General features: G+C 33.1%; 157 protein-coding genes and 1 tRNA gene. 98 read left to right on the top strand and 60 right to left on the bottom strand.

The window, feature by feature from the left end:
• Window positions 1–173 precede the first annotated feature (173 nt).
• Window positions 174–2612, top strand: a complete 2439-nt coding sequence (locus HNV08_RS12950; RefSeq protein WP_173281758.1) for a helix-turn-helix domain-containing protein — start codon at window positions 174–176, stop codon at window positions 2610–2612.
• Between the two features lie 54 nt (window positions 2613–2666).
• On the opposite strand, the gene HNV08_RS12955 is transcribed toward HNV08_RS12950, so the two are convergent.
• Window positions 2667–3809: an acyl-CoA dehydrogenase gene (locus tag HNV08_RS12955; protein WP_173281759.1), complete on the bottom strand. Its 1143-nt coding sequence runs from the start codon at window positions 3807–3809 to the stop codon at window positions 2667–2669.
• Between the two features lie 90 nt (window positions 3810–3899).
• Between HNV08_RS12955 and HNV08_RS12960 the strand changes: the two genes are divergently transcribed.
• The 9 genes from HNV08_RS12960 to HNV08_RS13000 all read left to right on the top strand — a co-directional run bounded on the left by HNV08_RS12960 (window position 3900) and on the right by HNV08_RS13000 (window position 13672).
• Window positions 3900–4973: an anhydro-N-acetylmuramic acid kinase gene (locus HNV08_RS12960; protein ID WP_173281760.1), complete on the top strand. Its 1074-nt coding sequence runs from the start codon at window positions 3900–3902 to the stop codon at window positions 4971–4973.
• Window positions 4974–5033: 60 nt separating this feature from the next.
• Window positions 5034–6260, top strand: coding sequence for a Glu/Leu/Phe/Val dehydrogenase dimerization domain-containing protein (locus HNV08_RS12965; protein WP_173281923.1), 1227 nt, complete (start codon window positions 5034–5036; stop codon window positions 6258–6260).
• 6 nt (window positions 6261–6266) lie between these two features.
• Complete coding sequence (gene nhaD / locus HNV08_RS12970) at window positions 6267–7658, top strand: sodium:proton antiporter NhaD (protein ID WP_173281761.1); 1392 nt, start codon at window positions 6267–6269, stop codon at window positions 7656–7658.
• A 74-nt stretch (window positions 7659–7732) separates the two neighbouring features.
• Entirely contained in the window at window positions 7733–8437 is a 705-nt protein-coding gene (locus HNV08_RS12975) for a MotA/TolQ/ExbB proton channel family protein (protein ID WP_173281762.1), read from the top strand.
• Between the two features lie 4 nt (window positions 8438–8441).
• Window positions 8442–8834: an ExbD/TolR family protein gene (locus HNV08_RS12980; RefSeq protein WP_173281763.1), complete on the top strand. Its 393-nt coding sequence runs from the start codon at window positions 8442–8444 to the stop codon at window positions 8832–8834.
• An 87-nt stretch (window positions 8835–8921) separates the two neighbouring features.
• Window positions 8922–9809 (top strand): energy transducer TonB, encoded by an 888-nt coding sequence (locus HNV08_RS12985; protein WP_173281764.1) that lies wholly within the window; start codon window positions 8922–8924, stop codon window positions 9807–9809.
• 1 nt (window position 9810) lies between these two features.
• The gene (locus HNV08_RS12990) at window positions 9811–11028 is read left to right on the top strand and encodes a bifunctional folylpolyglutamate synthase/dihydrofolate synthase (protein ID WP_173281765.1); all 1218 of its coding nucleotides are present in this window, start codon (window positions 9811–9813) and stop codon (window positions 11026–11028) included.
• A 63-nt stretch (window positions 11029–11091) separates the two neighbouring features.
• A tRNA-Val gene (locus HNV08_RS12995) sits at window positions 11092–11166 on the top strand.
• A 130-nt stretch (window positions 11167–11296) separates the two neighbouring features.
• The gene (locus tag HNV08_RS13000; protein WP_173281766.1) at window positions 11297–13672 is read left to right on the top strand and encodes an outer membrane beta-barrel family protein; all 2376 of its coding nucleotides are present in this window, start codon (window positions 11297–11299) and stop codon (window positions 13670–13672) included.
• Between the two features lie 30 nt (window positions 13673–13702).
• Here the strand turns inward: HNV08_RS13000 and HNV08_RS13005 are convergent, their stop codons facing one another.
• Both HNV08_RS13005 and gldJ read right to left on the bottom strand, forming a co-directional pair.
• On the bottom strand, window positions 13703–14983 hold the full coding sequence (locus HNV08_RS13005; RefSeq protein ID WP_173281767.1) for a UDP-N-acetylmuramoyl-tripeptide--D-alanyl-D-alanine ligase: 1281 nt from the start codon (window positions 14981–14983) through the stop codon (window positions 13703–13705).
• Between the two features lie 67 nt (window positions 14984–15050).
• On the bottom strand, window positions 15051–16733 hold the full coding sequence (gene gldJ / locus HNV08_RS13010) for a gliding motility lipoprotein GldJ (protein WP_173281768.1): 1683 nt from the start codon (window positions 16731–16733) through the stop codon (window positions 15051–15053).
• A 323-nt stretch (window positions 16734–17056) separates the two neighbouring features.
• Here gldJ and porU point away from each other — a divergent pair, with 323 nt between their 5' ends.
• The 11 genes from porU to HNV08_RS13065 all read left to right on the top strand — a co-directional run bounded on the left by porU (window position 17057) and on the right by HNV08_RS13065 (window position 31280).
• Window positions 17057–20962: a type IX secretion system sortase PorU gene (gene porU / locus HNV08_RS13015; protein WP_173281769.1), complete on the top strand. Its 3906-nt coding sequence runs from the start codon at window positions 17057–17059 to the stop codon at window positions 20960–20962.
• 138 nt (window positions 20963–21100) lie between these two features.
• The gene (gene porV, locus HNV08_RS13020; protein ID WP_173281770.1) at window positions 21101–22363 is read left to right on the top strand and encodes a type IX secretion system outer membrane channel protein PorV; all 1263 of its coding nucleotides are present in this window, start codon (window positions 21101–21103) and stop codon (window positions 22361–22363) included.
• A gap of 83 nt (window positions 22364–22446) precedes the next feature.
• Window positions 22447–22929 carry a cytidine deaminase gene (gene cdd, locus HNV08_RS13025; protein ID WP_173281771.1) on the top strand — a complete coding sequence of 161 codons (483 nt, stop codon included), beginning with the start codon at window positions 22447–22449 and terminating at the stop codon, window positions 22927–22929.
• 112 nt (window positions 22930–23041) lie between these two features.
• Complete coding sequence (gene pdhA, locus HNV08_RS13030) at window positions 23042–24043, top strand: pyruvate dehydrogenase (acetyl-transferring) E1 component subunit alpha (protein ID WP_173281772.1); 1002 nt, start codon at window positions 23042–23044, stop codon at window positions 24041–24043.
• A gap of 3 nt (window positions 24044–24046) precedes the next feature.
• Window positions 24047–25666 (top strand): pyruvate dehydrogenase complex dihydrolipoamide acetyltransferase, encoded by a 1620-nt coding sequence (locus HNV08_RS13035; RefSeq protein ID WP_173281773.1) that lies wholly within the window; start codon window positions 24047–24049, stop codon window positions 25664–25666.
• 101 nt (window positions 25667–25767) lie between these two features.
• On the top strand, window positions 25768–26745 hold the full coding sequence (locus HNV08_RS13040; protein ID WP_173281774.1) for a M28 family peptidase: 978 nt from the start codon (window positions 25768–25770) through the stop codon (window positions 26743–26745).
• Window positions 26738–27421, top strand: coding sequence for an SDR family NAD(P)-dependent oxidoreductase (locus HNV08_RS13045; RefSeq protein ID WP_173281775.1), 684 nt, complete (start codon window positions 26738–26740; stop codon window positions 27419–27421). Before HNV08_RS13040 ends, HNV08_RS13045 begins: the two co-directional genes overlap by 8 nt.
• Window positions 27421–28062 carry an HAD family hydrolase gene (locus HNV08_RS13050; protein ID WP_173281776.1) on the top strand — a complete coding sequence of 214 codons (642 nt, stop codon included), beginning with the start codon at window positions 27421–27423 and terminating at the stop codon, window positions 28060–28062. Before HNV08_RS13045 ends, HNV08_RS13050 begins: the two co-directional genes overlap by 1 nt.
• 27 nt (window positions 28063–28089) lie before the next feature.
• Entirely contained in the window at window positions 28090–28686 is a 597-nt protein-coding gene (locus tag HNV08_RS13055) for a SprT-like domain-containing protein (RefSeq protein WP_173281777.1), read from the top strand.
• A 12-nt stretch (window positions 28687–28698) separates the two neighbouring features.
• On the top strand, window positions 28699–29787 hold the full coding sequence (locus HNV08_RS13060) for a mannose-1-phosphate guanylyltransferase (RefSeq protein WP_241697228.1): 1089 nt from the start codon (window positions 28699–28701) through the stop codon (window positions 29785–29787).
• Window positions 29788–29792: 5 nt separating this feature from the next.
• Window positions 29793–31280, top strand: a complete 1488-nt coding sequence (locus HNV08_RS13065; protein WP_173281778.1) for a DUF389 domain-containing protein — start codon at window positions 29793–29795, stop codon at window positions 31278–31280.
• Here HNV08_RS13065 and HNV08_RS13070 read toward each other — a convergent pair whose 3' ends face one another.
• Both HNV08_RS13070 and HNV08_RS13075 read right to left on the bottom strand, forming a co-directional pair.
• The gene (locus HNV08_RS13070; RefSeq protein ID WP_173281779.1) at window positions 31281–32048 is read right to left on the bottom strand and encodes an ABC transporter ATP-binding protein; all 768 of its coding nucleotides are present in this window, start codon (window positions 32046–32048) and stop codon (window positions 31281–31283) included. It abuts the gene before it with no gap.
• Window positions 32049–32050: 2 nt separating this feature from the next.
• Window positions 32051–32788 (bottom strand): MlaE family ABC transporter permease, encoded by a 738-nt coding sequence (locus HNV08_RS13075; RefSeq protein WP_173281925.1) that lies wholly within the window; start codon window positions 32786–32788, stop codon window positions 32051–32053.
• 180 nt (window positions 32789–32968) lie between these two features.
• On the opposite strand from HNV08_RS13075, the gene pafA reads away from it, so the two are divergent.
• On the top strand, window positions 32969–34651 hold the full coding sequence (gene pafA / locus HNV08_RS13080; RefSeq protein WP_173281780.1) for an alkaline phosphatase PafA: 1683 nt from the start codon (window positions 32969–32971) through the stop codon (window positions 34649–34651).
• Between the two features lie 9 nt (window positions 34652–34660).
• Window positions 34661–35467 carry a DNA/RNA non-specific endonuclease gene (locus tag HNV08_RS13085; RefSeq protein WP_173281781.1) on the top strand — a complete coding sequence of 269 codons (807 nt, stop codon included), beginning with the start codon at window positions 34661–34663 and terminating at the stop codon, window positions 35465–35467.
• Window positions 35468–35512: 45 nt separating this feature from the next.
• On the opposite strand, the gene HNV08_RS13090 is transcribed toward HNV08_RS13085, so the two are convergent.
• The 4 genes from HNV08_RS13090 to gcvP all read right to left on the bottom strand — a co-directional run bounded on the left by HNV08_RS13090 (window position 35513) and on the right by gcvP (window position 41001).
• Window positions 35513–36358, bottom strand: a complete 846-nt coding sequence (locus tag HNV08_RS13090) for a glycosyltransferase (protein ID WP_173281782.1) — start codon at window positions 36356–36358, stop codon at window positions 35513–35515.
• Between the two features lie 24 nt (window positions 36359–36382).
• A complete protein-coding gene (locus tag HNV08_RS13095; protein ID WP_173281783.1) occupies window positions 36383–36904 on the bottom strand; it encodes a methyltransferase domain-containing protein in 522 nt (173 codons plus the stop codon).
• 30 nt (window positions 36905–36934) lie between these two features.
• Window positions 36935–37993, bottom strand: a complete 1059-nt coding sequence (locus HNV08_RS13100) for a 3-oxoacyl-ACP synthase III family protein (protein ID WP_173281784.1) — start codon at window positions 37991–37993, stop codon at window positions 36935–36937.
• Window positions 37994–38157: 164 nt separating this feature from the next.
• Window positions 38158–41001 (bottom strand): aminomethyl-transferring glycine dehydrogenase, encoded by a 2844-nt coding sequence (gene gcvP / locus HNV08_RS13105; RefSeq protein WP_173281785.1) that lies wholly within the window; start codon window positions 40999–41001, stop codon window positions 38158–38160.
• A 120-nt stretch (window positions 41002–41121) separates the two neighbouring features.
• Here gcvP and HNV08_RS13110 point away from each other — a divergent pair, with 120 nt between their 5' ends.
• Window positions 41122–41958, top strand: a complete 837-nt coding sequence (locus HNV08_RS13110) for a UbiA prenyltransferase family protein (protein ID WP_173281786.1) — start codon at window positions 41122–41124, stop codon at window positions 41956–41958.
• Here HNV08_RS13110 and HNV08_RS13115 read toward each other — a convergent pair.
• The 7 genes from HNV08_RS13115 to HNV08_RS13145 form a co-directional block, all read right to left on the bottom strand.
• On the bottom strand, window positions 41935–42198 hold the full coding sequence (locus HNV08_RS13115; protein WP_194242020.1) for a hypothetical protein: 264 nt from the start codon (window positions 42196–42198) through the stop codon (window positions 41935–41937). The two genes, HNV08_RS13110 and HNV08_RS13115, sit on opposite strands and share 24 nt — an antisense overlap.
• Before the next feature lie 30 nt (window positions 42199–42228).
• On the bottom strand, window positions 42229–42786 hold the full coding sequence (locus HNV08_RS13120) for a sigma-70 family RNA polymerase sigma factor (RefSeq protein ID WP_173281787.1): 558 nt from the start codon (window positions 42784–42786) through the stop codon (window positions 42229–42231).
• A gap of 108 nt (window positions 42787–42894) precedes the next feature.
• Complete coding sequence (locus tag HNV08_RS13125) at window positions 42895–43629, bottom strand: DUF2071 domain-containing protein (protein ID WP_173281789.1); 735 nt, start codon at window positions 43627–43629, stop codon at window positions 42895–42897.
• Window positions 43630–44008: 379 nt separating this feature from the next.
• On the bottom strand, window positions 44009–44512 hold the full coding sequence (locus HNV08_RS13130; protein ID WP_173281790.1) for a GbsR/MarR family transcriptional regulator: 504 nt from the start codon (window positions 44510–44512) through the stop codon (window positions 44009–44011).
• 95 nt (window positions 44513–44607) lie between these two features.
• Window positions 44608–46638, bottom strand: a complete 2031-nt coding sequence (locus tag HNV08_RS13135) for a M3 family metallopeptidase (protein ID WP_173281791.1) — start codon at window positions 46636–46638, stop codon at window positions 44608–44610.
• Window positions 46639–46805: 167 nt separating this feature from the next.
• Window positions 46806–47285, bottom strand: coding sequence for a 5-(carboxyamino)imidazole ribonucleotide mutase (gene purE / locus HNV08_RS13140; protein WP_173281792.1), 480 nt, complete (start codon window positions 47283–47285; stop codon window positions 46806–46808).
• 2 nt (window positions 47286–47287) lie between these two features.
• A complete protein-coding gene (locus tag HNV08_RS13145) occupies window positions 47288–48442 on the bottom strand; it encodes a 5-(carboxyamino)imidazole ribonucleotide synthase (RefSeq protein WP_173281793.1) in 1155 nt (384 codons plus the stop codon).
• 170 nt (window positions 48443–48612) lie between these two features.
• On the opposite strand from HNV08_RS13145, the gene HNV08_RS13150 reads away from it, so the two are divergent.
• The 7 genes from HNV08_RS13150 to HNV08_RS13180 all read left to right on the top strand — a co-directional run bounded on the left by HNV08_RS13150 (window position 48613) and on the right by HNV08_RS13180 (window position 56807).
• The gene (locus HNV08_RS13150) at window positions 48613–49722 is read left to right on the top strand and encodes an adenylate kinase (protein ID WP_173281794.1); all 1110 of its coding nucleotides are present in this window, start codon (window positions 48613–48615) and stop codon (window positions 49720–49722) included.
• Window positions 49723–49844: 122 nt separating this feature from the next.
• Window positions 49845–50843, top strand: coding sequence for a GTPase ObgE (gene obgE / locus HNV08_RS13155; RefSeq protein ID WP_173281795.1), 999 nt, complete (start codon window positions 49845–49847; stop codon window positions 50841–50843).
• 19 nt (window positions 50844–50862) lie between these two features.
• The gene (locus tag HNV08_RS13160) at window positions 50863–51582 is read left to right on the top strand and encodes an ion transporter (RefSeq protein WP_173281796.1); all 720 of its coding nucleotides are present in this window, start codon (window positions 50863–50865) and stop codon (window positions 51580–51582) included.
• 42 nt (window positions 51583–51624) lie between these two features.
• Entirely contained in the window at window positions 51625–52146 is a 522-nt protein-coding gene (locus HNV08_RS13165) for a DUF4136 domain-containing protein (RefSeq protein ID WP_173281798.1), read from the top strand.
• A gap of 199 nt (window positions 52147–52345) precedes the next feature.
• Window positions 52346–54631 (top strand): alpha/beta hydrolase family protein, encoded by a 2286-nt coding sequence (locus HNV08_RS13170; RefSeq protein WP_241697225.1) that lies wholly within the window; start codon window positions 52346–52348, stop codon window positions 54629–54631.
• Window positions 54632–55005: 374 nt separating this feature from the next.
• Window positions 55006–56082 (top strand): sensor histidine kinase, encoded by a 1077-nt coding sequence (locus HNV08_RS13175; RefSeq protein ID WP_173281799.1) that lies wholly within the window; start codon window positions 55006–55008, stop codon window positions 56080–56082.
• Window positions 56079–56807: a LytR/AlgR family response regulator transcription factor gene (locus HNV08_RS13180; RefSeq protein ID WP_173281801.1), complete on the top strand. Its 729-nt coding sequence runs from the start codon at window positions 56079–56081 to the stop codon at window positions 56805–56807. The genes HNV08_RS13175 and HNV08_RS13180 overlap by 4 nt, the downstream gene beginning before the upstream one ends.
• Here HNV08_RS13180 and HNV08_RS13185 read toward each other — a convergent pair.
• Window positions 56804–62917 (bottom strand): alpha-2-macroglobulin family protein, encoded by a 6114-nt coding sequence (locus tag HNV08_RS13185; protein ID WP_173281802.1) that lies wholly within the window; start codon window positions 62915–62917, stop codon window positions 56804–56806. The two genes, HNV08_RS13180 and HNV08_RS13185, sit on opposite strands and share 4 nt — an antisense overlap.
• A gap of 244 nt (window positions 62918–63161) precedes the next feature.
• Between HNV08_RS13185 and HNV08_RS13190 the strand changes: the two genes are divergently transcribed.
• The 4 genes from HNV08_RS13190 to HNV08_RS13205 all read left to right on the top strand — a co-directional run bounded on the left by HNV08_RS13190 (window position 63162) and on the right by HNV08_RS13205 (window position 68831).
• On the top strand, window positions 63162–64106 hold the full coding sequence (locus HNV08_RS13190; RefSeq protein WP_173281804.1) for a tetratricopeptide repeat protein: 945 nt from the start codon (window positions 63162–63164) through the stop codon (window positions 64104–64106).
• A gap of 207 nt (window positions 64107–64313) precedes the next feature.
• Window positions 64314–65666 carry a UDP-N-acetylmuramate--L-alanine ligase gene (locus HNV08_RS13195; protein ID WP_173281805.1) on the top strand — a complete coding sequence of 451 codons (1353 nt, stop codon included), beginning with the start codon at window positions 64314–64316 and terminating at the stop codon, window positions 65664–65666.
• A 66-nt stretch (window positions 65667–65732) separates the two neighbouring features.
• Window positions 65733–67364, top strand: a complete 1632-nt coding sequence (locus tag HNV08_RS13200) for a right-handed parallel beta-helix repeat-containing protein (protein ID WP_173281807.1) — start codon at window positions 65733–65735, stop codon at window positions 67362–67364.
• Window positions 67365–67565: 201 nt separating this feature from the next.
• A complete protein-coding gene (locus HNV08_RS13205; RefSeq protein ID WP_173281809.1) occupies window positions 67566–68831 on the top strand; it encodes a hypothetical protein in 1266 nt (421 codons plus the stop codon).
• Window positions 68832–68842: 11 nt separating this feature from the next.
• Here HNV08_RS13205 and HNV08_RS13210 read toward each other — a convergent pair whose 3' ends face one another.
• The 5 genes from HNV08_RS13210 to HNV08_RS13230 all read right to left on the bottom strand — a co-directional run bounded on the left by HNV08_RS13210 (window position 68843) and on the right by HNV08_RS13230 (window position 73482).
• A complete protein-coding gene (locus tag HNV08_RS13210; protein ID WP_173281811.1) occupies window positions 68843–69142 on the bottom strand; it encodes an immunity 53 family protein in 300 nt (99 codons plus the stop codon).
• A gap of 274 nt (window positions 69143–69416) precedes the next feature.
• A complete protein-coding gene (locus HNV08_RS13215; protein WP_173281812.1) occupies window positions 69417–71258 on the bottom strand; it encodes a PLP-dependent transferase in 1842 nt (613 codons plus the stop codon).
• A 277-nt stretch (window positions 71259–71535) separates the two neighbouring features.
• Window positions 71536–71748, bottom strand: a complete 213-nt coding sequence (locus tag HNV08_RS13220; protein ID WP_173281814.1) for a YgaP family membrane protein — start codon at window positions 71746–71748, stop codon at window positions 71536–71538.
• A 78-nt stretch (window positions 71749–71826) separates the two neighbouring features.
• A complete protein-coding gene (locus tag HNV08_RS13225; protein WP_173281815.1) occupies window positions 71827–72453 on the bottom strand; it encodes a Crp/Fnr family transcriptional regulator in 627 nt (208 codons plus the stop codon).
• Window positions 72454–72537: 84 nt separating this feature from the next.
• Window positions 72538–73482, bottom strand: a complete 945-nt coding sequence (locus HNV08_RS13230; RefSeq protein WP_173281817.1) for a tRNA dihydrouridine synthase — start codon at window positions 73480–73482, stop codon at window positions 72538–72540.
• Window positions 73483–73659: 177 nt separating this feature from the next.
• On the opposite strand from HNV08_RS13230, the gene HNV08_RS13235 reads away from it, so the two are divergent.
• Complete coding sequence (locus HNV08_RS13235; protein WP_173281818.1) at window positions 73660–74298, top strand: hypothetical protein; 639 nt, start codon at window positions 73660–73662, stop codon at window positions 74296–74298.
• Between the two features lie 13 nt (window positions 74299–74311).
• Here HNV08_RS13235 and HNV08_RS13240 read toward each other — a convergent pair whose 3' ends face one another.
• The 4 genes from HNV08_RS13240 to HNV08_RS13255 are packed head-to-tail and all read right to left on the bottom strand — an operon-like array spanning window position 74312 to window position 77148.
• Window positions 74312–75187, bottom strand: coding sequence for an alpha/beta hydrolase (locus tag HNV08_RS13240; RefSeq protein ID WP_173281820.1), 876 nt, complete (start codon window positions 75185–75187; stop codon window positions 74312–74314).
• 2 nt (window positions 75188–75189) lie between these two features.
• Complete coding sequence (locus tag HNV08_RS13245) at window positions 75190–76077, bottom strand: dienelactone hydrolase family protein (RefSeq protein ID WP_173281822.1); 888 nt, start codon at window positions 76075–76077, stop codon at window positions 75190–75192.
• A gap of 58 nt (window positions 76078–76135) precedes the next feature.
• The gene (locus HNV08_RS13250) at window positions 76136–76558 is read right to left on the bottom strand and encodes a hypothetical protein (protein ID WP_173281824.1); all 423 of its coding nucleotides are present in this window, start codon (window positions 76556–76558) and stop codon (window positions 76136–76138) included.
• Window positions 76555–77148 (bottom strand): FMN-binding negative transcriptional regulator, encoded by a 594-nt coding sequence (locus tag HNV08_RS13255; protein ID WP_173281826.1) that lies wholly within the window; start codon window positions 77146–77148, stop codon window positions 76555–76557. The genes HNV08_RS13250 and HNV08_RS13255 overlap by 4 nt, the downstream gene beginning before the upstream one ends.
• 106 nt (window positions 77149–77254) lie before the next feature.
• Here HNV08_RS13255 and radC point away from each other — a divergent pair, with 106 nt between their 5' ends.
• The 4 genes from radC (at window position 77255) to HNV08_RS13275 (ending at window position 80864) form a co-directional block, all read left to right on the top strand.
• Window positions 77255–77953, top strand: coding sequence for a RadC family protein (gene radC / locus HNV08_RS13260; RefSeq protein ID WP_173281828.1), 699 nt, complete (start codon window positions 77255–77257; stop codon window positions 77951–77953).
• Window positions 77954–78050: 97 nt separating this feature from the next.
• Window positions 78051–79346, top strand: coding sequence for a polysaccharide deacetylase family protein (locus HNV08_RS13265; protein ID WP_173281830.1), 1296 nt, complete (start codon window positions 78051–78053; stop codon window positions 79344–79346).
• The gene (locus HNV08_RS13270) at window positions 79343–80029 is read left to right on the top strand and encodes a YjjG family noncanonical pyrimidine nucleotidase (protein WP_173281831.1); all 687 of its coding nucleotides are present in this window, start codon (window positions 79343–79345) and stop codon (window positions 80027–80029) included. The genes HNV08_RS13265 and HNV08_RS13270 overlap by 4 nt, the downstream gene beginning before the upstream one ends.
• Window positions 80030–80063: 34 nt before the next feature.
• Window positions 80064–80864 carry a hypothetical protein gene (locus HNV08_RS13275; protein WP_173281833.1) on the top strand — a complete coding sequence of 267 codons (801 nt, stop codon included), beginning with the start codon at window positions 80064–80066 and terminating at the stop codon, window positions 80862–80864.
• 3 nt (window positions 80865–80867) lie between these two features.
• Here the strand turns inward: HNV08_RS13275 and HNV08_RS13280 are convergent, their stop codons facing one another.
• Window positions 80868–82145, bottom strand: a complete 1278-nt coding sequence (locus HNV08_RS13280) for a replication-associated recombination protein A (protein WP_173281835.1) — start codon at window positions 82143–82145, stop codon at window positions 80868–80870.
• A gap of 141 nt (window positions 82146–82286) precedes the next feature.
• Between HNV08_RS13280 and HNV08_RS13285 the strand changes: the two genes are divergently transcribed.
• The gene (locus tag HNV08_RS13285) at window positions 82287–83066 is read left to right on the top strand and encodes a rhomboid family intramembrane serine protease (protein ID WP_173281837.1); all 780 of its coding nucleotides are present in this window, start codon (window positions 82287–82289) and stop codon (window positions 83064–83066) included.
• A gap of 38 nt (window positions 83067–83104) precedes the next feature.
• Here HNV08_RS13285 and rlmB read toward each other — a convergent pair whose 3' ends face one another.
• Together rlmB and HNV08_RS13295 are read right to left on the bottom strand one after the other, a co-directional pair.
• Window positions 83105–83839, bottom strand: coding sequence for a 23S rRNA (guanosine(2251)-2'-O)-methyltransferase RlmB (rlmB, locus tag HNV08_RS13290; protein WP_173281839.1), 735 nt, complete (start codon window positions 83837–83839; stop codon window positions 83105–83107).
• A gap of 58 nt (window positions 83840–83897) precedes the next feature.
• Window positions 83898–85586: a BamA/TamA family outer membrane protein gene (locus tag HNV08_RS13295; protein WP_241697226.1), complete on the bottom strand. Its 1689-nt coding sequence runs from the start codon at window positions 85584–85586 to the stop codon at window positions 83898–83900.
• Window positions 85587–85763: 177 nt separating this feature from the next.
• On the opposite strand from HNV08_RS13295, the gene rpsL reads away from it, so the two are divergent.
• From rpsL to HNV08_RS13475, 36 genes are all read left to right on the top strand, one after another.
• A complete protein-coding gene (gene rpsL / locus HNV08_RS13300) occupies window positions 85764–86138 on the top strand; it encodes a 30S ribosomal protein S12 (protein ID WP_019386263.1) in 375 nt (124 codons plus the stop codon).
• Between the two features lie 22 nt (window positions 86139–86160).
• Entirely contained in the window at window positions 86161–86637 is a 477-nt protein-coding gene (gene rpsG / locus HNV08_RS13305; RefSeq protein ID WP_173281840.1) for a 30S ribosomal protein S7, read from the top strand.
• Between the two features lie 3 nt (window positions 86638–86640).
• Window positions 86641–88761, top strand: coding sequence for an elongation factor G (fusA, locus tag HNV08_RS13310; protein WP_173281842.1), 2121 nt, complete (start codon window positions 86641–86643; stop codon window positions 88759–88761).
• A gap of 17 nt (window positions 88762–88778) precedes the next feature.
• Window positions 88779–89084, top strand: coding sequence for a 30S ribosomal protein S10 (gene rpsJ, locus HNV08_RS13315; protein ID WP_007650482.1), 306 nt, complete (start codon window positions 88779–88781; stop codon window positions 89082–89084).
• Between the two features lie 126 nt (window positions 89085–89210).
• Window positions 89211–89828, top strand: coding sequence for a 50S ribosomal protein L3 (rplC, locus tag HNV08_RS13320; protein ID WP_173281844.1), 618 nt, complete (start codon window positions 89211–89213; stop codon window positions 89826–89828).
• The gene (gene rplD / locus HNV08_RS13325; protein ID WP_173281845.1) at window positions 89828–90457 is read left to right on the top strand and encodes a 50S ribosomal protein L4; all 630 of its coding nucleotides are present in this window, start codon (window positions 89828–89830) and stop codon (window positions 90455–90457) included. Before rplC ends, rplD begins: the two co-directional genes overlap by 1 nt.
• Before the next feature lie 5 nt (window positions 90458–90462).
• Window positions 90463–90753: a 50S ribosomal protein L23 gene (rplW, locus tag HNV08_RS13330; RefSeq protein ID WP_173281847.1), complete on the top strand. Its 291-nt coding sequence runs from the start codon at window positions 90463–90465 to the stop codon at window positions 90751–90753.
• A 12-nt stretch (window positions 90754–90765) separates the two neighbouring features.
• Window positions 90766–91593 carry a 50S ribosomal protein L2 gene (rplB, locus tag HNV08_RS13335; RefSeq protein ID WP_173281849.1) on the top strand — a complete coding sequence of 276 codons (828 nt, stop codon included), beginning with the start codon at window positions 90766–90768 and terminating at the stop codon, window positions 91591–91593.
• Window positions 91594–91603: 10 nt separating this feature from the next.
• The gene (rpsS, locus tag HNV08_RS13340; protein WP_173281850.1) at window positions 91604–91882 is read left to right on the top strand and encodes a 30S ribosomal protein S19; all 279 of its coding nucleotides are present in this window, start codon (window positions 91604–91606) and stop codon (window positions 91880–91882) included.
• 5 nt (window positions 91883–91887) lie between these two features.
• Window positions 91888–92295 (top strand): 50S ribosomal protein L22, encoded by a 408-nt coding sequence (gene rplV, locus HNV08_RS13345; RefSeq protein WP_173281851.1) that lies wholly within the window; start codon window positions 91888–91890, stop codon window positions 92293–92295.
• A 9-nt stretch (window positions 92296–92304) separates the two neighbouring features.
• Window positions 92305–93021, top strand: a complete 717-nt coding sequence (rpsC, locus tag HNV08_RS13350) for a 30S ribosomal protein S3 (protein WP_173281852.1) — start codon at window positions 92305–92307, stop codon at window positions 93019–93021.
• A 20-nt stretch (window positions 93022–93041) separates the two neighbouring features.
• Complete coding sequence (gene rplP, locus HNV08_RS13355) at window positions 93042–93461, top strand: 50S ribosomal protein L16 (protein ID WP_008269176.1); 420 nt, start codon at window positions 93042–93044, stop codon at window positions 93459–93461.
• A 12-nt stretch (window positions 93462–93473) separates the two neighbouring features.
• Complete coding sequence (gene rpmC / locus HNV08_RS13360; protein WP_173281853.1) at window positions 93474–93665, top strand: 50S ribosomal protein L29; 192 nt, start codon at window positions 93474–93476, stop codon at window positions 93663–93665.
• 17 nt (window positions 93666–93682) lie between these two features.
• The gene (gene rpsQ, locus HNV08_RS13365) at window positions 93683–93940 is read left to right on the top strand and encodes a 30S ribosomal protein S17 (RefSeq protein WP_040756784.1); all 258 of its coding nucleotides are present in this window, start codon (window positions 93683–93685) and stop codon (window positions 93938–93940) included.
• A gap of 2 nt (window positions 93941–93942) precedes the next feature.
• Window positions 93943–94311: a 50S ribosomal protein L14 gene (gene rplN / locus HNV08_RS13370; protein WP_173281854.1), complete on the top strand. Its 369-nt coding sequence runs from the start codon at window positions 93943–93945 to the stop codon at window positions 94309–94311.
• A gap of 12 nt (window positions 94312–94323) precedes the next feature.
• Window positions 94324–94635 (top strand): 50S ribosomal protein L24, encoded by a 312-nt coding sequence (rplX, locus tag HNV08_RS13375; RefSeq protein ID WP_173281855.1) that lies wholly within the window; start codon window positions 94324–94326, stop codon window positions 94633–94635.
• 2 nt (window positions 94636–94637) lie between these two features.
• Entirely contained in the window at window positions 94638–95189 is a 552-nt protein-coding gene (gene rplE / locus HNV08_RS13380) for a 50S ribosomal protein L5 (RefSeq protein WP_173281856.1), read from the top strand.
• Between the two features lie 2 nt (window positions 95190–95191).
• Window positions 95192–95461 carry a 30S ribosomal protein S14 gene (rpsN, locus tag HNV08_RS13385; RefSeq protein ID WP_173281857.1) on the top strand — a complete coding sequence of 90 codons (270 nt, stop codon included), beginning with the start codon at window positions 95192–95194 and terminating at the stop codon, window positions 95459–95461.
• 63 nt (window positions 95462–95524) lie between these two features.
• Entirely contained in the window at window positions 95525–95923 is a 399-nt protein-coding gene (gene rpsH / locus HNV08_RS13390) for a 30S ribosomal protein S8 (RefSeq protein WP_173281858.1), read from the top strand.
• Window positions 95924–95935: 12 nt separating this feature from the next.
• Window positions 95936–96478, top strand: a complete 543-nt coding sequence (gene rplF, locus HNV08_RS13395) for a 50S ribosomal protein L6 (RefSeq protein WP_173281859.1) — start codon at window positions 95936–95938, stop codon at window positions 96476–96478.
• Between the two features lie 10 nt (window positions 96479–96488).
• Entirely contained in the window at window positions 96489–96845 is a 357-nt protein-coding gene (gene rplR, locus HNV08_RS13400) for a 50S ribosomal protein L18 (protein ID WP_173281860.1), read from the top strand.
• A 6-nt stretch (window positions 96846–96851) separates the two neighbouring features.
• Entirely contained in the window at window positions 96852–97376 is a 525-nt protein-coding gene (gene rpsE / locus HNV08_RS13405; RefSeq protein WP_173281861.1) for a 30S ribosomal protein S5, read from the top strand.
• A 13-nt stretch (window positions 97377–97389) separates the two neighbouring features.
• The gene (gene rpmD / locus HNV08_RS13410; protein ID WP_008269164.1) at window positions 97390–97569 is read left to right on the top strand and encodes a 50S ribosomal protein L30; all 180 of its coding nucleotides are present in this window, start codon (window positions 97390–97392) and stop codon (window positions 97567–97569) included.
• A gap of 15 nt (window positions 97570–97584) precedes the next feature.
• Window positions 97585–98037, top strand: a complete 453-nt coding sequence (gene rplO, locus HNV08_RS13415) for a 50S ribosomal protein L15 (RefSeq protein ID WP_173281862.1) — start codon at window positions 97585–97587, stop codon at window positions 98035–98037.
• Between the two features lie 9 nt (window positions 98038–98046).
• The gene (gene secY, locus HNV08_RS13420; RefSeq protein WP_173281863.1) at window positions 98047–99411 is read left to right on the top strand and encodes a preprotein translocase subunit SecY; all 1365 of its coding nucleotides are present in this window, start codon (window positions 98047–98049) and stop codon (window positions 99409–99411) included.
• Window positions 99412–99423: 12 nt separating this feature from the next.
• Window positions 99424–99639, top strand: a complete 216-nt coding sequence (gene infA, locus HNV08_RS13425) for a translation initiation factor IF-1 (RefSeq protein ID WP_007094967.1) — start codon at window positions 99424–99426, stop codon at window positions 99637–99639.
• 4 nt (window positions 99640–99643) lie between these two features.
• Window positions 99644–99760 (top strand): type B 50S ribosomal protein L36, encoded by a 117-nt coding sequence (gene ykgO, locus HNV08_RS13430; protein WP_008269159.1) that lies wholly within the window; start codon window positions 99644–99646, stop codon window positions 99758–99760.
• A gap of 2 nt (window positions 99761–99762) precedes the next feature.
• Window positions 99763–100137 carry a 30S ribosomal protein S13 gene (rpsM, locus tag HNV08_RS13435; RefSeq protein WP_173281864.1) on the top strand — a complete coding sequence of 125 codons (375 nt, stop codon included), beginning with the start codon at window positions 99763–99765 and terminating at the stop codon, window positions 100135–100137.
• A 102-nt stretch (window positions 100138–100239) separates the two neighbouring features.
• Window positions 100240–100623: a 30S ribosomal protein S11 gene (gene rpsK / locus HNV08_RS13440; RefSeq protein WP_173281865.1), complete on the top strand. Its 384-nt coding sequence runs from the start codon at window positions 100240–100242 to the stop codon at window positions 100621–100623.
• A 217-nt stretch (window positions 100624–100840) separates the two neighbouring features.
• Window positions 100841–101446 (top strand): 30S ribosomal protein S4, encoded by a 606-nt coding sequence (gene rpsD, locus HNV08_RS13445; protein WP_173281866.1) that lies wholly within the window; start codon window positions 100841–100843, stop codon window positions 101444–101446.
• Between the two features lie 94 nt (window positions 101447–101540).
• Window positions 101541–102533 carry a DNA-directed RNA polymerase subunit alpha gene (locus HNV08_RS13450; protein ID WP_173281867.1) on the top strand — a complete coding sequence of 331 codons (993 nt, stop codon included), beginning with the start codon at window positions 101541–101543 and terminating at the stop codon, window positions 102531–102533.
• A 70-nt stretch (window positions 102534–102603) separates the two neighbouring features.
• A complete protein-coding gene (rplQ, locus tag HNV08_RS13455) occupies window positions 102604–103077 on the top strand; it encodes a 50S ribosomal protein L17 (RefSeq protein WP_173281868.1) in 474 nt (157 codons plus the stop codon).
• Between the two features lie 264 nt (window positions 103078–103341).
• A complete protein-coding gene (carA, locus tag HNV08_RS13460) occupies window positions 103342–104445 on the top strand; it encodes a glutamine-hydrolyzing carbamoyl-phosphate synthase small subunit (protein ID WP_173281869.1) in 1104 nt (367 codons plus the stop codon).
• A gap of 157 nt (window positions 104446–104602) precedes the next feature.
• Window positions 104603–105895, top strand: a complete 1293-nt coding sequence (eno, locus tag HNV08_RS13465) for a phosphopyruvate hydratase (protein WP_173281870.1) — start codon at window positions 104603–104605, stop codon at window positions 105893–105895.
• A gap of 344 nt (window positions 105896–106239) precedes the next feature.
• Window positions 106240–107526, top strand: a complete 1287-nt coding sequence (locus tag HNV08_RS13470; protein WP_173281871.1) for a citrate synthase — start codon at window positions 106240–106242, stop codon at window positions 107524–107526.
• 63 nt (window positions 107527–107589) lie between these two features.
• A complete protein-coding gene (locus HNV08_RS13475; protein ID WP_173281872.1) occupies window positions 107590–108501 on the top strand; it encodes a dimethylarginine dimethylaminohydrolase family protein in 912 nt (303 codons plus the stop codon).
• 3 nt (window positions 108502–108504) lie between these two features.
• Here HNV08_RS13475 and HNV08_RS13480 read toward each other — a convergent pair whose 3' ends face one another.
• The 6 genes from HNV08_RS13480 to rsfS all read right to left on the bottom strand — a co-directional run bounded on the left by HNV08_RS13480 (window position 108505) and on the right by rsfS (window position 113296).
• The gene (locus tag HNV08_RS13480; RefSeq protein ID WP_173281873.1) at window positions 108505–108771 is read right to left on the bottom strand and encodes an acyl-CoA-binding protein; all 267 of its coding nucleotides are present in this window, start codon (window positions 108769–108771) and stop codon (window positions 108505–108507) included.
• 12 nt (window positions 108772–108783) lie between these two features.
• Window positions 108784–109437, bottom strand: coding sequence for a phosphatidylserine decarboxylase family protein (locus tag HNV08_RS13485; RefSeq protein WP_173281874.1), 654 nt, complete (start codon window positions 109435–109437; stop codon window positions 108784–108786).
• The gene (locus HNV08_RS13490; RefSeq protein ID WP_173281875.1) at window positions 109427–110248 is read right to left on the bottom strand and encodes a phosphatidate cytidylyltransferase; all 822 of its coding nucleotides are present in this window, start codon (window positions 110246–110248) and stop codon (window positions 109427–109429) included. The genes HNV08_RS13485 and HNV08_RS13490 overlap by 11 nt, the downstream gene beginning before the upstream one ends.
• A complete protein-coding gene (locus tag HNV08_RS13495; RefSeq protein WP_173281876.1) occupies window positions 110248–110856 on the bottom strand; it encodes an LUD domain-containing protein in 609 nt (202 codons plus the stop codon). Before HNV08_RS13495 ends, HNV08_RS13490 begins: the two co-directional genes overlap by 1 nt.
• Window positions 110857–110963: 107 nt before the next feature.
• On the bottom strand, window positions 110964–112907 hold the full coding sequence (gene ftsH, locus HNV08_RS13500; RefSeq protein ID WP_173281877.1) for an ATP-dependent zinc metalloprotease FtsH: 1944 nt from the start codon (window positions 112905–112907) through the stop codon (window positions 110964–110966).
• A 17-nt stretch (window positions 112908–112924) separates the two neighbouring features.
• A complete protein-coding gene (gene rsfS, locus HNV08_RS13505) occupies window positions 112925–113296 on the bottom strand; it encodes a ribosome silencing factor (protein WP_173281878.1) in 372 nt (123 codons plus the stop codon).
• Window positions 113297–113389: 93 nt separating this feature from the next.
• Here rsfS and HNV08_RS13510 point away from each other — a divergent pair, with 93 nt between their 5' ends.
• Entirely contained in the window at window positions 113390–114121 is a 732-nt protein-coding gene (locus HNV08_RS13510; protein WP_173281879.1) for a biotin--[acetyl-CoA-carboxylase] ligase, read from the top strand.
• Here the strand turns inward: HNV08_RS13510 and HNV08_RS13515 are convergent.
• Together HNV08_RS13515 and pyrE are read right to left on the bottom strand one after the other, a co-directional pair.
• The gene (locus HNV08_RS13515; protein WP_173281880.1) at window positions 114118–114513 is read right to left on the bottom strand and encodes an SRPBCC family protein; all 396 of its coding nucleotides are present in this window, start codon (window positions 114511–114513) and stop codon (window positions 114118–114120) included. The genes HNV08_RS13510 and HNV08_RS13515 overlap by 4 nt on opposite strands.
• 85 nt (window positions 114514–114598) lie before the next feature.
• Complete coding sequence (pyrE, locus tag HNV08_RS13520; protein WP_173281881.1) at window positions 114599–115243, bottom strand: orotate phosphoribosyltransferase; 645 nt, start codon at window positions 115241–115243, stop codon at window positions 114599–114601.
• A gap of 118 nt (window positions 115244–115361) precedes the next feature.
• On the opposite strand from pyrE, the gene HNV08_RS13525 reads away from it, so the two are divergent.
• Window positions 115362–115943: an NUDIX hydrolase gene (locus tag HNV08_RS13525; protein WP_173281882.1), complete on the top strand. Its 582-nt coding sequence runs from the start codon at window positions 115362–115364 to the stop codon at window positions 115941–115943.
• 4 nt (window positions 115944–115947) lie between these two features.
• On the opposite strand, the gene HNV08_RS13530 is transcribed toward HNV08_RS13525, so the two are convergent.
• Both HNV08_RS13530 and HNV08_RS13535 read right to left on the bottom strand, forming a co-directional pair.
• Complete coding sequence (locus tag HNV08_RS13530; protein WP_173281883.1) at window positions 115948–116430, bottom strand: hypothetical protein; 483 nt, start codon at window positions 116428–116430, stop codon at window positions 115948–115950.
• A gap of 24 nt (window positions 116431–116454) precedes the next feature.
• The gene (locus tag HNV08_RS13535; protein ID WP_173281884.1) at window positions 116455–118212 is read right to left on the bottom strand and encodes a M14 family metallopeptidase; all 1758 of its coding nucleotides are present in this window, start codon (window positions 118210–118212) and stop codon (window positions 116455–116457) included.
• Between the two features lie 40 nt (window positions 118213–118252).
• Here HNV08_RS13535 and HNV08_RS13540 point away from each other — a divergent pair, with 40 nt between their 5' ends.
• Window positions 118253–118621 carry a hypothetical protein gene (locus HNV08_RS13540; RefSeq protein ID WP_173281885.1) on the top strand — a complete coding sequence of 123 codons (369 nt, stop codon included), beginning with the start codon at window positions 118253–118255 and terminating at the stop codon, window positions 118619–118621.
• Between the two features lie 60 nt (window positions 118622–118681).
• The gene (ctlX, locus tag HNV08_RS13545; protein ID WP_173281886.1) at window positions 118682–119614 is read left to right on the top strand and encodes a citrulline utilization hydrolase CtlX; all 933 of its coding nucleotides are present in this window, start codon (window positions 118682–118684) and stop codon (window positions 119612–119614) included.
• A 39-nt stretch (window positions 119615–119653) separates the two neighbouring features.
• Here the strand turns inward: ctlX and HNV08_RS13550 are convergent, their stop codons facing one another.
• Window positions 119654–121723, bottom strand: coding sequence for a tetratricopeptide repeat-containing sensor histidine kinase (locus HNV08_RS13550; RefSeq protein WP_173281887.1), 2070 nt, complete (start codon window positions 121721–121723; stop codon window positions 119654–119656).
• Window positions 121724–122185: 462 nt separating this feature from the next.
• On the opposite strand from HNV08_RS13550, the gene argS reads away from it, so the two are divergent.
• The 3 genes from argS to HNV08_RS13565 all read left to right on the top strand — a co-directional run bounded on the left by argS (window position 122186) and on the right by HNV08_RS13565 (window position 126486).
• Window positions 122186–123961 (top strand): arginine--tRNA ligase, encoded by a 1776-nt coding sequence (gene argS, locus HNV08_RS13555; protein WP_173281928.1) that lies wholly within the window; start codon window positions 122186–122188, stop codon window positions 123959–123961.
• 95 nt (window positions 123962–124056) lie between these two features.
• Window positions 124057–125088 (top strand): AraC family transcriptional regulator, encoded by a 1032-nt coding sequence (locus HNV08_RS13560; RefSeq protein WP_173281888.1) that lies wholly within the window; start codon window positions 124057–124059, stop codon window positions 125086–125088.
• A gap of 102 nt (window positions 125089–125190) precedes the next feature.
• Window positions 125191–126486, top strand: a complete 1296-nt coding sequence (locus tag HNV08_RS13565; protein WP_173281889.1) for a carboxypeptidase-like regulatory domain-containing protein — start codon at window positions 125191–125193, stop codon at window positions 126484–126486.
• 61 nt (window positions 126487–126547) lie between these two features.
• On the opposite strand, the gene HNV08_RS13570 is transcribed toward HNV08_RS13565, so the two are convergent.
• From HNV08_RS13570 to HNV08_RS13590, 5 genes are all read right to left on the bottom strand, one after another.
• Window positions 126548–127090, bottom strand: coding sequence for a YfiT family bacillithiol transferase (locus HNV08_RS13570; protein WP_173281890.1), 543 nt, complete (start codon window positions 127088–127090; stop codon window positions 126548–126550).
• Window positions 127087–128370 (bottom strand): acyloxyacyl hydrolase, encoded by a 1284-nt coding sequence (locus HNV08_RS13575; protein WP_173281891.1) that lies wholly within the window; start codon window positions 128368–128370, stop codon window positions 127087–127089. Before HNV08_RS13575 ends, HNV08_RS13570 begins: the two co-directional genes overlap by 4 nt.
• 34 nt (window positions 128371–128404) lie before the next feature.
• On the bottom strand, window positions 128405–130711 hold the full coding sequence (locus HNV08_RS13580) for a TonB-dependent receptor plug domain-containing protein (RefSeq protein WP_173281892.1): 2307 nt from the start codon (window positions 130709–130711) through the stop codon (window positions 128405–128407).
• Window positions 130704–131600, bottom strand: coding sequence for a FecR family protein (locus HNV08_RS13585; protein ID WP_173281893.1), 897 nt, complete (start codon window positions 131598–131600; stop codon window positions 130704–130706). The genes HNV08_RS13580 and HNV08_RS13585 overlap by 8 nt, the downstream gene beginning before the upstream one ends.
• 118 nt (window positions 131601–131718) lie before the next feature.
• Window positions 131719–132234 (bottom strand): RNA polymerase sigma factor, encoded by a 516-nt coding sequence (locus tag HNV08_RS13590; protein ID WP_173281894.1) that lies wholly within the window; start codon window positions 132232–132234, stop codon window positions 131719–131721.
• A 105-nt stretch (window positions 132235–132339) separates the two neighbouring features.
• On the opposite strand from HNV08_RS13590, the gene HNV08_RS13595 reads away from it, so the two are divergent.
• The 5 genes from HNV08_RS13595 (at window position 132340) to HNV08_RS13615 (ending at window position 138397) form a co-directional block, all read left to right on the top strand.
• Window positions 132340–134634 (top strand): hypothetical protein, encoded by a 2295-nt coding sequence (locus tag HNV08_RS13595; RefSeq protein WP_173281895.1) that lies wholly within the window; start codon window positions 132340–132342, stop codon window positions 134632–134634.
• A 256-nt stretch (window positions 134635–134890) separates the two neighbouring features.
• Window positions 134891–136222, top strand: a complete 1332-nt coding sequence (gene ffh / locus HNV08_RS13600) for a signal recognition particle protein (RefSeq protein ID WP_173281896.1) — start codon at window positions 134891–134893, stop codon at window positions 136220–136222.
• Between the two features lie 70 nt (window positions 136223–136292).
• Window positions 136293–136664, top strand: a complete 372-nt coding sequence (locus HNV08_RS13605; protein WP_173281897.1) for a four helix bundle protein — start codon at window positions 136293–136295, stop codon at window positions 136662–136664.
• Window positions 136665–136784: 120 nt separating this feature from the next.
• Complete coding sequence (locus HNV08_RS13610) at window positions 136785–137669, top strand: bifunctional 5,10-methylenetetrahydrofolate dehydrogenase/5,10-methenyltetrahydrofolate cyclohydrolase (protein WP_173281898.1); 885 nt, start codon at window positions 136785–136787, stop codon at window positions 137667–137669.
• Between the two features lie 8 nt (window positions 137670–137677).
• A complete protein-coding gene (locus HNV08_RS13615) occupies window positions 137678–138397 on the top strand; it encodes a YwaF family protein (RefSeq protein ID WP_173281899.1) in 720 nt (239 codons plus the stop codon).
• On the opposite strand, the gene HNV08_RS13620 is transcribed toward HNV08_RS13615, so the two are convergent.
• From HNV08_RS13620 to HNV08_RS13645, 6 genes are read right to left on the bottom strand one after another with little or no spacing between them, the layout of a single operon-like run.
• Window positions 138390–138812 (bottom strand): VOC family protein, encoded by a 423-nt coding sequence (locus HNV08_RS13620; protein WP_173281929.1) that lies wholly within the window; start codon window positions 138810–138812, stop codon window positions 138390–138392. The two genes, HNV08_RS13615 and HNV08_RS13620, sit on opposite strands and share 8 nt — an antisense overlap.
• The gene (rluF, locus tag HNV08_RS13625; protein WP_173281900.1) at window positions 138812–139579 is read right to left on the bottom strand and encodes a 23S rRNA pseudouridine(2604) synthase RluF; all 768 of its coding nucleotides are present in this window, start codon (window positions 139577–139579) and stop codon (window positions 138812–138814) included. The genes HNV08_RS13620 and rluF overlap by 1 nt, the downstream gene beginning before the upstream one ends.
• A gap of 21 nt (window positions 139580–139600) precedes the next feature.
• The gene (locus HNV08_RS13630; protein WP_241697227.1) at window positions 139601–140413 is read right to left on the bottom strand and encodes an alpha/beta fold hydrolase; all 813 of its coding nucleotides are present in this window, start codon (window positions 140411–140413) and stop codon (window positions 139601–139603) included.
• 16 nt (window positions 140414–140429) lie between these two features.
• Entirely contained in the window at window positions 140430–140804 is a 375-nt protein-coding gene (locus HNV08_RS13635; RefSeq protein ID WP_173281902.1) for a cupin domain-containing protein, read from the bottom strand.
• Between the two features lie 37 nt (window positions 140805–140841).
• A complete protein-coding gene (locus HNV08_RS13640) occupies window positions 140842–141399 on the bottom strand; it encodes a hypothetical protein (protein WP_173281903.1) in 558 nt (185 codons plus the stop codon).
• A gap of 17 nt (window positions 141400–141416) precedes the next feature.
• Window positions 141417–142949: a helicase HerA-like domain-containing protein gene (locus HNV08_RS13645; protein WP_173281904.1), complete on the bottom strand. Its 1533-nt coding sequence runs from the start codon at window positions 142947–142949 to the stop codon at window positions 141417–141419.
• 180 nt (window positions 142950–143129) lie between these two features.
• Here HNV08_RS13645 and HNV08_RS13650 point away from each other — a divergent pair, with 180 nt between their 5' ends.
• Window positions 143130–143762: a 7-carboxy-7-deazaguanine synthase QueE gene (locus HNV08_RS13650; RefSeq protein WP_173281905.1), complete on the top strand. Its 633-nt coding sequence runs from the start codon at window positions 143130–143132 to the stop codon at window positions 143760–143762.
• Between the two features lie 94 nt (window positions 143763–143856).
• Here HNV08_RS13650 and HNV08_RS13655 read toward each other — a convergent pair whose 3' ends face one another.
• On the bottom strand, window positions 143857–144402 hold the full coding sequence (locus HNV08_RS13655; protein ID WP_173281906.1) for a DUF2911 domain-containing protein: 546 nt from the start codon (window positions 144400–144402) through the stop codon (window positions 143857–143859).
• 75 nt (window positions 144403–144477) lie between these two features.
• Window positions 144478–145755 (bottom strand): YCF48-related protein, encoded by a 1278-nt coding sequence (locus tag HNV08_RS13660; RefSeq protein WP_173281907.1) that lies wholly within the window; start codon window positions 145753–145755, stop codon window positions 144478–144480.
• Between the two features lie 173 nt (window positions 145756–145928).
• Here HNV08_RS13660 and asnB point away from each other — a divergent pair, with 173 nt between their 5' ends.
• From asnB to secDF, 6 genes are all read left to right on the top strand, one after another.
• Window positions 145929–147593: an asparagine synthase B gene (gene asnB / locus HNV08_RS13665; protein WP_173281908.1), complete on the top strand. Its 1665-nt coding sequence runs from the start codon at window positions 145929–145931 to the stop codon at window positions 147591–147593.
• 328 nt (window positions 147594–147921) lie between these two features.
• Window positions 147922–149871, top strand: coding sequence for a DNA topoisomerase (ATP-hydrolyzing) subunit B (gene gyrB / locus HNV08_RS13670; protein WP_173281909.1), 1950 nt, complete (start codon window positions 147922–147924; stop codon window positions 149869–149871).
• Between the two features lie 181 nt (window positions 149872–150052).
• The gene (locus HNV08_RS13675; protein WP_173281910.1) at window positions 150053–151102 is read left to right on the top strand and encodes a DUF6588 family protein; all 1050 of its coding nucleotides are present in this window, start codon (window positions 150053–150055) and stop codon (window positions 151100–151102) included.
• A 129-nt stretch (window positions 151103–151231) separates the two neighbouring features.
• Window positions 151232–152158, top strand: coding sequence for a malate dehydrogenase (gene mdh, locus HNV08_RS13680; RefSeq protein ID WP_173281911.1), 927 nt, complete (start codon window positions 151232–151234; stop codon window positions 152156–152158).
• Between the two features lie 86 nt (window positions 152159–152244).
• Entirely contained in the window at window positions 152245–152856 is a 612-nt protein-coding gene (locus HNV08_RS13685; protein WP_173281912.1) for a hypothetical protein, read from the top strand.
• A gap of 177 nt (window positions 152857–153033) precedes the next feature.
• On the top strand, window positions 153034–156093 hold the full coding sequence (gene secDF, locus HNV08_RS13690; protein ID WP_173281913.1) for a protein translocase subunit SecDF: 3060 nt from the start codon (window positions 153034–153036) through the stop codon (window positions 156091–156093).
• Between the two features lie 54 nt (window positions 156094–156147).
• Here the strand turns inward: secDF and HNV08_RS13695 are convergent, their stop codons facing one another.
• From HNV08_RS13695 to folE, 7 genes are all read right to left on the bottom strand, one after another.
• Window positions 156148–156546: a hypothetical protein gene (locus HNV08_RS13695; RefSeq protein WP_173281914.1), complete on the bottom strand. Its 399-nt coding sequence runs from the start codon at window positions 156544–156546 to the stop codon at window positions 156148–156150.
• Between the two features lie 12 nt (window positions 156547–156558).
• The gene (locus HNV08_RS13700; RefSeq protein WP_173281915.1) at window positions 156559–157422 is read right to left on the bottom strand and encodes an alpha/beta hydrolase family protein; all 864 of its coding nucleotides are present in this window, start codon (window positions 157420–157422) and stop codon (window positions 156559–156561) included.
• The gene (locus HNV08_RS13705) at window positions 157415–157921 is read right to left on the bottom strand and encodes a DUF192 domain-containing protein (protein ID WP_173281916.1); all 507 of its coding nucleotides are present in this window, start codon (window positions 157919–157921) and stop codon (window positions 157415–157417) included. Before HNV08_RS13705 ends, HNV08_RS13700 begins: the two co-directional genes overlap by 8 nt.
• A complete protein-coding gene (lgt, locus tag HNV08_RS13710; RefSeq protein WP_173281917.1) occupies window positions 157921–158745 on the bottom strand; it encodes a prolipoprotein diacylglyceryl transferase in 825 nt (274 codons plus the stop codon). Before lgt ends, HNV08_RS13705 begins: the two co-directional genes overlap by 1 nt.
• A gap of 65 nt (window positions 158746–158810) precedes the next feature.
• On the bottom strand, window positions 158811–159014 hold the full coding sequence (gene yidD / locus HNV08_RS13715) for a membrane protein insertion efficiency factor YidD (RefSeq protein ID WP_194242024.1): 204 nt from the start codon (window positions 159012–159014) through the stop codon (window positions 158811–158813).
• A gap of 32 nt (window positions 159015–159046) precedes the next feature.
• Complete coding sequence (cysS, locus tag HNV08_RS13720; protein ID WP_173281919.1) at window positions 159047–160528, bottom strand: cysteine--tRNA ligase; 1482 nt, start codon at window positions 160526–160528, stop codon at window positions 159047–159049.
• 29 nt (window positions 160529–160557) lie between these two features.
• The gene (gene folE / locus HNV08_RS13725; protein ID WP_173281920.1) at window positions 160558–161235 is read right to left on the bottom strand and encodes a GTP cyclohydrolase I FolE; all 678 of its coding nucleotides are present in this window, start codon (window positions 161233–161235) and stop codon (window positions 160558–160560) included.
• A gap of 197 nt (window positions 161236–161432) precedes the next feature.
• Between folE and HNV08_RS13730 the strand changes: the two genes are divergently transcribed.
• Together HNV08_RS13730 and HNV08_RS13735 are read left to right on the top strand one after the other, a co-directional pair.
• Window positions 161433–161894, top strand: a complete 462-nt coding sequence (locus HNV08_RS13730) for a hypothetical protein (protein ID WP_173281921.1) — start codon at window positions 161433–161435, stop codon at window positions 161892–161894.
• A gap of 15 nt (window positions 161895–161909) precedes the next feature.
• A partial coding sequence (locus HNV08_RS13735) for a PKD domain-containing protein (protein ID WP_173281922.1) occupies window positions 161910–163917 on the top strand: 2008 nt, incomplete at its 3' end.

Genomic DNA, 163917 nt, shown 5'->3' on the forward strand with positions numbered 1-163917 from the left:
TTAAGCCCGTTTGCGCCGATGGTACTGCTTAACTGTGGAAGAGTAGGTCGCCGCCTTTTTTACCGTAACATTCGGTATTGTAAAACCCTTACTATTTTTTTAGTAAGGGTTTTTTGTTTTGTGGTAATAAATATAAACTTTTCTTTATCTTCATCATCTATTTATTAATGTACATGATTATAAATAAAGAAATAGATTTAGCATGGGATTTTGTTACTAGAACCGATCGAAACGTATTTTTGACAGGAAAAGCAGGTACAGGAAAAACAACATTTCTTCATAAATTAAAATCCCAATGTAATAAACGAATGGTGGTTGTAGCGCCTACTGGTGTAGCCGCAATAAATGCAAAAGGTGTTACAATACATTCCTTTTTTCAAATACCATTTGGCCCTATTTTACTAAATGATACGTCTTCTAATACTTCGGGCTTTAAAAGAAAATTTTCTAAGGATAAGATTAATATAATTAAATCAATTGATTTATTGGTTATTGATGAAATCAGTATGGTTAGGGCTGATGTACTCGATGCTATAGATAAAACTCTTAGACGTTATAAACATAGAGATAAAACTTTTGGAGGCGTTCAATTATTGATGATTGGTGATTTACAACAACTTTCGCCAGTGATGAAAGATTATGAGTGGGAATTATTGAAACCTTTTTATAAAAATATATTTTTTTTTAGCAGTATAGCTTATCAAAATAGTAACCCATTAATCATTGAATTAGAACATATATACAGACAAGATAATCCAAAATTTATTAAGATTTTAAATGAAATTCGAAATAATTCATTGAGTTCGAATTCAGCTGAAGAACTCAACAAACGATTTCTGCCTGACTTTGAAGCTACGGAAAATGATGGCTATATATCATTAACTACTCATAACAGTAATGCCACACAAACAAATTTTCTTGAATTGTCAAAATTGAAAGAAAAAGAGTTTAATTACAATGCTATTATTAAAGGAAAATTCCCGGAACATTCATATCCTAATAAGGAAAATTTAGTATTAAAAGTAGGAGCTCAAGTAATGTTTATAAAGAATGATAGTTCTCCAGAAAAACGTTATTTCAATGGTAAAATAGGTAAAGTAATTTTTTTAGAAAAAGATGAAGTTGTCGTAAAATGCCCAGAAGATGATTATAATATTAATACAAAATTAGAAACATGGGAAAATATTAAATACAATATTGACCCAGATTCTAAAGCAATTTTAGAAGATAAGATTGGGAGTTATTCGCAAATTCCTTTGCGCTTAGCTTGGTCTATAACCATTCACAAAAGTCAAGGCTTAACATTTGAAAAAGCTATAATTGACGTCAAGGGAGCTTTTGCGCATGGACAAACCTATGTGGCATTAAGTCGTTGTAAATCATTAGAAGGACTAGTTTTAAAGAATAAAATAACTGCTAGTCATATTATCAATGATGAAAATGTGGTTTTATTTAATAAGGTTGCTGAGACCAACCAGCCCAATGAAGACATCTTAAAGAAGTCTAAGCATAAATATCAATTGACATTGATTCACGAGATATTTAATTATTATAAATTTATGCATCCTATTAACCGTATACTAGATGTGTTTTATAAAAATAAAGGAAGTTTTCAAGGGAATATTGAGGAACATATAAATAGTATTAAATCCACTGTCGTAGAATTACTTAAGATTAGTACGAACTTTAAATCTCAATTAAAATCCTTTGGAGATGCAAAGGAAAGTCCTGAAACCAATACAGTATTACAAGATCGTTTTAAAAAAGCTCTAGTTTATTATAATGAGCATTCTATTTCTAATATTAAAGCACCGTTACAAAAGGTAAGCTATACAACAGATAATAAAGGGTTAGATAATGACATAGTAAAGCAATTAGACGTTTTAGAGGCATTGATAGAAACAAAACTCTTATTTTTTTCTGGCTTATTGGAAGGTTTTAATACAGATACTTTTTTATCCTTACGAGCAAAATCTGTATTTTTAAATAAAGAGACACCTAAAAAGAAACGAAAAGTAACTATTGATGCTACTTCAAATATTGAATTATTTGAATTGTTAAGAGAATTAAGAAATGAAATAGCTCAAAGAGAAGAGCTTGTACATTTTCAGGTGTTTACTCAAAAATCATTGTATGCGATGTGTGAATTACTGCCAACAAATTTAATTGAGTTGAAGCAAGTTCACGGTATGGGAAAAACTAGAATTGCTAAATACGGAAATGAAATAATAAATGTAATTATTGAATATTGTGAAAAAAACAATATAGAAAATTCCACGGTTCAAGGAACGATTGAAGAGACAAAACCATTAAAAGTAAAAGGTCAGACCAAGACTATATCTTTAGATTTATTTAAAGCGGGTAAGTCCATTGAACAAATAGCTATAGTGCGCGAATTGAGTGTAAATACAATTTTTGGTCATTTAACTAATTTTATTCCTTCCGGAGAAGTTAAAGTAACTGATTTAATGTCTAAAACACATTATTTAGAATTAAAGTCATTAATCCCTAAAACAACCTTTGAAAATCTATCAGATTTAAAACATCAACTAGATGAAAAGTACTCGTATGAAGAATTACGATTAGTACTAAATGAAATGACAAAGAACTAAAAAGACTTCAAATTATATATTTGAAGTCTTTTTTTACTCTAGCCATTTTTTACTCTAGCCTTTTATTAGACTCCTTGAAATAACAATTTTTTGTATTTCAGAGGTACCTTCATATATCTGAGTGATTTTAGCATCTCTCATTAATCGCTCAACATGATATTCTTTTACAAATCCGTTACCACCGTGAATCTGAACAGCTTCAACAGTTTGTTCCATAGCAACTTTACTTGCGTATAATTTTGCCATCGCACTAGACTTGTCGTAATTAAGTCCTTGGTCTTTATCCCAAGCTGCTTTCATCACTAACATTCTGGCCGCTTCAATTTCGGTGTGCATATCAGCCAATTTAAAGGCTATGGCCTGATGATTACAAATTTCAGTACCAAATGCTTTTCGTTCTTTAGAATATTTTAAGGCTAACTCATAAGCACCAGAAGCTAAACCTAGAGCTTGGGCAGCGATACCAATGCGTCCTCCAGAAAGCGTTTTCATGGCAAACAAGAACCCAGAACCATCCTCTCCAATTCTATTTTTTTTAGGGACTTTAACATCATTAAATTGTAATGTATGTGTGTCACTTCCTCTTATGCCTAATTTGTCTTCTTTAGGTCCTATATCAAATCCTGGCGTTTCTTTTTCAACAATAAAAGCATTAATTCCATGAGAACCTTTATGTTTATCCGTTTGTGCAATTACCAAATAAAAATCAGCACGCCCACCATTTGTAATCCAGTTTTTGGTTCCATTAAGGATATAGTGATCACCATGATCTATTGCGGTTGTTTTTTGCGAAGTGGCGTCACTTCCGGCTTCTGGTTCACTCAAACAAAATGCGCCTATACTTTCACCAGAAGCAAGCTTTGTTAAATACTTTTGCTTTTGTTCTTCATTTCCAAAAGCTTCTAATCCATAACAAACTAAAGAATTATTAACGGAGACCATTACAGATGCAGAAGCATCTACTTTAGATAATTCTTCCATAATAAGCACATAAGAAATAGCATCCATACCACTTCCTCCATATTTTGGGTCTACCATAATGCCTAAAAACCCTAATTCTCCCATTTTTCTCACCAGTGAATCTGGGAACTTTTGAGCATTATCTCGTTTTAAAACACCCGGAAGCAATTCGGTTTGCGCAAAATCTCTTGCGGCATCTCGAATCATTAAATGTTCTTCTGTTAAACTAAAGTCCATATATTATAAAATTATTGATTTAATAAAAAATTCACGCAAAGATAATTTTTTCTTGTCGTATTTTCAATAAGTAATAGTATTTTTACTAATATGATAAAACCGTATTATAATATTCTGGCCTTAATGTCTGGAACATCTTTAGATGGATTAGATATAATTTCTGTAGAATTTTCATTCTGTACGCATTGGAGCTTTAAAATACATGCTGTAGAAACCATTAAATATAATAGTTTTTGGAAAAGTACTCTAGCCAATTTAGTGACAATGGACATGGATCAATTAAAAGAAATTGATATAAAATATTCGGAATATTTGGCATTTGAAATAGTAAACTTTATCGATCGTCATAAGATTGAAAATATAGATTTTATAGCTTCTCATGGCCATACAGCACTGCATCAACCAGAAAATAAAATAACTTATCAAATTGGAAATCATCAAATATTAGCAAATAATTTAAACCGAAAGGTCATCTGTGATTTTAGAGTACAAGATGTTGCTTTTGGAGGGCAAGGCGCACCTTTGGTTCCCATTGGAGATCAATTATTATTTAAAACTTATGACTATTGTCTTAATTTAGGCGGTTTTGCTAATATCTCTTTTGCGGAACAGAATCAACGAGTAGCATTTGACATTTGTCCGGTTAATATAGTTTTAAATCACTATGTGTCTACAATTAATCTTGAGTATGATGATAAAGGAGAAATAGCATCTTCGGGTAAAATCGATGAAAATTTATTGCTAATATTAAATCAGCTTCAATTTTATTCTGAACAAGCACCTAAATCTTTAGGTTTAGAATGGGTTTGCCAAAATATTTTTCCATTAATCGATGGGTTAAAACTTGAACTTAAAGATATTTTAAGAACCTTTATTGAGCATATTGCTATACAAATTTCTAAAATCTTAAATAAGAATAACACAAAAGTCATAGTTACAGGAGGTGGTGTGTACAATAATTTTTTAATGACAAGAATTAAGGCGCTATCTAAATCAGAAATTAGTATTCCAAAAAATGAAATTATAGAATATAAAGAAGCACTGATTTTCGGACTGTTAGGAGTGCTTAAAGATAGAAATGAAGTTAATTGTTTAAAGAGTGTCACTGGTGCAAAACGCGATCATTCTTCAGGAAAAATTTTAATGCCTAAAAATAAAATATAATTCACATTTAGCTTCGATAGTTTTTTATATTTGTTATAAGAAATTAAATACAGTAAATTGATAAAAGAATTACTTCATACATACGAAAATAAGTTACCAGAAATAGTTTTTCATTGGAACGATTCTGAAACCGATGCAGAAGGTTGGACCGTTATAAATTCACTAAGAGGAGGTGCAGCAGGAGGTGGAACGCGAATGCGAAAAGGATTAGATAAAAATGAAGTACTATCCTTGGCCAAAACGATGGAAGTTAAGTTCACAGTTTCTGGACCAGCAATAGGTGGTGCAAAATCAGGAATTAACTTTGATCCACAAGATCCAAGAAAAAAAGGTGTTTTAGAACGATGGTATGCTGCCGTTTCGCCATTACTTAAAAGTTATTATGGAACAGGAGGAGACTTAAATGTAGATGAAATACATGAAGTTATACCAATCACAGAAGAAAGCGGTGTATGGCATCCACAAGAAGGCGTTTTTGAAGGCCACTTTAAACCTACAATTGCTGATAAAATTAATAGAATTGGGCAACTAAGACAAGGTGTCATTAAAGTTATAGAAAACCCAGAATATTCTCCAGATGTAAGTAGAAAATATACTGTAGCAGATATGATTACAGGTTATGGTGTCGCTATAGCCGCAAAGCATTTTTATGAAATTAAAGAGCAATCTATAAAAGGCAAACGAGTTGTCGTGCAAGGATTTGGAAATGTTGGTGCAGCAGCAGCATTTTATTTTGCTCAAATGGGAGCGAAAGTTGTAGGTATTATAGATAGAGTAGGAGGTTTAATAAATGAAGAAGGATTTTCGTTTAAAGAAATTACAGATCTATACCTTAACAAAAATGGAAATACACTTGTCTCGGAATCGTTAATACCTTTTGAAGACATCAACCATAAAATTTGGTCACTACAAACAGAAATATTTGCACCTTGTGCAGCATCTCGATTGATAACTAAAGACCAAATAGATCAAATGATTGCAACAGGATTAGAAGTTATTACTTGTGGTGCTAATGTTCCTTTTGCGGACAAAGAAATATTCTTTGGGTCTATAATGGAACATACAGATCAAAAGGTCAGTTTAATTCCAGATTTTATATCAAATTGCGGAATGGCTAGAGTATTTGCATACTTTATGGAGAGAAAAGTACAAATGACCGATGAAGCTATTTTTAATGATACATCAAAAGTGATAAAAAAAGCTTTAATAGAAGTAAATAAAAATAACCCAACAAACATAGGCATTAGCGAAACAGCTTTCGAGATTGCCCTAAGACAATTAATTTAATAAACTATGGAAACAGTAATTATTCTCGTATTTGTTTTTGGCTATTTAGCCATTACGCTCGAACACAATATAAAAATTGACAAATTAATACCTGCATTGGTTATGATGGCTATCAGTTGGGCCTTAATTTCTTTGGGTATAGATGATTTTACACAATGGTTTGATTCTGCTAAGCATAGCTTAATGGATAATTTCGGATTATTGCCGCATGAAGAGAAGATGCATTTAATGGAAGAAACATTACTGCATCACTTAGGAAAAACGGCAGAAATCCTAGTCTTCTTATTAGGCGCAATGACCATTGTAGAAATTATCGATTATTTTGATGGGTTTTCTACCATTAAAAATGCTGTAAATTTTAATAGTAGAAAGAAACTACTTTGGATGTTTGCCATTTTAGCTTTTATTCTTTCTGCAATTATAGATAACCTTACAGCAACAATTGTATTAATTTCAATACTACAAAAGATTGTAAAAGAAAGAGATGTAAGAATTTGGTATGCAGGTTTAATTATTATAGCTGCGAATGCTGGTGGTGCATGGTCTCCAATTGGTGATGTAACAACAACAATGTTATGGATTGGAAATAAAGTTTCTACGGGTAAATTATTTGCGTATTTATTTATTCCTTCATTATTATGTATGGTAGTACCAACCTTCATAGCGTCATTCTTAAAACCTTTTAAGGGCGATTTAGAATTACAAGAATCCGATGGGAAACCAAAGAATAAATTTAGTTCTACAATGTTATTCTTAGGCTTAGGTGCAATTATTTTTGTGCCAATATTTAAGGTTGTTACCCATTTACCACCATACGTTGGGATGATGTTATCTCTTGGCGTTGTCGCTATTTTTGCCGAAGTGTATAGTAATTCAAAGTTTGCGATATCAGAAGTAAGCTCAGATGAACATTCTGCAGGTGCTAGTCATAGTCCTGTACATCATTCATTATCTAAAATTGAATTGCCAAGTATCTTATTTTTCTTAGGTATATTAATGGCGGTTGCAGCATTAGAATCATTAGGGATTTTATTTGGTTTTGCAGGTTCACTACAAGAGACTATGCCAATGTTAGGTACGGAGTTTCATCATGAAGGTGTTTCTGATTTGGTAGTATTATTACTAGGTGTTGGATCAGCGGTTATTGATAATGTTCCTTTGGTTGCGGCTAGTTTAGGTATGTTCTCAGAACCATTAGACAACGAATTATGGCACTTTATAGCATATTCGGCTGGTACAGGTGGAAGTATGTTAATTATCGGTTCTGCAGCAGGTGTTGTAGCTATGGGAATGGAAAAAATTGATTTTTTCTGGTATCTTAAAAAAATATCTTGGTTGGCATTTGTAGGTTTTATTGCAGGAGCAGCTGCTTTCATGGTAACAAGATCTATTTTTTAATATTAAATTTAATTATACTTAAGTTATAAACTTAACGTTATTAAAGAAGAACTTATAAAAACAAACATTTTAGTATGATATCATTAAGTACTATTCAAGATGAAGTTGAAGGTTTAACTGATGCAGTAGCAGAAGAATCAGTAGAGAAAACCTTATCTATAATTGAATTAATTACCAGTGGAGGAACCTCAGGAATAGTCATTATTCTAATTTTATTTCTACTACTAATATTAGCAATTTACATTTATTTTGAACGAATTTTTGCGATAAAAGCAGCGTCAAAAGTGGATTCAAATTTTATGAATCAAATAAAAGACCATGTGAGTAATGGCAAAATTGATTCTGCACAAATGTTATGTGCTCAACAAAATTCGCCTGTTTCAAGATTAATTAATAAAGGTATAACAAGAATAGGAAAACCTTTAGATGATATTAATACAGCGATTGAAAATGCAGGTCGATTAGAAATTTATAATCTAGAAAAGAATGTCAATGTACTTGCCACCATATCAGGTGTGGCTCCTATGATTGGATTCTTAGGGACTGTGGTAGGAATGATTATTTCAATTTTTGAATTAGCAAACGCTGGCGGAACGATTCAAATGGATGTGTTGGCAAGCGGATTATATACGGCTATGACAACCACTGTTGGAGGATTAATAGTTGGTATTGTAGCATACGTAGCATATAACCATGTTGTAGGAAGAACCAATAAGGTTGTTTATCAAATGGAAGCTAACTCTATTGAATTTTTAGATCACTTAAACGAACCAATCTAATTTTATGAATATTAGAGGACGAAATAAAGTAACTCCAGAATTCAATTTCGCGTCAATGACGGATATTGTATTCTTGTTATTGATCTTTTTTATGATAGCGTCAACATTGGTAAGTACTAATGCTATTGATATTGTTTTGCCAAAAGCAAGTGGCAAAACAGAAAATAAAAAATCTACAGCTGTTAGTATTAAAAAAGATTTAACCTATTATATAGATCAAAAGCGCGTTAGTGAGGCAATTTTAGAAAAGCAATTATTGGATATACTGTCTAATCAAGATGCTCCAACTATTGTTTTACGTGCAGAAAAGTCGGTGCCAGTTGAGAATGTTGTTAAAGTGATGGATATCGCTAATAGAAATAAATTTAAAGTGATATTAGCTGTTCAACCTAATTAAACGGCATCATTTTTGAAAGTTTGAAAGCATCAAACAATAACCTCCTAGGTATTCAAAGCTTAGTAGGTCTTTTAAATAAACTAGAAGGTGAAATACTTACAGACGAAACACGAACGTAATTCAGCAAGAATCACAGTACTTATTACTTTGATTCTGCTCTTGTTGCTGTTTGTTGTTGGTCCGCAATATATGGATCCTCCTGAAGAATATGGTGTTGCTGTAAATTTTGGTACAACAGACTTTGGTAGTGGAAACAAACCGCTAAGCGAGCCAAGAGAAGCGGTTGAAGATAACGTGGTAGAGGAAGAAGTTGTAGAAGAATCTATACCAGAAGAAACACAAGTTACGCCCACCGAAGCTGCAACAAAAGCGGAAGAAGTAATGACGCAAGAAAATGCTGAAGCTATTGCGATAAAAAAGCAAAAAGAAGCAGAGGCAAAAGCTAAAGCTGAGGCAGAAGCTAAAGCCAAAGCCGAAGCTGAGCGTGTAGAACGTGAAAAAAGAGAGGCCGAAGAAAAGAAGCGTAAAGAAGAGGCAGAGAAAAAAAAGCAATTAGATAATCTTATTGGAGGCGTTAAAAACGCAAGTGGCACGACGGATGGAGGAGAAGGTCCTGATAGTCAAGGTGGCAATAAGGGTCAATTAGATGGCGATCCATATGCGCCTAGTTATTTTGGAGGTTCTGGACCAGGAAAAGGCGGAGTAGGCTATGGATTAGGTGGTAGAGGAAGACCTTCAAAACAAATCTATAAACAAGACTGTAATGAATATGGTTTAGTTGTGGTGAAGATAGAGGTGAATAGACAAGGTAAAGTTGTAAATGCAGAACCAGGTATTAAAGGTTCAACAAACACACATCCATGTTTACTGGCTCCAGCAAAAAAAATTGCAATGTCGCACAAATGGCCAGCAGATGCCGACGCACCAACAACTCAAATAGGTTTTGTAAGTATTAACTTTGATGTAGGTCAATAATATGAACTATCAAGATACGGTCAATTGGATGTTTCAACAGCTTCCAATGTATCAAAATAAAGGCAACTCAGCCTTTAAAAAAGATTTATCGAATACACTTAAATTAGCAAAACATTTAAAACATCCAGAAAACGGATTTAGATCGATTCATGTTGGTGGCACCAATGGCAAAGGATCAACGAGTCATATGTTGGCTTCAGTATTACAAGAAGCAGGCTATAAAGTAGGTTTGTATACATCGCCACATTTAAAAGATTTTAGAGAGCGTATACGCATAAATGGTACTGTAATTAGTAAACAGGCTGTAATCGGTTTTATAAAACGAAACAAAGGCTTTTTAGAAGCAAATCACTTGTCGTTTTTTGAAATGACTGTAGGTATGGCATTCCATTATTTTGCAAAACAAAATGTAGACATTGCGGTTATAGAAGTAGGTTTAGGTGGACGCTTAGATTCTACCAATATCATAATGCCAGAATTATCTGTAATCACCAACATTGGTTTTGATCATACTTTATTTCTAGGAGATACACTACAAAAAATTGCAGGAGAAAAAGCAGGCATCATTAAAAGAAAAGTTCCAGTAGTTATTGGAGAAACACATGCTGAAACAAAAACTGTATTTCTAAGTAAGGCAAAAGAAACACAATCTGATATTTATTTTGCTGACCAAACGATAACTGAAGTTTTAGAAAGTGACCTAAAAGGATCATATCAAATTCATAATATAAAAACAGTTTTGCAATCTTTAGACGTTTTAAAGAATAAAGGATTTAAGATTTCTAATGACCATTTAAAAAATGGACTATTAAAGGTAGTAAAGCATACAGGTTTACAAGGTCGATGGCAACTTCTGGGTAATAAACCTATGATAATTTGTGATACTGCGCATAACAAAGAAGGGTTGCAGTACGTGTTAGAACAAATTGAAAATACAGATTATAATCAGCTTCATATTGTTTTTGGAGTTGTAAATGATAAAGATTTAAAGTCTATTCTACCACTTTTGCCTAGCCATGCGATCTATTATTTAGCAAAACCAAATGTGCAAAGAGGATTAGATGAAAATGTTTTAAGGAAGGCATTTTTAAAACAACAACTAAAGTGTGCGTCCTATAGCAGTGTAAATGAGGCGTTAACGCAAGCCAAATCCGTGGCACAGTTAGATGATTTAATCTACGTTGGAGGTAGTACTTTTGTTGTAGCAGAAATAATTTAATTTTTTTTGAAAAAATGTTTTGAGATATTAAAAACTAGACTATATTTGCAGTCCTAATTATTAGGGCGACTAGCTCAGTTGGTTCAGAGCACTTGGTTTACACCCAAGGGGTCAGGGGTTCGAATCCCTTGTCGCCCACAAAATAAGAATCCCGATTTACATTTGTAAATCGGGATTTCTGTTTTATAAATGTTATTTTTTATAAGTCATAATTCTTATTGCGTTTTTATAACTTTGCCAATAATTTTAATTTAGAATTACATCCATAATGAGGTTCTCAAAACATCTATTCATTCTTTTTATTTTCCTGTATTGTTCTACATTACTAGCTCAGAGTAAAGAGATAAGTATTGTTGGTATTTTAGTAGAAGAAGCATCAATGCAGCCTATTCCGTATGCAACAATAGCACTCTTTAAAAATGATTCAAAAGACATTATAGGTGGTACAACATCTAATGATATTGGCGAATTTGAACTAGTGACATCTAGTACTAACTTTTTTATAGAAATTAGTTTTATGGGCTTTAAAACAAAAACTATTACAGAGTTTAAAATTCAAAATTCAAAAATTAATTTAGGGAGAATTAAACTTTCAGAAGACAATGAAATACTCGATGAAGTTGTTGTACAAGCCGAAGTGTCTAAAACCGTTTTTAAATTAGATAAACGCGTATTTAATATTGGCAAAGATATCAGTAGTACAGGTGCTAGTGCATTAGAAGTCCTTAATAATGTGCCATCGGTTACAGTTAATATTGAAGGCGAAATTAGCTTAAGAGGAAGCGCTGGAGTGCAAATATTAATTAATGGAAAGCCTTCGGTATTGGCAGACGAGTCTAGCAATGCCTTAGGGACAATTACTGCAGATATGATTGAGAGTATTGAAGTTATTACTAACCCTTCAGCAAAATATGAAGCTTCTGGTACGGCAGGTATTTTAAACATTATATTAAAAAAAGAAGAAAAGAAGGGCTGGAATGGTTCAATTTCTCTAAATACAGGTATACCAGACAATCATAGTATAGGTATTAGTCTTAATCGTAGAACCGAAAAATTTAATTTGTTTACACAAATAGGAGCAGGCTACAGGTCTTTACCAAGGGAAAGTTCTGCTATTAATACAAATTTAGTGGATGATGAAGTTATTTACAGTGATGGATTGGCTTACAGAGATGAAACGTTTTATAATATCACTTTAGGTACGGATTATCATATAAATGATCTCAATGTCTTAACATTATCAGGAAACTTTGCCTATGAGATTGAAGACCAACCCTCCGAAACTAATTTTAGATTTTTTGATGCGAATGATGTATTACAATCAAGTTGGTTAAGACGTGAAACGACAGAAGCGACTAACCCTAAATATCAATATGAATTTAATTATAAAAAGCAATTTGCGAATAACGATGAGCACGCACTTATTTTAAGTGCATTAGGACGGTTTTTTGGAAAGGACCAATCCTCTCAGTTCGAAAATATAACAGAGTCTGGAAGCGATGTGGATAGTGACCAGCAAACGGATACAAATTTTAAACAAGCAGACTATACTTTTAAAGTAGATTATACAAACCCGTTGTCAGATACTTACACGATAGAGGTTGGAGCCCAATATGTTATTAATGATGTTGGAAATGATTATGAAGTAAGAGATTTTGATGGTGCTACATATGTTGTAAATCAAGATTTAACCAATAATTTTGAATACAATCAAAAGGTCTTAGGTGTATATTTTACAGGAGCTTATGAATTAGAAAAATTGGGTATAAAAGCAGGTCTACGTCTAGAGAATACAGACTTAAGCACCTTACTGACCAATACAAATGATTCTAATGCTCAAAATTTTACAAACTATTTTCCATCTGTACATACATCGTATAAGTTGAGTGATAATATGTCTCTACAGTTAGGATTTTCTAGACGTATTTTTAGACCTAGATTATGGGATTTAAATCCGTTTTTTAATATCAGAAATAATTTTAATATCAGAATCGGAAATCCTGATTTGCAGCCAGAATTTACAGATTCTTACGAATTAACAAGTATTTATAAAATAGGAAAAACCTCTTTTAGTTCTAGTTTGTATTATAAAAAGACTTCTGATGTTATTGAACGTGTTGCTACTTTTGAAGATAATATCACGACTACAATCCCTCAAAATATTGGCACAAATGGTTCCATTGGCTTTGAAACCAATGGTAAATATAGTCCGAGCAAATGGTTAACGTTAACTGGCGATTTTAATTATAATTATTTTGATCGTAATGGTGTTTTTGAAACTCAATCTTTCGATTTTTCAGGGCGTCAGTGGTCCACACGTTTAGGATCTAAAATAGGTTTACCAGCAGATATAGATTTAGAGTTAACAGGACGTTATCAGTCTGGTTACGAAACAATTCAAGGCGAGGTGTCTGGTTTTGCTTTTTTAGATTTAGGCATTCGTAAAAAAATCTTTAAAGGAAAAGCTGTTATCAATTTGGGTGTTAGAGATGTATTTGAATCTAGGATATCAGAAACTAACGTTTATCAACCAACATTTGAAACTTATAGTTTTGATCAACGTGGTCGTTTTGTGACCTTAGGATTAAGTTACGGTTTTGGTAAAGGAGAAGCTATGACATATTCAGGCGGTAGAAGAAGATAAACAGTTAGCGTAAAATTTACGTGATGTAATTTACATTACATCTAATAATCGTTCTAAAGCCATTCCACGTGATCCTTTAATTAAAACCGTAGCATTTTGGAGTGCCAATGATTCAACCTTTGGCTTTATATCTTCAAAATTTGCAAAGCGTTTGGTCGTTGTTTTAGCTTGTGTTTTTCCAAAATTCTGCCCAATTAAGAATATGTTATTATCAAAATTGTTTTCAGCAAAATCTACAATAGCTTGATGCTCTTTTTCGGCTTCAGTACCTAATTCAAACATATCACCAAGAAAAAGGAATTTGTTTTCAACCTTTAATTGTTTCATGTTTTGTAGTGCTGCCAACATACTTGTTGGGTTAGCATTATAAGCATCTAATATAATTTTGATACTCCCTTTTTTTATGATCTCAGATCTATTATTATCTGGTACATAGTTTTCTATTCCTTTCTTAATGTTGTCAACAGAAATGTTAAAATGTTGACCAATGGCAATCGCTACAGCGATGTTCGCGTAATTGTAACTACCTATAAGTTGGCTTTTTATTTGGGTGTTTTTATAGTTTAAGGTAACATTGGGATTCGCATCTACAAATGAAACAACACAATCATTTGTAATAGCGTTACCAAAAGTGATGCTTTTAGAATAATCGTTTAGTTGCGCGATTTGTTGTTGGTCATCATCGTTTACAAATAAGGTTTTGTTTTGTGTTTTAATAAAGTCATAAAGTTCTGACTTACCTTTTATAACACCTTCTACGCTGCCAAAACCTTCTAAGTGAGCCTTACCAAAGTTGGTAATTAATCCATAGTCTGGTTGTGCAATATGGCTTAAGAAATTAATCTCATGCAAGTGATTAGCTCCCATTTCAACAATACCAAAATCTAATGCTTCAGTAAATTGCAGTAAAGTTAATGGAACGCCTATGTGGTTGTTTAAATTACCTATAGTTGCTTTGACATTGTAAGTTGTGCTAAGTACAGCATTTATAAGCTCCTTTGTAGTCGTTTTTCCATTACTACCTGTTAATGCTATAATGGGTATGTTAATGGTTTTTCTGTGAAATGAAGCTAAGTCTTGGAGCGTGGTCAGTACATCATCAACTAGAATGCACTGTGTATTGATAACCGCATTTTTATCATCTATCACACAGTATTTAGCACCTCCATTAAATGCTTGTGAGACAAATGCATTTCCGTCAAAATTGTCACCTTTAAGAGCAAAGTAAAAGCACTCTGGTTGTAGTTTTCTAGTGTCTGTACAAATGCCAGAAGTAGATTTAAACTTTTTATAAATATCAGCTATGTTCATAGGCTTAAAAATAAAAAAGTCCTGATTAATTTATCAGGACTTTTTTAAAATATTATTAAACGATTATTTAGTTACGTCTTTTTCCACCTTTTTGGCTCTTAGAACCAACTCTAGAAACTGCACATCTAAATCCGATGTAATCAGTAGCCATATCTTGTGGGAAGTAACGACGTTGAGCAGGATCTATCCAGTAAGCTCTATCTCTCCAAGAACCTCCTTTGTACACTCTAACCTCGTCATTAATTAATGATGTTCTATTACTAGATTTATCATATTCTCTAATTAATTTACCTTCAGCAGAATCTACTTCAACTCTATGTTTAGGTGAATTGTACATTTTACCTGTATCGTTATTTTTGCTTCCTTCAGTTTCGTCAAAACTTTCTCTGTAGTAACGTGAAGAACGTTTGTCTCCATCTCTAAAGTTTCTGTTATCACTTTGGCTGAAGTTAGCTCTTAAGTATGTTTCTTCTTCATCAATCGGAACTCTAGCAATTTCACCAGGTAAATCTCTAGCTACAATCTTTCCGTTTGGTAAAGTATCGTATACTATTTCATCAACAGTTACAATTTTTACAGTACCATCTTCATTGATTGCGTTTTTAGAATATACATTTCCTCTATAATAGTTAAAGTCATTAAATTCATCATCAACAATTGGTCTATATACATCGGCTACCCATTCTGCAACGTTACCAGCCATATCATATAATCCGTAATCGTTAGGAGAGTATGTTTTAACTTCTGCTGTAATATCTGCACCATCGTCAGACCAACCTGCAATTCCACCGTAATCTCCTTTTCCTTGCTTAAAGTTAGCCATTTGGTCACCACGATTTACACGTTTACCAGATCTTGTATACTGACCATCCCAAGGGTATTTTTTACGTCCTCTATATACATTATAACTACGTAATTCACTCATTCCTAAAGCAGCATATTCCCACTCAGCTTCGGTCGGTAGTCTATATTTAACTGGGATTAATCCTGTTTCTCTACTTGCGTATACGTTTACAGGGTTACCTTCAGCATCAGTTTGTTGTTTACGTTTTCCGCCTTCTAATACTTCTGTGTTTCCACCGTAAGTTTGTGAAGGTGCGTTTATATAGGTATCGGTACTAAATGTACTTTCTGCACTTACGTCAGTAAGGTGTGCATCTCTTTTAATATAACCCGACTCTTGTAAAGCCATTTCAGCGACACGATCAGTTCTCCAATTTGCGTATTCAACGGCTTGAATCCAACTCACACCAACAACTGGGTAGTTTGCATAGCCAGGATGACGTAAATAGTTTTCAGTCATCATTTCGTTATATCCTAAACGATTTCTCCATACCAATGTATCTGGAAGTGCTCCTTTATAAATTAAAGCATAATTAGGATCTTCTGGAGGATAAACATTTTTTAAATAATCTAGATAAAACGTGTAATTAAGATTCGTTACCTCAGTTTCATCCATATAAAATGATTGAACGTGTTGTTGATTTGGAGCATTGTTCCAATCGTGCATTGGGTCATCTTGTACTTTACCCATTGTAAATGTTCCACCTTCAATAAAAGATGTTCCTGGAGGTGTTTCTTGCTCCTTGAATTGGGTGTTGTACTGAAAACCACCTTTTTTATCGTTGATTTTCCAGCCAGTGGCACTATCTACATTGCCAGCATTAGAAGAACGATTACAGCTAACTATTGTAGCGCAAAGCGTTAATGCAATAAGTAATTTTAGGTTTGAGACATGTTTCATATCCATAGGTTTAAGTAAGCTCGTTTAATTTTAGAGTCGCAATATAGCAATTAAAGGTAAACTAACAACTTTTTTTCGCATCAAAATGCAAAAAAATGTGCATTTCATCCTTTTTTTTGGACATCACAACGGATTTTTGGCCATTTGTCGATGTATTTTACCCTTTATTAACGAGGCTAAATCTGATTTATTGTTGTATTTTTGAAATAAAAATTAATCGGTCATAATAACAGCTATTAATTACCGTTATTTTACTGTGAAAATTGTGATTTCGTCAATTTTATGACCTTTTCTCTATTATAAGTGTTATATAATTTAGTATTAAATTAATGAAAAAGAGCTATTCTATTATTTTCCTTTTATTTTCTTTCGTTTGTTTTGGACAACAAAAACAATTTATAATTAATTGGGATGGGTCAGTAACATTAGAAACAGCACAAAGTAAAATAGAAATCCCAAGTTTTGATGCTGAGCATTTAAATTATGACTCAGAAAATGGGCTTACATTTTTTGCACAATGGGATGCTAATTCCGGTGCTATTGATGACAACGCGGTAGAATTAGTAAATGTGGTTTATGAAACCATAGCTAAAAGTGAATTAAAAGATTTAGATCCCATACTTATACCGAGTAGTACTCAGCATAAATTATATAATACAAATGCTAGAGGTAAGCGAGCGCTTTATTTTGTTATGAGTCCTATTATTAAAGACAACGGATCTTATAAAAAAGTAAAATCCTTTACCTTATTATATAGTAATCTATCCGGACGACTAAATAACAGTACAATGACAACCAACGAAATTACCAATTCTGTTTTAAGTACAGGTGATTGGTATCGTTTTTATATAGAAGCATCTGGTGTTTACAAGTTAACGAAGTCGTTTTTAAGTAGTTTAGGGATAAATACAAATTCTGTAGACCCAAGAACCATAAAGCTATTTGGTAATGGAGGGCGAATGTTGCCTTATGCTAATTCAGAAAATTATCCATTTGATGTTGTTGAAAACGCAATTAAGTTTGTTGGAGAAGCTGATGGTAATTTTGATAATGGTGATTTTATTCTTTTTTATGGTGAAGGTCCTACGACCTATAATGAAGACAGTGATACTAATATAAATTTATATACAGATAAAACATACTATTATATTAATGTAGGATCTGGTACAGGTAAGCGTGTTGCATCTATGCCAGTTATTGAACAAGCATCAGATTTTGAAATTGATACCTTTCAGGATTATAAATTCTATGAAGTAGACGAAACTAATATTGCAAAAATTGGTAGACGATGGTTTGGTAATGAGTTTGATATTGAAAATCAACGCACCTATGAATTTGATTTTCCGAACTTAGTGACGAGTGAACCTGTGGCTTTAAAGGTGGCTTTAGGTTCTGTATCCGAAGTCCCAACAACGATGCAAATAAACGTTAACGGAAATCAAGTGGCTAACCTTGGATTAGGTACAATTACTGCTGGTTCTGTTTTAGGATCCGGAAACACATATACAGGTTCGGTTAATGTATCCTCAGATGAAGTTATTGTGTCATTAGATTATAATAATAGTGGTAATCCGTCATCAAATGCCTTTCTCGATTATATTAATATTGAAGCAACACGCCAATTAATTTATGAAGGCGATCAAATCGTTTTTAAAAATAAAGACGTTATAACGACGCCTGGAATTGTACAATATAATATAGCCAATACAGATGGTTTAAGTGAAATTTGGGATATATCAGATCGCTTTAATGTTACAAACACTATAAATTCTGAAAATGCAAGTGCTATCAGTTTTAAAGCATTTTCTGGTGAAGAACGTCAGTATTTAGCTTTTTCTTATGCCAATACATTGTCCCCTTTAAAAGAGTCGAGAACTACGGTAGCGAATCAAAACTTAAAAGGCACTATATTTTATAATTCACAAGGCCAGTTTGAAGATGTTGATTATATCATTTTAGCACCTTCGCAGTTTTTAACTCAGGCAGAGCGTTTAGCTCAGATTAACAGAGATCAATATAATTTAAATGTCAAAGTGGTGGATTTGCAATTAATTTATAATGAATTTAGTACTGGTAGCCAAGATATAGCAGCGATAAGAAATTTTGTAAAGTATGTTTATGATAACGCAAGTACAGCAGAAAATAGATTAAAATATCTATGTTTATTTGGAGACGGCTCCTATGATTATAAAAACCGTATAAGTAATAACACTAATTTGGTGCCATCTTGGTACACCACAAATAGTTATAGTCTTATTAATTCTTTTGTGTCTGATGATTTTTATACCATGATGGATGACCATGAAGGCACTATGGCAACAGGTGATAGAATGGATATTGCAGTAGGTAGAATAGTTGCAGAAGATGTGCAACGTGCAACAGAAATGGTAGACAAGGTAAAGGCTTATTACCAGCCAGAATCTTTTGGTAATTGGAGAAATAATGTTGTACTAATCTCAGATGATGTAGATGTAGAATGGGAAAAACGTTTACAAGTAGCAACAGAAGAATTAGGGGTTACATTAGAAGAAGAAAAACCTTTTTTAAATGTCATAAAAATTCATTCAGATGCCTTTGAGCAAGAGTCATCCTCAGCAGGTGATAGATATCCATTAGTTAATGAAGCCATAAAGGATGCTATTGAAGTTGGTGCTTTGGTGGTAAATTACTTTGGCCATGGAGGCGAAGACGGTATCGCTCATGAACGCATCTTTGATAAGTTTGAATCACAAGAAGTAAATAATATCTGTAAATTTAATTTGTTCATTACAGTGACGTGTGAGTACACAAAGTTTGATGATCCAGAAAGAGATACAGCGGGTGAATTTATGTATTGGAACACCAATGGAGGATCAATAGCATTGATAACTACTACAAGACAAATTATTGTTAACGTTGGTGAAGATTTTAATGCAGTCTTAGATGATTATCTGTATGCTTTTGGATCTAGTGATTATCCGTCTACTGCGGAAGCCGTTAGATTAACAAAAACAAATGCTACAATTGCAGGACAATCGCAAAAACGGTTAGTGTTTTATATTGGTGATCCTGCGATGAAATTGGGTTTTGGTCAGCCAGATATTAAACTCACAAAGATTAATGATGTAGATATTACACAAAGTGTAGAAACATTAAATGCTTTAGGTTACGCTAAGTTAACAGGTGAGGTTGTAGATAGTAATGGTAATGTATTGACTTCTTATAATGGTAAACTAACAGCTACGGTTTACGATAAATCCATAGCGCGAGAAACATTAGGTAATGATGGTATTAGAGAAGATTGCGATGAGAATGATGACCCAAATGATTGTGATTCAAATGGACAAAAATTAATTACGTTAGAATTTAATACCTTAGGAGAAGTGGTTTTTAAGGGACAAGCTAGTATAGAAAATGGCCTGTTTGAAATCGATTTTATAGTGCCAAGAGATATTGGTATTCCGGAGGGCAACGGAAAAGTGAGTTTTTATGCTGAAAACACAGCGCAAACTTCAGATAAATCAGGTGCTAATTTTGAAATAAAAATTGGTGGCATTAACGAAAACGCTGAAGAAGACAATGTTGGGCCTGTTATTAATCTATTTATGAACGATGAAAACTTTGTTTCTGGAGGGATAACAAATGAGTCTCCAAATTTTTTAGTAAAGTTACAAGATGACAATGGTATTAATACAGCAAGTGGTATTGGGCACGATATTACAGCAATATTAGATGGTGATGAAACCAACCCTATTGTTCTTAATAATTATTATCAGGCCAATGTAGATGATTATACAAATGGCACACTTACATACCCATTTAGAGATTTAGAGCCTGGTCTACATACATTATCGCTAAAAGCTTGGGATGTATATAATAATTCATCACTATCTGAAATTCAATTTACAGTATTCGATAAGGACGAAGAACTAGTCATTAATAATGTATTAAATTATCCGAATCCTTTTGTGAGCTATACAGAGTTTTGGTTTAATCATAATAGTTCTGAGCCCTTAGATATTTCGGTACAAATTTTTACTGTGTCAGGTAAATTGGTAAGAACCTTAAATGGACAAACAAGCGCAGATGAGTGTTGTAAAAGTGGTGTGTCATCTTTATCTAGAAGTATAGTTTGGGATGGTAGAGATGATTTTGGTGAAAAAATTGGAAAAGGTGTCTATGTCTATAAACTAAAAGTGAAATCTGATCGTTTAAATAAACAAGTAGAGAAAATTCAAAAACTAGTGATCCTATAACGCTATAATGTAGTTTTTAGGTAAAACATCGATAATTTGAAGCAAAAACATAAACTTTAAATTACTTCTTAAATAAAAAATTATATTTGCTAACGAATTAATATAAAACGCATGGTATTAATTCTTATTAAAATAAACATGAAAAAATATATCTTATCCCTTTTTGCTTTAACTATAATTAGTTCAGTCTTTGGGCAAGTAGAAACAACAGAAATAGTTCCTAGTACATCAGATACTAGAGTAATAACAACAGGTTTACCATTTATGCTAATATCACCAGATGCCAGATCGGCATCCTTAGGCGATATGGGAGTTGCAACTTCAGTAGATGGTTTTTCACAACAATACAATCCGGCTAAATATGCTTTTTCTGAGGCTAAACAAGGGGCGAGTTTAAGTTATACGCCATATTTAACGCGTTTAGTTAATGATATCTCATTAAGTTATGTCACTTATTTTAATAGATTAAGTGATGTAAGTGCCTTCTCAGCAGGATTAAAATATTTTTCACTTGGAGAAATCGTATTAACGCAAGATGCTACATCGCCTGGTGTTGCTGTAAAACCTAATGAATTTGCTGTAGATGCGGCATATTCATTAAGATTAAGTGAGCAGTTTTCAATGGCTGTTGCATTGCGTTATATGCACTCGGCATTAAGACTAAATCAAACCGATCCTAATGCAAATCCAGGAAATACATTTGGTGCAGATATTACAGGTTACTATCAAAGTGAAGAAGAAGCATACAATGATTTTAATGGACGTTGGAGACTAGGTTTTGCGATTCAAAATTTGGGGCCAAGATTTAAATATGATGATGGTGGCCAAGAAGTGTTTCAACCAACAAACTTAAGGTTAGGTGCTGGTTTTGATTTTATATTTGATCAATACAATAAGTTGGCAGTTACTGCAGAAGTGACAAAATATTTAGTACCAACACCACCAGTCTACGGTGATAAAATTGTGTTTACGGATGTAAATGATGATGGTGTGTTTGATGAAGGTGATGGAGATTTTCAAACTGAAGACCAAATTGCAGCTTCAGAATATGATGTTATTGTTGATGGTCAAAGTAATGATGTCAGTTTCTTGAGTGGAGTTTTTCAGTCGTTTGGTGACGCGCCAGGAGGATTTAGTGAAGAATTAAGAGAATTTACATGGGCATTAGGAGCAGAATATACGTATCAAGATAACTTTTCATTTAGAGGCGGTTATTTTAATGAAGCAGATGATAAAGGTGCACGTAAGTTTTTTGCAATGGGAGCAGGTTTTAAATATACAACCATCAATGTGGATTTGTCTTATTTATTTTCGGCATCAAAAATTCAAAGCCCATTAGAAAATACATTACGATTTTCGCTGACGTTTAATTTTGGTGCAAATGAATATAATGAATATTAGTAAATTATAACTAAATTTAGATTTTTAAAAAGACTATTGTTTACTAAGCAATAGTTTTTTTGTCTCATTTAAATCGTAAATATATGAAGGAAGTAAAAATAGAAACTACATTAGAAATCTATGATGATTATAATGAACTTCCTCAATCAATCCAAGCATTAATGCAATCTGCAATAGACGCTAGAAATAATGCTTATGCGCCATATTCAAAGTTTAATGTTGGAGCGGCAATTTTACTAGATAATAACGAAGTCGTTATAGGAAGTAATCAAGAAAATGCATGTTATCCATCTGGTTTGTGTGCAGAACGAACTGCGATTTATTATGCAGGCGCCAAATATCCAGAAGCCAAAATTTTAAAAATGGCAATTACGGCTTCGTCACAAAATCAAGTAACAGACCAACCCATTCCACCATGTGGTTCATGTAGGCAATCAATAGCCGAATATGAAATAAAACAAGATTTACAAATCGAAATTTATTTTATGGGAGCAAAAGGTAAGGTTGTAAAATCACATTCATTAGCCAATTTATTGCCACTTCTTTTTGAAAATTCAGTATTATAACTGTTTTGTTACATTTTATTCATTAATCTGTTGTTTTTTTATTAGATACTACTTCTTAATTATTTTCTAAAGTGTTATTTTTGTTAAACTATTTAATGAACGTATTAAGAAAATGCAAAAAATAACTAAAGAGGTTTACCTAAAGTGGTACGAGGACATGCTGTTCTGGCGAAAGTTTGAAGACAAACTTGCCGCAGTTTATATTCAACAAAAAGTTAGAGGGTTTCTACATTTATATAATGGACAAGAAGCTGTTTTGGCAGGTGCTTTGCATGCTATGGACCTAACTAAAGATAAGATGATTACGGCTTACCGAAATCACGTTCAGCCAATTGGTATGGGTGTGGATCCTAAACGTGTCATGGCAGAATTGTTTGGTAAAGCAACAGGAACATCTCAAGGTCTTGGTGGATCCATGCATATTTTTTCAAAAGAACACCGTTTTTATGGAGGTCACGGAATTGTTGGTGGTCAAATTCCATTAGGAGCAGGTATTGCTTTTGGAGATAAATACCATGATGTAGATGGTGTAACCATTTGCTGTTTTGGAGATGGTGCTGCAAGACAAGGATCATTACATGAGACGTTTAACTTAGCTATGCTATGGAATTTGCCTGTAGTCTTTGTTTGTGAAAACAATGGTTACGCAATGGGAACTTCTGTTGAGCGTACAGCCAATCATACAGATGTATGGAAGTTAGGTTTAGGATATGAAATGCCTTGTGGACCTGTTGATGGTATGAATCCTATAAAAGTAGCCGAAGCATTTGATGAAGCAATTACACGTGCAAGAACTGGTGGTGGACCAACATTTTTAGAGGTGAAAACATACCGTTATAGAGGTCACTCAATGTCTGATGCGCAGCATTACAGAACAAAAGAAGAAGTAGAAGAGTACAAGAAAATAGATCCTATTACACAAGTAAAAGATATTATTCTTGAGAAGAAATATGCTACAGAAGCAGATCTTAAAGTAATTGATAAACGCGTTAAGGACTTAGTTTCTGAATGTGAGAAATTTGCTGATGAATCTCCATATCCAGACAAAAACGTTATGTATGATGTCGTTTACGAACAAGAAGATTATCCATTTATAGACCACAAAATTAAGTAAGCTATGGCAGAAGTAATTAATATGCCGCGTTTAAGCGACACGATGGAAGAAGGCACTGTGGCTTCTTGGTTAAAAAACGTAGGCGATAAAGTAGAAGAAGGTGATATTTTAGCAGAAATAGAAACTGATAAAGCTACCATGGAATTTGAATCTTTTAATGAAGGGACTTTACTTCATATTGGAATTCAAGAAGGTGAAACCGCAAAAGTAGATACACTTTTAGCTATTATTGGAGAAGAAGGTGAAGATATCTCTAGTTATTTAAGCGGAAGTGCTGAGGTAGCAACTTCAGATGCAGTTGTTGATACTGCGGACGAGCAAAATGATATTTCTGATGTAGATTTTGATGCAAAGCAAGAATTGCCAGAAGGTGTCATCGTTGTTACAATGCCACGTTTAAGTGATACAATGGAAGAAGGTACTGTGGCAACATGGTTAAAGAAAGTAGGTGAGAACGTTGATGAAGGTGATATTTTAGCAGAAATAGAAACCGATAAAGCGACAATGGAATTTGAGTCTTTTCAATCGGGTACGTTGTTGCATGTAGGCTTAAATGAAGGCGAATCTGCAAAAGTAGATTCATTACTTGCTATTATTGGCCCTAAAGGAACAGATGTTTCTGACATCGCTAAAAACTTTAAGTCTGGAGGTGGTGAGGCAAAGAAAGACACACCTAAACCAGAAGTGAAGACGGAAGCTCCAAAGGCTGCTCCTAAAAAAGTAGAAGCTAAAAAAGAAGCTCCAAAATCATCAAATACAACTACAGGAGGACGTGTTTTTGCATCGCCATTAGCTAAGAAAATGGCAGATGAAAAAGGCATTAATTTGGCTCAAGTAAGTGGATCTGGAGAAAATGGTAGAATTGTAAAGAAAGATATAGAAAACTTTACACCTTCAGCTCAAGGTGCTTCAGTTGGTAAATTTGTACCAACAGGTCAAGAAGATTTTGACGAAGTACCAAACTCAAATATGCGTAAAGCCATAGCTAAGAATTTAGCTAAATCTAAATTTACAGCACCACATTATTATTTAAATGTGGAGTTTGATATGGAGAACGCAATTGCATTTAGAAAGCAGTATAATTCTGTGCCAGATGTAAAAATATCTTATAATGATATCGTTGTAAAAGCTTGTGCTTTAGCCTTAAAACAGCATCCACAAGTTAATTCGCAATGGTTTGATGATAGAATGCAATTAAATAATCATGTACACATTGGTGTTGCCGTTGCTGTACCAGATGGTTTATTAGTACCTGTAGTTAAATTTGCTAATGAGCAAAGTTTAACACAAATTGGTGCTGCAGTAAGAGATTTTGCAGGTAAAGCAAGAAACAAGAAACTGGCTTTAGATGAAATGGAAGGTAGTACATTTACTATTTCTAACTTAGGAATGTTTGGTATAGATAGTTTTACTTCAATTATCAATCAGCCAAATTCAGCGATTTTATCTGTTGGAAATATTGTAGAAAAACCAGTGGTTAAAGATGGACAAATTGTAGTAGGTAACACTATGAAATTATGTTTAGCATGTGATCACAGAACAGTAGATGGTGCTACAGGAGCACAATTCCTTCAAACTTTGAAAGGATATATTGAAAATCCTGTAACAATGTTAGTGTCTTAAATAAGGATATTCTGAACGTGTTTCAGAATCTTTAAAATATAATCCTGATTTGATAATTTTTCAAATCAGGATTTTTTTATCTTTAAACTCAAATATATATTATGAGGAAAATAGTGTCATTATTGATTATTGTGTTGGTTGCCTCTTGTGCTTATCATACAAAAGGTGCTGATGGAAAATCAGGAAAAGATGGTGAAACCGTAAAACCTGTGATTACTCAAGAAGCCATTAAGGCCAGTATGGAGTATTTGGCTTCAGATGACTTAAATGGACGAGCAACAGGAAGTGTAGGTATAGAAAAAGCGGCTGTTTTTATTGAAACATATTTAAAAACGAATAACATTACACCATACTTTGAAACCTATAGAGACTCTTTTAAATTAAACGATTTAGACGGTTACAACATTGTTGGTATGGTTGAAGGTAATGATCCAAAATTAAAAGATGAATTTATTATTCTCGGAGGACATTACGATCATATTGGTAAAGGGAAAATTGTTGAAGGAGATTCTATCGCTAATGGAGCCAATGATGATGCTTCTGGTACTATAGCAGCTATGGAATTTGGTAAGTACTTTGCCCAATCAAAAACAAATAAGAGAAGTATCTTAATAACGCTTTATGATGCAGAGGAAATGGGATTAAAAGGTTCTGCTCATTTGGCTGCTAAATTAAATGAAAAGGGAATTAATGCTTATACCATGATTAATTTTGAAATGATTGGTGTGCCAAGAGCACAAGATAAGACAATGGCATATATGAGTGGATTTGAACGTTCAAATTTTGCGGAAACTTTAAATAGGTATGCTGGTAAAGAGGTGATTGGTTTTTTTCCGAAGGCAAAAGGATTTAATTTATTTATGAGGTCTGATAATTTTCCATTTTATGAGGAATTGAATATACCTGCACATGCTATATCTACCTTTGATTTTTCAAATTTTGATTACTATCATCATGTCGATGACGAAGCCGATAAAATGGATTATGCACATATGGTAAATTTTATAGAAAAAATGATTCCGGCTTTAGAAGGAATGATGAATGCGCCAACAAAAGAAGTGATATTAAAAGATGAGTAAAAATATAATTATTACAGGCACAAGTAGAGGTATCGGTTTTGAGTTGGTACATCTTTTTGCCAATCAAGGCCATAATGTTTTGGCATTATCAAGAAATGCACAGCCAGTGCGTAATTTACATTTTGATAATATTTCGTCCTTTGCATTTGATTTATGTAAAGAAGAAGATTATCAAAAGGTAACGGAATTTATTACTGAGGAATGGAAACACGTAGACATTCTTATTAATAATGCAGGTGCAATTATTAATAAGCCATTTGCAGAAACGACCTTTCAAGATTTTACAAAAGTGTACCAAACTAATGTTTTTGGCGTTTCGGAATTAACTAGAACCGTTTTGCCGTTTCTTAAAAGCGATGGCCATGTTGTGACAATAAGTTCTATGGGAGGCATTCAAGGCAGTATGAAATTTCCTGGATTATCTGCCTACAGTTCTAGTAAAGGTGCTGTAATAACTTTGGTAGAATTGTTGGCTGAAGAATATAAAGAAACAGGACCTCAATTTAATGTGTTGGCACTAGGCGCTGTACAAACCGAAATGTTAGAAGAAGCATTTCCTGGGTATAAAGCACCAACAACGGCTAAGGAAATGGCTGAGTATATTCAGAATTTTGCCTTAACAGGAAATAAATATTACAACGGTAAAGTGTTGCAAGTGTCTAATTCTACGCCTTAATGTCTAAATATAAATGTGTAATTTTTGATTGTGATGGCGTCCTTGTAGATAGTGAACCTATAGGAAATCAGGTAATGGTTGATATGGCAAATGAATTGGGTGCGCAGATTAATCTCGATTATGCTTATCAGCACTTTAAAGGAAATTCATTCCATAAGTGCGTAAATCACATTTCAGAATTAATTGACTCTGAATTGCCAACGCATTTTGAATCGGAATATAGAAGACGGTCTTTTGAGAAATTTAAATCAGAAATAAAACCTGTAGAAGGCGTTTTAGATGTCGTTAAAAACCTTAACCTTCCGTTTTGTGTGGCTTCAAGCGGACCAGAAAATAAGATTCAATTAAATCTAGAATTAACAGGTTTGTGGCCTTATTTTAAAGCTCATGTTTTTAGTTGTTATGGCGTTCAAAAATGGAAACCAGATCCTGCTGTATTTTTATGGGCAGCAAAAACAATGGGATTTCAACCTGAAGAATGTGTTGTGATTGAAGATAGTATCATTGGTGTAAATGCAGCAATTAATGGTGGTTTTGATGTTTTTGGATTTACGGCACACGATTATAATCATCAGCTTAAGAACAAAGCAACAAAAACATTTAATAATATGAAGGATTTAATAGCATTGCTTCATTATTAAGAATAATATAGACCTATTAATTATAACATGCACATACAGTTTTTAGACTTTATTCCTGAATCATCTAAGCCTTTAATATTAAGGATTTTAGAAGACGATAAACTTTCTATAAAAGTTAAGAATGAACGTAAAACAAGACATGGTGATTATAGATCTATGCCAAATGGTAGACATCAAATTACAATAAATTCTAACTTAAATCCTTTTAGGTTTTTAATAACGTTAATTCATGAAATTGCGCATTATGAAGCTTACAAAACTTATGGAAGAGGAATTAAGCCTCATGGCAAAGAGTGGAAAACAACATTTCAGCATTTAATGCTACCCTTTATTAGACCTGAAATTTTCCCAAGTGATTTACTACCATTATTGGCACGTCATTTTAAAAACCCAAAAGCGTCTAGCGATACAGATACACAACTCGCCTATGCCTTAAAGCAATTCGACGAAACTAATGATAAGACGTATGTATTTGAATTACCTTTGAACCAAACTTTTAAACTCTACAACGGAAGAGTTTTTAAAAAAGGTAATAAACGTAGAAAACGTTACGAATGTGTAGAAGTTAATTCAGGTAAATTATATTTGTTTAACCCAAATGCAGAAGTTGAAGTAATAGAATAAATCAAAAATATGATGAATAGCAAAAATAAAAATTATTACGCCATACTCATGGCAGGTGGAGTAGGTTCAAGGTTTTGGCCAATAAGTACACAAGAGTTTCCAAAGCAGTTTCATGATATGCTAGGGACAGGTGATACATTAATACAAAAAACGTTTAACCGTTTAGCCAAGTTAATTCCTGAAGAAAATATATTTATACTGACCAACGAACGTTATAATGATTTGGTTTTTGAGCAGTTACCCAATATTACAAAACGTCAAGTACTCTTAGAGCCTGCTATGCGTAATACGGCACCATGTATATTGTATGCATCTTTAAAAATTCAGAAAGAAAATGAAGATGCGGTAATGATTGTGGCGCCTAGTGATCATTGGATAGAGGATGAAGACGCTTTTTCTCAAAATGTAAAATCTGCTTTTGATTATTGTGCGTCTAACTCAGCGCTAATGACATTGGGTATAACACCTACATTTCCTAACACAGGTTACGGTTATATAGAATATGATAAATCGGCAACAACTGAAATTAAATCAGTAAACCAGTTTAGAGAAAAGCCAGATTATGAAACGGCTAAAACGTTTATAGACCAAGGCAACTTTTTATGGAATGCAGGTATTTTTATGTGGAGTGCTAAAACAGTTGTAGCGGCTTTTAAAAACAATCAACCGCAATTATTTGAGTTGTTTGAAAAAGGATACAGCGTTTACAATACAGAATTTGAAGATGATTTCATAAAAGAGAATTACGCCAAAGCAGAAAATATATCTGTAGATTATGCACTTATGGAAAAGAGTGATAATGTCTATGTTATACCTGCCACGTTTGATTGGAATGATCTAGGAACTTGGGGAAGTCTTTATGACAAATTAGATAAGGACACTGATAAAAATGCTGTAGTCAATGCAAGGGTTTTGGCAGATGAGGCATCTGGGAATATGATCAGAACTAAAAATGATAAAATTGTTGTGGTTGATGGATTAAAAGATTACATCATTGTAGATAAAGACGAAGTTTTACTTATCTTTCCTAAAGCAAAAGAACAAGATATTAAAAAAGTGCTTCAAAATGTGAAAGCTAATTTTGGAGAAGAATATGGTTAAAAACTATGAGTGACGAACATAAATTCAATTTTTCAGAGGACGAAGAGAAACAACAGCAAGCAAATAAGGAAAAGGCTGTTGAGGAAAAAAAGGATGCGGTAAAGCAAGATGCAAAAGGGCTGTTTGCAAGTATTAGTACATTTTTACAAGAATTATTAGATTTTAGAGATGATACGGATAGAGATGCAACCATAGCGGCAATTACGGCTGATATTCCATTTAAAGGTGCAACGGCATGGATTTTAATTTGTTCCATTTTTGTGGCGTCTATTGGTTTAAATGCTAATTCAACAGCTGTTGTAATTGGTGCCATGTTAATTTCGCCATTAATGGGGCCTATTTTAGGAATTGGTATGTCTATTGCATTAAATGATATAGACACGCTAAAAAAGTCCTTAATTAACTTAGCCACGATGATTGTGCTTAGTTTGTTAACTGCATTTTTGTTTTTTAAGTTTTTCCCTTCAGCAGATTTAATGACTAATGAGCTTTTTGGAAGAACAAAGCCAGATTTAAGAGATGTTTTAATCGCATTTTTTGGAGGTGCTGCTTTGATTATAGCACGTACAAAAAAAGGCACAATAGCGTCTGTAATATTTGGTGTTGCGATTGCTACAGCATTAATGCCGCCATTATGTACCGCAGGTTATGGATTGGCCCATGACTGGGAAGTCTTTGTTGGCGCCATGTACTTATTTACTATTAACACCATATTTATTGCCCTTGCAACATTTTTAGTGTTAAAGGTATTGCGTTTTCCAATGCTTAAATATGCAAATTCTAAAAAAAGAAAGCGTATTGCTCAAATGGCATCTTTAATTGCGATATTGGTTATGGCTCCTGCAATTTGGACATTTATGAATTTCATTACTCAAAGTGGATTAGAAGCAGATTATAATAAATTTTTAAAAGCCGAAGTAGAGTCTAATAATGAGTTGTGGTTTCAAAAGGCAATTCCGCATTATGATGAAAAAGAAATTATCCTTTATTTTAATGGTGAAGTAACTGATGCTACGGTTGCTGATTTAAACAATGAGATAAAAACCTACGAGAAAATAAAAGACTTTAAGCTTGTTGTTAAAGGCAATAAAAATAGAAGTTTTGATAAGATCTCAGATGCTTATGATAGAGCGATTAAGGATTTAGATCAAAAAGATAATATTATTAATGGACTTCAATCACAAATTGAAGCGCTACAAAACAATATCTCTAATCTTAATAAGCAGATTGAATCTAAAAGTAATAATAAGAATGCGGTCTCGTTTACCGCATTGTCTAGAGATGCAAAAATAAAATTTAACGATCTTGAGTATTTTGGTTACGGTAAAATGTTAGAATCTAAAGATTTTATAAATATAGATACCGTGTCTGTTGCTAACGTAAGATGGAAGGTAGAATTAAATGATAGTTTAGTTTTATTAAAAGAGCGCGATTTACAAAAGTGGCTTAAGAACGAACTGAAGGTAGATACTGTATTTATAAAGAGAAATTAATTATTTATTCTCTTCAAGATACATTTTTCTCACTTTTCTAAATAAATTAGATGAATAAACGAAGTTGGTAACAGCTTCGTTTTCTGTTCTAAATATCGTTTCGCTAGAACCTTCCCATTCTAATAGTCCATCTTTTAAAAACACAATTTTTTCACCTATTTCCATAACGGAATTCATGTCATGCGTGTTAATGACAGTTGTAATATTAAATTCATCCGTAATTTCTTGAATTAGATTATCTATAACAATTGCTGTTCTTGGGTCTAAACCAGAATTCGGTTCATCACAAAACAAAAATTTTGGTTTATTAACTATAGCTCTTGCAATGGCAACACGTTTTTGCATACCACCAGAAGCTTCACTTGGCATTTTATTATGAGCGTTTTCTAAGTTAACGCGTTGTAAAACTTCATTAACTCGGTCTTCCATTTCACTCTTACTTTGTTTTGTGAACATACGTAAGGGAAACATAACGTTTTCTGCAATGGTCATAGAATCAAACAAAGCACTGCCTTGAAAAACCATACCCATTTCAGAACGTAAATTCGTTTTTTCGTTTCTCGTTAAATTACTAAAGATTTTACCTTCGTACGAAATAGACCCTTTTTCAAATTCAAACAATCCGAGTAAACATTTTAAGAAAACTGTTTTGCCAGAACCACTTTGACCAATAATTAAATTGGTTTTACCTTTTTCAAAAGACGTTGTAATACCTTTTAAAATATGAGTCTCTCCAAAAGATTTATGTAAGCTATTAACTTCTATCATAATTATCCAAGTAATAAACTAGTTAGTAAAAAGTTAACCAAAATGATCATTACACTTGTCCATACAAATGAGGTTGTACTGGCTTTTCCAACTTCTAAGGCACCACCTTTCATAAAATAACCGTAGTACGATGGAATAGTAGCTAATAAAAATGCAAAAACAAACGTTTTTATAAATGCGTATATAAAATGAAAGGGCGTAAAATCTAATTGTACACCTTCTATATAATCTTCCATGGTACCATAACCGCCATAAACACATGCAATTAATCCACCTAAGATACCTAAAAACATGGCAATAGATATTACAAATGGATACAGGGTTAAAGCAATAAATTTAGGAAATACTAAGTAGTTAATTCCATTTATTCCCATAACTTCGAGCGCATCAATTTGTTCCGTTACACGCATGGTTCCGATACTAGAGGTTATAAATGAACCAACTTTTCCTGCCATAATAATAGAAATAAATGTCGGAGCAAATTCTAAAATAATAGATTGTCTAGTCGCAAAACCAACGAGGTATTTTGGCATAATAGGGCTTGTCATATTCAGAGATGTCTGAATCGCCACAACGCCTCCAACAAAAAACGAAATAAAGGCTACAATTCCTAAAGATCCTATAATAAGATCATCGATATCTTTTAGAATTAGAGGTTTCATCACGGACCATTTTGTGGGTCTGCGAAAAATGTCCTTTATCATTATAAAATAAGTACCTATGTTTTCTAGGTAAGTGATGGGTGTTTTCATTAATGCTAAAGTATAAAAAATGATTATGAAATGAGCATATTCATGGTTTTTTCACATTTAAAAAATGCGTGCATGTGTTAAAATTAAATTCAAGGAAATTACCTTAAATTAAAATTGAGATAACTTTAAAATTGTATTTTTGAAATTCAAAATTTAAAGTTTATTACAATGAAAAATATCTTCACTTTAGTTGCATTTTTGTTATTGTTAGGGTCTTGTGGGTCTCAAAATAATACGGTAATTACCAAGGCGGAAGTTACTACGCAAGTGACATCAGACTCAGACACGACATCTAGAACTAAGTTGGTTGTTGGTATTGTAGTAGATCAAATGCGTTATGATTATTTAACACGTTTTGATGCTAAGTACGGAAATGGCGGATTTAAACGCTTAATTAGTGAAGGTTTTAATTGTAAAAACAATCACTTTAATTATGTGCCTACGTATACAGGTCCTGGACATACATCTATTTATACAGGCACTACACCTAAGTATCATGGCATCATTGGTAATAATTTTTATGATAAGGAAATTAAAACTATGGTATACTGTGCACAAGATGACAATGTAGCTTCCGTTGGTACATCTGATGCTGCAGGTAAGATGTCACCGCATAGAATGCAAACAACAACCTTTGGCGATGAAAATAGATTGTTTACTCAAATGCAAGGGAAAACTATAGGTGTCTCACTAAAAGATAGAGGTGCAATTTTACCAGCTGGTCATACAGCGAACGCAGCATATTGGTTTCATGGTAAAGAGGAAGGTGCATGGATTTCTAGCTCCTTTTATATGGAAGATTTGCCGCAATGGGTGAAAGATTTTAATGCATCAGAATATGCACAATCATATTTGAAAGTTTGGAATACACTTTATGATATTTCTACTTACACAGAAAGTGGTACAGACCTAAACAATTTTGAAGGTGGTTTTAAAGGCAAAGAAACGGCTACATTTCCATACGACTTAAAAACTTTAAGTGAAACTAATAGAGGCTTTGATATATTAAAGGCAACACCTTATGGAAATAGTCTTACTACAGACTTTGCAATAGCAGCTGTAAAGGCAGAGAATTTAGGGCAAGATAATATTACAGATGTTTTGGCTGTAAGTTATTCTGCGACGGATTATGTTGGTCATAATTTTGGTGTTAATTCAAAAGAAATTGAAGACACTTATATTCGTTTAGATAAAGATTTAGAACGTTTTTTTAACTATTTAGATGAAACAGTTGGTAAAGGAGAATATACTGTGTTTTTAACGGCAGACCATGGTGCAGTAGATGTACCTTCTTATTTACAATCAGTGAATGTACCAGCAGGATATGTCGATAATTATGCTAGAAAGGAAACGTTTAATAAATTTTTAACTGAAACTTATGGCACGACAGATCTGGTAGAAAATGTTAGCAATGATCAGATTTTTGTAGATAGAGCAAAAGTGAAATCATTAGGGCTGAATCTTATTGATGTGCAGAATGAAATAGCAATGGAACAGTTGACATACCCAAATATTTCTAAAGTTTATACCGCAACGGCTTTAAGTTCGGCTGGTTTTTCAGAAGGCATAGAAGCACTATTGCAAAACGGTTATAATCAAAAGCGCTCAGGTGATGTTATTTTAGTAAATGATCCTGCATTTATAGCTTATGGGAAAACAGGATCTACACATGGAAGTGCATTAAACTACGATACGCATGTACCATTATTATTCTTTGGCAATGGTATAAAGCAAGGAGAAACACTAAAAAAGACTGTAATACCAGACATAGCACCAACAATTTCTGCATTGTTAGGGATTAGTTTTCCTAATGGCGCGACGGGAAGTGTTTTAGGGTTTGTAATTGATTAAATTTTGGATTTGAAAAAAAAGCCAATCTTTACCATTATTGCTATTGTTATTGCAATTGCCATTTATAGTTACGATTTTTATCTTAATTCTAAATTAGAGGAAGGTGTAGTAAATGCAGGTAAAACAGTCAAAGAAAATACCAATACTTACTTTTTGCCTACAAGTACGACCAATCAAATCATTCATCATCAAAATTATTCCTTGTCTTATAGTGAACCTCATGAGCAAGCGGAATGGGTAGCGTATGAATTAAAAGCGTCGCATTTAAGTTCTACAAATCATAAAAGACCCTATTTTGAAATTGATGAAGCTGTAAAAACAGGAGCAGCACATTGGAGGAATTATAAAAAATCAGGTTACGATAAAGGCCATTTGTGTCCTGCAGGTGATCGACGATTTACAAAATCTGCCCACGATGAAACCTTTTTAACAAGTAATATTAGTCCTCAAGAACATCAATTTAATGCTGGCGTTTGGAATAGATTGGAGCAGAAAGTAAGATATTGGGCGAAAAAAAATGATGGTATTTTTGTAATAACAGGTGGTGTTTTATCTGGTAACATGAAAACAATTGGGACTGAAGATGTCGCTGTGCCAAATCAGTTTTACAAAGTGATTTTAGATCATACCAATGGTAAAATTAAGATGCTAGCATTTTTAATGAAGCATGAAGATTCTAATGAACCATTATATAAGTTTGTGGTGTCTGTAGATGAGGTAGAAGCGCTAACAGGTATTGATTTTTTTCCTGAGTTAGAGGATGGTATAGAAACTAAATTAGAAGCGTCTAGAAGCTATAAAAGCTGGAGTTTCTAACACGTCGTCATTACGAACAACCTGAGAAAGCACATGCTCTAAGTATTAAAACTTAGCTTTAATGCCTTTCCAGCGTAAATCGCGAATAAATTGACCTTCTTCTTTAGATACTAAATAGTCCAGAGCATTAGATTTAGCTTTGAAATATCCAGACATATAGTCTCTAAACAAATGGATACTCTTCTTTTTGTAAGCTAGTTTTATTGCTGAAATAAAAGTAATCCAAAAACCATATCGCATTTTATACATAGCTTCCCCTTGTAGAAATTTTGAAGCCTTATTGTATGATTGTCCTGTTGGTTTAAGATGTTTTACATGTAAGCTCTCATCAGTAAAAATGTCCCAACCATGATATTTTGCAAGTAATTCATCTACAGTATCCCAACCCATTGAAGCTTTCAGTTGGCCAATTTGATTAAAACAGGCCTTTCTATATGTTTTGAGCGCACCTCTAATATGATCTTTGTTGGTTAGGTTTTCTAACACCCAATCGTTGTTTTTTTGTATATAGCAAAAGCCAGAAGCCATTCCTAATTTTGGGTTAGATATGAAATGCTTTGAAATTATTTCTAAATAATTATCAGGAAAAATAAGGTCTGCATCAAATTTACAAATCACGTCATAATTGTGATCTAAAACGGCTAATCCCTTATTAAAGGCATTAATGATTTTTGAACCTGGTAAGTGTTTATTTGACGATGTTGAATTGACCACCGAAATCCATTGGAATTTTGAAGCATAATCGTAAGCTATGGTTTGTGTGTTATCAGTAGAATTGTCATTCACTACAATAAGCGCTTTTGGCAATAAGGTCTGTTGGGTTAAAGACTCTAAGGTTTTACCAATAAAATCTTCTTCGTTATGTGCAGGAATGATGATGTAAAAGTTCAAATCTTGAAAATCATTTTTTCAAAGTTAAGCTCTTTCTGCGTAAACAATATAATAACGAGGCGTAAACCTTCTAAGAATGGGTCTTAAGCCTATTTTGTTTACTGGGTTAGTCCATTTTTGGCTGTCCTTTATACGCCATCCTGTTTTTTCTAAGAGCCAATCGAGTTGCCAAGCTTCAAATTCATGGAAATGTCTGTCTCGCATATCCGTTTTACTCCTATAAGCAGCAGCAAACCATAATTTTAACGGTACACTAATAACTAATTTATCTGTTTTTATGGATTTTAATACTTCATATGGAGATAAGAGGTGTTCAAAAATCTCAAAAGCAGTGACCACTTGAGCCGAAGTGTTTTCGATTTCGGAACGATCTTCATCTAAATCAATTCCTGATGTGTTTTCTACCGAATAACCTTGGTTAAGCATTATTTCAGATAATGGGTTTTTTACGCCTAAATCTAATATCGTTTCTGAGGTGTCAATATGCTTTTGTAAAAACTGAAGCGTGAGTTTAAATCGTTTATTTGGATATGTTTTTTCGTACATATATACTATCTAGAAACGGAGTTGTCTCAATTAATACTGATAAATAATTGCATTTATATTCATCCCAGCACCAACACTAGCAAATAGGATAATGTCGCCTTTATTGATTTCTTGATGATCTAATTGTCCTTTTAAAATTAAATCATACAATGTAGGTACAGTCGCTACACTAGAATTTCCTAATAAGTTAATAGACATTGGCATTATACCTTCTGGCATTTCCATATCATATAATTTATAGAAGCGTTCCACAATAGCTTCATCCATCTTTTCATTAGCTTGATGAATCAAAATCTTTTTAACGTCATTAATAGATTTTCCACTTTTTTCTAAACATGCTTTTAGGGCACTTGGTACATTAGAAAGTGCAAATTCATAGATCTTTCGACCGTACATTTTTATATAACGACGTTTGTCTGTTATTTCTGCATTATTGGTTTCGCCAAAATATATATAATGTGCCTCATCTAAGGCAAATGTTGCTGTATCATGCGCTAAAATACCACCTGCTTCGTTATTTTCTTCAAGTATAACGGCACCAGCTCCATCACTATAGATCATTGAATCTCTATCGTGTTTATCTATAACTCTAGATAACGTTTCCGAACCAATAATTAAACAACGTTTGGCAAGGCCAGAGGCTATGAATGCTTTGGCCTGAATAACACCTTCAATCCATCCAGGACAACCAAAAAGTAGGTCGTATGCCACACATTTTGGGTTTTTGATTTGTAATAAGTGTTTAACCCTAGAGGCAATACTAGGTACAGTGTCACTCTGTTCTGTATTGTATTGTACGTCGCCATAATTATGAGCTACAATAATATAATCAATAGATTCTTTATCAATTTTGGCGTCTTCAATGGCTTTTTGAGAGGCAAAATATGCAATATCAGAATTTAATAGTTCTTTTTTAATATAACGACGTTCCTTAATCCCTGTAATGGCTTTAAACTTTTTTACAATTACTTCGTTCGGACTATTTATGGAGGAGCCGTCTGCATTTAAAAATTCATGCTCGTAAAAATCTTCATTTTTTTCAATTATGCTAGGTATATAACTTCCCGTTCCTGTAATTCTAATCGCCATTCTTTTCTATTTTCAGTCTTACGAAGTTAATTAATATTAAAGGCTTATCTTTTATTTTAAGATTTAAAGCTTTAATTTTTAAGAATATCGTATTTATTTTAATTAATATTCTTAAAAACACAAAAAAATTATGTTTTTATGATGTTAAGATGTGCTCATTAGACCTACATGTAGTCCTCAATTGGTGTGCAGCTGCAGATGAGGTTTCTGTCTCCAAAAGCATCATCTACACGTCTCACGCTTGGCCAAAATTTATTAGCTCTAACAAACTCTAAAGGAAAAGCTGCCGCTTCTCTTGAGTATGGCAATAGCCAGTTGTCTGAGGTTAGCATATCTAATGTGTGAGGTGCATTTTTTAGCATATTATTAGAATCATCTTTTGTGGCCAAATCGATTTCTTTTCTGATGGAAATCATGGCATCGCAAAAACGATCCATTTCTGCTTTACTTTCACTCTCTGTAGGTTCTATCATCATGGTTCCTGCAACAGGAAATGATACTGTTGGAGCATGGAACCCATAATCCATTAAACGTTTTGCAATGTCTGTGACTTCAATGCCATTGGCTTTAAAATCACGACAATCAATAATCATTTCGTGTGCAGCTCTACCTTGCTCTCCAGAGTATAATGTAGGGTAAGAACCTTCTAAACGTTCTTTGATATAGTTGGCATTAAGTATTGCAATTTCTGTCGCTTTTTTAAGGCCTTTATAGCCCAACATTTTTATATAGCCATAAGAAATTAAACAGACTAAGGACGATCCAAAAGGCGCTCCAGAGATAGCTGAAATGGCCTGATGTCCTCCTGTTTTAACGATTGGGTTTCCTGGTAAAAAAGGTACCAGTTGTTCTGCGACACATATTGGGCCAACTCCAGGTCCACCACCACCATGTGGTATGGCAAAGGTTTTATGTAAATTTAAGTGACAAACATCTGCACCAATATTTCCTGGGTTAGTTAAGCCTACTTGTGCATTCATGTTAGCGCCATCCATATATACTTGGCCTCCATTATCATGAATTATTTGTGTGATTTCTTTAATAGCTGACTCATATACACCATGTGTAGATGGGTAAGTTACCATTAATGCAGAAAGATTGTCTTTATGCAATTCTGCTTTTTCTTTTAAATCTTCAACATCTATATTGCCATTTTCAGAGGCTTTAGTTACAACAACCTTCATGCCAGCCATTACAGCACTAGCAGGATTTGTACCATGTGCAGATGACGGAATTAAACAGATGTTTCTATGATGATCGCCACGAGATTCGTGATATGCTTTAATAACCATTAGACCAGCAAATTCTCCTTGAGCTCCAGAATTTGGTTGTAGAGACGTTGCGGCAAACCCAGTAATTTCGGAAAGATAGTTTTCTAGTTCTTTTAGCATGAGTTTATAACCAATAGGTTGGTCTGCAGGTACAAATGGATGCATATTACCCCAACTGCTCCAACTTAATGGTAGCATTTCTGAAGCTGCATTTAATTTCATGGTACAAGAACCTAAGGAAATCATGGAGTGGTTTAATGCTAAATCTTTACGCTCTAAACGTTTCACGTAGCGCATTAACTCGGTTTCAGAATGGTAGGTATTAAAAACTTCAAAAGTTAAAAATTCTGATTGACGTTTTAAATGATCAGGAATGGTTTTGTCCGTAGAAAGCGATTCAATTTTATCTGTAGTGTTACCTGTTACCGTTTCAAAGATGGTAATGATTTCATTTAAGTCTGAAATGGTTGTGGTTTCGTTTAATGAAATTGTAACGGTATTTGTGTCTGGATAATGAAAATTGACTTCGCGTTTTTCTGCTTCGTATTTAACTTTTACCGCATCTGCTTTTATTTGAAGAGTATCAAAATAATGAGTGTTTACTTGTTCTAAACCTAACTGTTCTAAAGCATTGTCTAGCGTAGCGGTTGAATTTTTAACTTTATCTGCTATAAATGTTAATCCTTTAGGACCGTGATATACGGCATACATTCCTGCCATCACTGCTAATAATACCTGTGCTGTACAAATATTAGATGTGGCTTTATCTCTTTTAATGTGTTGCTCACGTGTTTGTAAAGCCATACGTAAAGCTCTGTTGCCATTGGCATCTTTTGTGACACCAATAATTCTGCCAGGCACATCACGTTTATAAGCTTCTTTCGTTGCGAAATAAGCAGCATGTGGTCCGCCATATCCCATTGGAATTCCGAAACGTTGTGTGGTTCCGACTACGACATCTGCACCAAATTTACCAGGTGCTTCAAGTTTTACTAAACTTAATATGTCAGCTGCAACTGCTACTTTTATGTTCTCAGCATTTGCCTTTTCAATAAATCCTTTAATGTCCGTAATCTGACCATTTTTTCCAGGATATTGTAGGAGTGCTCCAAAATATTCGCCAGACAAATTATAGTCTGCTTCATTACCTATGACGAGTTCTACACCAATTGGGTTTGCTCTTGTTTCTAATAGAGAAATAGTTTGAGGTAATACTAAATCTGAAACAAAGAATTTATTAATGTTGGCTTTCTTTTGGCTACGGTCTCTAACAGCAAATAATAACGACATAGCTTCTGCTGCTGCAGTACTTTCATCTAAGAGTGATGCATTGGCTATTTCCATACCTGTTAAATCTATAACCATAGTTTGAAAATTTAACAATGCCTCTAGTCGTCCTTGTGCAATTTCTGCTTGGTATGGTGTGTAAGCCGTGTACCAACCCGGATTTTCTAAGATATTTCGCTGTATTACGGCTGGTAAATTTGTTGGGTGATAACCTAAGCCGATATAAGATTTATAAACTTTGTTAAGTTGTGATAATTTATAGATATGACTTAAATATTCTTGTTCGCTCATTGCGGCATCTAGATTAAGATCCTTTTCTAAACGAATGTTATCTGGAATAGTTTCTGTAATTAGTTGGTCAATATTTTTAACACCAATTGAAGTTAACATTGCTTGTTGTTCATCCGCATTGGGTCCTATATGTCTAAGTGCAAAAGAAGTCGTATCCATTATAAATATTAAATGATTTTGTTTTGCAAAAATACAGTTTTACCCAAGTAATTTTGTTAATGCTAATTAAAGTTTTTAACCGAAAGCTGAGGTTATTAACACAATCCTTATTTTTGTGTCATGCAGGCGCTAAAACAGGTTATTAATTTTTACTTAAACAGTAGCATACACGTTGCTTTAGCTGCTTCTGCATTGGTTTGGGTTACAGGTCTTGAATTTAACTTAGACTGGGATTTCAATCTTTTTGGATTTGTGTTTTTTGCAACGATCTCTGGGTATAATTTTGTGAAATTCTTTGGCGTTGCAAAGTTTCATCATCGCAGTTTAGCACGTTGGCTAAGAGTCATACAAATGTTCTCTTTACTCGCTTTTTTAGCCATGTGTTTTTTTGTTATAAGCCTTAAATTTGAAGCCTTAATTCTTACAGGTATTTTAGGCGTTATTACTTTTTTTTATGCGATTCCCGTAATGGTACCAAAACATTATTTTTTTGATGATCACAAAAATTTAAGACAAATAGGAGGTTTAAAGGTGTATCTTATTGCCTTAATTTGGACAGTAGTAACCGTTTTTTTGCCGTTAGTCAATGAAGAGGTTCCTATAGGTTTTGATGCAATGATTACAGGATTTCAACGGTTTTGTTTTGTACTGGTATTAATGTTACCGTTTGAAATAAGAGATTTGAATTATGATAGTATAAAGCTGGCAACAATTCCTCAAAAAATAGGCATAAAAAACACCAAAATTATAGGCGTTTTACTTTTGATGCTTTTTGTATTACTAAATTATTTTAAGGATACGTTATCTATTAAGGTTATTATTTCTACTGTTAGTATTTCAGTTTTAACTGGTGTGTTTTTATTAGTTTCAAAAAAAGATCAGTCTAAATACCACAGTGCCTTTTGGGTAGAAAGTTTACCAATTGTGTGGTGGTTAATTTTTATTTTGCTCGGCTAAGGCTTCGTTAAATTGCTTTTCAATTTTACTGCGTTCTTCCGATTGTAAACATTTAACATTAGATTTTTTTATGTTTTCTGTCAACGTTTTATTCTTTTTAAAATAGCTCTTTGTAATGTGGCAATATAAAAGACGTATATTAAGTTTGAAGCGCTCCCAATCCGTTGCTTCTCCATATTCGGCTTTATCGCAAATATGCTTGGCTTCATCACAGTTAATAAATAACAAACTTTTCTTCATTTTTAATATTAAATTAAGGTAATTTTTGGTCTAATTAAACCAACTGTTGTCCATACAATCTGCTAATGCCGTTCTAGCTCTATGAATGATTACCCAAAGATTAGACGCAGTAATATTTAATTCATTACAAATAGTTTCTGTATCATAATTTAAAATAGTCTTCTTTTTAAAAACATCAGCTTGTTTTACTGGGAGTTTTTCTAAGCAGTCGTATATGGCATCTCCTAATTCAGTGTTCTCTAAAGTGTCTTCTGCAGTTTTGTCAAAGGGATCTGAAACACGTTCTTCTAGCCAGTCACCTTCTGCTTCATCACTGTTTATGTATCCCATTCTAACTTCGGCCTTTCCTTTGTTAGAATTAATTTTGCGATAATAATCAATAATTTTTCGTTTTAAAATAGAAATCAACCAAGTGCGTTCGCTGGCTTCTCCTTTAAAATTCTTCATTGATTTAAGTCCTGCTAAAAAGGTTTCAGAAATTAAATCTTGGGCAATTTCTCGATCATTGACACGCGTAATCGTATAATTAAATAAGTAATCGGAATATAATTTCACCCAATTGTTTGGGTCTATGTTGTGCTTAGGCATTTTTCTTTTTCATTGCTTTGTCAAAAATAAGTTAAAAAAATGATATTTTAAGGGCGTTTTTTTAGCCAATGGTGTGATTGAATAGTTTTTTTAGTGTTGTACTTAATTTTAGGCAAAAATATTGGGATTACGATTGGGTTGCAACTGCCCTTGTTCTACAGAAACAAATGAGCCATCAACGACACATGTTTTTATATATTTTGCATTTTTAAATACTTTAGGTAGCATAGAAATGATGTTGTTATTATTATGTATGGTGAAGGCCTGAACGATTTTCCATGGTCTATGCTGTATTTTGTATTGCATAGTTTTTGTTTTATGCTGTTTTACAAAAGCGATATAGCGATCCACAATAAATTTATCGAATGATTTTTCTGTTAAAGCAGTCGTTTTATGTGATACATCTGCTGCAATTTGCATTGATTTATATGAATATTTTAACGTTCGATGCGCCTTGTGTTTGGTGGTCCTAACTTTAATGTTTTTATAAAAATAAGGTTCGTTATAGCATAAGTTTGCTGTTAAAGCTATTAACGGTTTAGGTGCGAACTCTCGAATAAAAACGACACCTTTAGTACCATCAACGGTAGACTTAGCGTAAAACCGAAAGTTGATTTGTCCAAAATGTTGATGAAAAGGAATCTTTACCCCAAAAAAATTCACTTTAGAAAACGTAAATGCGACCATGCTCATTAGAGCTTTACCATTATATAAATCGAGTTCTGTATTGTTAGGCAAATAAGATTCTAAAATTTCTTTGTCTACTTCAAACGTTGAAATAATTAAGTCTTCCCAATGTCCTGTCATGAAGATGTTGTTGCTATGATAGCTTTTAGATGTCATGATAAACGTTTTTTACATTATTTAATAGCCAGACAAAATATATGGCGATAGACATTGGTATGATGGTAATGCCTATCCACCGGAAGTCGTTAAGATCTATTTCAAGGAGCCAACCAATGCCGTAAAGGATAACAATTAGCCAATAGGTTAGGAGTTGTTTTTTATTGTCGTTTTTTAATTGTTTCCAATAACAAGTTATGCTCAATGCGCTCAATAATTGGATAGCTCCTAAGACCACTTGGGCATATAACCCTAGAATTAATGTTAAGTAGAGGATTAAGGTAATAATTAAAACGATTTTGTTTAGTTGGTATAAAGTTTTCATAATTTTATTACTATTAAACTTTCAGAAAATATTGAAAGTTATATTTAAATTTTTTTATTTCAATAATTTAATAATTGATTTAGTTAACCAATTTTGTTTTTGAGTGACCAATTTATTTAACATAGCGTCAGCATTTATGGTTAAATCATGTAGTGCTTTTGTTTGTTTGATGAGCTCTTTTGTTTTATCTGTTCCATCATCTTTAATAGACGATACATCATCTAGAACTTTTAAAACAGGCTGAATTTCTCTTCGGCTTCTTTCTTTTGCAATTATTCGTGTTAATTCTTGTACATCTTTTTCGGTTGTAAAAAACTCTTTGCGTTCTCCAGAAACTAAAACTTTGGTTACAATGCCCCAATCCATGAGCTGTCTTAAATTCATGCTGGTATTGCCACGAGAAATTTTAAGATCTTCCATAATGTCTTCCATAGACAACGGTTTTGTAGAAATAAATAACAATGCTTGAATCTGTGCCATAGCTTTATTAATGCCCCAAAGCGAGCCTAAACTTCCCCATGTACTTATAAATTTATCCTTAGCTTCTAAATATTCCATACGCAAATATACAATAATTTTTAAACTTTCAGTAATTATTGAAAGTTTGTTTTATATAAAAAGAGAGTTTAAGGTCTCTCTCTTTTTATGTTCTTTTATTTCAATAAACCAGCACGTCTCAATAACGCTTCAGGTTGTGGCTCTTGGCCTCTAAACTTCTTGTATAAAGTCATTGGATTTTCTGTACCTCCTTGTGAGAGTATATAGGTTTTAAATTTGTGAGCTACCGTTCTATTAAAAATACCTTCTTCTTTAAAATATTCAAAAGCATCAGCATCTAAAACTTCTGCCCATTTATAACTGTAATAGCCAGAAGAATAACCGCCTTGAAAAATATGAGAGAACGAGGTACTCATACAATTCTCTGCTACATCAGGATATAAACTAGTGTCTCCAAATGCTTCCACCTCGTGTGCTTTTACATCTTTAATATTAGAAGGATCTATACCATGCCAAGACATATCTAATAAACCAAAACTAATTTGACGTAGGGTTTGCATACCTTCATGAAAGGTTGATGATGCCGTGATTTTATCAATTAATGCCATAGGAATGACTTCACCAGTTTCATAATGTTTGGCAAATAATTCTAAAGCTTCTTTTTGGTAACACCAATTTTCTAAAATTTGACTTGGTAATTCTACAAAATCCCAAAACACACTTGTGCCAGAAAGACTTGGATACGTTGTATTGGCTAGCATGCCGTGGAGTCCGTGTCCAAACTCATGAAATAATGTTGTTACTTCATTAAAGGTTAGTAGCGAAGGTTTACTCTTTGTTGGTTTGGTAAAATTACAAACGTTAGAAATATGTGGTCTTTCGTTTTTACCATCTTTAATCATTTGTGGTTTGTAAGATGTCATCCAAGCACCATTTCGTTTGCCTGCTCTAGGAAAAAAATCAGCATAGAAAATAGACACTAATTCGCCTTCGGCATCTGTAACTTTATAGGTTAAAACATCTTCGTGGTATTTGTCTATGGTGTCAATTTCTTCAAACTGTAACCCGAATAATTTTTCTGCAACCTGAAAAGCGCCGTTGATAACGTTTTCTAATTTAAAATAAGGCTTCAGCTGTTCATCGTCGAGATCGAATAATTTTTGTTTCAACTTTTCTGAATAATAACCAGAATCCCATTTTTGTAGTTGATCGATACCATCTAAATCTTTGGCAAAATTTTCAAGTTTTTTAAATTCTTTTTGCGCAGCTGGTTTTGCTTTATCTAATAAGTCATTTAAAAAGGTGGTCACTTTTTCTGGAGTTTCCGCCATGCGTTCTTCTAAAACAAAATGAGCATGTGATTTGTAACCTAGGAGTTGTGCGCGTTCAAAACGAAGCTTCGCAATTTTTAGAACAATGTCTTTATTGTCTAATTCGTCATTCTGAAATCCTTTTCGTCCAAAGGCTTTTGATAATTTTTCACGTAATGCTCTGTTGTCTGCATACGTCATAAACGGAATATAACTTGGGTAATCTAAGGTGATTAACCAACCGTCTTTATCTTTGCTTTCTGCTAATTGTTTAGCGGCTTCTTTTGCGCCATCAGGTAAACCAGCCAAATCATCTTCATTGGTAAGATGCATTTCAAATTTATTGGTTTCAGCTAAAATGTGCTCGCCAAATTTTAACTTTAATTGACTTAATGCTTTATCAATAGCTCTTAGTTTTTCTTTTTTATCTTCAGGCAAATTGGCACCATTTCTAGAAAAACCTTTATACTTTTTGTCGAGAAGTGTCGCTTGTTCTGTGGTTAACTCTAAGGTAGATTTAGAATCATAAACCGCTTTTACGCGTTTAAACAAATCTTCATTTAAGGTAATATCGTTACTAAATTCTGACAGTAGAGGCGAAACTTCTTGTGCAATTTTTTGAATTTCTTCATTGGTTTCAGCAGAATTTAAATTAAAAAAAAGACTCGATAAACGGTCTAATGCTTCACCAGAGTACTCTAAGGCTTCAATGGTGTTTTTAAAAGTTGGTGCATCACTATTATTAGTAATAGCGTCTATTTCTGCTTTGGCGTTTTTTATACCAGTTTTAAAACTAGGAAGGTAATCTTCTGTTTTTATTTTAGAAAAAGGCGCTGTATTATATGGCGTGTTGAACGGTTTATTAAGAAGAGTCATTTTTTTGTTGTGGTTTCTGTTTAACTAGTTGACTGTCTGAATTTTAACTAAAAATTAAGAGTATGATTACTGAGTTTAGCTTTATCTTTGTAAAATCTTTAGAGTGATAAAATTATTCCTAAGATTTGATTAATAGCTAAATGGCCTTGACGAAAGTTGAGGCCTTTTTACAAGTCCTTTGCAGAATCATAAACTTTAGCTTTTAAGCCTTCTTTATAAGCTATTATTTTATGGAGTACATTTGGGTCTGAACTACCTATAATTTGCGCGGCTAAAATTCCGGCATTTTTTGCGCCATTGAGTGCCACTGTTGCTACAGGAACACCACCAGGCATTTGTAAAATAGAAAGCACAGAATCCCAGCCATCTATAGAGTTGCTGCTCTTTACAGGGACTCCAATTATTGGTAAAGGTGATAAGGATGCAACCATACCTGGTAAATGTGCAGCACCACCAGCTCCCGCAATAATTACTTGGATACCTCTTGTGTGTGCGTTTTTACTGTAATCAAATAGTTTTTCGGGTGTTCTATGTGCAGAGACAATATCAACTTCAATATCAATATCAAAGTCTTTTAAAATATCTATAGCGTCTTGCATTACAGGCAAATCGCTCTTGCTTCCCATTATAATTGCTACTTTACTCATTGTTATTCACTTATTACTTCTATGGTTTGTTTTACTTGCTCTGCAATTTTTCTGGCAATTGCTATATCTTTATTTACAATGGTAACATGGCCCATTTTACGGAAAGGTCTCGTTTGTTTTTTTCCATATATGTGAGGTGTTACACCGTCCATTGCTAAAATGTTTTCAATATTATTATACACCACATGGCCAGTATGTCCTTCCGCACCTACCAGATTTACCATAACGCCAGCTACTTTACTTTCGGTATTACCTAAAGGTAAGCCAAAGACACATCTAATGTGTTGTTCAAATTGAGACGTATAACTGCCTTCAATACTATAATGACCAGAATTATGAGGTCTAGGTGCTACTTCATTAACTAATATGTCATCGTTTTCTGTTTGAAACATTTCTACAGCCAACAAGCCAACATGTTGAAATTCTGAAGCAACTTTTAAGGCTACGGCTTCTGCTTTTTTTGCGATATTATCAGGTATTCTCGCAGGACAAATAACATACTCAACCTGGTTGGCTTCTGGATGAAATTCCATCTCAACGACAGGATATGTTTTTACTGCACCTTTTTCGTTTCTAGCAACAATGACAGCTAACTCATTTTTAAAAGGAATGAGTTGTTCTGCAATACATTCTACATTTGGTAAATGCACTAAATCTCTTTCGCTTCGCACAACTTTTACTCCAGTACCATCATAACCAAAGCGCGCACTTTTCCATACAAAAGGATAGGTTAATCCGCCATGTTCTACGGCTTCATCTATCTCAGAAGTGTAAGCAAATCTTGAAAATTCTGCTGTAGGAATGTCGTGGTCTTTATAAAATAACTTTTGCGTTGCTTTGTTTTGTATGGTACGCAATGTTTTAGAGGATGGGTAAACTTTTACGCCTTGTTTTTCTAAGGTTTCTAGCGCATCTACATTAACGTTTTCAATTTCAAACGTAAGTACATCGAGATGTTTTCCAAAATCTACCACAGTTTGGTAGTCTAACAAATCACCTAATGTAAATTCATTACAAGCAAAACGTGAAGGTGCATCAGCATTTGGGTCTAAAACACAGGTGTATATATCAAATTTTCTTGTGTCGTAGAGCATCATTTTACCAAGTTGTCCACCACCAAGAATACCGAGTTTAAAATTAGAAGAAAAATAGTTCATTAACTTTATGTGTTCCTTATTAAGAAAGGAATCTTGTTTTAAGATTTTAAAATTCTGCTTTTCAAAAACAAAAATAAGGTAAAAATGATATATACTTCTAAATTCGTAAATCAAAAAATCGTCAATCGTCAATCAATTGATTATCTTTGCAAATCTAAAATAATATCCAAGTGATTAAGCTTCATGATTTATACTTCAAACCTTTTATATCTGAAAAAGAAATAGATAATGCTGTCCAAAACCTTGTAGACAGAATTGTAGAAGACTTGGGAGATGAAGTCCCTGTTTTTATTGGAATTTTAAATGGGTCATTTATGTTAGTAAGTGATTTTGTAAAGAAATATCCAAAACCTTGTGAAGTGACCTTTATAAAGTTAGCTTCTTATGAAGGGGTTAAGTCTACAGAAGATATTCAACGTTTAATTGGTTTAACTCAAGATTTAACAGGACGAACTGTTGTAATTTTAGAGGATATTATAGATACAGGCAATACGTTAGAAGAAGTTCATCGTATTTTTAAAAATGAAAATGTAAAACAATTGCGTATTGCAACCTTGTTTTACAAACCAGAAGCATACAATAAAGATTTTAAACTCCATTACGTAGGTATGGAAATTCCAAACAAGTTTATCGTTGGCTATGGCTTAGACTATGATGGATTAGGAAGAGATTTACCAGACGTATATCAATTAAAAACAACACAACACATGACAAACTTAGTGCTATTTGGACCTCCAGGTGCAGGTAAAGGAACACAAGCTAACTTTTTAAAGGAAAAATACGATTTAATTCACATTTCAACAGGAGACGTTTTTAGATACAATATTAAAAATGAAACAGCCTTAGGAATGTTAGCTAAGTCATATATGGATAAGGGTGAATTGGTGCCAGACCAAGTTACTATTGATATGCTAAATAAAGAAGTTGAGAAAAATGCCGATGCAAATGGGTTTATTTTTGATGGTTTCCCTAGAACAAATGCACAGGCAAAAGCGCTAGATGAATTAATGGATAGCAAAGATTCTCAAATTAATGCAATGGTTGCCTTAGAAGTAGATGATGAAGTATTAGTAGGTCGTTTGCTCGAAAGAGGAAAAACCAGTGGACGTGCTGACGATGCGGATGAAAGTATTATTAGAAACCGAATTAAAGAATACTACAATAAAACAGCAATTTTAAAGGACTATTACGCTGAGCAAAATAAATATTTTGGTGTTGATGGTGTTGGTAGTATTGAAGATATAACTGTTCGTTTGAGTACAGTTATTGATAAACTGTAGGTGTAATCATTACTATAAGGTAGTACACTCATCATGATGATGTAATTGGCATGATGCAACTAAAACCTACAATTAGCTTAAGATTTTAATTAAAACGATTCCCACTTTGGAGGGAAGTAAACATGACTGAAGGAAATTTTGTAGACTACGTAAAAATGCACGTTACTTCCGGAAATGGAGGTAAAGGCTCGTCGCATTTACATCGCGAAAAATATATAGCTAAAGGAGGACCAGATGGTGGCGATGGTGGACGTGGTGGTCATGTGATTTTACGTGGTAACTCCAATCTATGGACGCTTATTCATTTAAAATTTAAGCGACACATTAGGGCTGGTCATGGTGCACATGGAAGTTCTGGTAGAAGTACAGGTGCAGATGGTGAGGATATGTATGTTGAAGTTCCTCTAGGTACTGTAGTTAGAGATTCTGAAACCGATAAAATTTTATTTGAAATCACAGAAGATGGCGAAGAACGTATTGTGGTAGAAGGTGGAATGGGTGGACGCGGTAACTGGCATTTTAAAAGTTCAGTAAACCAAACGCCACGTTATGCACAACCAGGTATTCCTCTTGAAGAAAAAGATATTACATTAGAACTTAAAGTTTTAGCCGATGTTGGTTTGGTAGGATTTCCTAATGCAGGAAAATCAACCTTATTATCAGTATTAACCTCTGCAAAACCAAAAATTGCCGATTACGAGTTTACCACCTTAAAACCTAATTTAGGGATTGTGGAATATCGCGATTATCAGTCGTTTGTTATGGCAGATATTCCAGGTATTATTGAAGGAGCAGCAGAAGGCAAAGGTTTAGGATATTATTTTTTAAGACATATTGAGCGTAACTCAATTCTCTTGTTCCTAATTCCTGCAGATGCCAAAGATATTGTAGAGCAGTACGAGATTTTAGAAGATGAATTAAGACGATACAATCCACAAATGTTAGATAAGGAACGTTTTGTTGTCATCTCAAAATCTGATATGTTAGATGATGAATTAAAATCTGAAATTTCCGAAATTCTTGATAGAGATTTAGAGGCGAATTATATGTTTATTTCCTCTGTGGCGCAACAAGGTTTAACAGAGTTAAAAGATAAACTTTGGAAGATGTTAAATGATTAACTAACGTGTTTTGCTGACCATGAAAGCATATCTTAAAAACTTAGTAGAACTTAACGATAACAGACCAAGTCGAGTTTTCGCATATTTTATTCAGTTTTTAATTGTTTTCTCTGTAATTACGTTTTCTATTGAAACATTACCAGATTTAAAACCGCAAACCAAGGTTGTACTAAATGCCATTGAAGCCTTTTGCGTTGTTGTGTTTACTTTTGAATATTTAGCAAGAATCTATGTTGCGGATAATAAACCAAAATTTATATTTAGTTTCTTTGGTATCGTAGATTTATTAGCTATTCTTCCTTTTTATTTATCGTTTGGTATTGATTTAAGATCGCTGCGTTTACTGAGAATGTTTAGGCTTTTCCGTTTGTTTAAAATGATGCGATACAATAAGGCTATGAAACATTTTGCACAAGCAATGTTAGTTGCCAAAGAACAAATTATCCTCTTTATGATTATTACCTTAATGCTCATTTATTTCGCGGCTGTAGGAATATATTATTTTGAAAACGAAGCACAGCCAGAGCATTTTACTTCAATTTTTGATAGTCTTTGGTGGTCTATCGTAACCTTAACAACTGTTGGCTATGGCGACGTGTATCCTATCACAGTTGGTGGCCGAATATTTACCTTTTTTATTCTTATGATTGGCTTGGGAATTGTGGCTATTCCTACAGGTATTATTTCCTCTTCTTTGACTAAAGCTGTTGAGCCTAATGAAGACGAAGCGTTAAAATAGGCTTTGCGTTTTCATATTTTTAATACCTTTAAAATAAAAAAGATGAAGCATTTAAAATTTCTATTGATTGCATTTCTTATGACGTCGTGTGGTACAATAGTAAACTATGACTACGAAAAGTCAACGGATTTTAGTACCTATAAGACCTATAATTATTTTGATGATATGAAAACGGGTTTAAGTGAATTAGACACTAAACGCTTAGTTAGAGTAATGGATAAGAAACTCCTGGCAATGGGTTTTTCACGTACAGATCATCCAGATTTTTATATTGATATTCAAAGTGAAAGTATCGTTAACCGCAATAACAGTTCAGTTGGTGTTGGTGTAGGTGGTGGAAGTGGAGGAGGTTTTGGTGGTGTTTCTGTTGGGATTCCTGTGGGACAAAACAAACAGTCTAGAGTATTAATCATTGATTTTGTAGACGAAACTAAAACGGGTTTATTCTGGCAAGCCATTAGTGAGAGTAGTTATAATCCCAACGCTAGTCCAGAAAAAAGAGAAGCTATATTTGCAAAAATCATAGATAAAGTATTTGCAGAATATCCGCCTCAACAAGACTAATTTTTTGTTGTTTTCTTCTAAAATTTAATGGTTAGACGGAATTTCCGTTTAGCATATTCTAACAACCACTCGTCATATTTTCAATGGATTGAGATAGTTTCAAAATTATATTTACAGAAATAAATGTAACATTTCTATAGAATGGTTTACTGATGAAGTAACATTCTAAACTGTAAATCAATTAACTAAAATTATCATCATGAAAAAAACAAAATCAAATTCAAGTATAATACTATGCTTAATGGCATTGGTATTTTCAATTAGCACGTTTGCCCAAGATATCTCAGGCTCTTGGAAAGGTGTATTAAAAGTACAAGGGCAAGAAATTCCGCTCTTGTTTAATATTAAAAATGACAATGGCGTTTTGTCGTCTACTATGGATAGTCCTAGCCAAGGCGCAACAGGGATTCCTATGGATAAAACAGTATTTGAGGCCAATGAAATTACAATAGCCTTTACACAAGGAGGTATAAAGTACGTTGGGCTTTTGGAAAATGAATCTATAACAGGGACGTTTTATCAAGGTGGCATGGAATTGCCATTAAACTTATCTAAAACTATAAAAACGAAACCAGGTGATGTGTCTTTACCATCTTCTAAAGAAGCATTAGATAAATTGGCTTCTTTTGATAACGGAACCTACAAATATTCAACCGAAGATTATTTTCAGGATCCGAGTAAAAGTTCATTTCAATTTTCGCCAAAAGGCAATTATTTTTCATATCGCGAAAAGGATGAAAATGGAAAAAATCACGTGTACGTAAAAGACACAAAAACAGAAAATGTAACCCTTGCCATAGCCGAAGGTGAAGAATTAATTAGAGGTTACGGTTGGGCTAATGACAATAGGTTGCTTTATATTAAAGATAATGGAGGTAATGAAAATTATCAGTTATTTGCTGCCAATTTAGATGGAAGTAATCCTAAAGCATTAACACCATTTGAAGACGTACAGGTTAATTTTTCTAACCTTTTAAAAGATCAGCTAGACCATGTTATCATTATGATGAATAAGGATAATAAACAAATTTTTGAGCCTTACAAATTGAATATTGTAACAGGCGATATGGAAAAATTGTTTGAAAATAAAGACGCTTCTTCGCCAATTGCAGGATATGAGTTTGATAAAGATGGAGAATTAAGAGGTTACACTAAGCAGCAAAATGGTGTAGAATATGTATTGTATTATAGAACAGGTAATGACCAACCGTTTAATGAAATTGTAACTACTAATTGGCAAGATTCATTTTCTTTAGTCGCATTTAATTATAACACACCTTATAAGCATGACGCTTATGTATTAACCAATTTAGAAAGCAATACAAGTGAATTGGTATTATATGATTTAGCTAAAAAAGAAATTATAGAAAAGGTATATAGCAATAAAACATTTGATGTTGGTGGCTTAAGTAGATCGAGAAAACGAAATTACGAAGTCGATTATTATTACTACACTGGTGAAAAAACGCACGTAGTGCCTGTGAGTAATTATTTTAAAAAGCTCGATAAAAAGTTTAAAAAACAATTTGGAGATAAAGTTTATTCTATTGTAGACCAAACAGATGACGAAGATAAGTACTTGTTAATTTTACAAACAGATAAGCTTTACGGAACGTATTATACATACGATGTAAAAAAGGACGAGTTTACTAAAATATTAGATTTAATGCCACAGTTGCATGAAGAAGATATGGCAGAGATGCGACCAATTAATTTTACCACAAGAGATGGCTTAAAAGTATATGGTTACATCACAATACCAAATCATATTAAAAAGGGTGAACGTGTGCCATTGATTGTAAATCCTCATGGAGGCCCTTATGGTGTAAGAGATTATTGGGGTTTTAATCCAGAAACACAATTGTTTGCAAGTAGAGGTTATGCTACATTACAAGTTAACTATAGAGGTTCTGGTGGCTACGGAAAAGATTTTTTCTTAGCCGGAAACAAGCAAATAGGACGTAAAATGCTCAATGATTTAGAAGATGCCGTAGCGTATGCTAAAACATTAGATTTTATTGATAATGATAAAGTAGCCATCTATGGTGCAAGTTATGGTGGATTAGCAACATTAGGAAGCCTTGTGAAAACACCAGATTTATATACTTGTGGTATTGATTACGTTGGTGTAAGTAACTTGTTTACCTTCTTTAAATCCTTTCCAGAATATTGGAAACCTTATATGGCTCAATTTAATGAGCAATGGTATAATTCTGAAGATGAAGCAGATCAAAAAATTATGGCAGAAGTCTCACCAGCACTTCATGTAGATAAAATTACAAAACCGCTTTTTGTAGTGCAAGGAGCAAATGATCCAAGAGTAAATATTGATGAATCTGATCAAGTGGTAAAGAGTATGAGAGCTAGAGGTATTGATGTGCCTTATATGGTAAAATACGATGAAGGTCATGGATTTTCTCACGAAGAAAACCGAGTAGAATTGTATAAAGCCATGTTAGGATTCTTTGCACAGCATTTAAAGTAGCATAAATAACCAACCAATCATTTTTAGTTAGTAATAAGCCTTTTAAGAGTTAATCTTAAAAGGCTTTTTTTATGGTATAGGTAGGTGATTTCCGTTCGTCATAACCTAATGACCACTTATCATATTTTCATTTTTTAAACAAGGTATCAGTTATATATTTATACTATCAATTAAAAACGAATAGATTTCATCAATCAAAAAACAACAGTATTATGTTCAATTTAGTAAAAACCATCGTCGAGTTTATAATAGACATAGTCTTTATTTAAACCTGGTTAATAATCCGAAAAATTAAAAGAGTAGAATATTAACATAGACGAATTTAAAAAAGGTTTTAAACCTTATCTTGTGCTAACAATAAAAGAAATGCTTGCATGAAATTATCATTTAATAAATATTATATAGTATTCAATCTATTAGGTTGGATACTGTTGTTTTTATTCACGTTAACAATAAGAAAAATATATTTGTTCGAGGATGAAGATATTTCTGATGCAAGATTTAAATACTTATGGGCAGAAGGTATTGCATGTGGGTTTTTAGGCTTCGCGTTGTCTTTTATTGTGTCTGTATTTATAGATTTAAAACTGAATTTTAGCGCTATTAATAGGTTAGGTATTATTAAGGTTTTAATACTGTTTTTATTTATTCAAATAATATATTCATTACTCATTTGGCCATTTTTAGATTTTGTGGATTTTTTTGGGGGAAGCTTGCCAGAAATAGCAGGAGGACCGTTATCACTTGCAGGTAGAGTTTCTAATTTTTTATATTTTGGAACCCTATTTGTAATATGGTTTTTTGTTTATTTAACGATAAAAATTTATCATCAATTAAAAAAAGTACAATTAAAACAATTACAACTTGAAGCTAATTTAAAAGAATCCCAACTGAATACATTAAAAGGACAGATAAATCCACATTTTATGTTTAATAGCTTAAATAACATTCGTGGATTAATGTTAGAAGATGTATCCAAAGCTAGAGGCATGTTAACTAGTTTGTCTGAAACTTTGAGATATTCTTTAATTAAAAGTGAGGTAAATTCTATTTCGTTAGAAGATGAATTAGAAATGGTAGAAAACTATGTAGAAATTTCTAAAATTCAATTTGAAAACCGATTGAAATTTACAACAGAGATTGATGCTAGTACTTTAACCAGACAAATTCCACCAATGATAATTCAAATGTTGGTAGAGAATGCGCTTAAACATGGTATTTCAAATATTAAAGAAGGAGGAGAAGTAAGATTAACAACAAAAATTATTAATGACCAATTGATAATAGAAATTGCAAATTCTGGCACGTTTCGTAAAAGTGAAAACTCAACACAATTAGGATTAAAAAATATTAAAAAACGTCTAGAATTACTCTACGGAAAAGACGCTACATTTACTATAGTAGAAAAAGAAAACAAAGTTGTTGCAACTATTAAAATGCCATTAGTATGAATATCTTAAAAGCTGTAATTGTTGAAGATTCTCGTTTAGCTCGCAATGAGTTAAAAGAGCTTTTTAAAGCACATAAAGAAATAGAATTAATTGGTGAAGCAGAAAATGTAGATGATGGTTTTGCACTGATTAATAAAACTAATCCGGATTTATTGTTTTTGGATATCAATATGCCAGAAAAGGATGGTTTTGAACTTTTAGAAATGTTAGACGAAGTGCCTATCACCATTTTTACAACTGCTTTTGATGAGTATGCTATTAAATCTTTTGAATACAATGCATTTGATTATTTGTTGAAACCAATTAGTCAAAAACGATTTTCCAGTTCAATTAAAAAAGTATTAGAAAAAGCAAATTCTGATACTTCCTCAACACCTAAACAAGAAGGTTATCATCTAGATCGACAAATATTTATAAAAGATGGCGAAAACTGTTGGTTGGTAAAAATTAAGGATATTTCGCTATTTGAAATCGTAGGTAATTACACCAGAGTCTTCTTTGATGACAACAAACCGTTAATTTATAAATCACTCGCTCAAATAGAAGAGAAATTGCCTCAAGATGTGTTTTTTAGAGCCAATCGTCAGCAGATAATAAATATTAACCATGTTAACAAAGTTATTTCGTGGTTTAATGGCAAACTAAAAATTGAAATGCATTCTGGAGAAGAAATTGAAATCTCCAGAAGACAATCCTATATATTTAAAGACCAATTAAGTTTTTAATCTACTAAAACTCTTATGCCTTCGCTATGGCTGCTAAATTCTGGTGCATACATGCTTTGTATAGTACTAATACCATTACTCATATTACCAGCATTATTAACGCGTAAATCATATTCAAATACATAAATGCCCTTTGGTAAATAGTCCATAAAGAAATTGGTTGCTGCATCTTTAGTGCTTTCATAATAGCCTAAGCCATCTTGCCATTTGTACTGAGATAACACATTTATTGGCTCTAAGCCAGATGCACGCATATCTTTTAAATGTACAAATTCCATTGATCTATCGGTTCTTAATTCAATTCGAACTCTAACTAAATCGCCAATTTTTAATTTTGTGTCATTTGTGATTTCAGTAATCTCTTCGCCTTTATCTGTATTCTTTTTTAAGAATAATTTCTTGCTTAATTTTAAAGGCGTTTCTGCTGAGGTTATATTATCTAAATCTTCAAAATACTGCCAGTACATTGCTCCCCAAGCAATGCCTTCTCCTTTTTTAGTGAGCGTTACATTAGCTTGGTCTGGTTTAATTTCAGAGCCATTCCATGCTGTTTTATAATACCCTGTACCAGCTTCGACTTTTACATCATCTAATTTTTCTGGAGAGATGTTTTCGCTTCCAACTTTAACATTAACCTGTTCTGTAACGCTTAGCCAATCGCTGCCTTGTAGTAATAATGCATAGACCGCTTCTGTTGTTGCTTTTGTGGTTTTCCAACCGTTAGTTTGCTTGTTTTTTAGCAACCAGATTTTTAGATTGTCAATAGCGTTGAGGTTCTTAGTGTCATCTTGAATTAAATGACCAACCTCAGAAAATACTTCAATCATTAAGGCTTGGGTTTCAATAGGTGCTTGGTACCAATACCATGAGTTGGTGTTTGCTTTCCAGTACATGCCTAGTTCTTCAGATGTAATACTATTTTCTTTTAAAGATTTTACAATTTTGGCAGCCGTTTTATCATCCTCCATTCGGTTTACAGCTATTGCCATTAAGCCTTTTGCATATAATGATCGTTTTAGCCAATACGCTTTAATTTGAGATTGATAATATGCTAAGATGGTTTTAACTTCTTTAGATGGTTTTATGTCTGGGTAAAAACTTCGGGTATATAGGTAGTGCAATTGTGTGTGAGACAAATGATCTTTACTTAAATCTGCGTTTTTATTATATTTTCTAATGTCTTTATATTCCTTCACAAATTCTGAATCTAAATACCGAATCGCATTTTTTATCATAGCATCCTCACTATTGTTTTGTATGGCATTAAGTTGTTTTAAATGCCCAAAACCAGCAATAATATGTTGCGTGATATAACGGTTGTCACGTCCACCATTAAACCAAGGCCAAGCTCCCGAATTGTGCTGATTAGCTTTTAATTTTCTTACCGCAGCTTGTAACTCGTTATTCATTTTATTAAGGTCAAATAATAAAGCAATACGTTTTTTCTGTTCGGTTTCAGATTGAGCATCTCGTAACCAAGGCGTTTCTTCAATCAATAATGATTTTAATTCTTGGTTCTTTTCTAAATTACTTAATAACGCATCAGTTGACTTCCATTGGTTAAAAACAGCTTCAATCTTAGGATTAGATGTTACAATATGTTGCGCCAATGCATTTGCGTAATATTTAGAAAAGGTTTGTTCATTACACTCGTAAGGATATTCCATTAAGTAAGGCAAGGCTTGCACAGCATACCAAGCAGGATTTGATGTCATCTCTAGCGTTAACTTATGATGCGTTAGAGTCTTTGAGGTGTTATCCTTTAGTTTATCTAAAGTAAAGGTCTTGGTTTGGTTAGAACGAATCCACATTGGCATCGTTTCTGTAACTAACATTCTATTACTTAAAACGGGTAATGCGCTTTGTTCGCCATCACTAAACTCACTAGCTTTTGCAATGATTTTGTATTGAACGGCTTGTAAGTTTGAAGGTATATTTAGTTGCCAAGATACTTGCGTATTGCCTTTACCATCTACTGTAAATGGAGAAGCCCCTTCTAACTTCCTCAAAGGGGAAGAACTGAGCAAGTTTGTGGTAATATTTTGTCCTGTGACGGCATCAGTTAAAACTAATTGTGCAACTCCAGTTAATTCCTTTTCAGTAAGATTAGCAATTTTAGTGCTAATAGTTATTTGGTCACCTTCTCTTAAAAAACGTGGTGCATTTGGTATGACCATTAACTCTTTTTGAGTCACTGTTTCTAATCGGGTCACAGCACTTTCTAAAGTTTTAGTATGTGCTAGTAATTGTAATTTCCATTTGGTTAAGGCTTCTGGTGCTTTAAAATTGAAACTAACATTACCTTCTGCATCAGTTTTTAATTGTGGAAAGAAGAAAGCTGTTTCGTTCAGGTTTTTTCTTATTTGGATGTTGTCGTCAGCTTTTTCTTTCGAAGGTTCATTTGTAGAATTGTCATTATTTCCTTTTAGTTCGATTCCTATTCCATTCACAGCACCAGCTATACTATCTTTAACATTCATACTTAAATCTACACCTTCATAATCCATTTCAGATTCTTCCATAGAATCCTCAACTAGCATTGAAGCTTCTGGTGCAGCCATTCGCTTCATGTTTCCATAACCTCTTCTCATGTAGTTGTTATTCCCAAAATAAAACCCAAACCAATTGAGTTGATCGTAGTTTTGATACGGTTGACTAGCATTGGTGCTAAAATGATTGAAAACCCTAAAATTGCTATTCCCAAAACTTTCTCGGGAATTCTTATAAATTCTTGGATAATAGTTAGGATTGTTTAATGGGGAAAAACTCCAATTATGGTGCTTAAATTCATCTAAAGAGACATCGTACATGCTTGCTAATAATTCTGCAGAAACTTTATCGCCTTTAGGACCTTTTATTTTAAAACTCCACGTTTCGTCTTGTCCTGGTTGAAGCTTGTCTCTAAACGTAGTTGTCTCAATTTCTAAATCAGTTTTAGGAAATGGAACATTGATATTAAAACTTTGAGACTTATGCTCATTAAATGCAGCAAGCGAAGTGTGCACTACAAAACCTCCTAAATCATTTTCTAATACAGGAATTGTGATGGTTTTCTTAGAATTATTAAGTTGCACTAATTGCGTCATAATTATTTTTCCGCCCTTCTCAATCTCAACAGTTACAGTGATATTTTTAGCAGCAGAACCTAATGTCAGTTTTGCTATAGAATTGATCTTATAACTGGTTTGGTCTAATTGCGCTTCGTACAATTGATTGTCTGCGACGGTTTTATCCTTGTCGCTAAATAATGATGTGTAAATTTGATCTTTTATAGTTTGCCCAAATTTATCTTTGCTTTCTGCAATAATGATATATTGACCAGAACCCCATTTATTTATTTTTTTTAAGGTTATGGTTTTATCTTTTTCTGTATTAAAAGCAGTGTTAAATACTTCTTCACCTTTTGTCCAATTGGCTAATTGGTTTTCATCATCATAAGCTTCGTGCGGAAATAGAGTTTTAAATTCTTCCTTAGAAAGGACTTGATAATCTGGAGCTGGCCAAGGTCTTGTTCTCAACACGCGGTTTGGCGCATTTAGTTTGTAAATTTTTATCTCACCTTGTGCTGGTGCAAATTCTCCATTTAGATTTTGAGTTGCTAAGCTCAATTCAATTTCCTTCTTGTCTTTATCTATTTTTTGAGGTACAACAATATTTAACGTCATTGAATGATAACCAACATTTACAACTGTAGACACAGAACGTGTTTCGCCATTTATGTCTGTAATGTCTGCTGTGATTTCATAATTGAAAATTGGAAGATTGTCTCTAGAAACACTTTCATCTGGTAAGGCCTTAAAAGTAATCTCAAATTCTCCTTTAGAATTGGTTGTAGTCTCGCCAAAGGTAATTTCTTGAGCTTCAGAATTAAAATAAGGTCGTCTCCAATAATACCAACTTGGGAAATGGACATTTCTTTGTACGCGATAATCTACTTTAGCATTTGTAATGTTGCTTCCGGCAAAAGCGATAGCAGTTCCTTTAACGGTAATACTATCATTTACTTTATAGGTTTTTGTAATGGGTTGAAATTCTGGTTTAAATTTTGGTCGCTTGTATTCTTCGACAGAAATATATTGGTATGCAGATCTGTGAGAAAACATTTCAATGGTGTAATTACCTGTTAAACCATTATTTGGTAAAATAAACTCGCCTTGTACTGAGCCAAATTCATTAGTCTTTAATAAGAGTTCGCTAACCACTTCGCCATTGACATTTTTTAGTCTAATCTTGGCTGCATGAGCTGTGGAAACTTCTGTTTTTTCATTTTTTGTTTTAGTAGCAATCCCTTTAAAATAAACCGTTTGTCCTGGTCTATAGATACTTCTGTCTGTAAAAATGAAATTGCGGTATTGCGTTTCGTTATTCGTGGTTTGTTTATAGCCACGGTTTATAGAATACGCAGCAAAATAACCTGTGTCATCTTTTGCATTGACTTTAATTTCTATGTCGCTATAGTATTTGTCGTCTTTAATAAATTTAAATTTTCCAAATCTATCTGTAGTGTAATTTTTAGTATAGCGTTTGTTGGTTCTGTTGTCAGAATACGTTAATTCTACATTTGCATTTTCAAAAGGCTTACCATTATGTCTATCAATGACTTGGTAGAGTTTTATGTCATTATCATCACTTTCCACTAACGCTAAATTGGTAATTTGAATTTGGGTTGCTGCAAATACATTATCATCTGCATTGGTGGTAACTTTGATAAGGTATAAGCCATTGCCTAATTTTGGAAAAACAATTTCTGTATTATGGCTTTGATAATCTCCTTCTGTTTTTAAAGCTGTATTGAACGTTTCATAAATCTTTAGTTTATTAAAAAACGCTTTCTTTTTATCTGCTCTATATAACGAATTGTAGCTTTTAAGCTGGTTTTGAGAAACTTTATAAAGTTCAAATTTTAAATGTTCTAGATTTTTATAGGAGACTAAGGTTTTTGATGGCGACGCAATACTTGTAAATTCTTCTGCATATAATTGTAAACTAGGCAATTTAATTTGTTCTATTAAAACTTCGCATTTTTGAGCGCCTATACTTTTTGGATATTTAGAAATTACCGAATTGCAGATCTCAATAGCTTCTTTTAGTTTCCAGCGATTCGTGGTATTATCATCATTTTTACTTATGTTATTAGCATATAAGTTGCCTTGGTTTTTATAAACTGTAGCAATTTCGTAATCATATAATGCAGATAAATCTGAAGTTTTTAATGCTTCAGACTTAAACTTTAAAGTTTTTAGAAGTAGTTCATTAACATTAGAAAATACGGCATGTTCTTTTACAAAGTTAAGACGGTCAATATCTAATTGAACAAATGCCTTAGTAGTAACATCTTTTCTGTGAAATTTTATTAAGTTTTGGTAGATCTTTAATGCATTGCGTTGCAACGAAAGTGTATCTTTAGATTCTAAATTTGCGTTAATAAATACGTCACTATCCGCAATGAAAGCTCCATCATTTATTGTGAATTTGTATGCTGGTTGTGTAATACTGTTTTCATCAGATTTATAAAAACTTAAAGCGTTATGACTCAATAAATCGTAAAGTGTTGGTCTATAATCTATAGAGTTATCTTGTTGATGTAATAAAGTACTGTATTTGTTTAGCGACTCTAATTGCAGTAAAATTCCATTTTGTAATGAGCGCTGATAATAGGTGTGGATTTCATTAAAAATGGTTTGTAAATCCCATGTTCTAAAATCGTCACTAACTTTTTCGGACGTTTTACTTCTGTTGTAAAATTGCCAACGATTTTGCTGAAAATACTGCCAAAACATGGTGGCTAGCATATTTTCCATTATATGTTTTGTGGCTAAATCATCGGTAGTGTCAATTTCAGATTTAAACCGTTTAACGATGTTAAGTTGCGCATCTTCTTCAAGCATTAACATGTATTTGCTTATATGCAATAGAGCTTTGATACATTGTTGTTTGTTGTCTGATTTTAATGCGTTTTGATATATGGTTTCTACCAATTCTGAAGCGCTTTTTGTTAAGCCTTCATTTTCGAGTTTTTCTACAGCTTTCCATTGATCTTCATAATCATTTTGAGCAAGAGAACAAGAAGCAAAACAAATTAGCATAAGTAAACAGATATAATTTTTCATTCGTTTAAATTTTCAACAAAATACATTCAAAATGTATTCCAAAACCAGTTAAAATGAGTGTTAGTTTTATTTCGTTGAGTGAAGTTAACAATTTGTTGAGGAAACCTAGCGTTATTAAATTGTATTTTTGTGATTATACTGTTGGGATTCTACTCCAAAGACAATCAAAGCATTAAGTTGTTCGGTCTTAGAGTTCCCATAAATAAAGCTAAAAAGCAAAATTGTTTTAAAATAATGATATAACATGTATAGATTTTTATTTGTTTTACTCGTATCAACTATAAGTTATTCTCAAACCTCTATAGAGGACGCTAAAGCGTTTATTGCGCAAAAAGAATTTGTAAAAGCACAGACAGAAATGACTTTGTTCTTAGAGTCTCATCCAGATGATTTGGAAGGGCTTGAGCTTTTAGGTGATGCTTATGGCTATCAAAAAAAATGGGACAAAGCCATAGAGCAATATCAAAAGCTAAAACAAAAACGACCAGAAAATGCTAACTATCATTATAAATATGGTGGTGCTTTAGGTATGAAAGCTTTAAGCATTAGTAAAATTGAAGCTTTAGGTATAATTGGAGATGTAAAGAATGCCTTTTTAAAAGCCGCTCAGTTAGACCCTACGCATATTGAAACACGATGGGCTTTAGTAGAATTGTATGTGTCACTTCCTGGCATTGTTGGTGGTAGCTTTTCTAAAGCATTGATGTATGCCAATCAACTCGAAGAATTATCTAAAGTAGACGGTTATTTGGCAAAGGGCTACGTCTATGAATATGATGATGAGCCAGAGCTCGCTGAGAAAAACTATAGATTAGCCATTGAGGTTGGTGGATCATTAACCTGTTATGAAAAACTTACAGGTTTCTATGAAGACCAAGAACAACCAAAAAAGGCTATTGAAAATCTAGAAGAAGCTCATGATAAACATCAACGTAACGCAATGCATTATCAAATAGGAAAGGTGTGTGCAGACTATAATATTCAGCTAGATAAAGGTGAGGCAATGCTAAAGACGTATATTAAAAATCATTCTGCTAAGGATGGTGTGCCCAAAGAATGGGCTTACTACAGATTGGCACAGATATATAAACATTTAGAGCAAACAGACGAAGCTTTAATTTGGATTGATAAAGCGATTTCAGGTTTGCCAGATATTGATGCTTTTATAGATTTTAAAGCAACTTTGTAAGTGTGAATTGAAATCATTCTTGTACACAATGACAATACAAAGTTATCTTCTAAGATGAATTACGAAGCGTATTTATTAACGCAGATCTAAGGTTTCTGAAATTTGCTAAGTACAGAAATTAGCACTAATTATTTTGCACTTGGCGGTCTTAGCGAGAAAAACTGTTTATTATTTGGAATTTGGATTTTCTAATTTGATATTTGTTACATGAACGTACATTTTATTGCAATTGGTGGTGCTGCAATGCACAATTTAGCTTTGGCATTACATAATAAAGGATATCGAGTCACAGGTAGTGATGATGAAATTTTTAATCCTTCAAAATCAAGATTAGAAGCTAAAGGATTATTGCCAGAAACATTTGGTTGGTATCCAGAAAAAATCACTGATTCTTTAGATGCTATTGTTTTAGGTATGCATGCTAAAGCTGATAATCCTGAATTGCTAAAAGCCCAAGAATTGGGTTTAAAAATTTACAGTTACCCAGAATTTTTATACGAACAATCCAAGCACAAAACGCGTGTTGTAATTGGAGGTAGTCACGGAAAAACAACCATAACCTCAATGATATTGCATGTATTACATTACCATGATAGAGATGTAGATTACATGGTTGGTGCACAGCTCGAAGGGTTTGATGTTATGGTAAAACTAACGGAGCACAATGATTTTATTGTGTTAGAAGGCGATGAGTATTTAAGTTCGCCAATTGATAGACGACCAAAATTTCATTTATACAAACCTAACATTGCGTTGTTAAGTGGTATTGCTTGGGATCATATTAATGTGTTTCCTACCTATGAAAACTATGTAGAACAATTCAGCATTTTTGTAGATTCTATTGTTACAGGTGGAAGTATTAATTATAACGAAGAAGATGCTGAGGTAAAACGCGTAGTGGAAGCCTCAGAAAATCAACTGCGCAAAATAGCTTACCATACACCAGAATATACAGTTGAAAATGGCGAAACATTATTAGAAACACCAGAAGGACCAATGCCAATTGAGGTGTTTGGTGCACATAATCTAAACAACCTAGCTGGTGCCAAATGGATTTGCCAACATATGGGAATTGATGAAGATGATTTTTACGAAGCTATTGCTACATTTAAAGGTGCAAGTAAACGACTAGAGAAAATTGCAGCATCAAAAATCAGCGTAGCTTATAAAGATTTCGCACATTCGCCAAGTAAGGTTGAGGCTACAACAAAAGCCGTAAAAGCACAGTATAATGATAGAACGTTAGTTGCTTGTTTAGAGTTGCATACCTATAGTAGTCTTAATGCAGAATTTCTTAAAGAATATAAAGGTGCTTTAGATGCAGCCGATGTTGCAGTGGTGTTTTATTCGCCACACGCGGTTGAAATAAAAAAGCTAGATGAGGTAACTAAAGACCAAATCGCTAATGCTTTTGAGCGCGATGATTTAATTATTTACACCAATCCAGAAGCGTTTAAAGATTTTCTGTTCTCACAGAATTTTGATAATAAATCATTGCTTCTCATGAGTTCTGGTAATTATGGTGGTTTAGATTTTGATGAGGTAAATAAGTTGTTTTAGTATCATTTAGGTATTTAGACCAACTCTTCTTTTTTATAGTGGTATAGTAATTGCAAAACTGAAAGCATGAAGACAATAGTATTAACACTAGTATTTAGTTTTGGGTTTTTAGTTGGTATTGCGCAGCAAGAGTTTCATGTGTTTCCAAAAGATCATAAAGAAACACCGGGAACACCATCTGGAAATGGAAGTTTGCAACACCCTTGGGACTTACAAACGGCATTAAGTCAATCTTCAGACGTTGTAAACGGAAACGATACTATTTGGTTACACGACGGTGTTTATCATGGCCGTTATTCTAGCACCTTAAATTGTACAATTAAAGATCAATACATCACAGTAAGTGCTTACAAAAATGATAAAGTTGTTCTAAATGGTAATGTGGAATCTTCCGAACCACAGACTTTAAAAGTAAGAAGTACTCGCGTTATTTTTAAAAATTTTGAAATAACGTGGTTAGGCGAATTTTCGAGGCAAATAGATAAAAACGGTGGTCTTAAAGCAGGCGTAGCAGGTATTAATCATCTAATAGGCGAAAATTGTAAGTTTATTAACTTAATGATTTATAATAATCCAGGTCTTGGTTTTGGTACTTGGAAAAACACAGGAGGCACTTTAATAGCCAATTGCTATGTTTTTAATAATGGTATGTTAACACCAGAAGGCAAAGGAGCAGGTGAAGGATTTTATGTTCAGAATAATAGTGATACAGAAACACGAGTGTTAAAGGACAATATTATCTTTAATAATTATTATAAAGGTGTCGAAGTTTGGTCTGCCACAAAACATGCCACAACAGATTGGGTAAAAAATGTAACTTTAGATAATAATGTTATTTTTAATAGTGGTTTGCCTTCAAACTACAGAACCGTAGATAATATTATTGTAGCTACTGACGATAGAGATGGTGTTAATATTGCGAAAAATATTGTGGTAAAAAACAATATATTATATCACAATACTGATTTTAAATCGAATGTAATAAATGGAGATGCTGCATCGTTAACCCTTGGTTTTAATAAAGGTGCTCCAATTGAGAATGTACTGGTAGATAACAATATTATTATTGGTAGAAATAATGCACTTAGAATCGCTTATGCCAAATCTTTAACCTTAACTAATAATAAGATTTACTCAGGTTATATACATCTTTTTAGTCTTAGTCCTGAGCAATGGAATTTTAATTATAATTTATATTTCACAAAAAAAGGAAGTGCATTTAGACGCTCTAAAACTGAAGGATATACGCTAAAAAGTTGGCAATCTAAAATTAACTTAGATCCCAACAGTCAATGGAAGAGTTTTAGAGAATTTAATCTTGAGCCTATTTTAGATATCACGCAAAATGAATATCAACCCAACACATATAGAGTTGTTGTGTTTCAAAAAAATGAAGAGGACGTGACGGTAGATTTTTCAGAATATAATGTTCCTGAAGGTGTAAATTATATCATAAAAGATGTTGAGAATTTTAGTGAAATTTTAAAAAGAGGTATAGTAGATCGTACGCATAAAATTACATTTCCAATGACCTTAAATAAGGGTAATGCTCACAAAACATTAGACAATTTTGGTGTTTTTATTATAGAATTTCAACAAGATATAAAGCAGGAAATTACAGAAGAGTCTGAAGCAGAATCGACAGATGATAAGAAAGATGGTTTTTTTAAAGGGTTCTTTCGTTTTCTTGGGTTTTAGGGATTAGTTAGTAACAATTCAACTGTTTATTAGACTCATATATTATAACTCTCATGTATGAAGTTTAAGCACCTCTTTTATGATTCCGACATAAATTTCAAAGCAATTTCAATAAATAAAATTGTTTTGTCAATTCTACTTGGCTTGATTTCTGCGATTATCCTTTATTGTTTTTATTATGTGTTGAGAGAAACAAACAGAATGTTTTTTCTTGATTTAGAGAATAGACCTATTGTGGTTCCAGAAGAAGACAGGAAATTGTATAATCTTTTCTTTGCCTCTTTATCAATGATTATTGGGAATTCAATAGGAGTAAGTTATTTGTTTTCTCGCACGCAAAACGTCTTTTCAAGACATAATAATAAACGAAATAGAATTATAAATGACCAATCATTTTTGGGAGTAAACTTTATGCATTGGTTTACAAAACTATGGTTTTTATTTGGAATATTTGCCGAGGAATTAATGGGCTCAGCATTTATCATAAATTTTATGTTGCCTTCTTTATTGTTAATTATAGTTCTGTATTTAGATTCATGGAAGAGTTTAATTCTTATCGTTAAAAAACGACGTTGGAAAATTCAGTTGCTTCATTTGCTTACAATAGGAGTTTTGACTTTTGTTTTAAGTCGTATTGATATTGTTAATTATAAGTCTATTGATGAAACCATGCTAGTTAAGAATCCTTCAATTGATGTGCCATCTAGCATATATCAATACGATAATAATGACAATTACTATTATGACAATCTCATATTTAAAATGAATTTTGTTACCAAAACTGAAGTTGGTCTTTTTAATTCTTATAATGGAAATATAGAATTAAATGATGTATATCGTTATATCAAGGAATGGGAAGATTATGTTCCGGAGATGCATCAATCAAGAATGTCATTAAGATTAAGGGCAGATAAGAATTTGCCAATTAAGTATATAAAACAGTTTGAATTAAAAGTGTTGACAGCGAGTCAGCTAAGCATTATCTACGAAATAGCTAATGAGGACGAAATATCTTCAAGATTTTTTAATAGGGAGTTGAAACATAGAATTTCTCATTCATTAATTAAAGAATTACCAATGCTTGAAGGAGAACCTCCTAGAATTCCGTTTATAGACTTTTATAACAAACTTAAGTTTCAAGATACACTGAGTTTAAATATTTCTAATCGAATAGAAATTGAAAATGTCGAAGTGCCATTAAATAGGCTTTCAAAAACATTAAAAAATCATATAAATAAGTCAACTGTTATTGAATACATTTACAATGATTCTACAACCTATCAAGATTATATTAACGTATTATCAGCGCATAAAATTGCAGTTCGGGAATTACGAAATACTGAAAATTATGATGAGATAGACGCATCGATTCGCCTTAATCGATTCAGTTATGACAAGAAACTTTACGAAGAAAGGAATCGTATAAGATTGCTGTATCCAATTAATATTACGGAGCGATTTGAGTAGATATTTTCTCGCTACTCATTCTCAATTTTCTCAATCATTTCTCTAAATAAGTTCAGTAGATAAGTTAATTTACTCGCGTCACCTGCAGCTCTAAAACGTTGGTTCTGAATTTTCACTCCATACCAATCTTGTTTACCATTTTCATTAAGCACCCATTTTATTTCTAGATTGGCAATTGAAGTTTTTGAGATGTCTATTTCTACATCCCAACCTGGATTATCTAGGGTTGTTATTTGAATGGCGTCTCCATGTTCCCAATCGCCATCACAATTAGATTTAAACCAATCTTGTATCCATTCTAAAATTTCCATTGTATTACGGTATTGAGTATTAATATTTATTTTGTTGTCCGTTCGAGTGTTTATTCATTTGTAGTGCAACGTAAAATGCATAAATGTATCGAGAACCATTTCTAAACCTAAAGGTTTTCGATACAATTTTACTAAAAAGTAAAATCACTCGAACTGACGATTCGGTTTTCAGAATGATTTAATATATTATTTGATAGCACTATTTTAACATTGAGCGCAGTCGAAATACAATGTAATTTTAATTGTCTTCGACTGCGCCCAAACTGACAATCGATTAAATCCCTTGTACAAATTCTAAAAACACAGATTTGTGCATTTCCAAATCCATATCTGGCGATAATGCAACTCTGGCAATATAATCTTTGTCACCTTCTTTTGTGGTGCCTTGTGTTGAGGTTGCAGGTATGGTCCAATACACACCTTTTAGTTGGCCATAACTCACGCAATATTTACTCTCATCAGGTATTTTGGTAATCATTAAATTAATTAATTTATGATTCAGTGCTCTTTTGTACGTTTCCTTTTCTTCAGCTGTATCGCCTTTGGTTGGCAAGTCTAAAGAAAACACAGATGGTGTAAACCCTTGTTCGGCTAATTCTTCTGATACAAAATTAATTTTGGCGCCTGGTAAGTGGTCATGTATAAAATTTACAAATGCTCTAGTATTGGTATAAGCATCTGCAATTCTTTGATTCATTGATGGCATTTGCTTTGCTAATATTTCGTACTGAAGTGCTGTGGCTTCATTATCACAAAGGTCTAAATGTAAACCTATATTAGCCATTAGATCTTCAGCCTTTTTATTCGCAACACAATAGCCAGCGGTACATTTTCCACCACTTGGAAATTTAGAACCACTCACATACGAAATGGTTCTTACCGCAGCAAGCGTGTCGTTTTCACCTAAAAAGTGAACATTAGGACAGAATGTTTGGTCTAATATAAAAACAGGATCAATAGCTGTTTCTCCAGAGGCTGTTTTACGTACTTTACTTAAAACATTATTAAGCGCTTCTAAATCCGGCACTTCAACACGTGGATTGGTTGGGATTTCTGCAATGATATACGGAATTGCATTTTCTTCTGCGACTTTATTTAAAACGGTATCAATGCTGTTTACCATGTCATTGTCGCCATCTACTTCTAAATCTACAACATCTACATGGTCTAAACATGCGGCAACACGTCTGGCTTGGTCATTAGTGCCACCATAACAATTGGTTGGTACAATAAACTTAATTGCTTTGCCTTTGTGATGGTCCAATGCTGTATGAACTAATCCCATCATTATAGCATATTGAATAGATAAACCACTAGAACCAACAACCGCTTGCGATGCCGAATTTGTTATAGTGTTGATCTCTCGTAAAACATTTGCTTTGTCGTTAGGATTAGTATGTTTTACGTTGTATGCCGTTTGCTCAGTAAGCGAATTTAAAGCTAATAAGCAATTAGAAGGCGTCATTGCAATTGTTTCACGACGTCTCACATGCTGAATATCTGAAATATAGTGCTTATTTTTAGCTCCATTAATTACTAAAATACTACCTAATTCTGGATAAAGATTTATGTAGAAATCAACATTAGGATTAAGCTCAATTGTTTCAATAGTGTTGTATTCTGAAATAAAAATAGTACTTCCATCGTAGATCGTAACATCTTCTAAGCGTTCTACTTTTTTAAGTTCAAAATTATAACCGTAGATGCGTTTTATTAGGTCTGGATCAAAAGATGCTGGTAATGCATTTGTATATAAAATTTGAGTGTTTTTATTCTTGAATAAATTTGCTCTTAAAACAGATAAAACAGGAACCGTTTGCGATGAAAAACTAATAACGCTTTCCGATTTTAAGTCATGTTCTTTGGCGATTGTCCATTCTAATACAGAAGATAAAGGATGACCTAACCTAATGTAATCGTAGGCAGTTGGTAAATCGTAAAGTGCAGATTTTTCAGAATTATTGTTCGTATATAAGGCTTCAAACTCATCTAAAAACTGCGTTTTAGCCAAACTTTCATTATAAATATCTAAACGATGCGTTGTTAAATCTAACCAATCACTTGGCCTGTTTTTTAAAACGTCTTTTATATAATCTAATAGCTTTGGTGCTTTCATAATTTCCACTAATTAATGGGATGCAAAGATACGTTAGTTGGGTTTTTGTTGAAAGCCTTACGTGGTCTTTTGTGAAAAGTTTATTAATCGATAATGCACTAAGTATTTCTGTTATTTTTATAAAAGATCTATTGTTATAAATAACTTGTTAAAGCGGAAGTTGAATATTTTGGTTGTAGGTTGAAACAAGTACAGTATCGTGTGCATATTTGAAAATCAAATAGTACGCGATACTGATTTAAATACCATCAAAAAATTAAGGGTTCTATAGTATTAATTATTTCTTTTCCTCAATAGGACAACTTCTTAAGCCGAAGATAGTATACAGCGGACAAAAACTAACTAGACTAGTTAGTACAAAAACACCTGCTAATACTAATAATATAATGCCAAATGTTCCTGAAATTGTTCCTGTAAAGAATAAAATGCCTACTACTATAGCAATTGCAAATCTTATGATTTTGTCAGTGTTACCCATGTTTTTTTTCATCTTATGTTAATTTTAAATGTTGTTGCATCATTGCGAGACAAAAGTAATGGGCATTTTTAAGCTGTGCAGTGACCGTAGTCACCAGTCGTTGATAATTTTTATTTCGCCAGATACTTGTATTACCTTTTCATCAATCTCTAGTTTTTTTAAAACTCTGGTTATAACTTCTCTTGCAGTGCCGAGTTCGTTTGCTAATTGACTATGACTCATTTTTATTGAATTGCTATTCGTTAGCTCAGTTTTCTTTTTTATATGGTCAAAAAGCCTCTTATCCATTTTGTCTAAAAGTAAATGGCCAATGGTATCTAATAATTCTGAATAGCGTAAATTAAATTGATTGAAAAAGAGTTCATTGAAATCTGGATATTCTTTAAGCCAAATAGGTAGATATTCAACAGGAACTAGTAATATTTTTGAATCTTCTTCTGTTGTAGCAAATACTTTACTCGGCGTATTTTTAAGAGCAGCATAGAATGTCATTACACAACTTTGAGCAGGTTCTATGTAATAGAGTAGTAGCTCTTTTTCGTCAAATCTAGAGTAAACCTTAACAAGGCCATTGAGTACAATTGGAATAACTTTTACGTATTGTGCTTCTCTTAAAATTTCAGTGCCTTTTGGAAATTCTTTTAGTAAAGATTTATCTTTTAATTCCTCTATTAATTTAGGCTTTAAAAAGGATAAGATGTTTTTATCAAATTCCATTTTTTTAATTATTTGAATTCGAAAGCGACCGTTTTATAATTAATATACGGAAGAAATATAGCTAAATTTTTAAAGACTATACGCTTATCCATTCTTTAAAATCTCAGCAACAGCTTGTTGGTAAGCTCTTGGATTATTCGCTTTTTTAATTTTCTTAAACGTCTTTTGTGGATTAGAAAACGACTGCGCAAAGTATTCCCAGAAGCCTTGCATTTTCATTTTTATTGGTGTTGGTCCTGATAAGGCTTCGTCGTATTGATGGTAAATGGTGTCATGAAATTCTCTAAAGATTTCCCATCGGTTTTTAGGATATTCTGTGGTATCATTTTTAATCATACTTGGTAAAAACGGATCTGCTATGAGTCCTCTACCAATCATAAAATGATCTATACTCGGAAATCTTGTTTGCATCGCTTTGAGTTTAGCCACAGAAGTAATATCGCCATTATAATACAATTTGTGTTTGGTGCTCTCTATACATTTTTGAAATGCATCTAAATTAACACCACCTTTATAAAGTTGTTTACCAATACGAGCATGTATGGCAATATTTTTTAAGGGATAAGCATCTAGAATAGGAAAGGCGTGTAAGATTTCTTCGGGATTTTCATAACCCATGCGCATTTTCATAGAGACTAAAATATCAGTTTCAGAATGGACACGATCTAAAATGTGATTGATTTTTTCGGGATCACAAATTAATCCAGAACCCATTCCTCGATTGGTAACCATTGGGTAAGGACAACCTAAATTCCAATTCAATTCTTTATAACCCAATTCTTGAATATAGTCTACGACAAACAGAAACTCATCTGCACTGTTCGTCATTATTTGTGGAATAACCTCAAGTTCGGTATTATGCTCGAGTTTTAAATCGCGTTGATAAGAGTTTTTTATGATTAGCTTTTTATTGAATCGTATGTATGGTGCATAGAAAGTGTCAATACCACCAAAATAATGGTTAAATGCATTTCTAAATCTAAAATCAGTAAACCCTTGTAATGGCGATGATAAAAGTGTAATGGACATTTTAGGTTATGATTTTTAAGGAAGTTAAAAAACGAATGTCGTTGATTTATTTTAGAAAGTCAAATCTTGATGCTTAAATAATAAATTTAAATTTTTTACGTTGGTAAAAGTATCAATCCTTAACCAATTGCGTATAAAACAGTACTACGATTCAACCAATAATCAATCACAAAAGTTATGAAACGAATCGTTTATGTCTTTTTTTTCGCTCTTTTAGTGTCGTCTTGTGCTCCTGATAATGACGAGAATTTTCAAAATCCTGATTCTAATTTTTATGCACTTTCGGTTGGTAACCAATGGGTTTATAAAAACTACAAGTATAATAATAGTACGCAAGCGTATGATGACACAAACGTCATTGATTCGGTAAGTATCGTTGGTACAGAATTCATTAACGGAAACACATATTATAAATTTAGACACTTTACTACAGGTAACGAAAATGGCATGACATTTTGTAATCCTAATGGCGAACAGTTTGAATTGTTAAGAGATTCTATAGGTTATTTAGTTTGGGATAACGGAAAAATAAAATATGCCAATAATGATTTCTCTGCCAGAACACATACTGAACTTGGTTTTGCTACGATTTACGACCAATTGGTAGCTGCAGATAATGAAATTACAGTAGAAGCAGGCACGTTTGAAAGTACATATTCTCAGCGCTATGCCATACAATCTAATGGCGAGCAGGCGAATGCCGTAGATCACTTTTTTTATGCGGATGGTATTGGTTTGGTTTATGACACATCTTCTTTGATGAGTGAAGATATTCCAAAAATAAAAAGACGATTAGTGTCTTATCTAGTACAGTAAAACTGCACTTTATTTAGAGGTTGGATAAGTTGAGTGTTTTAAGAAATTGCCACATTTTAGTTTTAAATAGTTTTTTGTCTTCGTTTTTAAATTTGCCATGTTTACCATTGGGTATGGATAAAAATTCTGTGACCACCTTGTGTTTTACTAAAGCATCATAAAGTTTTACAGATTGAGAATAAGGCACAATAGGATCTGCATCACCATGCACAATAAATATTGGTGGACTATCTTTTGTGACATAATACAATGGAGACACGGATTGCGTGAATTCTGTATTGAGATATTGCGCTCCCAACCATCGTTTAGCAGATTTCCATGTCTTTAGTGGTACTAAGTCAGTGACACCATATTTATTTATAATAGCAGCGACTTTTAATTCGCCTTTGTATGTACAGTTTGCATCGTAGATTGAGTTGTTGCCAAGTAAGCCTGCCATTAGTGCCAAATGACCTCCTGCAGATCCACCCATAATTACTATTTTATTGGTGTCAATATTTAAGGCTTTCGCATTGTTATAGATATAGATTAAAGCACATCGTACATCTTCTATCGCAGCAGGTGCAGGTGCAACATCAACTAATCGATATTCTACATTAGCAACCGCATACCCATTTTTAAAAAAAGAACCAAAACCAGATTGGGATTCTTTTTCGCCATGATTCCAACCACCACCATGAATATTTAATAAAATGGGTGTTGGTGTACTTGCATTTTGATTGGAGTACAAGTCTATACGACCTTCCCATTCATCAACGGTTTTATAAACAACATCTATTTGAGAGGTATATTCGTTAGGAAACTGTACCGGTTTGTATTCTTTTTGTTGTGCCGAAACAATGCAGCAAAATGCAAAAATAAAACTGGTTGTCAAGGCATTGAACTTCATGTTTATTTTAAATGTTTTTTGAAAAACGCAATGGTTCGTTCCCAAGATAATGTTGCTGCGTCCTTGTCATATCTTGGCGTTGTGTTATTGTGAAATCCATGATTAACATTGGGATATATGTAAGCGGTATGTTCAATGTTGTTTGCTTTTAAAATAGCTTCATAAGCTGGCCAACCTGCATTTACGCGAGTATCTAATTCGCCATATTGAAGTAAAAGTGGTGCTGTGACTTTGGCAGCATCTTCTGCTTCGGGTTGTCTGCCGTAATAAGGAACAGCTGCTGCTAAATCTGGTATACGAACAGCCATCATATTAGAAATCCAACCACCAAAACAAAATCCAACCACACCAACATTGCCATCACAGTTGTCGTGATTTTTTAAATAATTAAATGCAGCTATGAAATCTTCAAGCATGTCTTGTTGGTTTCTCTTTTTTTGCATGGCTCTACCATCATCATCATTTCCAGGATAGCCTCCAAGTGGTGATAAAGCATCTGGTGCTAATGAAATAAAACCTTCTTTTGCAGTACGTCTTCCAACGTCTTCAATGTATGGATTTAAACCTCTGTTTTCATGCACCACAATAACACCTGGTAATTTTGTTTTGTTAGCCTTAGGTTGTGATAGTAGGCCTTTTATTGTGCCTCCTCCTTTTGGAGAGTCGTATGTAATAAAATTAGAATCTAAGGTTGGGTCGTCGGGTTGTACTAACAAGGTATTAATGTAGTCTGGAGACATAAAACTCATTAATGAAGATAATGTAACACCACCTACAGCGTATAATGAGAGTTTTTCTACAAATTGCCTTCTGTTGAGTTTGTTATGTGCGTAATCATCATATAGGTCAAACACTTCTTGTTTAATATCTTCCTTTTTTAAATTCTTCATAGCGTAATAATTGTGAGTTGAAAATTTTTACTAAAATATACGAATTATTAATTACCAATCAAAAAATGATTAATGTCCATAATAGATAGGCTAACAAAAGTGTTCTTACTGTCCAGCTTAATGTTCTTATCCAATTTGTTCTAATCACTTTAGTAATTAGTTGAGGCGACCCTTTATACATTAATTTTAGATGGATAGGAACTTGAAAAATAAAAGTACTTAACCATATAAAAGCCAACACAACTATATTTAATACGTGCAGGCTATCTTGAAAATTGTAAAGTAAAATGAGTCCTGTAATTAATTCAATAATCATTACAGGGACTGTTATTATACCTGTTATGGCATTTTTGCGTTCATAACTTGGGAATTTATCAGTTTCTATGGCTCTAAACAGAGGATAATGCACGAGTTGTACAAACCAGCATAAACCTGTCATAAATATGGTTGCTACTATATGGATTATTAGAATGATTTTCATTTAAAAACACGGTCTAGGAATTGTTCAATATGTGCATGGTTAGATCTTATTAATTCTGAACGCGCTGCAGCGATGTCTGTTGGTTTTTTATCTTGAGAAAGTTTAAATTTCCCTTCCCAATTGGTAATAGAAATTTTAAACATTTCAATGTATTTTAAATTTTTGTCTAACCTCGGATTTTCAGGTTCCAAAACGTATTTGTGTTCAGGAGCTTCTAAAAATTCAGTCATGGAAATTAATGATTGTTTTAGCGCAGTTTTGTCTTTTATAGCGTCGACTTTTCCTTTGAGATGAACTTTAATATAGTTCCAAGTTGGTAATTGAGTTGTAGAATAAATACTAGGCGAAATATAACATTCTGGACCTCCAAAAATGATAGTAACATCGTTATTGTCTTTTAATAATTGAGTCTGCGGATTATGAATATCAATATGTCCTATGAGTGTTTCATTATCATAAATTAATGGTAAATGGGTAATGAACGGTTGGTTGTTGTGCACCGAAATTACGGTAGCCAAAGGATAGGCTTTTATCACTTCAATTAAATGCTGGCGATTGTCGTCTTGATGATGCTTTGGTGGATAATTCATTTGAAGATCTAGTCAATTTATAACAGAGTATTATTAAAACAATTTTACGGGTAATTTTTTATGGAAAAAATGATACTTGAAATTTACAATTTTTTATCTTTAATGCATGTCAGAAAAACCAAATTCATTTTCTATTAAAAATTGGTCACTTGACGATCAGCCAAGAGAAAAATTAAGAGATAAAGGGAAAGCATCATTAAGCGATGCGGAATTAATTGCAATTTTAATTGGTTCGGGTAATAAAGACGAAAGTGCAGTTGCGCTATGTAAACGCATATTTGCGAGTGTGGATAATAACTTAAATGCGCTAGGGAAATTATCACTTACCCAACTCATGGAATTTAAAGGTATCGGTGAAGCCAAAGCCATAACAATTACAGCAGCTCTAGAATTAGGTAAACGAAGACGTTTAGAAGAGGCGCTTCAATTAGATAAAATTACCTCAAGCCGTTCAGTATTTAATGTTATGCAACCAATTATTGGTGAGTTACCTCATGAAGAATTTTGGATTCTATATCTTAATAATTCAAATAAAGTCATTAAAAAAAATCAACTTAGTAAAGGTGGCATTACAGGAACTTTAGTAGATGTTCGGTTAGTCCTTAAAAATGCACTAGAAGTAGGAGCAGTGGCACTAATTTTGGCACATAATCATCCGTCAGGTACGCTAATTCCGAGTAAAGCGGATAAGGATATTACCAACAAACTAAAATTGGCGGCACAAAGTTTAGATATTTCAGTATTAGATCATTTAATTATTACTGAGAACGCCTACTATAGTTTTGCAGATGAAAGTATTCTTTAAGCTGGTTGTTGCTGAAAAATGAAAACATAACCATCCAATTTGGTTATTTCAACTTTGGAATTTGTTATTTTTAACGTTTTGGAATGCGCCAAGCCATATGCTATTAGTTTATACACATAAAATTACACCGCGAGTTACCTATACGTTTAAGCATATTTGTAAACGCATTTTGGGTATTGAGGTGCGATTTACGTCTAAAGTTGAAGATTTTATAGCACACGACAGTCTTAAAATGTCTTATGCAAAGCAACCGTTAAGTCATGAGTTGTTTGTAAGAAGTAATACCTTGTTGTTCGAAACAGGGTTGTCGGATATTGAAGTCAATGTGCAGCCATGGGGAAAAACAAAAGGGTTTTTTGCAACTGGAGAACGCAGTGATTTACCATTTGATATTTTTGCAGCTTCCTTTTATTTATTAAGCAGATACGAAGAATATTTGCCACACGTAAAGGATGACTATGGGAGGTTTTTAGCCACAGAAAGTGTAGCCTATAAAAACAACTTTCTTCATCAACCTGTGATTGATATTTGGGCATTTAACCTCAAAGCGGTTTTAAAAGAACGATTTTCAGAATTTAATTTTCCACAGCGTACATATCAAGTAAAACCAGTAATAGATGTACCAGTAGCCTATTATTTTAAAAATAAAGGTTTATTAAGAACCGTAGGAGGTTCGCTAAACGACTTAAGACGTTTTAAATTAAAACAGTTGTATTTAAGATATTTAGTTATAATGGGTTTTAAACGCGATCCTTATGATACCTTTAAATGGATTATAAGAAAACAAAAACAATACAATTTTAAGTTTACAGTTTTGTTTTTGATAGGCGAATACTCTACCTACGACAAAAACATAAATACTAATAAAAAGCAATTTGTTTCACTTATAAAATCAGTGGCAGACTATTGTGATGTCGGTTTAAAAGCATCGTATTTTGCTTTAGATACTATAGACGTATTAAAACAAGAAAAACTTAAAATGGAAGCCATTACACATACAGGTTTAACAGCTGTACGGCATTCGTTTTCTAAGTTAAATTTACCAACATCTTATCGTAATTTAGTAGAATTAGAAATTAATGAAGATTTTACCATGGGTTACATTAATACCTTAGGGTTTAGAGCAGGAACATGCACGCCATTTCAGTTTTATGATTTGGATTACGAAGTACAAACGCCATTGAGAATTAATCCGTACCAATGTTTAGATTTTAGTTTATTGAAGTACAATTCTAAATTAGACAAAACAGAACATTTACAAAAAATTATAAACGAAGTAAAGGCAGTGAATGGTACATTTGTTCCGGTGTTTCATAACTATGCTTTTAGTGATTTAGAGCGTTGGGACGGCTTTCGATCTCTATTTAATTTAATATTAGAATCCGTGGAATGAATAGCAGCATAAAACATGTCTTTTTTGATTTAGATCATACGCTGTGGGATTTTGATAAAAATTCTGCCTTAACATTTGAAAAAATTTTTAAACTACATAATGTTAATGCAGACGTGAACACATTTTTATCCGTTTATGAACCCATTAATTTAACCTACTGGAAATTGTATAGAGAAGAAAAAGTATCAAAATCTGCGTTGAGATATGGCAGGTTAAAAGATGCGTTTGATGCCATTAGTATGCACGTTGATGATTCTACAATTAATCAATTGTCTGATGCTTATATAGAATATCTATCCACTTTCAATCATTTGTTTGATGGCACTTTTGAAACCTTAGATTATTTAAAGAAAAAATACACACTACATATTATAACTAATGGCTTTGAAGAGGCTCAAGAAAAGAAAATGGCAACTTCAAATATTAGACACTATTTTGAAACTGTTACTAATTCTGAAATGGTAGGCGTTAAAAAACCTAATCCAAAAATATTTAATTTTGCATTAAATTTAGCCAATGCAAAAGCATCAGAAAGTATAATGATAGGCGATAGCCTTGAAGCAGATATTGAAGGCGCTCATAACATAGGTATGAAAACCATTCATTTTGATTATAAAAATCAAAGTGATTCCATAAAGTATAACAGAGTTACCGAATTAAAAACACTATTTAATCATTTATAAAAGCAATAAAATGTATAAGAACCTAATTATAACAATGTCATTTATTCTAGTAAGTGTATATGGCTTTGCTCAAAACGATATCAATAGCTATCAATTTATCATTGTTCCGAATTCATATGAGTTTTCTAAATCAGACGATCAGTATCAATTAAATTCGTTAACTAAATTTTTATTTAATAAATATGGATTTGAAGCGTATTTTGTTGATGAAATTCCAGAGCATTTAAAAAGCGAATTATGTAAAGGGCTAAAGGTTGAGGTGTCTAATGAAAAAAGTGGCATGTTTAAGACCAAATTAGAAATGATGCTCAAAGATTGTTATGATGCTGTAGTAATGACGTCTAAAGTAGGCGAATCTCGTTTAAAGACGTATGATAAAGCGTACGTACAAGCGTTGAGAGAAGCTTTTGAAACTTTTCAAAATATGGACTATGAGTATTCAGGAGATGTTCAAAATAAAGAAGAAGATGTTGTAATGACAGAGACAAAAGTTGTTGTTGCTGAGACTAAAACTAAAGCTTCTGAAGTAGATAAAAAAGAACCAGCTATGGAAGGCACACTGAAGTCTGATACCAAAATAGAGGAGCAGGTAGCGACTTCAAATAAATCAGCGACTTTTAAAAATGAAAAATACTATGCACAGGAGATTTCTAATGGATTTCAATTGGTAAATTCAGAGCCAAGGGTTGTGATGATTCTTCTAAATACTGCAGCAGAGCATGTATTTCTGGTAAAAGGAAAAAGTGCAATTGTATTTAAACAAGATGGTTTTTGGTATTATTCTGAAAATAATGGAGAGCTCAAAGAGCAAAAGTCTATCAATATTAAATTCTAAAACTTAATAGCCATACTTATCTTTCCAAAGCTGCTTTAAATAATTGCGCTGTGCTTGCTCACGCGCATTATTTCCCGGATTGTACAATTGGGTGTTTGCAATTACTTCAGGTAAAAATTCTTGAGCAGCAAAATTGTTTTCGTAACTGTGAGAGTACTTGTAGTTATCGCCATATCCTAATTCTTTCATTAGTTTTGTTGGCGCATTTCTAATGGCTAGCGGAACCGATAAATCGCCAGTTTCTTTCACTAAATGTTGAGCTCTATTAATGGCTTCATAAGCCGCATTACTTTTTGCAGAGCTCGCTAAATAAGTTGCACACTGACTTAATATTATTCGAGATTCAGGATGACCAATAACAGAAACAGCCTGAAATGTATTATTTGCAATTACCAATGCTGTTGGGTTGGCATTACCAATATCTTCACTTGCGAGAATTAATAATCGTCTTGCAATGAATTTCACGTCTTCTCCACCTTCTATCATTCGTGCTAAATAATAAACAGCAGCATTAGGGTCGCTACCACGTATAGATTTAATAAATGCAGAAATAATATCGTAATGTTGTTCGCCTGTTTTGTCATACCGAGCAGCTTTGTTCTGCACTTGTTTGGTCACAAGTTCATTAGTGATAATGATTTTATCATCTTCAAATGACGCGACTAGAAGCTCAAAAATATTTAACAACTTTCTTGCATCACCACCAGAGATTCTCAGTAAAGCTTCCGTTTCTTTTAGTTCAATGTTTAATTTAGATAGAGTTACGTCCTCCTTTAAAGCACGTTGTAATAACGCCTCTAAATCAGCTTTACTAAAAGCATTCAAAGTATAAACTTGGCATCGAGATAGAAGTGCAGAGATGACCTCAAAACTTGGATTTTCAGTAGTTGCACCAATTAGCGTTACCCATCCTTTTTCTACAGCCTCTAAAAGCGAATCTTGTTGAGATTTGCTGAACCTATGAATTTCATCAATAAATAGAATAGGATTTTTAGCAGTGAATAAACCACCACTTTTCTTAGCTTTATCTATAACGTCTCTAATATCTTTAACACCAGAGTTAATAGCACTTAACTTAAAAAATGGACGTTCAGATTCATTGGCTATTATGTTGGCCAATGTAGTTTTTCCAATGCCAGGAGGTCCCCAAAATATCATAGATGGTATAACACCACTTTTAATTTGCTGATACAACATACCATCTTTGCCAACTAAATGCTGTTGACTTAGGTAATCATCTAAAGTGTTTGGTCTAAGACGTTCTGCTAAGGGTGTGTTCATAAGCTCAAAATTACAAAATGCTTTTGTTTTGAATTCAATTAATTCGTTAATTCCATATTCTAGACGGTTGGTTTCGTCATTTACTCTGCCAATTTTGCAGACATTTCCATTTTGGATATAAAATTGAAATAGATTTTTAATATGAACAATACCCAACAATTTAAATATTCTAATAGCATCATTGTTTACCCATTGCTACTACTATTTGCTATTTGGCTGGTATTTTGGTATCAAGTAAGAATTGATGGAAGTATAAAAAACTTTGGTATTAGACCACAAGAGCTAGAAGGTTTATTAGGTATAGTAACAAGTCCATTTTTGCATGGCGATATTAACCATATTTATAATAACTCAATTCCGCTTTTTGTTCTGAGTTTAGCGTTGTTTTATTTTTATAACAAAATTGCCTGGAAAGTCATTGGCTTTGGTATTCTAATATCCGGAACATTAACGTGGTTAATTGCCAGTAGTGGAAATCATATTGGAGCTAGTGGCTTGGTTTATGTTTTGGTTAGTTTTATTTTTTTTAAAGGCATTTTTGCTAAACATTATCGCCTAATTGCATTGTCTCTATTAGTGATTTTTCTTTATGGAAGTATGATTTGGTATGTGTTTCCTATAAAAGCTGGTATGTCTTGGGAAGGTCATTTGTCTGGATTAATAACAGGTTTATTATTTGCCTTAATTTTTAGAAAACAAATAGCAAAGCCAGAACGTTACAAATGGGAAGAACCTCATTATAATGAAGATGATGATCCATTTATGAAACACTTTGATGAGAATGGTAATTTTATAGAGATAGAGCCAGAAGATATTGAGCCTGATGACATGTCAAAACTACGACCAGAACAACATCAGGTAAATACAAGTCTAAAGACTAACGTATCTATCCATTATACTTTTAAAAAGAATAACGAATAAGGGATTTAAACCTTAACAGAATATTTAAACCTAGTTTCTTAGCTACGCTGCCTTACAGCTTCATATAAAAACGCACCACAAGCCACAGATACATTTAAGGATTCAATATCGCCCAAAATAGGAAGTTTAGCTTGGTCATCAACTACTTTTAGAACGGAAGGGTTAATGCCTCTGCCTTCAGAGCCCATAATAATAGCACAAGGTTCTTTAAAGGAAACATCATATACATAATTGTTTGCTTTTTCCGTAGCAGCTATAACTTTAATGCCCGAAGATTGCATATGAAACACAGCGTCTTTTATATGGTCTACCTTACAAATTGGAATTTTAAAAATGGCACCAGCACTTGTTTTAATAGTGTCTCCATTAATAGGTGCACCACCTTTTTTTTGAATAATTATTCCGTTAACTCCAGTACATTCTGCGGTTCTAACAATGGCACCAAAATTTCTGACATCACTTAATTGGTCTAACAATAAAAATAAAGGCGTCTTTTGAGATTCAATAACACGCATGACCATCTCATCAATATCATGAAACGCAATTGGCGAAATTTGAGCAACAGCGCCTTGGTGGTTACCTCGAGTTAAACGATTTAATTTTTCTACTGGTACATATGAGGAATTAATACTTTCAGCTCGAATTAAGTTTTCCAATTCCTTAAATAAATCGCCTTGCAATCCTTTTTGCATAAAAACCTTATCAATAGTTTTACCTGATTTTACGGCTTCAATAATTGCTCTAATACCAAAAATTGTGGTTTCGTCTTTCATGTATATAATATATGCTAAAGATTAGTTAGGTGTTATGTGCAAATGTATTGAAACAGAATTAAAAAGTCGCAGTTAAACTCACATGAACTTTAGAATCTGATAATTTAAAAGCTCTATTTTCTGTTTTTCCACTAGAATAATTAAAACGAAAAAGTCCAGCATTGGTTAAAAGACCAAAACCAAGACCGAATCCAAACAATTTTTCTTTAGCATTATTTATTGAGTTTTCTAAATACGCGGCATCAAAAACAGAATTAATATAGATGTTGGAACTTAATCTATATCTATATTCTGTACTTATGACACCATAGAGATCTGCAGTTAAACTGTTTTCTTCAAAACCTCTAATAGAATTAATCCCTCCAAAGCGAAATAGTTCATTGTCTAGATAATCATTTGAGTTTAATGATGCTCCACTTAGTTTTGCAAAAATGCTATTAGTTGCATTAAGGTTAAATATTTTGAATGTTTCTAAATTAAAAACATTTTGTTTCTCAGAGCTAATGTCTGTGTTGCGATCGCCATAGCCTGCCGAAAAATTAAACCAAAAGTTAATAGGGAATAAGAGGTCGTGCTCTTGGGACTTTATATAATTGTATTCAAAGGTATAATAATTGGTGGTATAGTCATTTAGAGTGTTAGTGTCATTTTCTAGAAGATTAGTCGAGTTTGTAGATGTTATTCCAATTCCAATTTTATGACGGTTGTTAATCTGGTAATTTACTTTAGCATATTGATTGGCGTTTAAGAACGTAGAATCTTTTCTAAAAATATTTAAACCAACTTGAATACCGATAGGTGTAGAAAATAAATAGGGTAAGTCTGTATCAATTTTAAATGTCTGTTGGTCAATCTCATCACTTTTATAAAGTAGGTTTAAGGTTTCGCCATAGTTGAGATTATTTACTAGCCTTAAATCTAAGTAGCCATCAAATTCTAGTCTATTAGTGTCTTCATTTGTACCAAACCCTAAAAACCCATCAAAATTATTAGTTTTAGTTTTTTCTATATAAAGGTATAATGTGGTCGAGTCTTTAGTGAATAGCACCTCAGGATCTTTAATTTTAGACGCAAAGCGAATATCATTTAATAGATCTATTTTGTTTTTTATGGTATTTAAATTAAAGGAATTACCAGTTTTTAATTTTAAAAAATGCTTAATATAGGCTTTGGGGAATTTATCATAGCCCTTAATTATAATGTTGTCAATACGGCGTTTCTGATTAGATTGAACCTTTATGTTCGCAGAAATCAAATCAGGTTCTAACTTTCTTAAATGGGTAAGTTGTAATGTTGAAAACGGATCACCATCTTCTGCAATTTTAGAATTTAACGAAAGGAGGTGGCTTTCGAGATCTTCAATCTTAATATCAATATATTGGTTTTGCGTTGTGGTTTGGATTAGGTTAGGGTATTTATTAATGAACTTTTTGTCAAAAAAGATCCTAACGGTGTTGATTTTTTGCCCTAAAATGAGGTTGGCTTCAAATAAAGAATCATTTTTTTTTACAATGTCTTCTATAGAAGTGTCAATAAAGCCATGCTGAGTCAGTGTGTTTTTTAAACGTTCAACTTCAAGTTGTAATTTAGAGTAATTGATAAAATCGTTTTGATAACCTAATGAGTCTATGACCTTCGTTTTTTGATCATCTTCTCCTAAAACCCTCAATTTTAGAGATTGCGCATCACTTTGCGTTGTGAAAATCACTAGAAAAAATATAAAAACGGTTTTGTTGTATAAAGACATTAATACTAAATAGAATAACACATATAGTAACGTAAAAATAGAATATTATATATAGGAGTAAACCTAAAGTTTATAATTCTTTTAAAAATTAATTCTCAAGTGTTTGAATAATAGATATTAATTCCTACCTTTGCAGCCCTCAAAAGTGAGGGTTAATAAAATTTTATATAGAAATATATGCCAACAATTTCACAATTAGTACGAAAAGGAAGAGCCAAAATAACCAAGAAGAGTAAATCGGCTGCTTTAGATTCGTGTCCTCAGAGACGTGGTGTATGTACTCGTGTTTACACAACGACACCTAAGAAACCTAACTCAGCAATGCGTAAGGTGGCAAGGGTTCGTTTAACAAACGGAAACGAAGTAAATGCATACATCGGTGGAGAAGGTCACAATTTACAAGAGCACTCGATAGTATTGGTTAGAGGTGGAAGGGTAAAAGATTTACCAGGAGTTAGATATCACATTGTTCGTGGTGCTTTAGATACAGCAGGTGTATCAGGTAGAACGCAACGTAGATCTAAGTATGGTGCAAAACGCCCTAAGAAGTAATTTAAAACTTTAAGAAGAAGACATGAGAAAAAGAGCAGCAAAAAAGAGACCGCTTTTACCAGATCCAAAATTTAATGATCAGTTAGTAACACGTTTTGTTAACATGATGATGTGGGATGGTAAGAAGTCTATCGCTTTTAAAGTATTCTATGATGCAATTGATATTGTTGAAGAGAAAAAAAATGATGACGAAAAAACAGCTTTAGAAATTTGGAAAGAAGCTTTATCTAACGTAATGCCTCACGTAGAAGTACGTAGTCGTCGTGTTGGTGGTGCTACATTCCAGATTCCAATGCAAATTCGTCCAGACCGTAAAGTTTCAACCGCGATGAAGTGGTTAATTGGCTATGCACGTAAGAGAAACGAAAAATCTATGGCGCAGCGTTTAGCATCAGAAGTATTAGCTGCGGCTAAAGAAGAAGGTGCGGCTGTTAAGAAAAGAATGGATACTCACAAAATGGCAGAAGCTAATAAAGCATTCTCTCACTTTAGATTTTAAGAAATGGCAAGAGATTTAAAATTTACTAGAAATATAGGTATTGCAGCACATATTGATGCTGGAAAAACTACAACGACAGAGCGTATTCTTTATTATACGGGTGTTTCGCACAAAATAGGTGAAGTACATGATGGTGCTGCAACTATGGATTGGATGGAGCAAGAGCAAGAAAGAGGTATTACAATTACGTCTGCTGCTACAACTTGTGAATGGAAGTTTCCTATTGAAAATGGGGAGCCAACTCCTGAAACAAAAGGTTATCATTTTAATATTATAGATACTCCTGGTCACGTTGATTTTACGGTTGAAGTAAACCGTTCATTACGTGTATTAGATGGGTTAGTTTTCTTGTTTAGTGCAGTTGATGGTGTTGAGCCACAGTCTGAAACGAACTGGAGATTAGCAGATAATTATAAAGTACCTCGTATTGGTTTCGTTAATAAAATGGACCGTCAAGGATCTAACTTTTTAGGTGTTTGTCAGCAGGTAAAAGATATGTTAAAGTCAAATGCAGTGCCAATTGTATTAAACATTGGTGATGAAATTGATTTTAAAGGTATTATCGATTTAGTTAAAAATAGAGCTATTGTTTGGCATGATGAAACTCAAGGGGCAACTTTTGATGTTATCGAAATTCCAGATGAGCTTAAAGCAGAAGCAAGAAAGTATAGAGCTTTATTAATAGAAGAGGTAGCTAGTTACGATGAGAACTTATTAGAAAAGTTCATGGAGGATGAGGATTCTATTACAGAAGAAGAAGTGCATGCTGCACTTAGAGCTGCTGTAATGGATATGGCTATTATTCCAATGATTTGTGGTTCTGCTTTCAAAAATAAAGGTGTACAGTTTTTATTAGACGCTGTATGTCGTTATTTACCTTCGCCTACAGATAAAGAAGGTATTGTAGGTGTTAATCCAGAAACAGAGCAAGAAGAAATTCGTAAGCCAGATGTAAAGGAGCCATTTGCTGCTTTAGCATTTAAAATTGCTACAGATCCTTTTGTGGGTCGTTTAGCATTCTTTAGAGCATATTCTGGTCGATTAGATGCTGGTTCTTACGTGTTAAATAATCGTTCTGGTAAAAAAGAACGTATCTCTCGTATCTATCAAATGCATGCTAACAAGCAGAACGCTATTGATTTTATTGAAGCTGGAGATATTGGAGCTGCTGTTGGATTTAAATCTATTAAGACAGGAGATACTTTAACAGCAGAAAAGCATCCAATAGTGTTAGAATCAATGGATTTTCCAGATCCAGTAATTGGTATCGCTGTTGAGCCTAAAACCAAGGCAGATGTTGATAAATTAGGAATTGGTTTGGCTAAATTAGCTGAGGAAGATCCGACATTTACAGTAAGATCAGACGAAGCTTCAGGGCAAACAATTATTTCTGGAATGGGTGAGCTTCACTTAGATGTTATTGTAGATCGTTTAAAGCGTGAGTTCAAAGTAGAAGTTAACCAAGGTCAACCTCAAGTAGAATATAAAGAAGCTATTACAGCGTCTGCTGATCATAGAGAAGTTTATAAAAAACAATCTGGTGGTCGTGGTAAATTTGCGGATATCGTATTTACAATTGAGCCAGCTGACGAAGGTCAAGTAGGATTGCAATTTGAATCTGTAATTAAAGGTGGTAACGTTCCTAAAGAATTTATACCATCAATTGAAAAAGGATTTAAACAAGCAATGATTAATGGGCCATTAGCAGGTTTCGAGGTGGATGCTATGAAAATTACTTTAAAAGATGGATCGTATCACGATGTCGATTCTGATCAATTATCTTTTGAGTTAGCAGCAAAATTAGGTTTTAAAAATGTGGCAAAAGCAGCTAAAGCTGTTATTATGGAGCCTATTATGAAACTTGAAGTTATTACTCCTGAAGAAAACATGGGTGATATTGTTGGAGATTTAAATAGAAGAAGAGGTCAAGTAAGTGATATGGGAGATAGAGCTGGAGCTAAAACGGTTAAGGCTACTGTACCATTATCTGAAATGTTTGGTTATGTAACAACATTAAGAACGTTATCTTCAGGTCGTGCAACATCAACTATGGAATTTTCACATTACGCAGAAACGCCTTCAAATATATCTGAAGAGGTGATTAAAGCATCTAAAGGAGAATAATCTTAAAAGTTAAGAAAATGAGTCAAAAAATAAGAATAAAATTAAAGTCTTACGATCATAACTTAGTAGATAAGTCTGCTGATAAGATTGTAAAAACAGTTAAAAGTACAGGTGCTGTAGTAACAGGTCCAATCCCGTTACCAACACACAAGAAAATTTTTACTGTATTACGTTCACCACACGTAAATAAGAAGTCTAGAGAACAATTTCAATTAAGCTCTTACAAGAGATTATTAGATATTTATTCTTCGTCTTCAAAGACCATTGATGCTTTAATGAAGCTTGAATTACCAAGTGGAGTAGAAGTTGAAATTAAAGTGTAATTACACAAGTAACATGTCCTAAGCTGCGAGCGAGGGAAAAACGGTATAAAATACAATTCAAGGCTGAAACGTATTTTCGGCCTTGAATTTTTAATAACAAATAGTAATAATTAATAAATAATAAATATGTCTGGGTTAATTGGAAAAAAAATCGGTATGACCAGCATTTTCGATGAAAATGGAAAGAATATTCCATGTACAGTAATCGAAGCTGGACCATGTATCGTTACCCAAGTCAGAACTGAAGAAGTGGATGGTTATTCAGCCCTTCAATTAGGTTTCGATGACGCGACAGAAAAAAGCGCTACAAAAGCAGACTTAGGTCATGCTAAAAAAGCGGGTACTTCTGTAAAACGCAAAGTTGTTGAATTCAAAGGTTTTGGTGAGGAGTACAAGTTAGGTGATGCAATCACAGTAGAACAGTTTACTGAAGGAGAATTTGTGGATATTGCAGGGACTTCAAAAGGTAAAGGTTTTCAAGGTGTTGTTAAGCGTCATGGATTTGGTGGTGTAGGTCAAGCAACGCATGGTCAACATAACCGTTTAAGAGCTCCAGGTTCTATTGGTGCAGCTTCTTATCCTGCGAGAGTTTTCAAAGGAATGAAGATGGCCGGAAGAATGGGCGGTGAAACAGTAAAAGTTCAAAATTTAAGAGTTTATAAAGTAGTTGCTGAAAAGAACTTACTTGTTGTAAAAGGATGTGTTCCTGGTCACAAGAATTCTTATGTAATCATTGAGAAGTAATGAAGGTAGCAGTTTTAGATATAAACGGAAAAGATACGGGTAGACAAGCAGAGCTTTCTAAAGACGTATTCGCTATAGAGCCTAATAATCATGCAGTCTATTTAGATGTTAAGCAATACTTAGCAAATCAAAGACAAGGTACGCATAAGGCAAAAGAAAGAGCAGAGATCGCTGGTAGTACACGAAAGATAAAGAAACAAAAAGGAACAGGTACGGCACGTGCTGGTTCTATCAAATCTGGTGTATTTAAAGGTGGTGGACGTATGTTTGGTCCTAGACCAAGAAACTATGGTTTTAAATTAAATAAGAATTTAAAGCGATTAGCACGTAAATCTGCATTAAGTATCAAAGCAAATGATAAATCAATTTTGGTTTTAGAAGACTTCAATTTTGAAGCTCCAAAAACAAAAAATTTCGTCAATGTTTTGAAGGCATTAGAGGTTGAAAACAAAAAATCTCTTATTGTGTTGGGTGGGTCAAATAATAATGTATATTTGTCATCACGTAATTTTAAAGGTTCAGAAGTTGTAACTACTTCAGAATTAAGCACTTATAAAATAATGAATGCTAATAAAGTGATTCTTATTGAAAGTGCATTAGAAGGAATTGAATCGAATTTAAGTAAATAGAACAGATGAGTATCTTAATAAAACCTATAATCACAGAAAAGGCAACCATGCAAAGTGAGTTGTTAAATGCGTATGCATTTGAAGTGAAAACAAAGGCGAACAAGGTAGAAATCAAAAAAGCGGTTGAGGCTGCTTATGGAGTTTCTGTAGAAAAAGTTCGTACGATAAATGTCCGTCCAGATAGAAGAACCCGTCATACAAAGACAGGTATTCAACATGGTAAAACAAATGCTGTTAAAAAAGCAATTGTACAACTGGCGGAAGGTGAAGTAATAGATTTATACACTAACATGTAATTTTAGACATTAATGTCAGTAAGAAAATTAAAACCGATCACATCAGCTCAGCGATTTAGAGTAGTAAATGGATTTGACGCCATAACTACTGATAAGCCGGAGAAAAGCTTGCTTGCTCCGAAAAAAAGATCTGGTGGTAGAAACAGTCAAGGAAAAATGACCATGCGCCAATTGGGTGGAGGTCATAAGAAACGTTATCGTATCATTGATTTTAAACGTAACAAAGCAGGAATTCCTGCGGAGGTTAAATCAATAGAATACGATCCAAACAGAACTGCATTTATTGCATTATTGAATTACCAAGATGGTGAGAAACGTTATGTTATCGCACAGAATGGTTTGCAAGTAGGGCAAAATATAGTGTCTGGTGAAAGTGGAATTGCTCCAGAAATTGGAAATGCAATGCCTTTAAGTGAAATCCCTTTAGGTACAATTATTTCTTGTATAGAGTTGCGTCCAGGTCAAGGGGCTGTTATGGCTCGTAGTGCTGGTGCTTTTGCTCAGTTAATGGCAAGAGGTGATAAGTTCGCTACAGTGAAATTACCTTCAGGTGAAACTAGAATGATTTTAATCACGTGTATGGCAACAATTGGAGTTGTGTCTAACTCTGATCACCAGTTATTAGTATCTGGTAAAGCAGGTAGAAGTAGATGGTTAGGAAGACGTCCAAGAGTAAGACCAGTAGTGATGAATCCAGTAGATCACCCAATGGGTGGTGGTGAAGGTAAATCTTCAGGTGGACATCCAAGAAATAGAAACGGTGTTCCTGCTAAAGGATTTAGAACGCGTTCTAAGACAAAGTCGAGTAATAAGTATATTGTAGAACGTAGAAAGAAATAATTAAGATAGTATGGCACGTTCATTAAAAAAAGGACCTTATATCCACTATAAATTGGAAAATAAAGTTGCAGATAATGTAGCTTCAAATAAAAAGACAGTAATTAAAACTTGGTCTAGAGCATCAATGATTTCTCCGGATTTCGTTGGGCAAACGATCGCAGTTCATAATGGTCGTCAATTTGTACCAGTTTATGTTACTGAAAATATGGTAGGTCACAAATTAGGAGAATTTTCACCAACACGATCGTTTAGAGGTCATGCAGGTGCTAAGAATAAAGGTAAAAAATAAGAATCATGGGAAGTCGTAAAAAACAAATGGCGGAAGCTATTAAGGCTGAAAAAAAGCAGATTGCTTTTGCTAAGCTAAATAACTGTCCTACATCACCTAGAAAAATGCGTTTAGTAGCGGATTTAGTAAGAGGTGAGAAGGCAGAGAAAGCTCTTCAGATTCTTAGATTTAGCCAAAAAGAAGCGTCACGTCGTTTAGAGAAACTTGTAATGTCTGCAATAGCAAACTGGCAAGCTAAAAATGAAGATGCTGATGTTGAAGAAGCTAAACTTTATATCAAAGAGATAAGAGTTGATGGTGGCGCAATGCTTAAGCGTTTAAGACCAGCACCACAAGGAAGAGCACATAGAATAAGAAAGAGATCTAATCACGTAACAGTGGTAATAGATGCAATAAATAAAACACAAAGCTAAGATAGAGATATGGGACAAAAGACAAATCCAATCGGAAATCGCTTAGGAATTATCAGAGGATGGGAATCTAACTGGTACGGAGGAAACGATTATGGTGATAAACTTGCCGAAGACGATAAGATTAGAAGATACGTTCATGCGCGTTTATCTAAAGCTAGTGTAAGTAGAGTAATTATTGAGCGTACGCTTAAACTTGTAACCGTTACTATCACTACTGCTAGACCTGGTATTATTATCGGTAAAGGTGGCCAAGAGGTAGATAAGTTAAAAGAAGAGCTTAAGAAAATTACTGGTAAAGAGGTTCAATTGAACATCTTTGAGATAAAGAGACCTGAACTCGATGCGTATTTAGTAGCAGCAAGTGTTGCGCGTCAAATAGAAAGTAGAATTTCTTACAGACGTGCTATAAAAATGGCTATTGCAGCAGCTATGCGTATGAATGCTGAAGGAATTAAAATTCAAATTAGTGGTCGTTTAAATGGTGCTGAAATGGCACGATCAGAACACTATAAAGAAGGAAGAATTCCTTTGTCTACATTTAGAGCTGATATTGATTATGCTCTTGTTGAGGCACATACTACTTATGGTAGATTGGGCATCAAAGTTTGGATTATGAAAGGCGAAGTATATGGAAAAAGAGAACTTTCTCCATTAGTTGGCTTATCTAAGCAAAAAAGTAAAGGTGGACGCGGTGGAAATAAGAACCAATCTCGTCGTAGAAAGTAATTTTTTAAAGAAAAGAAAAAATGTTACAGCCTAAAAGAACAAAATTTCGTAAGCAGCAAAAAGGACGTATGAAAGGAAATGCGGGAAGAGGACATTTGTTATCAAATGGAACTTTCGGTATTAAGTCACTAGAGTCGACTTTTATTACTGCACGTCAAATAGAAGCAGCACGTATTGCGGCTACTCGTTACATGAAAAGAGAAGGATCGTTATGGATTAAAATATTTCCAGACAAGCCTATTACAAAGAAACCTCTTGAAGTACGTATGGGTAAAGGTAAAGGTGGTGTTGAATATTGGGCAGCAGTGGTTAAACCAGGACGTATGTTATTTGAAATAAGTGGCGTGCCATTAGACGTAGCTCAAGAAGCATTGCGTTTAGCAGCACAAAAACTTCCGGTAAAAACTAAGTTTATCATAGCTAGAGATTACGAAGCTTAATAAAAAGATATTATGAAGCAATCAGAAATTAAACAGCTTTCAACGGCTGAGTTACAAGAGAAACTTAGTGAGACTAAAAAGAGTTATACAGACCTAAAAATGGCTCATACTATTTCTCCTTTAGACAATCCAATCCAGTTACGTGTAGCACGTCGTGCAGTAGCTAGAGTGGCAACTGAATTAACTAAAAGAGACGTACAATAATTGTATTCTGCTGAAAGATGGAAAAAAGAAACTTAAGAAAAGAACGTATAGGGATCGTAACTAGTAACAAAATGGAGAAATCTATTGTTGTATCTGAAGTTAAGAAAGTAAAACACCCTATGTATGGAAAGTTCGTGTTAAAGACAAAGAAATATGTCGCACACGATGAAACAAACGACTGCAACGAAGGCGATACTGTAAAGATAATGGAAACAAGACCTTTAAGTAAGTCTAAATGTTGGAGATTAGTAGAAATAATTGAAAGAGCGAAGTAATTATGGTACAACAAGAATCAAGATTAAAAGTAGCTGATAACACTGGTGCAAAGGAAGTTTTAACTATCCGTGTATTAGGAGGAACTAAAAGAAGGTACGCTTCTGTAGGAGACAAAATTGTTGTTTCTGTAAAAGATGCAACACCTAATGGAAACATTAAAAAAGGTGCTGTGTCTACTGCGGTTGTAGTACGTACTGCAAAAGAAGTAAGACGTCCAGATGGATCTTACATTCGTTTTGATGACAATGCGTGTGTATTATTAAATCCGCAAGGAGAGATGAGAGGCACACGTGTTTTTGGTCCTGTAGCTAGAGAACTTCGTGATAAACAATTCATGAAAATTGTATCATTGGCACCTGAAGTGCTTTAATTGATAAATAAAATGACAAAGCTAAAGATAAAATCAGGAGATACAGTAAAAGTAGTTGCAGGTGACCATAAAGGTACAGAAGGCAAAGTACTTAAAGTATTAGTAGATAAAAACAAAGCCATCGTAGAAGGTGTAAATATGGTTAAGAAACATACGAAACCAAGTGCACAAAATCCTCAAGGTGGAATTGTAGAGAAAGAAGCATCAATTCATATTTCAAATTTAACGTTGTTAACTTCGAAAGGAGAAGCGACTAGAGTTGGTTATAAAATGGATGGGGATAATAAAGTGAGATTTTCTAAAAAATCTAATGAAGTAATTTAATTATGGCTTACGTTGCAAGATTAAAACAAGAGTATAAGGACAAAGTTGTTGCTGCTCTTACGGAAGAATTTGGATATAAAAATGTAATGCAAGTACCTAAACTTGAAAAGATAGTAATATCTAAAGGTGTTGGTGCTGCTGTGGCAGATAAAAAATTAATTGATCATGCTGTAGAGGAACTTACAAAAATATCTGGACAGAAAGCTATACAAACAATGTCTAAGAAGGATGTTGCTTCATTTAAGTTACGTAAAGGGATGCCAATTGGTGCTAAAGTAACTTTAAGAGGTGAGCAAATGTATGAGTTCTTAGATCGTTTAGTAACTTCAGCTTTGCCTAGAGTTAGAGATTTTAACGGTATCAAAGCAACAGGTTTTGATGGTCGTGGAAATTATAACTTAGGTGTTGTAGAACAAATCATTTTCCCAGAAATAGATATTGATAAAATCAATAAAATTTCAGGAATGGATATAACATTCGTTACCTCTGCTGCGACAGATAAGGAAGCGAAGTCTTTATTAACAGAACTAGGATTACCATTTAAAAAGAATTAATTATGGCTAAAGAATCAATGAAAGCCCGTGAGGTGAAGCGTTCTAAAACGGTAGCTAAATATGCTGAAAAACGCAAAGCTTTAAAAGAAGCTGGTGATTATGAAGCATTACAAAAATTACCAAAAAATGCTTCTCCAATACGTCAGCATAACCGTTGTAAACTTACAGGAAGACCAAAAGGTTATATGAGACAATTTGGAATTTCTCGTGTAACGTTTAGAGAAATGGCTAACCAAGGGTTAATTCCTGGAGTTAAGAAAGCAAGCTGGTAAAAATTATAAATTGGTTTCAGGTTTGGCAATAGTGCCAAAAACCGCTACCGCAAATTAATAAATATGTATACAGATCCAATAGCGGATTATTTAACGCGAGTTAGAAATGCAGTAAAAGCCAACCATAGAGTGGTTGAAATTCCTGCATCTAACTTAAAAAAAGAAATAACTAAGATTTTATTCGATCAAGGATATATCTTAAGTTATAAATTTGATGACTCTACAGTACAAGGTACAATTAAGATTGCACTAAAGTATAGTAAAGAGACTAAAGAGTCTGTCATTAAAAAAATTCAAAGAATCAGTAAACCAGGTTTACGTAAATATGCTTCTTCTAACGAAATGCCAAGAATCCTTAACGGTTTAGGTATTGCAATTGTATCTACTTCTCATGGAGTAATGACAGGTAAACAAGCGCAAAGAGAAAATGTTGGTGGTGAAGTTTTATGTTACGTATACTAAAAACAGGAAATTATGTCAAGAATAGGTAAAAACCCAATAACAGTTCCTGAAGGTGTAACACTTGAAATAAAGGACAACGTAATTACTGCTAAAGGTAAATTAGGAGAATTATCTCAAGAGTATTCAGATATTGAAATTAAATTAGAAGATGGTACTATAACATTAGAGCGTGCTTCTGATAAGAAAGATTTAAGAGCAAAACATGGTCTTTATAGAGCATTAATTGCAAATATGATTGAAGGCGTATCTAAAGGCTGGACCAAAGAATTAGAATTAGTTGGTGTAGGTTACAGAGCTTCAAATCAAGGACAAAAGTTAGATTTAGCAGTTGGATTTTCTCATAACATAGTTATGGATATTGCTCCAGAAGTGAAAGTTGAAACGATTTCGGAGAAAGGAAAAAATCCTATAGTAAAATTAACGTCTTTTGACAAACAATTAGTTGGTCAAGTTGCTGCTAAAATTCGTGGCTTCAGAAAACCAGAACCTTACAAAGGAAAAGGTATCAAGTTTGTTGGTGAAGAAATTAGAAGAAAAGCAGGTAAATCAGCGTAATAATTAAGTTATGGCATTGACAAAGAACGAAAGAAGATTAAGAATTAAGAGCAGAATCCGTAAGGTAGTATCTGGTACTGAAACTAGACCAAGATTAGCTGTTTTTAGAAGTAATAAAGAGATATATGCTCAAATAGTGGATGATGTATCTGGTAAAACTTTGGCAGCAGCATCTTCTAGAGATAAAGATATAGCGAAGTCTAAAGGAAACAAAACAGAAATTGCAGCGTTAGTTGGAAAATCTGTTGCTGAAAGAGCTATGAAAGCTGGTGTTGAAACTATTTCTTTTGATAGAGGTGGTTATTTATATCATGGAAGAGTAAAATCATTAGCAGAAGGTGCTAGAGAAGCAGGACTTAAATTTTAAGACATTATGTATCAAAAATATAAAAACGCAGAGCTTGTTAAACCAGGCGGATTAGAATTGAAAGATCGTTTAGTTGGCGTTCAGCGTGTAACTAAAGTAACTAAAGGTGGTAGAGCATTTGGTTTTTCTGCAATTGTTGTTGTAGGTGACGAAACAAATGTTGTAGGACACGGTTTAGGAAAATCTAAAGATGTTGCTACAGCAATTGCTAAAGCAGTTGAAGACGCAAAGAAAAACTTAGTGAGAATTCCTATCATTAAAGGTACTTTGCCACATGAGCAAAAAGGTAAATTTGGTGGAGCAAGAGTAAATATAATTCCAGCAGCACCTGGTACAGGTGTTATTGCAGGTGGAGCGGTAAGAGTTGTTTTGGAAGCAGTAGGTGTACATGATGTATTATCTAAGTCACAAGGTTCTTCAAATCCTCATAATGTAGTAAAAGCAACATTTGATGCTTTATTACAATTAAGAGATGCTAAGTCTGTAGCTAAAGAGCGTGGAATTTCACTTGAAAAAGTATTTAACGGTTAATCGATAGGATAAGATGGCAAAGATTAAAGTAAAGAAAGTAAAAAGTGCAATCAATCGTACTAAAAGACAAAAGTTAACATTATTAGCTTTAGGATTAAAAAAGATTGGACAAGTAGTAGAGCACGACGCCACGCCAAACATCCTTGGTATGGTTAAGAAAGTTGAACATTTAGTTTCTGTAGAAGAAGCTTAAAAATATAACTTAACAATGGATTTAAGTAATTTAAAACCTGCAGAAGGTTCAGTAAAAAATCAAGGGAAGCGTATCGGTCGTGGACAAGGTTCTGGTAAAGGTGGTACTGCTACACGTGGTCACAAAGGAGCAAAATCACGTTCAGGATATTCTAAGAAATTAGGTTTTGAAGGTGGTCAAATGCCATTACAAAGACGTGTACCTAAATTTGGTTTTACAAATATTAATAGAGTAGAGTATCAAGGTATAAATCTAGATACATTACAACAATTAGTAGACGACAAAAAAGTTAAAGATAGTGTTGATTTTGAATCTTTAGTATCTATGGGATTAGCTGGTAAAAATGAGCTAGTAAAAATCTTAGGTAGAGGTGAATTAAAATCAAAGCTTAAAGTAACTGCTCATAAATTTACTGCTACAGCAAAAGCTGCTATTGAAGCTGCTGGTGGTGAAGCTGTAACTTTATAAGAATTAAGGATGAAAATAATAGAAACATTAAAAAACGTTTGGAAGATCACAGAGCTAAAGGATAGAATTATCTTAACCTTAGGTTTATTATTAGTGTATCGTTTTGGTGCTCAGGTTGTATTACCTGGTGTTAATATTGATGCTCTAGGTGGTTTACAAGATGGAACAACAGGTGGTCTGTTAGGTTTATTAAATGCATTTACTGGTGGCGCATTTGCGAATGCATCAGTGTTTGCCTTAGGTATTATGCCTTACATTTCTGCATCGATTGTAGTTCAGTTAATGGGTATTGCGATTCCTTATTTACAAAAACTTCAGAAAGAAGGCGCGAGTGGTCAAAAGAAGATAACGCAAATTACACGTTGGTTAACCATCGTTATTTGTTTAGTTCAGGCGCCAGGATATTTGGCAAGTATACCAAGTTTATCTGGTGCAACTTCAATGGGAGCATTACTTGTACCAGGCTTTAGTGAAACTATATTTTATGTTTCATCTGTGATTATTTTAGTAACTGGTTGCGTATTTGCAATGTGGTTAGGAGAAAAAATTACGGATAAAGGTATAGGAAATGGTATTTCCTTATTAATTATGGTTGGTATTATTGCTACGTTACCAGCATCATTTATTCAAAATGCGGCTTCTAGATTAGAAGGTGGAAATGGAGGTTTTATGATGATTTTAATAGAAATGGTAATTTGGTTCTTAATTATTTTAGCATCCGTATTCTTAGTAATGGCAGTGAGAAAAATTGCCGTTCAGTATGCTAGAAGAACAGCTTCTGGTGGTTATGAAAAGAATGTTTTTGGATCACGTCAATTTTTACCATTAAAATTAAATGCTTCTGGTGTAATGCCAATTATCTTTGCACAGGCTATTATGTTTGTACCTGGATTAATAGGGAGTTCATCTTGGTTAAAAGATACATCAGTTGGACTTTGGATGCAGACTAACTTTGCTGACATGTTTGGTTTTTGGTATAATCTAATGTTTGCTATATTAATTATTATATTCACATATTTTTATACTGCTATCACAGTACCAACTAATAAGATGGCTGATGATTTAAAACGAAGTGGCGGATTTATTCCTGGTATAAGACCAGGTTCTGAAACCTCTGAGTATTTAGATAAAATTATGTCTCAAATTACTTTACCAGGATCAATATTCTTAGCTTTGGTGGCGATTTTTCCGGCCTTTGTTATGAACTTATTGAAGGTACAAGCAGGTTGGGCATTATTTTTCGGAGGTACATCGCTGTTAATTATGGTAGGTGTGGCTATTGATACCATGCAACAGATTAATTCTTATTTATTAAATAAGCATTATGATGGTTTAATGAAAACAGGTAAGAATAGAAAAGCGGTTGCGCAATAAGAAATAAAAATTATGGCAAAGCAAGCAGCAATAGAACAAGACGGAACAATAATTGAGGCATTATCTAATGCAATGTTTCGAGTAGAATTAGAAAATGGTCATATAGTGACTGCACATATCTCTGGTAAAATGCGTATGCATTATATTAAATTACTACCAGGTGATAAAGTGAAATTAGAAATGAGTCCTTACGATTTAACGAAGGCTCGTATAACTTATAGATACTAATACGATGAAAGTTAGAGCATCAGTAAAGAAAAGAAGCGCAGACTGTAAATTAGTGCGCAGAAAAGGTAGACTTTACGTCATTAACAAAAAGAATCCTAGATTCAAACAAAGACAAGGGTAATTATGGCAAGAATTGCAGGTGTAGACATACCAAAACAAAAAAGAGGAGTTATCTCTTTAACTTATATCTACGGAGTAGGTAGAAGTAGAGCAAAGGAAATATTAGCAGCAGCTAAAGTTGACGAAAGCACAAAAGTACAAGATTGGTCTGACGACGAAATTGGAGCAATCCGTGACGCAGTTGGAACTTTTAAAATCGAAGGTGAATTACGTTCTGAAACACAAATGAACATTAAGCGATTAATGGATATTGGATGTTACAGAGGTATTCGTCATAGAGTTGGACTTCCATTAAGAGGACAACGTACTAAGAATAACTCTCGTACAAGAAAAGGTAGAAGAAAAACGGTTGCTAACAAAAAGAAAGTAACTAAATAATAAATAGTCTTTAGTCTATTAGACGTTGGAAAGAATCTGTTTGAAATTTAACGGTTTAGGATTCTAGCGACTATAAACTAATACTAAAAACTAAAAGTAAACATGGCAAAGGCAAGTACTAAAAAACGTAAAGTTATAGTTGATGCAATTGGTGAAGCACACATTACAGCTTCTTTTAATAACATCATCATTTCTTTAACAAATAAAAAGGGTGACGTTATTTCTTGGTCATCAGCAGGAAAAATGGGTTTCAGAGGTTCTAAAAAGAACACACCTTATGCTGCACAGTTAGCGGCAGAAGATGCTGCAGGTGTAGCTAAAGAAGCTGGTTTAAAGAAAGTAAAAGCATATGTAAAAGGTCCAGGAAATGGTAGAGAATCAGCTATTAGATCTATACATAATGCAGGAATTGAAGTATCAGAAATTATTGATGTTACTCCAATGCCACATAATGGTTGTCGTCCTCCAAAAAGACGTAGAGTTTAATCTGAAATAAATTCAGTGTTCTAGCATTTAATGTTAGAAATAGTCTCGAAACATTTAAGTAAACTAATATCATTCATAAAAATGTATTGATATTAGTTTATTTTGCATAAATTTGCAAACTGAAAAAATTAACACAAGTATCAATCGAGAGGTTAACGGTTATAGAAGGATAAGATTAAGACCTTAATTCTAAAATCACTCTCAAAACAAATTTAAAATGGCAAGATATACTGGTCCTAAAACAAAAATCGCCCGTAAATTCGGACAAGCGATCTTCGGAGATGACAAAGCCTTCGAAAAAAGAAATTACCCTCCAGGGCAACACGGTAACAACCGTCGTCGTGGTAAAAAATCTGAATATGCTATCCAATTAATGGAAAAGCAGAAAGCAAAATATACGTATGGTATATTAGAAAAGCAATTCAGAAACATGTTTAAAAGAGCAACGGCTGCACAAGGGATTACAGGTGAAGTTTTACTTCAATTATGTGAATCGCGTTTAGATAACGTTGTTTACAGAATGGGAATCTCTCCTTCTAGATCTGGTGCTAGACAATTAGTATCTCACAGACACATTACTGTAAATGGTGAAAAGGTAAACATTCCTTCTTACCAATTAAAAGCAGGAGATGTTGTTGGTGTTAGAGAAAAATCTAAATCATTAGCAGCTATTCAAAATTCATTAGCTAATTCTAGCAATGTTTACGAATGGATTACTTGGAATACAGGATCAATGGAAGGAACTTACGTTTCTGTACCTGCGAGAATCCAAATTCCAGAACAGATCAATGAGCAAAACATCGTTGAACTTTACTCTAAATAATAATTAATCATATTGGTATTTAGCCAAAGGATTTATTAGTCTTCTTCATACTTTTAAATCGCGCAACTAAATAACAATTAAAACGAAGAACACTATGGCAATATTAAATTTTCAGAAACCGGATAAGGTAATCATGATTGATTCTACTGATTTCGAAGGTAAATTCGAATTCAGACCGTTAGAACCTGGTTATGGTTTAACAGTAGGTAATGCATTAAGACGCGTTCTTTTATCTTCTTTAGAGGGTTTTGCAATTACTTCTGTTAGAATAGAAGGTGTAGATCATGAGTTTTCTACAATTTCTGGTGTAGTAGAGGATGTTACTGAAATGATTTTGAACTTAAAGCAAGTTAACTTTAAGCGTCAAATAGATGAAATTGATAATGAGACTGTGACGATTTCAATATCAGGTCAAAATCAAATTACAGCTGGAGATTTTCAGAAGTTTATTTCAGGATTTCAAGTTTTAAATTCAGATTTAGTAATCTGTAACTTAGATCCTAAAGTAAACATTAATATGGAGTTAACTATTGAAAAAGGAAGAGGATATGTTCCTGCAGAAGAAAATAAAAAAGCATCTGCACCAATCGGAACCATCTTTACGGATTCAATTTTTACACCAATAAAGAATGTAAAATATAGTATTGAAAACTACCGTGTTGAGCAAAAAACGGATTACGAAAAATTAGTTTTCGAAATTCAAACGGACGGTTCAATCAATCCAAAAGATGCTTTAACAGAAGCAGCTAAGATATTAATTCACCACTTCATGTTATTCTCTGATGAGCGTATCACTTTAGAGGCGGATGAAATAGCACAGACTGAAACTTATGATGAAGAGTCACTTCACATGAGACAACTATTGAAAACTAAATTAGTTGATATGGATCTTTCTGTACGTGCGCTTAACTGTTTAAAAGCGGCAGAAGTAGATACTTTAGGAGACTTAGTATCTTTCAATAAAAATGATTTAATGAAATTCAGAAACTTCGGTAAGAAGTCTTTAACTGAGCTAGAAGAACTAGTAAATGTAAAAGGATTAAATTTCGGAATGGATTTAAGCAAATATAAATTAGACAAAGACTAATACAATTTAATACTAATCATATTTTGCTCCTCGCTAATGAGTATAGTAGCAAGATGATAAAACAAAGGTCATGAGACACGGAAAAAAATTCAACCATTTAGGAAGACAAACAGCACATAGAAAAGCTATGTTAGCTAATATGGCTTGTTCATTAATTGAGCATAAACGTATTAACACAACAGTGGCGAAAGCAAAAGCTTTAAAGCAGTTTGTAGAACCAATGATTACTAAATCTAAGACAGATACTACACACAACAGACGTATTGTTATGTCTAGACTTAGACAAAAAGAAGCTGTTTCTGAATTATTTAGAGATGTAGCTACTAAAGTTGGTGATCGTCCAGGAGGTTATACACGTATTATTAAACTTGGTAACCGATTAGGTGATAATGCTGATATGGCGATGATAGAATTAGTGGATTACAACGAAATCTACAATGCTGGTAAAGCTCCTAAGAAAACAACTCGTAGAAGTAGAAGAGGTGGTAGCAAGGCTACAACTACACCACCAGTAGAAACTAAAGCTTCAAACGAAGAAGAATAATTATTATGTTAATAAGCATTAATAAATATAAAGGATAGACTGTTTCAGTTTATCCTTTTTTTTTGGACTTTTGCAAAGTAAAAATACAATTTGAACGAAATTAGTCACATGTCTATAAGTAATTGTAGTAGTGTAGGTGCTAATGTGAAACAGTGTATCATTCAATTAAATTGTATACGTTACGTCAAATGAAAATGATTAGTTTACATCAGCATTTTAAAATAATATATAGTTAATAGCAATAAACGATACAACGCAACAAAAATGAAATACAAACAAAGAAAAAAAGCCCTTATTCTTTTAGCAGATGGAACGATTTTTCATGGTAAATCCATAGGAAAAGAAGGTTCTGCCTTTGGAGAAGTTTGTTTTAATACAGGGACAACAGGATATCAAGAAATTTTCACTGACCCTTCATATTATGGTCAATTAATGGTTACTACTAATGCCCACATTGGTAATTATGGTACGAAAGAAGATGAAGTAGAATCGGATGACATTAAAATTGCTGGATTAATATGTAAAAACTTTAGTTTTAATTATTCTAGACCTGCGGCAGATGCTTCTTTAGAAGATTTTTTTGAAAAGCATAATACCTTAGCTATTGCAGATGTAGATACGCGTGCGTTAGTGAGCTATATTAGAGATAATGGTGCAATGAATGCTGTGATAACTACAGAGGTAGATAATTTAGATACATTAAAAAAGCAGTTAGCAGATTCTCCTTCAATGAAAGGTTTAGAATTGGCATCTAAAGTGTCTACGAAAGCACCTTATTTTGTGGGTGATGAAAATGCAACCTATAAAATTGCAGCATTAGATATAGGCATTAAAAAAAATATTCTAAGAAACTTAACAAGTAGAGATGCTTATGTAAAAGTGTTTCCATATAATGCTAAGTTTGAAGAATTAGAAGCTTTTAATCCTGATGGTTATTTCTTATCAAATGGACCTGGTGATCCAGAACCATTGGTAGATGCGCAAGCGTTGGCAAAAGAGATAATCGCTAAGAACAAGCCATTATTTGGTATTTGCTTAGGGCATCAAGTCATTGCATTGGCCAATGGTATTTCTACTTATAAAATGCATAATGGGCATAGAGGTATCAATCATCCTGTTAAAAACTTAATTACAGGTAAAGGTGAAATAACATCTCAAAATCATGGTTTTGCCATTAATAGAGAAGAAACGGAAGCGAATGACCATGTAGAAATTACTCATGTGCATCTTAATGATAATACAGTTGCAGGCATAAAAATTAAAGATAAAAATTGTTTCTCTGTACAGTATCATCCAGAAGCAAGTCCAGGACCAAATGATTCTTTATATTTATTTGATCAATTTATAGACTTAATAAAAAATAATTAAACTAAAATATTAAAAACGCAATAGAACAACAGTTTTATTGTGTTTTTTTAGTTACGAAAACATTATAGTAAACTTTAATCATAAATATGATTTTTGTACTGTATTAAGTTTTAGATTTTCGTAAATTTGATATAAATCAACATAAAAAAAATAGAAAATGAGCATTATAATCAATGTACACGCAAGACAAATTTTAGATTCAAGAGGGAATCCAACAGTAGAGGTTGATGTGACAACAGAAAATGGTATTATGGGAAGAGCAGCAGTTCCTTCTGGTGCATCTACCGGAGAACATGAAGCTGTTGAGTTAAGAGATGGTGGTGATACTTATATGGGAAAAGGCGTATTAAAAGCTGTTGAAAATGTAAACGCTACAATTGCTCAAGAATTATTAGGCGTTTCTGTGTTTGAACAAAATGCAATTGATCAAATGATGATAGATTTAGATGGTACACCAAATAAATCGAAATTAGGAGCTAATGCAATCTTAGGTGTGTCTTTAGCAGTAGCTAAGGCTGCAGCTAATGAGTTAGGAATGCCATTATATAGATATGTAGGAGGTGTTTCTGCCAATACATTGCCATTACCAATGATGAATATTATCAATGGTGGTTCTCATAGTGATGCGCCAATTGCGTTTCAAGAATTTATGGTAATGCCAGTTAAAGCAAAAAACTTTACGCATGCTATGCAAATGGGAACTGAGATTTTTCATAATCTTAAGAAAGTATTACACGATAGAGATTTAAGTACAGCAGTAGGTGATGAAGGTGGTTTTGCGCCAAACTTACCAGGTGGTACAGAAGATGCCTTAGATACAATAAAAACAGCCGTTGAAAAAGCAGGTTACAAATTTGGAGACGATGTGATGATTGCCTTAGATTGTGCAGCCGCTGAATTTTATAAAGATGGTAAATACGATTACACACTTTTTGAAGGTGATAAAGGTGAGGTAAGAACGAGTAAAGAGCAAGCAAAATATTTAGCAGATTTAACGACAAAATATCCAATTATTTCAATTGAAGACGGTATGGATGAAAACGATTGGGACGGTTGGAAAGATCTTACAGAGCAAATTGGAGATAAAGTACAATTAGTAGGTGATGATTTATACGTGACAAATGTAGAACGATTATCTCGCGGAATTGATAATGGAATTGCCAATTCAATTTTAATTAAAGTTAACCAAATAGGAACTTTAACAGAAACTATAGCAGCAGTAAACATGGCACATAATGCAGGTTACACATCTGTAATGTCGCATAGATCTGGTGAAACAGAAGATAATACAATTGCAGATTTAGCTGTAGCATTAAATTGTGGACAAATTAAAACAGGTTCTGCATCTCGTAGTGATCGTATGGCAAAATACAATCAATTATTACGTATTGAAGAAGAATTAGGTGATGTTGCTTATTTTCCAGGAGTTAATGCATTTAAACTAAAATAACATAGCTCAACACATAGCTTATAGTAAAACCTACAAATTAATTTTTGTAGGTTTTTTGTATTTATTCATTCTGTTATTTCTTTTATTTTCGGATTTATAATTCATTTAGAAAGCTATAATTTAAATCTTTTAAGCATTGTGTGGCCACATAAGATTTATTAAAATTGAAGAATAACCATAGATAGTTGTAATAAATAAATAATTTAAGGTAATATTTTTAGACTTTTTTGTGGTTTATATAAAACTTTATTGAATCGTTAAAACGATTATAAATCTGCTTTCGAAATCGATTGAGATTTCGTAAATTTACGTCTCTAATAATATATAAAATCCGAAAAGAAAATATGTCAGATAAAGCTACATTAGAAATTAATGGTGAAAAATATGATTTCCCTATAATTGTTGGTACAGAAAAAGAAGTTGCAATAGATGTTAAAAGTTTAAGAGGCGCAACAGGTGGAGCAATTACTTTAGATCCAGGTTATAAAAATACTGGAAGCTGTGAAAGTGCCATTACATTTTTAGATGGGGAAAAAGGTATATTAAGGTATAGAGGTTATTCTATAGAAGAGTTAGCAGAAAAAGCTGATTTTTTAGAGGTAGTGTATTTGCTTATTTTCGGCGAGTTGCCAAATCAAGAAGAGTTAGATAAATTTCATTCTGATATAAAATCTCATTCCGTTGTAGATGATGATCTTAAAAAAATATTAGATGCGTTTCCAAAATCTGCACACCCAATGGGTGTATTATCATCATTAACAAGTGCACTTACTGCATTTTACCCAACTTCAGTGAATGTGGCTTCAGAAGAGGCAATGTATAATTCTATTGTAACTATTTTAGGTAAATTCCCTGTGATTGTAGCATGGACAATGCGTAAAAAGCAAGGTTTACCATTAGAGTATGGTGATGACAAGTTAGGGTATGTAGAGAATATTTTAAAGATGATGTTCAAAAGTCCAAATAGTGACTATGAGCAAAATCCTATATTAGTTAATGCTTTAGACAAACTATTAATATTACATGCAGATCATGAGCAAAATTGTTCTACATCTACAGTAAGAATAACAGGTTCTTCACATGCCGGACTTTTTGTTTCACTTGCCTCTGGTATTTCAGCACTTTGGGGACCTTTACATGGTGGTGCAAATCAAGCCGTATTAGAAATGCTCGAAGCTATTAAAGAAGATGGTGGAGATACTAAAAAATATATGGCTAAGGCTAAAGATAAGAACGACCCATTCCGTTTAATGGGATTTGGTCATAGAGTATATAAAAACTTTGATCCAAGAGCAAAGATAATTAAGGTAGCTGCCGATGAAGTATTGTCGGATTTAGGTGTAGAAGACCCAATTTTAGATATCGCTAAAGGATTAGAGAAAGAGGCTTTAGAAGATCCATATTTTGTGGACAGAAAATTATACCCTAACGTAGATTTCTATTCTGGTATTATATATAGAGCAATGGGAATACCTGTAGAAATGTTTACTGTAATGTTTGCATTAGGTCGTCTACCAGGTTGGATTGCACAATGGAAAGAAATGCGTACGCGTAAAGAACCTATTGGACGTCCAAGACAACTATATATTGGTGAAACATACAGACCATTTAAGACCATTGATAAAAGGTAATAAATAATTATATATTTTAAAAAGCTTCATATTTATTATGGAGCTTTTTTTATTTTTACATATATGAAATTAAACATAGAAAACGAAACGTCGCGCCTCAAAGCCGTTATTCTTGGTACAGCAGAAAGTGTAGGTCCAATTCCATCAATAGAGGACGCTTACGACCCTAAATCTATTCAGCATATAAAAGCAGGTACATATCCTATAGAAAGCGATATGATTAATGAGATGAAGGCTGTTGCTAATGTGTTTAAAAAATATGATGTTAAAGTCTATAGGCCAAAGGTTATTAAAGATTATAATCAAATATTTTCTAGAGATATTGCTTTTGTCATAGAAGATAAATTGATAAAAGCCAATATTTTGCCTGATCGCGAAAGAGAATACGAAGCGATACAGCCTATTTTAGATGACATAGGAGAGGACAACATTATAATATTACCAGAAGAATGCCATGTAGAAGGAGGTGATGTGATGCCATGGAATGATTACATATTTATAGGTACCTATTCTGGTGAAGATTATGCAGACTATATCACAGCAAGGACAAATATGGATGCCGTAATTGCAATTCAAGAGTTGTTTCCTCATAAAACAGTGAAGTCTTTTGAATTAAGAAAGTCTAATACCAATCCTAAAGAAAATGCCTTGCATTTAGACTGTTGCTTTCAACCTATTGGAAAGGACAAAGCTATAATTCATAAAAATGGATTTTTAATAGAAAAGGAGTATCAATGGTTAGTTGATTTCTTTGGTGAGGAAAATATTTTTGAAATCACAAAAGAAGAGATGTACAATATGAATAGTAATATCTTTTCCATTTCTGAAGATGTTATTATATCTGAAACAAATTTTACAAGGCTAAATAGTTGGTTAAGGGAAAACGGTTTTACTGTAGAAGAAGTTCCATATGCCGAAATTGCCAAACAAGAAGGGTTATTGCGCTGTTCTACAATGCCATTGATAAGGGAATAATCCTTATTTTCTATACAAAAAATAATTATTTACAAGATTTATATATTCTTGTTTAGCCTCATCTTCTGTAATATCCTTTACTTGGAATAAAGCATTGGTCTTAAATGCATTTATAATAGGTTTACGACTACTAGGACGTGTATAATTATTGGTCGCTTTTTTGTAATAAGCATAAAGACGTAATAAGAAATCTGCAGGAAACGGTTCTGTGTGATCGTTAACACGATCTACGGCTGTATTAAATTCTATGTCTAATTCTTTAGAAACCATTTTCTTTAGAAATTATTTCATTTCTGCAATCACACTTTCTCCACCTCTCACTTTTTGATTAAGCGCTACTTTGATATCTGCATCTAAAGGTAAGAATAAATCTACGCGAGAGCCAAACTTAATAAAACCAGAGTCTGCTCCTTGTTCTACCTTAGTATTTACTTTAGCGTAGTTTACAATACGTTTTGCTAAAGCACCAGCGATTTGTCTGTGTAATACTTTACCAAAACTTTCATTTTCTACAACGACTGTTGTACGCTCATTTTCTTCACTTGCCTTTGGGTGCCAAGCCACTAAAAATTTACCAGGATGATATTTACTGAAAGTAACTTTACCTGCAATAGGATAGCGGGTAACATGCACATTTATTGGCGACATAAACACAGATACCTGAATGCGTTTGTCTTTAAAAACTTCATTTTCTTCTACTTCTTCAATAACAACAACTTTACCATCAACTGGAGATAAAGCTTGTTTGTCATTAATATGCGTATTTCGTTTAGGGTTTCTAAAAAATTGTAGTATCAGTATAAAAAACACCAATACTGCTAGCATGAGTCCTTTTCTTAACCATTCATTGGTAATAAATCCATCAATTAAAAAAAATGAACCTACAACAATGACGAGTGTAATGAAAATAATTTTATGACCTTCTTTATGAAACATGACTTGAAATTCTTAAAAATAAATAAATAAATGGTGCTGCAAATATAATACTATCTAATCGATCTAATAGTCCGCCGTGACCAGGCATTATAACACCACTATCTTTTACATCGGCCTGACGTTTAAATTTTGATTCTATTAAATCTCCAATCGTACCTAATACACTCACTATAATAGCTAAAATCAGCCAGGAATTAAAATTAAGAGTATCTGTATAATTAGCGATAAAATAACTAGAAATACAAGCAAAAAATAAACCACCCAAAAAGCCTTCTACGGTTTTTTTAGGTGATATGCTCGGGAACAATTTTTGTCTACCAAAATTTTTACCAACGATATAAGCTGCACTGTCATTAATCCAAACCAAAATAAATGACCCAAGGAGTAACAATGGCGTAAATTGACTATTGAAATTTGAAATAAGTAGCATAAATAAAAATCCACTTGTTAAATAAAAAGTCGTGACGATATACCGCTTAGATTCAAATAAAGGAATTTTCTTTGCTGTAAATAAATCTTTAATTAAAATAAGATTTACAAAAATTGTGACCACTAATAATATTTGAATGACTTCTCCACTTCCTGTTGATGTAGAATTGTGAATGCAGAAATACCAATAGCCTGTAAACAGTATAACATAAATGAAATATGGAATAACTGACTTCAATTTTATGAGCTTACTGAATTCTGCCAAACTGATACATCCAAAAATTCCTATTAAAATTATTGATGTTTCTTGTGCAAATAGAGATCCTATAAGTAGTAAAACATAAACTGCACCAGATAGTGCACGTATAATTAACTCCTTCATTATAAGTCTTCTAATAGAAGTAGGTATAGGTTTTTAGAACTACTTCCGTAAGTTAAAAAATCTTTATCGTCGGCAGTTTTAAAATGTTTTATGGTTGTAATATTTGTTGGGATTGTAGCTTTGCTTTTGGCTTTAATACCTTTTAAACCTTCACCTATTGTTTCTACAAACTGACTTGTAGTGGCATAGATTATAAAGTGATCTGGTAATTCAATTAGTTTTTTCTCAGCAATTTGATTTGAAGAAATTAATAGCGATCCATCATCTGAGATTAAATATTCGCAGGTCGATAGAAAGTAAGAGCTTTCCGATAATTTTTTAGTACTATTTAAATTAAAATCTTTAAATAATTCTGTTAATCGCTGATCAATTAAAAAGACTTTGTCGTTGTGCCAATTGTTTTCGTCTAATATAGAATTGAAACAATCTTTTACTTCTTCTAAGTTTTCACAATACAGAAATTTGCCACCATTAGCTTTGAAGTTTATTGTAAAACGTTCATCTACAGGTAGCTTTACTTCAGGCATATATTTGCCACGCTCTTGATTTGGTATGTCTACTTCAGTCTGTTCAGACTTTTTTCCGAAGAGTTTACGAAATAAGCTCATTCAACAGTTGCAATTATTACTAGTATTTGTGTTAATTTCAAATATAAAAAAACTTAAATTAACAATGGGTTAATTTAAGTTTTTTATATGACTGTGTTAAAAGTGTATTATTCTTCCTCTTCCGTTTTTGAGATAACGGTGTTTTCAAATGCACGTTTACCAAATATTTTCTCTAGATTGTCTTTAAAAATCACTTCTTTATCTAGAAGAACTTCTGCTAGTTCTGTTAATTTATCTTTATTGTTTTCTAATAAATTAATAGCACGTTGATATTGCTCTTCAATGATATCTGAAATTTCCTTATCAATAAGCTCTGCTGTTTTCTCACTGTATGGTTTAGTAAAACCGTATTCAGACTGTCCAGAAGAGTCGTAATAAGTTAGGTTACCTACTTTGTCACTTAGTCCATAAACCGTAACCATAGCTCTTGCTTGCTTAGTTACTTTTTCTAAATCACTTAAGGCTCCTGTAGATATTTTATCAAAAATTACTTTCTCAGCTGCTCGTCCACCAAGTGCTGCACACATTTCGTCTAACATTTGCTCTGGTCGCACAATTAAACGTTCTTCTGGTAAATACCAAGCAGCTCCTAAAGATCGTCCTCTAGGCACTATAGTAACTTTAACCAATGGTGCTGCATGTTCTAGCATCCAGCTTACAGTGGCATGACCAGCTTCATGGAATGCAACAGCTCTTTTTTCTGAAGGTGTTATAATTTTATTTTTCTTTTCTAATCCACCAATAATTCTATCAACAGCGTCTAAGAAGTCTTGTTTGTTAACTGCTTTTTTGCCTTTTCTTGCTGCAATTAATGCTGCTTCGTTACACACATTGGCGATATCTGCACCAGAAAATCCTGGTGTTTGTTTTGATAAGAAATCTATATCTAATGTCTCTTCCTTTTTTAATGGACGTAAATGCACTTCAAAAATTTCTTTACGCTCTCTTACATCTGGAAGGTCTACATAAATCTGTCTATCAAAACGTCCTGCTCTCATCAAGGCACTATCTAAAACGTCTGCTCTGTTTGTGGCAGCTAATACAATAACGTTTGTATTGGTACCAAAACCATCCATTTCTGTTAGTAATTGATTAAGTGTGTTTTCTCGTTCATCATTAGAGCCAGACATATTATTTTTGCCTCTTGCTCTACCAATAGCATCAATTTCATCAATAAATATTATCGATGGTGATTTTTCTTTGGCTTGTTTAAATAAATCTCTTACTCTAGAGGCTCCAACACCAACAAACATTTCTACAAAATCCGAACCAGATAGTGAAAAGAATGGCACTTTTGCCTCACCTGCCACTGCTTTTGCTAATAACGTTTTACCTGTACCAGGAGGTCCTACAAGTAAAGCTCCTTTAGGTATTTTACCACCTAATGCTGTATATTTTTCTGGAAATTTTAAGAAATCTACAATCTCTTGAACTTCCTCTTTTGCACCTTCTAAACCTGCAACGTCTTTAAACGTAGTTTTGGTGTCTGATTTTTCATCAAAAAGTTTAGCTTTAGATTTACCAATATTAAAAATCTGGCCACCAGCACCACCTCCTCCTCCAGAGGACATGCGTCGCATAATAAAGATCCATACACCAATAATAAGAACAAACGGAAGGAGTGAGATTAAAATGTCTCCCCAAGCATTATTTTCTATATCAGCATCTCTAGTAGTTGATAGTCCTTTTTCTGCAATGATGGTATCAATTCTATTCTCAAAGTTCTGAAGATCACCAAATTTTAAGGTGTAATTTGCTTCATTTCCTGTAGGAAGGAAACTTTTAGACTTAGAATTTTTATGCACTTCTTTTTCTAATGCAGCCTTAGTAAGATAAACTTTTGCTGTTTTAGTGTTACTAATTACAATCACTTCTTTTACATCACCATCTTCTAAATAGCTTATAAAATCTGAAGTTTTAATTTCCTTAGTATTTTGAAAAGCGTTCCCTCCAAAAAATTGTATGCCTAAAAATATGGCGATTACTATTCCATAAATCCAATACGGACTTAGTTTTGGTTTCTTGCTTGTGTTTTTATTGTCTTTTGCCATTAGTAGCTTGTATCGTTTTAGTAACTTGTTTCTATTTGCGTAGTTTTAGCGTCTCCCCAAAGACTTTCAATGTCGTAGTATTCTCTAATCTGTTTTTGAAATACGTGTACGACCACATTGACATAATCCATTAAAATCCATTCAGAGTTTTCAGTCCCTTCAATGTGCCAAGGTTTATCTTTTAGTGTTTTGCTAACTTGTTTTTGTATGGAATTAACGATTGCATTTACTTGTGTATTTGAAGTACCTTCGCAGATTATAAAGTAATCACAAACCGTATTTTCAATTTCTCTTAAATCTAATAAAGTAATCTCTTTTCCTTTAACCTCTTCTATACCACCAATAATCGTTGTGATGAGTTGATCTGTAGGGATTTTATCTTTCGTCATTAAATTGTGTTAATTTTGTGCAAAGTTATTATTTTTTTAGTTCTTGTGAGTGCTATTTCTCATAAGAAAACCATAAAATAAATTGCATTTTTAATGTATATAATCAAACTTAATGCCATTGACTCTACAAATTCCTATTTAAAAGGGTTGGTATCTGTTGCTATACCTAAAGATTTCACGGTTGTGGTAACAGAATCACAAACTGATGGCAGAGGGCAAAGAGGTGCAAAATGGCACGCGCAATCGGGTAAGAATCTAACTGCTAGCGTGTTTAAGCGCTTATCACTGTATCCTGTTAGCGATCAATTTTATATAAGTATGGTTGTTTCATTGTCAATTTACAAGGCCTTAAGTGGTTTTAATATTCCGAAATTAAGTATTAAATGGCCTAACGACATTTTGTCAGCAGACACCAAAATTTGTGGTGTATTAATAGAAAATGTCATAAAAAAAAATAATATACAAGGTTCTATTATAGGTTTTGGGCTTAATGTTAACCAAAAAGAATTTTATAACCTACCTAAGGCATCGTCTATGAGTTTAATTACAGGGCATGTTTATAATAAGGATGAAATTTTGTCGGAAGTACTAAAACAACTTCAAATTTATTTTAAACTTTTAGCGTCTAAGAATTTTGCTGAAATTAAAACAGAATATGAAGACCTTTTGTTCAGAAAAAATAAACCTTCAACGTTTCAAACTAATGAATGTACTCAATTTTCAGGTATCATTCAGGGTGTTACAGAAAGTGGTCAGTTATGTGTTTGGACAGAAGATGATATTATTAAAACTTTTGATCTAAAAGAAGTAAAACTGCTATATTAAATAGCAGTTTTCATATTTGTCACTAAGGTTTCAATAAATTTATTAATAGGCCCTTTTATCATCATAGCCATCATAGCATTAAATTCGCCTTCAAAATTTAGTTTTACATCGGTTTTGCCTTCTCCAGTTTCTGTAATGTCTGCAATTAAAGCAAAATCTAATTTTCCGCCTGCAGCACCTAATACGATTTTATTATGTGGTATTGCTTCCTTTTTTTTCAGTACAATTTCTGGCATTCCTTTTAATGCAAAAAGAAATTTGTCATCTTCTAATACTTCAAATTTACTTATGTTTTCTGGCATTAAACTTTCAAAATTTTTAACATCAGATAGAAAGTTAAACGTGTCTTCTGTAGATTTATTTAAGGTAACTTTTGGTGATTCTAATTTCATTGTAATACTGTTTTTTTAATTTAAAGTGTTTGGTTTTATTAGTATTGTAATAAAATACACTTGTAAACGGTTTAACTTTAGAGTATCAAATAGCGTTCCAATGACTCGGATCAGCGTTCCATTGGGCTAAAATGTCTTGCTGTTCTTTAGTGATGTAAAACGTGTCTAAAGCTTGTTCTAATAGATTTTCATAGTTACCTAGTGTGTGTAATTCTACATTTGCACCTTTAAAATTTTCTGTAGCAATATCAAACCCATAAGAAAATATAGCAACCATGCCCTTTACGTTGACTTCGGCTTCATGCAAAGCTTTTACAGCATTGAGGCTACTCATTCCTGTACTGATTAAATCTTCTACAACAACAACGGTTTGTCCTTTTTGTATAAAGCCTTCAATTTGGTTTTGACGGCCATGTTTTTTAGCCTCTGGTCTTACATAAACAAAAGGTAGATTTAAATATTCTGCCACTAAAGCACCAATACCAATAGCACCTGTTGCTACACCAGCGATAACATCTGGTTTTCCGTAGAGTTCTTCAATGTTTTTGGCAATTGATTCTCTAATGTAATTTCTTATTTGAGGAAATGATAATACAATTCTATTGTCGCAATAGATTGGTGATTTCCAGCCAGAAGCCCAAGTAAATGGATCATTGGGTTGTAGTTTTATAGCATTAATTTGTAATAAAACTTCTGCTGTTTTTTTTGCTGTTTCTTTGTTAAAAATCATGTTACAAAAATAATGAAATATAAAGGTTATAAAATTTTAATCGAAAATAAATTTCATTTCAAATAGTTTGTCATAAAAAATAATAAATTTACAATATCATAGTAAAACGAAGCTAAGCATGCACACTATTTATGTAGGTGATAAACCTATTATTTTAACTTCTGAGATACAGCAAGAGACGGATTTTAAGTCATTTCTTTTAAAATCTTTTAACATTGGTAAGGTGATTAAGACTATGAATAAAACAGATTTACAAGCCGTACATTTAATTCATAAAAATCCGGATAAGCTTTTAAAGAAATTTTTAAAACTTTTGCCAAATGTTGTTGCTGGTGGTGGAAAGGTGTATAATGCTAAAAATGAAATTCTTTTTATTTATAGGAATGATAAATGGGATTTACCAAAAGGAAAAGCAGAACGAAAAGAAACCATAGAACAAACTGCAATGAGAGAGGTAGAAGAGGAGACAGGTATAGAGGGCTTATCTATTACTAAACCATTACCAACGACATACCATATTTTTAAACGTAATGGGAAACATAAAATTAAAGTAACTTACTGGTTTGAAATGAAAACAGAATTTGAAGGAAAACTTTACCCTCAAATTAAAGAAGGCATTACTAAAGTAGAATGGTTAGATGAACAGGCATCTATAAAAGCCTTAGAAAATAGCTATGCTAATATTAAGGTTTTGGTTTAATTGATTATTGCGACCTTATGACTGAATTGATTGATAAATTGTAGGTTTTGAGAATTGAAGCCAATTTATGTTTTTCAATTTCTAAACGTTTTTTTGTTTTTCTAAATACAATTAACTTGTAGCAAGCTAAGGACATGCTCGTGGTTCCTAAAAAGTAAAAGGTATAATAGATATTAAAGTGTTTGTAACCAATATAGCTAAAATCTAATTTTAACGTATTCTTTAACTCATAGTAAGCAATTATTAAAATGAGTAAACCAAGGGCATTTAATAGCACAAAGTTGAAATAGATATATGATTTAGTTTTATTTAATTTTTCTATCTCATGACACACGTTAGTGACTTGTTCTGTCATGATGCTACTAAATTGAAGATCGGGACATCGTGATTTAAATTTTGGCTTTTTGTGCGTTAAACCACAGGTAAGACCAACCTTAAGATCCATTTCTGGGAATTTACATAAATTACAATGTTGAGCTTGAATCATAGTGAGCTTAAAAATAAATGCATATCAATTTACACGATAAATAGGATATTGCATATGTGCCTTTTCATAATGCTTACTTTGTTTATGTAACCAATCTAGTTGAGCATACCAGTTATTTGCAAAATCTTCATCATAACTAATCTTTATATTAAATTCTATTTGAAGTTTAGGATTTTCGTTTAAAAGTTGTGTGGCTTTATCTTCCCAAACATAAGGTGAAAATCCTTCCTTTTGTTGTAAGATGGTATCAAAAAAATTCCAGTTAAAAAAGGAGTCTGGTGCTGTTGGTTCTAAGGTTTCTAATAGATAACGCACAGCATTTTGATTTGTAAACACCATATAATCTCCTTTTTTAAATTGTATGTTTTTTGAGGTCGAATTTACGGTTGTATTAAAGTGTGCGTAATGACCTTCATATGGCGATTTTTTAGTTTCAAAAGCACCAATTTTGTACGCTTCTACATTAATTATAGTGTCTTTTTCTAAGGTTGAAAATTTAACCTTATTAATGGTTAATGCATCCATAATATTATGCCAACCTTGAGGTATTATATACGCTTTTGGTACTGTAATGGTCGCGCTAGGTTGGTAATAATTTTTATAATTTACTTTTTTAGTGAAGGGCTTTTGTCTATTATATTTTAGGCGATTAGCACCTGTTAAGTCACTTTTAACCATTTCACCTTCGTAACCTTTAAAGTTAAGAGTAGATGATTTTGTGGTATCAATTTCCCACGAAATAGGATATACTTTTCCTGCGGACCATAATTTACGTTGTTCTGCTCTAAGCTGTGTAATTTTTTTGCCATCTTCTTCCGTGATTTCAATCATGCTTTTCATGATTTCGTAGGTGCCTTCGACGCGTTGTTTGTATGGTTTTAGCATGTGTGTTTCAACCATCATACCTAAGGTGTTAAACAAGCTGGTATAACCAGTAGAATATCTAGGCGAATCTAAAAATTGCTTAAATCCATCATCTGGTGTTTTATTAAAAACATTCACATAAGGCGTTATGTCCCAAGATTTAGTTTTGAGTTTTTGCTCTAGTTTTGGCATCATTTGGTCATTTAAAAACGCACCAAGCTGACCACCTAATTTGTTATGTTGCGTAAACAAATGCGTTAGAGTATACTGGTAATCTGCACCATTACTAACATGATTGTCAATGAAGACATCGGGTTGTAAAAGGTGGAAAATTTCGGCAAAGGCTTTTGCATTTTTAGTGTCTGCTTTAATAAAATCTCTATTGAGATCATAATTCCTTGCATTGCCTCTAAAACCATATGCTTTTGGTCCGTTTTGGTTCGTTCTTGTTGTGGAGTTTCTGTTTAAACTGCCACCAATATTATAAATAGGAATAGTTGCTATAACGGTGTGTTTTGGTGCCTTGATTTTTCCTTGTACAAAATCTCTAAAAAGCATCATTGTAGCATCAATACCGTCTGATTCTCCTGGATGAATGCCATTGTTTATTAATAAGATCCTGTTATTTTTTCGTAAACTTTGATAATCATGGTCGGTAGTATTAAAATTTAAAGTAACTAGGTGCAGCGGTTTTCCGGAATCTGTTTCACCCATGGTTTGTATTGAAATTTCTGGATACTGATTCGCTAGATCGTTATAGAATTTTATGGTTTCTTCGTAGGTAGCGGTTTCTAATCCCTTACTTTTTTCAAAAACAGTCGTGAAATTAATGCTCGTATTTAGTGGTGTCTCATCTTTATTTTCTGAAGTGTTACCGCATGTATAAAGGATTAGAAATAGGCAATAGATTTTTTTCATGATGTTTTGATTTGCTATAAAATTAATTATATTTATCCACATGAAAACTCATTATTTAAGCTTCGGTGAAATTATTGTACTTGAGCCTAATATCGCCGAGGTTATTATATACCAAGGTGTATTAATGGATTTACAAATGGTGGAAGAATATCATGCAACCTTATTGGAGCATTTAGAAGCCCCTTTTTTCCTTCTTATTAATAAAAAATTTGCCTACACCTACACATTTGAAGCCCAAAATGAAATAGCTAATTTAAGAGAAATAAAAGGAATGGCTGTTGTTGTAGAAGGGTATGTTGGTAAAAAATCTACGGAGTTTTTAATTGCAATAAATGAGAGTAAATCTTGGAATATTCAAACTTTTAGTAATAAAACAGAGGCCTTAAATTGGATAAAAATTCATAATTAGTTTTTAGTTTATATCGTATTAAAAAACAATAACTTTGCAACTTACATTATCTCGTTATAAATGCTACAAACTACAAATACAATTTTGATGATTCGTCCTGTTAATTTTAGGATGAATGAGCAAACTGCAATCAATAACTATTTTCAAGAAAATATAGATTTAAAGCAAACAGAAATCAATCTAAAAGCGCAAAACGAATTTGATGCTTTTGTAGAGAAATTACGTGCTGTAGGCATCCATGTTATTGTGGAGAATGATGATGCGTTATTGGATACGCCAGATTCTATTTTTCCTAATAACTGGGTAAGTTTTCATAGTAATGGTGATGTTGCTAAATATCCAATGTTTGCAGAGAATAGACGTAAAGAACGACGAGATGAAGTCTTTGTGAGATTAGAAGAAGAAGGGTTTAAAATAGAACATATAGTAGACTATACTTCAGCAGAACTCGAAGGTGTTTTCTTAGAAGGAACGGGCAGTATGGCCTTAGATCGTGTAAATAGAAAGGCCTATTGTGCGTTATCACCAAGAGCAGATGAAGCGTTGTTTATTGAGTTTTGTGAAGATTTTGAGTTTTCTCCAGTGATTTTTACGGCAAATCAGACTGTAAATGACCAGCGATTAGCAATTTATCACACTAACGTAATGATGTGTTTAGCAGAGAACTTTGCAGTAATATGTTTAGATACTATTGATGATAAAAAAGAGCGTAAAAATGTTGTAAAACATTTAAAGCAAGATGGAAAGGAAATTGTATCAATTACCGAAGCACAAATGCACCAATTTGCTGGTAATATGCTGCAGTTACGAGGACAAAATAATCAGCTTTATTTAGTAATGAGTGCAGCAGCTCATAAGAGTTTAACGCCTCATCAAATTAAAATTATAGAAAAATATTGTCCTATTCTATCGAGCTCATTAGATACTATAGAAACCTGTGGTGGTGGAAGTGCTCGCTGTATGATGGCTGAGGTTTTTCTTCCTAAGGCTTAATTATTATTTGCAAACCAATATCGTTTTTTGCTTAACGGCTTAAGATTTTGTGTCTGTACTTGGTAGCTCAATAAAGAATTTACTACCTACGTTTTGTGTACTTTCTACCCAGATTTTTCCGTTGTTAAGTTCTACTAAATCTTTTGCAATAGTTAGACCTAAACCAGTTCCTTTTTCGTTTTTTGTACCTGTCGTGGTAAAGTTCTTATGCGATGCAAACAGCTTACTTATATTTTCTTTAGCAATACCAACACCAGTGTCTTCAACACAGATTATTGCTTTGCCATTTAGGACTTGGTTAGATATGGTAATAACATCACCAATTCGGCTAAATTTAACAGCGTTGGTAATTAAATTTTGCACTACAATTTCTACCATGCTACGATCTGCATAAACTAATCCATTTTGCGATTCGTCAATAAGTACAATATTTTTATCTTCCACTTTTTGTTCTACCAATGCAATTTTGGTATGAAAAACATCTTGGATATTAAACAGTTCTGGTTTTGGTTCTAAATTTTGCAGTTGAGATTTAGACCAATTTAATAGATTATATAAAAGTGCATTTGCGTTATCAGCATTCTCACTTAATTCTGGTATTAATTCATAAAACTCATCTTTAGAAATGCTATCTTCCTTTAATAAGTCTAAAAACGCCTTTATAGAAGAGATCGAATCTTTTAAATCATGTGATACAATAGAAAAAAGTTTGTCTTTAACTTGGTTAACTTCTTCTAAATGATGTGTTTGTTCTAAAATAGCTTCGGTTCTAATCTGTTCTTGATCTAATTTGTCTTTTTGCTTTTCTAATTCGTCTTTATGCGATTTTGTTTTTAATAAACTATATACAAGAAGCGCGGATACAAGGGCTAGTAAAGCAATTAAAACATAAAAAAGAGTTGCGTTATGATTCCAAGCATGTGTTTCACTTGGTTCTTGTTCTTTTAAAGTTGTTTTAGTTGGCTCAATTGCCGTGTTGCTTGTGTTTTCAGTAGGCGTTAAATCTAAAGGATCTACTTTTGTTGGGAAAACAGGTTGGTCTATTTTAGAAAGCGAATCTTTTAGTTTATAGAATTTATTTTGCCAAAAAAAGGCGTTTTGAAACTGTCCTTGAGTAGAATCTAAGGCCATATGAAGTTTGTAATTCTCTAATAATTCTTTTTTATTATTTGTTTTTTGAGCAATAGCATAAGCTTCATTTAATTGTTTCTCAGCTAATTTTACTTTTTTATTCTGAAGGTTTAAGTTGCCAATTGCATTTAGTGCGCGTAACAGACCTTCTTTATTATCTTGTTTTCTGTTGTATTTTAATCCTTCAACTAAATATTCAGAAGCTTTATCATATTCCTTAAAGCGTAAATATTCGCTACCAAGTTTAGGAAGAATTTCGCCTCGTAATTCATGGTCGGTTTTAGGGTTTAATATATCTAATGCTTTTTCGTAATATTCAATAGCTTTTCTATGTTCTTTAAGTAAAGAGTAAAGCTCAGCTATATTTTTTGTGGAGTTTTTAATTCCGTCCTTATCCTTAATTAGTTTTCTTACTTCTAAAGCTTTGTAATTAAATTCAATGGCTTTATCAATTTGGTTTGTGTTGTAGTAAGCTTCTGCTAAATTATTATACGCTGCGCTTAATTCGTTATTAAGATTTTGTTTTTCAAAAATGGAAATGGCAGACAAAGAATTTTGTAAACCAACAGCATAATTGCCACGTTTTATTTCAATAAGTCCTATACTATTACTAACCTTAGCAATACCAAGAGTATCTTTTATTTTTAGGTATAAGTCTCTCGATGTATTGTAGTTGTCTATGGCATTAAAATAGTCATTGCGTTCTGTATAGATTAAGGCTCTAAAATACGTGTTCTCGGCAATGCCTTTTATATAATTTAATTCCTCAGCAAGTTTTGATGTTTGGTTAACAAAAAGTAAAGCCTTGTCAAACTCCTTTAACTTATAAAGTTCATTTATAAGCACAAGCGACTTGTCTACTTTTGTAGAGTCTGCGTTCATATACGCTAATTGTACTGTTAGTTCATCTATTTTTTCATTTTGAGAAAAAAGAGCAAACGACATGAGACAAACAGCTATTGTAATAAACTGTTTCATCTTAAAATAGCGTTAAAACGAATTGCGCTGTTTTGGTGAGAAAAACTTTTATAGAGGGATAGAAAAAGTAAGTTAACACTAAACAATAACAACTTGGTTAAAGTTTCATTATTAAGCTTCATTAATGTTTGGGACATTAGATTAATAGCGTCTCAAAAATGCTACTATCAAAACAAATATGCTAATAATTAAGATTTAATACGAATAAATTAGATAAACGGTTGAAAAAATTATAATTCGAAAAAGTCATTTCGATTAACGGCAGAAATCTTGGAGGTAATACAGTTTCATCGACGAAATGCATCTTGCCTTTAATTTATTGTTTGTCAATAGGTTATGTTTGTTGTTGTCCAAGGGACTTTGAAAATTATAGGTCAATAATTATGTGAGTCCAACTGCTAATAAAAACAATAAATCTGCTATCTTTGCAAACGTTTTTAAATGCCAAAATATAACAGAATTATGACTCTTCAAGAGACTTTAGAAATACATGTAAAATCAGCAATAAATGCATTGTTCCAATCGGAATTAGAATCTGTAGAATTTCAAGCCACACGCAAAGAGTTTGCTGGAGATATTACGGTTGTTGTTTTTCCTATGCTACGAGTTGTGAAGGGAAATCCTGCTGTCATTGGAGAACAAGTTGGTCAATATTTGTTAGACCATGTAGAGTTAGTAAAAGGATTTAATGTTGTAAAAGGGTTTTTAAATATTGAAATCAGCGATAGCTATTACCATAATTTCTTTCAAACTATAAAAGATAAAAGCAATTATGGCTTTGTTGAGAAAAAAGAAGATAAGGCCGTTATGGTAGAATATTCTTCACCAAACACTAACAAGCCACTGCATCTTGGTCACGTAAGAAATGTATTGTTAGGATATAGTGTTGCAGAAATTTTAAAGGCTTCCGGAAAGACGGTTTATAAAACACAGATTATCAATGATAGAGGTATTCATATTTGCAAAAGTATGTTGGCTTATCAGAAATTTGGACAAGGAGAAGTGCCTTCTGAAACTTTAAAAGGCGATAAGTTAGTCGGAAATTACTATGTGAAGTTTGATCAGGAATATAAGGCACAAATCTCAGAATTAGTTGAGAATGGGCAGACAGAAGAAGAAGCGAAAAAAAATGCACCTTTATTACTAGAAGCTCAAGAAATGTTAATTAACTGGGAAGCAGGAGATGAAGACGTTGTTGCGCTTTGGAAAAAAATGAACCAATGGGTTTATGATGGTTTTGATGTTACATATAAAAATATAGGTGTTGATTTTGATTCCTATTATTACGAAAGCAATACCTATTTATTAGGTAAAGAATTTGTTGCCGAAGGGTTAAAAACTGGCGTATTCTTTAAAAAAGAAGATGGTTCTGTTTGGTGTGATTTAACGGAAGACGGTTTAGACGAAAAAATAGTTTTACGTAGTGACGGAACCGCTGTGTATATGACGCAAGATATTGGTACAGCCATTCAGCGTATTAAGGATTTTCCAGACGTTGGTGGCATGGTGTACACTGTAGGTAATGAGCAAGATTATCATTTTAAAGTCTTATTCTTAATCTTGAAGAAATTAGGATTTGATTGGGCTAAAAATCTGTTCCACTTAAGTTATGGTATGGTAGATTTACCAAGCGGAAAAATGAAGAGTAGAGAAGGCACCGTTGTAGATGCAGATGATTTAATCAAAGAAATGGCAGATACAGCTGAAGAGATTTCTAAAGAATTAGGAAAGCTTGAAGACTATGACTACACTGAAAAGAAAGCCTTGTACAAAACCATAGGTTTAGGTGCATTGAAATATTATATTTTAAAAGTAGATCCTAAGAAAAGAATATTATTCGATCCAAAAGAGTCTATAGATTTTCAAGGAAATACAGGTCCTTTTATTCAATATACATATGCTAGAATTCAATCTATTTTAAGAAAAGCAGATGCAAATTCTAAGCCTGTAGATTATACAGAATTACCGCTTCATGAAAAAGAAAAACAGCTTATTAAGCAATTAGAGTTGTTTCCGGAAGTTATTCAAAATGCAGCAGAACAGCACAGTCCTGCATTGATTGCTAATTATACTTACGATTTAGTAAAAGCGTTTAATTCGTTTTATCAAAATGTATCTATCCTTGGTGCGGATTCAGAACAAGAAAAACAATTTAGAGTTGAGTTGTCTAGAATAGTGAGTCAGACTATAAAAAATGCATTTCAGGTTTTAGGAATACAGGTTCCAGAGCGTATGTAATTGGTGTTTTTTGTAGTCTTTTTTTTAATCCACAAAAATTAGCCTTAAATTGTATTCATTCATTTTGAGGTATTTTGGAAATTGTTCGTTATATATTGTTAACCCAAGTCTTTGTTGCATTTTTTGTAGCAGGAGGCATTTTTTTTAAAAAAAGACAATTACGTCATATTTCCTTATCTGCACTTATTGCGTTAGTTGGGTTTCATATTTTAATTTTTTTATATGGCTCAAGCCAACTGGTTAGTATTTATACAGAATTTGTAGATTGGTTTTATTTTGAGGTCGCTTTTCTGTTTGGACCATTAGTTTTTATCCATTTACAATGTTTAGTTTTTGATAAAAAAAGACTAAAAGGCATAGACTTTTTGCATCTACTGCCCATTGTAGTCTTTTGGATAGGTTATGGTGATGTACTGTTAATGGAAGGCACTGTACGTGCACAGTATGTTTACGAAAATTTTAATTCTAGAACCATGGTATGGAATTACCTTTTAGCCTTACAGATGATGCTGTATGCTATAGGATGTTCTATTTTTCTTTTTAAGAACAAAGCTAAGCTTTCAGAGAAACGCTTACAATACGCTGTGTTTTTAGTATTGGCTTATGTTTGTTCTTCCTTACTCATTACTTATTTAACACATTATGCGAATAGCTGGAGAGATTTTGCGTGGTTCTATGTCATTCTTACCTTTTTGATTTTTGGCGTTGGATACTTTTTGGTTAACAACCCAGAGTTTTTACTTCAAATTAAAAAGAAATATTTTGGGTCTAATCTTAATGAAAAAGACATGAAAAGAATTAAAGCTAAAATTGAAAAGGCATTTAAAAATGACAAAGTTTTCTTAGATGGACGTTTTAATATTTCGGGATTAAGTGAAATTTTAAATGAAAAACAACATCATGTTTCCCAAACATTTTCTGAATACATTTCTGAGAATTTTAATGACTATGTCAATAAGCACAGAATTGAAATTGCGAAACAATATTTACACGATTCTAAATACCAACATCTTAAAATAGAGGCTATTGCCTTAGAAAGTGGCTTTAATAATAAAGTAACATTTTATAAAGCATTTACCAAGTTTACAACGCAAACACCCTCTGCTTTTAGGAAATTAAAAAAGTGAAGAATAATAATTGTTTACGGTTTTACAACAGGGTTTTTATAGCTTAAATGAGAATTGTTGTAAATTAGTGTGAAATAAATAGCTAATTAAAAAAACAATGTTATGGAAAGAACAAACAAATTTAAGATGTACTCTAACATCTTTTTTGCACTTCTATTTTTTACGGTATCAGTAAATGCACAATCTGCTTTTAAATCGTACAACGGAAAAATAATAGATGGTAAAACCAACAAAGCTTTAGAAGCTGCGAGCTTACATATTAACGGCACCAATATTGGTACTATTTCAAATTCGGAAGGTGAGTTTACATTAAAAGTACCTCAAAGTTATGGAGATTCTAAAGTTATGATTTCTTTATTAGGATATAATACTTATGTTATTCCGCTATCAGAATTGAGCGCCAATAGTACAGTAAAATTATATACAGCAGTGACAACATTATCGGCTGTTAGTATTTCTGCATTTAAAGATGCTAAGAGTTTAGTAAGAAAAGTGTTTGACGATAAGAACAAAAATTTTCAAAATGAGTCTGTTTATATGACTGCTTTTTACAGAGAAACTATAAAACGAAGAAGTAGAAATGTGTCACTAACAGAAGCTGTAGTGAATATTCTAAAAGAGCCAAACGCTTCTAAAAGTCGTGATGCAATACAATTAGGTAAGGCGCGAAAGAGTACAGATTATAAACGTTTAGATACGGTCTCTGTTAAACTACAAGGAGGACCATTTTCTACAGTATATCTAGATATCATGAAATATCCTGAATATATTTTTACAGAAGAGAGTATTCAATCTTATGATTTTGTGTTTAATGAGCCTTCAACAATTAATAATAGAAATGTATATGTTGTAGATTTTAAACCTGTGGATAATGCCTTTGAAGTAAATTATCATGGTAAACTTTTCATTGATGTAGAAACTTTGGCACTGGTTAGTGCTAATTATGCGCTAGATGTTAGTGATATGAATAAGACTAAAAACCTTTTGGTAAGGAAAAAACCAAGTGACATTGTCGTTTATCCTCTTGAGGCGATTTATAAGGTAGACTATAAAGCAAAGGGTAGTAAATGGTATTACAGTTATTCTAATCTAAGCCTAAAGTTTAAAGTCAATAAAAAACGAGAGATTTTTAATAAAGTGTATACCTTATCTAGTGAAATGGCAGTTACGGATTGGGAAGTTAACACTGCAGATAAAAAAATTAAGAATAAAGATAAATTAAGGCCTACTGTAATAATTACTGATGCCATTTCTGGATTTTCAGACCCTAATTTTTGGGGAGAATTTAATCTAATAGAGCCAGATAAATCTATTGAAACTGCAATAAATAAAATTAAGAAAAGTATTGAAAAACAACAACAAAGTGATAAAGGTAAAACCGTAAGTGGTACACCATAAATTGTCTAGAACTCATACTAAAAACACAAAACCCTGAATATTATTCAGGGTTTTGTGTTAATTAATATAGGCTTTTAAATTTTAACGCTTGCTTAATATGAGATACATGATGATTACTATGCCAAGCGTAAATTCCAATTGTTTCTTCTAAAGAAAACCGCTTGCCATGTTCTGGGTGAACAAACTCAAGTTTTAATTGCTGTTCGGTAAGGCTTTTTAATAATACGCCTAGTTTTTTATGCACACCTATAAGAATAGAAATTGAAGAATCAATAGGCTCATTATAATCTATTAAATGTGCAAACTTATCTTCTAAATAGGGTTTGATAATTGGAGAGTCTTCGGTTAGTGTGAGTTTAAATCTCAGCAAACTATTAATATGGCTGTCTGCACAATGATGTACTACTTGTTGTATGGTCCATCCTTGAGGTCTATACTTGTACTTAAGTTCTACCTCATTAAGGTTTTTGGTTAAAGCTATAATAGATTGTGGTAGCGATTCTATGGTGTTAATCCAGTTTTCTATGTCTTTTTTTGTTATCACTTTAGGTGTAATAAATTCACCTATAGGATACTTTAATGTGTATAATTCCTTTTCTGTCATTTGCTTTTGTTTTTCTCTTTTAGTTGAAATCGGTAGATATATCCACAGCTAAGTTCTGTAAAATCGGCTTGCCCAAGGTTGGCATTGATGTGTGCAGCTAAATAAAGATTATGTGTTGGCGCTTTATTAGTCGTCCACAAATAATATTTTAATCCCATTCTTGAAGAAATGGTTCGTTTTATTTCGTAATACCAATCTAATTCGCCTAAAACTTCTACGGTTTCACCGTTTCCATTTAGATACGAATAGCCTTGATTAAGCTGCCAATCTATTTTATAAAATGGTTTGTAGATGTTTAGTCCAATTTCGAGTTCAAAACCAATATGATCAATTAATAACTCAGAGGTTGCAAATAGACCAAAATTTGTAGCATAGCCAAAAGGATTTTTAGTGTAATGTGGAAATTGCTCAGAGACTAGAGTGCCATTAGTGTTGATGTAGTCGTAGTAATGTTCGTAAAATCTATAGTAAAATCCACCACCAAATTTAAAGGTGTTATTAATAATTTTTCCGGCTGAAGCTGCTATAGAATAAACTTCTTTTTCATTGTTGTTTGTTTTAGAAAGTACATTTTGACCAATTCCAATTCTTGCGGAAAGATAATTTTGAGATTTAGTAGTGTGATTGGGTTGTTCAAAATTTAAAGTGTCGAGATGTTTATTTTTAATTGTTGTAGATATACTTGTTGCAATAGAGTTTAAGCCTTGATTAGGTAAGCTAGTGTGACCGTTAGAATGGTGTAAATAGCCTAAGCCAATTCGCCAATCCATCCGTTTTGTTGCCATAACGTCGTAAAAAAGAAAGGACCTAAAAGACCAATTTATTTTAGAGGAAATAGCTCTGTTAAATGCATTAGTATTCGCATTGTATTGTACATTAATGTACGAACTCCCAAAACCAGTTTGTAGGTTTAAGCCTTTAATTTTATTTTGAAAAATTGAAAACTCTATAAAGGGTAAAATGCTGTAAGCATGGCCTACGCTCTGCGAATTACCAAAATCGGTGTAGCCAAACGAAATACCAGTCTTTGGGTAATTGAGACGAGCAGCCCATTCTTTATTTTTATTAAAATTGAATCGTCCAAGACTTAGAAATAAACTTTTTTGAAGTTTTGTTTTAGGAAATTGCGTATTGGCTTCTAATGTTTTTCCGATGTGTAATTCTGGGCTAACAAATACTGACGTGTTACCAGAATTAGAAGTGGATTGTGTCCAGCAATTTTGAGAAAAAACAACGACAAAAATCCCAATAAAAAATTTTAAATTGATAGCAGTATGCATTACTGTTTTAGATGATTGGTCATACAATAAACAACTAAAAATTGATTCTTAAACTAATATTGGGTGTTAATTTTAAAGAACGATTATTAATTTCGGTAATGGTATCATCAGCATTTAAACTGTAATAGCGATTCACAATATTGGTTTGGTTAAACAGATTCCATATTGAAGCACCAATTTCTGTTTTTATGTCTTTTGTTAATTGAAAATTATAAATCGCGGAAATATCCGTTCTAAAATAACTTGGTAATCGTGCGTTGTTTGGTGCATCATATTCTATAACAGCATTATTGTTATTCTGCGCAATTGATGGTGTTGTATATGGTCTTCCGGAATGCCAATTAATACCAAAACCTACTTTAAAATTGTTTTTGCTATAGGTTAATGATGTGTTAGCAACATGCTGCAAATCTAATGTGTTTGAAAAAGCATTTCCGTTATTTAAATTTTCAAAATGATACTCGTTTTTACTATAAGAATAACTCAGCCAAGTACTAAAATTTTGAAGTCTTTTATTGACTAAAAAATCTATTCCTTTAATAGTGTATGAGCCAATATCATTGTTAAATTGAAATTGATTTTGAAACGCTTGACTCTGCGCTGTTATGCTGCCAACATTTTTGTAATATGCCTCTAGAGAAACCAGTAAATTGTTTTGGTTGTAGCTTAAACCCGCTGAAATTTGTTGACTTTTAACTAATGGAATAGTGCTATTGTTTGCGAGCTGCCATCGTCGTTTTTCTATACCTAAAAAATCTTGCTGTAAATCTGTGATTTGGGTAATTTCTTGACTTTTTAGTTCGCCCAAAATTTCTAATCTAAATTGGTCTGTGAGTTTTTGATTAAAAGCAAAACGCGGTTCAATAATTAATTCTTTTAGTTTACCAAAATAACTAATTCTTGCTCCAAATCTTAAATTGGTATTTCTAGATTTAGAATAGCGTTCTACTTCACCAAATACGGCATGTGTTCTTATAATTTCTTTCTTTAAACTTGTGAAATTAGGATTAGTAACATCTTCAAAATTTGTAACACCAACTTCGTTAAATTGATAACCGAGATTTACATTTAAATTAGAATTTATTGAATTTAAAACATCAATTCTAAAACCGTAGTCTTCTACTTTGTTTTCTTGTTCTAATTGTTGATGACGTGTGATATTGTGGTTTTTGGCATCTAAGTCATAGTTAGAGTAATAGATCTGAGTAGATAAAAGTAGGCCTTGTTTTAATTGTTTAGAAAAATTAGCACTTGCACCATAGCTCACTTGGTTGAGAACGCTGTTGGTTTCTTCTATGTCATTGTCTTGATTAATAAAAACTTGATTGTAATCTAAGTTATTATACATATTGAGTAGATTAACTCGGAGTTTGGTTGAGCTATCAATGTTGTACAATAGTTTGGCATTAAAATCATAAAACAAAAAGCGTTCATCTAGAGCTAATCGCGTTGTATTGCTTGTGTTTAGTTCAGAGTCTCTAAAGATGCGATCAAAATAAGAATCATAAGTTTTAGAAACTATTAAATCTGTGTAAGAGCGTCTTGTGGCGAGCAGTAATTCTACTTTTTTCGATAATGAAATTTTGGCAAATCCATCGACACTTAACATATTGCCACCAAGTCCTGCACTACTAGTGTGGTTTAACTCTTCTGTGTTTTGTATTGCAATTGTGCTCGATACGGCATTACCATATTTAGCACTTGTGCCATTTTTTGAAACCGTTATGTTCTCAGATAAATATGGATTAAAGGCAGAAATTAAACCAAAAAAATGGCCAGATTGATACATTCTAATCCCTTCATATAAAACTAAATTTTGGTCATTTGTTCCACCTCGAACATTAATGTTAGAAATACGTTCATCGACACTTATAATTCCTGGAAGGTTTTGTACAATTTGTAAGACATCTGGCTCTATTAATCCAGGGAGAATTTCAAATGCTTTTTTGTCGGCTTCTATAGTACCATAATTGGTTTTAGAAATACCTTTGGTAAGATAGTTAACAACAACAACTTCCTCTAGTTTTTGAATACGATGTATTGGTTCTGTTGGTTGTATTGGCGTAATTGTAATAAAACGATCATTTAATATTTCAAAATGAAGAGGTGTGCTTTGTTTGAGCTGTTCTATAACTTGTTTTAAAGTTAAATTATCAGAAAAAGGAATGACTTTAATGTTCTCAATGGCTTTAGTTTCGTATGAAAACTTTACATTAAATTTTTCTTCAAGCGATAAAATAATTTGAGCAAGTGGCTGTTTTTCCTGTTCCTGACAATGTGTACGGTTACAGAATGTAATGGATAATATGAAGAAAATTAGACTTAGTAATTTTTTATTCACGCTTTAGTAAAATAGATTTTCCTGATTTGCTATAGCTTAAATTTAATGGTATTGTAACAGATTTCAGGGCTAAATCTAAATTATTATGTGTAAAACTTCCTGTGAACAAACGCGAAGTGTCTATTTCGTCTGCGATTATACGAATATCGTAATGGTTTTCGATCTCAGACAGAACATGTTTTAAAGCAATGGTTTTAAAGCTACTTTCGCCATGCAACCAATTGGGTTGCACAGCGTTTTCTTTTTCATTAGCTAATAGTTTCCCATCAATAAGTTTAAAAGTACGACCTGGCTGTAACGTTACGGTTGTATTGTTGTGTGTAACACCAACTAAGCCTTCAAAACATGTAACCTCAAAGTAAGATTCACGTTGTTTTACATTAAATTGTGTCCCTAAAACACTAACGATTCCGTCAGATGTAATTACGTTAAACTTTTGGCCTTTAGCAACCTTAAAAAAAGCTTCGCCTTGCAAGGTAACTTCTCTGGTGTTAGACCAATTTTTTTCATTAAATGCTAATGTAGAATTGGCATTTAGCTGCACTGTGGAATGATCTGGTAATGCGATAGAACTTTGCTCAGCAACTAGAGTGTTGACTTGCGTATCTGAGTTTGATGTGTAAAAATAAACACTTACTGCTATGGTTAATACAGCTGCCATTCGCAGAAGAGGTTTTAACCAAGGTTTAGAATGAGAGCGTTTATGGTTAAGTTTTGGGAGTAGTGACTCGTAGTTATGGTCCACAGAAAATTGAGGCGCTTTAAATCCTTTTAATGCGCTATCCAATTTGGTTAAATCTTTATAATCTTCTAACTGCTCAAAAGCAATTTGCTCTTCAGTACTGAGATTATTGTCTAACCATTTTTTTATGAGTTCTTCTCGTTTCATAATCGTAATTCAGGTATATAACAGCTTATGTTAAAAAATCCCTACCTTTTTTTATTTCAAAGTTTTTTATTTCCATCAACCATCAACCATCAACCATCAACCATCAACCATCAACCAATTAAATCTCATCAATCTCTTCGCGTAACTTTTTTAACGCGCCATAGATTCTTTTTTCTACACCTTTTACAGAAATATCGAGTAGCTCTGCAATTTCTTTAAACCGTTTGCCTTCAACTCTGTTCATTAAAAAAGCAACGCGTTGTGCTTCGGTTAGGTTATTTATGGCGTTTTGCAATTTTAGATGATACTCTTTTTCTTCTAAAACAAACTCAGGTGTTTCATTGGTGGCATGTTTTTGTGGTTTCTTTGTATGTTTTAAGACTACTTTTTTGTGGGCAATAACATTGAGCATTAAATTATTAGCAGTTGTAAATAAGAAACTCTTGGCTTTTTCTGGAGCAATCTTACTACAATTTTGCCATAATTTAATATAAGCTTCTTGCACTTGGTCTTGCGGATTTAAGTGTTCGCCAAACTTGTAGTACAAAAAATCATGTAGATTTTTAGCATGCTTTTTATAGATGCGCTCAAATAATTGAGCTTCGCAAATGTTGTTGTGTAAAGGTTTACTCATAGGTCTAATTAGGTGCTACAAATTATAAATAAAATTTTAATATTTTAGGGTAGGAGTTTTGTCTTTTAACTTGTTATATGGTAAATAGTTAAATCTAAAGAAGCTATGAAAACCATTAAAAGCTACTTGTTTTCAATTGTCCTTTTTGCCCTTTTTGCTTTTACATCTTGTCAAGATGAGATCACTGATATAGAATTGCCTAATGATCAAGAGACTCTAGTCCCAAATTCAGCATTAGTGAATTTAATGAGCAGCACTGCAACTCTTGATGGTTCTACAGATGATTTTTTAGATAACGCAAGTTGTTTTTCAGTAGATTTACCAGTAACTGTGCTTGTAAGTGATATTACAATTGTTATAGAGACTGAAGAGGATTTACAGGAATTAGAAGCCTTATTAAATAATGTATCGGTTGACGAAGATGCTTTAGATTTTATATTTCCAATTACTATTATTTTTAATGACTATAATCAAGTTGTTATTGCAAATTCCGAAGCGTTACATACTTTTATAGAAGAATGTGCTTCTAATGGATCTGATACCGATAATATTTCATGTGCAGATTTTGTTTACCCTATTTCTTTTTCGGTTTTTAATTCAGGATTTAATTTAGTAGATACTATAACTATAGAAAATGATCAAGCGTTATATGTGTTTTTAAATACGTTAGAGGAAGATGATAATGCGTTAATTGTTAGTCTAAATTTTCCTGTATCTATCGCTTATACTAATGGAGACGTTATAGCGGTTAATACGAATGAAGAGTTAGCAGAGGCCATTGAAAATGCAGAACAATATTGCCAAGATGACAATGATAATTGTATAGAGGACGAAGTAGCGTTAAATTTAGTAGAATGCCCTTGGGAAGTTTACTTATACACTAATAATGATTTAGAAAATTTAGACGGACCATTACAATTTACTTTTAGTAACGATGGTAATGTGTTGATAGAAGGTGTGTTAGAAAATCCATATACAACGACCTGGTCCTTAGATCTTACAGATGTAGGATTGGTGTTGCATATTGAATCGTTATATTATTATGAAGCTCAGTTAGGAAACTGGTTAGTTGTAGCCTGTGAATCAGAAAATATTAGTTTAGAGTATATAGCGGTAGATGGTACCGGAATGTTTTTAGAGCAAAACTGTAATCCTGATTTTAATTGTTCTATAACAGATATAAGTGATATTTTACAAGAATGTCCATGGGATTTTTCAGATGCTACCGGAAATTATGATAATTACCAATTAATTTTTAATGCAAATGGCGAATTACTAATTTCAGAAGGTATGGCAACATCTGCCATTGGTGGCGCATGGAGTTTGTCGTCTACAGATCAAGGTGTTTTTATTACCCTTTCAGACTTAACAGCTTTTCAAAATGATTTAGGAGGAGAGTGGTTAATTGTAGAATGTGATGATGATCGATTAGAATTAGTAAAAGGAAACCAAAGCTTAGTTTTAGAGCAAGATTGTGAAAATGATGATGATTTAGTTTTTAATTGTTTTGGTGTTTTCGAATTGGTAGCATGTATAGGCCCAAATCTCGAAGCAGAATTTAATCTAAGTGCGGACACCATTGGTTTAATAGATTGCCAGTATAGTTTTACACCATCCTTTCATGTTACACAATTAGATGCAGAAGCTAATACTAATGCTATTGTAGATACAGAATCGTATTGGGCGGCAACAAGCGAAATATACCTTAGAATTGAAGCAGAAAGTGGGAATTTTGAAATTTATTCAATCTTTTTAAATACCACTGAATGTAATTATTTTGAATGTTTTGAAAGCTTTGACGCCATCTTAGAAACATGTTATACCGATGCAGCAGTATTATATGAGTTTAATCTTCCGTTAGCTTTTTCAAATTGTATTCCAACTGCAGATGAAGTAACGTATCACATCACGCAATCTGATGCAGATGCAGCTATGAATGCTATAATAAATCCTGAAAATTATCAAACAGCAGAATTAAATTCGTTTATCTATACCAGAGTAGAAATTAACGGTGAAGTTGAAATATTTTTGATTCAATTACTGGTCAATAATTGTAGTGCAGGTAATTGTACAGAAGGCGATGTAGATGGTATATTAACAGAATGTCTATGGCATATTACGAGTTATAATGGAAGCGATAATCTAAGCGATTATAATTTTAATTTTGAGGATACCACAGGTGGTGTTGTAATTTACAATGATACCATCACAATAGATGCTAATTGGTCTACTTCACAACCAAATGATTTAGTTGTAATTGAATTTTCAAATGTAGCTGGCCCAAATATTCAGGCTATAAACGGGAGTTGGTATGTTGTAGAATGTACAGCAGCGCAATTAGTGTTACATAATATTAATGATAGTAATAATGAAATAGTTCTAGATCGAACCTGTGAATAAAGAAAAGTGCTAAAGGTTAGTAATTTTAGTAAGTTAAGTTGATTGAAAAGAGTCTCTCGCTATGAGTGGCTCTTTTCGTTTTTTATTAAAAACAAAGCGTTTCATTAAGCGCAAACTTTCACTATTAAATGCTACAATAATGGCTAAAAACTTATTCATCAAACACATTAGTAATTCCCTCATAAATTCTTAAATTTGCAACTTATTAAATATTACAGACTGCTTACTTGCGGACTGCAAACTGAAGACTAGAAACATGTTCAATAATTTAAGTGATAAGTTAGATAAAGCGTTACACGTATTAAAAGGTCATGGTAGCATAACAGAGGTTAATGTTGCTGAGACACTTAAAGAAGTAAGACGTGCGCTTTTAGATGCCGATGTTAACTTTAAAATTGCGAAAGAATTTACCGTTAGAGTAAAAGAAAAAGCACTTGGTCAAAATGTATTAACAACATTACAACCAGGTCAGTTAATGGTTAAAATCGTAAAAGATGAATTAACTGAGCTTATGGGAGGTGATGCAGAAGGGATTAATCTTTCTGGTACGCCAAGTGTCATATTAATGTCTGGTTTACAAGGATCTGGTAAAACCACTTTTTCTGGTAAATTGGCTAATTATTTAAAAAATAAAAAAACTAAGAAACCTTTACTTGTAGCTTGTGATGTGTATCGTCCTGCTGCAATAGATCAATTACATGTTGTAGGAGATCAAATAGGAGTAGAGGTTTTTAGCGATAGAGGAAACACAGATCCTGTTGCGATTTCTAAAGCAGGTATTGCGCATGCAAAAGCAAATGGTCATAATGTTGTTATTATAGATACAGCTGGTCGTTTGGCAGTGGATGAAGAAATGATGAATGAAATTTCGAATATTCACAAAGCAATTGAGCCGCAAGAAACATTGTTTGTGGTAGATTCTATGACAGGTCAAGATGCTGTAAATACGGCAAAAGCCTTTAATGATATCTTAAATTTTGATGGTGTTATCCTTACCAAATTAGATGGTGATACACGTGGTGGAGCTGCCATTTCTATTAAGTCTGTTGTAAATAAGCCAATTAAATTTATTGGTACAGGTGAAAAGATGGAAGCCATAGATGTCTTCTATCCATCACGTATGGCAGATCGTATTTTAGGAATGGGTGATGTGGTGTCTTTAGTGGAGCGTGCTCAAGAGCAGTTTGATGAAGAAGAGGCAAGAAAATTACAGAAGAAAATTGCGAAAAACCAATTTGGGTTTGATGATTTCTTAAAACAGATTCAGCAAATCAAGAAAATGGGTAATATGAAAGATCTTATCGGAATGATTCCTGGAGCAGGAAAAATGATGAAAGATATAGATATTGATGATGATGCTTTTAAAGGCATAGAAGCTATTATTCATTCTATGACACCAGAAGAGCGATCTAATCCTTCAGTAATTAATGCAAGTAGAAAAAAGAGAATTGGTAAAGGGTCTGGTACATCAGTACAAGAAGTAAATCAACTCTTAAAGCAATTTACTCAAATGAGTAAGATGATGAAAATGATGCAAGGTGGAGGCGGAAAACGCATGATGCAGATGATGAAGAATATGCCAAAATAAAGTTTGCAGTATTCAGTCTCAGTCTTACTTTAATTGTGGTTTAATTTAAAATTTTAGGAAATAAATATATATGGATTTCAAAAAGTTATTAGCATATCAAAAAGCATTTGACTTAGCTATGTTGATTTTTGAAATATCAAAATCATTTCCTAAAGAAGAAAGATATTCTTTAACAGATCAAATTAGACGTAGTTCTCGTTCTGTTAATGCTAATATTACAGAGGCTTACAGAAAAAGAAGGTACCCAAAGCATTTTGTGAGTAAACTAACAGATTCTGATGCTGAAAATTCAGAAACAAAAACATGGCTAGATTTTGCTTTGGCTTGTAAATATATTTCAATTGAACAACACGAAAATTTATCAGATCAAGGAATTGAAATTGGTAAATTAATAAATTATATGATTAATAATCCAGGAAAATTCGGAGTAAAAGTGGAATGATTTTTTTATAATTTAGTTAAAGCCATAAGCGTAAATCCTATACACTGTAGCTTTGACTGAAAATATAAATAATAAAAGTGTTTTACTGAATACTGTGACTGTGACTGAAAACTAATAGAGATGACAATTCTAGACGGAAAAAAAGTAAGTAACGACATTAAAAACGAAATCAAAGCCGAAGTCGATAAGATGAAAGCTAATGATGAAAAAGTACCACACTTAGCTGCAGTGATTGTTGGTAATGATGGTGCGAGTTTAACATATGTTGGTAGTAAAGTGAGAGCCTGTGAGCGCGTTGGGTTTGAGTCTACAATGGTACGTTTGTCTAATACCACTAGTGAGGTGGAGTTACTCGATACAATTGAAGAACTTAATAATAACGATGCTATTGATGGTTTTATCATTCAGTTACCATTACCACCACAAATTAATACGCAAAAAGTATTAATGGCTGTAGACCCAAACAAAGATGTAGATGGTTTTCACCCAATGAACTTTGGGAAAATGTCTTTAGATATGTCTACTTTTATTCCTGCAACACCTTTTGGGATATTAGAGTTGTTAGATCGTTACGAAGTAGAAACAAAAGGTAAGCACACTGTTGTTATTGGTCGTTCACACATTGTAGGTCGTCCTATGAGTATTTTAATGGGAAGAAAAGGCTTTCCTGGAAACTCTACAGTAACATTAACGCATAGTCATACAAAGAATATTACACAGATTACATCACAGGCAGATATCATTATTTCTGCATTGGGTATACCTAAATTCTTAAAAGCCGAAATGGTTAAAGATGATGTTGTGATTATTGATGTAGGAATCACAAGAGTACCAGATGATTCTGAAAAAGGATATTACATTACAGGTGATGTAGATTTTGATGCTGTAAGCAAAAAGGCAAGCTATATCACACCTGTTCCTGGTGGTGTAGGACCTATGACTATTGCAATGCTTTTAAAGAACACATTGTTGGCAAGAGAACAGCATAGAAAGCATAACAAATAAGATTTTATATGAATTTACTAGAACTACTTATTGTACCACTAAAGGTTACAATAGGTAGTTTTCAGCATATAATGCCAATTGTTTTTGCTTGTGGTTTTACGGTGTTTCTTATTACGTATGCAAAAACAAAATTAACAGCAACTCAACAAGAGAAAACCATTCAATATCTAGGTTGGTTTATTTCCATTACACTTATTAGTTTTCATATTTATCGAATAGGTTTTGATAATTATAATTTTAAAACCGATTTACCACTATACCTCTGTAGTTTAATGGCATTGTTACTTCCGATTTTTACAACAAAACGTAAATTTTGGATGTTCGAAATTTTAGTATTTTGGATTATTGGCGGAACCTTGCAAGCCGTAATTACACCAGATATAACAACAGGTTTTCCTAGTTTTGATTATTTTAGATATTGGATTGTGCATTTAGGATTGCTTTCCGTGATCTTCTATTTCATAGTTGTATTTAAGATGAGGCCAAATTTAAAAAGTGTATTTAAATCGTTTTTGGCGCTACAAGGCTATGTACTTACAATGGTAGCTTTGAATTATGTGTTAGATGCCAATTATTTCTACTTAAACGAAAAACCAAAATCAGCCTCTATATTAGATTATTTTGGAGAATGGCCTTATTATATTTTGGTGGTACAGTTAAGTGTTATTCCGTTATTTTTAATAATATATTTACCGTTCTACTTTTTAGGTAAATCGAAAACTACTTAGCAAACAACTGGTCAATATGCTTAAAGGCCTTAAACTCTAATGCATTTCCTGAAGGGTCTTTAAAAAACATAGTGGCTTGTTCACCAACTTCGCCTTTGAATCGAATGTAAGGTTCTATTATAAAAAGAATATTTTTCTGTTTTAATACATCTGCGAATGCTTGAAATTTATCCCATTCTAGAACAACACCAAAATGAGGTACTGGCACATCTTTTCCATCAACCAAATTAGTGTGTGCATCGTTTTTAGGTTGAGGTTTGTAGTGAATGACTAATTGATGTCCAAAGAAATTATAATCTACCCAATGGTCACTGCTTCGTCCTTCTTCAAAATTTAAAATATTGGTGTAAAAATCTCTGCATTCAGATAAATTAGAAACAGGAATAGCCAAATGAAAAGGAGATAATGCCATAATTAACGTCTAGATTTTCTAAAGGATTCTTGGTTATCTTCATAGGTTTTTACAGAATCGGCTATGAGGTTATTTAGCGTATTAAATTCCTCTTTTGTTAATTCTCGGTATTGACCTATAGGTAAATCAAGTTGTATATTCATAATCCTAACACGTTTTAATGTTTGCACTTCGTAATTAAGATATTCGCACATTCTACGGATTTGTCGGTTCAACCCTTGTGTTAAGATAATACTGAATGTAAACTTGTCTATTTTTTTAACAACACATTTTTTAGTCCGTTTACCTAAATCTTCAAGATATATGCCACCAGACATACGCTCAATAAACGTTTGAGAAATAGGAATGTCTACAGTGACTATATATTCTTTTTCATGATTATTACTTGCCCTTAAAATCTTGTTGACAATATCGCCATCGTCAGTAAGAAGAATTAAACCTTCACTTGGTTTATCTAATCTACCTATTGGAAAAATGCGTTTAGGGTAATTGATATAGTCAATAATGTTGTCCTTTTCTACACGCGTATCTGTAGTGCAAACAATACCAACAGGTTTGTTAAAAGCAAGGTAAACAAAGTCTTGTTTTCGCTCGCCAATAATTTCGCCATCGACTTTTACAACATCTTCTGGTGCTACTTTGGTGCCCATTTCAGGGATGACATCGTTTATGGTGACTCTACCAGCTTCTATTAGGCGATCTGCAGCTCTACGAGAGCAATAGCCTGCTTCACTAAGGTATTTGTTAAGGCGTTTTAAATCTTCTGACATAGAACAAAAATACAATAAAGATTAGTCATTAATAAACCCAATAATCTTAGGTGTTAAAGAAACGTCTTTTAATCCATGCCCAAATCCTGAAGTAACGACAAACTCAGAATTTTTATAGCGATTGGCGAGTAGTTGACCATCTTCAAAAGGAATAATTCTATCTTTTTTGTCGTGAATAATCAACCCTTTTGCTTGTATGGATTCTAAAAAATTTGCAGTAGAAAAATAGGAGACAGGCCTTCCAAAACGTTCTAAAACGATTTTGTCTAATCCGTTAGAAACCCTTTTGTTAAAACCCATCATAGTTTTGTATCTACTAAATACACCTGTAAAATGAGCAGGTGCACCCAATAAAATTAATTTTTTAATGCTAGGGATTTCATTGAGATAAGTGCTAAATACGCTAGCCATACCACCAACCGAATGACCAATTAATATCTCTGGTTTAAATTTTTTAGCAACGACATTTATAAATTCTGAATATAAAACCGCATTGAATTGTTTTCCACCAGATCGTCCATGAGCAGGTGCATCTAAAGCAATGATGTTATAATCTTGATCTTTTAAATCCTTTAGAATATAGGCCCAACGCGAAGCATTACTTTCCCAACCATGTGCCAATAAAACGGTTTTGTTATGGCCAACCCAACGATATGTGGCAATTTCGAAATTTTCATAAGCTATTTCTTCAAAAAATGCCGATTCTATAATTTGTTTTTGGTCTGTATTGTAGCGACCTTTTCTAGGTGATGCAAATAAAGACAATGCTTTTTTTGACGCTAATTTAGAAGATACCAAACTTGTAGCGTTAAGCGCGTTTCCTATGGATTTCATAACAAAACTGCTCATACTATTCCTCTTCTCTGTTTACAGACTCTACAGAAAACGCAGGTAAGCAAATAGCTAAATATTCGCATGGTTCCGTAAACGGATTGGAATACTGAAGTCTTGTGTTTTTTTCAACTTTTATAGATTGGCCAGCTTCTAAGACTATAATTTCATCATCAATAATAAATTGTTTTTTACCTTTTATGATAAAAGTATATTCATCAAATTCTGGTGTTTGAAAAGGTTCTGACCAACCAGCAGGTGCTACCATATGAGCAATACTAATATTAGAGTTGCCATCTGTAGCATTTCCAAAATGCTCCTTTATAATTTTACCGTCTTCTGTTGGAACTAGAAATGGAGAATTTTGAATTTTATAGTTTTGTTTTTTTTGCATTTTTTTTATGTTGAAAACTGTGGCGGATTACCCGTTCTTACCAATGTAACATGAAGTGCTTTATCTTCGCTTTTTCTGGGATTTGAATTGGGTCTATATTCATATCCATATCAAAACGCATGCTTGCTGGTAATTCGTTCTTATCTATAGTAAAAGAAGCATTGATTTCATTCACTGAGACTACAATGACATTAATAAGGTTATCTACCTTAGAGATTTTATAGGCTTCCTTAATATCTTTAAATGTACTTAAAGCCGAAATGTTTTTGTCGGTTTTATAACGCTGATCTAAAATACGAACACTTGCAATTACAGAAGTGGAGTCTAATGTCTCTCTAGGCGAGATATCTAATAATTTCTTGCCTCCTTTTTCAAAAACTTCAATCGTATTTACAGATCCAACAAATTCATCTCCTGCAATAAAACGTACTATAGAATCTGAGCTAAAAACAGCTTCTAAATCCTTTACTTGTGTAGAATCATTTAATAGTCCAATTTGATTTTTTTTAATTAAAAATGGGTCAGGAGCTTTGTCTTTTGCACAACTCGCAACTAATAGAACACTAATAAGTGCTACAACTAAGGTGTTTTTCATGTTTTAAATTAAGATTATTATTTAATCATTTTACTTAATATACCAAGAACACCTCTAATTACCGTTGCGCTTGTTAAAACTTTAACAATAGGGTTCATTCTTGTACTTTTTCTTTTTGTGGTACTTCTTTTGCTTTCAGCACGTTTTAACGCCTCTTTTTCTTCTTTGGCTTTTTGTTTTACCTCTTCAGCTTCTGCTTTTTCAATTTTTTCATTGAGCATCTCATAAGCACTTTCTCGATCTACTTCTTTATTATATTTCTTAGCTAGAGTAGATTGGGCTAAAAGTCCACCAAGTTCAGATTCCGTTAAAACATCCATTCTGCTCATTGGTGCACGCATCATGGTTGCCGCCAATGGTGTAGGTTTTCCTTTTTCGTCTAATGCCGAAACTAAAGCTTCACCTATTCCAAGAGAAGTTAATACTTCTGCTGTATCGTAATAGTCTGTATCTGGGTAATTTTGAGCTGTTAATTTTATAGCTTTTCTGTCTTTAGCCGTAAAAGCACGAAGCGCATGTTGAACTTTAAGACCTAATTGTCCTAGTACTGCTTCTGGAACATCTGTTGGGTTTTGTGTTACAAAATATAAGCCTACACCTTTACTTCTTATTAATTTTACTATGCTTTCAATTTGACTTAGTAAGGCGTCTGATGCTTCATTGAAAATTAAATGTGCCTCGTCAATAAACATAACAAGTTCTGGACGTCCGCTATCACCTTGTTCAGGAAAAGTAGAGTAGATTTCGGCTAATAAGCTCAACATAAATGTTGAAAATAATTTTGGTTTATCTTGTATGTCTGTTAAGCGAATAATGTTAATATAACCTTTTCCGTTCTCGTCTATACGCAGTAAGTCTTGCGGGTCAAAAGAGGTTTCTCCAAAGAATAAATCGCCACCTTGTTGTTCAATTTCTATGAGTTTTCTTAAAATTGCACCTGTTGAGGCTGTAGAAATACGTCCATAAGATTCTTCAAATTCAGCTTTGCCTTCATTGGTTGCATATTGAAGAATTTTTTTGAAATCTTTTAAATCTAAAAGTGGTAATTTATTATCATCACAATATTTAAATATTACAGAGATAATACCAGCTTGTGTTTCGGTAACATTTAAGATTCTAGAAATTAAAACCGGACCAAATTCACTAATTGTGGCTCTAAGTCGTACGCCATCTTGTTCAGAAATAGTCATCACTTCAACAGGAAACCCTTTAGCTTCAAAAGGCAATCCAATTTTTTTATGACGTTCATCAATTTTTGCATGCCCAGGACTTGGTTTGGCTAAGCCACTTAAATCTCCTTTGATGTCCATGAGTAATACGGGAACCCCTTTTTCAGATAGATTTTCAGCTAAAACTTGTAGTGTTTTTGTTTTACCTGTACCTGTTGCTCCAGCAATTAAGCCATGTCTGTTCATGGTTTTTAATGGGATATTTACAAAGGTATCTGTAATAGTTTCGCCCTCTAGCATTGCAGATCCTAGGGTAATGTACTCGCCTTTAAATGTGTTTCCTTCGTTTATTTCGTTTACGAAAGTTTCAGAATTCTTCATTAGTCAGAAAATTTGGATAAAAATAATGTAATTTTCATCAAGTATGAAATACTTTGGTATTGCAATCATAGGAATATATATGCAATCAAAGTCCGTAGCTTATCATAGAACATATAATTCTTAAAGTTTGATGAAAACTTAAGGCAAAAACTGAAAACTAAATAACTATCTTTGCAGCTTATGACAAGAAGAGAACGACAAGAGTTAATAGATAAAGGGCTGCTATTACCTTTAATGGAAGAGTTTTATACCATACAAGGTGAGGGGTTTCATAAAGGAACTGCTGCATATTTTGTGCGTATTGGAGGCTGCGATGTTGGTTGCCATTGGTGTGATGTTAAAGAAAGCTGGTTCGCAGAATTGCATCCACCTACAGCTACGGAAAAAATTGTAGAAAATGCTGTTAAGTATAGTGATACTATTATTGTCACGGGTGGTGAGCCATTAACTTGGGATATGGGACCTTTAACAGCGCAATTAAAAGCTAAGGGTGTACAAACACATATTGAAACCTCTGGTGCCTATGCATTAACAGGTCAGTGGGATTGGATCTGCCTTTCTCCTAAAAAAATGAAGTTGCCAACCCAAGAGGTTTATGATCACGCGCACGAACTTAAATGTATCATATATAATAAGGACGATTTTAAATTTGCTGAAGAGCAAGCGGCTAAAGTAAATGCAGATTGTATTTTATATCTTCAGCCAGAATGGAGTAAACGAGAAAAAATGATGCCACTAATTGTGGATTATGTTATGGCTAATCCTAAATGGAAAGTGTCGTTACAAACCCATAAGTATTTAAATATTCCATAACTAAGGTGTTTGTTTAAACAACGTGGATAAAAAAAGTTCCGATTATTGTAAAAACAATCGGAACTTTTTTTTTATTTGGTAAGCTCAATCTAGCTTATATCTCAAAAGGAACTGCCACTCTAACAGTGCCCCAACCTAAATGCATTTCTACACCATTATCACCTTTTTCAAAAGCAATAGAAAAAGTTTCTAATGACTCTTTTCCTTCGGTTACAGGTACAGTTAAACGTGCCACGTCATTATCTTTATTATAACTGTAGCTTCCCCAAACATTAAGATCTGTACTGATGATAGCTGTCCATTCTGATGCTTCAGGAATTACAAAAAAAGAATACGTACCAGCTTTAATGGTTGTATCGCCTAATTTTGCATCTGTATAAAACGTAATTTCAGCAGCTTCATTAGCACCAGTTCTCCATACTTTGTTTTCTTTGGCTAAATCATAAACTTTTCTGTCTTTTAATTGAGGACGGCTATAAGTGATTTTTACGAGTTTATTAGATTCTTTATAAGAGCTAGGATATGCTGCTACGTCCATAGGACTTTTGTCTAAATCTTTAAAATCCTGTCCGTTTATTTGTAATGAAAATAACATTACAATCGCAAATGTTGTTGTGGTAAATAATTTAAAATGTTTCATGAAAGTGTTTTAGTTTTAATTTTTAAATAATAATCTAGATGGTCGTAAAATTATAGGCTTGATTACAAAATAGATCTATATTTTAATAATTTTAACAGCAGAGCGACCAGAATTATTATGAAAATTAATAAAATAGGCACCTACAGCGAGTTCCGAAATATTAAAGCTATAGTTTTTTTCGGTAGCGTGATCAATTACATCACGTGCTAATTGTGATATAAATTTTCCGTTGATATCATATAATTCTATTAAAATATTATCATCACTTTTAAAATCAATGGTTATTTCTATATGGTCTTCAACAGGATTTTTTAAGTTTTTAATTTGAATATGTTGAGATGTTGTGTCTAATTCTAAATCTGAAGTGGTAAGGCTTTCACTGGTGTACTTATATATTGTCGTTCCAGCAGCAAATGCTGTGCTTTCATCAATAATATAAATTCTATTTAGATTGTTTCCTACATTTAAGTTGGTCCATGTTTCACCACCATCTTGTGTTTCGTAAAACCCAGTAGTGTGTCCGCCAAGCCAGCCATGTGTTTCTGATAAGAAGCCAACAGCTTGTATGTCGGTTTCTGTGGCTTCAAATTCTAGCCAATTTGTGCCACCATCAGTAGATTTAATGAGTTTGCCATTATAAGGTGCAACCGATTGCAAGGCACCAACAATAAAATCAGGGTTTTGTTCTAATGTTTGAATTTTCCAAATGTATTCACCAGGAATATTTGAATTGTACAATGCTGTCCAAGTTAAACCGCCATCGGTAGTTTTTAAAATGAGTGCGCCGTCTTCGTTTTTTCCGGCAACATAACCTGTGTTTTCGTCCGTAAATAAAATTTCAACTAAGGCATCTGCATAGCTAGACATGTCAATAAAAGTCCATGTGTCACCACTATCGGTTGATTTTATAATGTGAGCAGGAGAAAAATAGGCACCACATCCATAAATAGTAGACGTTCCTATAGTGCTTAATCCGCAAATAGCGTTTGGATTTGGTGAGATGTTTTCAATTTCAGTCCAATTAATTCCGCCGTCAATGGTTTTAAAAACGGTTCCATTTAAGGTGCCAATAAATCCTATACTTTCGTTTAAAAATTCTATATTTCTAAAATAGTAACTTCCAGAAAGATTGTTTTCGTTTAGCTGTTCTGTCCAGGTTAAACCGCCATCTGTAGTTTTATATACCGCTGCGTAATAGCCATTGGCCGCCCAACCTGTAGAATTATTTAAGAAATAGACATCGTCAAAACGTTGACCATTGAGGTTAGGAACGATATTGGGAACAGGTTGCCAAGAAGACTGAGCAGAAATGGTCATTCCAAATAATAGCAGGAGCAGCTTACATGTTTTCATAGTTTAACTTTCAAATTACAAAGTTAAGAATCTGATTTTGCCTTTATAATTATTTTTGATTAGAAATTATTCAAATTTAGTTACAATTTGTAAGTTAATTACGTATTTGTGTTTTTAAATCAAAACTTTAATTTCATATTTGTATCATAAATAATAATTAAAATTAAAAAGTTATGTGCGGAATAGTATGCGCGTTTGATATAAAGCAAGAAGTAGATAGTTTAAGACCACAGGTTTTAGAAATGGCAAAAACGATTCGTCATCGTGGACCAGACTGGAGTGGAATTTATAGCGATGATAAAGTAATCATGGCACATGAACGTTTGGCAATTGTGGATCCAGCCTCAGGGAAACAACCATTATTTAGTGCAGATAAAAAATTAGTTTTAGCAGCAAATGGAGAGATTTATAACCATAGGGAAATAAGAAAGCAGTTTGAAGGAAAATACGATTTTCAAACGCAAAGTGATTGTGAAGTAATTTTGGCATTATACCAAGAAAAAGGTGTTGATTTTGTCGATGATATGAATGGTATTTTTGGATTTGCTATTTATGATTCAGAAAAGGATGAATATTTCATTGCAAGAGATCACATGGGAATTATACCACTTTATATAGGTTGGGATAAAAACGGCACTTTTTATGTGGCTTCAGAATTAAAAGCTTTAGAAGGAATTTGTACAAAAATTGAATTGTTTCCTCCAGGACATTATATGTCTAGTACAGATGGAGAATTTGTAAAATGGTATAACAGAGATTGGAAAGATTATGATGCCGTAAAAGAAAACGAAACTAGCATTGCTGAAGTGAAGCAAGCATTAGAGGATGCTGTACATAGACAACTAATGAGTGATGTGCCTTATGGTGTTTTGTTGTCAGGAGGTTTAGATTCTTCTGTGACATCAGCCATTGCTAAAAAATATGCTCAAAAGCGTGTAGAATCTGATGATACAACTGATGCTTGGTGGCCACAGTTACATTCTTTTTCTGTTGGTTTAGAAGGCTCTCCAGATTTAGCAGCAGCTAAAAAAGTGGCAGATCATATTGGTACGGTGCATCATGAGATTAAATTTACAATTCAAGAAGGGTTAGATGCCATAAAAGATGTTATTTACAATATAGAAACTTATGATATAACAACAATTCGCTCGTCGACACCAATGTATTTAATGGCGAGAGTAATTAAATCAATGGGTATAAAAATGGTATTATCTGGTGAAGGTGCAGATGAGATCTTTGGAGGTTATTTGTACTTTCATAAAGCACCTAATGCTCAAGAGTTTCATGAAGAAACAGTGCGTAAATTAGATAAACTTCATATGTACGATTGTTTAAGAGCTAATAAAAGTTTAGCGGCTTGGGGAATAGAAGGACGTGTGCCATTTTTAGATAAAGAGTTTATGGATGTTGCAATGGGCATCAATCCAAAAGATAAAATGATTAATGGCGAACGTATGGAAAAATGGGTGGTTCGTAAAGCCTTTGAAGATATGATTCCAGAAAGCGTAGCATGGAGACAAAAAGAACAATTCTCAGATGGTGTAGGTTACAGTTGGATTGATACTTTAAAGGAATTGGTAGATAAAGAAGTGAGTGATGAGCAATTAGCCAATGCAAAATTCCGTTATCCAATTAACACACCTTTAAACAAAGAAGAGTATTATTATAGAAGTATTTTTGAAAGTCATTTCCCAAGTGATGCAGCCGCATTATCTGTGCCACAAGAAGCAAGTGTAGCTTGTAGTACAGCAACAGCATTAGAGTGGGATGAGGCATTTAAAAACATGAATGATCCTTCTGGAAGAGCCATAGCTAACGTACATGATAAGGCCTACTAAAAAAGGACTGTAAAAGTGGTTTTATTAACCTAATCATTATAAAATTAACTTATAAAATCTCGCTTCTGCGAGATTTTATGTTTTACTCTAGTTTTGTTGAGGAGTAAAAATTATTAAAATCGATTTTAAGGTGGTTTTAAGCTCTTTTAAGACGCTTTTTAAATAATTAACAAATGTTGATAATTATCGCCTACAATCAATAAAAAGCTTTTAAAAAGCGTCATTAATTCGTATATTTGTTTGTATTCAAAAGGATGCTGTATGGCGTCTTTTTTTGTGAAGTCATTTATAAGACGAAACAAAAAAAACTAACAAATAACGTTTAATAATGAGCGAAAAGAAAGAAGAATTTAATAAGGATAATTATTCAGCAGATAGTATTCAGGCCCTTGAGGGAATGGAACATGTGCGTATGCGTCCATCCATGTATATTGGTGATGTTGGCGTTAGAGGATTGCACCATTTAGTTTATGAGGTTGTAGATAACTCTATTGATGAAGCCTTAGCAGGTCACTGTGATAACATTACAGTAACGATTAACGAAGATAATTCTATTACCACAGAAGATGATGGTCGTGGTATACCAGTAGGTCTTCATAAAAAAGAAGGCGTTTCTGCATTAGAGGTTGTAATGACTAAAATCGGAGCAGGTGGTAAGTTTGATAAAGATTCTTATAAAGTATCAGGTGGTTTACACGGTGTTGGTGTAAGTTGTGTTAATGCACTTTCAACAAATCTTAAAGCTACGGTTTATAGAGAAGGAAAAATTTACGAGCAAGAGTATGAGCGTGGTAAAGCCATGTATCCTGTAAAAACCGTTGGAGATACGGATAAAAGAGGTACAACGGTTACTTTTAAACCAGATCCTACAATATTTACCCAAACTTTAGAATATAGCTATGACACGCTCGCGAGTCGTTTGCGCGAATTAGCCTATTTAAATAAAGGCATCACTGTACATTTAATCGATAAGCGTCATAAAAAAGATGATGGTGAATTTGAAGGTGAAACATTTCATTCTGAAGAAGGCCTAAGTGAATTCATTAGATTCTTAGATGCCACAAGAGAGCCTTTAATGAAAGATGTAATATCTTTTGAAGGTGAGAAAAATGGTGTGCCAGTTGAGGTAGCCATGGTTTACAATACGTCTTATGCAGAAAATTTACATTCATACGTAAACAATATCAATACACATGAAGGTGGAACACACCTTTCTGGTTTCCGTCGAGGATTAACGCATACCCTTAAAAAGTATGCCGATGAATCTGGAATGTTAGATAAATTAAAATTTGATATTTCTGGAGATGATTTCCGTGAAGGATTAACCGCTATTGTATCTGTAAAAGTACAAGAGCCTCAGTTTGAAGGTCAAACAAAAACAAAATTAGGTAACCGTGAAGTTTCTGCAGCTGTAAGTCAGTCGGTTTCAGAAATGCTTACAGATTACTTAGAAGAGCATCCAGATGATGCCAAAACGATTGTTCAAAAAGTAATTCTTGCCGCACAAGCACGTCATGCAGCACAGAAGGCTCGTGAAATGGTTCAGCGTAAAACCGTAATGAGTATTGGTGGTTTACCTGGTAAATTATCAGATTGTTCTGAGCAAGATCCTGCTAAATGTGAAGTATATCTTGTTGAGGGAGATTCGGCAGGTGGTACGGCAAAGCAAGGACGTGATAGAGCGTTTCAGGCGATTCTACCATTAAGAGGTAAGATTCTTAATGTAGAGAAAGCCATGACACATAAAGTTTTTGAAAACGAAGAAATCAAAAATATATTTACAGCTTTAGGTGTAACTATTGGTACAGAAGAAGATAGTAAAGCGCTAAATCTTTCAAAATTAAGATACCATAAAATTGTTATTATGTGTGATGCCGATATTGATGGTTCGCATATTGAAACTTTAATATTAACGTTCTTCTTTAGATACATGAAGGAGTTAATAGAAAATGGTCATATCTATATTGCAACACCTCCTTTGTATTTAGTTAAAAAAGGTGCTAAAAAGCAATATGCTTGGAATGATGAAGAACGTGCAGACATTATGGAACAATATGGTGATGGTGCAAAAATTCAACGTTATAAAGGTCTTGGTGAAATGAACGCTGAGCAACTTTGGGATACCACTATGAATCCTGAGTTTAGAACCTTAAGACAAATACATATTGAAAACGGTGTTGAGGCAGATCGTGTATTTTCTATGTTAATGGGAGATGAAGTGCCACCACGTAGAGAATTTATTGAGAAAAATGCAATCTATGCAAATATTGATGCATAAATTAGATTTTTAAATACAATTCTGAACTAGAAATTCAGTAAAAAAACACCCAATTTTGGGTGTTTTTTTATAAATTATTTCAAAATTTAAAATATGAGCGCGAATATTGTGTTATAAATAGGGTAAAGTCTTGATATTCAATTTATTTTTTTATGTTTATACCAATCTAAATCAATTATTTATGAAAAAAATTATTACGCTATTTATTTGTGCTGTAAGCTTTCAAATTGCTAAAGCTCAGGACTTGGAAACAATACTATTAGCTGCAGACGATGCAAGTTTATTGTCGCAAAACTATTTAAATCCAGCGATGGAAGGTTTAATGTATAGTATGAACGGAGGATGGGCTACAACTGCCAAAGTACATAAAACCTTTGGGTTTGATTTAACTATAGGTGCAAATGCGTCGTTGGTTCCAGAAGAAGCTAAAGCTTTTGCATTTGTTCCTGGTGATTATACATATCTTTCTCTACCAAATGGCGAAAATGAGCTTCAAACGATAATGAGTGAAGATGATTCTGAAGTTTTGGTAGATGTAAGAATACCAGATGAAAACGGAAGTGGTACATATAAAGTAGTAAGTTTTACGATGCCTGGAGGTATTACAGAAGATTTACCAGTGAATGCAGTCCCAGCACCAACGGTTCAAGTTGGTTTTGGTTTGCCATTCAAAACAGATATCAAGGCACGTTTTGTACCTACCCAAAGTTATGATGATGTAGAAGCAAAGTTACTTGGTTTTGGTTTACAGCATGATTTAACACAATATTTAGGCATTGTAGATACATCGCCATTAAGTGTTTCTTTATTGGGTGCATTTACTAATATGAGTGTTGTTTATGCAATGTCAGATGAAGATGCTACTGATAACGTTGAGGTTGTTGATGGTGAAGCTGAATTTAAGATGAATACCTGGACGGTTCAGGCGTTAGCATCATTAGACTTTAAGTTGTTGACTTTATACGGTAGTTTAGGATATAATAGTGGTACAACAACGACAAAAATGAAAGGGGATTATATATTAACGTATGATGTAGAAGACAGTAATGGCAATCAAATTGGTACTGTAGATGAGCAAATATCAGATCCTATAAATTTAGAATTTGAAACGACAGGAATGCGAGCAACTTTAGGTGCGAGAATAAATCTCAGTATCTTTAAAATATTTGCAGATTACACGTTTCAAGATTATAATACAGCAACTGTAGGTATAGCATTCAGCGTACGGTAATACAACACATAACATATAAATAAAAAGCGCAAGATTTAAGCTTGCGCTTTTTCATTTTAACTAATTTTATTCGTAAATTTGTGTTCATTTGAAACATGTAATTTCACATTTAAATAAACATAAATAATTATGAAAGTAACCGTAGTTGGCGCAGGTGCAGTAGGTGCAAGTTGTGCAGAGTATATTGCCATTAAAAACTTTGCTTCAGAAGTTGTAATTTTAGATATTAAAGAAGGCTATGCAGAAGGTAAAGCAATGGACCTTATGCAGTGTGCATCCTTAAATGGATTTGACACTAAAATAACTGGTAGTACAAATGATTATTCAAAAACTGCAGGTAGCGATATTTGTGTCATTACGTCTGGTATTCCTCGTAAACCAGGAATGACTCGTGAAGAGTTAATAGGTATTAACGCTGGTATTGTAAAAATGGTTTCTGCCAGTTTAGTAGAACATTCTCCAAATACAATTCTTATTGTGGTTAGTAACCCAATGGATACTATGACGTATTTGGCTCATAAAGTAACAGGTCTACCTAAGCATAGAATTATAGGAATGGGTGGCGCGTTAGATTCTGCACGTTTTAAGTACAGATTAGCAGAAGCGTTAGAAGCACCTATCAGTGATGTAGACGGCATGGTAATTGGTGGACATAGTGATAAAGGTATGGTACCATTAATATCTCATGCAACAAGAAACAGTATAAAAGTTTCTGAGTTTATTTCAGCAGAAAGATTAGAGCAAGTTGCAGCAGATACTAAAGTTGGTGGTGCAACATTAACAGGTTTATTAGGAACATCAGCATGGTATGCTCCAGGTGCAGCAGTAAGTGGCTTAGTACAAGCAATAGCTTGTGATCAAAAGAAAATTTTCCCATGTTCTACATTATTAGATGGTGAATATGGATTAAGTGACCTTTGTATTGGTGTACCAGTAATTTTAGGTAGAAATGGAATAGAAAAGATTGTTGATGTACCTTTAAGTGATGCTGAAAAAGCACACATGGCAGAAAGTGCAGAAGGTGTTAAGAAAACAAATGGTCTTTTAGAATTATAAGATTATATAATAGATTGCACTATATTAATAGTATAGAATTGCTCTCATTACGTTTTGGGAGCAATTTTTTTGTCTATATTTGGCGCATGAAAACCAAATTGCATTTTGGATTATTAATTGTACTCTTAGCGTTTTTAGGAACGTTTTATGAGCAAAATACAGTACCAAATCAGCAAATTGTTATTCAGTTTTCAAAAGATACGACTTCAATTGAGGACACTGAAAATGCTATTCAGTCCATCCAGGAGAAACTGAAACGTATTGGTGTTACGGATATTACCATTGGTCAAAGTCATTCAGGTCAATTAAGAATTACCTATTTTAGTGAGGCAGACGTCACTCAAATCCAAAATGCGCTTTACAGTACTGAAAACTTTCAGATTTCTAAAAATATAGCAGATCAGTCGTCATCAGAGATTCCAGATCGACAAAATACAAATGATTATAAGCTTAATATATCTGAAATTAAGTTGCAATCGCCTATAGCTTGGGATTTAGAAGGTACTCAAGTTGTTGAATGTAATTATAAAACAGATCAACCTCATACGTTAAAAGTACAAAACTCAGGTAATCAGGTTGATACTGAATTAAGGAATGGTGCCGTAAATACAATAGTGGCATCGTATAAAACGGCGGCAATTGCTAAAAATACTTCCACGTATAAGATTCCAGAAGTGCGTGCCGGACCTCTACTTTAAAGAATTTTTAATCAGAAAAATTCTATACCCAAAACACAAGCTTTTGTCAATCAAAAAGCTAAACATCTAATTCAAAAAAAATATTGTCGAATTATAGTGTAAAGGCTATATTTGCGCGCTAGTTTAAAGCACTAGTACAATACACTAACAGACAATTCGATATTAAAAACAACAACAATGCAAAACAAAGGAATAATTAAGCTTTTTGCGCTTTTATTTGGTTTGGTAAGTATTTATCAATTATCATTTACGTTTAAAGCTAATCAAATTGAAGATACTGCAAAACAAGCAGCAGTAGCAAAGTATGCAGATACAGAAGCAGATTACCAAACAAACAGAACAATAGAAGAGGTACGTTACCTTGATTCATTAAAGACTTCTAAAATAAAAGTAGGAGACAAATTTGAATCAATAGATGTCTATAATTTAGGTATAGCACAATATGATTATACTGAGGTAGAAAACAATGCCATGAATTTAGGTTTAGACCTTAAAGGTGGTATTAATGTTATTCTTCAGATTTCAGTAAGAGATATCTTAAAGGGATTATCTGATAATAGTAAAGATCCTGTATTTAATAAAGCCTTGGATGATGCTGAAGAATTACAAAAAGATTCTCAAGATTCTTATTTACAATCGTTTTTTACGGCGTTTGACGCGATTAAGGGAGACACGAAATTAGCATCTCCAGATATTTTTGCTAACCGATCTAACCTAGGTGTTATTTCTTCAGATATGTCAGACAATGATGTTAAAGGCATTGTTGAAACTAAAATTGACGAGTCTATCGTATCTGCGTTTGAGGTATTGCGTAAACGTATAGATAAATTTGGTGTAACCTCACCAAACATACAACGTTTAGGAAACTCTGGTCGTATTCTTTTAGAATTACCTGGAGCAAAGGATATAGAGCGTGTTAAGGACTTAGTAACTAAAACGGCTCAATTACAGTTTTGGGACACGTATAAAGCGCAAGACGTTTTACCATATATTATGGAAGTTAACCAGAAAATGGTTGAAGAAAATAAAGCAAAAGAAACTGTAGAAGAAGTTGCAGAAGTAACAGAGGAACAAGATGCGACTTCAGATGCCATTGATGATTTAACAGGGCAAATAGAATCAGACTCTACAAGTACGGCGAGTTTAGAGGATATCTACCCAATTGGTATTCAAGAATTCGGAAGAGGTGGTTCTGTAATCGGTATTTTCTTAAAGAAAGATAAAGAAAAAGTATTAGCGAATTTAAATGCTTCTAAAAATAGAGCATTGTTACCGGCAGAAATGCGTTACGTTAAGTTTGCTTGGGGACTTCAGGCAGAGGATTCTGAGTATTCAGAATTATATGCTATAAAGGGAAATAGAGAAAACGAACCTAAATTAAGTGGTGCTGTTATTACAGATGCAGGGCAAGATTACGATCAATTAAACAGACCAGCTGTTAGTATGCAGATGGATCCAAGAGGAGCAAAAATTTGGGAAGAAATGACCAAAGAAGCTAACCAAACAGATGGTAACATTGCTATCGTTTTAGATAATATTGTGTATTCTGCACCTGGTGTTACACAATCTGGAGGAATTTCAGGAGGTAGATCTCAAATTTCTGGTTCATTTACTTTAGCAGAAGCAGTAGATTTAGCAAACGTATTAAGAGCAGGTAAATTACCTGCATCTGCAGAGATTGTACAAGCAGATGAGGTTGGTCCTTCTTTAGGACAAGAAGCTATTGATAGTGGAATGAAATCTTTCATTATAGCTTTAGCATTTGTTTTAATTTGGATGATATTTTACTACGGTAAAGCAGGTGGATTTGCAGATATCGCTTTATTATTTAATATCTTATTAATCTTTGGAGTATTAGCAAGTTTAGGCGCAGTACTTACCTTACCAGGTATTGCAGGTATTGTATTAACTATTGGTATATCAGTAGATGCTAACGTGCTTATTTTTGAACGTATAAGGGAAGAACTAGCAAAAGGTAAATCTCAAAAAGAATCGATTAAGGACGGTTTTTCTAATGCATTGTCTTCAATATTAGATGCCAATATTACTACAGGTTTAACGGCTTTAATATTATTTGTATTCGGTACAGGTCCAATTAAAGGTTTTGCGACAACATTAATCATCGGTATATTAACGTCTTTATTTACAGCTATTTTTATTACACGTTTATTAATAGATTGGTATATCAATAGAGGTGGTAAATTAGAGTTCTCAACAGGTTTAACTAAAAACTTATTTAAGAATGTTAATATCGATTTCCTTAGAAAACGTAAAATTGCTTATATCTTATCTGGTGGATTAATATTGGCAAGTTTAGGATCTCTATTTTTTGGAGCAAAATTAGATCAAGGTATTGACTTTGTAGGAGGACGAACATACCAAGTACGTTTTGCTCAGGATATGAGTGTTGAAGAAGTAAAAAATGATCTACATTCTGTATTTGAAAGTGCTGAAGTTAAAACGATAGGTGGCGCTAATCAGTTAAAAATTTCTACCAAATACTTAGTAGAAGATAGTTCTACTGAAGCAGATGAAAAAGTGCAATCAATGTTGTTTACAGCATTGCAAAAATATCTGCCAGAAGGGATGACATATGCAGAGTTTTTAGATGGTTCTGGAGATAAAAAAATAGGTAAAATGTTATCTAGTAAAGTGAGTCCAACGATTGCAGATGATATTAAGAAATCATCTATTTGGGCAATTTTAGGATCTTTAGTTGTGGTTTTCTTATATATCTTACTAAGATTTAAGAAATGGCAATTCTCTTTAGGTGCTGTTGCCGCAGTATTCCATGATGTGCTTATTGTATTAGGTATCTATTCATTAACATGGCGTTTTATGCCATTTAGTATGGAAATAGATCAAACGTTTATAGCAGCTATCTTAACCGTTATTGGTTACTCATTAAATGATACGGTTGTTGTTTTCGATAGAATTAGAGAGTACTTTAATGAAAACTTAGGTTGGAGCTTTGATACTACTATAAACAAGTCTATAAACAGTACAATTTCTAGAACCTTAAATACGTCGTTAACAACCTTAGTGGTGTTATTGGCAATGTTTATATTTGGTGCAGATTCACTTAAAGATTTATTATTTGCATTAATTGTAGGTGTTATTGTAGGTACATATTCTTCTGTGTTTATTGCAACACCAATAATGTATGATACAGCTAAGAAAGGAAATGCAACAGATGCACTTAAGAAAAAAGTGAAAGACGTTGAAGAAGACGCTTAAGCTGATTTAACATAGAATACTAAAAAGCCTTTCTTAATTGAAAGGCTTTTTTATTTATATAAATTGTTTAAGGGCAAGGTTTATCATCCAGATTAAAATAGGGCTTAAGGTCACAATTATTGAAATCAAAATACCAATACCAAATAAATATGATGATATAACATGAATAAATGAGTTGTTTAGATGTCTAAAAACCAAATGTAGTATCCAACCAAAGGTGTAACAGATGTTAGCAATAATAAAATATAGTAATAGTGATAAATAGGTGCCTAATAGTAGGGCAGGACCTGGTATTAAAGTAATAAAACCATCTTGAGGTAAGGCTTCAATTGTTTTAAAGCTTATAAACAAAATTAAAAGTAATATTAGGTTATAAGGAATTCGTCTTAACTCCCACCACAATATAATGTTTTGCCAATTTTTATTTAAAATATGTAATCTAAAAAAGGACATCGTTCTGAAGGTTTACAAAGTATTCTTTATCCAATTATGTGTCATTTCCCATAACGATTCTTTAAATTGAGGTCTAAAGAATCCAAAATGACCTACATTGTCAATGTTAAAATTTTTAGGTGTAATGTGTTGTCTATCAACGTGAGCGTTTACAAATTGTTTTGCTAACCAATCTACAGAAGATTTACTTGCAAATTTATCCTTAGGAAAACTTAAGGCTAACATGCTTTTATTATAATTTTTAAATTGAAGTTCGTCAAAATCAAATTCACTTAGTAAATAGTCTTTGTGTTTTCCCCAACGTTGCCATTGGTAGGCTACGAGTTTTGGTAGGTTTTCAAAAAGTCCTATTTTTTTCGCAGGAAAATAACCAAATAGAGGTGTTAAAACAGGAATTAAAAGATACCAAAACGTAATCATTCTAAAGCGTTCAAAACCGTTCCAATGTTTCCAATATCCACTTTGTGAAGCCACAGTAACAATAGCATCTATTTTTGAAGCATTTGTATTAAAGGCTAAAAGTTGACCTCCAATACTATGTGTTATTACTATTATTTTATGATTTTCATTTTGAAGTTTAGCAAAAGCAATCACTGAGGCTTGATCATTTTCGCCCCAAGTCTTTAAATCGACGTTACTTGATCGTAATTGTGCGTTATTCTTGCAGGATTTTCCTATGCCAGAATAATCAAATGTGTAAACGGTGTAACCTAATTCTGAAAAATAGGTTGAAAATTTGAAATAGTAATGTTGAAGGACTCCAGTGGCTGAAGAAATAATAATGCTTTTATGATTTGAAGATTTTGGTTTAAAAACCGTGAGACCCAATTGATGTCCTATAGGTGTGGTAATATTGAGATCTACCCCTTTAATCATTTGTTATTTTAGTGAAACTAATTTTATCGCCAACGCTAAGCTGCCATTCATCAGATAAACCACCATTAATTTCTAATACATATTTTGCTGGCGCTTCAGATGGAAGGGACGTTTCGTCAAAAGGTTTTGCATTTTTTTGAAAACTTACAATAGAAAGGGATTCATCAATGTAAATTATATCCAAAGGAATTTTAGTATTCTTCATATAGAAACTACGAAATTCTACATCAGGAAAAATAAAGAGCATTCCGTGATTAGTTTTAAGCTGTGTTCGGTACATTAATCCTGTTTGGGTCTCGTAGTCGTTATCCGCAATTTCTATATCAATGGATTTAATAATGGAATCTGAGCTAGCTTTTTTAAGGGTTAGCGTACCTTCTTTTTTAAAGTTTACAACAACTTTATCTTTTGTTTTTGTTGGGTTTTCTTTTTTACAAGAAGCAACAAATACAAGGACTAAAGACATGAATAGAACTTTAATAATGGGAGAATTACGCATTAGCTCAGTTTTGATTTTGGTTTATATATAAACATAAAATACAGCCCAATTATTATAAACGGAATACTTAACCATTGCCCTGTATTTAATGCCCAATCTGCACGTTCAATATTTTGAGCTTCTTTTACAAACTCAACAAAGAATCTTACGGTCCATAATAAGACCAAAAATAGTCCAAATAAAAAGCCTTGTTGTTCAGATTTTTTTGTTTTCCAATAGAAGTAAAAAAGTATTAAAAAGACAAAAATGTAACAAAAAGCTTCATATAATTGCGCAGGATGCCTAGGCATTGTTTCTCCTAATTGTTTAAAGACCACACCATAATCGCTTCCTGTTTCTTTACCTATGATTTCTGAATTAATAAAGTTACCAATTCTAACAAATACAGCACCTAATGCGACCGGAATGACTACACGGTCCAAAATCCAGAGCACAGATTTGTGTAATACTTTTTTGTTATATAAGTACATAGAAATAATCATGGCTATTGCTGCACCATGACTCGCTAATCCTTGAAAACCTGTAAACTCAAAACCACCTTTAAATTTAAATGGTAGAAAAATGCTAAAAAAGTCTTCTGTGATAAGTTGTGATTGATAAAAAATAACATGGCCTAATCGTGCTCCAAGCATGATACCTAAAACAGAATAAATGAATAATGAATCTAAAGATTCTTCAGATTCGCCTTCATTTTTATAAATGCGTTTTGTGATTTGAAAGCCAAGAATAAAGGCTGTAATCCACATTAAGCTATAAAAGTGCAGTTTAAAAAACCCTAAGTCAATATACTTAATAGGATCCCAATCAATCTGTAGTAAAAACATATATATTCTATTTATTTGGCAAAGATACTATTTTGATAGTCATGGAAAATGAGATTAACTTAATATTAATGCTCTTTGGGAGGTACAGGGTCTAATCCTTTACCGCCAAAGGGATGACAACTTAAAATTCTTTTTAAGGCAAGCCAGCCGCCTTTAAAAAAACCATGGACTTCCAAGGCCTCCTTTGCATAGTGAGAGCACGTTGGTTGATACCTGCATGTTGCTGGTGTTAACGGCGAAATAAATGATTGATAAAATTTAATCAACATTAAAAAAGGATATGTCAAGATTTTTTTCACACTTAATTTGTTGTAAATGTGGTGCCTTCTCTACTATCGTTTAACTGAATACCAGCATCTGCTAATTGATCTCTGATCTTATCAGATAATGCGAAGTCTTTATTCTGTCTAGCTTCTTTTCTTAGGTTTATTAAAATTTCAACAGCACTTGCTAATTTAGCACTACCTGTATTTTCTTTTGAAATATTAACGAGCCCAAGGATATCAAATACGAAGGTGTTAATGGTGGCGTTTAATACGTTTAAATCTTCTGAAGTAATGGTAGCACTGCCATCTTTTATCTGATTAATAAATTTTACAGCTTCAAACAGTGTGGCTATTAAAATAGGTGTATTGAAATCATCATTCATTGCATTGTAACATTTCTTTTTCCAACCAGAAACGTCAAATGAAGATGAAGAATTTGTTTTTAAATTATCAATTAATCCGATAGCTTCCATGAGTCTATGGAACCCTTTTTCGGCTGCAGCTAAACCAGCATCTGTTAAATCTAATACACTTCTGTAGGACGCTTGCATCATAAAAAAGCGAATGACACTTGGGTTGTAGGCTTTAGACAATATGTCGTTTTCTCCTGAAAGTAATTCAGCAGGATTGATATAGTTACCTGTTGACTTGCTCATACGCGCACCATTCAATTCTAACATATTGGCATGCATCCAATATTTTACTGGTGCTTGTCCTTTTGCGGCTTGGTTTTGTGCAATTTCACACTCATGGTGCGGAAATTTTAAATCCATTCCACCACCATGTATATCAAAAAATTCTCCTAAATATTTAGTGCTCATCGCAGTACATTCTAGATGCCATCCAGGGAAACCATCACTCCAAGGTGAAGGCCAACGCATTATATGAGCTGGTTCTGCTTTTTTCCAAAGCGCAAAATCTTGCGGGTTTTTCTTATCACTTTGACCGTCTAACGCACGTGTATTATGGATTAAGTCATCGAGCTTTCGCTTACTTAAAATGCCATATTCATTAGTTTCATTGTATTTATGAACATCAAAATACACTGAGCCATTAACGATATAAGCAAATCCATTGTCAATAATCGCTTGGATTAAATCAATTTGCTCGATTATATGACCTGTAGCAGTTGGCTCAATACTAGGCGGTAAAAAATTAAATGTATTTAAAACATTATGAAAATCGACCGTATAGCGTTGAACAATTTCCATTGGTTCAATAGCCTCTAAACGCGCTTTCTTTGTAATTTTATCTTCACCAACATCGGCATCATTTTCTAAATGTCCTGCATCCGTAATATTACGAACGTATCGTACTTTGTAGCCTAAGTGCTTCAGGTAGCGAAAAATCATATCAAAGGACATAAAAGTTCTAACATTACCTAAATGTACGTTACTATATACGGTTGGTCCACATACATACATACCAACATAACCTTCCGTTATAGGTTGAAAAATATCTTTCTCGCCACTGAGCGTATTGTATATTTTTAATTCTTCTGTATTATATAATGACATGAAATTAGTTTGAATAATGAATCAATAATCTAAAATTGAGTATCTAGTTGTATGTAATCTAGTAATTCTCTTCGTGTTTCTTTTTCTTTAAACTTGCCACCAAATTCTGATGTTACGGTACTACTTTCAATATCTCTGATACCTCTAGAGTTTACACACAAGTGTTTAGCGTCAATCACACAAGCAACATCCTCCGTATTTAATACATGTTGAAGTTCTTTAACTATTTGAATCGTTAAACGTTCTTGTACCTGTGGTCGTTTAGAATAATAATCAACAATCCTATTCATTTTTGACAAACCTACAACAGTACCATTTGAGATATAAGCAATATGAGCTCTTCCAACAATAGGCAATAAGTGATGTTCGCATGTTGAGTACACGGTTATGTTTTTTTCAACAAGCATTTCACCATACTTATACTTATTATCAAAAGTTGAGGCACTGGGCTTTTTATTGGGATCTAAACCTCCAAATATTTCATTTACAAACATTTTGGCAACACGGTTGGGTGTGCCTTTTAAACTGTCATCATTGAGATCTAATCCAAGGGTTTCTAGAATATGTTTTACATCTTCTTTAATGCGCTCAATTTTTTCATCATTAGAAAGTTTGAAAGCATCTTTTCTTAAAGGTGTATCGCTAGAGGTGCCAATGTGGTCATCTCCTATGGCGTCTATATCGTTAAAATCACTGTCGATTTTCATTTTAAAATAATTAGGTTTCAGTTTTTAAAAACAAGTTGCAAAGATAAACAATAAAAATAGGATGAATTGGGTAGGGAAAATAATTATATAACTGTTATATAATAAAAACCGTTAAAATGTCAATATCCTTGACAAATTAACAATGGTTTATATAAAATTTTCTTAATTTTCGAAACTTAAAAAAATCCGTTGAAATAATGAAAAAACTATTAGTCTTAATAGCTATTATGTCACTACCCTTAATAGTGATATCCCAACAATCGCATAAGCAACAGCCATTACAGGTCATAGAGTTTAATGATAACGTTAAATTGCCACTAACAGACACAGAACGTTCTCAAATTGAGGAAGTTTATGGTGAGTATGCGGAAAAATATGTTTACAATAACCCATTTCGTTTATTGAGTATTAAGAATATACTTAGAAACAGAGTGACCGTAGAAATTATTACTAACAATGGAAAACAGAAAGAATGTACAAAGTTATCTGAAGTACCTGTTTTTAATAATTACAATGAAGAATTAGAACACGATGCTGTTTTTAATCCTGAAAATTTTAATCCCTTAAAGTATAGTTTTAAGTTTTATTCACGTTCTGCGGCAATTTACCATGTGGATAATACAAATTATTATATAGTTGTTAAATCACAATATCAATAAAAGAAGAATTACAATATGAAATATATAATTACAATTATAGCTTTATTTTGTTCTTCTTTAGTGATAGGACAAGATGTATTAATGCAAACAGCAACTGTAAGTCAGTGTGGAGGTGTTTTTTATGATTCAGGAGGAGAATTTGGTCCTTATGGCAATGACGAAAGTTTTATTTTAACTATTTGTCCAGAAAATGCAGAACAGAAGGTTCAGATTGATTTTACTGACTTTAGCACACAACTAAATGCAGATGTAATGACTATTTATAATAGTGATACTGCAGATCCGGCTGAAGCATTTGGGTCTTTTTCTGGTGTAGATAGTCCTGGTTTGGTTACAGCAACTCCTGGAAACACTAGTGGTTGTCTTACTATAGAATTTGTTTCTGATGGAAATGGTAACACCACAGGTTGGATAGCTAATATTTCGTGTTTAACACCTTGTCAAACTATAACATCTCAAATAGATACCTTTTCGCCAACGCCAAATGGTGATGGTTATATTAGAGTATGTCCTAATGAAGAAATTACTTTAACAGGAAGTGGTAATTTTTCTTTAGACGGCACAGGGGCTTCTTATGAATGGGATCTTGGTGATGGAAATACCATAGATGGGCAAACAGCTACTTTCTCTTACGATACACCAGGAGTGTATATTGTGAATTTGAATATTAATGATACGAATACAACTGTAATTCCTGAAGGTTGTTCTAATACTAATTTAATAAACCAAGTTGTTCAAGTAGCGACAGAACCGGATTTTACGGGTACTGAAGCAGCAGGGACTGTGTTTGAGGCGCCAAATTTATGTTTTGGTGAAAGTACGACTATATCAGGTGTGGTTAATGCGGTAGAATTTATTAATGATTGTACACCTCCTGCTAGTGGAACTACGGTTTTACCAGATCAATCAGGAGCGACATATGAAACCTCAATAACGGTAGATTGTTATGACTCAAATCAGACTTTAACAGATGTAAATCAAATCGTAGAGATTTGTATAAATATGGAACACTCTTGGTCTAATGACTTAGAGATTGATATTATTAGCCCTTCAGGTCAAGTTGCCCAATTATATGACAGAGGTGGTGGAGGAACTTATTTTGGTGGCGCAAACAATTTAGACAATCAGGTACCAGGCATTGGTGCAGATTATTGTTTTTCTTTATCAGGATCGGTACTTTTAAATCAAGGTCCTACAATTACTGCAGGCTCTAACCCACCTTCTGCATCATGGACGCCGGGAACATATTTACCTGTTGATGATTTTACGAGTTTATTAGGAAGTCCTTTAAATGGTGATTGGACGATTAGAGTTGTTGATAATTTAACTGTAGATGATGGTACGATTTTTTCTTGGGTTATTAATTTCGATCCAAATTTACAACCACCAGAGCTTTCTTTTACGCCTGTAATTACCTCTGAAGGTTGGGATGCAGATCCTACTATAACAGGTACTTCTGGTAATGATATTACCGTACAGCCTGATACTGCTGGTCAACACTGTTATACTTATAGAGTTACAGATGATTTTGGTTGTGAGTATACTGAGGTTGTTTGTTTTGATGTTTATCCAGAAATTGTAACGGAAGCACCAAATAATTTATATATCTGTGATACAGGAATACCGCCATATATTTTTGATTTAGCATCCAATACGTCGGTTGTTCTTGCTAGTGCGAGTAATCCTGGTGATTTAGTTGTGTCTTATCATAATTCATTGGCTGATGCAGAGACAGATATGTCTCCGATTACCGACACAAGTAGTTATTCTGGAACTGATGGAGAAACAATTTTTATAAGGGTTGAATATTTAGATACGGATTGTTTTGAAGTGCTGTCTTTTGTTTTAAACGTTTCTGGTCAACCCACCATCAATCCAGTCTCAGACTTAGAGTTGTGTGATGATATAAGCAATGATGGATTTGAAGAATTTGATTTAAGTGCTCAGACACTGTTAATATTAGGAAGTCAATCGTCTACGGATTTTACGGTTAGTTATCATTTAAATTTTGATGATGCCGATT

The organism is Winogradskyella eckloniae (genome assembly GCF_013249045.1).
Classification (GTDB): Bacteria; Bacteroidota; Bacteroidia; order Flavobacteriales; family Flavobacteriaceae; genus Winogradskyella; species Winogradskyella eckloniae.

Coding starts and splice junctions, on each gene's coding strand:
- HNV08_RS12950 (WP_173281758.1), top strand. CDS start 174: ATGATTATAAATAAAGAAATAGATTTAGCATGGGATTTTGTTACTAGA.
- HNV08_RS12955 (WP_173281759.1), bottom strand. CDS start 3,809: ATGGACTTTAGTTTAACAGAAGAACATTTAATGATTCGAGATGCCGCA.
- HNV08_RS12960 (WP_173281760.1), top strand. CDS start 3,900: ATGATAAAACCGTATTATAATATTCTGGCCTTAATGTCTGGAACATCT.
- nhaD (WP_173281761.1), top strand. CDS start 6,267: ATGGAAACAGTAATTATTCTCGTATTTGTTTTTGGCTATTTAGCCATT.
- HNV08_RS12975 (WP_173281762.1), top strand. CDS start 7,733: ATGATATCATTAAGTACTATTCAAGATGAAGTTGAAGGTTTAACTGAT.
- HNV08_RS12980 (WP_173281763.1), top strand. CDS start 8,442: ATGAATATTAGAGGACGAAATAAAGTAACTCCAGAATTCAATTTCGCG.
- HNV08_RS12990 (WP_173281765.1), top strand. CDS start 9,811: ATGAACTATCAAGATACGGTCAATTGGATGTTTCAACAGCTTCCAATG.
- HNV08_RS13000 (WP_173281766.1), top strand. CDS start 11,297: ATGAGGTTCTCAAAACATCTATTCATTCTTTTTATTTTCCTGTATTGT.
- HNV08_RS13005 (WP_173281767.1), bottom strand. CDS start 14,983: ATGAACATAGCTGATATTTATAAAAAGTTTAAATCTACTTCTGGCATT.
- gldJ (WP_173281768.1), bottom strand. CDS start 16,733: ATGGATATGAAACATGTCTCAAACCTAAAATTACTTATTGCATTAACG.
- porU (WP_173281769.1), top strand. CDS start 17,057: ATGAAAAAGAGCTATTCTATTATTTTCCTTTTATTTTCTTTCGTTTGT.
- porV (WP_173281770.1), top strand. CDS start 21,101: ATGAAAAAATATATCTTATCCCTTTTTGCTTTAACTATAATTAGTTCA.
- cdd (WP_173281771.1), top strand. CDS start 22,447: ATGAAGGAAGTAAAAATAGAAACTACATTAGAAATCTATGATGATTAT.
- pdhA (WP_173281772.1), top strand. CDS start 23,042: ATGCAAAAAATAACTAAAGAGGTTTACCTAAAGTGGTACGAGGACATG.
- HNV08_RS13035 (WP_173281773.1), top strand. CDS start 24,047: ATGGCAGAAGTAATTAATATGCCGCGTTTAAGCGACACGATGGAAGAA.
- HNV08_RS13040 (WP_173281774.1), top strand. CDS start 25,768: ATGAGGAAAATAGTGTCATTATTGATTATTGTGTTGGTTGCCTCTTGT.
- HNV08_RS13045 (WP_173281775.1), top strand. CDS start 26,738: ATGAGTAAAAATATAATTATTACAGGCACAAGTAGAGGTATCGGTTTT.
- HNV08_RS13050 (WP_173281776.1), top strand. CDS start 27,421: ATGTCTAAATATAAATGTGTAATTTTTGATTGTGATGGCGTCCTTGTA.
- HNV08_RS13055 (WP_173281777.1), top strand. CDS start 28,090: ATGCACATACAGTTTTTAGACTTTATTCCTGAATCATCTAAGCCTTTA.
- HNV08_RS13060 (WP_241697228.1), top strand. CDS start 28,699: ATGAATAGCAAAAATAAAAATTATTACGCCATACTCATGGCAGGTGGA.
- HNV08_RS13065 (WP_173281778.1), top strand. CDS start 29,793: ATGAGTGACGAACATAAATTCAATTTTTCAGAGGACGAAGAGAAACAA.
- HNV08_RS13070 (WP_173281779.1), bottom strand. CDS start 32,048: ATGATAGAAGTTAATAGCTTACATAAATCTTTTGGAGAGACTCATATT.
- pafA (WP_173281780.1), top strand. CDS start 32,969: ATGAAAAATATCTTCACTTTAGTTGCATTTTTGTTATTGTTAGGGTCT.
- HNV08_RS13095 (WP_173281783.1), bottom strand. CDS start 36,904: ATGTACGAAAAAACATATCCAAATAAACGATTTAAACTCACGCTTCAG.
- HNV08_RS13100 (WP_173281784.1), bottom strand. CDS start 37,993: ATGGCGATTAGAATTACAGGAACGGGAAGTTATATACCTAGCATAATT.
- gcvP (WP_173281785.1), bottom strand. CDS start 41,001: ATGGATACGACTTCTTTTGCACTTAGACATATAGGACCCAATGCGGAT.
- HNV08_RS13110 (WP_173281786.1), top strand. CDS start 41,122: ATGCAGGCGCTAAAACAGGTTATTAATTTTTACTTAAACAGTAGCATA.
- HNV08_RS13115 (WP_194242020.1), bottom strand. CDS start 42,198: ATGAAGAAAAGTTTGTTATTTATTAACTGTGATGAAGCCAAGCATATT.
- HNV08_RS13120 (WP_173281787.1), bottom strand. CDS start 42,786: ATGCCTAAGCACAACATAGACCCAAACAATTGGGTGAAATTATATTCC.
- HNV08_RS13125 (WP_173281789.1), bottom strand. CDS start 43,629: ATGACATCTAAAAGCTATCATAGCAACAACATCTTCATGACAGGACAT.
- HNV08_RS13130 (WP_173281790.1), bottom strand. CDS start 44,512: ATGGAATATTTAGAAGCTAAGGATAAATTTATAAGTACATGGGGAAGT.
- HNV08_RS13135 (WP_173281791.1), bottom strand. CDS start 46,638: ATGACTCTTCTTAATAAACCGTTCAACACGCCATATAATACAGCGCCT.
- purE (WP_173281792.1), bottom strand. CDS start 47,285: ATGAGTAAAGTAGCAATTATAATGGGAAGCAAGAGCGATTTGCCTGTA.
- HNV08_RS13145 (WP_173281793.1), bottom strand. CDS start 48,442: ATGAACTATTTTTCTTCTAATTTTAAACTCGGTATTCTTGGTGGTGGA.
- obgE (WP_173281795.1), top strand. CDS start 49,845: ATGACTGAAGGAAATTTTGTAGACTACGTAAAAATGCACGTTACTTCC.
- HNV08_RS13160 (WP_173281796.1), top strand. CDS start 50,863: ATGAAAGCATATCTTAAAAACTTAGTAGAACTTAACGATAACAGACCA.
- HNV08_RS13165 (WP_173281798.1), top strand. CDS start 51,625: ATGAAGCATTTAAAATTTCTATTGATTGCATTTCTTATGACGTCGTGT.
- HNV08_RS13170 (WP_241697225.1), top strand. CDS start 52,346: ATGAAAAAAACAAAATCAAATTCAAGTATAATACTATGCTTAATGGCA.
- HNV08_RS13175 (WP_173281799.1), top strand. CDS start 55,006: ATGAAATTATCATTTAATAAATATTATATAGTATTCAATCTATTAGGT.
- HNV08_RS13180 (WP_173281801.1), top strand. CDS start 56,079: ATGAATATCTTAAAAGCTGTAATTGTTGAAGATTCTCGTTTAGCTCGC.
- HNV08_RS13185 (WP_173281802.1), bottom strand. CDS start 62,917: ATGAAAAATTATATCTGTTTACTTATGCTAATTTGTTTTGCTTCTTGT.
- HNV08_RS13190 (WP_173281804.1), top strand. CDS start 63,162: ATGTATAGATTTTTATTTGTTTTACTCGTATCAACTATAAGTTATTCT.
- HNV08_RS13195 (WP_173281805.1), top strand. CDS start 64,314: ATGAACGTACATTTTATTGCAATTGGTGGTGCTGCAATGCACAATTTA.
- HNV08_RS13200 (WP_173281807.1), top strand. CDS start 65,733: ATGAAGACAATAGTATTAACACTAGTATTTAGTTTTGGGTTTTTAGTT.
- HNV08_RS13205 (WP_173281809.1), top strand. CDS start 67,566: ATGTTTTTTCTTGATTTAGAGAATAGACCTATTGTGGTTCCAGAAGAA.
- HNV08_RS13210 (WP_173281811.1), bottom strand. CDS start 69,142: ATGGAAATTTTAGAATGGATACAAGATTGGTTTAAATCTAATTGTGAT.
- HNV08_RS13215 (WP_173281812.1), bottom strand. CDS start 71,258: ATGAAAGCACCAAAGCTATTAGATTATATAAAAGACGTTTTAAAAAAC.
- HNV08_RS13220 (WP_173281814.1), bottom strand. CDS start 71,748: ATGAAAAAAAACATGGGTAACACTGACAAAATCATAAGATTTGCAATT.
- HNV08_RS13225 (WP_173281815.1), bottom strand. CDS start 72,453: ATGGAATTTGATAAAAACATCTTATCCTTTTTAAAGCCTAAATTAATA.
- HNV08_RS13230 (WP_173281817.1), bottom strand. CDS start 73,482: ATGTCCATTACACTTTTATCATCGCCATTACAAGGGTTTACTGATTTT.
- HNV08_RS13235 (WP_173281818.1), top strand. CDS start 73,660: ATGAAACGAATCGTTTATGTCTTTTTTTTCGCTCTTTTAGTGTCGTCT.
- HNV08_RS13240 (WP_173281820.1), bottom strand. CDS start 75,187: ATGAAGTTCAATGCCTTGACAACCAGTTTTATTTTTGCATTTTGCTGC.
- HNV08_RS13245 (WP_173281822.1), bottom strand. CDS start 76,077: ATGAAGAATTTAAAAAAGGAAGATATTAAACAAGAAGTGTTTGACCTA.
- HNV08_RS13250 (WP_173281824.1), bottom strand. CDS start 76,558: ATGAAAATCATTCTAATAATCCATATAGTAGCAACCATATTTATGACA.
- HNV08_RS13255 (WP_173281826.1), bottom strand. CDS start 77,148: ATGAATTATCCACCAAAGCATCATCAAGACGACAATCGCCAGCATTTA.
- radC (WP_173281828.1), top strand. CDS start 77,255: ATGTCAGAAAAACCAAATTCATTTTCTATTAAAAATTGGTCACTTGAC.
- HNV08_RS13265 (WP_173281830.1), top strand. CDS start 78,051: ATGCTATTAGTTTATACACATAAAATTACACCGCGAGTTACCTATACG.
- HNV08_RS13270 (WP_173281831.1), top strand. CDS start 79,343: ATGAATAGCAGCATAAAACATGTCTTTTTTGATTTAGATCATACGCTG.
- HNV08_RS13275 (WP_173281833.1), top strand. CDS start 80,064: ATGTCATTTATTCTAGTAAGTGTATATGGCTTTGCTCAAAACGATATC.
- HNV08_RS13280 (WP_173281835.1), bottom strand. CDS start 82,145: ATGAACACACCCTTAGCAGAACGTCTTAGACCAAACACTTTAGATGAT.
- HNV08_RS13285 (WP_173281837.1), top strand. CDS start 82,287: ATGAACAATACCCAACAATTTAAATATTCTAATAGCATCATTGTTTAC.
- rlmB (WP_173281839.1), bottom strand. CDS start 83,839: ATGAAAGACGAAACCACAATTTTTGGTATTAGAGCAATTATTGAAGCC.
- HNV08_RS13295 (WP_241697226.1), bottom strand. CDS start 85,586: ATGTCTTTATACAACAAAACCGTTTTTATATTTTTTCTAGTGATTTTC.
- rpsL (WP_019386263.1), top strand. CDS start 85,764: ATGCCAACAATTTCACAATTAGTACGAAAAGGAAGAGCCAAAATAACC.
- rpsG (WP_173281840.1), top strand. CDS start 86,161: ATGAGAAAAAGAGCAGCAAAAAAGAGACCGCTTTTACCAGATCCAAAA.
- fusA (WP_173281842.1), top strand. CDS start 86,641: ATGGCAAGAGATTTAAAATTTACTAGAAATATAGGTATTGCAGCACAT.
- rpsJ (WP_007650482.1), top strand. CDS start 88,779: ATGAGTCAAAAAATAAGAATAAAATTAAAGTCTTACGATCATAACTTA.
- rplC (WP_173281844.1), top strand. CDS start 89,211: ATGTCTGGGTTAATTGGAAAAAAAATCGGTATGACCAGCATTTTCGAT.
- rplD (WP_173281845.1), top strand. CDS start 89,828: ATGAAGGTAGCAGTTTTAGATATAAACGGAAAAGATACGGGTAGACAA.
- rplW (WP_173281847.1), top strand. CDS start 90,463: ATGAGTATCTTAATAAAACCTATAATCACAGAAAAGGCAACCATGCAA.
- rplB (WP_173281849.1), top strand. CDS start 90,766: ATGTCAGTAAGAAAATTAAAACCGATCACATCAGCTCAGCGATTTAGA.
- rpsS (WP_173281850.1), top strand. CDS start 91,604: ATGGCACGTTCATTAAAAAAAGGACCTTATATCCACTATAAATTGGAA.
- rplV (WP_173281851.1), top strand. CDS start 91,888: ATGGGAAGTCGTAAAAAACAAATGGCGGAAGCTATTAAGGCTGAAAAA.
- rpsC (WP_173281852.1), top strand. CDS start 92,305: ATGGGACAAAAGACAAATCCAATCGGAAATCGCTTAGGAATTATCAGA.
- rplP (WP_008269176.1), top strand. CDS start 93,042: ATGTTACAGCCTAAAAGAACAAAATTTCGTAAGCAGCAAAAAGGACGT.
- rpmC (WP_173281853.1), top strand. CDS start 93,474: ATGAAGCAATCAGAAATTAAACAGCTTTCAACGGCTGAGTTACAAGAG.
- rpsQ (WP_040756784.1), top strand. CDS start 93,683: ATGGAAAAAAGAAACTTAAGAAAAGAACGTATAGGGATCGTAACTAGT.
- rplN (WP_173281854.1), top strand. CDS start 93,943: ATGGTACAACAAGAATCAAGATTAAAAGTAGCTGATAACACTGGTGCA.
- rplX (WP_173281855.1), top strand. CDS start 94,324: ATGACAAAGCTAAAGATAAAATCAGGAGATACAGTAAAAGTAGTTGCA.
- rplE (WP_173281856.1), top strand. CDS start 94,638: ATGGCTTACGTTGCAAGATTAAAACAAGAGTATAAGGACAAAGTTGTT.
- rpsN (WP_173281857.1), top strand. CDS start 95,192: ATGGCTAAAGAATCAATGAAAGCCCGTGAGGTGAAGCGTTCTAAAACG.
- rpsH (WP_173281858.1), top strand. CDS start 95,525: ATGTATACAGATCCAATAGCGGATTATTTAACGCGAGTTAGAAATGCA.
- rplF (WP_173281859.1), top strand. CDS start 95,936: ATGTCAAGAATAGGTAAAAACCCAATAACAGTTCCTGAAGGTGTAACA.
- rplR (WP_173281860.1), top strand. CDS start 96,489: ATGGCATTGACAAAGAACGAAAGAAGATTAAGAATTAAGAGCAGAATC.
- rpsE (WP_173281861.1), top strand. CDS start 96,852: ATGTATCAAAAATATAAAAACGCAGAGCTTGTTAAACCAGGCGGATTA.
- rpmD (WP_008269164.1), top strand. CDS start 97,390: ATGGCAAAGATTAAAGTAAAGAAAGTAAAAAGTGCAATCAATCGTACT.
- rplO (WP_173281862.1), top strand. CDS start 97,585: ATGGATTTAAGTAATTTAAAACCTGCAGAAGGTTCAGTAAAAAATCAA.
- secY (WP_173281863.1), top strand. CDS start 98,047: ATGAAAATAATAGAAACATTAAAAAACGTTTGGAAGATCACAGAGCTA.
- infA (WP_007094967.1), top strand. CDS start 99,424: ATGGCAAAGCAAGCAGCAATAGAACAAGACGGAACAATAATTGAGGCA.
- ykgO (WP_008269159.1), top strand. CDS start 99,644: ATGAAAGTTAGAGCATCAGTAAAGAAAAGAAGCGCAGACTGTAAATTA.
- rpsM (WP_173281864.1), top strand. CDS start 99,763: ATGGCAAGAATTGCAGGTGTAGACATACCAAAACAAAAAAGAGGAGTT.
- rpsK (WP_173281865.1), top strand. CDS start 100,240: ATGGCAAAGGCAAGTACTAAAAAACGTAAAGTTATAGTTGATGCAATT.
- rpsD (WP_173281866.1), top strand. CDS start 100,841: ATGGCAAGATATACTGGTCCTAAAACAAAAATCGCCCGTAAATTCGGA.
- HNV08_RS13450 (WP_173281867.1), top strand. CDS start 101,541: ATGGCAATATTAAATTTTCAGAAACCGGATAAGGTAATCATGATTGAT.
- rplQ (WP_173281868.1), top strand. CDS start 102,604: ATGAGACACGGAAAAAAATTCAACCATTTAGGAAGACAAACAGCACAT.
- carA (WP_173281869.1), top strand. CDS start 103,342: ATGAAATACAAACAAAGAAAAAAAGCCCTTATTCTTTTAGCAGATGGA.
- eno (WP_173281870.1), top strand. CDS start 104,603: ATGAGCATTATAATCAATGTACACGCAAGACAAATTTTAGATTCAAGA.
- HNV08_RS13470 (WP_173281871.1), top strand. CDS start 106,240: ATGTCAGATAAAGCTACATTAGAAATTAATGGTGAAAAATATGATTTC.
- HNV08_RS13475 (WP_173281872.1), top strand. CDS start 107,590: ATGAAATTAAACATAGAAAACGAAACGTCGCGCCTCAAAGCCGTTATT.
- HNV08_RS13480 (WP_173281873.1), bottom strand. CDS start 108,771: ATGGTTTCTAAAGAATTAGACATAGAATTTAATACAGCCGTAGATCGT.
- HNV08_RS13485 (WP_173281874.1), bottom strand. CDS start 109,437: ATGTTTCATAAAGAAGGTCATAAAATTATTTTCATTACACTCGTCATT.
- HNV08_RS13490 (WP_173281875.1), bottom strand. CDS start 110,248: ATGAAGGAGTTAATTATACGTGCACTATCTGGTGCAGTTTATGTTTTA.
- HNV08_RS13495 (WP_173281876.1), bottom strand. CDS start 110,856: ATGAGCTTATTTCGTAAACTCTTCGGAAAAAAGTCTGAACAGACTGAA.
- ftsH (WP_173281877.1), bottom strand. CDS start 112,907: ATGGCAAAAGACAATAAAAACACAAGCAAGAAACCAAAACTAAGTCCG.
- rsfS (WP_173281878.1), bottom strand. CDS start 113,296: ATGACGAAAGATAAAATCCCTACAGATCAACTCATCACAACGATTATT.
- HNV08_RS13510 (WP_173281879.1), top strand. CDS start 113,390: ATGTATATAATCAAACTTAATGCCATTGACTCTACAAATTCCTATTTA.
- HNV08_RS13515 (WP_173281880.1), bottom strand. CDS start 114,513: ATGAAATTAGAATCACCAAAAGTTACCTTAAATAAATCTACAGAAGAC.
- pyrE (WP_173281881.1), bottom strand. CDS start 115,243: ATGATTTTTAACAAAGAAACAGCAAAAAAAACAGCAGAAGTTTTATTA.
- HNV08_RS13525 (WP_173281882.1), top strand. CDS start 115,362: ATGCACACTATTTATGTAGGTGATAAACCTATTATTTTAACTTCTGAG.
- HNV08_RS13530 (WP_173281883.1), bottom strand. CDS start 116,430: ATGATTCAAGCTCAACATTGTAATTTATGTAAATTCCCAGAAATGGAT.
- HNV08_RS13535 (WP_173281884.1), bottom strand. CDS start 118,212: ATGAAAAAAATCTATTGCCTATTTCTAATCCTTTATACATGCGGTAAC.
- HNV08_RS13540 (WP_173281885.1), top strand. CDS start 118,253: ATGAAAACTCATTATTTAAGCTTCGGTGAAATTATTGTACTTGAGCCT.
- ctlX (WP_173281886.1), top strand. CDS start 118,682: ATGCTACAAACTACAAATACAATTTTGATGATTCGTCCTGTTAATTTT.
- HNV08_RS13550 (WP_173281887.1), bottom strand. CDS start 121,723: ATGAAACAGTTTATTACAATAGCTGTTTGTCTCATGTCGTTTGCTCTT.
- argS (WP_173281928.1), top strand. CDS start 122,186: ATGACTCTTCAAGAGACTTTAGAAATACATGTAAAATCAGCAATAAAT.
- HNV08_RS13565 (WP_173281889.1), top strand. CDS start 125,191: ATGGAAAGAACAAACAAATTTAAGATGTACTCTAACATCTTTTTTGCA.
- HNV08_RS13570 (WP_173281890.1), bottom strand. CDS start 127,090: ATGACAGAAAAGGAATTATACACATTAAAGTATCCTATAGGTGAATTT.
- HNV08_RS13575 (WP_173281891.1), bottom strand. CDS start 128,370: ATGCATACTGCTATCAATTTAAAATTTTTTATTGGGATTTTTGTCGTT.
- HNV08_RS13585 (WP_173281893.1), bottom strand. CDS start 131,600: ATGAAACGAGAAGAACTCATAAAAAAATGGTTAGACAATAATCTCAGT.
- HNV08_RS13590 (WP_173281894.1), bottom strand. CDS start 132,234: ATGAGTAAACCTTTACACAACAACATTTGCGAAGCTCAATTATTTGAG.
- HNV08_RS13595 (WP_173281895.1), top strand. CDS start 132,340: ATGAAAACCATTAAAAGCTACTTGTTTTCAATTGTCCTTTTTGCCCTT.
- ffh (WP_173281896.1), top strand. CDS start 134,891: ATGTTCAATAATTTAAGTGATAAGTTAGATAAAGCGTTACACGTATTA.
- HNV08_RS13605 (WP_173281897.1), top strand. CDS start 136,293: ATGGATTTCAAAAAGTTATTAGCATATCAAAAAGCATTTGACTTAGCT.
- HNV08_RS13610 (WP_173281898.1), top strand. CDS start 136,785: ATGACAATTCTAGACGGAAAAAAAGTAAGTAACGACATTAAAAACGAA.
- HNV08_RS13615 (WP_173281899.1), top strand. CDS start 137,678: ATGAATTTACTAGAACTACTTATTGTACCACTAAAGGTTACAATAGGT.
- rluF (WP_173281900.1), bottom strand. CDS start 139,579: ATGTCAGAAGATTTAAAACGCCTTAACAAATACCTTAGTGAAGCAGGC.
- HNV08_RS13630 (WP_241697227.1), bottom strand. CDS start 140,413: ATGAAATCCATAGGAAACGCGCTTAACGCTACAAGTTTGGTATCTTCT.
- HNV08_RS13635 (WP_173281902.1), bottom strand. CDS start 140,804: ATGCAAAAAAAACAAAACTATAAAATTCAAAATTCTCCATTTCTAGTT.
- HNV08_RS13640 (WP_173281903.1), bottom strand. CDS start 141,399: ATGAAAAACACCTTAGTTGTAGCACTTATTAGTGTTCTATTAGTTGCG.
- HNV08_RS13645 (WP_173281904.1), bottom strand. CDS start 142,949: ATGAAGAATTCTGAAACTTTCGTAAACGAAATAAACGAAGGAAACACA.
- HNV08_RS13650 (WP_173281905.1), top strand. CDS start 143,130: ATGACAAGAAGAGAACGACAAGAGTTAATAGATAAAGGGCTGCTATTA.
- HNV08_RS13655 (WP_173281906.1), bottom strand. CDS start 144,402: ATGAAACATTTTAAATTATTTACCACAACAACATTTGCGATTGTAATG.
- HNV08_RS13660 (WP_173281907.1), bottom strand. CDS start 145,755: ATGAAAACATGTAAGCTGCTCCTGCTATTATTTGGAATGACCATTTCT.
- asnB (WP_173281908.1), top strand. CDS start 145,929: ATGTGCGGAATAGTATGCGCGTTTGATATAAAGCAAGAAGTAGATAGT.
- gyrB (WP_173281909.1), top strand. CDS start 147,922: ATGAGCGAAAAGAAAGAAGAATTTAATAAGGATAATTATTCAGCAGAT.
- HNV08_RS13675 (WP_173281910.1), top strand. CDS start 150,053: ATGAAAAAAATTATTACGCTATTTATTTGTGCTGTAAGCTTTCAAATT.
- mdh (WP_173281911.1), top strand. CDS start 151,232: ATGAAAGTAACCGTAGTTGGCGCAGGTGCAGTAGGTGCAAGTTGTGCA.
- HNV08_RS13685 (WP_173281912.1), top strand. CDS start 152,245: ATGAAAACCAAATTGCATTTTGGATTATTAATTGTACTCTTAGCGTTT.
- secDF (WP_173281913.1), top strand. CDS start 153,034: ATGCAAAACAAAGGAATAATTAAGCTTTTTGCGCTTTTATTTGGTTTG.
- HNV08_RS13695 (WP_173281914.1), bottom strand. CDS start 156,546: ATGTCCTTTTTTAGATTACATATTTTAAATAAAAATTGGCAAAACATT.
- HNV08_RS13700 (WP_173281915.1), bottom strand. CDS start 157,422: ATGATTAAAGGGGTAGATCTCAATATTACCACACCTATAGGACATCAA.
- HNV08_RS13705 (WP_173281916.1), bottom strand. CDS start 157,921: ATGCGTAATTCTCCCATTATTAAAGTTCTATTCATGTCTTTAGTCCTT.
- lgt (WP_173281917.1), bottom strand. CDS start 158,745: ATGTTTTTACTACAGATTGATTGGGATCCTATTAAGTATATTGACTTA.
- yidD (WP_194242024.1), bottom strand. CDS start 159,014: ATGTTGATTAAATTTTATCAATCATTTATTTCGCCGTTAACACCAGCA.
- cysS (WP_173281919.1), bottom strand. CDS start 160,528: ATGTCATTATATAATACAGAAGAATTAAAAATATACAATACGCTCAGT.
- folE (WP_173281920.1), bottom strand. CDS start 161,235: ATGAAAATCGACAGTGATTTTAACGATATAGACGCCATAGGAGATGAC.
- HNV08_RS13730 (WP_173281921.1), top strand. CDS start 161,433: ATGAAAAAACTATTAGTCTTAATAGCTATTATGTCACTACCCTTAATA.